We start from the raw sequence: 184091 nt of genomic DNA, 5'->3' as shown, positions 1-184091 counted from the left end.
AGAACCTTGCCCAATCGGGTAAATCAGAAACACAGCCGTAGCTGCTGCCACGGGCGCAGAGTATGCTACTGCAATCCAGGGGCGCATACCCAAGCGGTAGCTCAACTCCCACTCCCGTCCCATGTAGCAGAACACTCCAATCAGGAAGTGGAACACTACCAGCTGGTAGGGACCGCCGTTGTACAGCCACTCATCCAAGCTGTCTGCTTCCCAAATGGGATAGAAGTGCAGACCAATGGCGTTGGAAGAAGGCACAACCGCAGCCGAGATCATGTTGTTGCCGTAGAGGAGAGAGCCAGCCACAGGCTCACGGATACCGTCGATGTCAACGGGAGGAGCGGCGATGAAAGCGATAACGAAGCAGATGGTAGCAGCGAGCAAGCAGGGAATCATCAACACGCCGAACCAGCCGATGTAGAGACGGTTCTCGGTGGAGGTGATCCACTGGCAGAACTGCTCCCACAGCGAAAGACGCTCTTGGCTTCTTACTGCAGTGGTCATAGTCTTAATAATTCCTAATGACTAAATGAATTTTTGTTATGGGAGAATCCCATGGCTGTAAGTATAAGGTAAGCTCTACTGGCTGTAAAGACAATTGGGACTGTTTATTTCCTGAGAGGTAGATTAAGCCTAAAGTCAGACTGTGTGTTGACTATGTGAAATCTCCAAGGCAAATATGCGTCAGTACCAATAGGACAACTATAGTGTGGAAGTCAGTCACAGTTTGAGGCGTTTGACAAAAACCGATCGAGTGAAATCTGCCAACCTAGCCTTAGCTTCTTTGCTGATTTCTTGAGCTTTGGATTTGGTCGTGTCTTTCAGATGAATAAGGAATTCCCCTGTCTTAGCAGTCAGGTGATCTAGGCGTTCATTTACCTGTTTAACTGCCCAGAGATCAAGGTCGGCGATCTTGTCTTCTATTTTTTCTCGCCAGTTGGTCATACTTAGTTTTTCATGCGGAAGGTAATTCTGCCCTTAGTAAGGTCGTAGGGGGTTAGCTCCACTTTCACCCTATCCCCAGGCAGGATTTTAATGTAATTCTTGCGAATCTTACCAGAGATATGAGCAAGGACATTGAAACCATTATCCAGGTCAACACGAAACATAGCGTTGGGCAAAGATTCCGTAACTGTACCTTCCATCTCTATGGCATCTTGTTTGGACATGGGCAAACTCCTTCAACTAGCAACTGTATTTGCTGGGTGACTTCTTCCATAGATGGGGTACCATCTACTGGCGTAACACACCCCTTATAAAATTCTAGCAAAGGTCGGGTTTTTTCGTAGTATTCCTGTAGTCTTTGCTTGATAACTTCGATAGTATCATCAGCTCGACCCTGCTCCTGTGCCCGTTTCTGCAGACGCTTTAACAAAACTTCTTCAGGCACTTCTAGATTGATTACCAGGTCATATTTCTGCTTGATGGAGTGCAGAAATTCATTAAGCGCGATCGCTTGGGGCACAGTACGGGGAAAGCCGTCCAAAATCCAACCTGCTTGGGCATCTTTTTCTGTCAGACGCTGGGTGATAATGGCAACAACCAATTCGTCCGGTACGAGCTTACCCGCATCATTGTAGGCTTTAACTTGCTGACCCAGCTCCGTGCCATTCTTAATTGCAGCGCGGAAAATATCTCCAGGGGCAATGCGGGGAATTGACCACAAACGTGCTAGTGCTTCCCCCTGCGTCCCTTTGCCTGCGCCAGGGGGACCCATCATAATTATTCTCGGCATTATTGTTTAACCATTCCTTCGTAACGTTGGGAAATAACATAGGTGCGAATCTGATTAGCAGTTTCGATGGCAACACCTACTAGAATGAGCAGTGAGGTAGCGCCAAAACTGCTTTGCGCCAGATTACCAGAGAGTTTTTGTACCATCAAGGGCACAAGCACAACCACGCTAAGAAAGATTGCTCCTAGAAAGGTTAGACGGTTCAATACTCCTTCCAGATATTCTGTTGTGGCAGCCCCTGGCCGTTTACCTGGCACGCTTGCCCCCATCTTCTTCAAGTTTTGTGACAGCTCTACAGGATTGATAATGATGGATGAGTAGAAGTAACTAAAAGCTAGAATCAGGAGGGGATAGAGAATAATGTAGCCGATCGAGTCCTGGCGCAAAAAGTTGTTGACAAATACTGTAAAGCCAGGGTTGTTAACAGATTCAGCGAGCAGGGCTGGAATCAGGAAGAAAGAAGAGGCAAAGATAATCGGCATCACTCCCCCTTGGTTCAACCGCAGGGGTAAATAGCTCGACATTTCGCGGTAAAGTTTGCGCCCCACTTGTCGCTTAGCATAAACAATCGGAATCCGCCGTGTGCCCTCCTGTACGAATACAATGGCGACAATCATTGCCAAGAATGTCACCAACAATAGAATAAACCCCCCTGTCAAACTGGGGTCTTCTGTCACCGCCTGGATTGTGGAACCAAACGATCGGGGTAGACCAGCAGCAATACCCACAAAAATCAATAGGGAAGCCCCATTGCCAATGCCCCGCTCTGTAATCAGTTCCCCTAACCACATGACAAACATTGCTCCTGCCGTGAGGGCTACCACACAGCTAAGGGTAAAGCTGGAAATCGTCACCTCCCCTATCTGGAAGAAGGGTACACCCATATCCTTGACGGCGTTTCCCCCTTGGAGAAAGAGGGCAGTGCCTAGACTTTGAATAATGGCGATAATCAAAGCCCAATAGCGGGTGTACTGGGCGATCGTGCGTCTGCCCGCTTCTCCCTCGTTCTTTTGCAAGTTTTCTAGGGTGGGGGAGAGGGTGATAAATATTTGCATGAAGATAGAGGCGTTGATAAAGGGGAGAATTCCCAGAGCAAATACCCCTAACAGGGACAAGCCGCCCCCGGAAAAGGCATCGATGAAGTTGGCGAGGGGGCTGCCTTGGATGATATTAGCCAGTACAGACCGATCGATGCCTGGTACAGGCACAAAGTTGCCCAGGCGCACCAGAATTAAAATACCAATGGTCACTAGTAAGCGGTCCCGCAGCCCAGAGGCTTGCGCCATTTGCATGAAAATTTCTTGGGAAGTGGGGTCTTTACTGCGATTGCTTGTCATCCACCTGATTCCGTTACCTATCCTTCTATCCTACAGTAGCTAACAGCGTACAGGTACCCCCCGCCGCTTCAATTTTTGCCTTGGCACTTGCAGAAAAAGCAGCAGCGGTGACCCGTAGGGGTACAGTAATTTCTCCCCTGCCCAGGATTTTTAGGGGGCCGTCATTCTGGGTGACTATGCCGCACTCCAGTAAGGACTGCAATGTAACTTCTGTGTTGGGGGGTAGCTGGCTGAGCCGATCGACATTGACGATCGTGTACTCCTTACGGTTGATGACAGTAAAGTACTTCAACTTGGGCAGACGGCGATAGAGGGGGTTCTGTCCTCCTTCAAACCCAGGGCGTGTCGGACGACCGGAACGGGAGTTTTGTCCCCGCATACCGAAGCCGCAGCTAGCCCCCTGCCCAGCAGCAATGCCCCTGCCCTTGCGTTTCTTGGGACGACGTGACCCCTTCTGGGGTTTTAGCTCACCAATTCTCATGATTGCTCCTTATCTCTGGCAAACAGTTTGTGAATAGGAATGTCCCGCATCCGTGCTACCTCCGAAAAGGTACGGAGAGAGGCTAGGGCACTGGCAGCTGCCCGTGCATTACCCAGGGGATTGCTGGAACCCAGCTGCTTCGCCAGTACGTTCTTCACCCCTGCCAACTCTAGGACAGTGCGCACTGACCCCCCCGCAATTACACCGGTACCAGGAGAAGCGGGACGCATAATTACTTTGGCACCGCCAGCATCACCCGTGGCGGGATGGGGAATGGACAGGCTCTTTGTCAGGGGCACCTTCACTAGGTTCTTTTTGCCATCCACTACGCCTTTTTTCACAGCATTAATTACATCGGCAGCTTTACCCACGCCTACGCCCACTAAGCCCTTCTCATTGCCTACGATGACAATGGCGCGGAAGCTCAGCTTTTTACCCCCCTTCACCACCTTGGTGACCCGACGAATCTGCACTACCCGCTCTTGCCACTCCGATTCTTTGTCCGCCTTGACCCGATCGGCTTTGCGCTCTCCCCGTTTTCTGCTGCGCCGTTCCTCTTTTCCCTCTACTTCCAGGCTGCTGAGGTCGGTATCCACGTTGTTGTTGCGTTTGCGTTCTGCCATGCCTGTCTCCTAAAATTCTAAACCTGCTTCCCTAGCCGCTTCTGCTAAGGCTTTCACGCGACCGTGATAGAGATTGCCCCCCCGATCGAAGACGACTTTAGTAATCCCTTTTGCCAGTGCCCGTTGGGCAATTAGTTTGCCTACAGCGCTGGAAGCAGCACAGGTGGCAGTGGATTCCAGGTTACTGCGCAGTTCCTTTTCTAGGGTAGAGGCAGCAACCAGGGTGTGCTGGGCTACGTCGTCAATGATCTGGGCCACAATATGTTTGTGGGAACGAAATACTGCCAAACGGGGGCGATCGGGTGTGCCACTGACACGGCGGCGGATGCGTTTATGCCGTCTTTGGGTAGCAGCTTTGTGGGTGAGTTTCATACCTATTTCTTCCCTCCCTTACCTGTCTTACCTGCCTTGCGGCGGACAAACTCGCCTTTGTAGCGAATCCCTTTACCTTTGTAAACTTCTGGGGGACGCACAGCTCTAATTTTCGCCGCCACACTCCCCACCACTTCCTTGTCGATACCGTTGACGACAATCAGGGTGCCTTGGTTGACTTTCTTACCTGTGTTGTCTTCAATTTCCAGGGTGATGCCCTCAGGGGGATGGATTTCCACAGGGTGGCTGTAGCCCATGTTGAGGGTCATGACCTTGCCTGTGATGGCAGCGCGGTAACCTACCCCTTGAATTTCTAGGCGTTTCTCAAACCCCTGGGATACCCCTGTAACCATGTTATAAAGAAGGGTTCGACTCAAACCGTGCAGCTGGCGGGCAGGACGGGAGTCATCGCGGCGGTTTACCTTTACTACGCCATCCTCTTTGACAATTTCAATCAGGGGATGGAAAACCCGCTTTAGCTCCCCTTTTGGTCCTTTTACTTTTACTTCTTGCCCCGCTACCTCTACCGTTACTTTGGGCGGGATCGACACAGGGCGCTTACCAATCCGTGACATTGTGCCTACTCCTTACCAGACATAACAAAGTACTTCCCCGCCAACTCGCTTGGTGCGAGCTTCCCGATCGGTCATGATGCCCTTGGAAGTGGAGATGATAGCGATGCCTACCCCCCCCAACACCCTGGGCAAATCTTTATAGTTGGAATAGACGCGCATCCCTGGACGACTAACCCGCTGCAGTTTGTTGATCACGGGCTTGCGGTGCTTGCCATAGTACTTGAGGGAGAGGACAAGATGGCGGTCTATCCCTTCGCCTACTTCTTCGTAGTCTTCGATGAACCCCTCCTGCTTGAGTACCCGGGCAATGTTGTGGGTCATCTTGGTATAGGGGACTTCCGTTGCCTGCTGACGGGCTAAACTGGCATTGCGAATGCGGGTCAACATATCAGCGATAGTGTCGTTTACTGCCATGTTCCCCTCCTATGACTCCCGAAAGGGCATGCCCATTGCTTTGAGTAGGGCGCGTCCCTCCTCATCTGTTTTAGCAGTAGTGACGATCGAGATGTCTAAACCCCGAATCTGGTCTATGCTGTCGTAGTCAATCTCAGGGAAGATTAACTGCTCTTTAATACCTAGGGTGTAGTTACCCCTGCCGTCAAAGGCTTTGGGATTAACTCCGCGAAAGTCCCGAATGCGGGGCAGGGCAAAGTTAATCAACCGATCGAGGAAGGCATACATCCGATCGCGGCGCAGGGTGACCATCATGCCCACAGGCATCCCCGCCCGAATCTTGAAACCAGCAATCGCCTTTTTAGCCCGTGTCACCACGGGGCGTTGCCCAGTGATGGCGGCAATTTCCGCAATGGAAGATTCCAGGGCTTTGGCATTGGTGGCTGCCTCCCCTAGACCGCGATTGACCACCACTTTTTCAAATTTGGGCACCTGGTGGATGTTTTTGTACTTGAACTGCTCCATTAACTTGGGAACAGCATGTTTTTCGTAGAATTGTTGGAAACGAGTAGCCATAGTTCCTAGTAGTTAGTTGAGAATTTCGCCCGTTTTTTTCAGCATCCGCACCTTTTTCCCTTCAGGGGTATAGGTGTGACAGACACGACTGGCTGTCTTTTCCTTTTCGGAATAGAGCATGACTTTGGAACTGTGAATGGGGAATTCTTTGACAATAATTTGCCCCTGTTCCCCTTCCCGCTGGGGTTTGAGGTGTTTCGTCTTCTTGTTGACCCCCTCCACAATTACTTGACTGGTTTCGGGGAAAACCTTGAGGACTTTGCCCACCTTCCCCTTGTAACTGCCAGAAATTACTTGCACGAGGTCATCTTTTTTGACATGCATCTTGAAGCTAGTGCGATTGCCGCGGTACTTGGGCTTGGGTTTGAATTTCATAGAACCTCCGGTGCCAGGGAGATAATCTTGGTGAAGTTTTTATCCCGCAGTTCCCGTGCCACAGGACCAAAAACCCGTGTCCCCTTGGGGTTGCCATCGGGGTTGATGATCACGGCTGCGTTGTCGTCAAAACGAATGCACATCCCACTCTCACGGCGAATGGTGTTGCGGGTGCGCACGACTACTGCCCGTACTACATCGGATTTTTTCACAGGCATGTTGGGAGCAGCGTTCTTGACCGTGGCAATAATCACATCCCCCACCGTGGCATAGCGGCGGTTACTGCCCCCCAAAACCCGAATACAGAGGAGTTCCTTTGCCCCACTGTTATCAGCTACGGTCAGTCTGGTCTCCTGTTGAATCATGGCTTGCCTCCTTGGTAGTTATCTCTGGTGTGGTTTCGGGCTGTTCCGCACTCCTACGCCGATCGCGCAGTTCTACTTTGGACGATCCCAGAATTTCTATGACACGCCAGCGTTTAGTGCGGCTGAGGGGGCGGGTTTCCTGGATTCTCACCCGATCGCCCTCTTGGCATTTATTTTCTTCGTCGTGGGCTTTGTAGCGCTTGGTGCGGACGACAATTTTGCCGTACTTGGGATGGGCAGCACGGGTCTCCACGGCTACCACAACCGTCTTGTCCATTTTGTTGCTCACAACAATTCCCACTCGCTCTTTAACTGCCATGGTGTTCTCCTCCCTGGGTAGAAGCTGCCGCTAGTTTGCCCCGCTTACGGCGGCGAGCACGGCGAGAATTGGCTACGATCTCTGCGGGGGACTGGCGCTCCCGCTCTACCGTGAGCAGTTGGGCAAGGCGGTGTTTCAGGTGGGTAAATTCGTGGGGCTTCACGGGCTGCCTAGTAGCTTGGCGCAGCCGCAGGTTGAACAACTCCCGTTTGACTTTCAGGATTTCTGCCGCCAGGGCTTCTCCCTCTAGTTGGCGAGCATCTTCGATGTTAGGCAGTGCCATCTTTACTCCTCCCGTTTGATGAAGCGAGTTTTCATGGGCATCTTAGCTGCAGCCAGACGGATGGCTTCCTTAGCTACTTCTTCACTCACACCAGCAATTTCAAACATGACTCTGCCTGGCTTGACCACTGCTACCCAGAATTCCGGTGCCCCTTTGCCCGAACCCATGCGGGTTTCAGCGGGACGCTTGGTTACTGGTTTATCAGGGAAAATCCGAATCCAGATTTTGCCCCCCCGTTTGATGTAGCGGCTCATGGCGCGGCGCGCGGATTCAATTTGGCGGGAAGTAATCCATGAGGGTTCCAGGGCTTGCATGGCGTATTCGCCAAAGTCCACTTCGTTGCCCCGGGTGGCAGCACCGCACATCCTGCCCCGCTGTTGTTTCCTAAACTTAGTGCGCTTGGGACTTAACATGGTAATCTATCCTTCTGCTCCAGAACGGTCTTCAAATTGCGGTCGGTTTTTCCGCTTCGATCGGCGGGGCTGTTGTCCCGGCGGGGGCAGTTCTTCCCGACCAGGCATGATCTCTCCCTTGAATATCCACACCTTGACACCAATGATGCCGTAAATGGTGCGGGCAGTTTTGTAGTCGTAGTCAATATCGGCTCTGAGGGTATGCAGGGGGACACGCCCTTCCCTCACCCACTCCGATCGGGCAATTTCTGCGCCGTTTAAGCGCCCACTGATTTGTACCTTGATGCCTTGCACCCCTGCCCGCTGTGCCCTTTGAATGGCTTGACGTACCACCTTCCGAAAAGCTACCCGCCGTTCAATTTGTTGTACGATATACTCGGCAATCAGGGGAGCTTCCGCATCAACGCGGGTGACTTCTACCACATTAATGCGGATTTGACTGGTACCCGATCGCTCTAGGCAGTACTCCGCTTTTTTGCTGGCGAGAAATTTCATTAAACCTTGGCGCAGTTGATCGATACCAGCTCCCCCCCTGCCCACTACCACGCCAGGGCGGGCAGTACGGATTTCTATATCTGCTTGGTCGGCTTTGCGTTCGATGTAAATTTGGGCAATACCCGCTGCACTCAGGGTCTTGGTGATGTAACTGCGGATGTAAAAGTCTTCTTCCACCAGCGTGGCGTAGCGCTCCCCTTGGGCAAACCATTGGGAGAGGTGGGGGCGAATAATTCCCAAGCGCAGCCCGTTGGGATTAACCTTCTGTCCCATTGCTCTCCTCCTCCATAGGTTTGACCACGATCGTGATGTGACAAGTAGGCTTACGGATGGGGTAGGCACGCCCCTGGGCACGGGCACGGAAACGGCGCAGGCTGGGTCCCATGTCGGCATAGGCTTGGCTAATCATCAGTTTGGTTTTGTCCATACCATTGTTGTGTTCGGCGTTAGCCACTGCCGAGCGCAGTACCTTGGTCACCACATCACAGGCACGATAGGGCATGAACTCCAGAATAATTAGCGCTTCACGATAGCTTTTGCCGCGAATTTGGTCCAACACCCGCCGAACCTTGTTGGGAGACATCCGAATGTATTTCGCCACAGCGGGCACTTCGTTTTCTGCTAGGAGCATGGGCTACCTCTTTGCTTTTTTATCCGCTTTGACATGACCCCGATAGGTGCGGGTAGGGGCAAACTCCCCTAACTTATGCCCTACCATCTGGTCAGTGATGTAAACTGGCACGTGTTGCTTGCCATTGTGGACTGCAATTGTATGGCCAATCATTTCAGGCACGATCGTGGATGCCCGTGACCAAGTCTTAATCACCTGTTTTTCGCCTTTGGCGTTGAGCTTTTCGATTTTGCTCAGCAGGTGGTCTGCTACAAACGGTCCTTTTTTGAGGGATCTCGACATTCTTTCCTACCTCCAAACTCTAGGCACTGCGTCCGCCCTTGCCCCGCTTAGATGCCTTGCGGCGACGACGGACAATCAAAGCATCACTGGGTTTGCCTTTTTTGCGGGTTTTATAGCCCAGGGTGGGCTTACCCCAAGGGGTAACAGGGGAGGGGCGACCAATGGGACAACAACCTTCGCCACCACCGTGGGGGTGATCCACTGGATTCATGGCTGAACCCCGCACTACGGGTCTTCTACCCCGCCATCTAGTCCGCCCTGCCTTACCCAAGCTTTCATTACTGTGGTCAGTATTGCCTACTTGACCGATCGTGGCGTAACATTCCCGCCGCACCATGCGCACTTCTGTAGAAGGCAACTTCAGGGTGACGTAATCCCCCTCCTTGGCGGCAATTTGCACCCCTGACCCCGCCGATCGGGCTAGTTGACCACCCCGCCCGGGATACAACTCCACGTTGTGCACGATCGTGCCTAGGGGAATAGCGTAGAGGGGCAGAGCGTTGCCAACCTCGAAGGGGGCATTTTCCCCTGCCATAATCGTTGCCCCCACCGCCAAACCCTTGGGATGGAGAATATAGCGTTTTTCCCCATCTTCGTACTGCACCAGGGCAATGCGGGCACTGCGGTTGGGGTCATACTCAATAGCTATGACCTTCGCCGGCATGTTGCGCTTGTTGCGTTTGAAGTCAATAATCCGATAGAGACGCTTGTGCCCACCGCCGCGGTGCCGACAGGTAATGACACCCCGATTATTACGCCCCTTCTTGCGATGGAGACTGATGACTAGGGATTTCTCTGGCTTGGATTTGGTAATCTCCTCGAAGGAAGCCAACTGTACCTGGCGAGTACTGGGAGTGTAGGGCTTCAAAGGACGGACTGCCATAATTACACCTCAGGGAATAGGTTGATACTGTTGCCGCTAGCTAAGGTCACGATCGCCCGTTTGTACTGGGGACGGTGCCCCGCAAAGCGACCAACCCGTTTTGCCCTGGGGGGCAGATTGTGGGTGTTGACCTTAGTCACCTTGACATTAAAAAGAAACTCGATCGCTGCTTTGATCTCATACTTATTAGCGGTGGGGTCCACCTCAAACGTGTACTTATTGCTCTCTAGCAGGAGCGTTGCCTTCTCGTTGACCAGGGGACGATGGATAATATCAGCTAGCCGCCGTTGGTCAAACTCCGTCTGTACCTTTCTACCCATGGGCCACCTCCTTGGTGGGTTCGTAAGTCTGTTTAATCACATCCAGGGAAGGGACAGTGATCACAATCTTGTCCGCATTGAGGATGTCGAAAATATTTAACTGGTTCGCCCGCAGGGAGACAAGGTTGGCGATATTCCGTGCCGATAGGATTACCGCTTCGGGGGTTTCGTGCAAAATCATCAATGCCTTTTGTTTCGGTGCCAAACCCCACCGTTGTAGGGCTGCTGCTAGTTCCCTGGTCTTGGGCTGGGGCAGGTGTTCACTGAAATCCGTTACCACCACAAAATCAGCAATCCGACTCATTAAAGCCGTGCGCAGAGCTAAGCGCCGCTCCTTCCTGTTCATATTGATAGAGTAATCCCTGGGCTTGGGACCAAAAATCACACCGCCACCGCGCCAGAGGGGAGAGCGCGTAGAACCTGCCCTCGCTCTGCCAGTCCCCTTTTGCCGCCAGGGTTTGCGTCCACCCCCCCTAACTTCCGCCCTAGTTTTGGTACAGGCGGTGCCTTGCCGCGCATTGGCTAGCTGGCGGTTAAGGGCACGATAGACCAAATCCCTCGCTGTGTGGGGCTTAGCCACCGTCAGGGAAAAAGCTACCTCCCCGATCGTTTCCCCCTGCCAATTCTTAATTGCTAACATGGATACCTCCTACTGACCCTGCTTAGGGCGACCGACTAGTTTAGCGGGTACAACACTGACTAAGCTGCCGGGCTTACCAGGTACTGCTCCCTTGATAATTAGAAGATTCTTTTCCACATCTATATCCACTAGGGTGAGCTTTTTGACAGTGACTCGCTTACCGCCCATGCGACCTGCCATACGCATACCAGGAAAAACACGACCGGGAGTAGTGCCAGCCCCTACGGAACCTGGCAGCCTGTGGTTTTTCGACCCGTGGGACATGGGACCGCGTCCAAAGTGGTGGCGCTTTTGATAACCGGCAAACCCCCGCCCAATACTGGTGCCAATCACATCAATTAGCTGACCTACCTGGAACTGGCTGACATCAAGGGCTTGACCCAACTTGTACTGGCTGGCATCTGCTACGCGGAATTCCCGTAAGTGCCGCACTGGTTCCACCCCCGCCTTCTGTAAGTGTCCCTTTTGTGGGCGATTGAGATTTTTTTCCTTGATCGCCCCGTAACCTAGCTGGATCGAGTTGTAACCTTCCTTCTCGATCGTTTTAATTTGGGTAATCGGACATGGACCAGCCTGCACCACAGTCACAGGGACAGCATTGCCCTCACTGTCAAAGATTTTGGTCATGCCCAGCTTTGTGCCGAGAATCCCGACAGCCATTGTCTTCACCTTTTGCTATAACTAGGAATACCTACCTAAGTAAGTTGTGTCCTTGACTTAGACAGCGGGCAGGTATAGTGCCAACTGGTCCAGTATCAATTTGCGACACTTTCCTAGTCTAACAGGAAACGCCCAAGGCTGTCAAATGCTTTTTAGCGGGACTTGACCAAATTTTCGCGGGGGTTAAAGGACTGCACACGCATTAGCTGTTCGTAGAGTTCCCGTTCACGGGCAGTAGGATTCTTAGGTACAACAATGGCAATTTCTGCATACTGGTCGCCGTAGGTACCGTCGCCTTTGGGGAAACCCTTGTTAGCTAGCCTGAGCTGCTGTCCGGACTGTACGCCAGGGGGAACAGTCAATTTCACCACCCCACTGAGGGTAGGCACTTCTACCTGCGCCCCTAGGACTGCCTCGCTGGGAGAAATTTTTAGTTTGCAGTACACATCATAGCCATCAAGGGTAAAGAAGGGGTGGGGCTGCAAAACAATCTTCAAGTAAAGGTCACCGCCGTTAGCCCCCTGTCCCCGTAACCGAATTCTCTGCCCTGACATCACCCCCGCCGGCATATTCACTTCTAGGGAACGCCCATCCGCCAGACGAATCCGTTCTCTCCCCCCTTGGTAAGCCCGATCGAGGGGCAGATTAAGGATTGCTTCTTCGTCACGGCGTAGGTTGGTGGGGGGTCTATATTCCGTGTAGCGGGAGGACGAACCTGGAGTGCGGAAGCGCCCCAGTAACTGGTCAACAAACTCTTGAAAATCGCTGTATTGGCTAAAGTCAATATCCTCAAAGGGATCAACTCCCACGCCGCTAGGGGCACGACCAGTAGGCGCACCCTGGAACCCCCCCTGCCGCCAATACTGCCCAAACCGATCGTATTGTTGCCGTTTGACAGGGTCAGAGAGAACTTCGTAGGCTTCACTGACATCTTTGAACTTTTCTTCTGCTGCCTTGTCCCCAGGGTTAACATCCGGATGATACTTACGCGCCAGCCGCCGATAGGCACGTTTAATTTCTTCAGTTGTTGCCGTGCGGGGCACACCAAGGATGTCGTAGTAGTTGCGGAAGTTCTGCATTGCGCCTGTCGAGACCTAGCGACTAGTTTAGATCATAGCCCAAAGGCAAAATAGCCCCCTGTCGAGAAACCCGTACTACTTGACAGCCCGCCACCCCCACCCTACAATCTATCTATAACAAATGTTCGATATAAAAAGAATGCCTAAGGTAGTGGATCACGGTGCCTATCGGCGGGAGTTGTTGGGGCAGTGTCTCAAGTTATTTGCTGCCAAGGGCTACGGCAGTTTGACCATGCGGCAGATTGCTGAGCATTTGGGGATTTCCACGGGTACCTTGTATCACTACTTTCCTAGCAAGGAAGCCTTGTTTGAGCAGTTACTCGACCATGTATCGGGGGAGCACATAGAAAAAGCGATGCCAGAGATTTTGGCAACTGCGGATGTGCGCACTAGGATTGTCCGTCTATTCCACCACATCACTTGCCACGAGGAAGAATGTCAACAGGAAGCGTTAATCTTTCTCAATCATTTGTTTTCTTCTAACCGAGAGGAGGTGAGGAAGGTCTATGCCAAGGTAAACGAGCGCTATCGGCAGGCAGCCAAGGCAATTGTCCAGTTAGAGGATGAAGACTTAGCTAATTTATTGTCCTGTCTGATCGATGGTTTGGTGATCAACAGAATCTACGACAACACGATCGATTATCAAAGGATTGGTGCCATCTTGGGGGAAATGTTGGCAGTCTATTTGCAGCACAGAAGAGAGCGGGAGGAGAGGCAGCAATGCACAAACTATGGTTGACAGGGACGACTGGTGTTACCGTTGTAGCAGCGATCGGTCTGGCAGTCTTTTATTTTGCCCCTCGACCCCAGACGGTTGTTGCCAGTGTAGCGGCAGAACCAGTGCAAGTGGTAGCCCTAGGCAGACTGGAACCAGAGTCAGGCATTATCAATGTTGCCGTGCCTAACTTTTTGGCTAACGATCGGGTAGCAGTTTTGCGGGTGAAAGAGGGAGACAGGGTAGCAAGGGGGGATGTGATTGCTTTATTAGACAGCCACAGTCGTTTGCAATCCTTGCGGGAAAAAGCCCTAAGGCAGGTGGAGGTAGCAAGGGCGAAATTGCGCCAGGTGCAGGCAGGGGCAAAAAAATCGGAAATCGAGGCGCAGGCGGCAGAGATTGAACGTTTACAAGCTCAGTTGGCGGGCGAGTTGGCAGAACAGCAAGCTACCCTAGCCCGTCTAACCGCAGAGGTACAAAATGCCCAGATTGAGTATGACCGCTATCGTGCCCTGGTGCAAGATGATGTAGTTTCCCAATCCATCGCTGACAATAAATTGCTAACTTTACAGACTGCTAAAGCCAACCTGGAGCAGGCAAAATCCGCGCGTCAACGCTTGATTCAGACGCTACGGGCACAAATTGCGGAAGCAGAAGCCACAAAAAGACGGATTGCGGAAGTACGTCCTGTCGATGTGGCAGTAGCACAAGCGGAACTGCAAGAGGCACAGGCCAATCTCAAGCAGATAGAGACTGACTTGGAGTTGAGCATAGTACGTGCGCCCGTGGGGGGAGAGGTTTTGAAAATCCATACCTACCCTGGGGAAGCAGTTAGTCAGCAGGGCATTGTGGAGTTGGGGAGTACCGATTGGATGGTGGCAGTGGCAGAGGTCTATCAATCGGACATTGGGCGGGTAGCCCTTGGTCAGAAAGCCACAGTTACGGGGGAAGCCTTTAGGGGTTCAGTGCAGGGGCAAGTGACAGCCATTGGTTTACAAGTCGATCGGCAGAGTATCCTCAGCGCCCAACCGGGGGAAAAATTGGACCGGCGGGTGATTGAAGTAAAAGTTACCTTGGATGAAGCAGGGAGTAAAAAAGTACGACATCTCAACAATTTGCAGGTGGTAGTAGCAATTGCGCCATGAGGGAAAAGATAGTCACCATGTGGCAGTGGGGCAAAAAACGGGTAGAGGAGTGGTGGCAATTAGTTCTAGTCACAATTGAGTTAATCATTAGTCCCCACCAAAGGACAAAGCGGGAAAAGTTTGCTGCTACCTTCGCCAGAATCGACGTTGTCCCGATCGTGGAAGCACTCACAGATTTTTTAGGAGACTTACCTTTATGGTTTTACTGAAGACAGACTGCCGCCCTAATTTCTTCACCAAGTGGCTTAAGCGCACCCCTGTCGCTTGGTTGCAACTGATGCGGGAAAAAAACCGCCTGTTAGTGGCGATCGCGGGCATCACGTTTGCGGATTTTTTGATGTTTATGCAGTTGGGCTTTCAGGATGCTCTCTATGACAGTTGTCGCACTCCCTACCAAGCCCTAGATACTGACATTGTTTTAGCCAGTTCCGACTACAAAACCATCGCTAGGACAGAAAGTACGTTCCGCAGCAGGCTCTATCAAGCCCAAGGGATACCGGGGGTAAAGTCGGTCACCCCAGTGTACTTAGACGTAGCTAAGTGGCGCAATCCCCTCACGAGAGAAGCCCGTACCATCCTGGTGTTTGGTGTCAATCCTGACCACGCTCCCTTCCTTGACCCTGAGATTAAAGCCAATCTACATAAAGTTCGTCCCCTCAATGCTTTGCTATTCGATCGGGCAAGTCGATCGGAGTTTGGTCCCATCCCACAAATGTTTAGTCAACAAAGGACAGTGCAAACTGAACTAGGAGTTCGGTTAGTAACTGTGACTGGTTTATTTTCTCTGGGGGCTTCCTTTGCCTTTGATGGCAATGTGATTGTCAGTGACACGACGTTCCACAACATATTTCCCAATCGCCACCCCGATCGCATGGATTTGGGGTTAATCCGTTTGCAGCCAGGGGCGGATGTCAAAAAGGTGCAGGCACAACTGCGGCAATTCTTACCCCCGGAGGTGCTGGTGTTAACCAAGGCAGAAATGGCGGAAGTGGAGGTAAGGTATTGGGCAGAATCCACACCGATCGGTTTTATTTTTGGTTTGGGGGTGGGAATTGGTTTTGTCGTGGGAGTGGCAATTGTGTATCAAATTCTGTACTCCGACGTAGTTGACCATCTATCCGAGTATGCCACCCTCAAAGCAATGGGTTACTCCAACCTGAGTTTGTTGTCCATCCTTTTCCAGGAGGCACTACTGTTAGCAGTATTGGGCTACATCCCCAGTTTGTTTATTTCCATCGGATTTTATCAACTGACCAGAATTGCTACATTTTTGCCGATGGGCATGAGCTTAGCCAAGGCTAGTTTAGTTTTTGGTTTGACAGTGCTTATGTGCCTGAGTTCTGCTGCTATCTCTTCCCAGAAATTACTGGCCGCTGACCCCGCCGATATTTTTTAGGAGAGGGAGATATGGGCGCTACTACACCCATAATTGCTATACGCAATTTACATCATTACTTTGGGACAGGTGAACTCAAAAAACAAGTCCTACAGGATATTTGCCTAGAGATTTATCCAGGGGAAATCGTCATTCTTACGGGTCCTTCTGGCTCAGGCAAGACAACTTTGTTGACCTTAGTAGGGGGATTGCGATCGGTACAAGCAGGGAGTTTACAGATTTTAGGGGAAGAAATGCTAGGTGCTCCTCCCCAGAAATTAATTGCAGTCAGGCGCAATATTGGCTACATTTTCCAGGGTCACAATCTGTTGAGTTTTCTGTCAGCTAAACAAAATGTACGCATGGCACTGGAGTTACATGACCGAGAATTTTGCCAAGACATGGATGCCAAAGCAATTGCCATGTTGGAACAGGTGGGATTAGGGCAGCGGGTTGACTACTATGTAGAGCAATTATCAGGGGGGCAAAGACAGAGAGTAGCGATTGCCAGAGCCTTGGTAGCACAGCCTAAAATCGTTTTAGCGGATGAACCGACGGCGGCTTTGGATAAAAAATCAGGACGAGACGTGGTGACGATTATGCACAAACTAGCGAAGGAAAGGGGCAGCGCTATTCTGCTCGTTACCCACGACAATCGCATTTTAGACATAGCCGATCGGATTATTCACATGGAAGATGGCAAGATTACAGCAGGGGGTTAGATAGTCTAGGATAGAGGGTGACACAAGGAAAGGTAGGGGAATGAACACAGAACTGGAAGGGCGGGTCAGGGAATTACTCCAGAAACATGCCCAGCGGGTGGATTTTTTAGTGGTACGGCTAGAGCAATCCCAGGGTACTAATATTGTCCTGCGCAGTGGCAAGGTGGAAACCCTCAGTACGGGTACCAGCATTGGCGGACAGATACGTGCCTGCTGCAGAGGTGGCTGGGGTTTTGCCAGCTTCAATGACCTAGAGACCTTACCCCAAAAGCTAGAACAGACGATCGAGGCAGCTCGCTGGCTAGGACAAGGAGAGACCCACCTAGCCCCTGTAGCACCAGTACAAGCAGAGGTACAGCTCACCCCCCCCAATGGTGAAATTACTTTAGCCCAGAAACTGGAACTATGTCAGCACTATGACTCCCTGTTGTGGCAGCCCCACATCAGCAGTACCACTGTCCGCTACGGTGATAGTAGTCAAACTGTGCTAATCATCACTTCCGAGGGTACCAGCATCAAACAGTCCTGGTCGGATTGGGAAATGCGGTTTGCTGCCACCGCCCGTGGGGGGGAACAGGTCCAGACTGCCAGAGAAACGATCGGTTCCCGCCACTCCTTCACTGATCTAGTCAACTACGACAACTCAGTGATTAAATGTGCTCAAAGGGCAGCGGCTGCCTTGCAATTCCCCATGATCCAGGGGGGCACCTATACGGTGGTAATCGACCCCATCCTAGCGGGATTATTTGTCCACGAAGCCTTTGGCCATCTATCAGAAGCGGACATGGTCTATGAAAATCCCGACATGCTAGAAGTGATGACGATCGGGCGGAAATTTGGCTGTGATGACCTACAGATATTTGACGGCGCTGCCCCCCTTGGGGATGGCAAGATTCATCGGGGGAGTTATGCCTACGACGACGAGGGAGTTCCTGCTACCGTCACGCAACTAATCAAGGATGGGGTATTAGTGGGCAGGCTACATTCCCGCGAAACAGCTGGCAAACTAGGGGAACAACCCACTGGCAATGCCCGTTGTTTAGACTACCACTATCCGCCCATCGTGCGCATGACCAACACCTGGATTGGCAGGGGTACAACTCCCGTAGCAGACCTGATGCATGACATTCCCCTGGGAGTCTATGCTGCCAACTGGAAGGGGGGTATGACCAACGGTGAGATGTTCACCTTTACGGCAGGGGAAGCCTGGATGATCCGCAACGGCAAGCTAGCAGAACCAGTAAGGGATGTGACCCTCTCTGGCAATGTGTTTCAAACCCTCGCTGATATTGAAGCGATCGGGGATGACTTCCACTGGGATGAGTCGGGCGGTTGCGGCAAAGGGGGACAAAATGGACTGGCAGTGGGGTGTGGTGCCCCCAGCTTGCGCATCCGCAATGTCGTGATCGGCGGAACATCTGCCTAGAGGGGGTGGCTAGGTTACTACCACAGGATGCGTTACAAATCTTAAAAATTTATTAAAGTCGAACTAAGCTTTCTGAGGTGTGTATGGCTCCTATCTTCACCCCTGAGTTCAACCAATTTGCTGTCATAACGGCTACCCAGGCCTGGTCTCTCTTTTTCTCCGTCAGTCAAAACGACAAGCACCTAGGGGAAGACCCTATGATTGGACGCTACTTTACAGTCGGTCTATTGGGCATGGTGGTAGCAGGTATTGTGGAAGTCTTTCTGAGTGCCTAGTGATTATACTGCCCCTGGCTAGGTGTGTTCTGACCCTACGTTACTCTGTTCCGATGATGGGCGCACTACTCCCGATCCTAGTGTGGTCTTTCCCTAGTTTTGCGTCTGTGGTGGAATTGCGGCAACAGGGGTTAGAGTATCGCCGCCAGGGACGATGGCAGGAGGCAATTGAGGTCTTACAACGATCGGTAGAACTGGCTCCCCAGGATGTCACGGGCTATGTCATTTTGGGCTGGACACAACACTTGGCGAAGCGATCGGGGGCAGCTGATACCCTGTGGCAGGCTTTGCGGTTGGACATGTGGGCAGTGGAGGCAGCGAATGCCTTGGGAATTGTCTATCTGACAGGAGGGCAGTTACAGTCGGCTGTGTTAGTACATAGTTGGGCGGCGGTGATCAAACCCCAGAATGAGATTGCCCACTACAACCTATGTTTGGCTTATCAGAGATTGGGATTACTAGATTGGGCACTTGCCCACGGGGAAAGGGCAATGGAGTTAGAACCCTATAATCCCCACCCGATCGTGGCTGTGGCTTTGGTCTACTGGGCAATGGGGGAGACAAGTCGTGCCCTAGATTTGTATCGGGTAGCAGCAGCTTTGGATGGGGGGTACCAGGATGCTAGTCATCTTGCGCATTTAGCCGATGCGGGTTTTAGCCAGGGGCAAATTAGGCTTGTGGAAATGCTCCGTCGTCAACTATTTCCCTAGAAGGACATGTTCATCTCTTGTTCTTTCTTAATCTTGTTAGCAACACCCCGCAACACCCCATTGATAAAGCGAAACCCATCCTCTGTGCTATAGCGTTTAGCCAGTTCTACTGCCTCGTTGATAGCAACCTGGGGCGGAATATCCAAATGGCGCATTTCCGCAGTAGCAATCCGCAATAATGCCTGGTCAATGTGGGAAAGACGATGCATCTGCCAGCCTTCTAGGCAGGAGTTGAGGAGGTTGTCCAGTTCTGCACGGTGTTGATGGATAGTCTGCAAAATTAGTACGGCATATTCCCGTGTATCCGCCTGCCGCGAGACCTGAATCAACTCTGGAAAATCCAGGGCAACTCCCACGCGATTGATAGCAGTTTCCGTCAGATCAATTGCGGCTTGTATCAGTGCCCGTACCGATTCTAGGTCAGCAGCTCGTAGTTCGCTGGCGAGTAATTTTTCCTGCCCCCTACTTAGCTCCGCCCCTGCCGTGGTGAGCATTTCCTTGACTTCCTCCTGCAACGATCGGACAGCCGCCAACACCATGTCTTCGATCGTTTTTGCCTCCAGATTTTGGGGCTGGGTAGGGAGCTGGCTCATACTTAAAAGAGCTAGTTCGCGGGAAAGACGGCGCGCTTGCATACAATATTTTGATGGTAAACTCGCATATCCTACCAAATTATTTTGCTGCCATGACTCAAGTATTCCAAGCCACAATTCACCATCGGGGGACAACCTATATAGTTCCCGTGCCCGCTGATCAGACCATTTTGGATGCCGCCAACGCGCAGGGGTTAAATCTGCCCTGTTCCTGCTATGCGGGAGTTTGTACCACCTGTGCCGCTCAATTGCTCAAGGGAGAAGTAGACCAAAGTCAAGGCATGGGCATGGGAGGGATGGGAGCGGAACTCGACGCTAAGGGCTATGTTCTCCTCTGTGTATCCTACCCTAAATCCGACGTGGAAATTCTGACAGAAAAAGAAGAAGAAGTCTATACAATTCGCTTTGGGCGGATAGAAAAATGACCTATGTTTATCTTTTGCGTCACGGGATTGCCATCGATCGGGAGTTATGTCCCCATGACCAGGAGCGAGCCCTGACGGAAGAGGGGCGGCAAAAAACCAGCAGGATCGCCGGGAAGCTTTCCCAGTTAGGGTTACAGGCAGATTTAATCCTCACCAGTCCTCTAGTCCGTGCCTACCAAACAGCGGAGATTGTAGCAAGTTGCCTAAAGCAAACACCGATCGAGGTCGTCCAGTGGTTAGCCCCGGAGGGGAGTTTTGCTGCATGGGAAGCCTGGCATGCATCCCACAAAGAGGTAGAGTCAGTGTTTCTGGTGGGGCATGAGCCTGACCTGTCCAGTTGGGCGGAGCTGATGACATGGGGGCAAGTGAGTGGCAATATCCTCCTCAAAAAAGCGGGGTTAATTGGTTTAGTTACCTATCGTGACCAACCTCTACAAGGTAATTGCACTCTCTTCCTCCTATTGCCCCCTAAAATTCTTTTAAGTTTGTAGAAGTATTTCGTCTTTTAGGCAGCAATTACAACCCCTCTTTTTTGATCCCAAACTCAATTTGTGAGCATCTAAAGGTGCTGTAAAATTTAATGCACTAACAAGCAAATTTCGGCTTGTTTTTTGTGCCTATGAGTTAAACTGAGAGAGCAACATTAGACCAGGTAACAATGACTGCTGCTGCAACTGTCAAAAATGAAGTCAAAGATTTATCGTTAGCACCTTTAGGGAAAAAGCGGATTGCTTGGGCAGGGCGAGAGATGCCTGTGCTGCGTCAGATTCGGGACAGGTTTGCCCAGGAAAAACCCCTGCAGGGCATTCGTATTTCTGCCTGCTGTCATGTCACCACTGAAACTGCCAATCTCGCCCTCACTCTCCAGGCAGGGGGAGCTGATGCCCTCTTGATTGCTAGCAACCCCCTCTCTACCCAGGACGACGTAGCTGCCAGCCTGGTAGTGGACTACGGTATTCCCGTTTTTGCCATCAAGGGAGAGGACAACGCTACTTACCACCGTCATGTGGAAGTCGCTCTCGATCACCATCCCCACATCATCATCGACGATGGGAGTGATGTCACCACAGCGCTAGTGCGGAGTCGCGCCCACCAAATTGCGGAAATCATTGGTACTACAGAAGAAACTACGACAGGGCTTGTCCGCCTGCGGGCAATGTTAGCCGATGGTGTACTTACTTTCCCTGCCATTGCCGTCAATGATGCCGAGACTAAACACTTTTTTGACAACCGCTACGGCACAGGGCAATCTACAATTGATGCTATCATGCGTGCCACTAATATTCTCCTAGCAGGCAAGGTCATAGTAATAGCGGGTTATGGCTGGTGCGGCAAAGGGGTAGCCCTGCGGGCAAGGGGTTTAGGCGCAAATGTGATTGTGACTGAGGTAGCGCCTGTGCGTGCCCTAGAAGCGGTGATGGACGGCTTTCGCGTAATGCCCATGCTAGAGGCAGCCAGGGTAGGGGATGTATTCATCACAGTTACAGGCAACAAACACGTCATTCGCCGCGAACATATGGAGGTAATGAAGGATGGTGCGATCATCTGCAACAGTGGGCACTTTGACGTGGAGATCGACCTCGTAGCTCTCCAGGAGATGAGCAAGACTGTGCAAACTGTCCGCCCCTTTGTGCAGGAATATGTCCTAGCTGACAAGAGTTTGATTGTGCTAGGAGAAGGTCGCCTAGTTAACCTAGCTGCTGCGGAAGGTCATCCCGCTAGTGTCATGGACATGAGTTTTGCTAACCAAGCCCTCGCCGCTGAATACCTGGTCAAGAACAAGGGCAAACTCACCCCTGGCGTCATCCCTGTCCCGCCAGATGTGGACCAAGAAATTGCTCGCCTTAAACTACAGGCAATGGGTATTACTATCGATACTATGACCCCCGAACAGGTTGCCTACGTTAACTCCTGGACAGAGGGCACATAATTTCTGGGGGTAGAGTTGTTCTTCCCCTGGATTCTGAGGAAAGTCACTACCAACCCGATCGCCAGTACCATCCCCACGATCGTTAACACTACAAACAGCCAATTATTACCATCACTTTTTTTCACCTGGGGGGGCGGGGGGGGAGGAGTATAGGGAGCAATGGGGTCAGCGGGCATACCAGCAGCGATCGCTTCTGCCTGGATAGCTTGGGCAATTTCTGCCACCTCATCTTCGTCGGTTTTTTCCTGCAAAATGGTGAGGTCTTCCTGGTCAGGTTCTGTGTCGGCGGATTCCACAAAAGGGCCGAAGAAGCAGCGCAGTAGCCCTACACTGATATTGTCATGCCCATTGAGGGCGTTTGCCTGGGCGATCAATACTTTACAAGCCTCTTCCAGGGGGATATTCCGCTGCAAAATTGGTTGCAGGTGACTCTCAGCAATATAGTCAACCCGATCGTAGTCACTCAAACCATCGGAACAGAGGAGGAACAGGCAATCTTCATCGATGATAAAGCGCTGAATGCGTGGTAGGAGGACACTAGAGGGGCGGGTTCCCAGGGCTTGGATCAAAGCCCCTGCGTCTAAACGTTGGGCGGAATAGGGATAGAAGCTGTAGCCTAGAACTGTTTCCCGTGTCGCCACATCGTCATCAGCAGTAATTTGATAGTGCTTGTTCCTACCGATCCAATAGGCCCGACTGTCTCCTACATGCACAATGTACACTTCGTGGGGAGCACGTCCCTGGGGACTGGGTACCACTGCCATCACTAGGGTTGTCCCCATGCGCCGCTGCCCTTGCCGTTGTTGTTGGTCGTTAAGGGCAACGATTTGGTCGTTGGTAACTTTAACAATCTTATCAAGCTGGGTGATAAAAGCTTGGGCAGAGAAAGGTTCCGTATCCTGTTCTACTTGGTGCAGGAGAGTGTTAAGCATTCTAGTAATAGTTTTAATCGCTGTACTACTAGCTACTTCTCCCCCTTCATGCCCCCCCAAGCCATCACAAATAATCAGCACACGGTTCCGTAGCCCTTCCACCTGGGGTTGATCGAGCATGGGATAACAGGCATCTTCATTGTGGTCACGGCGCAAGCCTATATCGGTGATGCCAGCAATCCGTATCGTCATGGGGTCAGCCTGGGCAAGGTCAGAGGCTAGGCGATCGAGATGGGCAATGGCTGTTTCTAGGGTGGCTCCTGGGCACTGTAATGCTGCCAACCAGTGGTCTAGTTCCTCGGCAATTTCTGCTTGACAGTTGGCGATGAGGGGGGCAAGACTTTCCCCCAGTTGGCATAGAGAATAGTCCCGCTCATCGATCGTCAGTTCCACCAACTGTACCCAGCAATCGCGAACACGCAAATTGGCTAGATCAAGGAGGGAACTACTGACCTGCAATTCGTTAAAGGGCTTCCATAGTTTACAAATTTGCCAGAGCCAATTGACTTGGCGCAGGGGCTTTGCCTCACTCCATGCTTCCCCAATACTAGGCAGGAGCTGTCCCCGTTCGTCGAGGGGGGAATTTTCTAAAATTAAAATACTGTCATGGTGCCGCGGTTGCAGGAGGGCATAGGGTTTGGGCAAATGGAGGAGATAACGGGTTAGTTTTAGATACTTAATTGCCAGCTCTGTCAGTTCTTCGGGCATCTCTGGCATGCTGTACATTTTAGTATCCAAGACAACCTTGTCTTCCACCACGCGATAACGGTTCTCAATCAGAGCGCCAGGGGGATAGACTTCACTATTTAGCCCCGCCGCCCATAGGAACTGGTTAGGGATGATGGTAGGTTGTTCTTCCGTAGTAAACATAAGTGCTTGGGCTGCCCGAAGATGGCTACTACCCTAAGTTTATAGCAACCTGGTCGCCCATGCTAGGATGACTTTAAGATTGACAACAGGGAGGCATGAATTTCACTGAGCGCCAACTCACCACTAGGGAACAGCAGGTACTCTCAGCGATCGTGCAGCGCTACGTTGAGACAGCAGAACCTGTGGGGTCTAAGGTGTTGTCGGAAATTTACACCCTCAATGCCAGCCCCGCCACTATTCGCAGTGTTATGCACAATCTCGATCGCTGTGGGCTCCTTTACCAACCCCATACCTCTGCCGGGCGTGTACCCTCGGAATCGGGGTACCGGGTGTATGTAGATAGTTTGCTGCCCCCCTTGGAGGGACTAAAAGCTGAGTTAGAACGCTTTATGCTAGCACAATTGCCTCCCAGTCCCAGCAATGAACAGTTACTAGAGCAGGTTGCCCAACTGTTAGCCAAAATCTGCGGTTGTATTGCCATTGTCACTACCCCTGAACGTACTCCCGATCGTGTGCGCCAGGTGCAGTTAGTCTCCCTCGATGCCCAGAAAGCCCTGTTAATTTTAGTCACCTCCACCCTGCAAACGGACTCTGTACCTGTCGAGTTCAACAGCGAAATGGGAGACTTGCTAGAGGTACTCAACAATTTCCTCAATGCCCAGTTAAAAAATCGTTACTGTAACGCTCTCCTGCCAATCAACTGGGCAGATATTCGCTGTCAGGTTGAGGACCATATCCGCAGTCTGGAGAATTCCCTAGAAATGCTGGAGAAATCCTTTCACCAACCCAGCACCGTCAAGGTCAACGGCTTAAAGGAGCTATTGAAACAGCCGGAATTTTCCCAAGCCGAACAAATTCAACCGATCGTGGAGTTACTGGAGGAAGAGAAGGAAACAATTGTGCTGATGTTGCAGCAAAAAAGTAGCGAACCGACGGTCAAAATTGGCAAGGAGTTAGGCTTACCCCCCGTACAAAAATGCTCCCTAATTGCCAGTGGCTATCGCCAGGGGGATGCGCCTGGGGGGTGGATCGGCATTTTGGGACCAACGCGGTTACCCTACGAGCGGGGAATTGCCGCCGTGGAAGTGGCAGCGGAAATTTTGTCTACTAACTAGTCCTGGGCGGGTTCAAAGACTAGGGCAACACCGTTGATACAGTAACGTTTCCCTGTGGGCAAGGGACCATCATCAAAGACATGCCCCAGATGACCGCCGCAGTTAGCACAGTGGACTTCTATACGCACCATGAATAGGGAGCGATCAATACTGGTTTCAATTGCCCCTGGAATTGGCGCAAAGAAGCTGGGCCAACCTGTCCCACTGTTAAACTTAGTGTCGGAAGTGAATAAAGGAGCACCGCAGCCTGCGCATTTGTAGATACCTTTGGCGTAGTGTTTGTCTAGGGGGCTGGTGCCTGCCCGCTCTGTACCATGTTTCCGCAAAACTTGATAAGCCTCAGGGGAGAGAATTTGTTGCCACTCTTCCTCAGTTTTGGTGACAGGATAAGTCTTTTGTTCCATACCGGTTGCTTAACTTTTCTTCATTATACCTCCCCCTTCTCTCCTTTCCCTCTGCCCAAAGTTTAAGCTAGGGTGATTTCCCAGACTAGACGGGGAGTGACAAAGTTTGTAAGCCATTGTTTTGCTTGCTCCAATTTGTCTATCACTCTCTTCTCTCTTTTGTTTTGCCAGAGGATTTGTTGTAAATATTCCAATAGCCAGATTTGTGTATCTAGGTCATAGGTCTGGGCAATTTGTTTAGCAGTTGTCAAAGCAGGAATTAGCGGCAGGGGGAGATTGTGCAGGCTGGTTAATAATTCAGGGGGGATGGTTTGTAATTTTTGCCAAGCTTCGATCGCTTTTTGGGGGGAGCCACCGGCCAACTCAAGCACTGGTTCAGGTATCTCAGGGTAGCCTAACTGCTGGAGAACCGTTTGCACTTCCCGCCGCGCCAAAGGGGCAAAAGGAATAACTTGACAGCGGGAAACGATCGTGGGTAGAAGGGGTTGGGAGGAGATGAGAATGATTGTCCCTTTCCCTGGTTCTTCTAGGGTTTTTAGCAAGGCATTGGCGCTGGTTTCAGCCATGGTGTGGGCAGCGGTGATGATGACAAAGGAGCGGTCTGCCTGTAGGGGTGGATAGGAGAGAAAATCCGCGATCGAGCGTATCTGTTCAATTCTGATTTGCGCTTTGCCTCTAGTTGAGGTACCTGCTGCTTCTGTGATGGTAACTAGCTTACCTTTATCTTGATAGGTTGGTTCTAACCACAACACATCAGGATGATTGATGATTGATTTGTGCAAGTATGATTCCACAAAGGCTTTAGCTACTAAAGTTTTGCCAATCCCTTCACTGCCGAGAAAGAGATAAGCAGGGGCAATTCTGTTTTTGTGGAGAGCTGCTCTCAATAGAGCAATAGGCAGGGCATGACCAACAATCGCGGCAAATCTGTCTTGCATAACTCAGCTAAACATCTGGGGGCATCTTTCCCGCAGCGCTTCGTTCAATTCCGGTAAGCGATTGTACATCTCCACATACCATTCTCTTCTTTCGGTAAAGTGTTGACAAAGAAGACGGTTTTCCCGCACCCAGTGGTAGGCATTGTCAGCAATCCTGTGCCGTAGCTTGGCATTCTGAATTAACTCTGTTAGTTTTTCCCCAAATTCTTCCGCCGAATGATAGATCATACCCGTTATCCCTTCCACGATCGATTGGGCATACACGGTAGGGCTGGCAAGGGCTACTACCCCATGTCCTGCGTGTTCGAGAAATTTCAAATCCGATTTCATGCGATTGAATTGCGTGTCCTGCAGGGGGAGAATACCAATATCGCAAGTGTGTAAAATCTCCTGGTATTTTTCATAGGGCAAGAAGGGATGGAATTCCTTGCGGTTGGTAGCAAGGGCATCAAAAAACTGTCTGTCATGGATAACTTTTACATACACTTGTTTGTGGCGGGCGAGAATTTTGTTGAGGGTGGGCATAATTGGTTCCCAGTCCGCTTGACGATTGAGGGCACCAAAAAAGAGGTTGACAGAATAACCTTCTTTATACTCCCGTTTGGGGGGTAAATAGGTCAATTGATTACGAAAGACCTTGATATAGGGATTGTTAAACTGTTGCAGATGTTTAGCCAAGGATTCCGTACTAGTTTGAATACAGTGGGAACTCCAAAATAATAGGAATTTGTTGTCAGCATTTTCGGGCCAAAAATAGGGATCGTCATCGTGTTCTGCCACAATTAAGTAGCCCCTGTCCTTCAGCAATTTCTGCTTGTGAATATCCTGGGGATAGAGTAACAATGCCCGCTGCCAAATAAACACTTTGCATTCGTCGGGGGCAGCTAAATTTAGGGGGATGGACTGCCCTAACCGTACCTGATGGACACGGGTATTGATCAGTGTACGGCTAAACCGATCGGGGTCAAGCACGCGCACGCGATCGCAACCAATGGGAGCAGTAATACAGGTTTGGATGAGTAATTTAGGTTGCTTACAGGGTTGTTTTAAGGCACGGACAATTAAGTAAGGGGAAGCACTAAGATACTGGAATTCACTGAGAGAAATCTGTAGGAGATTAACTAGGGGGAGAATTTGTTGTAGAAATTGTTGGAAAGACTGTTGTTGGGGTGCTGGCAAGTCCTGGCGGATAATTTCATGTGTCATTAGTCCCAAGTCCCTAACCATCTGACAGATTTGTTGCGCACTATAGGTATGACCTGGTTCACTTTTACCCTCGATCGTCTTAATAATATGTTGCCAGCACTGGCTGTTGGCAAAGGGAAGAAAAATTTCTCCTTCCGGCTTGAGGTACTGCAGGTAAAAAGATAACTTCCCCTTGATGTCAGTTAAATCTGTACAAACGATCGCATCCAGGTTGGGCAGATCAATTAGTTCCTCTGTTACCTGGGCAAACTGACAGTCGGGATTAAAGGGCAGATATTTCTCTCGGAGTTCTGTCCGTCCTATTTCTAATATCTGCTTGGCATTGAGAGGTAAAACAGATAAGACAAACTCCAACACGTCAGTCATTAAAAGTCCACTCCCCGCTTTAAATCTACCCCCGCATTGGCATAGTGTTTGTGACAGACCATCTCAGAATGTACATCAGCCAAATCAAAATAAGCTGGTTGTTTGAGACATCTCCCTGTAATAATAATCTCTGTGTCTTTTGGTTTGCGCAGGAGGGTTTCACAAATTGGCTCAACGGGCAACAACTCCAAATCTACGGTGGGATTCAGTTCATCTAGGATAATCGTCTTGTACAAACCTGACAGGATAGCAGTCTGGGCAATTTCCCAGCCCCGTTGCGCTTCAATGTAGTCAATTTCCTGCTGTTGTCCCCGCCACACGATCGCGTCCCTGCCGCAGCGCTGATGATCCACCACATGGGGGTATGCCTGTTGCAATGCTTCAATTGCCGCATCTTCCGTGTAGCCCGTCCCCCCCTTCAACCACTGCATAATCAACACCCGGTGGGATTTGTCCCGACTAATACCTGTCCCGATCGCCTTCAACGACCGCCCCAATGCCGAGGTGCTCTTGCCCTTGCCATCCCCTGTGTAAATCTCAATCCCCGTGATGCCGTATTCCTTGGCGGTGGGATGCTCATGGGGACGCATTTCCGAATGGAGGTTGGCAATTTCCAGTAACTTGGCGGGGGCACCTCTCCCTGTCACAATCACTTCCATAAACTCAGGTTTGCGCTTGAGGTCTCCCACCACCCGATCGGTATCTAGTAAACCCAGGTCTAGGACAGGATTCAGTTCATCCAAGACAATCACGGAGTATAAACCCGAAGCCATTGCCCCCTTGGCGATGTCCCAACCCCGCTCTGCTTCCTCCCGGTCAAAGGGAATGATTGAATGGGCATCAAAATATTCCGATCGTCCCGTCCGCACGTGGTCAATCAGATGGGGGAAACCCTGTTGTAGAGCTTCAATAGCCGCATCCTCTGCGTATTCTCGTCCCGGTCCCTTCAAAAACCGCAGGAGTAAAATCCGTGTCTCCCTGCCCTCGGATACCATTCCTAAGCCCAAGGAGCGCAATACCACCCCCAAAGCCGCCTGGGACTTGCCCTTGCCCAAGCCATCGTAGACATGAATCTGCCCCACCGATCGTTGGGGTCGCGCCTGTGCAGTGACAATGCCAATCTGCCGTGCACCCATAATTCAGAATTTGATCCCTTCCACCGCCGTAAATAGTTTATGTCCTTTGACAAAGCCTTTGCCAGAGGAAACCCAAGGATAGGGCAAACTACGACATGGCTGCCATTCCTCCGCCCCGATCGCTGCTAATTGGGGCAATTCCGTACAGACAATTCCTAAAAACCCTGTCCGCAGCTCTGGTGTTTTCAGCACCACCATGGGCATTACCCCTTCCTTGCCACAAGCCCGCTGTCCCAGAATTACCGGAATTTCCTGCCCATTGTAGTAATTGAGTGCTCCCTTTCTGCCTGCTCTGATCGTTGCGGCCAACACCACCTCCTGCACCAAAGCAGCGGGCAACGCTAACAGCAAGTCATCGGAGTGGACTAACACCACCTTTTCCTTGATAGGGGGCAGCGGTGCAAACAGGCGGAAAGGTTCGGGCATTGGTTATACCCCCACACTTTGTTCCAGCAATTTTGCTACTTTTTCCAGTAATTCCGTCGTACCAAAACCCTTGGTTAAAAAGTCCGTTGCCCCCAAGCGCCGTGTCTCCCGTGACCACTCCTCTGCTAAGCGGGAGGATACCACCAAAATTGGCATAGTCATCTTTGCCTGGCGACAGTGGTCAATGAGGGTAAACCCGTCCATGTTAGGCATCTCAATGTCAGTGATGAGTAGAGCTGGTTGGGGATGGGACTGCAACCACTCCCAGGCTTCCAAACCATCGTTGCAGGTGATCACTTTGTAGCCCTGGGGTGTCAGACTACTTTCAATCCGCCGCCGCATCAGAGCTGCATCATCTACTACCACAATTTGAATGCCCTCCTCTTCTAGGGTCTCCGTCTCGGCAACATGGGCACTGATCATCGGCAAACCATCCTCAGTTAGATTGCCCAGCAGCGCATCCATCAAAGCATTGGCATCAATTACGGGAATCAGCTTACCATCGGGCATCAAACTGACCCCCAAAATACCGATCGGGCTGACCATCGGTGCCGGCAGGGAGTTAACCAACAATTCACTCTGTCCTACTAGGTTGTCAGCAATTAACCAAATGCCATCAGTACTGTCACTGCGCTTTGCCCGTACAGCGATAGCATTGGGTAGTATATGGCGAGGATTGCGGTCGCCCTGCCAATATTGGAAGAGGTCTAGAGCTGGCACCTGTCCCCGGTCTTCCTCGATTTCGTAGGAGTAGAGGCGATTTTCTGCCGGAGGCACGGGTCGCCACAACAGGTCATCTAGGAGCATAGTAGTAAATACTTCTGCCGTCGGCACAGCAAAGGTGCGGTCGCCTGTCTGCAATAGCATACAGCGCACAAATAGGTTGGGTACAGGGATTTGCATGGTAAAGGTTGTCCCTACCCCTACCTTGGTCTTTAAGCTCAACTGCCCCCCCATGGCAGCAATTTGGCTAGCCACTACGTCCATCCCCACACCCCGCCCGGAGATGTCGCTCACCGTCTTAGCGGATGTGAAGCCAGGTTGACAAATCACTGCCAGCAGTTTTTCGTTGGTGGAAGTGTCTGTGAGGGGTAACCCCTTAGACTCAGCAATGCTGCGGATTTTCTCTGGGTTGATCCCCCTGCCATCATCCTTCAATTCTAAGACAAACACACTGCCTCGCCGCAACAGGGACAGGTCAATGCGCCCTTGCCTGGGTTTGCCCAGTTTTTCCCGCTCCTCCGGTGGCTCTAAGCCGTGGTCGAAGGAGTTGCGAATCAGGTGTAGAAGGACTGGCTCTAAGTTGCGTAGGGTACCCGCATCTAATTCCAGTTTTTCTCCCACTACATAAAGGCGAGCGGGTTTGTTCATCCGCGTGGTCAAGTCCCGTAAAATCCCCCGCGCCCGAAATGCCAAACTCTCAAAGGGTACAAGTCTGCTCTCTTCTACTGTGCCCTGCAGGTTGCGCAAACTCTGTTCTAACCGCATCAAACTTTCACTGGTACGCCGCGCTGCTTCCCCTGTCTCTGACCCTAATTCTATGAGACGCAGGGTTGTCTCCAACAGCCGGTTGATGGCAGTATAGCCCTGACGATACCGCTCTAGTTTGACTCCCCCTTCTCCCCTAATACCGTCACTGTCCAACACGGCAAAGTCATCTTGTACTTCCCGCAACCGCGAAATGTACTGGGCACTTTCCTGGGCAAGAGTCACGATCGGTATCAAGTTCTTCTGCACAATCTGGTAAAAGCCCTGGGTGGCACGGGTTGCCATCAGCGTCTCCACCAAATACTGGGCAGAACGATCGAGTCTTTCCAAGGGTACGGGGATTTGAATATCAGCTACTGCTGGTTCTGGGGGTTTGGGCTGTTCTGTTGGCGGTGGAGCTTCAACGGGTTTAGGCGGCTCTGGCAACTTGCCACTGCGACGGGCACATTCTTTGAGGGATTTGAGGTAGGGGGGGAACTGCTCCTGCCAGGCTTTAGCACTGGCGTTGGCGATGATGCCCTTGCCCTCTAGGAGTAACTTTGTCCAGCCCTCTGCTAAGCCAATTTCTGTACCAACTTCTGCCAGTTGTTCTAGGCACTGGGTTGCCGTGGTCTGCATCTCAGGAGTAATAGCAGTTTCAGGCGTAAGCTGCTCAATCAGCATTTCCAAATCCAGCACCATCAAGTCAAAGCCCTGGTCAGCAAATTCCCGATGCAGGAGGACAGTCTCATCTAGTTCCTCTTTGTAGGACTCCTTGAATGTCTGGTGTAGGTCAAATATCCGTTCCACTGCCGCCAGCGGTACAGTGCTGTAGTCCATCTGCAGGGTGCCAATTAGGAGTTCCCCCGACTCCAGCAAGCCCGATCGTAAGTTCTCCAAAGGCGGAGCTTCATCCAGATTGCGCAGGTCTGATAGCCAATCCTCCAGGACTTTCGCCACCTGTAAAATGGGATTTGCCCCCACCGTTGCCGCTCCCCCTTTGATGGTATGGATGGCGCGATAGAGTTTCTGGATGTCTGTCTTCCAGGTGTCAGGACTGATCGCCTCTACAGTGGCAAAGTACTCTTGCAGGTATTTCTGGGTGTCAACATCAAACAGTGCCTTCAGTTCGGGGTCAACGGTTGTAACCGTACTAATGGGTGGTAGGTCAGGTTTGAGTCGCGGTGGAGTGGCTGCCTGGGGCAATTTACCGCCGTGCTTCGCTGCTGTCTTAAGGGATTTTAGGAGGGAGGGAATTTGCTCTAGCCATTCCGCTACGTGACCCCGCCCCAGAATTCCCATGCCTTCCTCAATCAGCCTGTCCCAGTCGCCGCTCAGCTTTAATTCCCTGCCTATGTCCGCTAACTGCTGCAAAACGCCTTGGTTGGCACTGATCATCTCGGCATCGATCGTTTGGTTGGGACGCAGCCCCTCGACACACATCTCCAAGTCCAATACCATCAGATCAAAGCCCTGCTCGGCGAATTCCTTTTGCATCAGGACTTCTTCGCTGAGTTGTTCGGCATACTGCTGTTTGAAATTGGCATGAAGACGGCTAATCTGCTCCACAGAGGCGGTGGGCTGTTCCCGACTCCCCATGCTGAGGGTGGCAATCAGTAGCTCGCCGCATTCCAGTAGAGAATCGCGTAGGTTGTCATCGATCGTGGGGGGGTCTTCCATACTGCGCAGGTCGGACAGCCAATCTTCCAGGACTTTGGCTACCTGTAAGATGGGATTTGCCCCCACTGTTGCTGCTCCCCCCTTGATTGTGTGAATAGCGCGGTAAATTTGCTGAATGTCTTTCTTCCAGGTTTCTGGGTTAAGTTGCTCCACCGTGGAAAAGTAAACCTGCAGATACTTTTGCGTATCCATGTCAAACAGTGCCCGCAGTTCGGGGTCAACGGGGCTGTCTGGTTCTACTGGGGGGGTAAAAATGACCGTCTCCTGCCCCGTAGTTGCTGGTGCTGCTTCTGCCACAACAGTGGGACTTACCTCTTCTAAACTGCTGGCTAGGTCTACTGGAATTTCTCCCACTTCTTCAGTAAACAGTCCCTCGATCTCCGCAGGAATTTCTTGCTCCTCTACTGTTTCGATCGGTACTGCCGCCGCAAACAAACTCTCCAACTGTTTTTGTTCTTCTTCCCCCTCTTCTTCCACTGCAAAGAGGTTGCCAAAACCCGTCGGCAGGTCATCTTCTTCTACAGGCAGGATTGTTATCTCCTGTTCTTCTTCTGGGAGGGCAAAGAGGTCGCTAAAGCCTGTCGGCAAGTCATCCTCTTCTACAGGTAGGATTGTCACCCCCTCTCCCTCTGCTGTAGATAAATCACCAAGCCCAGTTGATGCAGGTGTGACTATACTAAACTCTTTCTCCTGGGGCATTGTTTTACCACCGCCCCTGGCAGAGGTTTTCATCTGGGCAAGGAGTCTGGGAAATTCCTCTAGCCACAGGTCACGGCTGCGAGATATAGCTAGTTCCATCCCCCGCTGAATTAGTAGCCGCCACCCATCCCCCAGCTTGATCTCATCCCCCACATCCAAGAGCTGTTCCATTGTTGTCAAGGCTAATTCCACGATCGATTCGGGAATCTCCTGGGGCAAATCCTCAATTGCCATCTGTAAATCCAGCACCATCAAATCAAAGCCCTGGTCGGCAAATTCTTGGTGTAGCTGTCTCTCCTCATCCCAGTCCCCTAGACATCTCTCCTGGACAAATTCATGGAGAGATTGAATGCGCTCCTGGGCAAATGGATCGGGATGTTGATTTTCTACCGTCTGCCGTAGAATTTCCCCCAGCTCGATCAAAACTCCCTTTAACTCTGTCTCTAGGTTGGGGGGAGCTTCCTGTAAATACCGCAGTTCTGCTAGTACATTCTCGATCGCTTTTGCCGTCGTCAGGATTTCCTCTGCCCCGATCGTGGCGGCGCCCCCTTTGATGGTGTGGGCATCGCGGTAGAGCTGTTGGATGGACTCCCTCCAGTTGGCACGATCGATGTTCTCCGCCGTTCGGCTATAGCTGCGCAGACACTTGGCGTTGTCCTCTACAAACAATGTCCACAGTTCAGGGTCGATGGTAAACATAGGCTAGGTTTGGGCTGTCAGTAAAGGTTGCTTGTCGGGGGGCAGGCGGAAAAACCGCATACTCTCTAGGAGTTTTTGGGCAATTTCCCGCATCTGGCTAGCTTGGGCTCTGGTAACGTCCGATTGTTCTGCCGAACGCTGGGCAGCGGCTTCAATTTCTTTTATCGACTCAAAGCTGACGGCAATGGCTTGGGCAATGGCTTGGCTTGATTCTGTCACCGCCTCCCCTAGTTTTGCCAGCTCCTCCGTCACCGTCTTAATATTGACAAAAGCTTGGTTGGTCTCCTCCACACTGGCAGTAAAGGCAGACACCAGACTGCTTACGTCACTCACATCCTTATTGATCCCCGACACCACGATTTCAATAAACCCCGTGCGTTGTTGCAATAGGGCAAGACCTTGGCTGGTTTGGCTCGCCAGTTTATTCACTTGCCCCGCGATCGCTTCAAATTCCCGTGCCACACTAGCAAATTGGTCAGGTTCCCGCTGTTCCACTGCTCGCGCCGCCACCATAGAAGCATTCATCGCCAATACTTGGGTCAAAGAAGCCAACCGTTTTTGATCCTGCACGAATTGTTTTGCCAGGTCCACAAATTCACCTAAAGATTTAATCCTCTTTACCATTTCCTCCGTACCTGTCTGCAGGGTCTGAATAGAGGCGTTTAGTTCCACTACCTGGGCTTGCCCCTGCGCCACCGCTGCCTTGGCTGAGGCTAGCGCACTTTCCGTAGTCAGAGCCTGGTGGGATGCCCCCTGGGCCAGTTCATTGACGTTGATCATCCCCTGACTTGCCCGTTCCACCAGATGCAGCTGGTCTTGGGCGTTCTGTGCTACCGTCACTGCCAGCTCTTCTAGGGCTTCCGCACTGCGATTCACCTGTAATGCTGTTTGCACTACTGCCGCTACTGTGCGACACAGCTGCTCAATCAAACGGTTAAGGGTATCTGCCACCAGCCCCGTTGCTTGGTCACTTACCTCCGCCTCTACTGTCAAATTCCCCGCCTCTAGCTCCGATACCACCTCTAGCAGCTTGCCCACTTCTTCTTCCAATACCATTGTCTGGGCTTCGATCTGGGAGCGCGCGGCAATTTGGTCTGCCTGCCGTTGTTGAATGCTCTCTGCCATTTGGTTAAATACCTTTGCCAGTAACCCAATCTCATCGCGGCTGTCTATGTCCGATCGTTGGGCGTAGTCTCCATCAATATATTTCTGGGCAACCTGGCGCAACCTGTATAAGGGCACGGTAACGGTGCGTCCCAAGATAATGGCAATTGCTGCTCCCACGAAAATCAAAACAACTGCTAACAGAAAAACTACCCCACCAGTTTTGTCAATCAGGGTAATTACCGCTGTCTGGGGCTTACCCCGCACCAGCAGCCCCACTACTTCCCCCTGAAAGTCACGGAGGGGAGCATAGGCAATCGTGTAGGGTACGCCATTAAGTAGCACTTCCCCTGTCCCACTGTCCCCTTTCTGACCTACTAGAGTCGCTATTCCAGGGGGTAGACTGGCAACGATCGTGGTGTTTTGTGCCCCCTCCAGGAGGGAGCCTACTGCTACATTGTCCTTGCCCACTGTGATCAAGCTCATGCCATCGCCAATGCGACGATTGGTGCCATCCACAACTTCCAGTTCCTTTTCCCCTGCATCCATGAGATTGGCAAGCAGCACTACACCAATGAATTGGTTATCACGCTGGAGGGGTTTGGTATCATAGCGGACTAGTAACCGAGGGGTCAGAGTTTTTACTGCAGGCAACAGAGTAGTAATCCCTTGGGCTCCCTCTTCTACAAAGGAACTTTGGGGCTCTTCCTGATTGATAGTGCGACTAACTATTCCTGCGGGGTCATATTTGCTTCCCTTCGGCAAAGGCACTGTCGCCTGTACTACCTGACCCTGGGCATCCAATAAAACGGCATAGTCCAGATTGCGGCGGTCACGAATTTCATTGAGAATCAGTTTGAGACGGTCTAATCCCTTAGGGGTAAAGTTAGCTACTATCTCCCCTTCCTGCGGTAGTTCCCCCTTCTGCTCCGTTACCTCCCGTAACGTCAGCTCCAAAATCTGCAGCTCCGTAATTACCTGGTGGGTCAACTGCTCCTTCAAATTGTTCCTAATTAGACCGATCGTAATGCCAAATCCTATCACCGACAAAACGATCGTGCCCCCCAGGGCAATCCCTAGTCTGTAGATGATCGGCAGATTCTTCATCTTAGTTACCCTCCGGCAATAGCCCCACAGGCAGACGGAAGTAGCGAATTCCCTCTAGGAGTTTTTGTGCCAGTTCCCCCATACTCTCCGCTTGCACACGGGCATCGGCAGTCAGTTGCGCCGTCTGTTCTGCTAGGGTAGCAATTTCTGAGATATAGCGGGCTGTGGACTCTGCTGCCGCCACAATTTCGTTACTGGACTGGCTGACTTTGTGCCCTGTTGCTACCACCTCCACTGTTACTGCCTGCACATCATTGAAGGCCTTCTGGGACTTGTCTACCCCCTTGGTAAAGCCCTCTACCAAGCGACCTAATCCCTGCACCTCCGCATCGATCGCTGATACCACCGATTGAATTTGGGCTGTCCGTTGCTGCAGTACTCCTAAACCATCGTTGGTTTGGGTCGCCAGGGTGTTGACCTGACCAGCAATTGCCTCAAATTCCCGCGCCACCCCGATAAACTGTTTGGGGTCCCTCTGCTCGGCTGCCCGCGCTGCTACCAGCGTCGCGTTAATAGCCAGTACCTGGGTTAGAGAAGCAATCTGCCCTTGGTCTTGCACAAATTGTTCCGCTAGACCGACAAACTCTCCCAGGGTCTTCATTCTCTGGATAATTTTGACTGTCCCTTCCTGCAGCACACCGATCGCTTCCGTCAGAGATTGAATTGCCCCCCGTCCCTGTTCTACTGTGGCTTGAATAGTGGCTAGGGCTTGGCTAGATTCTCTGACCATCTCCGCCGAATTCTTCGCTAGTTGTGCTACCTGCTCTGTCAGTGCCCTACCTTGCACAACCGACTGGGCCTGGTTTTCCACATTTTCTGATACCGTACGGGCTACCTGTTGCAGTTCGTTTGCCCCATCTGCCACCTTTTGTGCCACTGCCAACACCCCGGCAATAACTTCTGCCAATTGCTCCCGCAGGCGGTTGAGGGTATCTGCCACTAGACCCGTAGCGCGGTCGCTCACCTCCGCTTGCACTGTTAAATCCCCATCCTCTAGGGCGGAGACCACATCCAGCAAACCGCCAATCTCTGTCTCTAGGTATTCCGCTTCCCGCTCCTGGTCTTCCCTGAGTTTTTGCCGCTCTTCCTGGCGAATAGCATCAGCTATCTGCTCCTTCAGCTCCTCTTCCCGCAGGCTAATTGACTGCAACACCCGCGCTACTGCCAACTGCAACTGCCCTAGTTCATCCTCATCCCTGGTACTAAGTGGTATAGTCACCCCCTTCTCTAACTTGCTACAGGCATCCAGCAACACCTGCAAACGGCTACGCAAATCCAAGACAAATACCGCTGCCGTCAAGCCTGCCACTACTACCAACACCACCAAGGTGAAGAAGATAGTCTGACCCATGCCACCCCCGATCGCGCTTTCTGGCACCTCCGCTACCACTGCCCAGCCTGTCTCCCCCAAGGGGACATAAGCCCACTGCGACCCACTGCTACTTAGGCTCTGCCTGCTGTCCTTTGGCAATCTTTTGACGACTTCGGGTAACTTAGGTATATCTTGGAAACTGAGTTGCGGCGGATTGGCACTGTCAGAGTAGGCGTAGAGTAAATTTTTCTCACTCTTGGTGTCAAGCACTGCCACCCTAGCAGGTATATCCTTACTGGCAGGTAGGACTGTTCTGATCTTTTTTAACTTCTCAAGTAAAGACTTGTCTGCTACACTACTTGTTACATCATCTAAACTCTGAGCCTCTACAGCCTTTTCGTACAGCTGCCGCACTGTCTCCGCCTTCTGCAAAACTTCCCCCCCCTCCAAAGCAACTTGCGCTGCTGCCTGTTCCGCCAATCCCATCAGCTTGTTGATACTGCTCTCCCGCCGACTGTTAAACACAACAAAGCTAAGTCCTGCGGCGGTAACAATAGCGGGAATGAGTAAATATCCAAATACTTTTACCCCCAGGGAACGATTGGCAGGTACCTTAGCCAAACTGGGGGCAGGAATGGCACGCTTGTACTTCTTGGTTGCTTCCGTGAGTGTCGTGGTCATAGCATCATCCGTTACTAGTTGAGGACATATCCATCGGTCAGGCTCCCGCCCGCCAGCGCTGGGGTAGCCAGTGGCTCCCCTTGAGTTGCTCTAATATTTCTTCTAGCGGGAGATAGTCGTACTTCGTCTCCTGCAGCCGCTGCTGGGAGGTGCTACCCATAATCCGATCGACAATCAATCCCACCCCAAATAGTTCCGGCAACGCCTTGGACAAACGGATCACTGGTAACTGCCCCGGCAACAGTACATTCTGGTCCTGTAAATAGAGATGGCGCAGGGAGAGCAGGGGTACAATTTTGCCCTGGTGTTGCGTTATCCCCACTATGCAGGGAGCATAGAAGGGCAAGCGCATGACATAACTGCGATCGAGCACTAGCACATCCAAAACATAGTAGTCAGGACAAAGTAGAACTTTCTGCCCTAGCCCCGCCATGACGTACCGATCGGCTCTGAGGGGGGAGACCATTACCTACATCCCCAACTTCTGCAGCGCCCCCTGCAGGGATTCCTTACTCACGGGTTTTGGCAAATAGTCATCTGCCCCCCGCTTGATCCCATACTCAATCTCCAGCTTCGTTTTTTTGGTGGAACAGAGAATCACATACTGTTTGGCAGTTTCCGCATTAGCCCTCAGGTTGCGCAGAAACTTGTAGCCATCTTCATCCGGCATGACAATGTCCAGGAATACAGCTGTATAGTTACCCTTGGCAATCTTGGGCAGTGCCCCCTCTGTCGTCTCTGCTGTGTCTACCTCATGACCCATTTCCTGGAGCATCTTGCTGAGGAGTTGCCGTTCTGTAGCACCGTCATCGATGATTAAGAAGTGACCCATACTCGTTCCTAACTACCACTCCAACATAAAAGCATAGACTGTTTTTACCCTAGATCAAAATATCTGTGGGCAGGGGAGCCACCTCCCGCAGCACATCCCGCAGCTGGGTACGGAAGGTTTCCGCATCTTCAGGGGAACGGGGCTTACCAATAAATTTACAATTTGCCCACTTTGCCCTGACGTTATTCGCCATGTTATTTTCTGCTGTCACCAGTACGAGAGGTGTATTAGCTAGACTAGGCTGGCGGCGAATTTGTTTGATCAGCTCAAACCCGTTCAAACCAGGCATATTTATGTCCAAAAACACCACTGCTGGATTGAAAGCTAGCATCTGCTGCGTCGCATCTAGGGCATTTTCCGTCAGCCGCACCTGGTAACCCCAGCTCGTCAATAAATCCCGAAACTGGCGCAACAACACAGGGGAATCATCTACCACAAACACCCGTGGTCCCGTGGCTTCTGGCTCTGGCGGAGCAGCTTCCACTCCCCTTAACTGCTCGATCGCACTACCACTCAGGCGCTTGAGGGGCAGAATTTCCACAATTTTGTTAGTTGCCAGCTTATCTAGGAGGACTGCTGTGCGCCAAATGGGTTGCTTGAACTGATTAGCAATCTCACTGATACGATGTTGACCAGTGGTCACTTTCGCAAAAAGAGGGAAGTTATCATTGCCTACCCGTGCCAGTAGCCCCCCTGCATCCAGGAGCTGCACCTTTTGGTAAGGGTGGCGCACATGCTCAAAATCCTGCCACCGTTTGACTTCTTTGTTCACCTCTGCCTCTAGGGTGTTAAACTGCCACACGGGCAAATCTGCTGGGATGTTGGGATAGGGCTGCCAGATAAATGTATACTTGTCCTCTAAAAACAAAGCCAGGAGGTCATCCATAATAATATCTCGTACTGACTCCTTGGTTTCCTCTGGACAGCGCTTGTACAGTTGCAACACTAAACTCAAGGACACCATTTTGGTGGGGTGCTGCTCCATTGTTAATCGTTCGGAAGCGGCGCGAATACCGTGGTTGCGTAGCTTGCTATTGAAGGTGGCAATTGCCTGCTCCTCTTCTTCCATCAACACAATACCACCCCTCTGAAGAAGTAGTTTCCAGCGAAAGTGGGGACTTTCCACATGTAGTACCCCACTAGAACGTACCATAACTCTTGTGGCGGCAAGGAGGATGAGGAGAGAAGCGTCCCGAACTGGTTCGCCTGGTCGCAGCTGCCCACGGTTGCTCGGAAGGGAGGTATTCATAACATTGCTCGATCGGGTCTCCTTAGTAACTCTTTTACCACATCCTGCACCCCTGATAAACTATTATAGGGGAGTTTCAGTGCTAGGCAGAGGTACCAGTTCTTGTAAAATTTGTCTGAGTTGGGCACGGAATTCGGTAGTCTCGTTCTGGCTGCGGGGTTTGGCTAAAAAGCGGCACTTAGCCCACTTGGCACGCATGGAGTTGGCAAAATTGCTTTCAGCAGTAACTAACACGATCGGGATAGTGGCAAGGGAAGGCTGGCGACGAATCTGGGCAATCAACTCAAAGCCATTCAACCCTGGCATGTTTATGTCCAAAAATATCAACTCTGGGGGGTGCAACAGCATTTTCTCAATAGCGAGGGTAGCATTTTCCGTCACATCTACTTGATAGCCCCAGTGGGTCAGAAGGTCACCAAATTGCTTCAGGAGTACGGGGGAGTCATCCACCAGATGGATACGGGGCACTTGGCTTAGGGCGAGTTCATAGCTGCGGCGGTCACTGTCCAGGTCACTTTCGCCACTGCGGATAGTGAGGGGCAATATGGCAACTAAGCGTCTCTCTGCTAGTTTGTCAAAGCGCAGAGCAGTACGAGTCAGACTCTGCTTAAATTCATCGGCAATTTCGGTGAGACGGTGTTGACCTGTAGTCACTTTGGCAAATAGGGGGACATGGACAAGGGTAGTTTCATCATCGATTAATTGCACCTTTTGAAAGGGGTGACGGACGTAGGTAAACTCTTTCCACTGCAGTTCCGCATTTTTGACTGTCTCGAAGAGGGAGTTCAAAGACCAGATGGGGAAGGTAATATTGACACTAGCGGGGCTGGGTTGCCAGAGGAGGGAAAAGCGGTTTTCCAGGGTGATGGCGAGGAGGTTCTCAAACTGAATTTCCCGCAGAACAGTGCGCACTGCCTCTGGTTCCCTGTTGTACACTTCACTGACGTAGTTACACAGACTAAAACCTGTCAGCTTGAGTTGCTCCCATTCCCCCTGAGGAACCTTGACTTTGTGGGCACGGAGTTTACGACAAAAGGTAGGGATAAACTGATCCTCCTCCTCCGCCAGGGCTATACTGCCGCCACTAATAATCAACCGCCACCGATGGTGAGGTGTCTCCAACAGCAAAATACCTTGGGTCTTGGTGATGATGTGCAGTGCCACCATCAGGTTTTCTAGGGGCACTTCCTTAATAACTTTGCCGACGGGAAGATTTGCTATCACTGTCTTTCCTCGCTTATGCTTAATTTGTAAGGTACATCAACTCTCCAAACTGCATGCCTAAACCAGCCACCAGTAACATTATGTCTCATTCTTTCCCTCCCCAATTTAACCCCCAAGACTTAGAACGTGGCCTTTACCAGCTGGCTTCTGCCCGCAGGCAAGGTTTGGATCAGGAACTTCCCTTGCCCAACACCGACCACGCAGCAACTATGCAACGATCGGGGCATTTTTCCCACTACAGACTGACTTTCTACCATCAGGGCAAGAGGGGGAATACCTATGGCGCGATTTTTGAGCTGACTAGTGAGGTAAATAACCCGTGTCATGAATCCTGATTTGGTAGAGGTAGTGCGTTGGGCATGGGAGAAAGCGCAAAGGCACAATTGTAAGGTTTTAGTAAATTATACGGAAAACTATACCATAGGGGATGTCATCAGTTTTGTAGCAGCGCAAAGGACGGACAAGCGGTTTATTTGGCAAAGGGGAAAACACTATCTGGCGGGGGGGGGACAGTTATGGGCGTTGGCGGGGGGCGGATTACAGGATTGGCGACACTCAATTGAGGCACTGACAGGGCAGTGGCAGGGGTCCTGTCCGCCCTACTGGATAGGGTATCTGTCTTTTAGGCAGGGAGGGGAGTCCTGCTTGTGGTTGCCCCAATGGCTAGTGAAGGATGAGCAGTTGTTGCTGTGGGAATGGGTATTGCCCAGAAGCAGTTGGCAGACAGTGGTGGAGCGCTTGCAGTCGCGCTTAAAACTGCTCCGCCAAGGGGTAGCTAAAAAGTTGACAGTGGGGGGTGGCTCTGCCCAGGTTGTGGTCAATGACTTTGTGCCCTGGTGCCAAATTGTCAAGCAGGCTTTGGCAGCAATAGAGCGGGAGGAGTTGGTAAAAGTGGTGCTGTCCAGGGCAGTGGAGGTGGTAGGTACTGAGCCTTTTTGTCCCTTTGGTTTGTTGCAGCAACTGGGGGCAGTCAGCGAGGATTGTACACTGTTTCTCCTGGAGGGCAAGGGGGGCAGAACGTTTGTAGGAGCAACGCCGGAGATGTTGTTGCAATTTCGCTGGCAACAAGACCGCCTATGGTTGAGCAGTGATGCCCTAGCTGGTTCGAGTAGGCGCGGGGAGGCTCTGTTGCAAAGTAAAAAGGATATGCAGGAACACCAAATTGTCATCGACTCTATTCTGTCTGCCTATCGATCGGTGGGGGCAGCGGTGGCAGATATTCCTTCCCCCCGCATCAAGGAGTTGCGAGATTTGCAACATCTTTATACTCCCCTTCAGGGGCAGTGGCTAACTACATCTTGGCTGGATGTTTTTCAACTGTTGGCGGCGCTCCACCCAACCGCAGCTGTGGGGGGCAAACCCAAAGATAGAGCATTGCAATTTATCGCCCAGGGTGAGCCTTGGGACAGGGAGAGCTATGCTGCTCCCATTGGTTGGGTCAATGGATGGGGGGAGGGGGAGTTTGCTGTGGCCATCCGATCGGGCTATGTCAGTGGCAATCGGGTCAAGTTGTTTGCGGGGGCAGGAATTGTGCGGGATTCCCAAGTAGAAAAGGAATGGGAGGAAACTAATCTCAAGTTGTTGGGGATGTTACGGGCGTTGGGTCTGGCAGAGTGACGACAATTACGGGAATGGGACTGGCTTCAAGGACTGCCTGGGACACAGAACCCACTAAAGCACTGTGCTGCCCCTTGCCCATGATGATTTCGTCCACACCATACTCCTGGGCAGTACGCAGAATCACTTCAGGGACGACCCCATAGGGAGTAATCAATTGATAGCGAATGTCGCCCAGATTGCTCTCCAGCCAAGGGGTGAGAATAGCTTCGTAGTTCGTTCCTTCCTGGGGTACATGGAGGACAATCACTCTGCCATCAGCGCGGCGGGCAAGTTCCGCGGTTTTAGCCAGCACGATCGGGGTCACCTCCGACAAATCCACGGCGCAGAGGAAGGTAACTTTGCGATTGACCGCAACTTTAGTGGGGTCAACTTCTCCTTTTTGCAGGAGACGGGGCGCAAATGTGGGAATTGCCCAGGCACCTAGGGGAGCAGTGACCAAAATGGAGAGGGCAGCCAGGGCAAGCATAGTATCACCGCCCCTAATGCCGTAACTGAGAGGGATAGCTCCCAACGCCGCTTGTACTGTCGCTTTAGCGGAATTGGCTGGTAACAAAAAAAGACGCTCCCGCCAGTTCCAGTTACTGCCCTGGGTAGAGAGCCACCAGCCTAACCCCCGTCCCACCAGGGTACTGACCAGCAGTAGAACAATGCCCGACAGAAATACTTTGCCCAGAATAGATAAATCAATTGCTGTCCCTAAAAAGACAAACAAAAATATCTCCGCTACTGTCCACAAACTGTCAAACCCCGATCGAATTGTCCGAGCTAGGGGTCGGTCTAACTCAATCAGGAAAAACCCCAATGCCATCACCGCTAAATAGCCAGAATAGAAGGGGAATTTTTCCGCAGCAATAACCAAACCCAGGGCAAAACAAAAAGTAACGATTGTTTCCTGTACTACATTTTCTGCCCAGCGCTGGCGGGATAGCAGGAACACCACCATACGGGCAACTATATAACCTAAACCTATGCCCAGCCCAATTTGCCCTATCACTTGGATAGGTAAAACCTGCCAACTCGTCAATGTAATTCCCCCTGGCAGCACCAGGTTCCCTTGGTCCGATCGGGTTAAAATGCCCAGCAGCAGGTTAAATACTAACAACAACAGTACGTCAGATAAGGCACTACCAGTTAAAATGGCATCGGGAATCCCCTTTTCTACCCCCCAGCCCAAACTTTTCAGGCGCAGCATACCAGGGACAATCACAGCAGGGGATTCTGCTCCTATAATGCATCCCAAGAGTAAGCCGTTGAGCCAGTCAAATTGAAATAAAGCTACGGCAATAATGCCTACGACAATCGCTTCTAAGGTAGCGGGTAAAAAACCTAAACGGAGGGCAACCGTTCCCTGTTGGACTAGCTTTTCTGCATCTAACCCCAGACCTGCCTTCATCAAGATAATACAAACCGCCACTATCCTTAAATCGCGAGCAGCAGCAATCACCGCGGGGTCAATCAAGGATTGTAAAAATATGCCCACAATGATCATGGCAAAGAGGGGTGGCAACCCCGATCGTCTCGCAATTTGTCCCCCTAGAAACCCCAAACCCAAAATCAGGAGAACACTAGCTAGCATTAGCTGTTACTAACTCTTCCCCCCTGGTTGCCGCCAAAGTCTGTTGGGCTATTTTGCGTCCTTCCGTTTGCAGAAATTGCAGAAAAGTTTGGGCAATCACCGAAATTTGTTTGCCCGCAATGTGACAGACATACCATTGATTTTGAATGGGGAAATGCTCCACATCTAAAATAGCTAATTGCCCCGAAGCCCCCTCCAAAGCCAAGGTGTGCAGGGATAATACGGAAACACCCATGCCCCCTGCCATCGCCTGTTTGATCGCTTCATTACTGTCAAATTCCATCTTAATATTAATAGTGAGACCATATTGGTCAAATAACTTTTGCACACTGCGTCTGGTATAGGAACCCGCTTCCCGCATGATAAAAGATTCCTGCGCCAGGCGCTCTAGGGGAATATTTCTTTCTTTCACCAGGGGATGGTCCCGGTGGGCAAGTACCACGAGGGGATTCTCAATAAAGTGATAGGACTGCAACTCTAACTGGGGTGGGACATGACTCATAATGTAGAGGTCGTCCCGATTTTCCTGGATGCGATCGACTAAGCGGTCATGGTTGGTGACGTTCAAGGAGACCTGAATCCCAGGGTAGCGGTGGCAAAAGGGACCCAATAGACGGGGAATGACATAGTTAGCAGTGGTAACAACCCCCAACTTCAATCGCCCCTGCTTCATGCCCTTCATGTCCGCTACCTTCATCTCGAACTCTGCCAGTTCCTCAAAAATACGATTGCAAGTGGCGTAGAGGTCTTCCCCCGCATCCGTCAAAAATAGACGTTTGCCTACCTGCTCAAATAGAGGTAATCCCACTGCTTTGCTCAATTGTTTAATCTGCATCGATACAGTGGGCTGGGTCAAAAATAACTCCTCTGCCGCTCTGGTAAAACTGCGATGCCTCGCTGCCACTTCAAAAACCTGCAACTGATGGAGGGTGGCATGATGCAAAATTTGTCCCTCGGAGTATGGTGCCATAGATAATTAGTTATGAATAGTGGTCAATTTGCTCCAATTTTATTATAGATGGGTGCTGCTGTCAGTTCTTCTGCCGCTGCCCACAGGTCTGCCTTAATGCAGTCGGGTTGATGCAGAGCCAGTTGGTGCTCGTTACGTATGCCTGAGAGGATAGCGATCGTTTTTATCCCGTACCGTTTGCCGGCGATTATATCGGCTTCTGTATCCCCCACAATCCACTGTTCTTCCACGGGGGGGAGGGTGGCAATGGCTTTTTCCATCAGTTTGGGTTTGTCCTTGGTATCGCCGGTTTTTTTGTAGTCATCCCTGAGGCAGAAAATGTGATCGGTGGCGAAAAATCTGCCCAAGTTGAACTGATTGAGGATGGGGAATAATTCCTTTTGGCGGCGCATAGTCATTACCGCTAAGTCAAAGCCATGGGCTTGTAACCTTTCCAGAGCAGGGATAGCAAAATCGTATAACCGATCGTACTTAAAGAAAGGCTCGGAATGGACTGTTTCACTGCGCAGGCGGGCAAAGTCCTCTGCTTGTCCTGGCAAAGTCAGACCCGATTCCCAGCCAATTTTCCACTCTGGTACCTGTGCCCGTTTGGCTGACCAGAACTCTTCCTTGGTCATTTGCACGATCGGTTGCTGGGGCAGGCGTACCTGGTGCAGGCAGTAGAGATAGACTTGGTAGTACCGTTCTGACACATCCATCAAAGGACCATCGAAATCAGTAAATAGGCGTTTAGAATTCTGCCGTGGGTTCTTCATCTTCTCCTGTTTCGTCCTCTACACTAGTTTTGGTAACAGAGATAATGGCACCCTCACTAATTTGTTGCCTGACCTGGTCTTCGATTTCCTGGCACACCGCGGGATTGGTTTCCAGGAACTTGATGGCATTGTCTCTGCCTTGGGCGATGTTTTCGCCTTTGTAACTATACCAAGCTCCCTTACGGCTGACAATCTTCAATTCCTCGGCTAAATCTAGCACGCAACCTTTGGTGGAAATGCCCTTGCCAAAGATAATGTCAAACTCAGCAATACGAAAGGGGGGAGCAACTTTGTTTTTTGCCACCTTCACTCTCACCCTAATCCCATATTCCTCATTCCCTTTCTTAAGGGTTTCTTTGCGGCGAATATCCAGGCGCACGGAGGCATAGAATTTCAGGGCTGTACCGCCTGTGGTGGTCTCATTGGGCCCGTAGCCCACGGTACCAATTTTTTGCCGTAACTGGTTGAGAAACACCACAATACAGTTAGACTGGGCGATGTTGCCGGTAATTTTCCGCAATGCCTGGCTCATCAGGCGTGCCTGGAGACCGACATGGGCATCTCCCATCTCCCCTTCAATTTCTGCCCTGGGCACCAATGCTGCTACCGAGTCCACTGCAATTATATCCACTGCCATCGATCGCACTAACTGATCGACGATTTCTAAGGCCATTTCCCCATTGTCAGGCTGGGAGACAATCAAATTTGCCACATCTACCCCCAGGCGCTCGGCATAGACGGGGTCAAGGGCGTGTTCAGCATCCACAAAGGCTGCTGTGCCTCCCTGGCGCTGTATCTCCGCAATGGCATGGAGAACCAAGGTAGTTTTGCCAGAGCTTTCGGGTCCGTAGATTTCCACGATGCGCCCCTTGGGATAGCCACCCCCCAAGGCCAGGTCAAGGGTCAGGGCACCACTGGACACAGTTTCTACTACCATTTGTTTAGCGTCCCCTAGGCGCATGATTGCCCCCTTGCCAAATTCCTTCTCAATTTTTTCTAGGACTTGGTTGAGGGCTTTCTGCCGATCATTATCTGGTTCTTTACGGGGGGAGGAGTTTTTGGAGAGAGGGCGTGCCATAAACTGCCGAGACAAATCGTCTCTAAATTGTCGCACATAGGTTAAAATTCTCCTACCCACGGTGGCAAGCTTATGGCTAATCTCAAATCTTTCTTGGAATCCTGTGCTGACCTCGGTTTAGTCCGCTTAATTTGTACCAATGGGGGAGCAGTCCTGGAGGTGCGCACGGTCATCCAAAAACTGTACTATGTTGAACTTCCCAAGGGCAAATATGCCAACATGCACACGGAGGATTTTGAATTTCACCTCAATATCGATCGCATCAAAACTGTCAAATTTGAGCAGGGGGAGGCTAAGCGGGGCAACTTTCCAACCTACATCATTCGCCTCTTAAATGCACAGGGGGAACCAGACCTGAGTATTTTTCTACAGTGGGGTAAACCAGGGGAGTATGCCCCAGGACAGATTGAGCATTGGCAGAAACTAAAAGAAGAGTATGGGGAGGTATGGGAACCTGAGCCCCTCACAGCAATCTAGAGCAAAGAAGGATTTTTATCTGCAATTACCCCATGCTAAAAATTGCTAACGCACTCCTCTCCCTGCTACTAATTCTTTGTATATTTATGGCTGGTATCTCCCCTGCTTTGGCAATTACAATTGAGTGGCTAGAGTTCCAGGTGCCGCCTGGGGAGCAGGCGGAATTTATCAAACAAGACCGCTTGATCTGGGATAAGTTTTTGCGGCAGTACCCTGGCTTTCTGGGAAAAGAGATTTGGGTTGATAGACAGAATAAAAGTCGTTTGATTGTGTTAGTCCGTTGGCATTCCTACCAAGAGTGGAAAGCTATTCCTCTAAGCAAGGTGCAAGCGGTCACAGAGCAATTTCACCAAGCCCTCGGCAAAGCATATCCAATCATCTCTGCCCACGCATTTCAAGTAAACTGAAGCAGGTACCGATCGTGGCTACACTGATGCCAAATAGGGCAAACAGGAGAGGGGATAAGCCCAAGGAGAGGGGAGCAAGGTCTATATGCCACTGGTGGAGCCACTGACCTACGGCAAGGCGACTGACTCCTAGGAGAATAGTAGCCAGCACCACAGCCCCCATACCAAAGCCCAAACCCTGACACAGAGCAGGGGCATAAATCCAGCGGGGGGAGGCTCCCACTAAAGCCATAATTTCCATCTCCGTAGTGCGGGATAAACTGACCAGCCGAATTGTTGTGTAAGTAACGGTAATAGCAATTGCTGCCAGTACAGTGATAGCAATACTACTCACTCTGCCCAAGGCTTGCTGTAAAACTTCCAGTTGGCGCATCAGGTTTTGGGGATACCACACACTATCCACTGCCTCTAAGTGAGTCAGGCGATCGATTACCTGGGGTACCAGTTGGGAGTTACTAACAGAAATTTTTAAGCCATCCAACAGCGGATTTTCCCCCAAGAGGGCATTGGTTTCAGCAGCTAGTTGTCCTAAATCATGTAACAGTTGTTGCCAAGCTAGTTCCTTGGACACGATCGTTACTGCCTGCACTTCCGTCCACAAACTCACCTGGGACTGGACTAGCTGGGGGTCAACGCCAGGCTGCACGTAGGCAGTTATATCAAGGGCATTGCCGATACTCTGGAGTAAATAGCCCAACTCTAAACGGGCGAGATAACTCAGCCCCAGCAAAAACAACATCAAAGTCAGCGTCAAGGTTGCTGCCCAGTTCATCCAGCCCCCCTGGCAATAGGCGCGCCCTGTCTCTTGGCAAATATAAAGGAGTTTATACCACTGCGCCCTAGGAATCATGGTCAGCAGTTGCCTGCAGACAGCGATCGAGCTTCATGCGTGTTTCCATCTGGCTTAAAAAGTAACCCGTCATCATGGCTGAACCTAGCATCCCTGCCAAATTCTCCCGATCGGTGGAAATACTGACGTGGAAATGCTGCTCCGGCAATACCCCCAACATATTTTGCACATTTTGGGCAATAATCTGGCGCACCTCTGGCGATACAGAACGGGCAATTGCCTCTAGGGTTTCCGGCGACTGTTGCCGCAAATAGGCAAGGAGGGGATTTTGGACATTAGGGTCAGTATGATCAAACATAGGTCACTCCTAAGTTTTTCTGTGACAACTATAGTGTGACATACAGATAGAAATGGGGTGGGTAGAAAACCGAATTACCCCAGTAGGGATTTCCTTTGTTATTTATTTTACCGCCTCAAACAATTTCCCGCACAACCGCTGTGCCGTTTTGCTCCTCCCCCACTAAAATGACATCTGCTGCTCCTACAAATAGCCCATTTTCCACCACACCAGGAATGTTGTTGAGGGTCTTTTCTAACTCCCCTGGATTGGGAATGTCCGCAAACATGGCATCGATAACAAAGTTACCCTGGTCGGTGATAATAGGACCATCTTTTTTGACACCTAACCGCAGTTCAGGCTTGCCTCCTAGGGCAGTAATAGCTCGCATAACCGGTGTCACTGCCATCGGAATTACCTCGATCGGTACGGGGTAGGTAGAACCCAAACGATCGACTAATTTAGACTGATCGACAATCACAATAAACTGTTTTGCCAAATAATCAATAATCTTTTCCCGAGTATGGGCAGCACCACCGCCCTTGATCAAATTTTTCTGGGGGTCAACTTCATCAGCCCCATCGATAGCTAAATCTACACCACTGACATCATCTAAAGTCACCAAGGGAATGCCGTACTGCTTGGCTAAAACACTAGCCTGAAAAGAAGTGGGTACGCCTACTACATCTTTAATTGCCCCCGCTTTGAGTCTGCGCCCGATCTCCTCGATGGCAAAGGCAGTAGTGGAACCCGTGCCCAGACCGACAACCATACCCGAGGTCACTCTCTGGGCAGCAGCAATGCCAACTTTTTGCTTGAGAGCGGTAGTAGACAGACTCATAAATATGCACCAAATAGACCATCAAATATCTTAATCGAGGGAGATCAGTTCTAGCAAATCCTTGTCTATGCGCCGAAACTGATAGCGTCTACCAAACTTTTCGCAATCCCCCGCCTGCCCCCGACTAGGGGAAGCGTATTTTTCTAAGGGAGCAACAATCCAGGTCTGTCCCTGTGTCAAGTCAGCATCAAAGCGAATCAGCAATTCTGGTGAGGAAGCTTCTTTGGTGTAAGTCCAGGTATGCCACATCCATTTCTGGGGTGCCACACTGACCCGCTGCCATTCCCCTGCCCCCCATCTGACGAAATAGTTAATCTTCAGTTCTGTATCGTTACCAATGCAGGTCAGGGCGTAGGGTTTAGCTATGGGGGATTGGGCAAATGCACCGCCTATCCATAGCAAAGTGCCTAGAATAAAATTGCGCCACATGTTTGCTAGTACGGAACTAATACTATGGCAATTTTACAGAAGAGTTCAGGAAATTTGTGCCCGTAACCATGCCCAGGGTAGAGCCAGCACTTTTTTGACGGTAGAGACATAGGCACGGCGGGAAAAGACCTGATATGCATTTTCTTCGATCGCCGTCAAGATCTGACGATAGAGAATTAAAGAAGCCCACACAGGCCATCTAGCATCTGGGCAGAGTAATCCTACCCCCCTCTCCGCCTTAGCATAGAACTGGCGGGCACGTTCAATCTGGAATTGCATTAAGTTTACCCACCGATCGTCTACTACCCCTGCCAAGAGGTCCGCTTCCGTGTAGTCAAAGTAAGCTAACTCTTCCTGGGGCAAATAGATGCGTCCCCGTTGGGCATCTTCGCCAATGTCTCGGAGAATATTGGTCAACTGCATAGCAATACCCAGGGCAATCGCCGCTTCCATGCCTTGACTGATAGCTTTAGGGTCATCAGAGGCAAATCCCATCACCGCCGCTGACATCAAGCCTACTGTCCCTGCCACACGATAACAGTAGAGGTGGAGGTCATCAAAGGAGGCATAGCGGTCGTAGTTCAGGTCCATCTCCATCCCTGCGATCATGTCCTTGAAGGGTTGGATGGGAATGGGGAATTTTTTTACAGCATCAGCAAGGGCTATATCTGTAGGGCTAGAGGGTTGTCCTAAAAAAGTCAGCTCCAGCTGCTGTTCCCAGTGACGCAGAGTATCTAAGGTAGTGTTGGCTGCGTTTAGCCCATCTACCAGTTCATCTGTCCGCCGACACCAGGCATAGAGAGCCCACACCGCTTGTCGTTTTGCTGGCGGCATCAGCAGCGTACCCAGGTAAAAAGTCTTGGCATAATGGGCGGTAATCTGTCGGCACAGTTCGTAGGCATCCGACAGGGAGAATTCCAGGGGGGGAAGACTAGGCTTTAAGGGCAGTTGCTTGACCAAGGCTGTGGGCACCAGAAAGGTTACGGCAAATTGCTGCTGCTGTCAGCTTACCAGAAAGTACGGCACCTTCCATACTCCCTAAATAGGGTTGCTTAGTGTAGCTGCCGCTGAGGAAAAAGTTAGGAATGGGTGTAACTTGGGGCGGACGCAGGGACTGGGTGCCAGGAACTGCTTTGTACACCGATCGGGGGGTCTTCACCACACGGTACTTTCTCACTCTCGCTGGTTCGGGAATCTGGTCAGGGAATAGCTTCGCCAGTTCTGCCATCGTCACAGCAAAAATCTCCGCCTCCGATCGTCCTATCCACTCCGCCGCTGGGGCAACCACCAGTTCCAACATCGATCGCTCAGGGTCAGCATACTCCTTACAGGTATTGCTCATGTCAGCATAGACACTCAACACCGGCGACCGGGAAAATAGCAAATGGTCTACATTCGTCAACTTGCGATCAAACCAAATTTGGATATTGATTACCGGCACCCCCTCCAAACCCGCTAACTGCTGGAAAAAGGGCATATCCCGCCACCGATCGGGCAAGAGTAATTTCAAAATATCCACAGGCACCGCACAGACATAGGCATCAGCCTCAAGGACGCGGTCTGGTTCTCCCTTGCCCCCCACGACAAAATGCTTGACTGTACCATCGGCGTTTACTTCAATGCGGCGGAGACTCACTCCCGTTTCTACCTTGCCCCCCCGTTGCACAACATGGTCGACAATAGGTTGACAGAGACGCTCTGGGGGTGCTCCATCTAAAAAGGCAATCTTGGAACCATACCGTTCCCTGAGAAAGCGGTTGAGAGCAGTCAGGGTGACCATTGCCGAAACCTCCTCCGGGTTAATAAATGTGAGGGCTTTAGAGGCAGCAATAAAAATATCTGTGTTGACCCGCTCATCAATCCCCTGCTGCCGCAGCCATTGGGAGAGGGTATAACGATCGGTAGACTCTACATACTCCTGACCCCCCACCACCGCCGGTAACAACCCCAGGGCAAAGCGTAGTTTTTGTCCCCAGGTCAGCATGTCGTTATTACGCAGAATCGAAACTATCACATTGAAGGGGGCAGGAATATCAGGCACATCAAAGCGAGACAGTACACCGGGTTTTTCCGGTTGATTAAAGATCAAAGTATGCTGTTTCCATTGCAAACGGTCACTGATGCCCAGCTCCGCCATTAACTGCAGCATATTGGGGTAAGCACCAAAGAAGGCATGGAGACCAGTTTCCACCCAGTCCCCCTCCTCGTCCCGCCAGGCAGCCACCAATCCCCCGAGCACCTCCTGCCGTTCGATCACATGGGGCACAACTCCCCCATCAGACAGGTACTTGGCACAGGCTAACCCTGCTAAACCTCCCCCCGCAATTGCCACCCGCATAGTAATTTCTTTACAAAACCTAGAAAATCTTAATAAAAGTTTAACTCATCTGCCCTGTGCCCTGGGGCTTAAACAAAATTACTCCCTCTGCCCCGTCTGTTGCTGGTACCAGCACTTTTACCTTTTCTTCTCTGGAGGTAGGCACCCGCTTGCCCACGTAGTCAGGGTGGATTGGCAATTCCCGATGTCCCCGATCGATGAGCACCAGCAACTGAATCAAACGTGGTCGGCCAAAATCCAATACAGCACTGAGGGCAGCAGCAATCGTCCGCCCACTACAAATCACATCATCTACCAGCACCACAATCTTGCCCGTCAAATCGCAGGGAATTTCCGACCGGTGGGGTACACGGGGACCAATGCGATCGAGGTCATCACGGTAGAAAGTAATATCTAGAGCACCTGTGGGCACAGTGATATTCTCAAACTGGCTTAGTCTCTGAGCAACCTCCTGTGCCAAGGGCACTCCCCTAGTGGGAATTCCCAGGAGTACTAGTTCTTCCAGATGGGGAACATTTTCCACCAGTTGGAATGCCAGGCGGGTAATCGTTTTCCTTTGTTCAGTGGCAGAGAGAATCTCTACCCTAGACATTAGAGATATTTTTCGATCGTGTTTGCCAGGGTTGCTTTAGGTACTGCCCCCACCACCGTATCGACTTTTTGGCCGTCCTTGAAGAGCATTAGAGTGGGAATACTACGAATACCGTACTCACTGGCGATTTTAGGGTTTTCATCGGTATTAAGTTTGACCACCTTGATTTTCCCGTCATACTGTTCGGCAATTTCGTCCACCACAGGAGCCACCATGCGGCAGGGACCACACCAGGGTGCCCAAAAATCTACCAGGACAGGAATTTCGCTTTTGAGTACATCCTCCTCAAAGGAGGCATCGGTTACAGGAACTGCTGCTGACATTTACCTAGACCTAACACTTCTCTCCGAGTATATCAGTTGTTCTCCCCCTTTAGAGTAAGAAACCGTCCATTGCTGGACGGGAAGTGGTGTGAGGAGTGAACGGAAACTCGCGTTCCCGCTATAGACTATTGTAATGGCAAATTTAGGGATTTGACTGTTTCTGCCAGAAACAATGCTATTTTAATTCGTCGTGGCAAATTCGGCAAGATGGGAGTCTACGGTAATGCCAAAATGCTGGCACTCCTGGGGCTAGGGATAGCTTCAGGCTTACCCCTGTTCCTAGTACAGAAAAATCTACAGGCCTGGTTGACCAAAGCGGGGGTGGATGTCGGGATAATTGGCGCTTTCTCCCTGGTCAGTTTGCCCTACAGTTTAAAATTTCTGTGGTCGCCCATTTTCGATCGTTATCGATTACCCTTTTGGGGACGACGGCGGGGATGGCTAGCATCTATGCAGGGGTGTTTGCTAGTGGCTATCCTGATTCTCTCTCTACTGGAGCCCCAAGGTTTTGCTCTCCAGCCAACCACTTGTCAGCCTGGGGCTTGGGTTTGCCACTTTTTAGCCAAACTAGCAACGGTCTATCAAAGCCCTTTTTTCTGGGTAGCCACCCTCATTGCTTTTTACGGTGCTAGCCAAGATATTGTGGTAGATGCCTATCGCACGGAGATACTGCCACCATCACAAATGGGAGCAGGAGCAGCGATTTTCGTGTTGGGTTATCGTTTTGCCCTAGTAATCACAGGGGGGTTGGCATTTGCCCTGGCAGAAACTACGAGTTGGCAGATTATTTATCGGTGGCTAGGGCTACTAATGGTGTTGGCAATCCTAGTAACTTGGGTATCCCCCCAGGAAGAAGAAGCAAGCGTAGGTACAAGTCTCTCCCAGTCTTTCATTGCCCCCATCAAAGAATTCTGCAACCGTTCCTACTGTTGGTTAATTTTGTTGTTTATCCCCCTCTATAGGATTGGCGATGGACTAGTTAACAACATGGCAGTCCCTTTCCTATTGCGGAATCTCCGTTTGGAGGAAGGGCAACTAGGCATAATGCAGACAGTGGGTTTGCTAGCCACGATCGTGGGTACCTTGGTGGGGGGGACAGGAGTACACCAGCTGGGTATTAACCGATCGCTTTGGGTCTTTGGGCTGCTACAAACTATGAGCAACTTCAGCTATGCCCTGTTGGCGGGGGTAGGGAACAACTGGGGTCTAATTTTTGCCACGATCAACATTGAAAATTTCTGTGGCGGACTGGCTACAGCTGCCTTTACTGCCTATCTAATGAGCCTATGCCATCGCCAATTCACTGCCACCCAATATGCTCTACTGTCGAGTTTGTTTGCTGTCAGTCGCGACATTCTGGTCAGCCCAGCGGGGGAAATAGCGAAAACGATCGGGTGGGTCAATTTCTTTCTGGGCAGTGTAGTGGTATCTTTGCCTGGACTGGTCTTATTATGGTGGGTAGCCCCTTGGAGACAGCAGGAGTAGAACTTTACAAGAAAGTCAGGTGATAGTAACTTGAGATGTTAGGTAAGTTAGCCACTAAAATGAAACTACACCTAGGAGGTAAGCATCCCCATCCAGATTGGAAAATTCTGGACATAGAGCCCCGTCCTGAAGTGGATATAGTTGGAGATGCTGCAGACTTGAGTCAGTTTGAGGACAACTCCATAGAAATGATTTATGCTAGCCATATTCTGGAGCACTTCCATTATGGTCTAAACTACGAACTAGCTTTTGTTTTGGCAGAGTGGTACAGAGTTTTAATGCCAGGCGGCAAATTGTTCGTGAGTGTACCCAACCTGCAAATTCTGTGTTGGCTATACTGTCAGCCTTTACTATCTGTCGAGGAACGCTTTCATATTATGCGTATGATGTTTGGTGGTCAGACTAATGAATATGACATACATAAAGTAGGTTTTGATGCTGATATTTTGGGTACATTCTTAACGGAAACAGGCTTCAAGAATATTCAAGTGGTTGACGAATTCGGAATATTCCCCGACTCTAGTAGTCTTAGGTTTCTTGGTCATTTAATCAGTCTGAATATGATTGCAGAAAAATGAACTATATTGACTACTACGCAGAGTACATTTGTTCTATCTTCCCAGATACTAGCTTTGATATACTAGACATCATAGAATCTATCTCCCTACAGACTAATTGGCAAAACCCTAAATCAGGCTTAGATTGGAATAACTGGGGAGTAGTGACAATAGTCAGAGCTATAAATGCGTCTTCTCTTGAAGAAAGGTCTCACTTGTGTTCTCTAGCCATTAATTATTTCCAGAGAGGGCTTTCCTATCCCTTATCCCTACTTCATTATTTTTTATTTGCTAAGTTAATTGGTGAACGTAGTAATGCGCTACTTAACAGCTATAGTTACCTAATTAAAATACTCCAGCCATGGCTAGGTCACAATCAAGTAATTAACAGGGGATTAATTTTTTTACCAAGTCGCCTAAACAATGCTATACATTTATTATTATCAACCGCTAATGGCTACGAACAAACAGCAGGGCTTGCAGGGATTATTTTTGCCAGTACATACTCCTACCAGTCTTTAGAAACTAGATGGTTAAAACTTTCTATATCCTTGCTGCCAGAATACACTCCTGCCCTTCTGAAGTTGGGATTATGGCAATTCTACAACCAGGAGTACGAGGGGATATACTACCTCCATCAAGCTCAAAAACATGAGCCATCGAATCCTGCCGTTGTTCAGTCTCTGTACCTTGCTTACCAAAATTTACAAAGTCCCCAAATTGCCAGCTACTGGAAGAGTATGGGACGAGATTACTACTTAGCTACTGACCCCCATAACCCCTGTTGGTTTTGGTCGACTTTACCTGATGCATTTTCCTTTACCTATGTCTTGTTTCAGGGAAACATTCTATTAGCAGTTGTGCCTGATTTGTCCCAGGTAGTCACGATCGTTTTACTTGCCGACGGCGACTGGTTTGAAGCAGAAATGGAATTTTGGGTTAACAACTTACAGCCAGGCATGACGGTAATTGATGTGGGGGCAAATGTGGGGGTTTATACCTTCAGTGCAGCACGGGCTGTGGGAGAAACTGGTTGTGTGGTTGCCATAGAACCATTCCCGCCATGTGTGAATTGTCTAGAGGAAACTAAGCGGATTAACAATTTTGGACAAGTGGTGATTAAGCAGGCAGCAGCCACCGATTGTGTGGGGACAGTTTATCTAGGCACTTCTAGGTCTAGTGAATTTAATGCCATAACTGCCGATCGAGGAGTAGCAGGGATAGAAGTACCTGCTATCACCTTGGATGCCTTGGTCAGAGAGTTGGATTTATCTGCTGTTGATGTATTAAAAATAGATGCGGAAGGGCACGAGATGGCAGTCTTGAGAGGAGCAACAGAAATCCTGACAAAGTATTCTCCGCTCATCATGTACGAAAACATCAGTTCTCACAATTCCAACACGGAAGTAGCCACATATCTGCAGGAACAGGGATATAAACTCTACCGCTATCGTCCCTTTCTGATGCAGCTACTGCCCATAGACAACCTTGACCACCTAGAGGGAACACTGAATGTCATTGCCCGTCGCGAGTAAAATTAGGCTATGATAATCAATTACGTCTATTGTGATACAAGCATATGAACATTGCTGAACTGGATGAATTTGAAGCCACTGTCAATGAGCTTCTAGCAAAGGCTAAGCTGGAAAAAGAACAAAAGCGACTAGAACAACAGAGGAACAAGCAGATAGAGGAGATTGTCCAGCAGATTTATGCGCGGTTAAAGCCTTTACTAGCTAAGGTGGAAGAGAGTCTGAAGGATTATGATGAAAACGATGACAGTCCTGTACGCAAAAAGCTGAAAGAGCAGGCAGAAGAAATTAGACGCAAACTAGAAGAAGCACCAACCTGGGCTGCCAGCATTGCCGATCGACAAATGATTCTGCAAGAGGAGCGCCTGTTGGACGAACAGATGGCAGTGCAAATCAACACTTGGCGACATGAATTAAAGGAAGACCTCCTGGACATGATTCGCGAACAAAGGGACTTTTTTAGTGCTACAGATGCCGCTGTTGCTATCAAGGGTTATGTCAATGACTTAAAGGCTATTGGGGCCTTGGAAGAAGTAGTGGAAGCACTTATCCATCAAATTAACATTAACAGTGATGAAGGTCCGGTAGCAAAACTGAGAGGGACACACGAACAAACCCTCAATTTCATTTACCACAAAGCCATGGAAAATCGATCGCGCGTCGATCGTGCCCCTGATGTGCAGCCGAGTACGCGACATCGCAAGACAGAAAAACGTCCCAGCTTGTATGGGGATTTATCGGGCAAGGTGGTAGTCTATGGCGGACACGATCGGTTGGAAACGGCAGTGCGGAATCGTTTACGGGACTCTGATGTGGAATTAATTTGGTGTACAGAACAGGGGGGCTTACAGTTAGCGGCGCAAGGGGAAAGTCACATTGCCAGTGCCGATGTAGTCATTATTGTAACAGGATATGCCAGCCATTCTTTGACGGAAAAAGCGATCGATGCTTGCAAGAGATTGGGTGTTCCCTATGAAATGGTGAATACAACAGGAATGACTAGAGTGCTAGAGGTAATAGAAACTGCCCTGAAAACTAAGGAACTAGCTCGGCGTTTTGGAGGAGGTTAATGAAATTACGGACTAAGGCTCTACTAATTGTGGGGAGTACTATTACTTGTCTTGGTCTGATTGTGTTTAGTTTAGTGGCTGTACACACCTACCGCAACTATCGCCGCCTAGAGCACAAGTTTGTTAAGGGTGAAGTGGAGCGCATCAGTGACATCTTACAGCGGGAAATTGCTCAACTCGATCGGACTACCATAGACTACGCCACTTGGGATGACACCTACGCTTATTTAGCTAGCAAGAGTGAGAGATATATTAGTGCTAACTATGGTGGCGAAACTCTCACTAACCTCCAACTGAATCGGATTAGCATATTCAATAGTAAAAATGAGGTCGTATTTAACAAGTGGTTTAGCTATGCAGACAGGCAATTATTAAAGCAGTCTTTCCCCACCTTGGAATTTCGTGAGCAGTTTGGGATTGCTGTATGTCCAGAAAACCAAATTTTTATTCTATCAATGCATCCTGTTTTGCCCTCCAATAAGCGGGGGAAGAGCAGAGGATGGCTAATGATGGCAAGACTAGTTGATAACTATCAGCTTAACCAAATTGCTGAGGAAGCTAAGGTTAAAGTTAAAGTTTACACCCCGAGAGAGTTTACGTTTAGTCAGTCGTTAGTGAGTGACTTACAGTTAAATAATTTTGCCACAAGACCCCTCGATAGTGAAGAAATAGCGGGTTACACCTACCTAAACACAATTAATGGCAGTGCTCCCCTTGTTCTGGAGGTGATTACCAATCGTTATATCTATCAGCAATTCATAGTGGGGCTGCAGTTTTTTGCTATAGCTATTTGCACGATCGTTACTTCTATAACTGTTGTAGTATTACTGCTTCTCGATCGCCTATTTCTCGCCCGTCTATCTGACCTAGACCGTCAGGTACAAAATATCAAAGATAACCCCAACCTGTTGCCAGAACTAGAAGTAAGGGGTAGGGATGAGTTAGCAGATTTAAGTGTAGCGATTAAAGAGATGCTAAGGGTTATAGAAGAGACCAGGATTGCTGTAGCTAGCCATAAAGTAAGAAGGGATTTTTTGGCAATAATGAACCACGAGTTGCGTACACCTATGAACGCTATTTTAGGTATGGCACAGCTGCTACAAACCACAAAACTAGATGAGGAACAAGGGGAATACGTTGCCACAATTATGGAGGGGGGAAAGAAGCTACTGGGCTTGTTAGATGACATGATCAACTATATCAGATTAGAGCCCAGTTCCCTCAAACAGGCTAGTTGTAATATTGCTGCTATTTTAGCCGAATTGCAAGAAAAATACTGTCGAGCGACAGGGGAAAAGGAGTTAAATTTGCAACTAGCAATTCCTGCTGATTTGCCACCCCTAGTTATCACTGATAGCAGAAAACTACAAGAGATTCTCGATCGTCTACTGGACAATGCTATTAAGTTTACTCCCAGGGGAGAGATAGTTCTTAAAGTTAGCCATCAAACCCTAGGGGACAGCAAAATAAATTTGACATTTACGATTCAGGATACGGGTATTGGTATTAAAAAAGAAGATTGGGAGCGCATATTTCATCCGTTTGTCATGGTGAATGATACAATGACAAGAGCACAGGGAGGAACGGGTATGGGCCTAGCTATTGTCAATCGTCTCTGTGAAATTATGGGTGCTAGGATAGAAGTTGACAGTGTGTTAGGAAAGGGGACAACTTTTACTGTCTCTCTGGTAGTAGAAGTACCAACTACTGTGAGCCAACCTCTAGTGGAAATGACCTGGCAATGACAGCGGTAGCGATCGATTTTGGCAATAGTAATACGGTGGTGTCTACCATCGATCCAGTGACTAATCGCCCGAGGGTACTCAATTTACCTGGTATTTGTTGTGAGCTAAAAACTAGAGGTGACAAGATATACACTATTCCCAGTCAAGTATTCATTCGTAGCCCCAGGGATTTTGCTATTGGTGCAGAAGTACGGTTGCAAAGGTTAGGATTACAACAACCCGATCGGTTTTTTCAGTATTTTAAGCGGGATATTGCTGCTAAGTTCCGTCCCCCTAGTCGCTGTATTGATGGACAAATGTACGATGCCGAAGCGATCGGGGAGATTTTTATCAAAAAAATCTGGCAAGGGATTTTGGAGCAAGGAATTACACCAACTCAGGTAATTCTGACTGTACCTGTAGGGGCATTTGAAACTTACTTGGATTGGTATTACGATTTGAGCCAGTCCTTAGATTTGCCTGATGTAAAATTTGTGGATGAGTCAACGGCGGCAGCCTTGGGCTATGGTATTGAGCAACCAGGGACAGCAATTTTAGTGGTGGATTTTGGTGCTGGCACATTGGACTTGAGTTTAGTTATTACTAATAGTGTGTGGGATGAGCGGCGCACATTGAAGGGGGAGGTAATAGCTAAATCGGATGCTTATGTGGGAGGGATGGACATTGATCATTGGATAGCTGAGTTTTTCCTAGAACAATGGCAAATCGATCGGGAAGAAATTAGTGATTTAGCTTGGTTAAACTTATTAGAGAGGTCAGAGTTACTGAAAGTTAAATTGTCAGAGGCAGAAACTGCAACGGAAACATGGTCAGATGCAGAACTAATGATCACCTTTCCAATGCATATGTCCCAGGACAAACTCACAGACTTACTAGAAGAACATCAAGCACTAGAGCAAATTAGACAAGCCTTAGATGAGGTGTTGAGTTTTGCCCAAGGGCGGGGGATAAATAAGCAAGCGATCGAGCGGGTGTTATTGGTGGGTGGCAGTAGTCAAATTATTGCTGTCAAACAATTAATTACGTCCTACTTTGGCAGACAGAAAGTAGTTGTTGATCAACCATTTACGGCTGTAGCGATCGGTGCTCTGTCTTTGGCAACTAAGGTAAAAAATGTTGATGATTTTTTGCGCCATTCCTACGCCATTCGTCTCTGGGAGCCTTACAGTCGAACCTATTCTTACTACCCCATCTTTGCCAAGGGGACAAGGTATCCGACCCAGAGATTAGAACCCTTAATCCTACAGGCAGCAAACAATGGACAAACAGAGATTCGCCTGGATATTGGTGAACTAGCAGATACGGCGGAAATTGAAGTAGTCTATGATGGGATGGGACGGATGACTAGTCGCCGATTGGTGCGGCAATCAGATTTTCGCTCGCTAGTAGACAACCGAGGGCAAAAAAAAACATCACCCTACGATGTCTGTGTCGCTAAACTATCTCCCCCAGGCCAAGTAGGAGTCGATCGGATTAGGGTAGACTTTGCTGTCAATGAAAGGCGCATTTTATTAGCGACAATCAAAGACTTACTCTCAGGGGAATTACTAGCAGAAAATCAACCGATCGCGATGCTGGAATGATGACCGAAACCGATCGTTTTTGGATGCAGAAATGCTTGGAATTAGCAAAGCAGGGGAGAACTTCACCCAATCCCATGGTGGGAGCAGTCATTGTCAAGAACGGCGTAGCAATTGCCACTGGTTTTCATCAGCGGGCGGGGATGCCCCACGCAGAAGTGGAGGCTCTCAGTCGGTGTGACGATCCAGCGGGGGCGACTCTCTACGTTAACCTAGAACCCTGTAATCACTACGGTAGGACTCCTCCCTGCACAGAGGCTATTATCAAGGCAGGTATTAGGCGGGTAGTGGTGGGGATGATTGACCCTGACCCCAGGGTGCGTGGCAAGGGTATAGAAAGGTTGCGTTTGGCAGGTATTGAGGTCACAGTGGGGGTACTAGAGCCAGAGTGCCAAGCCCTGAATGAAGCTTTCGTGCATCGTGTGCGCCGTGGGCTAGCCTTTGGGATTTGGAAGTATGCCATGACATTGGACGGTAAGATTGCCACTGCTACAGGGGACAGCTTTTGGGTGACCAGCCCAGAGGCACGCCAGATGGTGCATCAACTCCGCAGTCAGTGCGATGCCGTTATCACCGGGGGCAACACAGTACGCTGGGATAATCCTTTACTTACCAGTCACGGTGTAGGGCACAATCCTGTTCGAGTCATTCTGTCCCGTTCCCTCGATTTACCCCTAGATGCTAGATTATTTCAACTAGATGTTGCCTCAACAATTGTTTTTACTCACCCTAATTCTGACCCTCCTATGCAAGAAAAATTGCGGGCTAGGGGAGTAGAAGTTGTGGAGTTAGAAGAGTTATCCCCCCGATCGGTCGTCGCTAACTTGACAGCTAGGGGTTGTAATCAAGTGTTGTGGGAATGTGGGGGGAATTTAGCAGCGCAGGCAGTACAGCAAGGATTGGTGCAAAAGGTTTATGCTTTCATTGCTCCTAAGATTGTGGGGGGAATCGGTATAAGCCCGATCGGTGATTTAGGCATAGTTAAAATGGGGGAAGCAAAAGTCCTAGAGAGGGTACAAGTGCAAACGATCGGGTCAGATATATTGGTCACGGGCTATTTTGGGGGCGGGGGGGATCGGGATTTTTGCCATTGAAGAGCGACTTATAAAATTGCCGTAAACGCCAGAATTTACTACTTTGCATCCAGTCAATGTATTGTTGCAGTTGTTGGTTAAGTTTTTCCAATGCAGCGGTGCGTTTAAGTCGTTGTTCTACTAGTTCGTTGAGACGGAGTAGTTCTTGGTAGATTTGCACTTGCCAATCTGTTATTTTATCGGTGACTGGGGGCGCAGGTTCTTGAGGAATGCTAGGAGATAGTTGCGGTGGTTGTTGTAGCAATGTCTGGACAAACTTGAGGCGGGCTTGACTAGTGTGGTGGCAGGGAGGGAATTCTTTTTTTTCATAAACCCCAAACATTTCTGTAGGGCATAACTTCCCTGTATAAACCTGCTCCCAATCCAGCCAGCACAGACTTTCTAAAAACTCCCGATCGTCTTTGTCATCCAAGTTAAATAGATTGCCCAGCACAGGATTAGTGCCAATTAACCGCATAAAACTGTTATATTTGAAGCACTTGACAGGGACAAATAAACGATCGATTTCTGTTTCTAATTCCTCTTGGCGGATGCCTTCCATACCCACTTGTACTGACGGTGGTTGATAGGGGGGAATGGGATTTTCCTGGAAGCGGGCGCGGAAACGGGGGGGAAACTCTTCTACCAACTTACGGGCAAAGTCTACATTTTCTTGCCAGAACAGGGTCTGCACTTCGCCAATCATATCTAGAACAATAAAGCGTCCCCCTGGTTTCAGAGCATGGTAGATTTGTGCCATTAAATGTTCGAGGTTGAGGATATGGTGCAGGGAAGCATGGGCAAAAATAACATCAAAGCTGTGGGGAGCGATCTCAACAAAATTCAAATCGATCGGTTGAAATTCTATAGCTAGATTTTGGGCTTTGGCTCTTCTAATTGCTTCATCCCAGATATGGGGATTTAAGTCCACAGCAATTAATTGGTAAGGGCGAGTTAATTTACTAGCAATCTCTAACTCAAATCCCCCATGTCCGCAACCTAGGCTTAATAGACGAGGCTGCTCCAGTTGATTGGCAAAATCTATAACTTCCCTGCCAAAATGGGTACCCCACTGTTTTTCTAAAAATTGAAACCAAAATCGCCAGGCTGGTTGGTCATGGATGCCCCCCAAAAGCAAACGATCGGTAATTTCTGTGGTGGAATATTCGGCAATCTCTTCTGCTACTAGTTGGGGGTAATTAAAGAATTTTGTCCAATCGATCGCTACCTGATCTACTTGCCTTACCAGGTCAGACATAAGTTTTAGCCGTCAACAACTAGATGATTATCACAGAAAACCTCATAGTTTGCTGATTTATGCAGATGTTTGTCCCTCTCTCCCTGTTATCTTGATACTTGGTCGCAGGTAGAAAGTGGAGTGAGTCAAGTCGTCATTCGTCTTCGCAACGTCTCTAAGTGCTTCAAGCGCTATCGTCACCCCGTCGATCGGTTAAAGGAACTGTTGTTTCCCCATAAGTCCCAAGCTGAGGTGTTCTGGGCACTCCAGGACATCAACTTAGAAGTGATGAAGGGGCAGACCCTAGGCATCATCGGGCAAAATGGCTCTGGCAAGAGTACGTTGTTGCAGATAGTGGCAGGCACCCTCACCCCCACCACGGGTACGGTGGAAGTCTATGGCAGGATTTCGGCGCTGTTGGAACTGGGCAGTGGCTTTAATCCCGAATTTACAGGTCGAGAAAATGTCTTTTTCAACGGCAGACTGCTGGGACTTTCCCACGCCCAAATTGCGGAAAAGTTCGACACGATCGCTGCTTTTGCTGATATTGGTGACTTCATCGATCAGCCTGTAAAAACTTACTCTAGTGGGATGTTTGTACGTTTGGCATTTGCGGTGGCAGTTAACGTTGACCCCGAAATTTTGATAGTAGATGAAGCCCTGGCGGTGGGGGATGTTTTATTCCAAAGGAAGTGTTTTGCTAAGTTGGAAGAAATGTCAGAGCAGGGGGTGACAATTTTATTTGTTTCCCATGACCTCAACAGTGTTTTGAACCTATGCGATCGGGCAGTTTTAATTGACAATCACCGCATTATTTATGAAGATAAACCCCATCCTGTCACCCTTGCCTACAGTGCTTTGATGGCACAAAGGGAAGCAGAAAGTCAGGGCATCGGGCAGAGACAATTCCGACAGGAAATTCGCCACAGGTCTGACCAAAATGTACCAGAAACTCGCATTGGTATTGGGGGAGCAGAACTTTTAGATGTACAAGTTTTAGATGAGCGGGGCAATCCTACCCAAACTTTGTGTTGTGGGATGCAAGTGACAATCCGATCGGTAATTCGTTTCCATGAAGATGTTAGCCAACCGATCGCTGGGTTCAAGATCAAAACTCTCAATGGGATTGCCGCAATTGGACATAGTACCCATGGTTCACCCACTCCTCTTCCTGCCGTCGCAGCAGGCACAACTATTGTGGTGGAATTTCATTGGGCTTGTCACCTAGCACCTGGCAATTACACTTTGACAGCAGGAGTATCAGCCTTGCTACCCGACCAGAAAGTTTTGCCCCTTGATCGGCGGCGGGATTTCCTTGCCCTTACGGTAATTGGCACGGTTTGTTCCTACGGTTTGCTGGCAGTGCCCGTGGATATTGCCTTTAGTTATGGTGCAGAATTGAATGGCATAGCAGCGGGACAGAAATGACAGTTTTAATTATTACAGGCATGCACCGATCGGGTACTTCTTTAATTGCCTCTCTGATGCAAAAGTTAGGCGTAAATGTGGGGGAAAAGCTATTTCCTGCCGATCGGTTTAATCCCAGGGGTTACTTTGAGGATGTGGACTTTTTAGAATTTCAAAGACAGGTACTGCAAAAATGCTGTGACCCTGATGACCCTGGTTGGCATGATTGGGGTTGGACAGTGCAGGAAACTCTCAAACCAGAGTTATTTTTTAACTACAAAGAACAGGCTATACAGCTACTAGCAACAAGAGAGCACTGGACGGGAATTTGGGGTTGGAAAGACCCCCGTACTTCTCTGATGTTGGACTTCTGGCACAGTTTAATTCCCGCTGCTAAATATCTATTTGTCTTCCGTTATCCCTGGGATGTAGCTGATTCTATTCGTCGCTTGCATGCTCCCATTTTTACTGAGCATCCCGAATATGTACTCCCTATTTGGTGCTACTACAATCGTCATTTGCTTAGTTTCTATCGGCGCTATCCCCAACAATGTGTGCTGTTTTGTGTTAATCATCTCGATCGGTTACCCCAACTCATTAACCTCTGCCAAACGAAATTAAATCTCCCCCTCCGTAGTGACAATTTAGAGCAAGTGCAGCAGGAAATATTCGATCGGTCATTATTCCACCAATTGCCCCCCCAGCAGCAGAGTTTAGATACAAACACTATGGCAATATTGCAGGAATTGACAGCTTCTGCTGACCTGTAAAGTGCCTAGGCAAGGCCATCAGTAGGCTAGATTCGCACTAGCAGCAATTACAAGGGGGTGTAACCAATAAAACACAGCAATAGTCAGCACAATTCCCAAGTAAGCAGGACGGAGAAACTCTTGCCAAACTATTTTCTGTTTGCCGCGATAAATAGCTAGAAAAGGCACGATCGATGTCCGCGCTTGCACAGACCGAAAACTCTCCCCATAACGGGCTAATAATCTTCGATCACCATGCCATGCCCCAAATAGGTGGTAAGCAATAAGACCGATCGCGGTCACCACAGCAAAACTTGTCCCCAACCACAGCGTATGGGCAATACACCACAAAGTCATGCCTACTAACTGGGGATGGCGAGCGATGCGAATGATACCTGTTTCGTAGAGATGCACTTGGGGCTTAGCAATGGCAGCAATTTCTAGCAAATTAAACGTGGCAGGATAGAGAAAGAAAAAGGCAATTGCTGATAGAATCCACACTAGTTCATGCACACCAGCAACATTTTGCAATGACCACAGCACTAGTCCATCGTAGCGATGATTAAAATAGTAGACAAACAAGGGCACAGCTAGAGTAATGCTGACTAGGGCAAAAATTAGCCGATATAGACGTGCTCCTATTTTGTCTTCCAACCGCAAACGCAAACTGGCTAAACCGCTGTGGGCTGTAGCAAACAGCAACAACAAACCCAAGACTACCAAATGACTCATACCCTTAACACTCTGGCGTGATTGTCCTGACGAGCATCAGTAATTAACCAGTCGAGAGCGGCAGCTTGTAAATCGATCGCTGTACCATCCTTGTCCACACAATACCGCCCAAATACTAGCTTATCCACCAAACGTACATCCCCCAGGCGGGAATATTCAAAAATTACACTCCGCTCTACCACCGCCCCTTGACACAAATGACAGTTGGGACCAATCATTGTGGGACCAATAATTTTGGCTCCGTCCTCAATGCGAGTCATACCGCCAATGTAAACGGGACCTTGAATTTTCACCTTGTCCCAATTCACTGCCACATTTAACCCCGTATAGACTCCTGGCAATACCTCCCGCCCCGGAATCGGCACATTGGGCAGGCGCTGGCACAACACATCCTGGATGGCTTGCCAATAATCAGGGACGCGTCCAATGTCTACCCACTCAAAGTCCATGCAGATACCGTAGAAGGGTGCTCCCTCCGCTACTAACTTGGGGAAGAGGTCACCGCCAATGTCAAATTTTTGCCCCGACGGGATGTAGTTCAACACCTCCGGCTCAAAGATGTAAATCCCTGTGTTGATCTGATTGCTGCGGGCTTGGTGTACGGGGGGCTTTTCCTGAAAAGATTGAATGCGTCCCTCTCGATCGGTTACCACCACACCATAACTAGATACTTGGTCACGGGGGACTCGCTTCATTACTACCGTTGCCATTGCCCCTTTACGCTTGTGCCATTCCACAACTGCTGTCAAATCCAAATCAATTAGGGCATCACCGCAGAGCACAACAAACGTATCGTCAAAGAAGGGATAGAAGTCTTGGATTTTTTTAATACCCCCCGCTGACCCGAGGGCTTCCCCCTTTAGTTGACCATCCTCGATCTTACCCTCAAAGGAATAGGCCATCTGGACACCGAACTTCTGCCCATCGCGGAAATAGTTTTGGATTGTCTCCGCTAAGTGGCTGACGTTGACCATGATTTCTGTAAAACCGTGTTGCCGCAAGAGTTCCACCAAAAATTCCATCACTGGCTTCTGCATAATGGGAATCATGGGCTTCGGTATGACGTTGGTAAAGGGGCGCAGTCTTGTGCCCTTGCCCGCTGCCAGAATCATGGCTTTCATTGTGCTTCCTCAATCTAGTTTTCTACCCGTTAGTTCTACAAAAATATCCTCTAGGTTGGACTCCCGTACCATCACTCCTTGCTTGTGGGGCAAGGACTCCAGGTATGCGTTGGCGTCGCTCATGGTGGGGAAGAATTTGTAGTCTAACTTTTGGTCTTCTTCATTTTGCACTATAACTACGGCTAAGCCATGCTTTTCCCGCAACTCCTGGAGGGTACCTATCTCGATTAACTTGCCCTGGTCTAGTATCCCCACCCGATCGCATAGGGTTTCTGCCTCTTCCATGTAGTGGGTCGTCAATAGAATGGTCATCCCCTGTTGTTTGAGGTCAAGGATGATTTCCCACAGGCGGCGGCGGGTTTGGGGGTCTAGTCCCACTGTCGGTTCGTCTAAAAATAAAACTTTGGGGTTGTGCATGAGGGCACGGGCAATCTGCAACCGCCGTTTCATCCCCCCCGATAGGTTGCGTGTACGGTCATTTCTTCTGTCCTGTAATTCCACATATTCTAAACACCGATCGATGGCTGCTTGGCGTTCCTTGGGGGGCATGTGGTGCAGCCGGCCGTGAAATTCCATGTTTTCCCAGACAGTACGATCGAGGTCGAGGCTGATTTGTTGCAATACTACGCCAATGAACCGCTTGACAACGTGGGCTTGTTTGACAACGTCTGCCCCCCCGATCGTAATTTTTCCTTCGTCAGGGGTAGCCAGGGTGGTGAGCATTTTAATAGTGGTGGATTTACCTGCCCCGTTTGGTCCCAGGAGAGCAAACATTTCCCCTTGGTCAATGGTTAAATCTAGGTGATGGACAACAGGTACTTGGTTGTAGCGTTTGGTAACCCCCTGCAGGTCGATAAAAGCCATAGTAATTCATCTGTAGTTATGCCGATTTTAACCTTTTGTTAAGCAAGTTAAAATAACCCCTGGGGCATCTGTCCCTGTTCCTACTTATGTGAGGTGTCGCATGAATACCACTCTGACTGAGTTTCTAGAACCCATAGCACAACAGTTTAGGCAACTGGGCATACCAGAACCGATCGTGCATTGGGGTCACCCCTTCTTTATGGCGATCGTGATTTTTGTCATGGGTAGTTTCGTTGGTCTGGCTGGTTGGCGCGGTCGTTTACTCACTGATGCAGCTGAAAAGGCGAAAAACTTAGCCGATCACCGCCGGATCGCTCCCTTAATGACTCTGTTTCTCGCTATGGGCTATACAGGTGGTCTACTTTCCTTGGTGATGCAAAAACAACCCCTCCTGGAAAGTCCCCATTTTTGGACTGGTTCGGCTGTATTGGTACTCCTTTTCCTCAATGGTACGATTTCCCTGACAGGCTTTGGTGGTAACCAAGCTGCCCTACGGACTGCCCATGCCTACCTAGGCAGTGCTATTCTCTGCTTGCTCTTCTTCCATGCCTTGCTGGGGCTAAAGCTCGGTCTATCTATCTAACTGCCCCTGGGGGAACTCCCCCAACCCCGATCGGGATGACAGGATTTGAACCTGCGACCCTCTGCTCCCAAAGCAGATGCGCTACCAAGCTGCGCTACATCCCGGGCTAGTCTAGTTTTAGCACACTCACGCTACAATGGCAAAGATATTACTCCCCGCTGTCCTATGGCAAAAATCCTTCTGGTGGAAGACAACGAGATGAATCGAGACATGCTTTCCCGCCGGCTACAAAGGAAAGGCTACGAGGTAGTGATTGCGGGAGATGGGCAGGAGGGGGTGACAATAGCTCGCCAAGTGCAACCAGACTTGATTATCATGGACATGAGCCTACCTGTGATGGATGGCTGGACGGCTACCAGTATCCTCAAACAGGACCCTGGCACGCGCAATATCCCCATTATTGGCTTTTCTGCCCATGCAATGGTGGGGGACAGAGAACGGGGTATAAAGGCAGGCTGTGACGACTATGACACTAAGCCAGTAGAATTTAATCGTCTCCTGGGGAAAATTGAGGCTCTGTTAAGCCGTGCTACCACCTCCTGAACAGTACCGCCTGTTGATCGTTGATGACAACGATATGAATCGGGAGATTCTACAACGCCATCTCCGCCGACAGGGGTACCGCCAAATTACTGCCGTGGAAGGGGGACAACAAGCCCTTGACTTGCTACGGGAGCAAGACTTTGACCTTATCCTCTTGGATGTAATGATGCCCGACCTGAGTGGCTATGATGTGCTAGCTAGACTCAAGGGGCAGGAAAAGTACCGATCGATTCCTGTGATTATGATTTCAGCGGTGGAAGAGACGGACAGTGTAGTGCGCTGTATTGAACTGGGAGCGGAAGATTATCTGCCGAAACCCTTTGATCCCCTCATTTTGAAAGCCCGCGTAGGTGTGTGTCTGGAGCGCAAATTCCTCCACGATCGGCAAAAAGCCTACCTCTGTGAATTGGAGAAAGATGCCCTCACTCACCCCGTCACCCAACTGCCTAGCCGCCGTGCCCTCCGGGGTTATTGGGAAGCTTTTCCCGCCTCATCAGAAATCACCGTTGCTTCCTTAAGTATTGACTATCTGGGACAGTACCGCGACCAACTAGGCAAAGCCGAGGCTATGTCCCTATTGCAACAGGTTGCCCAATTCCTGCGCCAAAACGTAGCACCTCCCTGGCAAGTCTTCCATGACTGGGGGGGAGAATTTATTGTAGTGATGCCTAATACACCCCAAGCCCAAGCTCTCACATGGGCCCAGACTCTCCAGGAAAAACTGATGACGGCGCACCTACCACACCCTTGTTCACCCCTTGCTCCCTATGTCACTATTAGTATGGGCATTGTTACCGTGGCAGGTCTGATTGTCAACCCCAGGCAGCTATTGGAACAAGCCGATCGGGAACTAGACCGCGCCAAGCAAAGTGGCAATTCCATCTTAGCGAAGCTCTTACCTGGAAACAACCTATGACTAACCCTAACCCCAATGCCGCCTATACTGTTCTCGTCGTTGATGACAACGAAATGAATCGGGATACTCTCGCCCGCCGCCTACGCCAGCAAGGATTTGGCATTGAGATGGCAGCCAATGGGGCCCAAGCCCTCGACATGGCCAGGCAGAAGCACTACGACCTCGTTTTACTCGATATTATGATGCCTGAAATGGACGGCTATGAAGTCCTCCAAACCATGAAGTCCGAGGAGGGGCTAAAGCATATCCCCGTGATTATGATCTCCGCTTTGGAGGAAATTGAGAGTGTGATGCGATGTATGGAATTGGGAGCGGAAGATTACCTGACGAAGCCCTTTGACCCTGTGCTACTGAAAGCGGCGATTGCCCGCTGTCTCAAAAAAGCTGCCCCCCGTAGCACTACTACCCTACAAACTTCTCCTAAGACTACTACTTTGCAAACTCCCCCCACTACTCTGCAACCTGCACCTGTAGCAACTGCGCCTGCGGCTCCCCAGGAAACCATGAGCTTAGAGGAAGTAGTAGGACGTATAGTCAATGCTGGTGTCCTCAGCCGTAAAGGGTATATGCACCTCAGCAAAGCTATCTTTAACACCATCTTTACTAACCGCGGCTTGTCCGATCGGGACTGCTACCAAATCAATCGAGTTTTTCAACAAATTGAGGCGGGAAAGATTAAAATCATAGACTAACCTTCGACGAGCAGGAAGTGAGTTGACATGAGAGTTTTAGTAGTAGGTGGTGACGGTTACTGTGGCTGGGCGACAGCGCTTTATTTATCTAACCGGGGCTATGAGGTAGCGATCGTTGACAATTTAATTCGGCGCTATTGGGACATTGAATTGGGGGTGGATACTCTCACACCCATTGCTCCTATTAGGCAACGCCTGCAACGCTGGCAGGAAATTACAGGCAAGGTGATCCCCTTCTACCAGGGAGATATTCAGGATTACAGCTTTGTTAGTCGGGTATTTAAGGAATTTAGCCCCGAAGCAGTTGTACATTTTGGCGAACAACGGTCTGCCCCCTACTCCATGATTGACCGGGAACACGCTGTCATGACCCAGGTAAATAACATTGTTGGTACCCTGAACATCCTCTACGCCATCAAGGAAATTACGCCAGACTGTCACCTAGTCAAATTGGGGACAATGGGGGAGTACGGCACGCCCAATATCGACATCGAAGAGGGATACATCACGATCGAGCACAATGGACGCAGGGATACTCTCCCCTATCCCAAGCAGCCTGGTAGTTTTTACCACCTGAGCAAGGTGCATGACAGCCATAACATCCACTTTGCCTGCCGCATTTGGGGCTTGCGGGCGACGGATTTGAACCAAGGGGTGGTCTATGGTGTCCTCACGGAAGAAACGGGCATGGATGAAATCCTAATCAACCGCCTAGACTACGATGGCGTATTTGGTACAGCCTTGAATCGGTTCTGTATTCAAGCCGCGATTGGGCATCCATTGACAGTCTACGGCAAGGGGGGACAGACCAGGGGCTTCCTGGATATTCGCGACACAGTGCGTTGTGTAGAACTGGCGGTGGCAAATCCCGCCGAGCGGGGTCAGTTTCGGGTATTTAACCAATTCACAGAGCAGTTTAATGTGCTGCAGTTGGCGGAAATGGTAGTAAAAGCAGCTCAAACCCTGGGGATCAAAGCGCAGATCAACCATCTGCCCAACCCCCGCGTGGAACTGGAAGAGCACTACTACAACGCCAAAAACACCAAGCTCATTGACCTGGGCCTACAACCCCACTACCTCTCAGAGGCTCTCCTAGACTCCCTCTTGAACTTTGCCATTAAATACCAGCACCGCGTCGACCAAAAGCAAATCCTACCCAAGGTCACCTGGCGCTAAAAATAGACTGTAGACATCGCGGCAAAATTGCTTAAACCGATCGGCTAGGGGAGCAGCAGGTAGCTGCGTGCCTACATATTCCCAGTCGCCAATGGTAGAAAAACTCCACTGCTTCCCTTGATAGCCAAACCCCACCGCATCAATGCCAATGAGGGTGTCCCCTTGAAATCGTAACTGCACCAGAATACAGCGACTAGAGACTTGGCGATTTACCCCAGGGAAGGAAAAACTAAAATCGATCGAGTCGGGGTCGAGGTTGCGTCTGGTCTCAGGGTCATTTGTCCAGGGGCTTAGGTCTACGCGGGCAGCGGGAAATTGTTGGCGAAAGAGATTGACTACTGTCGCAATCTTGCTCGCTAGTTCAATGGAAGCAACTTTCTCGATAGCGTTCATCTATCTACATAGTCTGAATGTGAGCACCCACTATGATAAAACCTGACCCCTGAAATAAAGTTTAAGCAAATGTTGCATTTGCAAAAGCAGTTATGCTATCGTGGATAGGCGTGGTCAGCAAGCCCCCATCGTCTAGAGGCCTAGGACACATCCCTTTCACGGATGCGACACGGGTTCGAATCCCGTTGGGGGTATGAGGTGGAGGTAATTCATGGCACGTTATCCAGGTATTTCCAGTGAGGCGTTTCGCCACCCCCTCGATCGGCAGGCAGAGCAGGCATTGCGCAGTGTCCCTGGCTTTGACCTATTAGCTAGGAAGTTCATTGAGTATTTTTCCGAACGCCCGCAGTTTATTTTCAACCTGGGTAATTATGTGCAGGTGGGACCAAGGCAGTATGCCACTCTTTACCAAATGTTTCGCGATTGTGTTGCCAGTTTAGATGTCAGTCCTGAGCCGGACCTGTTTGTTGCCCAAAGCCCTGTCGTCAATAGCTATTCCCTCGGCAAGGAGAAACCCTACATTGTGGTTAACTCCGCACTGCTGGATGTCTTGACGGAGGAGGAGATTAAAACAGTCCTCGCCCACGAGCTGGGGCATATCAAGTGTGAACACACTACGCTGATCCTCATGGGCAGCTGGGCAATGCAGATTATCTCCACTATCTCCCAGGCAACCCTTGGTTTAGGGCAGGTGGTGAGCTTGGGACTGTTGTTGGCATTTTATGAGTGGCGGCGCAAAGCGGAGCTATCTGCCGATCGGGCAGCTCTGCTAGTGATGGATGAGCTGGAGACGGTGCAGCGGACGATGATGAAGGTGGCGGGTGGTAGCCAGAGGTTTGCCCATGAACTTAGCTTGATTGAATTTAAGCGCCAGGCGGAACAGTACCAGGGCTTAGATACGGATGGGTTAAACCAAGTCTACAAGTTGCTGTTCTATAATGGACTACTGTCTATGTCGAGTCATCCCTTCCCTGTGGAGCGTCTCAGTTATCTGGCAGAGTGGTCGCGGTCGGTAGAATATGCCCAAATTCTGCGGGGTGACTATAAGACTACGGCGGCGGGAGCGGTGGATGTGTCCAATGGGGCAGCTACTGATGAAGCTAGCAAGGAGACGGCAGCCCAATTGCGCAAACAAATTGAGGAACTGCAAGCAGAAATCGATCGGATCAAGGGACTGCAGTAATGGCTCCGACCAAGTTGACCCCCGCTCAGAAACAGGAGATTTTGCGCTTGTATAGCCAGATGTCCAACGCGGACTTGGCAGAACGGTTTGGCGTGAGTATTAGCACGATCGCGCGGGTGATCAAGGAGGGCAAGGAGGCAGACCTAATTCAAAGTAAACGGGCAGGGCGACAGGCAAAACAGTTATCTATCATGCCGCCAGTGGAGGAAAAGGCAACCACAACAATTGTTGAAGAAATAATAGCCCCTGACCAGGTGGAAGATATTGCCCCGATCGAGCTGACGGAGGAGTTGGTGGGGGATGACTTTGAAGATGATAGTGACCTAGAAGAAGAGGAGGAGTTGGAGGAAGAGGAACCGATCGATGATATTTTCCTCCCCACCACTTTGACTATACTGCCCCTGTCGGAACTAGGAGCGCCAGAAGTCTGTTACTTGGTGGTCGATCGGTCGGCAGAGATTGTCACCCGTCCCCTCAAGGACTTCCGCGAGTTAGGGCAGTTACCCCCAGGGCAGGAACAGCGCCCCACTTTACCTATCTTCCGCAACCATCGCCTAGCGCGGCGGTTTTCCACGCCTCAGCAACGAATTATTAAAATGCCAGGTCACCTGCTACGGGCAGCCCAGGATAAACTAAGGCAGAAGGGGATCACTTACATTCTGCTCAATGGCAGAGTCTACAGCCTATAGTTGGCAGCGTAAGCACTTAATTTCCCTGGCGGACTTTCGCCAGGAGGAGTACGAATTAATTCTACAAACAGCTAATTCCTTCCGCGAAGTGCTGTCCCGCCGCACTAAGAAGGTACCCACCCTGCAGGGGAAAGTGGTTGCTCACCTGTTCTTTGAACCATCTACCCGCACCCGCAACAGCTTTGAATTAGCAGCCAAACGCCTGTCCGCTGATACCCTCAACTTTAGCCCTAGCACCTCGGCTCTGGTAAAAGGGGAGACAATCCTGGACACTGCCCGCACGTTTTTGGCTATGGGAACAGACATCATGGTCATCCGCCATCAACACGCCGGGGTACCTGACCTAATTGCCAGGGACATGGATTACCTCAGTGGCAATGTCCACATCCTCAACGCAGGGGACGGTAAGCACCAACACCCCACCCAGGCTCTCCTCGACCTCTTTACTATGTGTGCCTACCTGCAACCTGATATGCCCCAGGCTAAAGCTCTGGCAGGGAAAAAAGTCGCTATCGTGGGGGATATTTTGCATTCCCGCGTTGCCCGATCGAATATCTGTAGTTTGTTGACTAACGGAGCAGAAGTACACCTAGGCGGACCTGCAACCCTACTGCCTTGGCAATTCCAGGAGTTGGGTGTGACTGTGAACTATACCCTAGACAAAGCCTTAGAGGGAGCGGACTTTGTGATTACCCTGCGACTGCAAACAGAGAGAATGGCACAAAATTTACTGCCCAGTCTGCGGGAATACCACCAGCAATTCGGTATCACCAGGGAGAGGCTAGCAATTTGTAGTCCCCAGGTACGGGTATTACACCCTGGTCCTGTCAATCGTGGTGTAGAAATCAGTTCCGATTTAATGGACGACCCCCGCCTCAGTTTGATTAGCCACCAGGTGACTAACGGGGTAGCAGTGCGTATGGCAGTCCTGTATTTGATGGGCACCTACACCAGCACGACGGAGGATTTCCGGAATTAGGTGTTCCGCCTTGACCGCCATGACGTGGACTCCCTGACAGAGGGTACGGGCTTGTTGAATCTGTTCCGCCGCGATCGTTATGCCCATATCCAGGGGGTCGGCAGCTTGGGCTAAGCGCTTAATAATGTGGTCTGGTATGTGCACACCTGGAACATATTTGTTGATAAACTGGGCGTTTTTGGCAGATTTAAGGAGAAAAATACCCGCTAGGACAGGTTTATCCCCCAGGGAAGCAATTTCCGCCATGAATTTAGCTAAACGATCGAAGTCCGTAACCAACTGGCTCTGGAAGAATTGCGCTCCCGCCTCTAACTTGCGACAAAATCTAGTTTTTAGTCCCGACCAACTAGGGGATTGGGGGTCAACAGCTGCTCCCGCTAGGAAATTCGTCCCCCCTTGGGGTAAGTCCCGATCGTTAGCATCCTTGCCCCCATTCAACTTAGCAATTAAGCGGAGGAGGCGCACAGATTCGTAATCAAACACAGGTTTAGCCTCAGGCTGGTCGCCTGCTGTGACGGGATCGCCTGTTAGAGCCAGAATATTGCGGATGCCGAGGGCACTGGCTCCCAGCAAATCTCCCTGGAGAGCAAGGCGATTGCGATCGCGACAAGCCATTTGACAAATCACTTCCAAGCCCGTCTGTTGCTGGATCAGGACTGCTGCTGCCAGAGGACTCATCGCCATCACTGCCCGACTGCCATCTGTGACATTGACTGCGTGCACTAAACCTTGGAGCGCCTTTGCATGGGACAGCATCGCCGACACATCTGTACCCTTGGGGGGGGAAATCTCCGCTGTGACCAGAAACTCCCCCCGCTGAATGGCATCGGCTAGTACCCCCATCCTATCCTGCACTCCTTAGGCTAGTTCAACTTCTTTTGGGCACGAAACATGCCGAAGCGACAGAGACCAGAGCCAAAGCCCAACCACATCAACAGCATTGTGGGCACTTCCCGCATTGCCTTGATGAACCCAGGTACGCCAAACTTGAGCAGCCCCTCCGGACGCGCTACCCCCTGCCACACGGATTCCCACCAAGAGGGTAGGGTTGCCGCCGTCCAGTCCGCGGTAATTACTTCCCCTGCGACCATCCCTGTTGCTTGCAATGCTTCTGCGAATCCTTCAATACTAGCAAAAGCTGGGTGCGACCACTGATCTAGTAGTTGACGCATGACCACTTGCTCCCACCAGTGCAGGGGAACTTGCCGGTCGTCCCTTTGATTCCAGTCCGCTACTACCAGTACCCCCCCTGGTTTTAACACCCGCATCAATTCCCGTGCAAATTGTTGTTTGTCTGGCATGTGGGGGCCCGCTTCAATACACCACACCACATCAAAGGTGTTATCAGGAAAAGACATAGCCATGGCATCATCCACCACAAATTGCACAGATAAGTCAGGGGGAGTCAGTTCCTTGGCCCGCGCAATCTGCTTGGGACTGATACTAATGCCCGTTACCTCATAGCCGTAATCCCGTGCCAGAATGCGACTACTGCCCCCAATACCACAACCCACATCTAGGAGCTTACCCCCCCTAGGCAAATTTCCCCATTTGACCATCTCGTGGACAAAGTCTACCTTGGCTTGGATGAAATCCTTGGCAACAGGGGGATCGCCATAGTGCCCCAAATGAATGTGCTCACCCCAGTAAAACTCTAATATCCCGTCCTCTGTCCATTCGTCGTAGGAGTTTGCCACCGATTCCTTGGATTTGTAGGGGCGCGCCGACGCCAAATAAACCCCAATGGCTCCCAAACCCAAACCTAACGTACCTACTGTCCAATCCATAACTTTACATAATGTTACATTGTTGTCTATTATACTTACCCCTATTTGCCCTCTAGTTTACGCCAGTAGAGCCAGCCTACGGGTAGGAGGAAGGTAAGGTAACCGATCGCCTGCCCCAGGTAGAGTTTATCCCGATAGCCCAGGAGAGTCTTGAGGAGGAGACCGGGAAATTGCCGATCGGGCAAGATAGCAGATAGATCCCACACTTGCTCCCCTAACAGACAGGAGGATTTACCAGCGCACCAGGACCGTACTGCAGGGGCAAGCTGACTCCAAGACTCCATTCCTAACTCCACCTTGCGCAAAGCAGTAATGACTAAGCCACCGACAATCAGGAGTAAGACCACACCCATGAGCCGGAAGAAAAGTTTGAGATTGAGTTTGACTCCCCCCTGGAAAATTAGCCAGCCCAGCAGTCCAGCCCCCACCACCCCGGCTATTGCTCCCACTAGAGTTACCCCATCCCGCTGTGCCTGTGCCCCGATAAACAGAGCTGTTTCCACCCCCTCTCGCAGGACATCAACAAAAACCAGGCTAAAAATACCTGTCCCTGTTGCCACTGCTACCCCTACTGATGTTTCAATTTCTGTTTTCAGACCCTTGGCAGTTTGTGTCATCCACAACAACATCCAGGTCAACAAACCGATCGCTATCACTGCCACCCCCGCTTCTAAAAAATATTTGGCTACCACCCCATATTCCCACCGGGAAAGACCGACCCGATCGAGGCTATAGGTAATTAAAAATCCCAGGAAAATGCTGACAGCAATGCCAGTACCGATGCCAAAATAGACCGATGGGAAGAGCCGTTTTGCCCCCAATTTTGCCAAATAAGCCAGGACAATACCAATCACCAAAGTAGCTTCTAAACCTTCCCTGAGGGTGATGAGGAAAACAGGTAGTGCAGGCGCAAAATCCATACCTGGGAGTAGTACTGGAGCACATACAATTATAGGAAAAATTCCCGACAACACCCATGGATTTGCTAGAAATCATCAGACAGGACTATGCTCGGTTTCCCCAGGCACAAACCTACAGCATCTATGCCGAAGATGTCCATTTCCGTGACCCCGTTTACGACTTCCACGGCATCGATCGTTACCAGGACATGATTAAATTCATCACCACCTGGTTTCGGGACCTAAAGTTGGAATTGCATAGCATCGATCGGGTAGGGGACACGATCAAAACTACCTGGACTATGAGTTGGCGTGCTCCCTTGCCCTGGCGACCTCCCATAAGTGTTTCCGGCTGGACAGAACTAAAACTCAATGGCGAAGAAAAAATCTGCGCCCACTACGACTACTGGCACTGCAGCAAATGGGATGTAATTCGACAACATTTTCGCCTCGCCTAAATCCTAAGAACTGCCTATAATTAAAAATCTGCAGATACTCATACCTCTATGTCTAAACGCGATGTGCAAGTCATGCTGACCAAAGATGTGAGCAAGGTCGGCAAAGTCGGTGACCTAGTTAGAGTCGCCCCCGGTTATGCCCGCAACTATCTACTCCCCCAAGGCTTAGCTATTCTGGCTACCCCCGGCGTGATCAAAGAAGTAGAACGGCGCAAGGAAAAGGAAAGACAACGGCAACTGGAACTCCGCCAAGCCGCAGAACGGATGAGAGATGCCATCACCACGATCGGGGGCTACATCATCAAGAAAAAAGCTGGGGAGAACAATACCCTCTTTGGCACCGTGACAGCCGCAGAAGTGGCAGAACTCATTCAAGCCCGCACCAACCAGAGTGTCGATCGGCGGGAAATCACTATGCCAGAAATCAAGACAGTCGGTACCTATGACGTGACCATCAAACTCCACAGTGAAGTTAGCGCCACTATCAAACTGCAAGTCCTACCCGAATAAATTGCCCCTTGACGAATGGGTTAGGGTAGAGTAGGCTGGAATAGAAACCTTAGAGGTTAGCCGTTTAGGAAGAAGGAGGTGATGCCCGTGCCAGACAGTAGTAAATGTGGTAAACGCATGGGGCATCAGGTCACTGTAGTTACTCCTAGGAGTTAAACTACTGCCTGGATGTCCTCTAATCGCCAAGCCCCCGCGGGGGGCTATTTTAATGTGCGAACAAGGTGAGCTATTGCCTTACAATTATTTACAACACGATATGAATTCTCCCACCCTAGGATGATAGCTATCAATTACCAGTGCCCCGCCTACAAAGATGCTTACAGTCGCATCAATGCCATTGTCATCGAAGGGGAACAGGAGGCACATGACAACTATCTGGCTCTGACGCAACTGCTACCCACTCACGCGGAAGACCTACACAAACTTGCCAAGATGGAAGAGCGGCATAAGAAGGGATTTACTGCCTGTGGCAAAAACTTAGAAGTTATCCCTGATATGGACTATGCCCGCCGATTTTTCGCAGAACTGAAGCAAAACTTTGACGCAGCACTACAGCACGGTAACTTAGTCCCTTGCTTAGTCATTCAGTCTCTGATTATCGAATGTTTTGCTATTGCCGCCTACAACATTTACATTCCTGTGGCAGACCCCTTTGCCCGCAAGATAACAGAGGGTGTAGTCAAGGATGAGTACTTACACCTCAATTTTGGCGAGGAGTGGCTCCGAGCTAACTTTGCCGCCGTGAAAGCAGACATAGAAACGGCTAACCGCCAGAACCTGCCCCTGGTGTGGAAAATGCTCAATCAAGTTACAGAGGATGCCCGCACCCTGGGCATGGAACGGGAGGAATTAATGGCAGATTTCATGACCCAGTACAGTGAAACCCTTGGTAACATTGGTTTCTCCACCAGAGAAATTATGAAGATGGCAGCCTACGGTCTAGCATAGGTTTATGTTTGGCTTAATTGGTCATCTCACTAGTCTCGCCCATGCCCAGGAGGTAGCGCGGGAATTGGGTTACGACGAGTATGCCCAACAGGACTTGGACTTTTGGTGTGTTGCTCCGCCCCAGATTGTGGCAGACATAACGGTGAAAAGCATTACGGGGAAAACGATCGTGGGCAAGTATGTGGAATCCTGCTTTCTCCCGGAAATGCTCCTGCTCAAGAAGTTCAAAGCTGCCACCCGCAAAGTCCTCAATGCTATGGCCCACGCTCAAAAGCAGGGCATTAACATCACTGCCTTGGGGGGATTCTCTTCCATTATTTTTGAAAACTTTAACCTCATGGAAATGCTCCATTTCCGCAATATCAAACTGGAGGTGGAACGCTTTACCACAGGCAATACCCACACTGCTTACATTATCTGTCGCCAGGTAGAAGAAGGAGCACAGAAATACGGTATCGACCTCGCCAAGGCAACAGTAACAGTGTGTGGGGCAACGGGAGATATTGGCAGTGCTGTCTGTCGGTGGCTAAATGCTCGTACCCCCGTTCGGGAGTTAATCTTGGTTGCCCGCAATCAGGAACGCTTGCAGTCTCTCCAAGAGAGTTTGGGTAGGGGCAAGATCATGACGATCGAGGAAGCACTGCCCCAGTCTGACATTGTTGTATGGGTGGCAAGTATGGCCAAGGGGATGGAAATTAGTCCTGACATACTCAAAAGACCGTCCCTTCTCATTGACGGGGGGTATCCCAAAAACCTAGCCAACAAGATTCAGGTACCTGATGTACAAGTCATTAACGGCGGTATGGTAGAGCATGACCTAAACATGGATTGGCAGATCATGAAATGGGTCAACCGCTACCACTCCCCCCGCCATCTGTTTGCTTGCTTTGCCGAATCTATGCTGCTTGAGTTTGAGGGCTGGTACACCAATTTTTCCTGGGGACGCAACCAAATCACGCTCGCCAAAATGGAGCAAATTGGCGCACTCTCCCGCAAGCACGGCTTTAGACCGATTGTTTAGAAAATCGATCGTTGTCCTTCCGGGCTAATCCCCACAATGCGTAACTCACAGTCCAGAACTTGGAAGCCGTATTTTTCTGCCACCTTTTGGCTAATACTGAGCACCTGGTCATTTTTGAACTCTATCACCTTGTTGGTCTTGACACAGATGAGGTGATGGTGGTGGTGGGGACGGGGTTGATTTAGCTCATAGTGCTTGTGGTCCTCCGCCAGTTCCAGCTCCCGCAGAATGCCCATACGCGCCATCATCTTCACCGTACGGTAGATGGTAGAAAGGCTAATGTTTTCATTTTGAGCCTGCAATCTGTGATACAAGTCCTCTGCACTGAGGTGTTCGCCCTCTGGCAACTCCTGGAACGCCTTGAGAATCTTTTCCCGTTGGGGAGTCATACGACAACCCTTGGAATTCAATTCCGCCTTTAGTGCTTCCGCTGTGTAAATCGACTGAGCCATGGCATTATCAATAAGCTACCTTTCTTGATATTAACCTATCTGGCAACCGCTCAGTTAATAGCTAATTTTTGTATCTGGGGTTGATCAACACGGCAGATGAGCCACTCCTGCAGGATTGCCGCCCCTAGCTTCTGATAATAATTTACTACTTTCGGCTGACTGATGTCGACATATAGCTCTAAACGAGCACCCTTCATTGCCAATGTCCGCTGGGCTAAAGTGCTCAGAAGAGACTTACCAATGCCATAGCCACGGTATTCTGGCAGGACAAATAGTTCTTCCAAAAACACCCCCGGTGCCGTTACGAATGTGGAATACGTACGGGAGTAAAGAGCCATCCCGATCGGTCTCCCCGCATTCTCTGCAATCAACGCCTTGACATAGGGAATGAAGCCAAACAGGTGTTCCTCCAATTTATCGATCGAGCCTGTCACCCCACCTCTTGCCTCAAATAATTCCCAGAGCGCATGCAAGTCCTCCGGGAGAGCTTCCCGAATCACTAAGGGGGGCAAACTTTGACCAGCTAAGTACTTTAACGCATCGCCACTGATACGAGCAATCCGATCGTGCTCCAGGATTTGCACCACCTGCAGGTTCTGATAGAAATTGCGGGCAAGGGTATTCCAGTCCAGCACCAGCCATTCCATGCGGGAGCAACTACGCCCCAGGGCTAATTGGGCTAAGTAAGACATCAAAGCTCGCCCCACTCCCCGCCGACGATAGATAGGTTCAACAAATATGTCTTCCACAAAAAAGATGGGACGAGTTTTCAGGGGTTCATAGCGACAATAGAAAGTACTAATACCAGCAGGATAGTTCTCCTCCTCTGCTACTACTGCTTCTATAAATGCATCTTCCTGAAACAGGTGCTCCGTTAGAGCCTCCAAAGTACCCGTACATTCTGGGAGTAGCTTTTCATACTCAGCTAGAGCACCGATCAGGCGAAATACAGCCTCTACATCCCCCTGGAGGATGCGACGAGTAATAATGGGGGGCTTTTCCTGCTCTTGGTTCATAAAGATTAGCGGCGGACACGTCCCGTAAATCCAGAGGCCTTAAATTGCTTTAGTTCCAGCGGTTCTGGCTGTTCAGCTGGCACACTGACCATGATTTCAAACCTGCTCTTCCCCACTGGAATTTCGGCGATGGAGCCAATCCTGCCCCGTTCGGGGATGACATCATTGCCGTTAGCATCGTAGATACGCCCAAATACATCCGCATTGTAGACTACTTTGCCCGAAGAATTAGTAGCCGTACCCGAAATTAGGTAGCATTTAGCAGCCATCGTGCCTCCAAATAGGACTATGTTTTCTGCTGTACCAGGCGGACAGGGGCGGTAGGAAAGGTCAGAGAGTTTGACTGGCACTGTTGCCCCCACTGGATATGCCCAGAGAAATACCCCTAGCGAGAGCAACACTCCAGAAATTAGGCGACAAAGTAAGGCTCCCACAGCTATACATCCACATTGCAGTGATATACTTTCCATCATAGGATGAATTCAATAATTTAAGGAGTTTTTTATGTTGTTTTTAGCCGCTCTCCCTGAAGCTTACCGCGTGTTTGAACCGATCGTTAACGTACTGCCTGTAATTCCGGTGTTTTTCCTGCTCCTAGCATTTGTATGGCAGGCTGCCATTGGGTTCAAGTAAGCGCTGCTGCCGTAGCTAACTCTTGAAACAGCTCCCTACGAGCAAATGTCAAGGGGCTGTTCAAGCCCGGTGCCGTGAGGACAATCCCCGGTAACCGGGGAAACAGAAGTAGGCTTAGGTAACTGGCTAAAGAAGGCTTTTCTGCAATTGCCCAAACCGTTGTGTCCTGGGCGCTATGAAAAGTAATCGAGCCGTCGCGGTTATATCTAAGGCGCAAGCCTGCCTCTGCGGGATCAAGTCCATAGGCCTGACAGATTTCCACATGCAGCTGGTTAAGTTTCCCTTGCAGGCGCTCAGCATTTGGAAGAACTGCTTCAATTTGGTCAACAATATTGCCGACACTAAGGGGTTTGGGGGGCTTTAGCAAAGCCTCTACCTTGGGCAGTACTTGCCGAAATTCGTAATCAAAGCGGGCAAGGGGCAGGGGTTTTTTGACACGGGCAGGGGAGGCATTCAAACGCATCAAGGAGTCAATTACTCCTTGGTGTACTTCCTTACTGACTTGAGGGTTAGTCTGCTCTAACTTCTCCTGAAACTTCAGCAGATGGGAGACATACTGAGGGGGTAGGCGGTTCAGGACATAGCAGACAATATCATCTAACTTAATCCCAGGGGTTAGGGACTTACCCATTTGCTTGATGCGGCGCTGGGTTTCTGTAATTACCGACCCCTCCAAAACGTTAACGAAAGAATAGGAGGCTGTTATGTAGTAAGAGTAGAATTCTACATCCTCTTCATAGCGAGGGTTGTGTAACTTTGGTTCTTGAATTACCGTTATATCAAAGTCATGGCGGTTGCGATTGTCACTAATCCTCTTCTCCAGCACTTCTGGCAGTTCTTTCCAGGTCAGATCAGGTTTGTCTAGGAGTCGGCGCAACTGAAATAGGCAGTGTTCCGAGCGGCGGATTTCATGAAGAGTAAGGGGAAGGGGAAATTTGGGAGGATCATGGTGGAGTTGGGCCCGCGCTAGTTGAACAGCATTGGTAATCTGTTCTAGCATGCTGCTTTGAATTTTTTGCCGCTGTTGCACCCAGCCCCGTTCTGTACAGGCGTAGAGAGGAGGGAGCAAATTCAGACTAGTCACGATTAGTTCATTGACAAAGAATTTATCCCGCCGCTCCTCTGGGGATACTTGCTTCTGCACTTCTTCAATGACAAACTCCTCGATCGTGTTACGGACTAGCATTTACGCTAAGAGAGGACTAGCATCATTATACCACTCAGTTAGATAGAGGGTAGTTGATCACGGTCACACTGCAGTACTGAGAAAACTTGGGGCAAGGAGGCTTTGGGGTTATGACAGTGGGGCTGTCTACAGGGCAAGCCTGGGGCATGTAAGGTAGCTTCACTTGCTTCTCCGCTAATTGCACATCTGTTTCTGCAGGGGTAATAAAGGGTTCCGTAGGGATATAGCCTTACTAGACATTACAGTTTTTCTACCTGTGGGACCGTGTAAAAGTAGACCAGTGCACTGGGATGGGGCTTTAAGTGTCCCAAGCAAACATCTGTAAAATGACAGTTGAAGAAGAAGTACTAGTAAAATCTCCCCCAGCTACACTGACTCCCTATGCAGGGGTTTTGGCTAGAGGGCTGTTAATTTCTGTATTAGAATACAACATTATTACTAGTAACTAATTCCTGATAATCCTGCTGTAGGGCTTTTGTATCGGGCTGTTCCCAGCGAGTTTTACCTAAGTTAATGCCAGCAACTGTTAACTCCCGTAGTTGTTCTAAGTTACTAATATTTGTCTGTAAATCCTGTAAACTAATTGCCCCCTGGGGAGCGGAATTCCACCCGTTTATACCTACCCCTATTACCGCTACACTGATTTGTTGGTGATGCCAGCGAGCTTCTGTCAAAATCCCCCCTAGTTTACATTTTCCCACATACAGATCGTTAGGGGGTTTGATGCGTAAACCCGGCACAAATGCTTGCAATTGATGAGCAATGCCCCAAACTGTACCGATCGTGATTATCCCAGGGTCAATTATTCTGACTTTGGGCACATAAATTAGGGATAAATATAACCCCCCTGGCTCTGATTCCCATTTTCTGCCCCACTGCCCCCGCCCCGCTGTTTGCCTTTTGGCAACAATAACGGTGCCGTCACCATAACCTTGGTCTACTAACTGCCAAGCGATTGTGTTTGTGGAATCAACAACGGCAAATTCTAGTAACACTAGCTCTTCATCTGTTTATAGGTCTCGAGGGCTTGCTGATAACCTTCCATGTCCCCCTGCTGTTGAAAAAGTTTAGCAGCTTCTTGGGTATCCAAAAGAGCTTGGCGAATATTGTCCATTTCGTAATAGGCAAGACCGCGATTGCCATAGGCCTGGGGGAAGTTGGGTTTGTATTTGATTGCCTCAGTGTAGTCCGCGATTGCTTTGGCAAATTCCCCACTGTCACTGTAAACGTTGCCGCGATTGTAGTAAGCATCAGCAAAGGTAGGGTCAACTTCTATGGCCTTGGTGAAGTCTTGAATTGCATTTTTGCTGTTACCCTGAGCCTGGAGTAATAAACCGCGGTTGTTGTAAGCAGATGCTAAATTGGGGTCAATTTTGAGAGCATAGTTGTAATCCTGCAGCGCTCCCCGTTCATCGCCTGTCTGAAACTTGGCTAGACCTCTGGCATTGTAGGCAGCACTGTAACGATTGTCAATTTTAATTGCCCGATCGAATTCCATGACTGCTACTTTATTTTCCCCTAAACTCGATCGGATAATACCCTTGTAGTAGTAAGCTTCTTTGTATTGGGGGTCAATTTTCAAGGCAACATCTAAATCTAGTAGGGCTTGGTCAACAATACCTTGTTGAAATAGTATCTGGGCACGTAAGCTGTAATAATTTGCTTTTTCATTATCTAGCTCGATGGCTTTCTGTATGTCGTAGAGGGCACCGCTATAGTTATTTTGCTGAAGGCGAGTTTGCGCTCGATCGTAATAGTCAGCAGCGCTATCAAGGGAGCCAAAGCTGCTAATGTCTGTATCTACTTTCGCTGTAGTTGCTAGTGGCTGTAGAGCAGTACGATCGATGTCCATTTGCAACAGGTGGGCAATAATATCCATGTGGGCAAGGAGATTAACAGGGGTCAGACGGGGTAAAACTTCAACAGCTCCCTGCCGCAGTGCCCACCGTTTTTCTAAATCCTTAATTTGTCCCTCTTCCTTGAGATTGATAAGCACTAATCGATTAGTTACACCTTTGCTTTTCAAGCACCTACCCACATTACTGGCTTGCAGAGTAGTGCCATCAGTAGCTTTTATCCCCAAGTCCAACAAAATTAAATCAGGCAGAGGTTCTAAGTAATCTAATAATTCTGCCGCCGCTGGTACAACCGTCAGCCTAATATTGGGCTGAGTGGCAAAAGCCCGTTGCCATAGGTCTACCTGATCTGGTTGGGACAGACACAAAACGATCGTCTTCATGGGAAGAGAGCGGGCATACTGTAATCCACTTTACCCCGATCGTGGCATAATGTTACAGGGGAGGAACAGGTTAACTAGTTATGGCTGATGCAACTCAGGCAGATCATCGTTTTGAATGCCTTGTCTGTGGCTATGTCTACGAACCAAGTGCGGGGGACAAAAAGCGCGGTATTCCTGCCGGTACTGCCTTTGCTGATTTGCCCGATGATTGGCGCTGTCCTGTATGTAACACGCGTAAGCAGCAATTCAAGGATATTGGGGTCAGTGGCGCACCTTCTGGCTTTGCTGAGAATCTCAAGTATGGTTTGGGGGCAAACTCTCTCACCCCCGCCCAGAAAAACTTACTAATTTTTGGTGCCTTGGCATTAGGATTTCTCTTTTTAATGAGTTTTTATTCGGTGGACTGATGAAGGTATTTTTCCAGCTGGTTTTGACTGTTGTATTAGTATTTGTTGTGGGGGTAAAAGCGGTTTTTGCCGCCGATTGGTACCTCATTCAATTACCGACCAAAGCGAGCTTACTGGACATTACGTTTCAAGATGAACAGCTGCAACATGGTTGGTTGGTGGGGACAGATGCCAGTTTATTTGAGACCAAGGATGGGGGCTTGACCTGGGAGCAACGTCACCTGAAGTTAGATGGACTCTATCGATTTGTTTCTGTTAGTTTTCAGGGGGATGAGGGGTGGATTGCAGGCAAACCTGCCCTGCTACTGCATACCCTAGACGGTGGTAAGTCCTGGAGTAAGGTGGGACTGAGTGCGAAATTGCCCGGTGACCCCCAAATGATCACTGCTCTGGGTGCCAATAGTGCGGAAATGGCAACGGATTTGGGTGCCATCTATCGGACGCAAGATGGTGGTAGGACCTGGAAGGCTCTGGTTAAACAGGCGGTGGGGGCAGTGCGCAACTTAAACCGCTCGCCGGATGGTCGTTATATTGCGGTCTCTGCCAAGGGCAATTTCTACTCCACCTGGTCGCCGGGAGAGGATGCCTGGACGCAACACAATCGCAACAGCTCCCGCCGCGTGCAGAACATGGGCTTTGGTCCGGACAATCGGATTTGGATGCTCAATCGCGGTGGACAAATTCAGTTCAGCAAGCCTGCTACTCTGGAGGAATGGGAAAAGCCCTTATTCCCAAAGGCAACGGAAGGCTATGGCATGTTGGATTTAGCCTACCAGGACGCTCAACACCTGTGGGCATCGGGGGGGAGTTCCCACCTGCTCTACAGTGAAGACGGGGGCAAAACCTGGGAAAGGGTGGAAAATGTCCGCCATGTGGGGGCAAATTTCTATTCCATTGACTTTTTTAGACCCGATCGGGGCTTTATTCTCTGTCAGGATGGCAAGCTATTAGTTTACAGATAGCAGCACGATCGGTTTTGCCTGTGGCTGTCTTGGGGAGGGCAGACCAGTTCAACAATTGTTTGGGAATTTTGTAAGGGGCAAGGTGGTGGGCAAGGCAGAATTCTCTAATGTCTGGGAGGGAGAGGTCATACTTGGACTGCACTATTGCTACGGGAATCTGTCCCCATTCCCTATCTGCCTTTCCTACAACACAGACATCTTGAATGTGCGGATGGCGGGAGAGGAGATTTTCAATTTCAGCGGGATAGATGTTTTCTCCCCCGCAGATGATCAAATTGTCTGACCGATCGCAGACCACAAGGTAACCATCTCCATCTATGTAGCCCACGTCTTTGGTATTAAACCAGTCGTCCCTTGCCTGTTGGTGTAGATACCGCAGAAAGACCGATCGCCCTCTAATTTTAATTTGTCCCGCTTCTATGCTCATTGCCAAGCCTGGAATGACTGTCCCTGCTGAGTGGGGATGTGCTCGCCATTCTGTCGCCGTGAGGGTAGTGACAGTAGAAGCCGCTTCCGTTAGGCCATAGGTGGTGACGATCGGTAGTTGTAATGCTAGACAACGGTCTTGCAAACAGGGCGATAGGGGTGCACCCCCCACTAAAATGCCTCTCATTTTTTGCCAGACTAACAAACTCTCCAGGAAAAGAGGATGGTCTAAAATCCGCACTAGCATGGTTGGCACTAAGGATACCCAACCAATCCTATGGTTTTGCACAGTTTGGATGACTTGGCTAGGGTCAAAACGATCGTGTAAATAAATTGCTAATCCCCCCCACAGACAGCGCCAAAGAATTGCCAAGGCTCCCACGTGAAAAAGTGGTAGACATAACAACCAAGCTCCGTCACTCTTTGCCACTTGCAGACGAGATAGGACGCCAACGGCACTGTAGTAATGATTGGCTAAAGTTAAACAGATTGCCTTTGGCTCCCCTGTAGTACCAGAAGAGAAAAAGATACTGTGTTCTCTGTCTAACTCTAAAACGGGCGGCATAGTCTGGCTCTGGTTTAGAGAGGGGACGAGGGGGATGGTTGTAATGTCATCGATCGTTGCTTCATTGTCAGTAATAAGAAAAGGGATACCGATCGTTTTTAGCTGTCTTATCACTGCTGTGAGAGAGAGACGGGCGTGACAAAAAATTATGATTGCTCCTACTCTTGTTAAAGCCAGCACCCACAACAAATAGTAGGGGTGGTTATAGGCGAAAATAGCGACCTTTGTCCCCGCTGTAATACCAAGGGTACTACAGTAAGCAATCATTTGATTGACTGTTCTTTCTATTTTTAGATAAGTCCAGCTCTCCGTAGGTGTCATGAGAAACTGCTGTTGGGGAGTGGTAATTGCCCTGCTATAGAGAGGGTCAACTACGGTCATAGCGCTCTAACAAATTTTTCAAAGCTTCCAAGGAAATGGGCTTGGTAATAAATTCTGTCATCCCCGCTTCTAAACATCGATTCCGCTCTTCACTGTCGCGGTGGGCAGTCATTGCTACAATCTTAGGCGGATTCTCCATTTCCCTCATTATTCTTTGGGCTACCGCTACACCATCTAAAACAGGCATCTCTACATCCATTAAGACTAAATCATAGCTGTTCTTTACAATCGCCTCTAGGGTAGCAATACCATTGACTGTGACATCCGCTGTATATCCCAGTTTAGTTAGCATCCGTAGAATAACTTTTTGATTGACAGGATTATCCTCTGCTACCAATAGGCGTAACCCCTCCTGTCTCTGGGGTGGATAGGCAGTTAACAGTAATCGATCGATTTCTGTCAATAACAATTTGCTATCTATGGGCTTAAAGAGATACCCATTGCAACCCGCTTCTATGATCTCAGCCTCATCTTCTGCATAGGAACTAGCTGTTAGTAACAATATTGGTGTTTTCTTATCCGTCCTTCTAATTTCCCGCACCATTGCTAGGCCATCTAGCTCGGGCATACGCCAATCTATCAGAATTATATGGGGTTTCCACTCCTGCCACAATCTCAGCCCTGTCTGTCCATCTTCCGCTTCTCTGACCAGAAAGTTCAGTCGCTCTAGCAACCGTGAAAGATAGCCAAGATTTGTTGGTTCATCATCGACAATGAGAACGCGATAGCTCTGTTTAGAGTCTTCTATGTTAGAGTAAGGCTCCACCTCTGCTGTCCTGGGCTGACTAGTGGCAACGGGAAATAGTAAAGAGAAGTAAAACCGACTGCCTACCCCTAATTTGCTCTCTACTTTGATTTCCCCGCCCATGAGGTTGATGATTTTTTGGGAGATAGTTAAGCCTAAGCCTGTACCTTCTGCCGACCTACGTCCCCTTTTGGTCTGCCCAAAGGACTCAAAAATTAGCTTTTGTTCTGCTTCAGCAATCCCTGCACCTGTATCGGTCACCGCAAAATGCAGGATTACCTCCTGGTCATTTTTTACCTCCTGGCTGACCGTGAGAGTCACGCTGCCCTGGTCTGTAAACTTAATCGCATTCCCCACCAAATTGATTAACACTTGCGATAGTTTGTCGGGGTCACCAATCACCCAGCGGGGACTATCTACCTGCCAATTTAGCTGGATGCCCTTGCCCTCTGCCCGCAGGCGAAACATCTCGTAGATTTGGTGTAGGCGATCGGGTAAGTCAAATACCACAGACTCTAGGACTACTTTCCCTGCTTCAATCTTGGATAGTTCCAAAATTTCATTGACTAGCTTTAACAGGTGATTGCCACTATTTTGAATGATTTTCAGGGTTTCAATTTGGCTAGGATTGAGGTTGTCATCCAAAGTCAATAACTGAGTAAAGCCCAAAATGGCATTCAGAGGAGTGCGAATTTCATGGCTCATCTGGGATAGAAACTGACTCTTGGCACGGTTGGCTGCCTCTGCCTTTTCTTTTGCTTCCTGCAATTCCCTGGTTCTCTGTGCCACTAAACGATGGAGATGGGTTTCCTGTTCCTTGCGTGCCGTAATATCAATGAACGTTGTGATGTAAGTGGGTTCCTTGACCAGGGTCAATTCCGTAAATGTCACCGCTGCCCAAAAATGACTGCCGTCTCCCCGCCGCATCCGCAATTCGTAGGTCTCATGGGACTGGGCATTGACGGGTATGTTGGGGTGGACAACAAATAGTTCTGTCTGTTTGAGATTGAGTATTTCATCTGCAGGTATGCCCAATTCCCGACTAGCAGTGCTATTGGCGTAAATAATTTGTTGGTCACTCTGGCGTACGGCAATAATCCCCAGGGGCGTAGCTTCAGCAATGCGTCGGAACAGTTCGCGGTTTTGTTGGGCAATCTCGATCGTACTCCTGTATAAATCTAGCTCCATCCGATCGCCGTGGTCAGTAATGGTTTCCAGGATAATCTCTAAATCCTGCTTTTCCTGCTGCAGGACTTCTAAAATCAATTCTAAAGCAGCCTCGGCGTGCTCCCGTTCTTTAATTTCCCGCTCTAGGCGCTGGGTGAGTTCATAGAGCAGTTGCTCTACCCGATCGGAGTGATTGACCGTTGTTTCTAGGAGCAGTTCTAGGTCCTGTTTTTCCTGTTCTAGCTCGGCAATCCTTTGCTTGAGTTGTTTCACCTCATTAATCAGTTGCACGCGCCGAAGCTGATGTAGTGCCATAGTTCTATCTTATGACTATTTATCATGGTACTACCAAAACTGGGCAGGGGGACAGGGTAATCACTCGCTGACTGACACTCTCTCTTGTCTCGCTTACTCCCCTAGTACCCATAATGATTAGGTCGCAGTTTAGTTCATCAGCTACGTCACAAATCACAAAGGCAGGCTTACCTTCCCCTAATTTCGTTTCGGCGGTAATCCCCTCTGTCTCAAATAACTGGCGGGCATTGTCCAGGAGTTTCTCTACCTTTTCCCGATCGTTCTCTTCGGGATCAACTACGGACAACAGTAGCAGGCGGGAGTGGAAGGCTTTGACCAGACCCACCACGATCGGGACGGCTTGACGGGCTTCCAAACTACTATCCACAGCAAAGAGAATCGTTGGGAACATGATTCGCTACAATCAAAAGCAACTACTACGGTAGCAAATAAATTTTTATATCCCTACTATTGTGGAGGAAATTTAAGCGTGGCGAAACAAACTTTAGCAAATCTCAAGGTGGAGGACTTGGCAGGCAAACGGGTACTAGTGCGGGTAGATTTTAACGTACCCCAGGCTGATGATGGCTCCATTACCGATGACACCCGCATTCGGGCAGCTTTACCCACTATCAACCACTTGATCAATGCCGGTGCAAAAACTATCCTGGTTACCCACCTAGGCAGACCCAAGGGGGATACCTTTGCCGAGCGGGCTAAGGATAAGTTGCGCGTCAACCCCATTGCAGAACGTCTGTCCCAATTGCTGCAAAAGCCCGTAGTTAAGTGCGATGACTGCATTGGCGAAGCAGTGGCGCAACAATTGGGGAGTCTCCAAAATGGGGATGTGGCACTGTTGGAAAATGTGCGGTTTCATCCAGAGGAAGAAGCTAATGACCTGGAATTTGCCAAACAGTTAGCTAGTTTAGCGGAGGTCTATGTCAATGATGCCTTTGGGGCAGCCCACCGTGCCCATGCCTCTACTGCTGGCGTGGCCCAATTTCTCCAGCCTGCTGTAGCGGGCTTTCTGTTGGACCTGGAGTTGAAATACCTCAGTGGTGCTATCGATAACCCCCAGCGTCCCCTAGCAGCGATCGTGGGTGGCTCCAAAGTTTCCAGTAAAATTGGCGTGATTGAATCGCTCCTGGGGAAAGTCAATAAGCTACTGATTGGGGGTGGTATGATTTTTACCTTCTTCAAGGCGCGGGGCTTGCAGGTGGGGAAATCCTTAGTAGAAGATGACAAACTGGAGTTAGCTAAATCCCTAGAGGCAATGGCAAAGGAACGGGGGGTAGAATTACTCCTGCCAACGGATGTGGTAGTCGCCGATAAATTTGCCCCTGATGCCAATGCCCAAGTTGTCTCTATTGAGAATATTCCCCCTGATTGGATGGGCCTAGATATTGGACCGGCAACCGTAGCCGCCTTTAAGGCAGCCCTGGCTGGCTGCAAAACAGTGGTCTGGAACGGACCGATGGGGGTATTTGAGTTTGACCAATTTGCCAAGGGGACAGAAGCGATCGCCCATGCCCTAGCTGAACTCACTAGTCAGGGAGCTATTACCATCATTGGCGGCGGCGACTCCGTGGCAGCGGTAGAAAAGGTAGGGGTTGCTGATCGCATGAGCCATATCTCCACGGGGGGTGGTGCCAGCCTAGAACTCCTCGAAGGTAAGGTTCTGCCAGGGATTGCTGCTCTCAGTGATGCCTAGTTGACAAAATTTGAGTTAAGATAGAGAATGCAACCTGCAGTGATGCGGAACTGGCGGAATTGGTAGACGCGCATGTTTCAGGTACATGTGCCGCAAGGCTTGGGAGTTCGAGTCTCCCGTTCCGCACTCAGTGGCTAGCTCTATTCTTACTTCTATTGCTGTTGCTGGAGGGGTGTGGGGTCAACCGGGTAGCGCGGCAGCAGATTGTAGTTGGTACCACTAGCCAAGTGCGCACCCTCGACCCTGCCGATGCTTATGAGTTTTTCGCCGGCAATGTTCTAGCCTATGTCACCGATCGGCTCTACACCTACTCCGCCGATTCTCCAGCGGTGGTGCCCCAGTTAGCAGCAGATTTCCCCCAGGTCAGTCCCGATGGCTTGGTTTATCGCATTCCCCTGCGGCGCGGAGTGAAGTTCCATGATGGTACGGATTTTAACAGTGGGGCAATGGCTTTTTCCCTGCGGCGGTTTATGGCAAAGGGAGGGGCACCCAGTTTTTTACTGCAAGACGTCATCGATCGCCTAGAGACCCCTGATCTCTACACCCTGGTCATTCATCTCAAAACGCCTGTGCCCTTTTTCCTCAAGTTACTGGCGTTTCCTGGGGCAGGGGCAGTATCGCCTCAGTTTTATCAACAACAGCAGGAATTTGTTGCCGATCGAGTGATTGGCACGGGACCCTATGTTTTAACGGAGTACAAGCCAGGTCAGGTTTTACGGCTCCGCCCCTTTGCTAACTATTGGGGGGAAAAGGTGAAAAATCAGGGTATTGACATTCAGTTCTTTTCCTCCAGTGCCAATTTGCTCAACGCCTTCAAAACGGGGGCAGTGGATGTTGCTTGGCAGACCCTCAGTCCCTATCAAATTCAGAACCTGCAAAGACAAGCTGCACGCCAGCAGTGGCAAGTAGTGGAGGGAGAGAGTGCCACTATTTTGTACATGAGTTTGAATGTCACCCAGCCCCCCCTCGACGATGTGCGGGTCAGACGGGCTTTGGCATTGGCGATCGACCGCGAATTGATAGCCGATCGGGTGTTTATGGGACAGCGTGCGCCTCTCTACAGCTTGTTACCAACGACTTTACCGGAATCCCGTCCTGTTTTCTATCGTGATGTCCAGCAAGCCAAAGAGTTATTAAGGCAAGCAGGGTATAGTCCCGATCGCCCTGCCCGAATTAGTTTGTGGTACTCCCCCCGCTACGGTGGCAACGGTGACCTAATTGCTACTACGCTCAAAGCGGCTTTGGCACGGGACTTGGGGGGAATGCTGAGGCTGGAGTTAGAACCCGTTGAACCCACTACTGCCTATGCTCTGATCGAGGCGAAGGTCTATCCCGCTTTTTTATTTGATTGGGTGCCCGATATTCTGGACAGCGATAACTTCTTGCAACCCTTTTTAACCTGCGAGCGCCAGGAGAATAATATCTGTGTAGAGGGCAGCAGTGCCTTCCAGGGGTCTTTCTTTTTTGAGCCAGAACTGAATGTCCTAGTTAAACAGCAACGCCAGGTACAAGATACAGACAAAAGGCGGGAAATAATCGATCGGATACAAACCCTCACAGCCGAGTATGTGCCTTTTATTCCCCTGTGGCAGAATCGTGAGTATGTGTTCTCCCACTCCTATATCAGAGGTGTGCGCCTCAATAGCAACCAACTCCTGGATTTAAGTAGCATGATCACTGACTAGCAGAGCTTTCATCTCCCGCACTGCCCGATCGAGTCCCACCAGAACTGCCCGACTGATAATACTGTGCCCGATATTCAGTTCCTCCATCCCAGGTATACAGGCGATCGGTTGTACGTTCCAGTAGGTCAGACCATGTCCCGCGTTGACTCTCAGTCCCAACCTTAGAGCAGTCTCTGCCCCTTTGTAGAGCACTTCTAGCTCCCTAGCTCGATCGGCTTCCGTTTCCGCATTGGCGTAGGTGCCAGTGTGCAATTCTACAAACTTAGCTTTGACCTGGGCAGCAGCTTCTAGTTGAGTGGGATTGGGGTCAATAAAAATACTGACAGGAATGCCCTGCCTCTGGAGAGCAAAGACAATTTCCTGTAGATGGTCCTGCTGAGTGACCACGTCCAGCCCGCCCTCCGTGGTAATTTCCTCTCGTCGCTCCGGTACGAGGGTTACGTAGTCGGGACGAATGTCAAGGGCAATTTGCACCATTTCGGCAGTGGGAGCCATCTCCAAATTCAAGTGGGTACGGACAATCTGGCGCAATAGACGCACATCCCGTTCCTGGATATGACGGCGGTCTTCCCGTAAGTGCACCGTAATCCCATCTGCCCCTGCTAACTCCGCAATCACTGCAGCTGCTACGGGGTCTGGCTCTACAGTACGGCGGGCTTGCCGAATGGTAGCGATATGGTCAATGTTAACGCCCAGGGTGGGTTTAGTACGCATCCTGCAGTTCGTAGAAATCCGGGGTAATGTAATCCTTGCGCATAGGATAACCTACCCAGTCCTCAGGCATCAATATCCGCTTGAGGTTGGGATGTCCCTCGTAGATAATGCCGTACATATCATAGGTTTCCCGCTCCTGCCAATCCGCCGTGCGCCAAATCCAATAAACGGAAGGAACACGGGGGTCATGGCGGGGCAAGAACACCTTTACCCGTACCTCCTCAGGACGATCGGCATCATCACTTAGTTTTACTAAATGATAGACACTGACTAGGTCATCCCCTGGACCAGCATCATAGCCACACTGACACATGAGGTAGTTGAACCCATAGGCGTAAAGCGCCGTAGCAAAGGGCAGTAGATATTCCCGCTGGACTTTAAGAATGGGAACCCCCTGATGATCCAGCCCTAGAAATTCATGGTCAAACCCGTTCTGCCGCAGCCATTCAGACACTTTGGGGGGGCTAACGATCGCTCCCTGCTGCCCCTCCTCCCCGTGGACATTGGTTTCTGGTGTCTCGCTCATCTCTCCACTTCCACTCCTTGCTCTTTCTTGATTGCTTCCAGGGCAGGTAGGGGAATACCAGCTGCCATTAGTTCTTTGGGTGGGGTCGATCGGGTCGGTGCCTCCAGATATTTGCCTGTGAGGATGGGGTCAACCACCTTCATTTCGTGGCGAACAGTGTGATAGCGGTGAGTGCGCTCAATCTGTGCCCTCTGGGCAAATCCCTCTGCCCCAATTTTTTTGCGCAGTTTGATAATGGCATCCATAATCGCTTCTGGACGGGGGGGACACCCAGGGATATACACATCCACTGGGATTAACTTGTCTACCCCGCGTACCACAGTATAGGAGTCCGTACTGAACATCCCTCCCGTAATTGTGCAAGCCCCCATGGCAATCACATACTTGGGTTCAGCCATTTGTTCGTAGAGGCGCACCAAGGCAGGGGCCATCTTCATCGTAATCGTGCCCGCCGTAATAATTAAGTCCGCCTGGCGGGGGGTGGAACGGGGCAACAGCCCAAACCGATCGAAGTCAAACCGCGAGCCAATCATTGCCGCAAATTCGATGAAGCAGCAGCTTGTACCATAAAGTAGCGGCCAGAGACTGGACATCCGTGCCCAGTTGTAAAGGTCATTGAGGGTAGTCAAAATAACATTGTTGGACAAATCCTGCGTAACCTGGGGTTGTTCGATGGGGTTAATCAGCCGCTGCTTTTGCTCATCGATACTAAAATCCAAACCGACATTCTCTGCCTTTAAGACCATTCCAAAGCTCCTTTGCGCCAAGCGTAGACAAGACCTAATACTAGGATAGCAATAAAAATTAATGCTTCAATGAAAGCAAACAGCCCCAGTTGGTTAAATGCCACCGCCCAGGGGTAGAGAAAAACAGTTTCTACGTCAAAAATTACAAACGCTAGGGCAAACATGTAGTAGCGGATATTGAACTGAATCCAAGCACCACCGATCGGCTCGCAGCCCGACTCATAGGTAGTGAAATTGCCAGGACCGACCGCCTTGGGACGTAAGACCCACGATAGACCCAAAGCTAACCCTGGCACCAAAATACAGACCAATGTGAAAACTAGTAGATAGCCGTAACCCTGTAGAACCAAGTTTTAACCTCTCCATCGCTCCCCTTCTATTCAAACACAGGTCGAGCCCAATGGGTATCAAATTCCCTAATCGTGACTATAGAGAATCGGTAAACTGGAAATTCTCATAGGCTTCAAAGGGCTGTTCAATCCATACGTTGTCCGACACCACTTCCCCAAAATAGTCAGGGCGATATTTGCTCTTGCTTTTGTACCATAGCACAGCAGTTCGCATCTCTGTAATCCTATAGCGGGATTTTAGCCATGCTAGGGTCTGCATAATTGTCTCCCCTGAATCCACTAGATCATCCACCAATAGTAGACGATCGGGCAAAGTGGGAGTTGTCATAGTAATTGAATTAGCAATAATTAATTCCCCCCGCTGCTGTCCGCGATAGGAAGAAGTAGCAAGAATTGCCAGGGGGCAGTGAAAAATGCGCGATAAAGTATCTCCTACCCTTAATCCCCCCCGCGCCAAACAGATAATACCATTAAAGACATAGCCCGATCGGTGAACCTGGTAGGCTAGTTTTTCGATAAGGCAGTGATATTCAGACCAACTGACTACTTTTCTACTTGACATTGATGGGGGAAAAATTACAGCAGCTAAGCCAGTGTAGTACAATTCAAAGAATTTTAGCTAGCTGGGAGAGGAGGGGAGGGCAAATTCAGGTAATATAGCTGTAGATAGCGCTTTCCCCTGCTTTTATGGACATCAAGCTTATCAACATCGGTTTTGGAAACATAGTGTCTGGAAATCGAGTGATTGCGATCGTCAGCCCTGAGTCCGCACCGATCAAGAGAATTATCAGTGATGCCAAAGAACGGGGACAGCTCATAGATGCTACCTATGGTAGACGCACCCGCGCTGTGATCATTACTGATTCCTCCCACGTTGTGCTATCTGCCATTCAGCCGGAAACCGTAGCTAACCGTTTTATGCTGAGCAAGGAAATCAACGAAGCCAAAGATGCCCATGACTCCAAAGACAGCAGCAAGAGTCGATAAGGGTGGGTTAATTGTAATTACAGGTCCCAGCGGTGTAGGCAAGGGGACACTCCTCTCCCGTCTATGTCAACGCTACCCCGACCTCTTCCAACTATCTGTGTCTGTGACCACCCGATCGCCCCGCCCGCACGAAGTCGATGGCAGGGAATATTTTTTTTGGGATAGGGGTAAGTTTGAGCAAGCAAAACAAGAAGGTTTTTTCTTAGAATGGGCAGAATACGCTGATAATCTCTACGGTACACCCAAACAACAAGTGGAAGAAACGATCGCCAAAGGTAAGTGGGTGCTGTTGGAAATCGATTTAGCAGGAGCACGCCAAATTGCCCAAACTTTTCCTGAGGCACTGCGCATTTTTATTGCTCCCCCCTCCATGTCTGTATTGGAAGAAAGGCTGCGCAAACGTCTAACGGATTCAGAAGAAGCGATCGCTAAAAGATTAGCCCACGCCGAGATTGAAATGGCAGCCATGGATGAATTTGACTGTGTGATTGTCAATGATGATTTGGAAGAGGCAGTAGCAGAATTAGAAACCGCTATATTTGGAGAAGAAACATGGCAAGAATTGGCAAATTCCTCCTCTGGTTTGTCTTAGGGCTAGCTCTAGCATTGGTTGTAGGGTTGGGTTTTATCTGGCTGCGGGCTGGAGAACTGGTCAGAGTCACTCTGGCAGAGGCGATCGACAGAGCCTTGGGTACACCTACCCAAATTGAAAAAGTGCAACTCAATCCCCTCCAAGGTCAGCTCAGTATTGGGCAAATTAATTTGAGTAATCCCACGGGTTTGACCAAACCCTATTTCATGCAAATTAGTGGCTTAAATATCACTGTTGAACCCCTATCCTTACTTCAGCCTGTGGTAAAAATTACTAACTTTCAGATTGATACCTGGAATATCAATGTAGAACAGAGTTTGTCTAGGGGTAACATCAGTGAAATTGTCAAATATGTGCAAGAGAAACAAGCTGCTAATCCGCCTAAAAATGGGGATGACTCTCAGCAGAAAAAGTTTAGCTCTGGGCAGGTTACGATCGGGCAAATTAACACCAACCTGCGTTTAGAATTTTTCAACCAGAAAATCGATCGGGAGTTTAACCTGAGCAATATCGCCCTTAAAAATGTTACATCCGACAATATAGGGGCAGTAATTTTAGACCAATATATCACTCGTCTTGTCGGTCAAACTCTGCGCACAGTAATTGTGGAAAATCGTGAACGTATCCAACAAAATTTACCCAGACTGCCTGACTTGCCCTTCCTCAAAAATGATCCCCTACAATTTTTACAAGAACAAATCGATCGGTTCTCTGTTCCCTAAACAATTGTCAATTTTGTGTCCGTTCAGGCATAAACAGATTACAATAAAACAATCTTAGGGAGGAGAGATTATGGTACAGGATTACACCCACATTTCTATCATCCTCGATCGGACAGGTTCCATGCAGACCATTAGAGATGATGTGATCAGGGGATTCAACACTTTCCTCAGCGAACAACAACGGCAGGGGGGCAATGCCACTCTCACCCTAGTCCAGTTTGACTCCCAGAACCCCTACGAAGTTATCCATCATTTCAAGCCAATTAAAGACGTACCTAAACTCGATCGTAAAACCTATGTCCCCAGAGCTAGTACACCCCTGTATGACACGATCGGGCGGGGCATCAATGACTTAGAGCAAAGTTTAGCCAGATTAGCAGCGGAGGGTGCCCCCAGCAAAGTGATGATGGTGATTATCACCGACGGATATGAAAATGCCAGTCAGGAATTTACCAGAGCACAGGTAGCCAAAATGATTCGGGAGAAACAAGAAAAAGATAGGTGGGAGTTCATCTTTTTAAGCGCCACCTTGGAGTCAATGCAAGACGTACAGCAGATGGGTGTGAGTGACGACACTTCTCTGATATTTGCCTCTAGTAGTGAAGGACAGCAACGGATGTGGACATCCCTATCGCGGCAGACATCCAAATATCGTAGTGGGGAAAAGAAGAAATTCAGCTTCGATGAAGAAGACCGCCAAGATACGGAGTAGAAGGACTAACATAGAGAATGTAAATTTGCCTTGAGGAAACATGCGAGTTGCTATCATTGGTGCTGGTTTGGCTGGTCTGTCTACAGCTGTAGAGCTGGTAGAACAGGGATGTGAGGTGGAAATTTTTGAAGCCCGTCCTTTTATTGGGGGAAAAGTAGCCAGCTGGCGGGACAAAAATGGCAATCACATTGAGATGGGTCTGCATGTCTTCTTTGGTTGTTACTACAATCTGTTTGCCTTGATGGCCAAGGTGGGGGTGTTAGACCATCTCCTCCTCAAGGAACACAATCACAGATTTATTCAAGCGGGTGAAAAAATTGGTGACCTAGATTTTCGTAATTTTGGTGGTGCTCCTTTTCACGGACTAAAAGCTTTTTTTACTACCAATCAACTGTCCTGGCGGGATAAATTGCAGAACGCCATTGCTCTTGCTACCAGTCCCCTAATTCGCGGTCTTTTCGATCCTGTAGGGGCAATGAAGGAAATTAGAGCTTTAGATGATATTAGTTTCCAAGATTGGTTTTTAGCCCACGGCGGGTCTATGGGCAGTATTGAAAATATGTGGAACGCAATTGCCTACGGTCTAGGTTTTATTGACTGTAAAAACATTTCTGCCCGCTGTATGTTAACTATTTTCTTTTTCTTTGCCACCAGAACAGAGGCATCAGTCCTCAGAATGTTGGAGGGGGCACCCAATGAGTTTCTCCACCAACCAATTAGGAAATATATTGAGGAGCGGGGGGGTAAGATTTATACCAAAACAGGTGCCCGTGCCATTCATTACGAAAAATTAGGGGATACTTTTCAGGTTACAGGTCTACAGGTGGGCAGAGAGGGTGATAGTAGAATAATCACTGCCGATCGGTATGTCTGTGCCGCTGATGTGCCAGGGGTGAAGAAATTATTGCCCCCAGAATGGCGGAGCTGGGAATTTTTCGATCGGATTTACAAGTTAACAGCCGTGCCTGTAGTCACAGTACAACTACGCTTTGATGATTGGGTAACAGATTACGACAATTTACTCTATGCGGTGAAAGTAGACTTTTCCACCTATGCAGACTTAGCAATTACCAGTCCTACCCATTACCGCAAAGAGGGGCAGGGTTCATTGTTGCAGTTAGTACTGACACCTGGCGACAAATTTATGCCCATGAGTAATGAAGAAATTGTTGCCCATACCCTAAAACAAGTCCATGAGGTTCACCCTAAATCCAAACACATGAAATTACTCTGGTCAAATGTGGTTAAAATTGCGGGTTCTCTGTATCGGGAAGCCCCAGGGATGGATGCCTATCGTCCCACCCAAGATACACCGATTCCCAATTTCTTCTTGGCTGGCAGTTACACAATGCAAGACTACATTGACAGTATGGAAGGGGCAACTTTGTCAGGCAAATTGTGTGCCCAAGCAGTTTTAGCTAGCAAGTAAATGCACTAATGCAACGGATAAGAGTGCTTCAGACTGAGTGCTAGTACAGTGATTTTTGAAAAGTAAATAATGAAAAATCTTCCCTATTTCAGACGTTCGTTAAAAACAACATGACATCTCCTTCCTGCACAACGTAATCTTTCCCTTCACTGCGCACTAGCCCTTTTTCCCTCGCTGCTTTCATGGAACCTGCCTTAACCAGTTCCTCGTAACTGATTGTCTCTGCTCTGATGAACCCCCGTTCAAAATCGGAGTGAATTACACCTGCGGCTTGGGGTGCTTTTGTTCCCACAGGAATTGTCCAAGCACGAGCTTCTTTTTCCCCAACTGTAAAATAGGTCTGTAATCCCAGCAGTTTATAGGTGGCGCGAATCAGGGACTTTAATCCCCCCTCTTTTACACCCAAACTAGCCAGAAAGTCGGCTCTTTCTTCGGGTGTCAATTCCATCAGTTCTGCTTCCACCTGGGCTGATACCACTACCACTGCTGCATTCTCCGCTTGGGCAATTTCTCTCACCTGGGTGACATACTGGTTCCCCGTGGCTAAATCATCCTCTGCTACATTGGCAGCGTAAATCGTCGGCTTCATAGTCAGCAGTTGCAGGAAGTTGAGGGCGTTTTTCTCTTCTTCTGTCAGGGGAGCTTGCCGCGCTAGCTTGCCCTCGTCGAGTACAGCTCTCACCTTTTCCAGTGCCTCTAGTTCTAGCTTGGCTTCCGCAGCACCAGTACGTGCGGCTTTGCGCGTGCGATCGAGTCTCTTATCAATCTGCGCCAAATCAGCCAGAGCTAATTCAAGGTTAATGATCTGTATATCGCGGACGGGGTCAACGCTAGCTTCCACATGAATAATGTCATCACTGTCAAAACAACGCACAACATGGACGATCGCCTGACAGTTACGAATATTGCCTAGGAATTGATTGCCTAAGCCTTCCCCCTTACTTGCTCCCTTCACTAAACCCGCAATATCCACAAACTCCACCCGCGCTGGCACAATCTGCTGGGAGTTGCCCAACTTTGCCAAAACTTCTAACCGTTCATCAGGAACCGCTACCGAACCTACGTTAGGCTCGATCGTGCAAAAGGGAAAATTAGCTGCCTCTGCTTTTGCATTCGCCACCAAGGCATTGAACAAAGTTGATTTCCCCACATTGGGGAGTCCCACAATTCCCGCTCTAAGCATCTTGGGTCACTGGCAAATCAGGCAAATTTAACTCGGGGTAGAGAGGAAATTGCTGCAATAAATCCTTAACCTTTTGTTTGGCAGTGTGCGCTACCTGGGCATCTAAACTGTACTTGCCCTTGCTCAGACTCCCGTCAGGGGCACGATCGGGTTGTACATGGGGTAGTACTTCTGCTAGCAGGCGGGCAATCTCTGCCATCTGGGGTTCTTTCATCCCCAAAGTAGTCACAGCAGGTGTACCGATCCGCAGACCACTGGTAAACCAAGCCCCATTCCGATCGAAGGGGATCGCATTGCGGTTGAGAGTAATCCCACATTCCCGCAAAGCCATTTCTGCCTGTCGTCCTGTAATACCGTAGCGCTGAGAGACATCGATCAAAAGCAAATGGTTATCTGTCCCTCCTGTGAGCACTGGTAGGGATTCCTGCAGGCAATATTCTGCCAGAGCTTGGGCATTCTTGACAATTTGATGGGCGTACTCCACAAACTCAGGGCGAAGAGCCTCTTGGAAAGCCACCGCCTTAGCTGCCATCACATGGGGCAAGGGGCCACCAATCACCAGGGGGCAACCTTTATCCACCCAAGCCCCCATCTCCGCTGTTGCTAACACGATGCCACTGCGGGGACCGCGTAGAGTTTTATGAGTAGTAGAGGTCACGATATGGGCATGGGCAACAGGGTTATAGTCCCCTGTAAACACCTTCCCCGCCACGAGACCGGAGAAATGGGCCATATCCACCATGAACACTGCCCCCACTTCGTCAGCAATTTCCCGCATCTTGGCAAAGTTGATTTTACGGGGATAGGCGCTATAGCCTGCCAATAGCACTAACGGTTTGACCTCCTGTACCTGGGCACGCAATGCATCCAAATTGATTTGGTAGGTTTCGGGGTCCACACCATAGGAATAGGCATCAAACAATTGGGCAGAAATATTGCGGCGATAACCGTGGGTTAAATGTCCGCCACAGGCAAAGTCCAATGCCAGTAAGCGCTGATTACCCACCTCTGCCCGAATTTGATTCCATATATCCCTGGGGGCGTTAGTGGGGTCTTTGTAGCCCAGTTTCTCCAGTAGGGGCATTTGCACCCGACTCGATAGAATTGCCATAAATGCCACTAGATTGGCATCTGCTCCCGAATGGGGCTGGACATAGGCATATTCCGCCCCAAACAATTCCCGCGCCAGACGACAGGCTTCTGCCTCGATCCTGTCCACATTCTCACAGCCTGCATAAAAGCGATGGAAGGGATAACCCTCCGCATACTTGTCCGTCAGTAGATTGGCATGGGCAAGCTGAACCGCCAGGGAAGAGTAGTTCTCGCTGGCTATTAGCTTTAAGTTCGATCGTTGGTCCCGTAGTTCCCTGAGAATCGCCTCTGCCACCACTGGGGAAGTTGCCCTGACATGGTCAAGTGCGGCATAGAAAGCAATGGCAGCCGTATCCCGCTTACCGTTAGCTGCCGCTAGGTACTGTTCTAACAAACTAGAACTGGCAACAGATGTCACTTTAATTTCTCCGACAGGGCTAGATAATCTTAACATATCCCTGCCAGGGGGAACCCCTACAGGATGGCACCCTTGGGTGCAACGATCGGTGGCATCAACATCAATCGTAGGAACTGCCAGGCTAGAAACAACTGATGGGGTAATTTAGCAATCGCTTTCCGCCACTGGGGCTGATCCCCTGCTTGAATGCGGTTGATTTGATGCATATGGGGAATGCAAGCCTGCAATCGTGCCCAGAAATCAGGGTGGTCAACGTTCAACACCACAGGGAAAGCTTTCATGGCATCGCGGTTCGTCTCCCTAATTACCACCTTGACATATGCCTCTGTATCCATGCCCAGAGCTTCGTAGAACTCCTTGCGGTTACACATATCATTTAGGTACATGGTGGCAAACACCGACAGGAGGAAGAAACGACTCCACCAATTTGCCTGCCAACCTTCGATGTTCTGTTTTTCTGTGCGCAACAGCAGATTACAAAAGTCACCGTGCCGACTTTCGTCTTGACACCAGCTTTCAAAAAATTTGAAAATGGGATAGATACGGTTTTCCGGGTGAGCCGCTAGGTGCTGATGAATTTTGATATAGCGCCAATAACCAATCTTTTCCGACAGATAGGTGGCGTAAAAGATAAACTTGGGTGCAAAATAAACATACTTTTTCGTCTTGGACAAATTTGACAAATCCAACACCATGTCAAAGTCCTGCATCGCCTTGTTCAAGAACCCCGCATGGCGCGCCTCATCCCGACTCATTAAATTAAAACACTCAGCCACGATCGGGTTTTTCTCTTTAATTCTCACAGCAATTTCCTTGTACAGCAGGAAGCCGGAAAACTCAGACGTACAAGAACTTTCCAGAAAGAAACGGAAGTGGGCTTTGGTGTTTTCGTCTAAGTGTGCCCAGGACTGTTCAAATTCTTTGTCCCGCACGAAGTGACGGCGGTTGTAGTCTGCTTGAAATTCCGCCAGCATCGCCTCAAATTCAGCCTCGTAGCCGCTGATGTCGAGGTTTGCCATCGCCTCAAAATCAGTAGTATAAAACCGCGGTGTTAGAATTGTTTCTTTGCGCTCTGTCGCTGTTTTGACTGGAGTTGCAACCATAATGCCCCTGTATTTTAACTTTTATTCTAGTCTATGAGTATTTGCCCAACCTTGGTGTTAAGAAGAGTTAAGAAAATTTCGAGAAATGTCTTGGCAAGAGGGGACTTAGACGTTACAATAGTAAGCCTGTGGGCGTGTAGCTCAGTGGATTAGAGCACTTGACTACGGATCAAGGTGTCGGGGGTTCGAATCCCTCCTCGCCCGTCTTCCTGAGAAGGCTTTACCTATGGAGTCTGAGGAATTGATGGAGCTACGGGCTGAAAACCAGATGCTTAGACAGCAAGTGGAACACCTGACGCAGGAGAATCAGACTCTGCGGGAAATGGAGCGGCACCTGCTAGAAGCTTTGGAGCTGGCTTTGATGGAACGCTATGACCTGGAGACGATGTTGGAAGTCATGGTCAGCCATGCTGATACGGTGGAACAGGAGTTATTTTCGGCTATCAGCAGAGCTTGGGAAGCAGCAGGGATTGATGAATTGACCCAGTTACCTAACCGTCGTCAGTTGTTGGAGTACCTCGATCGGATATGGCGGCAAATGATGCGCCAGGGTTTACCCTTGAGTTTGTTGGTGTGCGATGTAGATCATTTCAAATCCTTTAACGATTTCTACGGGCATCAAGCGGGGGATGAGTGCTTGCAACAGGTGGCACAAGCGATTGCCCAGTCTATTCGCCGCCCGATTGACCTTGCCAGTCGCTATGGGGGGGAAGAGTTTGTTGTTGTTTTGCCGAATACCCCCTTGCAGGGAGCGTGGCAAGTGGCAGAATCTATGCGTATGGCTGTCAAGTATCTAGCTATTCCCCACGCGGGCTCCTCTGTCACCGATCGGGTTACTATCAGTGTTGGACTAGCTACCCAAGTTCCCCAGCGCGGTACCCTGCCTATGGCGTTGTTACAGAAGGCAGACAAAGCTCTGTTTCAGGCTAAGCGCCTAGGGCGGGACCGGGTGGAAGTTGCCTTTTAGCCCACACTTCTGCCACTGCCTGGTGTGACCAAAATCCCTCTGCCCTGCGCCCCGATCGGGTCTGTAGACGCAATCGCCAGGACTGGGGCAACCCCTCTGCCTCCAATTCCCATAACTCTCCCTCCACCTCGCACCTAAAGGTTTCTTGGTCAACTAGTTCACCGGCAAGACAGGCGATCGTATCTACCAGTCGGCTAAACAATTGCCAGAACTCTTGCCATTCCGCCTCAGTAACCTCAAACGCCCAGTCCTCGCCCCCCAGCAAGCCAACGTAAATACCACCCTCCCGATAGCCGTACCGCCAACCCCTACCTACCTCAATCACTCAAAATTTGCGGTTGACTCTGCTCCTCTGCTAGTTCCAGAATTGCCTGCACGATCGGCTTGACACTGCGGTCTTGGTCCTCTTGGTCACGGTAATAGCGGGATTTAGCACGGCTTGCCACCTGCAGAGTAATGCGGTAACGATTGGCAGCACTATTAATCAATTCCTCCATGCGGCGGTTTACTAGCAAAGAATCCACACTCGATCGTTTTGCCATAGCTCCTCCTATTTGCCAGTAGCAGACGGGCGGGGAAACTGTTCATCGACAAACCCCAGCTCAAACAATTGTTGGTAAGCCTTCTGTCCTAGCTCCCTAGTTGGCTGTTGACTGCGAATTAACTGCACCAACAGGGGAATAGCCAGTTCCGGTTGATTATTGGCACGATAGACCACTGCCAGCTGGAAAGTGGACTGATCCCGCAGTTGAGCGGCCTCTAGGGCTTTACGGCGATGGCTGTCGGCAATTTGGTTATCGATACCTGCAAAACTGGCATTTAAGTCCTGATAGAAATTGGATAACTGATTGAATACTTGGCGAGCATCCATCAGCTTGGCAATGGCAACATCATACTTTTGTTGAGTAGCAGCCTCCATTGACTCTGCCACCAAGCGATTTCCCCCTGCGAAGCTGAAGACACTACCAGTAAGGGCATTGGGTTTGGGCTGGTTGGGCTGAGCTAGCACAGGGAGAGTAGCAAAGAGAACTAGAAGTAAGCTACGCATGGAAAGGCTCAGATATTAGGATTTAGTAGCAGCTAATAGCTCATTGACTGTATTCAACAAGTGTACTGGCTCAAAGGGCTTACGGATATAGGCAGCTGCTCCATTTTTGCGTGCCCAATGCTCATCAAAGGCTTCCCCCTTGGTAGAACACATAATAACTGGCACATTTTTAGTAGCAGGATTATTTTTTACCCAGCGGCAAAACTCATAGCCGTTCATGTTGGGCATGACTACGTCCGTCACAATAACCTGAGGCACATCATCCTTGAGAGCTTTAATTTTGTTCACCGCCTCTACGCCGTCGCTGGCTTCTACTACCTCAAAACCACCACTGCGCAGCTGCTCCGCCATTACTTCTCGGATAGTGCTACTGTCGTCAACAACCATTACCTTAGTCATGTTTCTCTTCCTATGCGTACATCTATCTTACTTATTCCCGCTAGTCGAATTCAGTATAGCAGAGTCATCACTTTGTCAAAGACAATTCCTGTTAAATTTCCTGACATTACATCACTTTGGTAGCCGCAGTTTCCTCCTGGCTCAGGGCAAAATACAGACGATTAAGGGCATGGATGTAGGCACGGGCAGAGGCAACAATGATGTCCGTACTGGCGGCATGACCAGCATAGACCACACCACTGGGATGCTTGATGCGGATGGTTACCTCTCCCAAAGCATCGATCCCAGCTGTAACCGACTGTACCGAAAATTCAATCAGTTGATTGGGCAAATTGACCACGCGATTGATTGCTTTATAGACTGCATCGACTGGTCCAGTCCCAACAGCGGCATCTGTGCGCTCTTCCCCCTCTGGGGTCAACACTGTTACTGTAGCCGTAGGTAGGGCGTGGTCACCACAGCTCACCTGGACGTGCTCTAGTTTGTATGCTTGGGGTAGGTGTTGGGTTTCGTCGTTAACAATGGCAGCCAAGTCCCAATCAGTGATCTCCCGTTTTTTGTCTGCCAGTTCCTTAAACCGTACAAAAGCACGATTGAGTTCCTGTTCCGTCAAGTGAAACCCCAGTTCCTGTAGGCGTGTCCGAAAGGCATTGCGCCCCGATAGCTTGCCCAGCACAATTTGATTACTAGTGAGACCGATCGATTCCGCATCCATGATTTCGTAGGTGCGTTTGTGCTTCAATACCCCATCCTGGTGAATACCGGACTCATGGGCGAAGGCATTGGCTCCCACGATCGCTTTGTTAGGCTGCACGGGAATCCCTGTCAAGTTGGACACAAGGCGAGAAGTTTTGTAAATTTCTTTTAAGTTGATATTGGTGAGGGGAGCTTCACTTTCGGGGGGACGACCGAGGAAAGGATTAAAGTATTGGCGACGCACATGGAGGGCCATAACTAGTTCCTCTAGGGCAGCGTTCCCAGCCCTCTCCCCAATGCCGTTAATTGTGCATTCCAATTGTCTTGCCCCGTACTTAATTGCTTCCAAGAAGTTAGCCACCGCTAAACCCAGGTCATCGTGACCATGGACGGAGATAACTGCCCGATCGATATTGCGTACGTTCTCCTTGATACCTTTAATCAGGGCACCAAATTCTGCGGGGGTGGTATAGCCGACCGTATCAGGGATGTTGACAGTAGATGCCCCCGCCTCGATCGCTAATTCCAAGACCTGGTAGAGAAACTCAGGGTCAGAGCGCCCCGCATCTTCTGGAGAAAATTCCACATCCTCGACCAGGGAGCGGGCATAGGCGACCATTTCTGGCACAATTTGTAAAATCTCAGCGCGGGTCTTTTTCAGTTTGTACTCCAGGTGGATGTCGGACGTAGCAATAAAAGTATGGATACGAGCACGGTGGGCAGGTTTGAGGGCTTCGGCACAGGTGGCAATGTCCTGTTTAGTAGCACGGGCTAGACCACAGATGACTGGTCCGTTCTCTGTGCCCACCACTCGGGCAATCTCCTGCACAGCTTGGAAATCCCCAGGACTGGCATAGGGGAAGCCTGCCTCAATAATATCCACTCCCAAGCGGGCCAGTTGCTGGGCGATGAGTAGCTTTTGTTCCACATTGAGAGTAGCCCCAGGAGTTTGTTCCCCATCTCTTAGGGTAGTATCAAAAATGAGAATTCTGTCTACCATGCGGTCGCCCTAACAAATCATGCCTCTTAATTCTAACCTATGAAAATTCGGGTGAAGGACTTTCCCCTACCCTGGGGTCAGGTACTGGTCTGGCTTAGTATACCAGGTTTGCTATTTGTCACCGCCTGGGGCTGGCGTGCCCTTGTGGACCCCAATTTTACGGGTGTACCAGAGGCAGAAGTATTGCAAGAGTTATTGTTGCCGCCTCCCCAATCCCTAGCGGAAATTAAAGATGAGTTAAAGCGGGCTAATTTGACCCTGGGGGAACAGTTCCCCTTGGGCATAAAGGATTTAGCTCTCTATCCTGTACTTAACCACAAAAAGGAGGTGCGACAAATTCGTCTCTATCAGGCAGCGGCACGCAAATTCCGTGGTAAATGGCATTTGGTGGATGCGGTGGAGGTTACGGGACTGCGCCAGTCCACAATCGATGCTGTCCGCCAACGCTACCAAGCAACTACCCCAGGGCGGGGCAATGACCCTATCCGGCCCTTTACGGAATTGCAAGAACTACAGGGAGAGCAACCCAAAGAGGAAATCTGGTTTTTAACGAGCGGCAAAGCTAACAATGGAGTCTACGGGTTAATATTCCACTTAACGATGAAGCCCCAACCCCGGCTCTATATGTTGGCAGAATGGGTCAGTCCGGGGGGGAAATTGCCCACCTGGCAGGAAGTTATCAACTTACCACCTAAGCCGAATGTCCCCGATCGGGCAGAGATTGTTATTGACCAAACCCTAGAGCCAGAGCCATTTTTAGAAATCTTACGAGTAGTGCCGACGGGGGACAAAGGCAATCCCTATGAACTGCGCAACATTTCCCTGGCAGAACGGGGCAAACTGGGTAAAACTTACAGTAACGCTCTCCTGCTTGCCCGTGCGGGTCTGTGGTCACCTGCCCTGAAAATTTGGCAAAAACCTGATGAAAAGCTCTCTATCCCAATTCGCGAGCAACACGCCTACATTGCCTACCATGCCAATCTGACAGCCCAGCGGGCACAACAAGCTCTCACGGATGTGGGCGAACAGGTACGCAATTTGTTTGTGGATGGGCAATTTGCTCAGGCCCTGACCCTGGCAACCCGCAGTGACAGTAATGCCCGTAGTATCATCAATCTTCTACAGAAGGATGACAGGCTGTTCTGGCGCAGGGTACAGGCGAGTTTGCAAGTGAATAATGACCCTAGTGCCTATGCCTGGGGGGCAATTATAGTTATGGTCAAGGAAGGTCTCCCCAGTGCTCGTGCTTGGTTGCGGGAAAGGAGTAGGGCGACCCCCGAAAATCTGGCGGTTTTAGATACCTTGGATGTGGCTCCCCTCACAATCCGCCCGCAGCAATTTTTGGCTACCCTTGTCCCCCTAGAAGGAACTCCCACCGATCGTTGGTATCTGCCCCCTGGCGAGCTGACAGTAGGACAGACCTGGTATGTGGTAACGCCCATGGCAATTAGGGATGGCAAAATTTGGCAAAATACCCCTATTGCGGAATTTGGGCAACGCTCCCCCAAAACAGTCTGGAAAGCCCTCAGCCTCGATCGGTTACCCCTCCTCAATGTCATTGAAATTGAACGCCCCGATTACGCCAGTTTCTTCAGTGTCACTGCCCGCTCGATCTGGGTGGATGAGGCTGGCAATGTGGAAATTTTAGCTAGTGGTTCGGAGTACATCAGCAGGGGCATTGCGGGCAACCGCTTACCGATGGTGGTAGTAAATGGGGGTAGCTTGAGCCAGTTACCCCGCCAGCGTTTGGGGGAGCTGGGGACGATTGTCAGCGATCGGGTCGGGCGTGCTATTTATGGGGAGTTACAGACCTTTGGTGAAGTCTCCTTGGATTTGCCCAGTTTTCAGCAGCGCTTACAGGAGTGGCAGGTTACGGTAGCGGACATCAACGGGGATAGTATAGCGGAGATAGTGATGGAAATTCAGCAGGATCAGGTGGACTTAGGTAATCGCTATTATCCCATGGTAGCTGTGTTCACAGAGACAGGGGATTTAATTTACAGCACAATTAGGGAGCAGCCAGCCCGTAAGTGGGTAGGGGTTCTGCCTGGTAACACAGGGGGACAAATTTTAACGGAATTAGACGGACGCTATGAAATTTGGAATTTCTAGGGTTAGAATCTAGGCAGGTACAAGGGACAAGGCTATGAGAAATGTCCTCACTTCCTTGGCAATTGGGGGTGGCTCTTTATTGCTTGCCTACGCTCCACTACCAGGCTTACAGCAGACCCTAATCATTGTCAGTGGTTCAGAATTGGAAGAACCCCTCAAAGTATTGGAACAGACATTTGAAAAGCAACACCCCAACATCAAAATTGAGGTAAGGATACAGGGGTCGCAGGAGCTGGTGAATAGAGTAGTGGATAAAAAGAATGATTTTCAGCCCACGATTTTAATTCCTGCTAATGGGGAGCTGCTGAAGGAATTAGAGCAACGCGTCGGGGGCAATGCTTTCTATGACCCACCCCAACCAGTAGCCAAAACTCTCCTGGTGGCAGTATCCTGGGCAGAACGGGGCCAAGTACTTTTCCCTGGGGGGCAGTTTGATTGGCGGAGTCTCCACCGCGCTATGAGTAATGGCAGTTGGGGCGCAATTGGTGGCAATCCCCGCTGGGGCAGTTTCGATTTTGTCACAACAGACCCTACCCGCTCTAACAGTGGGCAACTCACCCTGGCTCTGTGGGCGCAAAGTCACCTGGGCAGGCTGGACAATGCCAGTCTCAATTCCCCTGAGAGTCAGGCGCTGTTTAGTTTGATTAAGCGATCGGTCTATCAACCCCCCCGCTCCACTGATATTCTCCTGCAGGAATTTATCACCCGCGGTCCCAACGATGCCGATATAGCCATGGTCTATGAGAGTATTGCTCTGCACCGCTGGCAACAGGCAAGCCAAAGCCAGGGCAAACCCTACCAAATTTACTACCCTAACCCCACGATCGAGACGGCTTCTACAGCTGCTATTCTTAGAGAAGGTGTCTCCCCTGCCCAGGCGGAAGCTGCCCGCACTTTTATTAGGTTTTTGCAACAGCCACCCCAACAGGCGGTATTTGCTCAGTACGGCTTCCGATCGGTGGCTAACAATTTTGACCTCAAAAGTGTAGCTAATAGTCCCTGGGCACAAAACATCCCTGGTGTAGCGGTGACAATTCCTGGGCAAGTTTTACCCCAGCCCGATCGGCAAATCCTTACGGAGGTCATTCGCCAATGGGAACGCAGCAACTAGTTGACCGCGAAGAGTTACGGCGACTTTACAGACAACAACGCCAGCAAATCCCCGCCGAAGTGCACCAGGCAAAAAGTCTTGCCCTCTGTGACCAGATTGCCCAATGGTCGGTGTTTCAGCAGGCACGGCTCGTCTTGGCTTTTATCAGTCATCGGGGCGAACCTGATTTAAGTCCTCTAATTAAAGCCTTCCCCAGCAAAACCTGGGCTGTACCCCGCTGCCAAGGAGAAAACCTGTCTTTTCATCACTTTACACCTGCTACCCCCCTTACTCCCAACCAATGGGGCATTCTGGAACCCCCTGTCACTACCCCTGTGTTAATTCCCGATGGACGTACCCTCTGTCTAGTCCCAGGGCTTGCCTTCGATCGGCGGGGCAACCGTCTGGGGTCGGGGCGAGGTTATTACGATCGGTTTTTGTGCCGTCACCTTTACTGCATCAAAGTGGGGACGGCCTTCCAGGAATTTATCCTCCCTGTCCTCAGCGTCAAGACTTGGGATATACCGATGGACTATTTAGCCCACGACGGCGCGATCGAGCCAGTCCAGAAGTAATTGATTAAACTGCTGGGGGTCCTCATCCTGGGGACAGTGACCTAAGCCCTTAAGGATAGCCACTTCCGCTAGGGGGGAATAACTGGCTAACTTTTTCGCAGGTTTAGGGGGAATGACCCGATCGTTACTGCCCCAGACAATCAACAGGGGTACTTTGAGGGCAGGAATTATTTGTTTCGCACTGGGGATACTCTGACTGCGGGACATACCACGATTCAGCCAGTTGAAAGCGATCACCGCCTGGCGCTCCCTGGCAGGACTAGCGATAATTTCTACTAGTTCCCTATCGATATTTTGTTGCTTGTGCCCATAGACAAAACCACTTAAAACCCAGCGGATTATCCAGGGTTGGCGGAATATGTAAAAAAGGGGAGTTGCCAATACACCCCCGATCGTGCCCTCCAAAAACTGCTTGACGGGACGGACAGGCGCAGGAATCGATCGTTCCATCTCCGCTACATCGGGCAAGCTGACCGTTACCACTCCCCGCACGGCTTGGGGATAGCGATAGGCAAACAACAAGCCCACCAAAGCGCCCAGGGAATTACCCACCACTACCAATGGCTGTCCCACCAATCCCTGGTAAAAGTCGTGCACCTGCTCTACCCACAGCTCGAGACTATAATAGGTAGCGACCTTTTCCGACGCCCCAAACCCCAGTAGGTCGAGGGTGTAAGCCCTGTAACGACTCCCCAGCGCCCCCAAGTTATGCCGCCAGTGGCGGCCAGAAGCACCAAAACCATGGAGAAATAAAACAGGCACCTCCCCCGGCCCGCTCGTGAATTGGTAGCGAATTTGCCAGCCGCGCCATAGCCAGTCCCGCCCTTGGACAGAAAAACGACCGTAAACCATGGAAAAGTTTGCCCCTAATGGCAGGCTATGTTAGCATCTACGGGAGGGTTTTTTATACAAAAATAAATAATGGCAAAAGTCCTAGTCCTAAACGCTTCCTACGAACCCCTTAACATAACTACCTGGCAAAGAGCAGTGGTACTCCTGATTAAGGGGAAAGCAGAACAAGTAGAACATAACGGCAAAATGCTCTATCCCGACTTTCCCCTACCCACTGTCATACGCCTACTGCATTACATCAACCTTCCCTACAAAGACATCCCCCTAACCAGGCGTAATATATTACACCGCGACGGTCACACTTGTCAATACTGTGGTTATACAGGGGAAGACCTCACCTTGGATCATGTCCTGCCCCGATCCCGTGGGGGAGAGGATTCCTGGGAAAATGTGGTCACTGCCTGTGTGCGTTGTAATGTCAAGAAGGGCAACCGTACTCCCCAGGAAGCGGGAATGCAGCTGCGCAAGGCCCCCCGTCGTCCCCACAGCAGTCTTTATTTTGAAGTGACTAAGTATCTGCGCGGTGGCAGCAATCAGGAGTGGAAAAAATACATCATCGGCAGCTAGGGGCGCTGGTAGAGCTCGATCGTGTCGCGCTTAATTTTGACATCGTAACTGCTGAGGAAGTCGTTACCCAATAGCCCTAGTTGCATTTGGGGAGCAATAGCGACGGGGACGTTGTTGACAGTAGCACCACTGACACTGATGGACTGGACGAAGCCAATAGGAAAGACCACTGTTGACCCATCTGCTACCTGGGCTTTGACAGCGGTAAAGGGACGGACATTGAGGAGATTAGCCATTTCTTGCGTGATGACTGTACCCGTTGCCCCTGTGTCGAGGATCATATCAAAGGTTTGCTTACCGTTAAAAGTTACAGCAATGACAGGGGTATTGCCGCGGCGGTCTTTGATGGGTACGCTGACAAAGCGGGGAGAGGGAGGTGGTGTCTTGCCACAGATATTGCTGAGGTCGATTTTACGCCCCTTGGCATCCTGGATGAAGCACTCAGCATCCTGTGCTAGTAGAGCTAAGGCGCTGCTCCCCCACAACAGCAAAGGGAGGACAAAACGAGAAAGTGCCATAGAACCAGTGGGAAAAATCTGTATCGCCACTTTAGCACAAGTGCCAGGCGGACTAGGTTTTGTTGAGATATAAAATGCCCATCATCCCCCCCACAATGGGGTAGTGCTTGATGTCACGAAAGCCGACCTGCTGAGCTAGCTGGATTTGTTCCCTTCCCTGGGGGAACTTTTGCAGACTGGGTTCTAGGTAGGCATATTCACTTTCTAGGTGAAATTGGCGGGCAGTAGGGACAACGATTGTTCTTAGGTACCACCTCTGGAATCCTGCTAGGACTGGGTTATAGGGACGGTGGAAATCTAAAATTACTGCCCTACCTGGGGTGTTTAAGACGCGATAAATTTCCTGTAAACCTTGCCTGACATCAGCTAAATTTCTCAACCCGTAGGTCATAGTCACACCATCAACGCTCCTATCAGGAAAGCGCAAATGTAAAACATCTCCCTCTTCCCAACTTAAATTGGGCAAATTTCTCCCTTTCCGTTGGGCAATTGCTAGCTGGCAAGGGGCAAAATCTACCCCAATTACAGTTGCCCCCGATCGGGCTAATAGGATTGCCATATCGCCACTCCCGCAGCATAAATCTAACCACAATTCCCCTGGTTTTGGTGCCGCCCAGCCCAGTACCATCTTTTTCCAAACGCGGTGTAAGCCTAGGCTCAGGGCATCGTTGAGGTTATCATAAACAGGGGCAATTTTATTGAATAAATCAGCAACTGGACTCATCAAAAAAATGGGTTTGAAACCCCGTCCTTCGACTTGGGAGCGGCTCGTGGGAGCTCGCCGACCGATAGGACGGCTTTGGATTACTATCGTACAATAGAATTATGGCACATAGAGCTTACACATACCGCTTTTACCCGACACCAGAGCAGGAGGTGCTCTTACGAAAAACGATCGGCTGTGCAAGGCTGGTTTACAACCGTGCTTTAGCAGTTAGGAAAGAAGCATGGGAACACAGACAAGAGCAGGTAGGGTATGGAGCAACATCTGCCTTACTCACTGAGTGGAAAAGGCAAGAAGACTTGCAGTTTCTCAATGAAGTTAGCTGTGTGCCTTTGCAACAATCTCTCAGACATCTGCAATCTGCGTTTACCAACTTCTTTGCTGGGCGGGCAAAGTATCCAGTGTTCAAGAAGAAACAGCATGGCGGTAGTGCTGAGTACACAAAGTCTGCATTTAGGTGGAAAAATGGACAGCTATTTCTTGCCAAGTGCAATGAACCACTGCCGATTGTGTGGAGTAGAGAGTTACCACAGGGCAGTGAACCTTCTACCGTCATTATCACTCTCACTCCATCTGGTAGGTGGATGGTCTCTATCTTGGTGGAGGAAGAAATTGCACCATTGCCCCCAACAGAAAACAAGGTTGGTATTGACTTAGGACTGGATAGTCTAGTCACCCTGAGCAATGGTGTGAAGGTGAAGCCACCTAAGCGATTGAAGGCAAAGTTGCGTCAACTGCGTAGGGCGCAGAGAGCACTTAGTCGGAAGCAGAAGGGGTCAAAGAATCGGGCAAAGGCAAGAATGCGGGTAGCCAAAATACATGCCCAAATTGCCGATGCACGCAAGGATTTTCTGCACAAGCTAACCACTCAACTGGTGAAGGAAAACCAACTGATAGCGGTTGAGGACTTAGCGGTGCGGAACATGATTCAAAACCACAAGTTAGCATGCAGTATTAGCGATGCTGGCTGGGGGGAGCTAGTTAGACAGTTGCAGTACAAGTGCGAGTGGTATGGGAGACAGTTGGTCAAGATAGACCGCTGGTTTCCCAGTAGCAAGCAGTGCAGCAACTGTGGGCATATTGCAGAGACAATGCCCCTTCACATCAGGGAGTGGGAATGTCCCATGTGCCATGCACACCATGACAGAGATGTGAATGCGGCTAGAAACATTTTGGCGGCGGGACTCGCCGTGGCAGTCTGTGGAGCAACCGTAAGACCCGCAAGGGCTGGTGCGATGAAGCAGAAATCTAAGTCGTGAGGCTTAGGAATCACTGTCCTTTAGGACAGTGTGGATGTCAAAACTACTGGCTAATACTAAACGGCCTTGATAGCGCTGTAGTGTGGTAAAAAATCTCTGGTCATCTTTTGCTCCGTAAATGCTGGGACTGACAAACAGTAAATCTAGGGCTACTACTTGCGCTCCTGCTTGCATCAACCGATCGATGGCAAAGGCATAAACACTCCGCTGCCAGGGGAATTTTTCTGTTTGAGCTAGACTCAATTCATCGATGGCAATGATGACTATTTCTGGGGGGGGCAACTGTGGCGGTCGCCAACGGAAAAATAGGGCTTGGATTTGTAGTTCTAACAGGGGGAAAACTTTATTTAACCCTAGTCCTACCAATAGCCATACTAGAAAAGTGAGAATCTGCCATTTAGAGTTGAGCAAATTGCTGCGCTGCCCTTTGACAAAGTTGACACAAATAGTCGTGATTGTGCCCATTACTGGCAATAATATCTCCCCATTGCACTATATCAGGATTGTTGTAGGTAAGCACAGAACCATCAAAACGAGTGAGTCTGCCCCCTGCTTCCTGGAGGATTAATTCTGGGGCACAATAATCCCAGTCCTTCGGTGCGGATTGCCCCGACACAGAGATATAGTAGTCAGCCTTGCCTTCTGCTAGAGCCGCAAATTTCCCCCCAATACTGCCTACGGCATATTCCTGCGCCTTGGGTACGTGACTGAGAATGTGGTTCAGTTTAGGACCACGGTGGCTCCGACTGGCAATGACTACCATAGTGGCGGGGTCTGTCCGATCGGATACCTGCAATTTGCTCACATTTCCCTCTCTGTCTTCTACGTATGCCCCTTGCCCTGCCGCTGCGCTATAGAGTTTGCCCAAGGCGGGTAATGCCACTATCCCCAAAACGGGTCGCTGCTGATACGCCAGCCCTATATGTATGGCAAATTCTCCTTTGCGTTCGACAAATTCATGGGTGCCATCTAGGGGGTCAATAATCCATACCCAGTCCCGATCGAGTCTGCTTAGGTCGTCATCCGTCTCTTCACTGAGATAGGCAAATTGGGCAGTGCCAAATTGTTTTTGTAAGCCCTGTAAAATTACCTCATTGCTGGCAATATCGGCTTTGGTTACTGGTCCTTCCTCCCCACCTTTATCTTGAATGTCTAAATCACTCTGCTGTTGATAGTAGGCAAGGATGACCGCTGCTGCCTGCCAAGCGATCGACTTCACTAGGGGTAACCATTCTGATAGTTGTTGGTGCATAATTGCTTGTCTAGCTCCCCCTATAGTACCCCATGGCAGACACTAAAGCCTACCTTGACCTGATTCTGCTGGCACTGGAAGCCTTTACGGGCATGAGTTCAGAAGAAATGCTAGAGGGGGCAAAGTTTTTGCAAGTGCATACGATTATTACCGATCGGATTGCCCTGTGGCGATTACGGCAGGCTAGTCCGCTACGCCGCAGCAAGGGGGGAAGAAAGAAGCTGGATATTGAAGAAGCACTGGCTTTAGTGCGGGTGAGTGCCTATCTCGCTAGTAAGTATCACCAGGAATTGCGCCAGGCAGTGGAAAAATTGAGTTTCTGTCAACACCAGCGCCTGTCTCCCCACCGTGAACCTGTTTTGGGGGATTATCTCGATCGCTTCTACCATTTGTATAACGAGCGGTTAGCGGACAAAAGTGCTGCTCCCCAAGTGGAAAAATTGGCTCTCAAACTGCTAGTGGATTTGTTTTTTTGCAGTGCCAAGGCAGGGGCAAAGCATCTATGGCTTATGCTCCTAGAACTGTAGGGGGATATGGTGAACGCCATCTTGCTTTAGCAAGTCTTAAGATTTAAGCTAGGTTTGGCAAACGGGTGGCACTATGGGGCGCAGGATCGGTCTGGTGATAGTAGCGGGCATTGGGGGGTTATGGCTCAGTAGCTGCCGGACTAATTCCCCTTCCACCCAGGCACAAACTCCTCCCCCTGCTCGCTTAGGGGCACAAAGTACTGTCAATGTCGATGTAGCGGTAGCGAAGCTGGAAACGATCGACCAACCCCGTCAGTATACAGGGACAACCAACCCCAACCGAGAAGTGACCCTCAGAGCCAGAGTAGAGGGACAGCTACTAGAACTAGCGGTCGATCGGGGAGACCTAGTACAACAGGGGCAGATTATTGGTCGCCAGGATGACGGTGTGTTAAAAGCCAATGTGTTGCAGTCAGCAGCGGAGCTGGCAGCCCGGGAAGCCGAGCTAGCCCGCATCCAAACCCTAGTAGCCAATGCCAAAGCCCAGGTAGAGCGTGCCCGACTGGAGTTACAACAGGCACAGGCGGATGCCCGCCGACTAAACCAACTAGCAAAAGCAGGGGCAATCACTCCCCAGCAGGCAGAACAGGCAGAGACCAAGGCAAACACGGCGCGGCAAACCCTCAAAGCGACAGAGGCGCAGTTACAATCCCAGCAGGCGGAGGTAGCTACTGCTCAAAAACGGGTGGAAGCGCAAAGGGCAATTTTGCAACAGGCAGAGGAAAGACTGGCTTATACGGTCATTCGTTCTCCTATTACAGGCATTGTGACAGCCAAAACCGCAGAAGCGGGCAATCTACTCCAAGGGGGCAATGAGATTGTTAAAATTGCCGATTTTGCCACAGTCAAAGTTGTAGTGGAGGTGTCAGAACTCGATCGGGCTAATCTCTCCCTCGGTCAGAGTGCCACGGTCAAGCTAGATGCCTTACCCAACCAGGAATTTGTAGGGCAGATCACCCGTATTTCTCCCACTGCTGACCCCCGTTCCCGCCTGATTCCCGTAGAGGTGGAGTTAAACAATGAGCAACAGACAATTGGCAGTGGTCTCTTAGCCAGAGTCACCTTTGTGCCTCAGAAGAGCAAGAAAGTCGTGACAGCCCCTGCTACTGCCCTGCGTACAGCGGGCAGACCCAATGATAAAGAGAGTAAGATTTTTGTTGTCAAACGATCGGGGGAGACAATCACTGTAGAATCACGCCCTGTCAAAATCGGCAAAGAAATAGATGGCAAAGTGGTGATTCGATCGGGGTTAGCCCCGGGGGAAGAATACGTCGTTAGGAGTGGCAGACCCCTAAAAGATGGGGACAAAGTGGCAGTGAGTGTCCTATCACAAAGGAAGGGAGAAAAGCATGACAGACCAGGGAATTAGTATTAGCAGACTGGCTATTCGCCGTCACATTGGCACCCTTGTCCTCAGTCTAGCGGTAGTAGTGTTGGGGCTATTTGCTGTCACGAGATTACAAGTCGATCTCCTACCTGGGATTACCTATCCCCGTATTGCTGTGCAGTTGAACATCCCTGGCATTGCCCCTGAAGTAGCTGTAGACGAAGTGACCAAACCCCTAGAAGCCTCCCTAGCTGCCACAGAAGGCGTAACCCAGATATTTTCTCGCACCCAAGAAGGGCGAGTAAGGGTAGATTTATTCTTTGCCCCTGGTAGCAATTTAGACCAAGCCCTGAATGATGTCACAGCTACCTACAATCGGGGGCGCAGCCGTCTGCCTGACAATATCGAAGATGCGCGGATTTTCAAGTTTGACCCCTCCCAATTACCCGTCTATGAATTTGCCCTGACTTCTCCTAGTCTTTCCCCCTTGACTTTGCGAATTTTTGCCGAAGAAGAACTGGCAAGGGAACTGAGTGTAGTCCCTGGTGTAGCAGCGGTAGATGTCGTCGGTGGGCAGACAGAGGAAGTGACTGTCAAACTGGATTTTGCCCGTCTACAGGCTCAAGGTCTGACGGTGGCAGATGTTTTAACAGCCCTACAGAAACGAAATCAAGACATCTCTGGGGGTAGATTGGCAGGCAAAATATTTGAGCCTTTGACAAGAACGATCGGTCGTTTTGCCTCAGTGCAGGAGATAGAAGAACTCTCTTTGACTGTCAATGGCAAACAGGTTTATCTGCGAGATTTTGCTACCGTCACCGATGGCAGTGCTGAACAGCGCCTATTTGTCACCCTCAATGGCGAACCAGCGGTCAAAGTGACAGTCCAGAAACAACCTGATGCTAACACGATCGTTGTAGTTGACGGTGTTAAACAGAAGCTAGAGCAGTTAAAACAACAGGGGCTGATTCCCCCTGATGCGGTTTTGACAGTGACATTAGATGACTCCCGTTTCATCCGCAGTGCGATTAAATCCGTGGTACAGGCAGGGGTGACGGGGGCAATTTTAGCAGCGCTCGCTGTGTTGTTATTTTTAGGTTCCCTGCGCCAGACTTTGATCATTCTGATTTCCATTCCCCTGTCCATTCTCGCCGCTGTGATTGTCATGGCGTTATGTAACTTTTCCCTCAATCTTTTTAGTCTGGGGGGCTTGGCTTTGGGGGTGGGAATTGTCGTGGACAACTCGATCGTGATGTTAGAGAGCATTGCGGTTGGTACGGGCATGGCGGTAGGGCAGAGTGCCAGTAGTTTGGGCTGGAAAGACACGATCGAGCGGGCGATTATCAGTAGTCAAAAAGTGGAATCGGCTTTAGTTGCTTCTACGGCTACGAATATAGTCGCTGTTTTACCATTTTTGTTGATCGGCGGTTTTATTTCTCTGTTGTTCAATGAATTGGTGTTAACGATCGTGTTTGCCGTTGCTGCCTCCATTGTAGTAGCAGTGACCGTTGTACCCGCTTTAGCCTCTCGGCTATTAGCAGTGAGAGCCAGCAGTGGCATAGGCAGATGGTGGTTATTCAGGCAGTTTCACGATTGGTTTACGGCAGCAACCGATGGCTATGGTTGGCTACTCAAACATTTACTGCGATGGCGATTATTAGTCCTTAGTTTGACATTTATAATTTGCGGTGTGAGTTCCTGGTGGATGGCAAGACAGGTACCCCAAGAGATTCTCCCCCCCATCAACACAGGCTTAGTTAATATCATCGCCCAATTCCCTGCTGGTACAACCCTAAACACCAATCAACAAGTAATGACAATGGTAGAAGATATTCTGCGGCAAGAACCAGAGACTCAATACATTTTTGCCACCATAGGGGGGGTAGTATTTGGCAATAATGCCACGGCTAATCCTCTACGCAGTTCTACTACAATCACCCTTAAACCTGGCAGTGATGTTTTCAGGTATGTAGAGAAAGTCAAACAAAAACTCAACAAATTAAATCTGGCTGGTATTCGCCTGCGGGTCAACCCAGGGAGAGTGCGAGGGATTATTCTCAATAACTCCCCCACCCCAGGTACAGAAATAGATGTCCTATTGCAGGGCAATGATTTGCTTACCCTGGAGCGGACAGGCAGACAAATACTGAGAACACTAGAAGAGAAAGTCACAGGGGCAAACTTTAGACCAGAAACGGATGCCAGACAACCAGAAATTCAAATCAATCCCAACTGGGAAAGGCTAGAAAGGCTAGGGCTGACAGTAGCTGACCTGGGACAAACTATCACAACCGCAATTATCGGCAGTGTACCAACCCAGCTGCAAAGAGGGAATCGCTTAGTCGATGTCAGAGTCAGACTCGATCGGGCTGAGATCAGCGAACCATCGCAATTAGAACAACTCCCTTTGTTTACCAGAGAGGGGCAGACAGTGCGCTTATGCGATGTTGCCCAGATCAAGAGTGGCACAGCGCCTGGGGAAATTCTGCGGGTCAATCAAAAGAATGTATTTGTCATCAGTGGCAATCTCAATCGGGGAGCCAGTCTCAGTCAAGCCATCCAAGAGGTGGAACAAACGCTCAAAGAAACGGAATTACCTCCTGGTATTACCATCCTGCCTAGCAGCGCGGCAGAAGCAAATCGCCAACTGCAACAATCTCTACAGGTGCTTGGTCTGCTGGCGACCTTTCTCGTCTTTGTGGTGATGGCAGTGCAATACAACTCCCTCATCGATCCCCTAGTCATCATGTTCACAGTCCCCCTGGCTTTGGCGGGCGGTATCCTTGGTCTGTTTGTCACAAAAACAGCGATCGGTGCTACAGTGGTGGTGGGAGCAGTGTTACTGGTGGGGATTGTGGTCAACAACGCCATTATCATGGTGGAACTGGCAAATCAGATCAAAGAAGAGACAGGCTGCGATCGGTTGACAGCTATTACCCAGGCAGCACCGCAGAGATTGAGACCGATTTTGATGACTACGATTACCACAGTCCTGGGACTGTTTCCTCTGGCATTGGGGTTGGGAGAAGGGAGCGAGTTTCTACGCCCCTTGGGAATTGTTGTTTTCTCTGGTCTTTCTTTTGCTACTCTCTTGACTTTGTTTATTATTCCCTGTTTTTATCTGCTCCTACACGAAATACCCACACCAACCTTCAGAGCCAAGAACCTCAGACCCAAGCGGCAGCAGGATGTCACTACGATCGACAAACCATCACTGTAAGGCTTTGATTGACTGTTGCACCCGCTCGATCCATTCTTTGTCCCCCACTGACTCATACAGTTTGAGGGCAGTTTGGTAGTGGGTAAGTGCCTGTTGTTTATCCCCCCTGCGGCTATAGAGTGCTCCCACTGCCCAATGGGTAAGAGCATAGTTGGGGTTTTCCTTGAGGGATTGCTGGTAGGCTTGCAGTGCTTCCTCCAGTTTGTTTTGTTCTACCAGGGCTAGCCCTAGGCTAGTGTAATCCACCCAAATTTCCTCTTTCCCCAAACTGATGGCTTGTTGCAGGGCTTTGATGGCTCCCTCTATATCCCCCTGTGTCCGTAAAAGATTGCCGAGATTGCTGTAGGCAATAGCATTTTGGGGGTCAACTTTAATCGCCTCGCGAAAGGCAGCAATAGCTTGGTCATATTCCTTGCGATCGGCGTAAGCTCTCCCCAAATTGTTGTGGGCAGCGGCATACTGGGGGCTAATTTGAATAGCTTTACGGTAGGACTCGATCGCTTTTTCCAGATTCCCCTGCCGCCGGTAGCTGAGACCAATACCATTGAGGGCAACGGGATTACGGGCTTGCAGTACCAGACTGCGGCTAAAAGCGGCTTGAGCTTCTGTAATTTTACCAATCTGCAGGAGGGTATTACCCCAGGCGTTGTAGAGGTCGGGATTGCGGTCATCCCGTTTAATTGCTTCTCCGTAGGCAGCTGCCGCCCCTTCTACATCCCCCGCAGCAGTGAGAGCGATCGCTAAATTGTAGTGGGCATTGGGGAAGTCAGGTCGCTGCGCCAAAACCGATCGGTAGGCAGTTACTGCCCCCTTATAATCTTTCTCCTCATGGAGAGCAACCCCTAGAGCAAACTGAGCCGTGACATTGTCAGGTTGCATGGAAACAGCCTTGCGCAGTGTCTCGATCGCTTCCTGGCGTTTCCCCTGTTTCCGCAGCGCCATACCCAAGCCAGTGTAGGCAAGCCCGTAATTGGGGTCCAGTTTAATAGCCGCCTGGAATGCCTCGATCGCTCCCGTCCAATTTTGCCGTTTTTCCTCCGCTAGACCCAAATTGTAGTAAGTGGGAGCCAAGCTAGGTTCTGGTTTACTGAGCTGGATGACTTTTTGGTAAGCGCTAATGGCACCTGTGATGTCCCCCTTCTGGAAGAGAGCTAGACCTAAACTGTAGTGGGCAGGAACATAATTGGGGTCAAGTTTGAGAGCTTCCCGCTGGGCATTGACAGCACCGTTGAGGTCACCCCTCTGCCTCAGAGTTACCCCCAGCCCGTAGTAGGCGAGCACCAACTGGGGATTAAGGCTGATGACTTGGCGATAGACCTTTTCCGCCTCCTCCAGTTTATTTTGCTCCCTAAGGGTATTAGCCTGCTGCAACAACAAAATGGGGTTCTCTTGGGCAAGGAGAACAGGGGATAGGAGAAAGGCAAACAACAAACCGATCGCTCTCTGCATGGTTAGTTTTGCAGGTTTACTACTACTAACCTAAAATAAAAGCGTCCGTTAGTAACAAACAATACTGATACACGCATGGATACAAGACAGAAAGCATGGCAAGGAGAACTAATCAAGGCATGGCATTGGGTTGTATTTATGTTTAGGCTCCTACAGCAGATGGGGGGCATCAGGGGCATCCTGCAAGCTCTCGGTAAGACGATTGCCATTCTGGTCAAGCGGGCATTTGCCTAATGCTCAAAGACAAACGGGATTTCCCCTTCACGACTGACCTGGAAGCCAACTGGCAGATCATCAGAGATGAAGCCCTGGCGGTCAAGCAGGAACGGTTCTTAGCTTGGCCCGAGCGGCATTTATACCAAGAGGGGTGGGCTGTATTTGGTTTGATTGCCTTCGGCGTGGAAATTGCAGGCAATACCCAACTCTGTCCCCAGACAACAGCACTAGTCAGAGAAATACCAGGGCTAGTCACGGCGGGCTTTTCCGCTTTAAGACCAGGTACTCACATTGCCCCCCACACTGGTTATGCCGATGGGGTTTTACGCTGTCACTTGGGGTTAGTGGGCTGTGCAGGGTGTAGTATCCGCGTTGGCGAAGAAATCAGAACCTGGCAAGAGGGTAAATGTCTGGTGTTTGATGACACCACGGAACATGAGGTCTGGCATCGCGGACAGGAGACACGGATAGTCCTGCTTCTGGACTTTCGCTATCCCTACTATCCCCAGACAACAAAAAATTGGTGGGGTCGCTGGTTTGACGGGAAAAAATCCCAGTAAAATAGCCAGTTATTCCACATAATGGTAAAAGAAGGCAGTGTTTGACTACGATTTAATCATCATTGGTGCTGGGGTGGGGGGGCATGCCGCCGCTCTCCATGCCAGGGCCCAGGGCTTAAAAACAGCAATCGTGGAAGCCCAGGATATGGGTGGTACTTGCGTCAATCGGGGGTGTATTCCCTCCAAGGCGTTGTTGGCAGCAGCGGGAAAAGTGCGGGAACTGCAAGCCAAAGAACATCTGCGGGCACTGGGGATCAACGTGGGAGAACTACAGTTCGATCGTGCTCAGATTGCCCACCATGCCAAGACCACTGTCGAAAAACTGCGCACTGCCCTCACCAACAGCCTTAAGCAACTGGGGGTAGATGTGATTTACGGTAGGGGCAAAATTGCTGGGGTGCAGAAGGTGCAGGTCAACGATCGGTTATACACTGCCCAGGACATTATCATTGCCACAGGTTCCCAGCCCTTTGTGCCCCCAGGAATTCAGGTAGATGGCAAGACAGTCTTCACCAGCGATGAAGGCATCAAGTTAGATTGGTTACCCCAATGGGTAGCGATTATCGGCAGTGGCTACATCGGTTTGGAGTTTTCCGACATCTACACCGCCTTGGGCTGTGAAATCACTATGATCGAAGCCCTCGATACCCTCATGCCTGGCTTTGACCCCGATATTGCCAAACTCGCCGAACGGGTCCTCATCAAACCCAGGGATATTGAGACCTACACGGGGGTACTGGCCAAAAAAGTCATCCCAGGCAGTCCTGTCACGATCGAACTCTCCAACGGCGAAATTTTGGAAGTAGATGCCTGTCTAGTAGCGACGGGGCGAGTACCCCTCAGTGCCGATTTGGGCTTAGAGAATGTAGGGCTATCTCCCAACAAGCGGGGATTCATTGAAGTAGACGATCGGATGGCAACGGGAGTGGATCACCTGTGGGCGATCGGGGATGTGACAGGCAAGATGATGTTAGCCCATGCCGCCTCTGCCCAGGGCATTGCCGTCGTAGAGAATATTTGCGGGAGGAACCGCACGGTGGACTATTTGAGTATTCCCGCAGCTGTGTTTACCCATCCTGAAATAGGCTTTGTGGGACTGACAGAACCCCAGGCTCAGGCAAAGGCAGAAGCAGAAGGGTTTACCATTGGAGTCACGCGTTCCTCCTTCAAGGGGAATTCCAAGGCAATTGCCGAAGGGGAGACAGAGGGGATAGCCAAAGTAATTTACCGCCAAGACGATCGGACACTTCTGGGGGTGCATATTTTCGGACTCCATGCTTCCGATCTCATTCACGAAGCCGCCCAAGCGATCGCCAACCGTGTCACCATTGACCAGCTAGCTTTTCAAGTACACGCCCATCCTACCCTCAGCGAAGTCCTGGACGAGGCTTACAAGCAAGTTATCCATAGTCAATGAGCGGACGGTTTCCCCCACAGGGGCGGATAACAACCCTCTTTACCCTTGTGTTACCCTAGCAATACCATCTCACAACCAGGTGCTATGCAACCACAAGCTGTCCAATCTGCGTACTACTACGGCGATGCCTATTACCGCACGCCGCCCCCTGACCTGCCTTCTCTGTTGTTGAAAGAACGGATTATTTATTTCGGTCTGCCCCTGGTATCCCCCGATGAGTACAAAGACCAGCTAGGGGTAGATGTCACAGAACTAATTGTGGCGCAGCTGCTCTATTTGCAGTACGAAGATAAGGAAAAGCCCATCTATCTCTACATCAACTCCACAGGTACTTCCTGGTACACAGGGGACGCGATCGGTTACGAAACGGAAGCTTTCGCTATTTGCGACACCATGAACTACATCAAACCCCCCGTCCACACCATTTGCATCGGGCAGGCGATGGGAACGGCGGCGATGATTCTTTCAGCAGGCACAAAGGGTTATCGGGCAAGTCTGCCTAACGCTACCATTATTCTCCACCAAGCCAAGCGGCAAGCTAGGGGACAAGCTACCGATATTCAAATTCAAGCTCAGGAAGTCCTGGCTAACAAGCAGGCAATGATCGACATTTTAGCAAAGAACACAGGGCAACCCCCTGAAAAAATTGCCAAGGACATGGACAGAATGTTCTACATGACTCCCCAGGAAGCTAAGGAGTACGGCATCATCGACAAAGTGCTGGAAAGTCCCAAAGACTTGCCCAAAGCCATTCCTGCCGCGGTAGGAGCCTAAAATATGGCAGTGTACACCCCCCGTGTCCCCTATCGTTTCCCCCAAAGTAACTACACCCAGTGGATTTCCATCTACGAACGTCTGTCCCTAGAGCGAATTATCTTTTTGGGGGGCAGAATCTCCGATGGTCTAGCTAATTCCGTCGTTGCCCGTCTCCTCTACATGGACTCGGAAGATAAAGACAAAGACATCTACATCTACATCAATTCCCCTGGCGGTTCGGTGCGGGCGGGCTTAGCCATCTATGACACAATGCAGTGCATCAAAGCCGATGTTTGCACGATCGCAGTGGGTATGGCGATGTCCATGGCAGCGGTGATTTTGGCAGCGGGCACCAAGGGTAAGCGGTTTGCCCTCCCCAATGCGGAAATCATGTTGCACCAATCCTCAGGCAGTGTGGAAGGCCAGGCGAGCGACATTGAGATTGAAGCAGAGGAAATCCTCCGCCTCGATCGCCGTATTAACGAAATCCTCCATCTGCATACAGGACAACCGATGGAGAAACTGGAGAAAGACCAACAGCGGGATTTTTATCTCACCGCCCAGGCGGCGAAGGAATATGGATTGATCGACAAAGTACTAGAACCGAAGGAGTAGATATGCCGATTGGAATTCCCAAAGTTCCCTACCGTTACCCTGGCGACTCATTCACCCAGTGGATTAGCATTTACGAACGCCTGTCTTTAGAACGGATCATTTTCATCAGTGGGGAAGTGACCGATGGTTTAGCTAATTCTGTCATTGCCCGTCTTTTGTACATGGACTCCGAAGATAAGGACAAAGACATTTACATCTACATCAATTCCCCTGGTGGTTCCGTCAGTGCAGGTCTTGCCATTTTTGACACTATGCAACACATCAAAGCCGATGTCTGCACCATTTGCATTGGTTTGGCAGCCTCTATGGGGTCATTTTTGCTGATGGCGGGCACCAAAGGTAAACGGTTTGCGCTTCCCCACTCCCGCATCATGATTCACCAGCCCTCTGGGGGAATTCGCGGTCAAGCCTCCGATATTGCCATCGAAGCCAAGGAGATTTTGCGTCTGCGCCGCCGCCTCAACGAAGAATACGCCAAACGCACAGGACAACCCCTGGAAAAAATCGAACGGGACATGAACCGCGATTACTACATGTCTGCCTACGAGGCAAAAGAGTATGGGTTAATCGATCGGGTGATTGAAGGACCAGCCTAGGGCGTACCGAAGACAAGGTTACGGGTAGTTGTCAAGTTGACAATGCTATCAGGGGGAATCACTACGACCTGGGGAGCCGTGACGTTACCAATAATCACACCAGCGGCAGCTCCTGCTAAAACCTCCTCGGTAGCAATGGCACGATCGCCCGTAATTCCTGCCAAAATAGCAGCGGCGGCAGCTCCCAAGGCAGCATCCCCAACGATACTGCCCGTTGTAGTTTCTCTAGGGTCTTTGACATCGTTGATTAATTCCGACTCTGCCCCCAAAGTGACCGTTACACCCCTGGTAGTGAGTTCTTTAGCAATGAAGCGGGAACCGCCAGGGGCAGGAACAAATTCCCCCCGCACAATTGCCCCCGTCGGAATCAGGGTTGTACCATTTTCCGCTACCACAGGTTGAGCTACTACCAGCTCTGCGGCTAAAGTCTGTCCCGTGGAGATGTAGAGAGTCTCTTTGCCCGCGTAGCGAGTCACCAACCGCTGCCCAGGGCTTAAAGTGAACCGTTGACTGATGGTAGTGGAGCTAGGGGGAGTAGCACTGGGTAAATTACGGAAGGAAGGCGATCGACGCATAATAGTCCCTTGGGCAACCACAGGACTAGCTAGCAGTACACCCAGCACACCGACTAAAAATTGTTTGGTCATATCTTTTTCTTTCCCGCAGTGGATGACTGTACAGACAGCTAGTTTAACCGCCAGGTTCCCCCTACTCAGACAACGATCGGGCTAGCTGTATGTGTAAATTGTGACTAGCTTTGTAGGCTATGTAATGAGCGACGGGCAGGTGGGGCACCAAACTCAAATCACCAATTAAATCCAGCAATTTATGACGGCAGGGTTCATCGGGAAAGCGCAGGGGTGGATTCAGCCATTTTTCCTGGTCACACACGATCGCATTCTCCAAACTGCCCCCCTGAATTAGACCCTGAGACCGTAATTTTTCCACCTGATCAGCCATTGTGAAGGTACGCGCAGGCGCAACTTCTGTGACATAACTATTCCTTCTGTCTGGTGAGCTTGTCGAACCAGAGCTTGTCGAACCAGAGCTTGTCGAACCAGAGCTTGTCAATGCAGGCATCCAAGTGAACCACTGTACCCCGATCGCCCTGGTGGGAAAATCAATACCGTAGGTGAATTGCAGTTGGGGGGCAGGCAGCGCCACCACAAATCGATCGCCCTCTTGCACCCAGACAGGACGTGACAAAACTGGAGGTGGATTCCTTTCTGCTTGAGTAACAATTCCTGCTTGGGCAATTAGTTCTACCCAGGGTAGAGCGGAGCCATCCCCGATCGGTATCTCTTCCCCCTCCACCTCAATAGCCACATTGTCGATGCCCATTCCCCACAGAGCGCTGAGGAGATGTTCCACCGTGCGCACCCCACCTATTTCCGTGGATAGGACAGTCCCTTTCACTTCTGTAACCCTGGCAGGCACAGTGTGACCGTTTATCACAAAATATCTACCTGTATTGGCAGGAGCAGGTGCAAGCGTGACTGTAGTTACTTTACCACTATGCAGACCAACACCTGTCAGAGAGACCGCTGCCCCGATCGTTTTTTGCACCATAGCCCCAAGCTATAATCGAGTCTAGGCTAACACAGAACAGTAACTAATGGCACCTAATTCTCCTAGTTGGCACACGATTGTCGAACTGATTCGGGAAAAGACAGGCATCAGAATTCGTCAGGAAGACCAAACCAACCTGCAGCAAAAGATTAGACAAAGAATCAAAAATCTGGGACTAACAGATGAAAAAGAATACGCCAACCTACTGCGATCGAATCAGGCAAAAGCAGAATGGGACCAATTAGCTACTCTAATTACCACAGGGGAAAGTTACTTTTTACGGGATCGAGGACAAATCAATTTGTTACGAGAAAAAATCCTACCCGACCTACTGCAAAACAAAGCACAGGCAAAACAACTGACCATTCTCAGTGCAGGTTGTTCCACAGGAGAAGAAGTCTACTCCCTCGCTATTCTTTTGCAAGAAATTCCCTATCAGTTACAGGACTGGCAGATAAACCTAGTGGGAGTTGACATCAATCAGCAAGCGATCGAGAAGGCCAAACGGGGTATCTACTCCGAATGGTCATTTAGGGGCGTAGAAAACCACTACCGATCGTTATATTTCCGTCGGCACCTGGAGGGGTGGGAAGTTGTGCCATCTTTGAAGCAGGGCGTGCAATTTTACCAGTGCAATCTTGTAGAAGATGAACTAGCTCTCTTTACTAGAGGCAATGTTGATTTGATCATCTGTCGTAATGTCTTTATTTATTTTGATGTCGATAAGATTCAGGTTGTTGTCCAGAAATTCATTGATCTACTGCAACCAGGGGGATATCTAGTCACAGGACACACAGAATTGCAAGCCCAAGCCATTGCTCCCTTAGAGTTAATTAATCATGCCGAATCCCTCACTTACCGCATGCCAACAACTAAAATTTCCCATGAATTAACTCAGTCTATACCTTTTGTCCCAGTTTTGCCGGAAAATCATAAACAAAAAGGTAAACAAATGGTAAAAGATGGTAACTATCTAGGGGCAATTGAGCAGCTGCAGGAGTGGTTAGCTTCCCACCCCCAAGACTCAGAAGCATTACTACTAGTTGCTACAGCCTATGCCAACCAGGGTCAATACCAAGCTAGCCAAAAAATCTGTCAACAAATCTTGGCGGAAGACCACGCCTGCCTAGAGGCTCTCCATCTCCTTGCCCAAATTGCCGAAGAACAAAGCGATCGGGAGCAAGCCAAAGAATACCTGCGCCGTATGATTTTTATCGACCCCAACTACATTCCCCCCTACTTTGATTTAATTGATCTACATCTCCAAGACGGGGAACAATCCCAAGCAGAACGCCTTATCCAGGCTATCATCCCCATCGCCAAAACCGTGACTATCGAACAGCAAGCTAAACTTATTATTCTACAACAAATCACTGAGAGTAAAATTTAAGGGGAAAAGTCAAATAATTATAAAACTAAGTCAAACAGATATAAGGGGAAAATAACAGAGTAATAAGACTACAAAAAGTATACAAATATACTTGACAAATGTTAGGAATAGTTTCTAAGGTGTAGAGTACAAGGATCATTAGGGGTAAATTCGTGACGAAGGCAGAGAACAGTGTGGTACACAAGGAAAACAACCTGACCAAGTCCCTGCTGGAGCTGCAGAAAGGTGGGTATACAGGGGCAGTCAAGGTAAGTAGCAAATGCACAGGGAGTAAATATTTGCACTATTTTTGTTTCTTGCAGGATGGTGATCTAACCTTTGCCAATCAATACATCCCCACAAACAGAGATTTGGTTAATATCCTAGGCAAGAGCCTGAAGCTAGGCTATGTTGATTCCCTCTTAGATTTTGTGTCTCGCCGTGTTGACTTGGACAGAGGTTCCACCTACGAGGTGCTTAACACGATCGTGTCCACCAAAGCCATTACCTGGGAAGACATAGAGAAATTTTGCTTACAACGGGTACTAGTTATCCTGGAGAGATTGTTGCCTCATGCCTGTACTATTGATGTGCTAGCCAACGTGAGGATCAACTTGGGTTTTGGTGATAGTCAACATCGCTTTAGCTGTAAGGAGGTCTTGCAGCAACTAGCCCAGCGGCAGAAAAAATGGCGACAGTATGCCCCTGTGATTCGCTCCCTGGAAGACATTCCTGTTGTCCATGACAGTGTGTTACAAGCAGTTACCCACAAAGCTACGCTCGTACATCTGGAAAAATGGGTAGACGGACAGCGCACGATCGCTGACATTGCTGAAGCTTTGGAACAAGACCCCCTCGTACTAGCTCCCCTCTACTACCACTGGGTGGAGGAAGGTTTGATCGAAATTCGCCACGCCTCTAGTCCTAGCGAAACCAAAACCAAGACTGTTCCTGTGATTCTAAGTGTAGATGACAGCCCGATCGTGCAATCGATGCTACGCAAGACTCTCAGTAGTGACTACGAGGTGATTTGTGCCAGTAGTGCGATGGAGGCATTGGGCATTCTCAATCGTACCCAGGTTGACCTGATTTTACTGGACGTGACCATGCCTGAAATTGATGGGTTTGAGTTCTGTCGCACTATTCGCAAGATCAGCAAGTTCAAAGACACACCCGTAATTATGCTAACGGCGAAAGATGGGTTAATCGATCGGGCAAGGGGGCATTTAGCAGGCACAAATCGCTACCTGACCAAGCCAATCAATCAAGATGAGCTGCTAGCTGCTATTCGGGAGCACTTGCAAGATTAACGTTTCTCATTGTATAGTGTGTTGAGAGGGGGTGGGGTGGGAAGGATTACAGTGAGGGTTGTATAACGTAATAACTAACAAAATGGAAAAGTATATAGAGACTGGCACCCTAGTAGATATACTATCAGCTCTACAGTCCTGCGCTTACACGGGCACAACTAGGGTAATTGCTAAGGGTATAGACAGGCAATGTTTTTTAAGTTGGCAGGAAGGACAGCTCACACTTGCTGATTATGACAGGCTGACCCCAAAGCGGCTGTACCAAATTTTGGGTAAGTCGATTAAGTTTAGTTTTGGTAATTTTTCAGAGGATGGAGGTTCAATTTACGCAAGCTTAGCGGAGGTTGTCAAAACTGGTGCTACCACCTGGGACAACATAGAGAAAATTATCCTTACCAAAGTTATACTTGTCCTAGAGAGGTTATTGCCGTATCGTTGCACAGCTTATCCAGAGCCACAGATGCACCTAGACATTGCTTACAGTGTTGATCGCCATGGCTTCGCCATTACCGAGATAATTACTCAACTAAAACAACGGCAAGAAAAATGGAAAAAATATGCCCCTGTCATAAGTTCTCCTGAAACCGTAGTCAGGGTTCGCCCAGGTGCACTAGAAACAATTGACAATAAAACTGCCCTTAGCCACCTGCAAAGGTGGGTAGATGGTATCCGCTCGATCGGTGACATTGCTGAAGCCCTAGACCAAGACCCACTTACCCTAGCTCCCCTATACCATCTCTGGTTCAAGCAAAATTGGCTAGAGACTTGTAATGCCACCAAGCAGGTTTCCCTGAAAACACTTCCAGTAATCTTAGTTGTAGATGATAGCCCGATCGTCCGCTCAATGCTTAGTAAAGCCCTTGCCCCAAATTATGAAGTTATTGCTACTGCCAATGCCATGGAGGCATTGGGCATTCTCAATCGTACCCAGGTTGACCTGATTTTACTGGACGTGACCATGCCTGAAATTGATGGGTTTGAGTTCTGTCGTACTATTCGCAAGATCAACAAATTTAAGGACACCCCAGTGATTATGTTGACAGCAAAAGATGGATTAATCGATCGGGCAAGGGGGCATTTAGCAGGCACAAATCGCTACCTGACTAAGCCAGTTAATCCAGAGGAGCTACTGGAAGCAATTCGGTCATATGTTTAGTTATTTACAAATAGGGTTACATGCCCAGACCTATGGATTACCCCTAGAAATAGTGGAAGAAATTCTCCTGCTGCCAGAAATTACACCCCTACCTGATGCTCCTGGTGATGTTATAGGAATAGTCGATCGGCGGGGGCAAACTTTGCCAGTAATACATCTAGCTAAGCGGTTGGGGGTAGGTGAGCCAAGCTGTAAAGTTACGGATAACCTGGTAGTAGTTAGTGTGGAAGGGGTGGCTGTCGGGGTAATTGTCGAGCGGGTGGCGGAAATTCTGGAGATAACCCCCGATCGGACGGAGGAACTTAGCGAGGCATTTAGCCCTCCTCTGAGCAACTTTCTAATGGGTGTGGGGAGAGTAGGTGATACAGTTTTGCCCCTAGTCAATCCTGCTACCCTCATCCGATCGCCTTTGGCTGTGAGTGAGGTTGCCACAGTCGATGTTAGCCACGATTTAGGGGATTTTTACAACCGATTTGCTCCTACTGCTACCCCCCAAGAGCAAGCAGTATTCTATCAACGGCGCATTAACCTAAGCCAACAGAAAATAGAAGAGAGCCGAGAACAATTTCCCCTTGCTATTGCTGAAATAGACAATGAACTGATGGGGTTTCCCATAGAAGAGGTGCGAGAATTTATAGTCCTAGAACAGCCTGTCCCTACTCCATTTAGCCCCCCATTTGTGATGGGCACAGTCAATGTGCGGAGTGAAATCCTCACCATTATCAACATCCGTAACTTCTTGGGTCTGAAGACTACTGAGCGAAACAAAAACAAAGCGATCGTGGTACATTCTGACAAGGTAAACGTGGGCGTTGCCACAGACGAGATTAGGGGCATAGTTGATATTGATGTGGATAAAACAGTAGTGAACATTGCCAAAGAAGCTAGACAGGGAATTATGGGTACCGCTATACTTGGAGGCGAATTAATTACGATTGTTAACTTGCAGGAAGTACTCAGTAAGCTCTAGTGGAGGGAGGTAGCTTATGTTTGATCGACTGAAGTTACGGGGTAAAATTTTGAGTGGCTATGCCATACCGATCGTTATTGCTTTCCTTTCTACTCTGTTAATTTTTGCGGAGATAAGGAATACCCGTAAGTACCTGACAGATAGCCGTACTGCTAACAATCTCTTGTTTCTCCTGCTAGAGGATGGTTTTGTGACAACTAGCATTGACCACAAAGTCACCGAGTATTTATTGTCTAACGCTCGACAGTCTGACAACCTAAGGCGGGTGGATGAACTACGAAAACGGCAACAAGAACTACTAAGCAAGAAGAATGAGATAATTGGAGCTAAACCTGATCTTCTTAATTTTGATCAAGTTAAGGATAAAATTCGCAGCTTGGAAGAACTAATATTGAAGAATAAGCAGGTTAGCCAAAGGACTTTAGATTTAGCTACCAATGGCAAACTCGCAGAAGCAACTAAGTTGTGGTTTTCTTCTGAACATCAACAATTGATTGATCAGATTATATCCTTAACTGAGGAGATTAACAAATTAGTTCGAGAAACTTCAACGTTCAAGCGGCAGCTAACGACTAATGCGCTTAATCGCAGCATTACATTCTCCCTACTAGGTTTGTTACTAACGGTACTTGTTTCCCCTGCAGCTGGTGTATTTATTACTCGGTTAGTCACCAGGAGCATTAGTAAAACCACCACAGAACTTGCTAGTATCACCTCTGAGATTGCTGCTTCTATGGCAGAGCAGGAGAAAGTTATCTCTCAGCAAGCTGTATCTGTCAACCAAACCACAACCACGATGGAGGAGTTGGGAGCCTCTTCCCGTCAGTCTGCTGAACAAGCTATCGCCTCCTCTACCAACGCCCAAAAGAGCTTGGAACTCTGCCACACAGGCAGTGATTCCGTCAACAAAACCCTCCAGGGCATCAGCACAGTCAAAGATAAGGTCACGGCAATCGCAGACAAAATTGTCCACCTGAGCGAGCAAACCGCCCAGATCTCCACAGTATCTGACCTGGTAGCCGACATCGCCAATCAGACCAATATTCTCGCTTTGAATGCAGCAGTAGAAGCCGCCAGAGCAGGGGAGCAAGGCAAAGGCTTTGCTGTCGTAGCCCAGGAAGTACGCAAACTGGCAGACCAGAGCAAGGCATCCGCAGACAAAATTAGCCATCTGATTAGAGAAATACAGTCTTCCATCAACTCGACAGTGATGGTGACGGATGAGGGGACAAAGACAGCCAATGAAAGTATGAGACTAGCCCAGGAGACGTTGCAGGCGTTTGAGAGCATAGTGAAGGCAGTGGAGACGATCGCAATGAACACGCAGCAGATAGCCTTGAGTTCGAAGCAACAGGCAGTGGGAGTGCAGCAAGCAGTGTCTGCCATGAATGCCATCAATTTGGCGGCGAAAGAAGCCAGTGCCAGTGTAGCCCAGGTCAAGGCAGCTATCCAACAACTGTCAGAATCAGCTCAATTTCTCAGGGATCAGATTTAGGTGTTGATGAAGGGAGTTACAACAATAGCCTATGCTTAATCGTCTCAAATTGAGGGGCAAATTTCTGGTAGCCTACTCTATCCCTATTGCTATATCTATAGTTGCAACAGTCCTAGTTTTTTACGAAACAAGGAATACTAACAGGTATCGGCAGGAAAGAGACCAGAGTAAACAGTTGGTTGAGGAGTCACTTGCGACACAAGTAACTGGCACTGCTATTAACTACGAGTTAGCTGAGTTATTATTAGCGGCTGGCAAACGAACAACTTCTGTGGAAAGGATTGACCAATTTAACAAAGTTCAACGAGACCATCTAGCTAAGATACAACAGATTGTCGACTCAAGACCTAACTTGCTGAACTTCACCGTGATAGAAACTAAGTATAGGGAGCTAGAGAATCTACTTGCCAAAAATCAGGAACTTAACGATCGGTTCATCCAACTATTAACCACTGGTAAAAAGGCAGAAGCAGAAAATTTATGGTACTCAGATGAGAGGGAAAGCTTGGCAGCTGATACTAGAAGAGTTGCAGACGAACTTGCCAATCTAGCGCGAGAAAACTACACATCTAAGCGAAATTTAGTAGTGCGTAGTGCTAATCTTACTATTTATTACGCACTGTCAGCCCTCATACTAACTATCCTGATTGGTGTAGTGATGGCTGTTCTTATAGTTCAGTCGATTGCCCAAGGTACCAACAAAACAGTGGCAGAATTTGCCAGCATTACTTCCCAGATTGCTGCTTCTATGGCAGAGCAGGAAAAAGTCATCTCACAACAGGCTGTCTCTGTCAATCAGACTACAACTACAATGGAGGAGTTGGGAGCTTCTTCCCGTCAGTCTGCTGAACAAGCCATTGCCTCTTCTTCCACTGCTCAGAAAAGCTTGGAGTTGTGTAATACAGGTAGCGAATCAGTACAGAGGACACTACAAGGTATCATTGCAGTCAAAGATACGGTGACATCGATCGCTGAGAAGATTGTGCAACTGAGTGAACAAACTGCCCAGATCTCCACAGTATCTGACCTGGTGGCCGACATTGCCAATCAGACCAACATTCTCGCTTTGAATGCTGCAGTAGAAGCCGCTAGAGCAGGGGAGCAGGGTAAGGGTTTTGGTGTTGTAGCTCAAGAAGTACGTAAACTGGCAGACCAGAGTAAGGCATCCGCCGAGAAAATCAGCAATCTCATCAGAGAAATCCAATCTTCGATCAATTCGTCTGTAATGGTGACTGATCAAGGGACAAAGACAGCCAATGAGAGTATGCGACTAGCCCAGGAGACTTTGCGGGCGTTTGAAAACTTGGTAAAGGCAGTAGAAACGATTGCGGTCAGTACCCAGCAAATAGCCCTTAGTGCCAAACAACAGGCGGTGGGAGTCCAACAAGCAGTGTCGGCGATGAATGCGATTAACTTGGGAGCGAAAGAAGCTAGTGCCAGTGTGGCGCAAGTCAAATCAGCTATCCAGCAACTATCGGAGTCGGCACAATTGCTGAAGGAGCAAATTTAATGTTATCTTCACTACTTTTGTAACCTACAACAGATGTTAGAAACAATAACTACAATGCTAGGAGGTTCTGGGAGATATGAAAGTTCAGACTAAAGGGGCAGTAGTTGTTGGTAGTATTGTAGCTGTTGGGATTATTGAAATTATTGTCACCATTCTGGCTAACAGTATCACAGAGATTGCACCTGTAGTTAATCAGTCAGGCTTAGTGCGAGGGGGAACACAGAGGTTAGTCAAGTTGAAGTTGTTTGGTGGTAACCCTGAAACGATTGCTAAACTTAAGGACAGAACCAACAAAAGAATCAACGGATTGCTGAACGGCGATCGGGAACTTGGCTTGCCTAAAATTAACGATCGAGGCTATCAAGAAATCATGACACAGGTACAGAGGGAATTTCGTCCCATTGATGAGCTAGTTAGCCAACCTAACCCTGATCCAAAAGAATTATTTGCCCTGAGTGAGTCCTTTTTTGAAACCACCGATCGGGCGGTGAAAGTAGCAGAGGACTTGGCGAAAAAGCGGGAGAATAGATTGAGGCTATTTGAACTGATCTCCACAGTTTTGGTCTTTGGGGCAATAATTTTAACGATCGTGCTTGTCAGGGGAATTATACAGTTGTTAGTGCGTACAACCGCTGAAATTGCGAGTACAGCAGCCCAGATTTCCAGTTCTATGGTAGAGCAGGAAAAAGTAATTTCCCAGCAAGCAGTTTCTGTTAACCAAACCACCATCACAATGGAGGAGCTAGGGGCATCTTCCCGTCAATCAGCTGAGCAGGCAGTTACCGCTTCTAGTAGTGCCCAGAAGAGTTTAGAATTGTGTCAGGCGGGAAGTGAGTCAGTTCAGAAAACTATCCAGGGAATTAGCCTGGTTAAGGACAATGTTACCGCCATTGCAGAAAAAATTGTGCACCTTAGTGAGCAAACAGCCCAGATTTCTGCGGTCTCCCAACTTGTAGCAGACATTGCCAATCAAACAAACATACTGGCGCTCAATGCCGCGGTAGAAGCAGCAAGGGCAGGGGAGCAGGGGAAAGGTTTTACAGTTGTAGCCCAGGAGGTGCGCAAACTAGCTGACCAAAGTAAAGCCTCAGCAGAAAAAATTGGTGACTTAGTTAAAGACATTCAAGCCTCCATCAACTCAACTGTGATGGTTACAGACCAGGGAACAAAAACAGCGGCAGAGAGCATGCAGCTAGCCCAAATTACGCTAGAATTTTTCCATAATATCGTCAGTGCTGCCCAAACAATATCTATGAATGTCCAACAGATTACCCTCAGTGCTAAGCAGCAAGCAGTAGGAGTACAGCAGGCAGTATCAGCAATGAATGCGATTAATCTAGGGGCACAGGAGTCTGCTAGTGGTGTTAATCAAGTAAAACTAGCTCTGGGGCAGTTATCAGATTCCATATCGTTATTGAAGGAGCAAATTTAATTATGATGATAGAAGATGAGGAATTACGATCCCTCTACAAAGTAGCTAGTGCTGAGCATATAGCTAAGCTGGAGGAGGGCTTATTACACCTAGAAAGGAATCCTCAGGATCAAAAGAAGCTGGAGGAGTTGCTAAGACACGCCCACTCCCTGAAGGGTGACTCACGGATGTTGGGAGTCAAAGATGCAGAGACTCTTACCCATCACCTAGAAGACATTCTCAGTGGTATTAAGCAAGGTACGCATCGATTTTCTCCTAGTGTATTTGAGACCTTGTTCACAGGTTTAGATGCTATCAAAAAAATCGCCCAGGAAGCAGTAACGGGTGAACCAGCCAATGTCAGTGCGTTCCACATTGCAGCGGAAATGATGGCAGTTCTAGGAGAAAGTGAAGCAACTCCTCCGATTCCCCTAGCAGAAATTCCTGTCCCAGAACTATCTCAGGAAGGTGAGGATGACCTTGCAGCGCTTCTGGCATTAGCGCAGGAGAGGGAAAGGGTAATCCAAGAAGAGAAAGACACTAAACCGATTGCTACTGCCCCTGAAATTGAAGTTAAACCTGAGCAACTAGATACAGTACGGGTTGAGTTATCTGAACTAGATGCACTTTTACAATACACGGGAGAAATAGCAGTTACCCAGCAACGTTTGAGTCGACAATTAGAGCTAGTGCGTAGTCTGAGTCAGCTGTGGGAAGAAGTAATACTTGGCAGAAGTGAGCAGAAGGAGATTGTTCTTAACCGTATAGGGGAAATTCTCCCCAAATTGCAGACCAACTTGGAAAATGATAGCACTCGTCTAAGGGTGGTTGCAGAACAACTAGCTCAGGACATTAGAGAGTTACAACTACTACCATTTTCTACTATTTTCAATTTGTTCCCCCGCACAGTCAGAGACATTGCCAAGAGTCAAAATAAAGAAGTGAATTTCACCATTACAGGGGCAGAAAATCTCGTCGATCGGAAGATTTTGGAGGAGATCAAAGCTCCCCTCAGCCATCTGTTACGCAATGCCATTGATCACGGTATAGAGTCTCCTGCTGAAAGAGTTGCTCTTGGTAAGCCTGCTACAGGCAATATATCCCTGGTAGGTAAGGTGCAGGGTAATGAAATCCTGATTGAGGTAACAGATGATGGTCGGGGACTGGACACAGAAAAAATTGGACGGGCTGCTGTAGAAAAAGGTATTATTACTCCTGCTGAACTCGCTTTAATGTCTAAGGAGGAGATACAAAGTCTCATATTTCGTCCAGGCTTTTCTACTAAAACAGAGGTCAGTGAAATTTCTGGCAGAGGTGTTGGTTTAGACGTAGTAAAGGATGCAATCAATCGTTTACAGGGTCAAATTCGATTAGAATCCCAAGTGGGAGTTGGATGTGTATTCCGCCTAATTTTAAGAGCTAACCGCAGTGTTGTTCCTACCTTGGTTGTCAGGAGCAGCGGAGTTTTCTATGGGATACCGATCGATTATGTAGTAACCTCCCTATTAGTGCGACCAGAGGAGGTAGTAATGGTAGCCGATCGACCCCAGATTATTTGGCAAGGGCAGAATCTGCCTGTTAGCTTTTTAGCAGATATTTTGCAGCAACATCGTAGCGGTAGGCATAAGGTCTACCCCTGTGTCATTGTCCAGACAAACGAGAGTAAGCAGGGTTTAATTGTAGAAGCCATTACTGATTATCAAGAAGTGCAACTGCGGGAAGTGAGCTTGGTTAAGGCACCACAACTGTTAGGGTCAACTCTTCTCAGTGACGGCAGTATTTGTTATGTCCTAAATGTATCTGCATTGCTAAGCGGTAAGTCTTGCTCTTCCATAGATAGTTTTACAGCACCAGAGAGGCCACCCCTCAAAGTTTTGCTAGTAGAAGATTCTCTGCCGATTCGCACTCAGTTAAGACGTATCTTGGAAAAGGAAGGTTATCTTGTGACTGTTGCTGTGGATGGGTTGGATGGGCTGCAAAAGTTTCAGCAGGACAAATTTGATGTGGTGGTTTCCGACGTAGAAATGCCTAACCTCAACGGTATAGAAATGACCCAAAGAATTAGGTCAGCTAACACAAGAATTCCTATCATCCTTGTCACCACCCTTGCTAAAGCCCAAGACCGAGAAAGGGGACTCAAAGCTGGTGCTAATGCTTACATTACTAAAGGTGATTTTGATCAAAGTGTGTTGTTAAGTACGATTAGGAGGTTAGCTGCATGAGTAAGATTAGGGTAGTGCTGATTGAAGACTCGATCGTGGCTTTGGAGATTCTCCAACGGCTGATTAATTCTTCAGGGGAGGTGGAAGTAGTAGGTACAGCAACAGATGGGGTAGAGGGATTGCAGGTAATTGCCCGTACGAATCCCGATGTAATTTGTACAGATTTGCAAATGCCTAATATGGATGGTTTAGAGTTCACTAAGGCAGTGATGCAACAGTTTCCCCGTCCAGTATTAGTCATCAGCAATGCTGTGCATCCCACAGATGTTGATAATATCTTCAATTTAATGCAAGCAGGGGCACTAGACTTCTTCCCCAAGCCTACCAGTGGTACAGCTACGGACTACGAAAGATTGCGGGATACCTTAATCACTAAAATTAAAGTATTAGCTAGTAAGAGAGTATGACGATCGGGGTTTTTGTTGTAGAAGATTCACCGATCGCTCTGCAGGTTCTTAGTAATATCATTGACTCTGCTCCTGACATTAAATTAGTGGGAACTGCCACTAACGGTATAGACGCTCTGCTGCAAATCCCTAAGGTCAACCCTGACGTAGTTTGTACTGATTTGTATATGAAAGGGATGGATGGGTTAGAGTTAACTAGACAACTCATGTCCCGCTATCCCAAGCCAATTTTAGTTATCAGTGTGGGAGTGGGTAAAGGGCAAGAACAAAATGTATTTCAGCTATTGGAAGCAGGAGCAATTGATGTTGTAGCTAAACCAGAAACAGGGTTATTAGAGGACTACGATCGATCGGAAATTGTGCAAAAAATTCGCATCTTAGCAGGGGTGAAAGTTTTTACCCGTCCCCTCCGACCATCTCCTACTTCTAGTGCTCTTCCTAGACAGGCAGTCCAGCCTAAAATTCAGACAGAAAAACATGACTCAATAAAGATTATTGCCATCGGCGCTTCTACAGGTGGACCGCAAGCAGTAGGGAAGATTCTTTGCCAATTACCCAAAGACTTCCCCTTACCAATTCTCTGCACGCAACACATTAGCATTGGCTTTTTGGATGGCTTAGTTAACTGGATGAATCAGGAGTGTCAGTTACGAGTAAAAATTGCTGAAGTGGGGGAAGAATTACAACCAGGCATAGTTTACTATGCTCCCGATCAGTTTAACTTAGAGGTTTCTAAATATGGAAAAATTATACTGTCACCCCCCTATGAAATGGAGAGACACTGTCCTTCCGTAAATGTCATGTTTCGATCGGTGGCATTGAATTATGGCAGTGCATGCATGGGTATTTTATTAACGGGAATGGGAGATGACGGTGCACAGGGATTACAAACAATTGCCTTGGCGGGAGGCGTTACAGTAGCCCAGGATGAAGAGGGCTGTGCGGTTTTTGGTATGCCCAAAGCAGCTATAGATTTGGGGGTAGTGCAACATACTCTGAAAATAGAAGCCATCAGTCAATTTATTATGAACTACTTGTAGGATAACCATCCTCCAAAACCAGCATCTTGTCATTGAAAAAATTAGGGTCGATGTCGACCATAGCACAAAAAGCTACCAGTACCACTTTTACCTGACTCCAGAGCGAGCAGTATTGCTCAAGAAGGCTATTAGTTGTACCCGATTGGTCTATAATCGTGCTCTAGCTATAGGGACTGAAGCATGGTGGGAACGACAAGAACAGAGCCATGCTCACTGAGAGGTAGGTTGCGTGCTGTTACAACAGACAATTAGGCGCCTTCAGTTTATCCAGTCTTCAAGAAAAAACAGTATGGTGGTAGTGTAAATTTACCTAGTCTGCTTTTCTCTGGAAAGAGGGGATTGAGTACTTTTAGGCAAAAGGGAACTGCCTCGCCGACTGATGGGGAGATAAACACCTCGGCTCGAGTGAGCTCGCCGAACACTAGAACTTGTAAGTGTTGTCGATAAACCAAGGGCAAGAATCTCTGCCCTTTAGGGCGGGGGTATGTCAATCTGTATAAAATAGAGGGCGGCAGTAGTTGAGGTATCAATGGCAAACCCTGTGCGGTGGGAACTGGATTTCTATTCCCGCCCTGTCCTAGATGAAAATGGTAGAAAGATATGGGAGTTGTTGATTTGCAATCCCGATCGGTCTTTTACTTATGTGCAACGCTGTCCCCCAGATACTGTTAACTCTGCCTGGCTAGGGCAAGAACTGAGTCAACTCCTGCAGCAAACAGGCGTAACTCCCCTCAAGGTGCGTTTTTTTCGCTCTAGCATGACCAACATTATCACTAGAGGTTGTCAACAGGCGGGATTATTACCCCAGGCTTCGCGGCGACTCTTTGCTATGGCGGACTGGTTGCAGGAACGAATGGCAACTGTCTATCCCCAGGAATCCGGTTTCCAAGCTCCTGACCCCAATCCCCTCCCCTTGACCCCCCCTGGTCAAATCGTGCCCCAACCCCTTCCCGCGGCCCTTGTTGCCGATCGCTGGCAGGTACTTTCCCTCCCAGGGGCGGAGTTGCAGAGGGCAGAGGAATGGGATATGGATTTTGGTGAGTTGTTCCCCTGTCCCCTCCCGCCTGAGCAGATTATCCCAGGGGTGCTGCTGGTTTCCCCCAGAGCTACTGCTATTGCCGCCTGGATGTCGGGGGTTGACCCTGTGTTTCTGCGCTTCTATCCCCGTAACGATCGAGTACAGTTACGCCTAGACGCTGGTGCCGATAGTAGTTGGATCGTGGCAGATATTCCTGACCTAGAGGTGGCTGCCCAGTTTGAAACTGCCAAACAGGAGGCAGGGGGTGTCCATTTTCTCTGTCTGCAGAGAACACCAGCGGAGGAAAAGTTAGCGGGATTTTGGCTGTTAAAACAGATTTAGGTGTGCAAAGGGGGAAATTGCCATGACTCAAACAGTACCGATTCTCAAAGCGGAAAATCTCTGCAAACGCTTTGGTGGTGTCCAGGCGGTTTATGAAGCGGGTATCGAGGTACCGCGGGGTAGTATCACGGGCTTGATTGGTCCCAACGGTGCCGGCAAGACGACGTTTTTTAATTTGCTCTGTAATTTTATTCCCCCCGATCGGGGGCGTGTCTATTTTGACGGCTATCCCATCGGGAACAAGTCCCCCCACCAAATCGCCCAGCTGGGCATGGTCCGCACATTCCAAGTACCACGAGTGCTCGCCCGTTTGACGGTCATGGAAAACATGCTACTGGGTGCCCCCAATCAGACAGGGGAGAAGTTCTGGAATGTATGGTTACGGGGTAAAAAAATTGCCCAGGAAGAAAGACAACGGCGGGAAGAAGCCAGGGAGTTTTTAGCTTCCGTTGGTTTAGAGGAGATGAAAGACCAATATGCTGGTAGTCTGTCGGGGGGACAGCGCAAACTCCTGGAATTAGCTAGAACCTTGATGACCAGACCCAAGTTAATCCTCCTAGATGAACCAGCCGCTGGTGTCAATCCCGCTCTGCTAGAAAGTATCTGTGATTACATTCAAACCTGGAATAGAGATGGCATCAGTTTCCTCATTATTGAACATAACATGGATGTGATCATGTCTCTGTGCAGTCACATTTGGGTCTTGGCAGAAGGACAAAACCTTGCCGATGGTACTCCCCAGGAGATTATGCACAACGATCGGGTCCTAGAAGCCTACCTAGGTAGAGACTAGGGCAGTTTGGGACAGACAATTCTGTAGAGTTTGCAACAAATCTCCTTCCAAAAATGGTTTGGTCAGGTAGTGATTAGCCCCTAGTAACTTGGCAATGCCCCGATGGCGTTCCCCCGCCCTGGAGGTGAGCATGATTACAGGTAACCGATCGGCACTGTATTCTTTGCGACAGTTAGTTAAAAATTCAAATCCATTCATCACAGGCATTTCCACATCGCAAAAGACAGCTTTGATGTTGTGTTTTTTCAACTTGTCCAGCGCCTCTTGTCCATCCCCCGCTTGCACCACCTCATAACCTGCCCGTTCTAGGGTTAGAGCCAAAGTTTGTCTGGCAGTGAGAGAATCATCAACCACTAAAATCGTGGGCACAGCCGCTCGGTGAGACTCGCCAACCGCAAAGCTCACAGTAGGAACAGTAACTGGCGTAACCGCGGGAGCACTGCCCTGGGTTTCTAACCACTGACTGATGAGGGCAGCAGTATCCAGGACAGGTACCAGTGAACCATCCCCCAAAATCGTACAACCATAAAAATAACTGGGATGGGGAATGAGGGGACTAAAGGGCTTGATCACCAGTTCCTGTTCGGTAATGATCTGTTCTGCCAGCAAGGCGATCGTTCTGTTGCCCAGGGCAATCAACAGTAACGGTACAGTGTCTTCAGGCAAATCTAAACCTGCCTGCACTTTACTGACAACAGCGGGGAGCGGATAATGACTTCCCAAAAAATGGCTGGGATATATGGGCACCAAGATTCTGTCATAGCGGTAGAATTCTTTCCCCCATATTGTCTCAATTGCCGATCGGTCGGTGGAAATGACAGATACTAGAGAATCCACGGGCACTGCCAACGGGCGACCCTGTACCCGCGCAATCAACAACTTACTAATCGTCAGGGTAAGGGGGAAGCGCAAGGTAAAGACTGTTCCTTTCCCTACCTCCGACTCGATCGTGATACTACCTTTGAGGGCCTGCACTTGGGACAAGACAGCATCCATACCCATCCCTCGCCCCGACAGGTCGGTAACTTTATCCGCTGTGGAAAAGCCAGGGGCAAAGAGTAATTCATAAATCTGCTGCTGACTTAAACTCTGGGCTTGGTCAGGGGTGATAATTCCCTTTTCAATCGCCTTGCTGACTACCTTTTGGGGGTCAATTCCTCTGCCGTCATCCTGTACTACAATAAACGTTTGGTTACCCTGGTGATAGGCGCGAATTTCAATCATGCCCTCCTCTGCTTTGCCCAGGGACGCTCTCTCCGCAGGAGAATTTTCAATACCGTGATCAAAAGCATTGCGCACTAAATGTACCAGGGGGTCATAGAGTTTTTCGAGCATCTGTTTGTCCACTAGGGTGTTTGCCCCCACTACTCGACAACTAACTGCCTTCTGATATTTCAACGATAAATCCCTTACCATGCGGGGGAAGCGATTCAATATATCCCCCAGAGGCAACATGCGTGCCCATAGTAAGTCATTTCTTAACTGCCGTAGGGTCTGTTGCTTTTTCCGTTGAATGTTTCTTGCCTCCTGAGCAACCAGGGTAATGTCCTGTACCTTTTCCCCCATCTGGGCAATCTCTTCGATAGATTCCTGAATCATGGTGTACAGGGGACTATAGTAGTCCATTTGCAGGGGGTCAAATTCTTGATCCTGAGTGCGCAGGGCATTTCTCACCTGAATTTTCTGACTTTGGTCTAACCAGGTTTGCAGATTGCGATTCAGTCGTTCAAAAATAGTAAAGCGTTCTTGGAGTTGTTTGATGGCACTCTGTAATTGTTGTAGCTGTAGTTCTGTGCCATTTTCCGCTGTCACTAATTCCCCTACTAAGTTGTTCAACCGCTCTAACCTCTGCAAATCTACCCTGATCACTTCTGTCATCTGGGCAGGTGTACGATCGGGGGCAGTTTTTTCAGCTCTCTGGGGTTCTATCTGGGGAGCAGGTTCTCGCCTTGCTATAGGCGCTGTCCTTGCTTTTTCTTCTGTCAGCCAATTCTCTGCATCACTGCTGGTAGAAGCTACTTGAATGATGGTGACTTCTTCCTCCTCTCCCCCCTCTGGTAGCCAGTCCTCTATGTCGCTAGTAATCTCTGTCAAATCCTGCAAGACAGTTGATTCTTCTTCTTCTGTCAGCCACTCCCCCAAATCCGCCACCAGATTGTCCTCCATAGGCTCGATCGGTAGGGTAAAGTCTTCTTCTAGCCAACTGTCAAAGTTTAATTCTTCCGAGGGCAGGAGGCGGTCTTTTTTTTCCGTCTGGAGGGCTGCTGGTGATTCCGTCCATCGCAGTAGGTCAGGGCTGGGCTTTCCCCCCTCTTGGCGGTCTCCTGCTAAAACTTGGGCTTGGGCAGCACGGAAATTAGCAATAGCAATGGGGGCAATCTCTCGGATGTGCTGGGGATGTTGATTGATAGCTGCTAAGACCGCCCGGGCAATGGCGGTAAACCCTGGTAGATTCAACAACTCGCCAATGCCAGCAAATACCTCTGCTTCTGCCCGAAATTCGCCTACTACCTCTGCTTGGGGGTCTTGCAACACACTCTCTAGGTGCTCAATGCCCTGTTGCACATCCCCACTAAAGACTACTGCCGCAATATCTACTCCCAATTCTGCCGCCGTCGGCAGAGCTTTGTCTACCTGATGCAGACTTTCGCCTAGGAGGGCTTCTAGGGTCTCAAAGATGGGTTGGGCATGGGCAAGAGCATCGGCTTCATTGTATGTGCCCGTTTGGATTTGTGCCATTAAGGGAGTACGCAGGGCATCAAAGGCATGCAGGAGAAGTTCTTCCATGTCCCGATCGATTTCCCCCTCCCAGTTGTAAAGAGCACGAAAGACATCTTCCAATTTGTGAGCAATTTTCTTAATCCCTTCTAGTTCGACACTAGCTGCTCCCCCCTTGATGGAATGGGCTGCCCGCATGATTCTATGGACATTGGCAGTGCTCCGATCGTTTCTGAGGGTAAGTAAACCTTCCTCGATCGTATGTAAAAACTCTGTTGCCTCTTGACAGAAGAACTGGTACGCCTGGTCGCGAATTTCGGGATTGATAGCCATCGCTCATTGTCTGCCTGTACTGCCACAATTTTAGCTTAGCTACCCCCCAAGTCCCACAATTTGACTGTCAAGTCAGCGGCACTGGAAGCCAAATAACGACCATCGGGACTAAAACTGAGACCAATGACCCAATCTTTGTGGGCGTTGAGTTTGCTGATTTCATTGCCCTGGTTATCCCAGATACGCACGGTGCCATCCTGCCCCGCTGAAGCTAAAAACCTCCCATTAGGGGCAAATCGCACCCGCCGTACTACGTTGCCATGCCCCTGTAAAACTACGGACTTGCCACTTAAACTCCACAACCTAATGGTGCCGTCATTGCTGGCGGAAGCGATCGTTTTGCCATCGGGACTAAACACCACATCCCTCACCCACTGGGTGTGACCGCGAAACTGATTGACTAATCGCCCCTGCCCATCCCAGAGCCTCACGGTGTTGTCACTGCCCCCCGTAGCAATAAATCTGCCATTGGGGCTGAAACTGGCACTCCACACTGCTCCCTGATGCCCCGTTAACGTCATAAGCAACTGTCCCTGCAAATTCCATAACCGTGCCGTACCGTCAGAACTAGCCGTCAAAATCCGATCGCCCTGGGGACTGAACTGAGCCTGGTTTACCCAGTCTTTGTGCCCCTTCAAGACAGTGACAAGTTGCCCCCCCTGGTTCCATACCTCCGCTGTGCCATCCTGCTTGCCAATCACTACTAAACTACCATCGGGACTGAAGCTCCCTGACCACAAAATACTGTCATCCCTCCGTAGCGATCGGGTCATGTTCCCCTGGTTGTCCCACCACCGTATCTGTCCATCAGAGGAAGTGGTTAGTAGGCTGTTGCCATCGGGACTGAAGCTAACACTAGTCACACTGGTGGGATGGGCGATAAAACTCCTGACTTCTCTGATCTTGAGATGTAAAGATTGCACCTGCACCAAAGTTTCTGCTCCCACCCAGCGCGGTTGATGATAGGCACCAAAGATTGTGGCAAAACCCATCCCCAAACATAAACAGAAGATAAACACCATAACAGGCACCAGGGGAACGCCAGAGCGACGTAAATAGTAAACCGTATTGTCTGTGATTTGCATGGACAGTAGCAACTCTCTGGGGTTAAGTTAACCCACAGACACAACAGACGAAAACTGCCTGTAATGAACCTTAGCTTTTACTCAGGTTTTTGTGAACTTTCTTGTATTTCTATAAAAAAGCTCTTACAAACCCTCTAGGGGAACACCCAGGAATTTTGCCAACTCTGCCGCCCGTTCTTCTAAGACAGATAGAGGGAGGGGGTCACGCACCTCCGTTAGGGGGATGTCCCGTTTGCCTTTCACTTTCAAATACAGTTCTCGCCGCGGATTTAAGCCACCCCTAATTTCTACCCGCACAGCCAGCACATCCTGTAAGGGGTATTCTAAATGAATTACGCGATTTTTGCCCCAAAAGCCCCGCCGATGAATGGTGACAATGCCCTTGCTCCGATCGAATTCGTTGTAACCACCCCCTACGTCTAGAATAATCACCAGCCAGAGGTAAATGTCTAACAAAATGCCCGCAATGCCATAGAAACTAAGTGCCAGCCCCTGGGGAATAAATTGCAAATCCTTGAGGTCGGCGGTGGGAAGCAGGTCAACCTGGAAAAAGCTAGATAGTCCTCCCAAGGTAAAACCAATGCCGCCGATCGCTACCACCACAGCGAAAAAGTAGTTACTGAAGCGACGGGAACCAAGAATACTATAGCGCAGAACTTCAGTAGTCATACAGTCGTTTTAATCTACGATTCCATTCTGCCAGCCCTGGGCGCAATGAGGTATGTCAGGGTTGAACTTGTACTCCTTTCCAAAAAGCAATGTAGCCTTTGATATTTTGGGCAGCGGGTTTGGGGTCGGGGTAGTACCAGGCAGCGTTGGGATTGACTTTGCCATCCACAACTACGTTGTAGTAACTAGCTACTCCCTTCCAGCCACAGGTGGTGTGATGGTCGGATGGTTGTAAGTATTCTTTTTTTACCGCTTCGGGGGGAAAGTAGTAGTTGTTTTCTACAATCTCACACCGATCGGACTCAGCAATCACTGCCCCATTCCAAATTGCTTTCGCCATAAGTTTCACCTAAACTGCCCCCATTCTATCAATGCTGCTTGGTTGGTTTAACCTCTCTCCTGTAGGATTCTCTTTGCTTCCTCTAGTTGTAGTTTCACCTGTTCTAGGGCAGTACCACCGTAACTGCGGCGGGCAGCTACTACATGTTCAGGAGTGATAGCGTCGTAAATGTCCTCACCAAAAAGAGGATGAAATGCTTGCCACCGATCGAGGGGGAGTTGTTCTAACAAAATATCTTCTTCAATGCAAGTTTTGACGATGCGTCCGACAATGTTGTAAGCCTCCCGGAAGGGGATGCCCTTGGCAGCTAGGTAGTCAGCCACATCCGTAGCATTGGAAAAGTCACTGTGTACCGCTCGATAGAGGGAATCAACCCGAAAAGATAAACCCTCTTGCAGCAGGATGGTCATCGCCTGCAGACAGGCACGCACAGTTTTAACAGTATCAAAGAGAGGTTCTTTGTCTTCCTGCATATCTTTGTTGTAGGCAAGGGGTAAGCCCTTGAGGACAGTTAATATGGCTTGTAAATGCCCAAAGACGCGCCCTGCTTTGCCCCGCACTAACTCTGGCACATCGGGGTTTTTCTTTTGGGGCATGATGCTGGAACCTGTGCTGACCCGATCGCTCAGCAGGACAAACTGAAATTCCTGGGATGACCAGAGAATTACTTCTTCCGCCAGTCGACTCAAATGCACCATGATCAGGCTACTGGCACAACAAAACTCCACCACAAAATCCCGATCGCTGACACTATCTAGGCTGTTGCGGGTCACTCCTTGGAAGTTGAGTAGCTGGGCAGTATAAGCCCGATCGATGGGGAAAGTGGTGCCTGCCAGTGCGCCTGCCCCCAAAGGACAGATGTTTACCCGTTGGTAGATTTCTGTGAGGCGTTGGTAGTCCCGTTCTGCCATTTCAAAGTAGGCTAGCAAATGATGGGCAAGGCTAATGGGTTGTGCCCGTTGCAGGTGCGTATAGCCAGGAATGAGGGTATCTAGGTGGTGTTCTGCCAGGTTCACTAAAGTTTGCTGCCAGTTGTGGAGGTCAGATTTAATGAGCTGAATTTGTTCCCGCAAGTACAGGCGGACATCAGTAGCTACTTGGTCATTGCGAGAGCGGGCAGTGTGCAGTTTTTTACCCAGGTCACCAATCAGTTCTGTCAGCCGTCTTTCCACCGCAAAATGCACGTCCTCTGCCTCTATGCCTGGTTGAAAGGCACCCGATCGGTATTCCTGGCGGATTTGTTCTAAACCCTTGACAATTGTGTCTGCTTCCTCGGGGGTGAGGATGCCCTGGTGCGCCAACATTTGGGCGTGGGCTTGGGAGCCTGTGATGTCATATTCCAACAAAGCAATGTCAAAGGGGATGCTGGCGTTAAATTCCGCAATGGCGGGGTGCAAAGCTAACTCAAACCGTTGACTCCAGGGGGCAGACATATCATTACTCAGTGAAATTACCTAAATTTAACTTATCCTGATCCCAAATTCAATGCGTAGGGTAAGATGTTGCCACTGCTGTTTCACACAATCAATCGGTATGCGTCTGTCGCAAATGCTGTGGGTAACGCTGCGGGAAGACCCTGCGGATGCGGAACTCCCTAGCCACAAATTGCTGGTGCGCGCTGGCTATATCCGTCGGATTGCTAACGGGATTTATGCCTACTTGCCCTTGATGTGGCGAGTTTTACAGAAAATCAGTGATATTGTGCGGGAAGAAATGCACCGATCGGGTGCCCAGGAGTGCCTACTACCCCAGTTACAACCAGCCGAGCTGTGGCAGACCTCAGGCCGTTGGGATACTTACACCAAGGCGGAAGGGATTATGTTCTCTCTAACCGATCGGGCGGAGCGGCAGCTGGGTTTAGGACCGACCCACGAAGAAGTGATCACCGCCATTGCCAAGGACATGATCCGCTCCTATCGCCAGTTACCCCTCCATCTTTATCAAATTCAGACCAAATTCCGTGATGAGATTCGCCCCAGGTTTGGCTTGCTGCGGGGCAGAGAATTTATCATGAAAGACGGCTATTCCTTCCACACCAACGAAGCCAGCCTCAAAGAGACCTATCAGGAGATGTACAACTGCTACAGCCGTATCCTCAGACGGTGCGGGCTGGAATTTCGGGCAGTGGAGGCAGATTCAGGGGCGATCGGTGGCTCAGGCTCCCAAGAGTTTATGATTCTGGCAGAGGCGGGGGAAGACCAAGTCCTATACACCGAAGATGGACAGTACGCTGCCAATGTGGAAAAAGCTGTGTCTTTACCACCCGATCCTGTGGTGAGTTCACCGGTAGAATTCCGCCGAGTGGCAGCACCCAACACCGCCACGATCGAGACCATGGCTGCTTTTTTGCAGGTACATCCCACCCAAATTGTCAAACAAGTTGTCTATCAAGCTGTCTTGGATAATGGCAAAACCCTGTTGGTCTTGGTCAGCATTCGCGGGGATCAAACCGTCAACGAAGTCAAACTAGCCAACGAAATTACCAAACGTGCCAACAACTACGGTGCTAAAACTCTCCTGTCTTTGAAAGTAGCTGACGCGGAATCCCAAAAGCAGTGGCAGAGTCAGCCTTTACCTGTGGGTTACATCGCCCCTGACCTGAGTGATGACTACATTGCTAAGCACCCTGCAGTGATAGCCAAGTTCCTGCGGCTAGCCGATCGAACAGTAGTTGACCTACACAGTTTTGCTACTGGCAGCAATGCGACAGATTTCCATGTGGTAGGGGCTAACTGGGGGAAAGAGTATGTCCTGCCTGAAGTGGTTGACATTCGGCTAGCCCAGGCAGGCGATCGGGCAGTACATGACCCCAGCCAAACCTTGAAAGTAGCACGGGGGATTGAAGTTGGGCACATCTTTCAACTGGGTACCAAGTATTCCCAGGCTATGGGTGCTACCTTTACGGACGAAACCGGGGCAGAAATTCCCCTGGTGATGGGCTGCTATGGACTGGGGGTATCTCGCCTTGCCCAAGCGGCGGTGGAACAGTCCCACGACCAAAATGGCATTATCTGGGATGTAGCGATCGCTCCCTATCAGGTAATCATTGCTGTCCCCAATATCACCAACCCTGAGCAGATGGCGGTAGCAGAAAAACTCTATCAAGCATTGCAGCAGGCAGGGATGGAAGTGCTCCTAGACGATCGGGATGAGCGAGCAGGCGTGAAGTTCAAAGATGCTGACCTAGTGGGCATTCCCTATCGCCTTGTGCCTGGCAAATCTATTGCTCAAGGAGAGGTAGAAATATTTACTCGCAAAACCGGCAAGACAGAGAATGTAGCCATCGATCGGGTTGTGGATTGGTTACGGGAGGCAATAAGAGCAGCCCTAGCCAAGTGATCCCCTGTAAGGTAATATCGGAGTGGTAAGGGGGAGGAATTTTTATGACCTGCAGGCGGTGGTTGCTGGGGCTATCTCTGCTGACGACTTTACTCTGGGGATGTAATCCAGGTGGCGGAGGACAGCAGCCAGGGATTAAAATCCAGCTCCTCTTTGGCAGTGCCCTCAAAGAATTTTGCACCGAAGCCCAACAAAAATTACAACAACAACCCCTCAAGCTAGACAACGGCAAACCGATCGGGATTACCTGTGATATTAAGGGATCGGGGGATGTAGTCAACGAAGTGGTGGGATTAGCTAAGCAACTGAAACAAGGAGGAATCAGCCCTGATGACCCTAGATTTCCCACCCTCATATCTACTGACGGGGAAATTTATCTCTCCCAACTGGCTTACCAAATCAATCAAATCTTCCCTGGACAAAACTATATCCCTGATGTCACAGAAGCACCTCTAGTGGTCAATTCCCCCATGGTCTTGATGGTGCCGGAAAACCTTGCTGCTCCGATTGAGAAAATAGCTGATGCTCCCTACCGTGCCCTCGTCAATGCCAGGACTTTCAGAGACCTAGACCCTAATGCTCCCCCCCAAGCCATCAACTTTGTCCATACAGCTCCTACCCGATCGAATTCCGGCCTGCAAGCTCTAGTTGCCCAATTTGTGGAAGTATCAGGCAAACGCCCCGAACAGTTGACAGTTGATGATGTGAAAAAATATCAAAGTCAAGTTGCCAAAATTCAGAGCAAAGTTACGCGCTACGGCACTTCTACAGGGGCACTGGCAAAAGCCATGGCTACCAATGGACCGTTCTGGGCAGCTCTAGGGGCAGTCTATGAATCTTCGGTCATTGAAGCTAATAAAATTCTTCCCCCTGGGCAGCCTAAATTCAAAGCCATCTATCCCAAAGCGACCTACAGCTCCAATATGCGGGTAGTTCTACCCAAAGCACCCTGGGTGAGTGAGGAAGAACGCCAAGCGGCAGAGAAGGTAATTGAATTTTTACGTTCCGCTCCCATGCAAGAGATAGCTGCCCAGAAAGGACTACGTCCCGGTGTTCCTGGAATCAGCCTAGGCACACAATTCACACCTGCTAATGGTGTAGAGACCCAGCCTAATTACGACTCCCTACGATCGCCCCGTCCTGAGGTGGTAGATGCCATGATCAAAGCCTGGGTAGAGGTAGCGAAAAAGCCTTCTATGGTAGTGGCAGTAATTGACAGTTCTGGCTCCATGGCAGGGAACAAGATGCCCAGTGTGCAAGCTGCTCTGCAAAGCTACATAAATTCTCTTTCCCCCAAAGACAAACTCGCCTTCATTGACTTTGATTCAGAAGTTCGTCCGCCTGTCCTCATTGATGGCACACCTGCAGGGAAAGCCAAAGGCATAGAATTTATCAATCAAATCAAGGTAGATGGAGGGACAAAACTCTACGACGCCACCATAGAAGGGTTGAAATGGCTGCGTCAGAACCGCCGTCCCGATGCGATTAATGCTGTAATTGTGATGACTGACGGTGAAGATAATGGTTCTAAGATCAGTTTGAACAGTTTGATAGCAGAAATTCAAAAGAGTGGATTCACCACTGATGACCGTATTTCTTTGTTTACGGTTGGTTTTGGTGCTGAAGGGGAATTTAACCCCAATGTGCTACAAAAAATTGCTAGCGTAGGTAATGGCTATTACTCCAAGGGGGACCCTGAAACCATCAATCAAGTTATGGCGAACTTACAGACGGAGTTCTAAGCTATGAGATGGAAGCTAGCTAATCCCCTGGAATACCCTCTGGTAGTACTGGCGGCAGGGATTCTATTAGTACTGGGAGGAAGATTTGGGCGTATACCACCAGTAGTGATGATCCCGATCGCTGCCCTTGTGGCTACGGGGGGAGCTGGCTTTCTCAAAGCTAGGGAGCCAGAACGATTGAACTTGGGTGACCCCAAACTAGAGCAGGAAGTAATGGCAATCAAACGATCGGCAGTTGCCTTGGTGCAGAGGGCAGAATCTATGCGGCGGGAAGCGGCTACTCTGCTAACTGAACCTGACCAGATAGATTTACTAGTAGCGATTCAGGCAGCCTGCGATCGGGTGATGGAATTGCCCTACAAGATTGATGAAATTGCGCGGCGGTTGGGCAAAAACGAGGTTATGTTATCGGTAGCCGAGATAGAAGAGCAACTACGGCAGGTGATAGCTAAGCAAAATACTGTCACATCAGAAGCAGGGAGAGCAAAATTAGCTAGCCTAGAAAGAACACTGCGCCACAATCTAGAATTAGCTAGAGAAGGGCAAGATTCCCGCCAAATTCAAATTGCCAACTTAATGGAATGGGTAACGGAATCAGGAGGTCTATTGCAGAAAATGCAGAATAAAATTCGCACGATCGGTACCAAAAGCACTTCTGAGCTACTAGAATTACGAGAACTTAGTGATCAACTTAACTCCTGCCAAGAGAATGTGACAATGCTAATGAATTGAAATGGTTACCACTAGCAAGCGCCTATCTTTCGCCGAATACCTAGACTACAGTGATGGCACAGATACCCATTACGAACTAGTGGAGGGAGAATTATTCCCGATGGCGTTGCCCACTGGTAATCACGGCAGGCTAATTAAGCTGCTAGAGAAACTGTTGGATGCTGAAATTGAGAAAGCTAACTTACCATACATTGCTGTGTGGGATGTGGGCGTACGTTGTGGGTCGGACACAGTGAGGATCCCTGATTTGATTGTGATGCAACTATCAGACTGGGAATATCTACAGGACAAACCAGCCGTACTTGACCTCGATCGCTATCCCTTACTAGTTGTGGAAGTTGTTAGCCCCTCCACCCAAAACATTGACTATCGCACCAAACGCAGTGAATATGCCGTCCGTGATATTCCTGAATACTGGCTTGTTGACCCTCTGGACAACAAAATTTCTGTTCTGGTGAACACCGATCGGTGGTATGACCTGCAAGAATATAGCCTAGGAGAAGCGATCGTGTCCCCTTTGTTTGGCACTCTCACCGTTTTTAAGAACTGAAAAAGAGTTACTATTAATCCGAAGTAACAGGATTACAAAAAAAGGAACATGCAGGAGTGATCAGGACTAATAGAAAAATTCCTACGATAGTGGAGTTGAGAGAGTCAATTTAGTTTTGCCGCAGGGGATGAAGTTCATGAGTAGTGAGTGATTTGTCTATCCTTATTTTGTATTTATGTTTTAATAACAAGAAGAAGATACTTGCGCTGGCAATGGACGAGTCATACAATAAATCATCATTTTAGTTACAGCCAACTATCACGTTATGCTAAAACCTGAGGTGGCTACAAATTTAGTTAGAGATAATCTACCAAACTGGGGTACAACTGACCTAAGCTTAGCTCACCCAAGGGACAGCATACTGGCTATAAATATCACAACCGATCGGGACTATCCACCGATCGATCGCGTGATGATGGATGGAATTAGCCTAGCATGGGAACAGTACCATAAAGGACAAAGGGAATTTCCTATCATTGCTACTGCCACTCCAGGAAAACCACCCCTACAACTGACTAACCCCCATAGTTGTATAGAAGTTATGACAGGGGCACCTTTACCTGGTGGTTGCGACCTAGTAATTCCCTACGAATACTTGCGAATTCAGGCAAAGACAGCATTCATTGTACAGGAGGAAAACTGGTCACCCTATGCCAATATTCATCGCCAGGGAACCGATTTGAGCGCTGGGCAATTAGTATTAGCAGCTGGTACAGCTCTGCAGCCACCCCAGTGGGGTATTCTTGCCTCTCTGGGCTATACAGAAATTACAGTAAAAAAGTTGCCTCGCACACTTATCGTCACAACAGGAGATGAATTAATCCCACCTCATCAAACACCCAAACCCTATCAGTTGCGACAATCTAACATTTATGCCCTACGATCGGCACTCCTTAAGCATGGGTATCAAGCGGCAGATGTAGACACTATTGTTTTACCAGATGATTATCAGATGCTAAAAGAGCACTACCAAAAAGCCACCCAGAATTATGAACAGTTGATTTATACAGGGGGAGTTTCTCAGGGTAAGTATGATTTTCTGCCTTCTATCTGGTCAGAGGTGGGAGTAACCTGTTATGTCCACGGTGTCAAACAACGCCCAGGAAAACCTTTTTATTTTGGTGTAGACCACAACTACAAAACTGCTATTTTTGGACTGCCGGGTAATCCTGTATCTAGTTTGGTTTGTTTGTATCGATATGTTCTGTCTGTTGCACCCCGCTGGGCTAAGTTAGCTACTCCTGTAGTCTTTCCCCTACCCCTCACCTATTTTCTACCAGTTAGAATTAGTTACAGTCCCACTGCCGAAGTCCTAGCTACCCCCGTGCCTGTAAATAACTCAGGTGATTTCCTCAGCTTAGCTAACACAGACGGTTTTATAGAATTACCTAGCGATCGGGATGAATTTAACGCAGGAGAATGTTTTCCCCTGTATTATTGGTAGTATGGAAGTGAGTGGAAGACTATGCTAGAAATCGATCGGCTGCCGACTAGTGAAGAACTGCCTGATTCTGATGAAACGCCTGTGGATAATGAGTTACAGAACTATATTCCCAACCTATTGTTGTTTACCCTAGATTTTATTTGGCGCGATCGGGAGGATTGGTACTTTGGGGCAGATATGGGAATTTATCACACAACGGGCGGTAACCACTGCATTCCTGTTATCCCTGATGGTTTCTTAAGCATTGGTGTACCGCGTTACAAAGGTAGTGGTGGTCGCAGAAGTTATGTCCTGTGGGAAGAAAATTATATTCCGCCCATCTTAGTCCTAGAAATTGTTTCCCACAACTATAACAATGAATACACAGAGAAACTAGAAATTTATCGCAGGCTAGGGGTACTTTACTGTGTAATTTACAATCCCTTTTTCTACCAACACGATCGGCGTAATCCTTTGGAAATTTACAAGCTTATAGCAGGGGAATATGTGTTGCAGGTAGGCGAGCCTTATTGGATGCCAGAAATAGGTTTGGGCTTAGGTAGATACCCTGCTACTCCTTATGAGCTGCTGGGATGGTTTAATCAGGAAGGCGATCGCTACCTTACACCTGACGAAGTGGCTAATTTAGAAAGAAAGAGGGCTGATAAAATGCAGAAGGAACTAGAAAGCCTCAGACAAAAGCTTAAGGAAATGGGCATAGAAAATGAGCAGTGAGCAGTTAGTGGATAAATATGGGCGGATTATACGCAAGTTGCGGCTATCAATTACCGATCGGTGTAATTTACGCTGTCGCTACTGTATGCCCCTAGAGGCTCAATTTATGAGTAAAGATGAGTATTTACAGCCCTGGGAATACACGGAAATTGTAAGAGAGCTAGCTGAACTGGGAATAACTACTGTGAGAATAACGGGGGGCGAGCCGCTACTACGTAAAGAGTTTCCTGAGATTATTGCTTGCCTAGCTACCATACCTAATTTGGAACTAAGTCTCACCACAAATGCGGTTCTTTTGGAGCGGTTCCTGCCACTATTGCAGCTGTATAACGTAAAGAAGCTAAATATTAGTTTGGATAGTCTTAAAGCTGATACATTCCGATCGATTACCTATGGTCAATTTTTAGATAAAGTCAAACAAGCAATTGAAACAGCAGTAGCAAAGGGATTTCAGGTCAAGCTAAACATGGTAGTCATGCGCCATTACAACGATGGGGAACTGGTTGATATAGTAGAGTATAGTAAACGGCTGCAAGTGGAGATACGATTTCTGGAGTTAATGCAGATTGGTTATGCTTGTCATTTACCGCAGGAAACCTTTGTCAGTGCACAAGAAATGATTGATAAATTGCAAGGATATTATCGATTCATACCGATTACTAGTGCCCCAGACAGTACTGCCTTTCGCTTTAAGACAGAATGTGGAGCAACGATCGGTTTTATTGCCTCTGAATCCCAGCCCTTTTGCGGACATTGTTCCCGTTGGCGGTTATCAGCAGATGGAATTTTAAGGGCTTGTCTGTTTCGGGAGGAGGGAATTGCCTTGAGGGGTATGAGCAGGGAGCAAAGGTACAGTGCCTATCGACAACTTTTAGGTATGAAACCAACGACGAGGGGGCAATCTGTCAGTCATGCCATGTACCAAATTGGAGGCTAAAATGTTTTCCCATATTAATTCCCAGAATCAACCCCAGATGGTGGATGTTAGTCACAAAGAAATTACCGCTCGGCGAGCTGTAGCTCAGGCTATCATTAGACTTCCCGCTGGCTTTCTCCAACATATGGAGAGGGGGGAAATACTGACAAAAAAGGGAGCAGTACTGCAGACAGCTATCATTGCAGGCACCATGGCAGTAAAAAGGACGGCAGATGCCATTCCTTTCTGTCATCCCATCCCTATTACTAGTTGCCAGTTTCACACGGAAGTTTTACCACAAACCGATCGGGTAGAAGTTTACCTCCGCTGTGAAGTAAAAACCAGCGATCGTACGGGGGTAGAAATGGAGAGTTTGCACGGTGTAACTATAGCTGCCTTAACTGTTTACGATATGTGCAAGTCTGTCAGTCAGGAAATTGTTATTCAGGAGATTAAGCTCCTGGCTAAAAGTGGAGGTAAGAAAACTTTAGGGCAATATCCTCTCTATGGTTTGGTGCTGACGGGGGGTAAAAGTAAGCGCATGGGTAGAGATAAAGCCCTCCTAGAATATCGTGGTAAACCCCATGCCCAGTACCTCTATGAGTTACTGCAGGAATTCTGTGACCGTGTTTTTCTATCAGCCCGATCGGGTCAGTGGCAAAACACCCCCTTAGCCGATTTACCAACTATTTATGATAGCTTTCCTAGCGATGGACCGATTAGTGGTATGCTGACTGCTTTTCAAGCCTATCCCCAAGTGAATTGGTTAGTAGTGGCTTGTGATTTACCTTATTTAGATGAACAGAATTTAGCTCCCCTAGTAGAAAAATACCGTGAAGATGTAGTGGCTAATTGCTATTACCATCCGCAGAAAAAATTTCCTGAAGCATTGTGCGCTATTTATACCCCCCAGGCTTTCTCTGTATTTAACAAGTACTACAATGAGGGGGTGATGTGTCCTGTGCAGATTCTTGCCCAATCTCCCTGTCAGTTATTAGAGCCACCTTCCCCCCACACTACTGCTAACATTAATACCTTAGCTGAGTATGAGGAGGTGCAGGTAAATGTCCAACTCTAAAACTATCAAATTGACATACTTTGCCCATCTGCGCGATCGGACTGGCATTTCTGAAGAAAGTCGGATCACAGAGGCAAGCACTTGTGAAGAGCTATATCAGGAGTTGCAACAGGAATACCAGTTTTCCCTATGTCTTAGCCAACTGAAAGTAGCAGTTAATGATGAATTTGCTGACCTAACTCATGCAATTAAGCCAGGTGATCACATTGTTTTTATTCCACCTGTGGCGGGGGGTTAGTGATGACAGCATAATACCCAAGTGGCAGGAGCATTTTTATAATGTTCTTTCTTCCAGATTGGCAGACGATGTTTAATTTCATCGATAATGTAAGCAGCACCTTGAAAAGCTTCCTTGCGATGGGTGGATGTAGCACCTACCCACACTGCTATTTCTCCTAGCTCTAACCTGCCGTAACGATGACAAGCAATAGCCCCATACAAGGAAAACTTAGCCACTGCCTCCTGTACAATTCTTTCACCTTCTTTGAGGGCTAATTCTCGATAAACTTCGTATTCCAGAGCTAAAACTTCTTTGCCGTCATTATGGTTGCGTACCCACCCCGCAAAAGTAACACAAGCTCCTGCCCCATGATGCTCCAGTTTTGGCATTAACTGCTCAGGCACGATCGGTTCTGTTGTCAGACTAAACAACATTATTTCCCTCCTACTGCAACAATAAAAACTGAAAAATATCCGCTACCGTTACCTGCCAATCTGATAATACATCAAGTACAGGCAAACGATCGTTACCCGCCTTCATTTCTGAAATATCATCGCTCGTATAAGTCGATGGGGAATCACTAGCTGGCCTAACTCTGACCCATTAGTGATAGCAATGCCAATTTTGTTCATCAATCTTAGCGGTGATTGTTCTGGCGCTAGAATTTCAATCAACCAATCGGGTACAGAGGTGACAACATCAGCAACTGTACCATCCGCCTGGAAAGGGATATTTTCCCATCGTAGAACAACAAGGTCAGGCACGATCGAGACATTAGCGAAGTTGCACCGTAACTCAGGAAAAGCCAAAGCTAACTTAGCAGGTTTAGCAATACAATTGATAGCGGTAGCAATTTGCATCTGTAAAGTGCTATGGTGCAACTTGGGCATGGGTTTAAGAAAAATTTCACCCGCAATAAATTCACTAGCAGGCTCCGTTTCAGGTAGAGCTAAAAACTCCTCTAGGGTAAGTGGCTTAATCTGTTTATGCCCGATCGTCATAGTCACTGTCTCCCCATAAAACTAGGATAAACCACAAAGGCTAGAAATATAAATATGAAATTTTACCTTTGCTATCCACTCTAATTCACTAATTCAACAAAGGCATAGACAAACGGTGGAAAAATCGCCCAGGAAGTCCTAAAGTTGCTGCTCCACTGGTTGGTTAGGGTTAATTTTACTGTCTATACAAGATAGTAATTGTTTCTATGCAAAAACTGTATAGGAACTCAGAAAAAGTAGCTAAGTTTACAAATTGCAATATTGACGAAGCCCAGAATGGTGTGCATAGTTTCCTGTTGCGTCTTGTATGAGCAATAAATTTGAAAAAATCAAACAGGAGAAAGACGGACTGAAGGTCAAGGAGGAGATTGCTCAGTTTGCCCAGATGGGCTGGGAGCAGATTCCCAAAGATGACCTAGAGGTGCGTTTAAAGTGGCTAGGGGTGTTTTTTCGTCCTGTTACTCCTGGTCGGTTTATGATGCGGCTGCGACTGCCTAATGGTATTGCCACTAGTCAACAGCTGCGCACACTGGCAGAAATCATCGATCGTTATGGTGAGGAAGGCAGTGCTGATATTACTACCCGCCAAAACATTCAGCTAAGGGGGATTGTGATCGAAGACTTGCCAGAAATTCTCTCTAAATTAGAGGGATGTGGTTTAACTTCTGTGCAGTCGGGGATGGACAATGTGCGTAACCTAACGGGGTCACCGGTAGCAGGAATTTGTGCTGACGAACTAATTGACACCCGCCCCCTACTGTACGAATTGCAGGCTATGTTGACCAACAATGGTCAGGGTAATCCTGAATTTACTAACCTGCCCCGCAAATTCAACATAGCGATCGAGGGGGGAAGAGACAATTCCGTGCATGCGGAAATCAATGACTTAGCCTTTGTGCCTGCCTACAGAGAGGGGATTTTAGGGTTCAATGTTTTAGTGGGGGGCTTTTTCTCCTCTAAAAGATGTGCAGCGGCAATTCCTTTGCATGCCTGGGTGACTCCCGATCGGCAGGTGATAGAACTATCCCGCGCTGTCGTAGAAATATTTCGTGACCACGGACTCAGAGAAAATCGCCAGAAGGCACGTTTGATGTGGCTGATTGATGAATGGGGGATTGAGAAGTTTCGGGCAGCAGTACAAGCTAAACTCTCATTTCCTTTGCTCACAGCAGCAGAACATGATGCGATCGATTGGGAAAAGCGGGATCACATTGGTGTTTACAAACAAAAGCAGCCAGGATTGAACTATGTGGGCATGCATGTCCCTGTAGGCAGATTGCAAGCGAGGGATTTATTTGAATTTGCCCGCTTGGCAGAAGTGTATGGACAGGGGGAGGTGCGCTTCACTGTCGAACAAAACGCTATCATTCCCCATATCCCCGATGAAAAACTAGCAGATTTCCTCGCTGAGCCGCTGTTACAGAAGTTTTCTATCAATCCTCTGCCCTTAGAACGAGCCGTAGTTTCCTGTACAGGCGCACAATTTTGTAACTTTGCTATCATCGAGACCAAACAACGGGCGATAGAATTAGCCAGGCAACTAGATGCCCTCCTGGAATTGCCCCGTCCTGTGCGGATTCACTGGACTGGTTGCCCTAACTCCTGTGGGCAGCCTCAGGTTGCTGATATTGGCTTGATGGGGACTAAAGCTAGAAAGAATGGTCAGGTGGTAGACGGCGTTGACCTATATATGGGTGGCAAAGTGGGCAAAGATGCTCAACTAGGCACCTGTGTTCGCAAAGCTATCCCCTGTGACGACCTGTTGGAGGTACTCAAAGAAATTTTGATTGAACAGTTTGGTGCTCGTCCCAGAGTGACAGCAGTAGAACAAGTAGCTTAACTCACAAGACTAGAGAAGGAGGAACAGTATGAAAAACACAACCAGAAGACAATTTATCCTAGGTGCTAGCAGTACCGCCGTCACTGTCCTAGCTGGTAAAGGAGGGGAAGCCCTCAGCCAAAGCTCGCTGTTTGTCGCCTCAGCCGATACCCCCGAAGTCACCAAGGCTAAGCTGGGGTTCATTGCTCTCACTGATGCCGCTCCCCTCATCATTGCCAAGGCTAAGGGTTATTTTGCTAAATACGGCATGCCCGACGTGGAGGTAGTCAAGCAGGCATCTTGGGGAGTCACCAGAGACAACCTGGTGCTGGGTTCAGAAGGAGGAGGTATCGATGGGGCTCATATTCTCACACCCATGCCTTACCTAATTAGTGCTGGCATCGTCACGGGGGGCAAGAAAGTACCTCTCTACATCTTGGCAAGATTGAACCTCAACGGGCAGGGAATCAGTTTATCCAACGAGTACAAGGGGTTGAAGGTAGGTTTGAACGCAAGACCCCTCAAGGAGGTATTTGCCAAGAAGCGGGCGCAGGGGAAAGAAGTCAAGGTGGCTATGACTTTCCCAGGCGGTACCCACGATATGTGGGTGCGTTATTGGTTGGCAGCAGCAGACATTGATCCCACTAAGGAAGTTTCTACGATCGTTGTGCCTCCGCCCCAGATGGTTGCCAATGTGAAGACGGGCACGATGGATGCTTTCTGTGTGGGTGAGCCTTGGCCGCTGCAGACAGTAAACCAGAAGGTAGGGTTCAACGTGGCTACTACAGGGGAAATCTGGAAAGACCATCCGGAAAAGAGCTTTACCATGCGGGCTGATTGGGTGGACAAATATCCCAAGGCAACCAAAGCAATCTTGATGGCGATCCTTGATGCCCAAAGGTGGTGTGATAAGGATGAGAACAAACCAGAGATGTGCCGCATTCTCTCGGATAGAAACTGGTTGAAGGCACCCTATGAAGATATTATCGATCGCTCCCTGGGCAAGTTCGATTTTGGCAATGGTAGGGTCTTTGAGGATAAAAACCTCATGCAGAAGTACTGGCGAGATTTCGCTTCCTATCCCTTCCCCACCCATGAACTGTGGTTTTTGACAGAAAACATTCGCTGGGGCTACTTCAAAGCGGACACTGACACCAAAGCTTTGATAAAGGCAGTTAACAGGGAAGACCTGTGGCGGGAAGCAGCTAAGGCTCTCAACATTCCCAAGGGACAGATTCCGGCTTCCACTTCCCGTGGCAAGGAGAGATTCTTTGATGGCGTGGTGTTTGATCCTGAGAAACCAGAAGAATATTTAGCGAAGTTGAAAATCAAGCAATTGAAGGCATAACTATGACAAGAGCATTGACGACTAGGAGAGGGAACCCTTGGCTGAGCAAGTTGCAGCAACTGGCAGCAGTGCAGGTGTTACGGAAGTTATTCCTGGGTTTGGTGGGGGTAGCTCTCTTTCTCCTGATTTGGCAAATGTTGACAAACGCGGGCATCATTAAGTTGCCTGCTCCCACTACCGTGTTTGAGGAGACAAAGCAACTGATTTTTAATCCCTTCTATCGCGGCACTGGTAATGATGCAGGTATTGGCTGGCAAATTTTGTTCAGCTTGAAGCGGGTAGCTATGGGCTTTTCCCTGGCGGCGATCGTGGGCGTGGCAGTGGGTATGGTAGTTGGGGCTAGCCCCCTCCTCTACGATGCGTTTGATCCGATTCTGCAGGTTTTGCGTCCCGTCCCCCCCCTCGCCTGGCTGCCGATTTCCCTGGCTGCTTTCAAAGATAATGAACCTGCTGCTATTTTTGTCATCTTTATCACGGCGATTTGGCCCATCATCATCAACACGATCGTGGGTGTGCAGCAGGTGCCCCAGGATTACCGCAATGTGGCAAGGGTGCTGCGTTTGTCAAAGGTGGACTATTTCCTGCATATCCTTGTCCCAGCAACAATTCCCTACGTGTTTACGGGTTTGCGGATTGGTATTGGCTTGTCCTGGCTAGCGATCGTGGCGGCAGAGATGTTGATTGGGGGTGTGGGCATTGGCTTCTTTATCTGGGATGCCTGGAATAGTTCTCTAATTAGTGAAATTGTGATTGCGGTGGTGTACGTGGGGTTGGTGGGCTTGTGCCTCGATCGGATGGTCGCTTGGGTAGCCAGATTGCTCACTAAGGGTGCTGACAACTAGGGGGTAGCTATGACAAAACCGTTGATTGAGATTGACCACGTGGATATGGTGTTCCCTCTACCGGATGGGAGGACCTACACCGCCCTCAAGGATATTCATCTGGAAGTGCGAGAAGGGGAATTCGTTTCTCTGTTGGGGCACTCTGGCTGTGGTAAATCGACGCTGTTGAATATTGTGGCAGGGTTTCTGCGCCCTTCTGTGGGGGGGGTAGTCATGGCAGGTCGCCAGGTGATGGAGCCAGGTCCCGATCGGATGGTGGTTTTCCAAAACTACTCCCTCTTGCCGTGGAAGACGGTCTATGGCAATGTGGCGTTGGCTGTAAGGGCGGTTTTTCCCCGTATTTCTGCCACAGAGCGCCGGCAACGTATCCAGAAAGCTTTAGAAAGCGTGCATTTGTGGGAAGCTCGCCACAAGTACCCTATCCAGTTATCAGGGGGGATGAAGCAGCGGGTAGCGATCGCGCGGGCTTTGGCAATCACACCGAGAGTTCTGTTGTTAGATGAACCCTTCGGGGCATTAGATGCTCTGACTAGGGGGAGTTTGCAAGAAGAGTTGATGGCGGTTTGTCAGCAGAGCGAGATGACTTGCCTGATGGTCACCCATGATGTGGATGAGGCATTGTTGTTGTCCGATCGGGTGGTCATGCTCACCAATGGACCGGCAGCACGGGTGGGGCAGATTTTGCGAGTGCCTTTCCCCCGTCCCCGCAATCGTCATGATGTGGTCAATCACCCCAGCTACTACACCTTACGACAACAGATTGTTGATTTTCTCCACCAACAAAAACGGCGGTCTGCCCCTGTGGTCTTGACTCCTGCTGTTGAAACTGAGAAGGTCACGATCGGCTATCTTCCTTTGACAGATTGTGCTCCTCTGTTGGTAGCCAAGGAGTTGGGGTTGTTTGCCAAATATGGCTTGGCAGAAGTGGAATTGTCTAGGGAGAATAGCTGGGCGGAGATCATCGAGGGAGTCACATCAGGCAGATTGCAGGCAGCACAGATGTTAGCACCCTTACCGATCGCCTTGGCGGTTGGTTTACAAGCGGGTCAGCCCCAGCCCTCCATAACTGTTCCCCTGGTACTCAGTCGCAACGGCATTGGCATCACTTTTGGTAACAAACTGATAGACCAGGGTGTAACGAACTTCCTCAGTTTAGCTGAATACATTGAGCGCAGGAAGGAGCACCGTCTTGTCTTTGGTGTAGTCCACACAGCATCTATGCACAATCTGTTGTTGCGCTACGAACTAGCTAGGGCAGGCATTGACCCCGATCGGGATGTGGAACTAGTGGTAGCTCCTCCCTCCCAAATGGTTTATCACTTACAGGCAGGGCATATTGATGGTTTTTGTGTCGGTCAACCTTGGAACAGCTATGCCGTGCATGAAGGTATGGGCACGATCGTGAGTACTAGTTTAGACATCTGGGATGGTCATCCAGAGAAGGTATTGGCAGTGAATACTGGTTGGGCTGTCAGTCAACCTGAACAACAAATTGCCTTGGTAAAGGCTTTGCTCGCTGCTTGTGAATACTGTGATGATGTTAGAAAACGGGAGACAGTCTTAACTCTATTGACAGCCTACCTTGATGTCGCTCCTGAGGTGCTTGCCCAGGGCTTTACTCAACCTCTGAAAATGCCCCTTGCACCTAGCCGAATGACGGAAAAAATTTACCATCGGTTGCATCAATTCTACGTTGATCAATCCTACTGTCCTGCTCCCAGCGAAGGGGTATGGCTGCTGACGCAACTGGCACGCTGGGAAGTTACACCCCTACCCCAAAATTGGTGGGAAGTTGTGCATCGGACCTATCAAGTTGATGTATTTGCTGAAGCAGCGAGGGAGTTGGGAATACCGGATACCGTACCCGATCGGCGTAGTTTTAGCCTTAGTGATGGCATTGAGTTCAATGCTGACGAACCCCTCAGTTATCTGGAGCAGTTTCCCATTCGACGGGCGATCGATTATCGGGCTGTTAGTCTTGTCTAATTTTTGTTGTGTCTAAAGGAGAAATAATTATGCGAACCCTCACTATTCCTACCGCCACCACCACTCATATCCGTATAGAAAATGTCACCAAAGTCTATGGTAAAAACGTAGTTCTTGCTGAGATTAACCTAGAAGTCAAAACAGGGGAATTTCTCTGTATTGTTGGTCACTCTGGTTGTGGCAAAACAACACTGCTGAACATGGTAGCTGGGTTTACCCAACCCACTAGTGGGGTAGTTTATATCAACGATCGTCCCATCACTGCTCCAGGTCCCGATCGGATGGTGGTCTTCCAAAACTATTCCCTCTTGCCTTGGCTGACTGCCTATCAGAACATCGACCTTGCCGTCAAAGCAGTATTTCCTGACCTCACCAAAAACAAAAGACGGAGCATTGTCTATGAACACCTAGAGCTAGTGGGACTACAGGAAGCAGCCCAGAAATATCCGGCCCAACTGTCAGGGGGTATGAAACAAAGAGTAGCGATCGCTCGTGCTCTGGCTATTCGCCCCGAAGTCCTCATTCTCGATGAACCCTTTGGTGCCCTAGATGCCATTACCAAAGAAGAACTGCAGGATGAACTACTGAAAATCTGGCGTAACCAACAAATTACAGTCATGATGATCACCCATGATATAGATGAGGCTTTGTATTTGAGCGATCGGATTGTGCTAATGACTAACGGACCTGCTGCCCAAATTGGCGAAATTCTGACTGTTCCCTTCGGTCGTCCACGGAATCGTGCCCGTTTACAGGAGAATCCTCAGTACTACAGTCTGCGTAACTACATTTTAGAATTTCTCTATGAGCGCTTTGCCCACCATGAATGACCTGACTGGGTGAAAACTGACACTCTGTTTTATCGCCTGCTGCAGACCTTTCCACAGCTGCTGTTTCAAATGCTCGATCGGGACTACATCCCAGGCTACAGATTCACATCTGTAGAAGTCAAGGAAAAGGCATTTCGCTTTGATGGCATCTTCACCCCGCCCACTGATGATTTGCCTCTGTATTTTGTGGAGGTGCAGTTTCAATACAATCCCAACTTTTATCGTCAACTTTTGAGTGAAATTTTTCTCTTCCTTAACCAACAGAACACTAGTCAGGATTGGGTAGCAGTACCTATTTTCCCCACCCGTGCTGTAGATGTGAAACAGTTATCTGCTGTTGAGGAGGAGATGGTTAGTAGTGGCAGGATAAGGCGCATTTATCTGGATGAGTTGTGGCAAAGGTCAACACCAGAGTGGCAGTTGTTGGAATTAATTACTTGTCCAGAGAGTAGGGCGCAAGAGGTGGTACGAGACCTGCAGGCAAAGACCAGGGATGAAGTTATACTAGATTTTGTGAGCACGATACTGTTGTACAAATTTCCGAGATTGAGTCGCAAGGAGATAGAGCAGATGTTCAGTTTGGATGACCTCAGAAAAACAAGGGTAGTGCAAGAGGTGGAGCAGGAAAGCCTGCAGAGAGGAAGGGAGCAAGGATTGAGAGAAGGATTACAGCAAGGTCAACAGGTGGGTGAACTACAGCTACTACAGAAACAGATTAGTAAAAAGTTTGGGGTATTACCACCAGACCGATCGTTGCAACTACAGGGCTTAGACATTCCTCAGTTAGAGTTACTGGGTGAAGCACTCCTAGATTTGGCTACCATTGACGAGTTCTACAGCTATCTCGACCAACTCACCTCTTCTCCTTGAAGACCGACACTTCATTCTGTAGCCGTTATTTCCCATGCTCGATCGGGACTACATCGCAGGCTACAGTTTTACCTCGGTCGTTACATGATTTGGATGACCTGTAAACCCTACTGTATACAGAGAGCAGAAAGCTGGCCAGACCTGCACGGGCAGATGTAGAATTAGGGCAGCAGCACATGACTAAGGGTAATGTTACTCGATCGTCCCCATCCTAGCAATCCCCCCCCATCTTTGCGAGAACTGTTGATTTTATTTTTGGGTTTTATTACAGTTATTGCTCTGGTTGTTTGGGGTTTGTTCAGTCTGCTTACAGCTTTGTTAGTCTGGTTAATCCCCCCACAGCTGGAGGCTCAGATTGGTGCAGCAGTGATTAAGGAGTTTGAGAGACAAGCCCAACCAGGGTTGATCCAAGATAAACTCAATGAGCTACAAGACCGACTGGAAGCTAAACAAGCTAGCCAAGAAAGACGAGACCTCAAGGTAATTTATATTCCTGAGGAAACTGTAAATGCTTTTGCTGTGCCTGGAGACCGCATTATTATCTTTCGAGGTCTGTTGGATTATGTCAAATCTGAGAATGAGTTGATGATGGTATTGGGGCATGAAATTGGGCACTTTCGTAATCGCGACCATCTGCGGGGCATTGCCCAAAGCTTGACTTGGCAGATTGTGTTTGCTGTCTTTTTCGGTGATAACAGTATCTTACAATCGATCGGTTCTGTTACTTCTGCGATTACGCAGTCGTCTTTTTCCCAGAGGCAGGAATTGGCAGCCGATCGGGTGGGTTTGGATTTGTTAGTAAAAGTCTATGGTCATGCTGGTGGGGCTGTTGACTTCTTCGCCCGTTTAGCAAAGGCAGGAAAATCCCCTGCTGTTTTGACTTTTCTCTCTACCCATCCCCATCCCCAAGCGAGGGTAAAGCAATTAGAACAAATTATCCGCCGTCAGCGTTACTCTACTCAACCAGTGCTGCCCTTGCCACCCCAGTTACAAATGTCTGCCACCAACGACAGGAAATAACTCATTTTTTATGGGCAATCTCCATAGTGAGATAGGCAGAGGGAGCGACAGTGACACCTCTTCTAGTGGGCTTGATTGGTCTTCCTAGGGGGTCAGGCACAATCCTGTAGGCGAATTCCCTTAGCAAAGTCAGTAAGACAATCTTCATTTCCCACAGAGCAAAAGCTGCACCAATACATCTTCTACCCCCACCACCGAAAGGAAAATATTCATAGGCTGTATATTGTCGTTCTAAGAACCGATCGGGTCGGAATTCTGTGGGTTCTGGATAGATGTCCGCTCTTCTTTGTACCAGATAAATACAGGGAAATAACAGAGTGCCTGCAGGGATGGTGTAATCTCCTAGGCCTATCTCCTGGTGGGGAATACGGGGTTCTGTGAGAATGGCTATGGGATAAAGACGCAAGGTTTCCTGACAGACAGCGTGGAGATATGTCAACTGCCCAATCGTTGCTAGGTTACCATTCCATTCTTTTATCTCTTGCAGTAGTTTGGCTTTGACAGAGGGATGTAGATCAATCAAATACAAACACCAAGCTAGGGCCGAGGCTGTAGTTTCGTGTCCTGCCAGTAGGAGCGTTAACAGCTGATCCCGCAATTCTTGATCAGACATGCCTTTGCCTTCTTGGTCCTTGGCACTAATTAATAGACTTAAAATGTCGCTGCCCAGCTCTTGTTGCCGTCTTTTTTCGTTAATTTCGGCAAAGAGAAGTTGATCAATCTGACTGCGTTTTTGGAGAAATTCACCCCAATTTGTCCAGGGTTGCTGTAGCCAGGCAACGAAGATGGGAGTAGCTTTTAGGGGAGAGGATACAGTTTCAATCATTTCTGTTATCAGGCTTTCCACCTGGGCGTAGCGATCCCCTACCCTTAAGCCAAAGACAACTCGCAAAATAGTCGCCAGGGAAATTCTCTGCATCAGCCGTCGGACATTGACCTGGGCACCCCTGTAGGCAAGAAAGAGGGTGTGGGCAATTCCTTGGATGACATTGCCGTAGCTAAGGAGCCGATCGCCATGGAAGGGGGGCAGCAATAACTTCCGTTGCCGCTGGTGCTGTTCCCCGTCTAGTAACAGGAGGGAATAACTGCCCAAAAGCGGACGCATGATAGTACTGCCCACGCCAGAATCAAAGTACCTGGGGTCAGCACCCAGTAACTTTTGCACATAGTCAGGATGGTTGACGAGCACAAAGGGCTGAAAATATTGCCAGCGCACACTGAATAAATCCCCATAGCGGCGGAAATTGGTTTCTAAGTAACCGATCGGGTCAGTAATCCAGTGCCACAGTTGCCACAGGGGTGGTGTAGGAGAACTGGGGGGCAAAGTCATAGGCAGTGATTCTTACTATTCAAATGATATAGTCTTTTCAATGACAAAAATGGGAGGGCGTTCATCTTCTAGGCTAGGATTGTAAAAAATAAGGGATGTTGTCGATGGCGAACTTTTGGGAAGGAATTTTGTACTTTAGCCCCCTAGAGGAGGAGTTTAATACTTACGGTGCTAAACCAGCAATCAAAGACAAGGCAATCCACAGCATTGATACCACCAGCGCCTACCAGACTATGTTAGGGGCAGATGCCCTACGGTACTTGACTTTGCAAATGACTGCCACCAAGGCATCGGGACACCCAGGGGGCTTTGCCAGTATCGCTGACACAATAGCAGCGCTAGTAATGCTGGGGTACAAAAATATTATGACGGAAGTGGGTCATCACGCCCCTGGCTTTTACAGTCATGTCTTCCTCGATCGGTCTCTGGAGGCTATGGGGATTTATACTGTCCAGGAACTCTGTCAACGCTTCCGCGAAACCCACGGCTTATTGGGGCACCTGTCAGGGCAAATTCCTGGCTTACTCAATCCCGCTGGTCCCCTGGGGCAGGGACAACATTTTGCGATGGCGGCGGCGAAACTATACCCTGGGGTGTTATTTCCTGTGACGATTGGGGATGGGGGGTTAGGCGAACCCTATGTGATTAGCAGTATGCAGCATTTTCACACCGCTTACCCCAAGGTGACGAATTTTCTGCCTATTTTGGTGTGGAACGGGTTTTCCCAGGAACACCACAGCATGAACTCCACTAAATCCAACGGCGAGATGGTCACCTACTGGCGGGGGAACGGCTTCCAGGAAGTGATTTTAGTGGATGCCAAGGATTTTGATGATGCCCAACAGGCAGGGGACTATGTGGATAGTACTTTGTTTTCCCGCAAGAATCGCCTGGCTTTTACCCAAGCGGTTTTAGAAGCTACCGATCGAGCAGCTAAGTCAGCCCTCAGTGGCACTCTCACTGTCCTGATTGTCAAGCAGTTGAAGGGGGCGGGAGTCCACGACAGAGGTGCCAAATCCCACAATCTCTACGGTCATCATACCCTCGACAACCCCCAAATTGTCTCTGCTCTGAAACAGCGTGCTCTCTCCCCAGCGGCATGGCAATTAGTGCGCACTAACTGGGAACGATCGGCGGGGGGGCCGGCTGCCCAAGTGGTGGTCACAGAACGGGAATTCCCCTTAGCCAAACTGACAGAACTACCCCTAAAAGAGTTTGCTGTGGGGGATAAACAGGTAGCCACAACAGCCATGGGAGTGCTAGCAGCGGCAGTGGGACAACAGGATAGTCATTTTGTGGTCACTAATGCCGATGGTAATGCTGCCTCTGGGATCAACAATATCAATCAAGCCCTGAAAATCATTCACCCCACAGCCGATGAAACTTACCACCAACAACCCCAGGGACAAGTTTACGAACCTTTGAGTGAAGATGCCTGTGCAGGTTTAGCAGCGGCACAAGCCCTGTTGGGAGCGCGTTCCCTCTGGTGTTCCTATGAATCCTTCGCTATTAATGGTCTGCCTATTTGGCAAACCGTCACCCAGGCAATGGCGGAATTGCGTCGCCCCACTCCCGCTACCATCTGTCTATTTACAGCAGGAGCTTTGGAACAGGGACGCAACGGCTGGACCCACCAACGCCCAGAGATTGAAAACTATTTTGCTGCCATGATGCGCAATGGCAATATCTTTCCCCTGTTTCCCATCGATGCTAACAGTATCCAGGTCTGTTACAGGTGGGCATTAGAGCAGGTTAATAAGGGCATCACCATCACCGCTAGCAAAACCCCTTTGCCTGTCCACAGTACCTTTGCCCAGACAGAACAAGCTCTCCAAGACGGAGCAGTGATACTCAAACAATATGAGGGGCAGAAAACGATCGTGTTAGCTGTCCTCGGCGACATGGTGTTATTACCCGTAATGCAAGCAGTGACGACCCTAGTGGAGCAGGGCATGGGGGTCAAGGTGGTGAGCATTGTCAGTCCCCGTCGTCTGTACCGTCCTGAGGATGTAGCTACGGAAAACTGTGCCCAGGCGGATACCCACTTCATCAGTGACGCAGATTTTGCGCGCCTGTTTGGTGGCGATGTACTGATAGGAATTACGGGGGGCAGTAGTGCTATGCTCGAACCCTTAATCCTGAGGAACAAACTGCCCTTTGCTGTTCTGTCCTGGAAGCGGGGGGAAACCTGTGCTACCCCTGAACAAGTGATGGAGTTGAACGGACTGACTGCCGATCGGATTGTGGGGCAAGCCCTAAAAATTCTTGGCTAACTTCTGTTAAGTTTGCTATACTGATATTCGCAAGTTGGGGTGTCGCCAAGTGGTAAGGCAGCTGGTTTTGGTCCAGCCATTCCGAGGTTCGAATCCTTGCACCCCAGTTTTTAGGAAAGGGAGAGGGGTAGGGTTGTTTTTGCATCCTGCGGGGGGCTGTGGTGAGACAAAGCTATGGATGACCTGACGGGAATTTCTCTTGGTCAAGATAAGCGTTATTACCTACAGTCCCTCCTATTCCAATCGGGCTTATCGTTTGTGTACGAAGCGATCGATCGGTTAGATGAATCCCCAAAATTAGTGGAAGTCTGGGATGTAGACCTAGCCAGAGGGCAGGCGGATTTCCTGGAGCGGTTACAGGAAGTGATGCAAATACAGGATAATCGTCTGTTATCTGTAGTGGATGGAGGCATCCTAGTTATTCCAGTGGGGTCTGAGATATTGCGAGAAGTGCCTTATGTTGTCACTGACACCTTACCGCCTAGTATTCCTCTGACACCTCAGTTACCTCTGGCAATTGCCTTGCGCTTGGCGATCAAACTGGTGACAACTGTTCACTATCTCCACAGTGGTGCCTACCTCCGCTCCCGTAGTGGGCAGATCATTGGGCAGCTTAAGTTATCCCATGGGCACCTGTCTGACCAGAGTGTCTGGCTCGACCCCGATTGTAACAAACTAATCCTGCGGGATTGGTATCGCTTCTGGCTCTTGGAAGGCAAGTTCTACCCTGCCCAGGATGTCCAGGATTTGCTTTTACTCCTCAAAAGTTTCCTGCCCACCTCCCACCGCCTATTCCAACCTATCTGGGCAAAAAATTACACCACCGCTAAAGAAATTGCAGCGGATTTGCGGCAATGTCAGCTCAAACTGCAACCTAGGCGGTTTAAGTGGTATTCCCTCGTGATGTTGCCTGTGGTAGCTATAGCGATCGGTTTTTTGCTTTTTGACCTAGCTCGCCGAGGGCTTGTCGAACGCCGTCCTCAACCTGTTGCCACTGGGGTTATTACAACTGTTGACATACCTCCTCCTGTTACAGTTTCTCCCCCTCCCCGCCCTGTTTATAAGTACGTGCCCCAGCCTCCTAGAGAACCCCAGGTCTATCGTATTGATTTCCCCACTACCCCACCCCCTGAACCCCCTCCCTCTACCAGACCAGCAGTGACACTGCCCCCTGAGCCTACAATTCCTCGCTCTACCAGACCTGTAGTCCCCCCGCCACCGCCGCCACTCCTACCCCCTACTCCCCTGCCTGCCCCTGTGACAAACCCCAGGGTAGAAATCAAGCCTCCCCCTGTTCCCTTTGTCCCCCCCGCTGCCGATAGTGAACCCGTCAAGGAGATTGCTACCACGATCGATGCTAACTTTGTTAACAACCACGCCCAGTTATTGCAACAGGTGGGAGAACGCGCTCTGGTGACTATTGCTGGGGAATTTACCAACCCCAACCGCCAGGAAGTAAGTATGCTAGTCCTAGCCACGAGGAGGGGACGCACGGCACCGATTTTTGCCGCCCGGGTCACGCGGGAGCAATGGCAGGCTGACCCCATGGGTGCTAGTTGGGCTAACTACATGTCCCGATCGAGTACTTTGTTGGGTTTCAGTTCTAACACAGGTGCTGCTAGTAGTGTTGTTCCCCCTCCCCGCCGTGCTCTCACTCCCTCTATTCAACCCCTGCCCAATGCTCCTACCCAAGAGGAAATTGAACAGGCAATTCAAGACCGCAAATAACCTATGGAGAAGTATTATCAACTGCGGGAATTTCTAGGGCAGTACGATCGAGTCCTAATTGCCTATTCGGGGGGAGTGGACAGCACCCTAGTTGCCCAAGTTGCCTACGGGGTGTTAGGAGAGCGGGCAGTTGCTGTTACTGCTAATTCTCCTTCTCTGTTTCCCGCAGAACTGGAGGCAGCTAAACAGCAGGCCCAAGCAATTGGCATTCCTCACCTCATTATTGAAACCAGGGAAATAGAAGACCCCCGCTATAGTAGCAATCCCCCCGATCGATGCTATTTTTGCAAAAGTGCACTCTACGACAAGCTCCTGCCTTTGGCAGCCCAGTTGAACTGTGAGGTGATTTGTGATGGTGTGAACGCCGATGACCTGCGGGACTATCGTCCAGGCATAAGAGCGGCAAAGGAACGGTCGGTAGTCTCGCCCCTCGCCCACCTGGGGATTAGCAAACTAGAAGTTAGAGCAATATCCCGCTGGTTAGGGTTACCCTGGTGGGACAAGCCCGCCCAACCCTGCCTGAGCTCCCGCTTTCCCTACGGTGAGGCAATTACTCCGCAAAAACTAGAACGGGTGGGCAAAGCAGAGTATATCCTGCGTCAGTTTCTCCCCGAAGCAAGGGAATTGCGCGTGCGCTCCATCGGAGACAGTGCCCGCATTGAAATTAGTAAAGATTTGTTTCCCCTACTGCTTGCCCGCGATGTGACTGCCTTGACCGCAGCATTGCGCCAATTGGGGTTTACCAACATCAGCCTTGACCTAGAGGGGTTCCGCAGTGGTAAACTCAATGATGTCCTCGTTCGGCGAGCCCAGGAGCCGCCCCCAAAAGTGACCATGGAATTAAGCGTTCCCTCCATTGTCTGTGAGGGCTGTGTAGATACAATCACCAAAGCCATCAAGAATCTTGACCCCCAAGCTGAGGTTACTGCTGACCTTGAGCGCAAGACCATCGCCGTCCAGACCACCGCGTCCCTCGACGACCTCCGCACCGCCATCACCAATACTGGGCACACAGTCCAATAGAAAATGGCAGCTGGGCTTAGCAGAACTGTTTTGGGCAGGTGTGGGTTTATGCTTGATGGTGGTGTTGACCCAGATGCAGGGAGCAATTTATCTACCTGTGTGGGAGCAGGGGCTGAAGCTAAAGTTATTTACTCTCAATGCCCGCTTACAACTGGGGGGGGTGTTTCTCACAGCGTATTTGGGAGGGGAGACAGCTGCTTTTTTATCCCAGGTGCTATATCTGGGACTGGGGTTGCTGGGCTGGAATCAGCTTAGTATTTTCGGCAATGGTGGTGGTCCAGATTATTGGCAAGAACCTACCTTTGGCTACCTCGTGGGTTTCGTTCCTGCTGCCTACCTGGCTGGTATTGTAGCTTTTAGCCGCCCTAAAAGTTTGGCAAATTTCCTGTGGAGTGGCATCCTAGGATTGCTAGTGATTCACCTAATGGGCATGGGCTACCTCCTGTTGCGCTTTGCTAGCCAGCTGTCTGAGTATTGTCTGAAATACACGCTTGTTCCCCTCCCGTCTCAGCTGGCAATTGTGTGCACTTGTACTGTGATTGCCTACCTGATGCGCTTGCTGTTATTGTATTAACTCTAGGAGAGAAAGATGTGGTAGCTACCCAGGTCATCGGTATTGCAGTGACAGCGCAGGGGAGGGAGATTCTAGACCAGATTCCTTGGCTTACCCTCCACGACCCCATTGATGACCTGAGAAAGGAGTTGGCTAAATTCTGGCAGAGTCAGTCCACGATTGTGTTTTGCTTGCCCCTGGACAAGGTGGTGAAATTGATTGCTCCCTACCTGGGTGCGGAACCCCACCCCAATGTCATTGTCATAGATACGCCTGCCCGCTATGTAATTAGTCTGTTGGGAACTAGTTATCTGGTGGAGGAAATTGCCAACTTGGTGCACGGGCAACCGATCGGGGCGGTTGTGACGACGAGGGGGATTATCCCTGCCGATCGGTGGGGGATACCGTGGGGTTGGCGCTTGGGTAAAGGGGATTGGCAAGGCATCAACCAAAAACTAGAGGATGGGAGCAGGTTGGGTGTAGTGCAAGAGGTGGGGTCAGAGTTGTGGAAACGAGCACTCCCCCCCCATCACTCCCTGATTTTTTATCCTGAGCCCAACGAGCACGCCGATATATTTATCAGTCACCGCTACCGTAATTTGCAACCCCATCAAGCCCAGTGGCATCCGCGGGTGTTATGGTTGGGTTTGGTCTGTGCCCCTGATACGCCAGCGGGATTACTAATCCAGGCGCTGCAGACGGCTTGCCAAATCCACTATCTGGCTGATCTCGCCATTGCCGGCGTAGTAGTGGCGGAAGCAAACGATCGCATAGCGGATATTGCCCAGCAGCGGGGCTGGGTCTACCAGATAGGCACTACCCCCGATGCAGAAGCCCTTGCCCGCCAAGGCGCAGGTCAGGGGGGATTGTTGATTGCCCCTAGCCAGTCCTTTCAGCATGCTCACCACCAAGGCAGTGTCACAATCGCTATTGCTTTAGCGTCCCAGGAGTATATCCCTGGCGAGGGATACCTAGGGATCATTCCCAATCAGCTGCAAGCCTTGACGTTACAAGAGCGGGAATGTTTGCTCACGGCGACAGTTATTATGGCAGAGTCTCTCCCTGACCAGTTTCGCTACGGTAAAATTGTGGAGACCCAGATTAACTACCCCCTAGCGGTCAGTCTGGCGCAAAGGGGCTTGCGGGTGACGGTGGTAAACGATCGCGCTGATCTAGTATTTGCCCACCTACTAGACCGAGGGTGGCAGGGGCGCTATCCCCGCGTAGAGGTTATTCCCGGTGTCAGTCATATCCAAACGATCGGAGCTAAATTGGGTATCGTCCTGCAGGAAAATTTCTGTGTGATTAACTTGCACGGCGGGCAGGCAGGGGAGGGGGTTCTGCAACGGCGGGTAGAAGCAGCAGCTATTAGTGATTTACTGATTGTCGTGCTGGAACCTTGTACACCCTATCGTCTCACTCCTCTGATTCTGAGTTTGGAGATTTTGCGCCATTACCGCTCCCTGACTACGCCAGTTGCCCTGGTTAAGGGCGAAAAAGTGACGATTACTCAGTTGCAAGATGTCGATCTGCGCCTAATCGATCGGGATACTACTCTCCTGATTGGCAATGATTTTACTCAATTTTTCCCGACCAACTGAGGCGTGGCGGAACTCCCTTCTCTATTTCTGAGTCAAAAATTCTAGCTGCCCAACTGAGGGACGTTATGGCAAGTTGGTTATGGCGTATTTTTCTGGCATCATTTTGGCTGCTGTCGACCCCTGCCCTGGCTGAGCGCTGTCAGTTGTTACCAGTAATTGGCGGCCAGGGGACAAAACAAATAAAAGAGGTAAGCCCGCCCAGTCTCCCTTACATTCCCTTTCTCCCCCTTGCCATTAGAAACAATTGGAATACAGATTTTGCTGTGCCAGGGGGCAAACAGTTTCGCTCCTTTACTGCCACAATAATCCCCGATCGGGATGTCACCTATGGGATTGAGTTTTACCTTAAGTACAGTGATGAAACTGCCGACAAGTTCTTTCACAAAACGGTGGAGTTAGCTGCTAACAAACCATTCACAATCACGGCTACCCCTCGCCTTAAAGATATGCCTTTTCAGGTAAATGTGTTAGTAGGGGGCATGGAAAGAGCGATTGGGAGTAAATACAGCCTCAGTGTAGCGGCTTGTTGGTAAAGTTGGCGGGGTCTTGGTCACGGCGGTGACGGGTGGGGAGGGGATCAGGTTGCCGATCGCTCAGTAGTTGGGCGGTTTGTTCTAGGGCTTGCCGTAGGTATTTGGCACTGTAGATAGACATATCGCGGGGGACGTTAATGCGGTCCCGTAAATAGCGCAGCCCGACTTCTGTCCCAGGGGGGGGCACGCAGTCCAAACTATGGTTCAGGAGGTTAGTGAGAGCGCACCGCAGAGCATAGTCAAAATCTTCTGGGGGAGCAGGATTGACTTTGATGATGTTGTGATGATGTTTCCACACGCGATAGACAGCTTCTCCTTTAGCGGTGGGGGGAATAGGGTATTGGGCATCAGGGAGTTGAAACCAATCCCCCCGATCGACTAATTGCTGGTTGACTTTAGTTTGGGGATAGTTGTTACTGTAACAGCCGCCTAGTTGGGGCGGGAGGTCGTGGACGTGGGTGTGGAAATCACTCTGCGTACCTAGGTAGGTCGATCGAGTTTCGAGGGCAGCAAACCACCGACTGAGGTGGGGGTAAACAGTACGGAGGGCAAAACCCTTGTAGTAGAACAGACTAGCGTGCATCCGCTCCAGGAAGGGCAGGAAAACAATGTCGACAACGCTAAAGTCATCTAGGAAATAGGGACTGGGGGTATGTCTAAGGGCTTGTTCCACCTGTTCCAGCACCTGTACAAACAATTGTTGATGATATTCATCTTGCTGGGGATAGCACAGCCATTGACACCAAGCACGGAATAACGATCGTTCTAATCGGCGTAGAGTCACCACTTCAGGGTCAGTCAGGCTGCGGTGGAGCACACCAAATTGCCGTTCCAGAGCCAGCAAAATGTCATCACTTTCGGTGATCAGCACACCGTCCAACTCCAAGGCAGGGAGCATGCCACTGGGCACTTTAGCTTTGTACCAAGTTTCCTTCTGTCCGTAACAGAACATAGTCACCTTGCGCACACGGTAGGGAATGCGCTTCTCCTCTAGCCACAGCCACACCTTTTGACAGTAGGGACACCAGGCGTGATTGTCCCGATAGAGGGTAACCCGTACCGCCCCCTCCGGTTGACCGAACAGACGCAGGGTAGCTTGGGAGTTAGTATTGCCGTTGACCCGATCGGGTTCCTGGTAGCCACAGCGATCGTGTAATTCTTGCCAGGTCAGGGGTTTCATAGGAGAGAAGCAATCAGGGCTTTTTGCACATGCATACGGTTTTCCGCCTGGTCCCAGACGCGGGAGTGGGAGCCTTCCAGGACAGTAGCAGTAATTTCTTCACCGCGGTGGGCGGGGAGACAGTGCAAAACTATGCAATCGGCGGTTGCCAATTCCAGGAGTGATTCATTGAGTTGGTAGGGCATAAAAATCGGCATCCGATCGTTCTGCTCCTGCTCCTTCCCCATACTAGCCCAAACATCGGTGTAGAGGACGTGGGCACCCTTTGCTGCAGCTCGGGGATCAGTGGTGATCGTAATTTCCGTACCCTCGGCATAGCTCTGGGCAAGTTCCACAATTTCAGGCAGGGGGCTAAACTGGGGGGGACAAGCCAAACGGATGTTAATGCCTACGATCGCACAAGCCAGCAGCAAAGAATGGGCGACATTATTGCCATCACCCAGGTAGGCAACATTTACATCCTGCATAGTAGGGAAATTTTCCTGAATGGTCAGCAAGTCCGCCAGGATTTGACAGGGGTGTTCCCGATCGGTCAGGGCGTTGATAACAGGAATACGGCAGTAATGGGCAAAAGTGGCTACCTCTTCCTGGGCAAAGGTGCGAATAGCCAAAATATCAACATAGCGGTCTAGGACTCTCGCCGTATCAGCGATCGGTTCACCCCGACTGACTTGGGTGACATTGGGATCGAGGTCAATCACCTGCCCCCCCAAGTGGTACATCGCCACTGTAAAACTAACCCTTGTGCGCGTGGAAGCTTTGCGGAACAGTAAACCCAGAGTCTTCCCTTGACAACTGCCAGTCTTACCGCCTGTGACTTTGTAGGACTGGGCGCGCTGTAGTAGTCCCAGAATTTCATCCCGACTCAGGTCAGCAATACTCAGTAAGTCTCTGCCTTTCAGTTGCTCCATAGTCATCTTCCTGCCAAAATTCTAAAATACCCGATCAATCCCTGTTTGTGATGTATTCTGTGCCGCCACGCCTTGGCATTCTTGCTTCTGGTAAGGGAAGCAATTTTGTGGCTATTGCTGATGCCATTGCCCAGGGTCAACTTGAGGCAGAAATCGCTGTTCTCATCTACAACAATCCCGATGCCCCAGTCAAGGAAAGATGTCAAGAACGAGGCGTTCCCTCTATATTGCTCAATCATCGCCAATTTGCCACGCGAGAAGCCCTAGACGAACGTATTGCCCAGACTTTAGCCGCATATCAAGTCGATCTGGTAGTCATGGCAGGTTGGATGCGCATTGTGACCAATGTTTTAATCGATCGTTTCCCCCGTCGGATTCTCAACATTCACCCCAGTCTGTTGCCTAGTTTCCCTGGTCACCGTGCCGTTGCCCAAGCCCTGGAGTATGGGGTAAAAATTACGGGTTGCACTGTCCATATCGTTACCCTAGAAGTCGATCGGGGACCTA

General features: G+C 49.5%; 192 protein-coding genes, 5 tRNA genes and 3 pseudogenes (1 of these 200 only partly in view). 101 read left to right on the top strand and 99 right to left on the bottom strand.

Going from position 1 to position 184091, the window contains the following annotated elements; genetic code table 11:
- The 24 genes and pseudogenes from NZM01_10030 to NZM01_09915 form a co-directional block, all read right to left on the bottom strand.
- Positions 1-501, bottom strand: a 501-nt coding sequence (locus tag NZM01_10030; GenBank protein ID MCS6960371.1) for a photosystem II q(b) protein, incomplete at its 3' end; no start/stop codon positions are given.
- Between the two features lie 216 nt (positions 502-717).
- A complete protein-coding gene (locus tag NZM01_10025) occupies positions 718-942 on the bottom strand; it encodes a hypothetical protein (GenBank protein ID MCS6960370.1) in 225 nt (74 codons plus the stop codon).
- Between the two features lie 2 nt (positions 943-944).
- Complete coding sequence (gene infA, locus NZM01_10020; protein MCS6960369.1) at positions 945-1166, bottom strand: translation initiation factor IF-1; 222 nt, start codon at positions 1164-1166, stop codon at positions 945-947.
- Entirely contained in the window at positions 1145-1732 is a 588-nt protein-coding gene (locus NZM01_10015; protein ID MCS6960368.1) for an adenylate kinase, read from the bottom strand. Before NZM01_10015 ends, infA begins: the two co-directional genes overlap by 22 nt.
- A complete protein-coding gene (gene secY / locus NZM01_10010; protein ID MCS6960367.1) occupies positions 1732-3069 on the bottom strand; it encodes a preprotein translocase subunit SecY in 1338 nt (445 codons plus the stop codon). Before secY ends, NZM01_10015 begins: the two co-directional genes overlap by 1 nt.
- 25 nt (positions 3070-3094) lie before the next feature.
- Positions 3095-3550, bottom strand: coding sequence for a 50S ribosomal protein L15 (gene rplO / locus NZM01_10005; GenBank protein MCS6960366.1), 456 nt, complete (start codon positions 3548-3550; stop codon positions 3095-3097).
- Positions 3547-4173, bottom strand: coding sequence for a 30S ribosomal protein S5 (rpsE, locus tag NZM01_10000; GenBank protein MCS6960365.1), 627 nt, complete (start codon positions 4171-4173; stop codon positions 3547-3549). The genes rplO and rpsE overlap by 4 nt, the downstream gene beginning before the upstream one ends.
- 9 nt (positions 4174-4182) lie before the next feature.
- Positions 4183-4545, bottom strand: coding sequence for a 50S ribosomal protein L18 (rplR, locus tag NZM01_09995; protein MCS6960364.1), 363 nt, complete (start codon positions 4543-4545; stop codon positions 4183-4185).
- Between the two features lie 2 nt (positions 4546-4547).
- Entirely contained in the window at positions 4548-5120 is a 573-nt protein-coding gene (rplF, locus tag NZM01_09990) for a 50S ribosomal protein L6 (protein ID MCS6960363.1), read from the bottom strand.
- Between the two features lie 12 nt (positions 5121-5132).
- Positions 5133-5534 carry a 30S ribosomal protein S8 gene (rpsH, locus tag NZM01_09985; GenBank protein MCS6960362.1) on the bottom strand — a complete coding sequence of 134 codons (402 nt, stop codon included), beginning with the start codon at positions 5532-5534 and terminating at the stop codon, positions 5133-5135.
- 9 nt (positions 5535-5543) lie between these two features.
- Positions 5544-6089 carry a 50S ribosomal protein L5 gene (rplE, locus tag NZM01_09980; GenBank protein MCS6960361.1) on the bottom strand — a complete coding sequence of 182 codons (546 nt, stop codon included), beginning with the start codon at positions 6087-6089 and terminating at the stop codon, positions 5544-5546.
- A gap of 12 nt (positions 6090-6101) precedes the next feature.
- Positions 6102-6464, bottom strand: a complete 363-nt coding sequence (rplX, locus tag NZM01_09975; GenBank protein MCS6960360.1) for a 50S ribosomal protein L24 — start codon at positions 6462-6464, stop codon at positions 6102-6104.
- On the bottom strand, positions 6461-6829 hold the full coding sequence (gene rplN, locus NZM01_09970; protein ID MCS6960359.1) for a 50S ribosomal protein L14: 369 nt from the start codon (positions 6827-6829) through the stop codon (positions 6461-6463). Before rplN ends, rplX begins: the two co-directional genes overlap by 4 nt.
- A gap of 88 nt (positions 6830-6917) precedes the next feature.
- Positions 6918-7148: pseudogene (gene rpsQ / locus NZM01_09965) on the bottom strand (30S ribosomal protein S17).
- Positions 7138-7431, bottom strand: a complete 294-nt coding sequence (rpmC, locus tag NZM01_09960) for a 50S ribosomal protein L29 (GenBank protein MCS6960358.1) — start codon at positions 7429-7431, stop codon at positions 7138-7140. Before rpmC ends, rpsQ begins: the two are co-directional and overlap by 11 nt.
- Before the next feature lie 2 nt (positions 7432-7433).
- Positions 7434-7844, bottom strand: coding sequence for a 50S ribosomal protein L16 (rplP, locus tag NZM01_09955; protein MCS6960357.1), 411 nt, complete (start codon positions 7842-7844; stop codon positions 7434-7436).
- A gap of 6 nt (positions 7845-7850) precedes the next feature.
- On the bottom strand, positions 7851-8612 hold the full coding sequence (gene rpsC, locus NZM01_09950; protein ID MCS6960356.1) for a 30S ribosomal protein S3: 762 nt from the start codon (positions 8610-8612) through the stop codon (positions 7851-7853).
- Positions 8596-8970 carry a 50S ribosomal protein L22 gene (rplV, locus tag NZM01_09945; protein MCS6960355.1) on the bottom strand — a complete coding sequence of 125 codons (375 nt, stop codon included), beginning with the start codon at positions 8968-8970 and terminating at the stop codon, positions 8596-8598. The genes rpsC and rplV overlap by 17 nt, the downstream gene beginning before the upstream one ends.
- A gap of 3 nt (positions 8971-8973) precedes the next feature.
- Positions 8974-9252, bottom strand: a complete 279-nt coding sequence (gene rpsS, locus NZM01_09940) for a 30S ribosomal protein S19 (GenBank protein ID MCS6960354.1) — start codon at positions 9250-9252, stop codon at positions 8974-8976.
- 19 nt (positions 9253-9271) lie between these two features.
- Positions 9272-10135: a 50S ribosomal protein L2 gene (rplB, locus tag NZM01_09935; GenBank protein ID MCS6960353.1), complete on the bottom strand. Its 864-nt coding sequence runs from the start codon at positions 10133-10135 to the stop codon at positions 9272-9274.
- 2 nt (positions 10136-10137) lie between these two features.
- Positions 10138-10455, bottom strand: coding sequence for a 50S ribosomal protein L23 (locus NZM01_09930; GenBank protein ID MCS6960352.1), 318 nt, complete (start codon positions 10453-10455; stop codon positions 10138-10140).
- Positions 10448-11095: a 50S ribosomal protein L4 gene (gene rplD / locus NZM01_09925; protein MCS6960351.1), complete on the bottom strand. Its 648-nt coding sequence runs from the start codon at positions 11093-11095 to the stop codon at positions 10448-10450. The genes NZM01_09930 and rplD overlap by 8 nt, the downstream gene beginning before the upstream one ends.
- 9 nt (positions 11096-11104) lie before the next feature.
- Positions 11105-11755 (bottom strand): 50S ribosomal protein L3, encoded by a 651-nt coding sequence (gene rplC / locus NZM01_09920; protein MCS6960350.1) that lies wholly within the window; start codon positions 11753-11755, stop codon positions 11105-11107.
- Between the two features lie 152 nt (positions 11756-11907).
- A complete protein-coding gene (locus NZM01_09915) occupies positions 11908-12834 on the bottom strand; it encodes a J domain-containing protein (protein ID MCS6960349.1) in 927 nt (308 codons plus the stop codon).
- Between the two features lie 139 nt (positions 12835-12973).
- Between NZM01_09915 and NZM01_09910 the strand changes: the two genes are divergently transcribed.
- The 8 genes from NZM01_09910 (at position 12974) to NZM01_09875 (ending at position 19202) form a co-directional block, all read left to right on the top strand.
- Entirely contained in the window at positions 12974-13573 is a 600-nt protein-coding gene (locus tag NZM01_09910) for a TetR/AcrR family transcriptional regulator (protein ID MCS6960348.1), read from the top strand.
- Positions 13555-14694, top strand: coding sequence for an HlyD family efflux transporter periplasmic adaptor subunit (locus NZM01_09905; GenBank protein ID MCS6960347.1), 1140 nt, complete (start codon positions 13555-13557; stop codon positions 14692-14694). Before NZM01_09910 ends, NZM01_09905 begins: the two co-directional genes overlap by 19 nt.
- Entirely contained in the window at positions 14691-14903 is a 213-nt protein-coding gene (locus tag NZM01_09900) for a hypothetical protein (protein MCS6960346.1), read from the top strand. Before NZM01_09905 ends, NZM01_09900 begins: the two co-directional genes overlap by 4 nt.
- Entirely contained in the window at positions 14891-16090 is a 1200-nt protein-coding gene (devC, locus tag NZM01_09895; protein ID MCS6960345.1) for an ABC transporter permease DevC, read from the top strand. Before NZM01_09900 ends, devC begins: the two co-directional genes overlap by 13 nt.
- Positions 16091-16101: 11 nt before the next feature.
- Complete coding sequence (locus tag NZM01_09890; GenBank protein ID MCS6960344.1) at positions 16102-16791, top strand: DevA family ABC transporter ATP-binding protein; 690 nt, start codon at positions 16102-16104, stop codon at positions 16789-16791.
- A 40-nt stretch (positions 16792-16831) separates the two neighbouring features.
- Positions 16832-18217, top strand: a complete 1386-nt coding sequence (locus NZM01_09885) for a TldD/PmbA family protein (protein ID MCS6960343.1) — start codon at positions 16832-16834, stop codon at positions 18215-18217.
- An 83-nt stretch (positions 18218-18300) separates the two neighbouring features.
- Positions 18301-18492 carry a hypothetical protein gene (locus tag NZM01_09880; protein ID MCS6960342.1) on the top strand — a complete coding sequence of 64 codons (192 nt, stop codon included), beginning with the start codon at positions 18301-18303 and terminating at the stop codon, positions 18490-18492.
- Positions 18493-18545: 53 nt separating this feature from the next.
- On the top strand, positions 18546-19202 hold the full coding sequence (locus NZM01_09875) for a tetratricopeptide repeat protein (protein ID MCS6960341.1): 657 nt from the start codon (positions 18546-18548) through the stop codon (positions 19200-19202).
- On the opposite strand, the gene nusB is transcribed toward NZM01_09875, so the two are convergent.
- Positions 19199-19837 (bottom strand): transcription antitermination factor NusB, encoded by a 639-nt coding sequence (gene nusB / locus NZM01_09870; protein MCS6960340.1) that lies wholly within the window; start codon positions 19835-19837, stop codon positions 19199-19201. The genes NZM01_09875 and nusB overlap by 4 nt on opposite strands.
- 50 nt (positions 19838-19887) lie before the next feature.
- Here nusB and NZM01_09865 point away from each other — a divergent pair, with 50 nt between their 5' ends.
- The 3 genes from NZM01_09865 to ahcY all read left to right on the top strand — a co-directional run bounded on the left by NZM01_09865 (position 19888) and on the right by ahcY (position 22150).
- Positions 19888-20220, top strand: coding sequence for a 2Fe-2S iron-sulfur cluster-binding protein (locus NZM01_09865; protein MCS6960339.1), 333 nt, complete (start codon positions 19888-19890; stop codon positions 20218-20220).
- A complete protein-coding gene (gene sixA, locus NZM01_09860) occupies positions 20217-20711 on the top strand; it encodes a phosphohistidine phosphatase SixA (GenBank protein MCS6960338.1) in 495 nt (164 codons plus the stop codon). Before NZM01_09865 ends, sixA begins: the two co-directional genes overlap by 4 nt.
- A 167-nt stretch (positions 20712-20878) precedes the next feature.
- Positions 20879-22150: an adenosylhomocysteinase gene (gene ahcY / locus NZM01_09855; protein ID MCS6960337.1), complete on the top strand. Its 1272-nt coding sequence runs from the start codon at positions 20879-20881 to the stop codon at positions 22148-22150.
- Here ahcY and NZM01_09850 read toward each other — a convergent pair.
- Positions 22120-23952, bottom strand: coding sequence for a protein phosphatase 2C domain-containing protein (locus NZM01_09850; protein MCS6960336.1), 1833 nt, complete (start codon positions 23950-23952; stop codon positions 22120-22122). The genes ahcY and NZM01_09850 overlap by 31 nt on opposite strands.
- Before the next feature lie 95 nt (positions 23953-24047).
- Between NZM01_09850 and hrcA the strand changes: the two genes are divergently transcribed.
- Positions 24048-25067 (top strand): heat-inducible transcriptional repressor HrcA, encoded by a 1020-nt coding sequence (gene hrcA, locus NZM01_09845; GenBank protein MCS6960335.1) that lies wholly within the window; start codon positions 24048-24050, stop codon positions 25065-25067.
- On the opposite strand, the gene msrB is transcribed toward hrcA, so the two are convergent.
- The 12 genes from msrB to NZM01_09785 form a co-directional block, all read right to left on the bottom strand.
- Entirely contained in the window at positions 25064-25471 is a 408-nt protein-coding gene (gene msrB, locus NZM01_09840) for a peptide-methionine (R)-S-oxide reductase MsrB (protein ID MCS6960334.1), read from the bottom strand. The two genes, hrcA and msrB, sit on opposite strands and share 4 nt — an antisense overlap.
- A gap of 62 nt (positions 25472-25533) precedes the next feature.
- A complete protein-coding gene (locus NZM01_09835; GenBank protein ID MCS6960333.1) occupies positions 25534-26409 on the bottom strand; it encodes a DNA polymerase III subunit delta' in 876 nt (291 codons plus the stop codon).
- A 3-nt stretch (positions 26410-26412) separates the two neighbouring features.
- Positions 26413-27981 carry a glycosyltransferase gene (locus NZM01_09830; protein MCS6960332.1) on the bottom strand — a complete coding sequence of 523 codons (1569 nt, stop codon included), beginning with the start codon at positions 27979-27981 and terminating at the stop codon, positions 26413-26415.
- The gene (locus NZM01_09825; protein MCS6960331.1) at positions 27981-29117 is read right to left on the bottom strand and encodes a cob(I)yrinic acid a,c-diamide adenosyltransferase; all 1137 of its coding nucleotides are present in this window, start codon (positions 29115-29117) and stop codon (positions 27981-27983) included. The genes NZM01_09830 and NZM01_09825 overlap by 1 nt, the downstream gene beginning before the upstream one ends.
- A gap of 3 nt (positions 29118-29120) precedes the next feature.
- The gene (locus tag NZM01_09820; protein ID MCS6960330.1) at positions 29121-29543 is read right to left on the bottom strand and encodes a hypothetical protein; all 423 of its coding nucleotides are present in this window, start codon (positions 29541-29543) and stop codon (positions 29121-29123) included.
- A 3-nt stretch (positions 29544-29546) separates the two neighbouring features.
- Entirely contained in the window at positions 29547-34088 is a 4542-nt protein-coding gene (locus NZM01_09815) for an Hpt domain-containing protein (protein ID MCS6960329.1), read from the bottom strand.
- Between the two features lie 3 nt (positions 34089-34091).
- Positions 34092-36299: a HAMP domain-containing protein gene (locus NZM01_09810; protein MCS6960328.1), complete on the bottom strand. Its 2208-nt coding sequence runs from the start codon at positions 36297-36299 to the stop codon at positions 34092-34094.
- A gap of 1 nt (position 36300) precedes the next feature.
- The gene (locus tag NZM01_09805) at positions 36301-38292 is read right to left on the bottom strand and encodes a methyl-accepting chemotaxis protein (protein ID MCS6960327.1); all 1992 of its coding nucleotides are present in this window, start codon (positions 38290-38292) and stop codon (positions 36301-36303) included.
- Positions 38293-38329: 37 nt separating this feature from the next.
- Positions 38330-38758, bottom strand: a complete 429-nt coding sequence (locus NZM01_09800) for a hypothetical protein (GenBank protein ID MCS6960326.1) — start codon at positions 38756-38758, stop codon at positions 38330-38332.
- A 3-nt stretch (positions 38759-38761) separates the two neighbouring features.
- Positions 38762-39124 (bottom strand): response regulator, encoded by a 363-nt coding sequence (locus tag NZM01_09795; GenBank protein ID MCS6960325.1) that lies wholly within the window; start codon positions 39122-39124, stop codon positions 38762-38764.
- A 49-nt stretch (positions 39125-39173) separates the two neighbouring features.
- Positions 39174-40373: a response regulator gene (locus NZM01_09790; GenBank protein ID MCS6960324.1), complete on the bottom strand. Its 1200-nt coding sequence runs from the start codon at positions 40371-40373 to the stop codon at positions 39174-39176.
- 63 nt (positions 40374-40436) lie between these two features.
- Positions 40437-41597, bottom strand: a complete 1161-nt coding sequence (locus NZM01_09785) for a response regulator (GenBank protein MCS6960323.1) — start codon at positions 41595-41597, stop codon at positions 40437-40439.
- Positions 41598-41677: 80 nt separating this feature from the next.
- Between NZM01_09785 and NZM01_09780 the strand changes: the two genes are divergently transcribed.
- Together NZM01_09780 and NZM01_09775 are read left to right on the top strand one after the other, a co-directional pair.
- The gene (locus tag NZM01_09780) at positions 41678-41932 is read left to right on the top strand and encodes a hypothetical protein (protein ID MCS6960322.1); all 255 of its coding nucleotides are present in this window, start codon (positions 41678-41680) and stop codon (positions 41930-41932) included.
- Positions 41922-43214: an isochorismate synthase gene (locus NZM01_09775; GenBank protein ID MCS6960321.1), complete on the top strand. Its 1293-nt coding sequence runs from the start codon at positions 41922-41924 to the stop codon at positions 43212-43214. Before NZM01_09780 ends, NZM01_09775 begins: the two co-directional genes overlap by 11 nt.
- On the opposite strand, the gene NZM01_09770 is transcribed toward NZM01_09775, so the two are convergent.
- From NZM01_09770 to recA, 4 genes are read right to left on the bottom strand one after another with little or no spacing between them, the layout of a single operon-like run.
- On the bottom strand, positions 43171-44793 hold the full coding sequence (locus tag NZM01_09770; protein ID MCS6960320.1) for a cation:proton antiporter: 1623 nt from the start codon (positions 44791-44793) through the stop codon (positions 43171-43173). The two genes, NZM01_09775 and NZM01_09770, sit on opposite strands and share 44 nt — an antisense overlap.
- The gene (locus tag NZM01_09765; GenBank protein ID MCS6960319.1) at positions 44783-45736 is read right to left on the bottom strand and encodes a LysR substrate-binding domain-containing protein; all 954 of its coding nucleotides are present in this window, start codon (positions 45734-45736) and stop codon (positions 44783-44785) included. Before NZM01_09765 ends, NZM01_09770 begins: the two co-directional genes overlap by 11 nt.
- A gap of 50 nt (positions 45737-45786) precedes the next feature.
- Positions 45787-46518 (bottom strand): HAD family hydrolase, encoded by a 732-nt coding sequence (locus NZM01_09760; GenBank protein MCS6960318.1) that lies wholly within the window; start codon positions 46516-46518, stop codon positions 45787-45789.
- On the bottom strand, positions 46493-47596 hold the full coding sequence (recA, locus tag NZM01_09755; protein ID MCS6960317.1) for a recombinase RecA: 1104 nt from the start codon (positions 47594-47596) through the stop codon (positions 46493-46495). The genes NZM01_09760 and recA overlap by 26 nt, the downstream gene beginning before the upstream one ends.
- A gap of 72 nt (positions 47597-47668) precedes the next feature.
- On the opposite strand from recA, the gene NZM01_09750 reads away from it, so the two are divergent.
- Both NZM01_09750 and NZM01_09745 read left to right on the top strand, forming a co-directional pair.
- Positions 47669-48073 (top strand): hemin-degrading factor, encoded by a 405-nt coding sequence (locus tag NZM01_09750; GenBank protein MCS6960316.1) that lies wholly within the window; start codon positions 47669-47671, stop codon positions 48071-48073.
- Positions 48074-48105: 32 nt separating this feature from the next.
- Positions 48106-48480 (top strand): TIGR03792 family protein, encoded by a 375-nt coding sequence (locus tag NZM01_09745; GenBank protein MCS6960315.1) that lies wholly within the window; start codon positions 48106-48108, stop codon positions 48478-48480.
- Here NZM01_09745 and NZM01_09740 read toward each other — a convergent pair.
- The 8 genes from NZM01_09740 to trxA all read right to left on the bottom strand — a co-directional run bounded on the left by NZM01_09740 (position 48449) and on the right by trxA (position 54130).
- Positions 48449-49252 (bottom strand): permease-like cell division protein FtsX, encoded by an 804-nt coding sequence (locus NZM01_09740; GenBank protein ID MCS6960314.1) that lies wholly within the window; start codon positions 49250-49252, stop codon positions 48449-48451. The genes NZM01_09745 and NZM01_09740 overlap by 32 nt on opposite strands.
- 67 nt (positions 49253-49319) lie before the next feature.
- Positions 49320-49628, bottom strand: a complete 309-nt coding sequence (locus tag NZM01_09735; GenBank protein MCS6960313.1) for a DUF760 domain-containing protein — start codon at positions 49626-49628, stop codon at positions 49320-49322.
- A 115-nt stretch (positions 49629-49743) separates the two neighbouring features.
- Positions 49744-50448 (bottom strand): ribose-5-phosphate isomerase RpiA, encoded by a 705-nt coding sequence (rpiA, locus tag NZM01_09730; protein MCS6960312.1) that lies wholly within the window; start codon positions 50446-50448, stop codon positions 49744-49746.
- A gap of 30 nt (positions 50449-50478) precedes the next feature.
- Positions 50479-50877 (bottom strand): hypothetical protein, encoded by a 399-nt coding sequence (locus tag NZM01_09725; protein ID MCS6960311.1) that lies wholly within the window; start codon positions 50875-50877, stop codon positions 50479-50481.
- Between the two features lie 45 nt (positions 50878-50922).
- Complete coding sequence (locus tag NZM01_09720) at positions 50923-51849, bottom strand: phytoene synthase (GenBank protein ID MCS6960310.1); 927 nt, start codon at positions 51847-51849, stop codon at positions 50923-50925.
- On the bottom strand, positions 51809-53215 hold the full coding sequence (gene pds, locus NZM01_09715) for a 15-cis-phytoene desaturase (protein ID MCS6960309.1): 1407 nt from the start codon (positions 53213-53215) through the stop codon (positions 51809-51811). The genes NZM01_09720 and pds overlap by 41 nt, the downstream gene beginning before the upstream one ends.
- Before the next feature lie 40 nt (positions 53216-53255).
- Complete coding sequence (gene pyrR / locus NZM01_09710; GenBank protein ID MCS6960308.1) at positions 53256-53807, bottom strand: bifunctional pyr operon transcriptional regulator/uracil phosphoribosyltransferase PyrR; 552 nt, start codon at positions 53805-53807, stop codon at positions 53256-53258.
- Positions 53807-54130, bottom strand: a complete 324-nt coding sequence (gene trxA / locus NZM01_09705) for a thioredoxin (protein ID MCS6960307.1) — start codon at positions 54128-54130, stop codon at positions 53807-53809. Before trxA ends, pyrR begins: the two co-directional genes overlap by 1 nt.
- 150 nt (positions 54131-54280) lie before the next feature.
- Between trxA and NZM01_09700 the strand changes: the two genes are divergently transcribed.
- The 7 genes from NZM01_09700 to ribD all read left to right on the top strand — a co-directional run bounded on the left by NZM01_09700 (position 54281) and on the right by ribD (position 63193).
- Entirely contained in the window at positions 54281-55615 is a 1335-nt protein-coding gene (locus tag NZM01_09700; GenBank protein MCS6960306.1) for an AmpG family muropeptide MFS transporter, read from the top strand.
- Between the two features lie 35 nt (positions 55616-55650).
- Complete coding sequence (locus NZM01_09695; protein MCS6960305.1) at positions 55651-56193, top strand: methyltransferase domain-containing protein; 543 nt, start codon at positions 55651-55653, stop codon at positions 56191-56193.
- A gap of 563 nt (positions 56194-56756) precedes the next feature.
- Positions 56757-57707, top strand: a complete 951-nt coding sequence (locus NZM01_09690) for an FkbM family methyltransferase (protein ID MCS6960304.1) — start codon at positions 56757-56759, stop codon at positions 57705-57707.
- Between the two features lie 44 nt (positions 57708-57751).
- A complete protein-coding gene (locus NZM01_09685; GenBank protein MCS6960303.1) occupies positions 57752-58774 on the top strand; it encodes a DUF2325 domain-containing protein in 1023 nt (340 codons plus the stop codon).
- Positions 58774-60519: an ATP-binding protein gene (locus tag NZM01_09680; protein ID MCS6960302.1), complete on the top strand. Its 1746-nt coding sequence runs from the start codon at positions 58774-58776 to the stop codon at positions 60517-60519. The genes NZM01_09685 and NZM01_09680 overlap by 1 nt, the downstream gene beginning before the upstream one ends.
- Positions 60516-62102 (top strand): Hsp70 family protein, encoded by a 1587-nt coding sequence (locus tag NZM01_09675; protein ID MCS6960301.1) that lies wholly within the window; start codon positions 60516-60518, stop codon positions 62100-62102. The genes NZM01_09680 and NZM01_09675 overlap by 4 nt, the downstream gene beginning before the upstream one ends.
- Positions 62099-63193 (top strand): bifunctional diaminohydroxyphosphoribosylaminopyrimidine deaminase/5-amino-6-(5-phosphoribosylamino)uracil reductase RibD, encoded by a 1095-nt coding sequence (gene ribD, locus NZM01_09670; GenBank protein MCS6960300.1) that lies wholly within the window; start codon positions 62099-62101, stop codon positions 63191-63193. Before NZM01_09675 ends, ribD begins: the two co-directional genes overlap by 4 nt.
- Here ribD and NZM01_09665 read toward each other — a convergent pair.
- Positions 63147-64430 (bottom strand): class I SAM-dependent methyltransferase, encoded by a 1284-nt coding sequence (locus NZM01_09665; protein ID MCS6960299.1) that lies wholly within the window; start codon positions 64428-64430, stop codon positions 63147-63149. The two genes, ribD and NZM01_09665, sit on opposite strands and share 47 nt — an antisense overlap.
- A gap of 120 nt (positions 64431-64550) precedes the next feature.
- Here NZM01_09665 and NZM01_09660 point away from each other — a divergent pair, with 120 nt between their 5' ends.
- Together NZM01_09660 and NZM01_09655 are read left to right on the top strand one after the other, a co-directional pair.
- Positions 64551-65837 carry an ABC transporter ATP-binding protein gene (locus tag NZM01_09660; GenBank protein MCS6960298.1) on the top strand — a complete coding sequence of 429 codons (1287 nt, stop codon included), beginning with the start codon at positions 64551-64553 and terminating at the stop codon, positions 65835-65837.
- Positions 65834-66586: a hypothetical protein gene (locus tag NZM01_09655; protein MCS6960297.1), complete on the top strand. Its 753-nt coding sequence runs from the start codon at positions 65834-65836 to the stop codon at positions 66584-66586. Before NZM01_09660 ends, NZM01_09655 begins: the two co-directional genes overlap by 4 nt.
- Positions 66587-66604: 18 nt before the next feature.
- Here the strand turns inward: NZM01_09655 and NZM01_09650 are convergent, their stop codons facing one another.
- Genes NZM01_09650 through NZM01_09640 form a run of 3 tightly spaced genes read right to left on the bottom strand, consistent with a single transcriptional unit; the run spans position 66605 to position 69282 of the window.
- Positions 66605-67297, bottom strand: coding sequence for an NnrU family protein (locus tag NZM01_09650; protein MCS6960296.1), 693 nt, complete (start codon positions 67295-67297; stop codon positions 66605-66607).
- Entirely contained in the window at positions 67294-68418 is a 1125-nt protein-coding gene (locus tag NZM01_09645; protein MCS6960295.1) for an NDP-sugar synthase, read from the bottom strand. Before NZM01_09645 ends, NZM01_09650 begins: the two co-directional genes overlap by 4 nt.
- Positions 68419-68427: 9 nt before the next feature.
- Positions 68428-69282: an ABC transporter ATP-binding protein gene (locus NZM01_09640; protein ID MCS6960294.1), complete on the bottom strand. Its 855-nt coding sequence runs from the start codon at positions 69280-69282 to the stop codon at positions 68428-68430.
- A gap of 100 nt (positions 69283-69382) precedes the next feature.
- Here NZM01_09640 and NZM01_09635 point away from each other — a divergent pair, with 100 nt between their 5' ends.
- The gene (locus NZM01_09635; GenBank protein ID MCS6960293.1) at positions 69383-69865 is read left to right on the top strand and encodes a DUF4079 domain-containing protein; all 483 of its coding nucleotides are present in this window, start codon (positions 69383-69385) and stop codon (positions 69863-69865) included.
- A 30-nt stretch (positions 69866-69895) separates the two neighbouring features.
- Here the strand turns inward: NZM01_09635 and NZM01_09630 are convergent.
- Positions 69896-69969: transfer RNA gene (locus tag NZM01_09630), tRNA-Pro, on the bottom strand.
- Positions 69970-70030: 61 nt separating this feature from the next.
- Here NZM01_09630 and NZM01_09625 point away from each other — a divergent pair.
- The 4 genes from NZM01_09625 to NZM01_09610 are packed head-to-tail and all read left to right on the top strand — an operon-like array spanning position 70031 to position 73192.
- Positions 70031-70408 (top strand): response regulator, encoded by a 378-nt coding sequence (locus tag NZM01_09625; GenBank protein MCS6960292.1) that lies wholly within the window; start codon positions 70031-70033, stop codon positions 70406-70408.
- Positions 70392-71324, top strand: coding sequence for a response regulator (locus NZM01_09620; GenBank protein ID MCS6960291.1), 933 nt, complete (start codon positions 70392-70394; stop codon positions 71322-71324). The genes NZM01_09625 and NZM01_09620 overlap by 17 nt, the downstream gene beginning before the upstream one ends.
- Positions 71321-72016: a response regulator gene (locus NZM01_09615; protein ID MCS6960290.1), complete on the top strand. Its 696-nt coding sequence runs from the start codon at positions 71321-71323 to the stop codon at positions 72014-72016. Before NZM01_09620 ends, NZM01_09615 begins: the two co-directional genes overlap by 4 nt.
- Positions 72017-72043: 27 nt before the next feature.
- On the top strand, positions 72044-73192 hold the full coding sequence (locus tag NZM01_09610; protein ID MCS6960289.1) for a UDP-sulfoquinovose synthase: 1149 nt from the start codon (positions 72044-72046) through the stop codon (positions 73190-73192).
- Here NZM01_09610 and NZM01_09605 read toward each other — a convergent pair.
- A complete protein-coding gene (locus NZM01_09605; protein ID MCS6960288.1) occupies positions 73169-73585 on the bottom strand; it encodes a hypothetical protein in 417 nt (138 codons plus the stop codon). The genes NZM01_09610 and NZM01_09605 overlap by 24 nt on opposite strands.
- Before the next feature lie 121 nt (positions 73586-73706).
- Between NZM01_09605 and NZM01_09600 the strand changes: the two genes are divergently transcribed.
- The 4 genes and pseudogenes from NZM01_09600 (at position 73707) to NZM01_09585 (ending at position 76403) form a co-directional block, all read left to right on the top strand.
- Positions 73707-73779: transfer RNA gene (locus NZM01_09600), tRNA-Glu, on the top strand.
- A gap of 17 nt (positions 73780-73796) precedes the next feature.
- Positions 73797-74768 (top strand): M48 family metallopeptidase, encoded by a 972-nt coding sequence (locus NZM01_09595; GenBank protein MCS6960287.1) that lies wholly within the window; start codon positions 73797-73799, stop codon positions 74766-74768.
- On the top strand, positions 74768-75457 hold the full coding sequence (locus NZM01_09590) for a helix-turn-helix domain-containing protein (GenBank protein MCS6960286.1): 690 nt from the start codon (positions 74768-74770) through the stop codon (positions 75455-75457). The genes NZM01_09595 and NZM01_09590 overlap by 1 nt, the downstream gene beginning before the upstream one ends.
- A pseudogene (locus NZM01_09585) lies at positions 75435-76403 on the top strand (aspartate carbamoyltransferase catalytic subunit). Before NZM01_09590 ends, NZM01_09585 begins: the two are co-directional and overlap by 23 nt.
- On the opposite strand, the gene NZM01_09580 reads toward NZM01_09585, so the two are convergent.
- Genes NZM01_09580 through NZM01_09570 form a run of 3 tightly spaced genes read right to left on the bottom strand, consistent with a single transcriptional unit; the run spans position 76314 to position 79143 of the window.
- Entirely contained in the window at positions 76314-77279 is a 966-nt protein-coding gene (locus tag NZM01_09580; GenBank protein MCS6960285.1) for a methylenetetrahydrofolate reductase, read from the bottom strand. The pseudogene NZM01_09585 and the gene NZM01_09580 overlap by 90 nt on opposite strands.
- Positions 77280-77299: 20 nt before the next feature.
- The gene (locus NZM01_09575) at positions 77300-78223 is read right to left on the bottom strand and encodes a methyltransferase domain-containing protein (GenBank protein ID MCS6960284.1); all 924 of its coding nucleotides are present in this window, start codon (positions 78221-78223) and stop codon (positions 77300-77302) included.
- Positions 78224-78264: 41 nt separating this feature from the next.
- Positions 78265-79143 carry an FTR1 family iron permease gene (locus tag NZM01_09570; GenBank protein MCS6960283.1) on the bottom strand — a complete coding sequence of 293 codons (879 nt, stop codon included), beginning with the start codon at positions 79141-79143 and terminating at the stop codon, positions 78265-78267.
- Between the two features lie 56 nt (positions 79144-79199).
- Here NZM01_09570 and NZM01_09565 point away from each other — a divergent pair, with 56 nt between their 5' ends.
- From NZM01_09565 to NZM01_09550, 4 genes are all read left to right on the top strand, one after another.
- Entirely contained in the window at positions 79200-79580 is a 381-nt protein-coding gene (locus NZM01_09565) for a DUF2358 domain-containing protein (protein MCS6960282.1), read from the top strand.
- 48 nt (positions 79581-79628) lie between these two features.
- On the top strand, positions 79629-80090 hold the full coding sequence (gene rplI / locus NZM01_09560) for a 50S ribosomal protein L9 (GenBank protein MCS6960281.1): 462 nt from the start codon (positions 79629-79631) through the stop codon (positions 80088-80090).
- Between the two features lie 276 nt (positions 80091-80366).
- A complete protein-coding gene (locus NZM01_09555) occupies positions 80367-81038 on the top strand; it encodes an aldehyde oxygenase (deformylating) (protein MCS6960280.1) in 672 nt (223 codons plus the stop codon).
- Positions 81039-81042: 4 nt separating this feature from the next.
- A complete protein-coding gene (locus NZM01_09550) occupies positions 81043-82059 on the top strand; it encodes a long-chain acyl-[acyl-carrier-protein] reductase (GenBank protein ID MCS6960279.1) in 1017 nt (338 codons plus the stop codon).
- Here the strand turns inward: NZM01_09550 and NZM01_09545 are convergent.
- Genes NZM01_09545 through NZM01_09535 form a run of 3 tightly spaced genes read right to left on the bottom strand, consistent with a single transcriptional unit; the run spans position 82056 to position 83961 of the window.
- Entirely contained in the window at positions 82056-82511 is a 456-nt protein-coding gene (locus NZM01_09545) for a transcriptional repressor (protein ID MCS6960278.1), read from the bottom strand. The genes NZM01_09550 and NZM01_09545 overlap by 4 nt on opposite strands.
- Positions 82512-82561: 50 nt before the next feature.
- Positions 82562-83527, bottom strand: a complete 966-nt coding sequence (locus NZM01_09540; GenBank protein ID MCS6960277.1) for a GNAT family N-acetyltransferase — start codon at positions 83525-83527, stop codon at positions 82562-82564.
- Between the two features lie 5 nt (positions 83528-83532).
- Positions 83533-83961 (bottom strand): hypothetical protein, encoded by a 429-nt coding sequence (locus NZM01_09535; GenBank protein ID MCS6960276.1) that lies wholly within the window; start codon positions 83959-83961, stop codon positions 83533-83535.
- A gap of 70 nt (positions 83962-84031) precedes the next feature.
- Here NZM01_09535 and NZM01_09530 point away from each other — a divergent pair, with 70 nt between their 5' ends.
- Positions 84032-84160: a photosystem II reaction center protein K gene (locus tag NZM01_09530; GenBank protein MCS6960275.1), complete on the top strand. Its 129-nt coding sequence runs from the start codon at positions 84032-84034 to the stop codon at positions 84158-84160.
- On the opposite strand, the gene NZM01_09525 is transcribed toward NZM01_09530, so the two are convergent.
- The 3 genes from NZM01_09525 to NZM01_09515 form a co-directional block, all read right to left on the bottom strand.
- On the bottom strand, positions 84153-85346 hold the full coding sequence (locus NZM01_09525) for a late competence development ComFB family protein (GenBank protein MCS6960274.1): 1194 nt from the start codon (positions 85344-85346) through the stop codon (positions 84153-84155). The genes NZM01_09530 and NZM01_09525 overlap by 8 nt on opposite strands.
- 419 nt (positions 85347-85765) lie before the next feature.
- Positions 85766-86341, bottom strand: a complete 576-nt coding sequence (locus NZM01_09520; GenBank protein MCS6960273.1) for a biotin--[acetyl-CoA-carboxylase] ligase — start codon at positions 86339-86341, stop codon at positions 85766-85768.
- A complete protein-coding gene (locus NZM01_09515) occupies positions 86341-87585 on the bottom strand; it encodes a tetratricopeptide repeat protein (GenBank protein MCS6960272.1) in 1245 nt (414 codons plus the stop codon). Before NZM01_09515 ends, NZM01_09520 begins: the two co-directional genes overlap by 1 nt.
- 80 nt (positions 87586-87665) lie before the next feature.
- Between NZM01_09515 and NZM01_09510 the strand changes: the two genes are divergently transcribed.
- Together NZM01_09510 and NZM01_09505 are read left to right on the top strand one after the other, a co-directional pair.
- Positions 87666-87992, top strand: coding sequence for a rubredoxin (locus tag NZM01_09510; protein MCS6960271.1), 327 nt, complete (start codon positions 87666-87668; stop codon positions 87990-87992).
- Positions 87993-88015: 23 nt separating this feature from the next.
- Positions 88016-88954, top strand: coding sequence for a photosynthesis system II assembly factor Ycf48 (locus tag NZM01_09505; protein ID MCS6960270.1), 939 nt, complete (start codon positions 88016-88018; stop codon positions 88952-88954).
- On the opposite strand, the gene menE is transcribed toward NZM01_09505, so the two are convergent.
- Genes menE through NZM01_09490 form a run of 3 tightly spaced genes read right to left on the bottom strand, consistent with a single transcriptional unit; the run spans position 88914 to position 92944 of the window.
- On the bottom strand, positions 88914-90326 hold the full coding sequence (gene menE, locus NZM01_09500; protein MCS6960269.1) for an o-succinylbenzoate--CoA ligase: 1413 nt from the start codon (positions 90324-90326) through the stop codon (positions 88914-88916). The genes NZM01_09505 and menE overlap by 41 nt on opposite strands.
- Complete coding sequence (locus NZM01_09495) at positions 90313-92553, bottom strand: response regulator (protein MCS6960268.1); 2241 nt, start codon at positions 92551-92553, stop codon at positions 90313-90315. Before NZM01_09495 ends, menE begins: the two co-directional genes overlap by 14 nt.
- Before the next feature lie 22 nt (positions 92554-92575).
- Positions 92576-92944 (bottom strand): universal stress protein, encoded by a 369-nt coding sequence (locus NZM01_09490; GenBank protein ID MCS6960267.1) that lies wholly within the window; start codon positions 92942-92944, stop codon positions 92576-92578.
- Positions 92945-93022: 78 nt separating this feature from the next.
- Here NZM01_09490 and NZM01_09485 point away from each other — a divergent pair, with 78 nt between their 5' ends.
- The 3 genes from NZM01_09485 (at position 93023) to NZM01_09475 (ending at position 95928) form a co-directional block, all read left to right on the top strand.
- On the top strand, positions 93023-94243 hold the full coding sequence (locus NZM01_09485) for a phosphoglycerate kinase (protein MCS6960266.1): 1221 nt from the start codon (positions 93023-93025) through the stop codon (positions 94241-94243).
- Between the two features lie 44 nt (positions 94244-94287).
- A tRNA-Leu gene (locus NZM01_09480) sits at positions 94288-94369 on the top strand.
- Between the two features lie 29 nt (positions 94370-94398).
- On the top strand, positions 94399-95928 hold the full coding sequence (locus tag NZM01_09475; GenBank protein MCS6960265.1) for an ABC transporter substrate-binding protein: 1530 nt from the start codon (positions 94399-94401) through the stop codon (positions 95926-95928).
- On the opposite strand, the gene NZM01_09470 is transcribed toward NZM01_09475, so the two are convergent.
- The 5 genes from NZM01_09470 to NZM01_09450 form a co-directional block, all read right to left on the bottom strand.
- Positions 95905-96642, bottom strand: a complete 738-nt coding sequence (locus NZM01_09470; GenBank protein ID MCS6960264.1) for a pyridoxine 5'-phosphate synthase — start codon at positions 96640-96642, stop codon at positions 95905-95907. The two genes, NZM01_09475 and NZM01_09470, sit on opposite strands and share 24 nt — an antisense overlap.
- A complete protein-coding gene (locus NZM01_09465) occupies positions 96632-97168 on the bottom strand; it encodes an NAD(P)H-quinone oxidoreductase subunit J (GenBank protein ID MCS6960263.1) in 537 nt (178 codons plus the stop codon). The genes NZM01_09470 and NZM01_09465 overlap by 11 nt, the downstream gene beginning before the upstream one ends.
- Positions 97165-97914: an NADH dehydrogenase subunit K gene (locus NZM01_09460; GenBank protein ID MCS6960262.1), complete on the bottom strand. Its 750-nt coding sequence runs from the start codon at positions 97912-97914 to the stop codon at positions 97165-97167. Before NZM01_09460 ends, NZM01_09465 begins: the two co-directional genes overlap by 4 nt.
- On the bottom strand, positions 97905-98264 hold the full coding sequence (locus NZM01_09455; GenBank protein ID MCS6960261.1) for an NAD(P)H-quinone oxidoreductase subunit 3: 360 nt from the start codon (positions 98262-98264) through the stop codon (positions 97905-97907). The genes NZM01_09460 and NZM01_09455 overlap by 10 nt, the downstream gene beginning before the upstream one ends.
- A 76-nt stretch (positions 98265-98340) precedes the next feature.
- Positions 98341-98826, bottom strand: a complete 486-nt coding sequence (locus NZM01_09450; GenBank protein ID MCS6960260.1) for a phosphoribosyltransferase — start codon at positions 98824-98826, stop codon at positions 98341-98343.
- A gap of 125 nt (positions 98827-98951) precedes the next feature.
- On the opposite strand from NZM01_09450, the gene NZM01_09445 reads away from it, so the two are divergent.
- The 5 genes from NZM01_09445 (at position 98952) to zds (ending at position 102706) form a co-directional block, all read left to right on the top strand.
- Positions 98952-99251: a DUF370 domain-containing protein gene (locus NZM01_09445; GenBank protein MCS6960259.1), complete on the top strand. Its 300-nt coding sequence runs from the start codon at positions 98952-98954 to the stop codon at positions 99249-99251.
- The gene (gene gmk / locus NZM01_09440) at positions 99214-99843 is read left to right on the top strand and encodes a guanylate kinase (GenBank protein MCS6960258.1); all 630 of its coding nucleotides are present in this window, start codon (positions 99214-99216) and stop codon (positions 99841-99843) included. Before NZM01_09445 ends, gmk begins: the two co-directional genes overlap by 38 nt.
- Positions 99804-100565 carry an AsmA family protein gene (locus NZM01_09435; GenBank protein MCS6960257.1) on the top strand — a complete coding sequence of 254 codons (762 nt, stop codon included), beginning with the start codon at positions 99804-99806 and terminating at the stop codon, positions 100563-100565. The genes gmk and NZM01_09435 overlap by 40 nt, the downstream gene beginning before the upstream one ends.
- Before the next feature lie 70 nt (positions 100566-100635).
- Complete coding sequence (locus NZM01_09430; GenBank protein MCS6960256.1) at positions 100636-101277, top strand: VWA domain-containing protein; 642 nt, start codon at positions 100636-100638, stop codon at positions 101275-101277.
- 40 nt (positions 101278-101317) lie between these two features.
- The gene (gene zds, locus NZM01_09425) at positions 101318-102706 is read left to right on the top strand and encodes a 9,9'-di-cis-zeta-carotene desaturase (protein MCS6960255.1); all 1389 of its coding nucleotides are present in this window, start codon (positions 101318-101320) and stop codon (positions 102704-102706) included.
- A gap of 88 nt (positions 102707-102794) precedes the next feature.
- Here zds and ychF read toward each other — a convergent pair whose 3' ends face one another.
- Genes ychF through acsF form a run of 3 tightly spaced genes read right to left on the bottom strand, consistent with a single transcriptional unit; the run spans position 102795 to position 106502 of the window.
- Positions 102795-103889 (bottom strand): redox-regulated ATPase YchF, encoded by a 1095-nt coding sequence (gene ychF / locus NZM01_09420; protein MCS6960254.1) that lies wholly within the window; start codon positions 103887-103889, stop codon positions 102795-102797.
- Positions 103882-105435 carry a glycine hydroxymethyltransferase gene (locus NZM01_09415; protein ID MCS6960253.1) on the bottom strand — a complete coding sequence of 518 codons (1554 nt, stop codon included), beginning with the start codon at positions 105433-105435 and terminating at the stop codon, positions 103882-103884. Before NZM01_09415 ends, ychF begins: the two co-directional genes overlap by 8 nt.
- A 20-nt stretch (positions 105436-105455) precedes the next feature.
- A complete protein-coding gene (gene acsF / locus NZM01_09410; GenBank protein ID MCS6960252.1) occupies positions 105456-106502 on the bottom strand; it encodes a magnesium-protoporphyrin IX monomethyl ester (oxidative) cyclase in 1047 nt (348 codons plus the stop codon).
- A gap of 130 nt (positions 106503-106632) precedes the next feature.
- Here acsF and NZM01_09405 point away from each other — a divergent pair.
- Together NZM01_09405 and NZM01_09400 are read left to right on the top strand one after the other, a co-directional pair.
- Positions 106633-106706: transfer RNA gene (locus tag NZM01_09405), tRNA-Arg, on the top strand.
- A 22-nt stretch (positions 106707-106728) separates the two neighbouring features.
- Positions 106729-107469: a diguanylate cyclase gene (locus NZM01_09400; protein MCS6960251.1), complete on the top strand. Its 741-nt coding sequence runs from the start codon at positions 106729-106731 to the stop codon at positions 107467-107469.
- Here the strand turns inward: NZM01_09400 and NZM01_09395 are convergent.
- The 5 genes from NZM01_09395 to NZM01_09375 form a co-directional block, all read right to left on the bottom strand.
- Entirely contained in the window at positions 107429-107794 is a 366-nt protein-coding gene (locus NZM01_09395) for a DUF1818 family protein (GenBank protein MCS6960250.1), read from the bottom strand. The two genes, NZM01_09400 and NZM01_09395, sit on opposite strands and share 41 nt — an antisense overlap.
- Positions 107787-108011 (bottom strand): DNA-directed RNA polymerase subunit omega, encoded by a 225-nt coding sequence (locus NZM01_09390; protein ID MCS6960249.1) that lies wholly within the window; start codon positions 108009-108011, stop codon positions 107787-107789. Before NZM01_09390 ends, NZM01_09395 begins: the two co-directional genes overlap by 8 nt.
- Before the next feature lie 8 nt (positions 108012-108019).
- Complete coding sequence (locus tag NZM01_09385; protein MCS6960248.1) at positions 108020-108517, bottom strand: hypothetical protein; 498 nt, start codon at positions 108515-108517, stop codon at positions 108020-108022.
- Between the two features lie 15 nt (positions 108518-108532).
- Positions 108533-108916: a response regulator gene (locus tag NZM01_09380; protein MCS6960247.1), complete on the bottom strand. Its 384-nt coding sequence runs from the start codon at positions 108914-108916 to the stop codon at positions 108533-108535.
- Between the two features lie 106 nt (positions 108917-109022).
- Positions 109023-110612 carry a 2-isopropylmalate synthase gene (locus NZM01_09375; protein ID MCS6960246.1) on the bottom strand — a complete coding sequence of 530 codons (1590 nt, stop codon included), beginning with the start codon at positions 110610-110612 and terminating at the stop codon, positions 109023-109025.
- Between the two features lie 39 nt (positions 110613-110651).
- On the opposite strand from NZM01_09375, the gene NZM01_09370 reads away from it, so the two are divergent.
- Genes NZM01_09370 through NZM01_09360 form a run of 3 tightly spaced genes read left to right on the top strand, consistent with a single transcriptional unit; the run spans position 110652 to position 114389 of the window.
- Positions 110652-112724 carry a hypothetical protein gene (locus NZM01_09370; protein ID MCS6960245.1) on the top strand — a complete coding sequence of 691 codons (2073 nt, stop codon included), beginning with the start codon at positions 110652-110654 and terminating at the stop codon, positions 112722-112724.
- A gap of 34 nt (positions 112725-112758) precedes the next feature.
- Positions 112759-113835, top strand: a complete 1077-nt coding sequence (locus tag NZM01_09365) for a substrate-binding domain-containing protein (protein ID MCS6960244.1) — start codon at positions 112759-112761, stop codon at positions 113833-113835.
- Positions 113817-114389, top strand: coding sequence for a 5-formyltetrahydrofolate cyclo-ligase (locus NZM01_09360; GenBank protein ID MCS6960243.1), 573 nt, complete (start codon positions 113817-113819; stop codon positions 114387-114389). The genes NZM01_09365 and NZM01_09360 overlap by 19 nt, the downstream gene beginning before the upstream one ends.
- Here the strand turns inward: NZM01_09360 and NZM01_09355 are convergent.
- Positions 114351-115241 carry an alpha/beta fold hydrolase gene (locus NZM01_09355; protein ID MCS6960242.1) on the bottom strand — a complete coding sequence of 297 codons (891 nt, stop codon included), beginning with the start codon at positions 115239-115241 and terminating at the stop codon, positions 114351-114353. The two genes, NZM01_09360 and NZM01_09355, sit on opposite strands and share 39 nt — an antisense overlap.
- Before the next feature lie 69 nt (positions 115242-115310).
- Between NZM01_09355 and NZM01_09350 the strand changes: the two genes are divergently transcribed.
- Positions 115311-115808, top strand: coding sequence for an HNH endonuclease (locus tag NZM01_09350; protein ID MCS6960241.1), 498 nt, complete (start codon positions 115311-115313; stop codon positions 115806-115808).
- Here NZM01_09350 and NZM01_09345 read toward each other — a convergent pair.
- Both NZM01_09345 and ubiE read right to left on the bottom strand, forming a co-directional pair.
- Complete coding sequence (locus NZM01_09345) at positions 115805-116326, bottom strand: retroviral-like aspartic protease family protein (protein MCS6960240.1); 522 nt, start codon at positions 116324-116326, stop codon at positions 115805-115807. The genes NZM01_09350 and NZM01_09345 overlap by 4 nt on opposite strands.
- Positions 116327-116378: 52 nt before the next feature.
- Positions 116379-117050 carry a bifunctional demethylmenaquinone methyltransferase/2-methoxy-6-polyprenyl-1,4-benzoquinol methylase UbiE gene (ubiE, locus tag NZM01_09340; GenBank protein ID MCS6960239.1) on the bottom strand — a complete coding sequence of 224 codons (672 nt, stop codon included), beginning with the start codon at positions 117048-117050 and terminating at the stop codon, positions 116379-116381.
- 101 nt (positions 117051-117151) lie between these two features.
- Here ubiE and NZM01_09335 point away from each other — a divergent pair, with 101 nt between their 5' ends.
- Positions 117152-118309 carry a transposase gene (locus NZM01_09335; GenBank protein ID MCS6960238.1) on the top strand — a complete coding sequence of 386 codons (1158 nt, stop codon included), beginning with the start codon at positions 117152-117154 and terminating at the stop codon, positions 118307-118309.
- Between the two features lie 3 nt (positions 118310-118312).
- Here the strand turns inward: NZM01_09335 and NZM01_09330 are convergent, their stop codons facing one another.
- Positions 118313-118774 (bottom strand): CHASE2 domain-containing protein, encoded by a 462-nt coding sequence (locus NZM01_09330; GenBank protein MCS6960237.1) that lies wholly within the window; start codon positions 118772-118774, stop codon positions 118313-118315.
- Positions 118707-119561 (bottom strand): 3'(2'),5'-bisphosphate nucleotidase CysQ, encoded by an 855-nt coding sequence (locus NZM01_09325; protein MCS6960236.1) that lies wholly within the window; start codon positions 119559-119561, stop codon positions 118707-118709. Before NZM01_09325 ends, NZM01_09330 begins: the two co-directional genes overlap by 68 nt.
- 32 nt (positions 119562-119593) lie before the next feature.
- On the opposite strand from NZM01_09325, the gene NZM01_09320 reads away from it, so the two are divergent.
- From NZM01_09320 to NZM01_09310, 3 genes are all read left to right on the top strand, one after another.
- Positions 119594-120088 carry a DUF3038 domain-containing protein gene (locus NZM01_09320; protein ID MCS6960235.1) on the top strand — a complete coding sequence of 165 codons (495 nt, stop codon included), beginning with the start codon at positions 119594-119596 and terminating at the stop codon, positions 120086-120088.
- Positions 120089-120161: 73 nt separating this feature from the next.
- A complete protein-coding gene (locus NZM01_09315) occupies positions 120162-121457 on the top strand; it encodes an efflux RND transporter periplasmic adaptor subunit (GenBank protein ID MCS6960234.1) in 1296 nt (431 codons plus the stop codon).
- Positions 121438-124635: an efflux RND transporter permease subunit gene (locus NZM01_09310; GenBank protein ID MCS6960233.1), complete on the top strand. Its 3198-nt coding sequence runs from the start codon at positions 121438-121440 to the stop codon at positions 124633-124635. Before NZM01_09315 ends, NZM01_09310 begins: the two co-directional genes overlap by 20 nt.
- On the opposite strand, the gene NZM01_09305 is transcribed toward NZM01_09310, so the two are convergent.
- Complete coding sequence (locus NZM01_09305) at positions 124627-126084, bottom strand: tetratricopeptide repeat protein (protein ID MCS6960232.1); 1458 nt, start codon at positions 126082-126084, stop codon at positions 124627-124629. The two genes, NZM01_09310 and NZM01_09305, sit on opposite strands and share 9 nt — an antisense overlap.
- A gap of 75 nt (positions 126085-126159) precedes the next feature.
- On the opposite strand from NZM01_09305, the gene NZM01_09300 reads away from it, so the two are divergent.
- The 6 genes from NZM01_09300 to NZM01_09275 all read left to right on the top strand — a co-directional run bounded on the left by NZM01_09300 (position 126160) and on the right by NZM01_09275 (position 130244).
- Complete coding sequence (locus NZM01_09300) at positions 126160-126318, top strand: hypothetical protein (GenBank protein ID MCS6960231.1); 159 nt, start codon at positions 126160-126162, stop codon at positions 126316-126318.
- Positions 126318-126860 (top strand): aspartyl/asparaginyl beta-hydroxylase domain-containing protein, encoded by a 543-nt coding sequence (locus NZM01_09295; protein ID MCS6960230.1) that lies wholly within the window; start codon positions 126318-126320, stop codon positions 126858-126860. The genes NZM01_09300 and NZM01_09295 overlap by 1 nt, the downstream gene beginning before the upstream one ends.
- Positions 126861-126897: 37 nt before the next feature.
- Positions 126898-128277 (top strand): dihydrolipoyl dehydrogenase, encoded by a 1380-nt coding sequence (gene lpdA, locus NZM01_09290; GenBank protein MCS6960229.1) that lies wholly within the window; start codon positions 126898-126900, stop codon positions 128275-128277.
- Between the two features lie 84 nt (positions 128278-128361).
- A complete protein-coding gene (locus NZM01_09285) occupies positions 128362-129051 on the top strand; it encodes an ATP-dependent Clp protease proteolytic subunit (GenBank protein ID MCS6960228.1) in 690 nt (229 codons plus the stop codon).
- A 3-nt stretch (positions 129052-129054) separates the two neighbouring features.
- Entirely contained in the window at positions 129055-129648 is a 594-nt protein-coding gene (locus NZM01_09280; protein ID MCS6960227.1) for an ATP-dependent Clp protease proteolytic subunit, read from the top strand.
- Positions 129649-129650: 2 nt separating this feature from the next.
- Positions 129651-130244 carry an ATP-dependent Clp protease proteolytic subunit gene (locus NZM01_09275; GenBank protein ID MCS6960226.1) on the top strand — a complete coding sequence of 198 codons (594 nt, stop codon included), beginning with the start codon at positions 129651-129653 and terminating at the stop codon, positions 130242-130244.
- Here NZM01_09275 and NZM01_09270 read toward each other — a convergent pair.
- Both NZM01_09270 and NZM01_09265 read right to left on the bottom strand, forming a co-directional pair.
- The gene (locus NZM01_09270) at positions 130241-130891 is read right to left on the bottom strand and encodes a hypothetical protein (protein ID MCS6960225.1); all 651 of its coding nucleotides are present in this window, start codon (positions 130889-130891) and stop codon (positions 130241-130243) included. The two genes, NZM01_09275 and NZM01_09270, sit on opposite strands and share 4 nt — an antisense overlap.
- A gap of 61 nt (positions 130892-130952) precedes the next feature.
- Positions 130953-131813 (bottom strand): UDP-3-O-acyl-N-acetylglucosamine deacetylase, encoded by an 861-nt coding sequence (locus NZM01_09265; protein MCS6960224.1) that lies wholly within the window; start codon positions 131811-131813, stop codon positions 130953-130955.
- A gap of 46 nt (positions 131814-131859) precedes the next feature.
- Here NZM01_09265 and NZM01_09260 point away from each other — a divergent pair, with 46 nt between their 5' ends.
- The 12 genes from NZM01_09260 (at position 131860) to NZM01_09205 (ending at position 146856) form a co-directional block, all read left to right on the top strand.
- Positions 131860-133203: a tetratricopeptide repeat protein gene (locus NZM01_09260; protein ID MCS6960223.1), complete on the top strand. Its 1344-nt coding sequence runs from the start codon at positions 131860-131862 to the stop codon at positions 133201-133203.
- Between the two features lie 152 nt (positions 133204-133355).
- Positions 133356-134492 carry a response regulator gene (locus NZM01_09255; protein MCS6960222.1) on the top strand — a complete coding sequence of 379 codons (1137 nt, stop codon included), beginning with the start codon at positions 133356-133358 and terminating at the stop codon, positions 134490-134492.
- An 82-nt stretch (positions 134493-134574) separates the two neighbouring features.
- Positions 134575-135648, top strand: coding sequence for a response regulator (locus NZM01_09250; protein MCS6960221.1), 1074 nt, complete (start codon positions 134575-134577; stop codon positions 135646-135648).
- On the top strand, positions 135641-136618 hold the full coding sequence (locus NZM01_09245) for a chemotaxis protein CheW (protein ID MCS6960220.1): 978 nt from the start codon (positions 135641-135643) through the stop codon (positions 136616-136618). The genes NZM01_09250 and NZM01_09245 overlap by 8 nt, the downstream gene beginning before the upstream one ends.
- A 16-nt stretch (positions 136619-136634) precedes the next feature.
- On the top strand, positions 136635-138113 hold the full coding sequence (locus NZM01_09240; GenBank protein MCS6960219.1) for a methyl-accepting chemotaxis protein: 1479 nt from the start codon (positions 136635-136637) through the stop codon (positions 138111-138113).
- 811 nt (positions 138114-138924) lie between these two features.
- Entirely contained in the window at positions 138925-139623 is a 699-nt protein-coding gene (locus NZM01_09235) for a methyl-accepting chemotaxis protein (GenBank protein ID MCS6960218.1), read from the top strand.
- A gap of 76 nt (positions 139624-139699) precedes the next feature.
- A complete protein-coding gene (locus tag NZM01_09230) occupies positions 139700-141055 on the top strand; it encodes a methyl-accepting chemotaxis protein (protein ID MCS6960217.1) in 1356 nt (451 codons plus the stop codon).
- Positions 141056-141057: 2 nt separating this feature from the next.
- Positions 141058-143256, top strand: a complete 2199-nt coding sequence (locus NZM01_09225) for a response regulator (GenBank protein ID MCS6960216.1) — start codon at positions 141058-141060, stop codon at positions 143254-143256.
- Positions 143253-143663, top strand: coding sequence for a response regulator (locus NZM01_09220; protein MCS6960215.1), 411 nt, complete (start codon positions 143253-143255; stop codon positions 143661-143663). The genes NZM01_09225 and NZM01_09220 overlap by 4 nt, the downstream gene beginning before the upstream one ends.
- On the top strand, positions 143660-144703 hold the full coding sequence (gene cheB / locus NZM01_09215; protein ID MCS6960214.1) for a chemotaxis-specific protein-glutamate methyltransferase CheB: 1044 nt from the start codon (positions 143660-143662) through the stop codon (positions 144701-144703). Before NZM01_09220 ends, cheB begins: the two co-directional genes overlap by 4 nt.
- A gap of 529 nt (positions 144704-145232) precedes the next feature.
- Positions 145233-146063, top strand: coding sequence for a Tab2/Atab2 family RNA-binding protein (locus NZM01_09210; GenBank protein ID MCS6960213.1), 831 nt, complete (start codon positions 145233-145235; stop codon positions 146061-146063).
- Positions 146064-146085: 22 nt separating this feature from the next.
- Positions 146086-146856 (top strand): ABC transporter ATP-binding protein, encoded by a 771-nt coding sequence (locus tag NZM01_09205; GenBank protein ID MCS6960212.1) that lies wholly within the window; start codon positions 146086-146088, stop codon positions 146854-146856.
- Here the strand turns inward: NZM01_09205 and NZM01_09200 are convergent.
- The 5 genes from NZM01_09200 to argH all read right to left on the bottom strand — a co-directional run bounded on the left by NZM01_09200 (position 146842) and on the right by argH (position 153434).
- Positions 146842-149907, bottom strand: a complete 3066-nt coding sequence (locus tag NZM01_09200; protein ID MCS6960211.1) for a hybrid sensor histidine kinase/response regulator — start codon at positions 149905-149907, stop codon at positions 146842-146844. The genes NZM01_09205 and NZM01_09200 overlap by 15 nt on opposite strands.
- 35 nt (positions 149908-149942) lie before the next feature.
- Entirely contained in the window at positions 149943-150992 is a 1050-nt protein-coding gene (locus NZM01_09195) for a WD40 repeat domain-containing protein (protein ID MCS6960210.1), read from the bottom strand.
- Positions 150993-151115: 123 nt separating this feature from the next.
- Positions 151116-151661: a photosystem I assembly protein Ycf4 gene (locus NZM01_09190; protein ID MCS6960209.1), complete on the bottom strand. Its 546-nt coding sequence runs from the start codon at positions 151659-151661 to the stop codon at positions 151116-151118.
- A gap of 55 nt (positions 151662-151716) precedes the next feature.
- Entirely contained in the window at positions 151717-152001 is a 285-nt protein-coding gene (locus NZM01_09185; protein MCS6960208.1) for a DUF427 domain-containing protein, read from the bottom strand.
- A 47-nt stretch (positions 152002-152048) separates the two neighbouring features.
- The gene (gene argH, locus NZM01_09180; GenBank protein ID MCS6960207.1) at positions 152049-153434 is read right to left on the bottom strand and encodes an argininosuccinate lyase; all 1386 of its coding nucleotides are present in this window, start codon (positions 153432-153434) and stop codon (positions 152049-152051) included.
- Between the two features lie 100 nt (positions 153435-153534).
- Between argH and NZM01_09175 the strand changes: the two genes are divergently transcribed.
- From NZM01_09175 to moaD, 9 genes are all read left to right on the top strand, one after another.
- Complete coding sequence (locus NZM01_09175) at positions 153535-155340, top strand: proline--tRNA ligase (protein MCS6960206.1); 1806 nt, start codon at positions 153535-153537, stop codon at positions 155338-155340.
- A 44-nt stretch (positions 155341-155384) separates the two neighbouring features.
- Entirely contained in the window at positions 155385-157082 is a 1698-nt protein-coding gene (locus tag NZM01_09170) for a VWA domain-containing protein (protein MCS6960205.1), read from the top strand.
- Between the two features lie 3 nt (positions 157083-157085).
- Positions 157086-157814, top strand: coding sequence for a hypothetical protein (locus NZM01_09165; GenBank protein MCS6960204.1), 729 nt, complete (start codon positions 157086-157088; stop codon positions 157812-157814).
- Between the two features lies 1 nt (position 157815).
- Positions 157816-158364 carry a Uma2 family endonuclease gene (locus NZM01_09160; GenBank protein MCS6960203.1) on the top strand — a complete coding sequence of 183 codons (549 nt, stop codon included), beginning with the start codon at positions 157816-157818 and terminating at the stop codon, positions 158362-158364.
- Between the two features lie 265 nt (positions 158365-158629).
- The gene (locus tag NZM01_09155) at positions 158630-159808 is read left to right on the top strand and encodes a molybdopterin molybdotransferase MoeA (protein ID MCS6960202.1); all 1179 of its coding nucleotides are present in this window, start codon (positions 158630-158632) and stop codon (positions 159806-159808) included.
- Positions 159809-159829: 21 nt separating this feature from the next.
- Positions 159830-160522 (top strand): Uma2 family endonuclease, encoded by a 693-nt coding sequence (locus NZM01_09150; protein ID MCS6960201.1) that lies wholly within the window; start codon positions 159830-159832, stop codon positions 160520-160522.
- On the top strand, positions 160512-161459 hold the full coding sequence (gene moaA, locus NZM01_09145; GenBank protein MCS6960200.1) for a GTP 3',8-cyclase MoaA: 948 nt from the start codon (positions 160512-160514) through the stop codon (positions 161457-161459). The genes NZM01_09150 and moaA overlap by 11 nt, the downstream gene beginning before the upstream one ends.
- Position 161460: 1 nt before the next feature.
- Positions 161461-162516, top strand: a complete 1056-nt coding sequence (moaC, locus tag NZM01_09140; GenBank protein MCS6960199.1) for a cyclic pyranopterin monophosphate synthase MoaC — start codon at positions 161461-161463, stop codon at positions 162514-162516.
- Positions 162503-162754, top strand: coding sequence for a molybdopterin converting factor subunit 1 (moaD, locus tag NZM01_09135; GenBank protein ID MCS6960198.1), 252 nt, complete (start codon positions 162503-162505; stop codon positions 162752-162754). Before moaC ends, moaD begins: the two co-directional genes overlap by 14 nt.
- On the opposite strand, the gene NZM01_09130 is transcribed toward moaD, so the two are convergent.
- Entirely contained in the window at positions 162751-163170 is a 420-nt protein-coding gene (locus NZM01_09130; protein MCS6960197.1) for a molybdenum cofactor biosynthesis protein MoaE, read from the bottom strand. The two genes, moaD and NZM01_09130, sit on opposite strands and share 4 nt — an antisense overlap.
- A gap of 102 nt (positions 163171-163272) precedes the next feature.
- Positions 163273-163737, bottom strand: coding sequence for a Uma2 family endonuclease (locus tag NZM01_09125; GenBank protein MCS6960196.1), 465 nt, complete (start codon positions 163735-163737; stop codon positions 163273-163275).
- A gap of 307 nt (positions 163738-164044) precedes the next feature.
- On the opposite strand from NZM01_09125, the gene NZM01_09120 reads away from it, so the two are divergent.
- From NZM01_09120 to NZM01_09090, 7 genes are all read left to right on the top strand, one after another.
- A complete protein-coding gene (locus tag NZM01_09120; GenBank protein ID MCS6960195.1) occupies positions 164045-165577 on the top strand; it encodes a ferredoxin--nitrite reductase in 1533 nt (510 codons plus the stop codon).
- Positions 165578-165605: 28 nt separating this feature from the next.
- A complete protein-coding gene (locus tag NZM01_09115) occupies positions 165606-166904 on the top strand; it encodes an ABC transporter substrate-binding protein (protein ID MCS6960194.1) in 1299 nt (432 codons plus the stop codon).
- 2 nt (positions 166905-166906) lie between these two features.
- A complete protein-coding gene (gene ntrB / locus NZM01_09110) occupies positions 166907-167746 on the top strand; it encodes a nitrate ABC transporter permease (protein ID MCS6960193.1) in 840 nt (279 codons plus the stop codon).
- A gap of 9 nt (positions 167747-167755) precedes the next feature.
- On the top strand, positions 167756-169732 hold the full coding sequence (locus tag NZM01_09105) for a nitrate ABC transporter ATP-binding protein (GenBank protein ID MCS6960192.1): 1977 nt from the start codon (positions 167756-167758) through the stop codon (positions 169730-169732).
- A 29-nt stretch (positions 169733-169761) separates the two neighbouring features.
- Positions 169762-170562: a nitrate ABC transporter ATP-binding protein gene (locus NZM01_09100; GenBank protein ID MCS6960191.1), complete on the top strand. Its 801-nt coding sequence runs from the start codon at positions 169762-169764 to the stop codon at positions 170560-170562.
- A 9-nt stretch (positions 170563-170571) separates the two neighbouring features.
- Positions 170572-171432: an Rpn family recombination-promoting nuclease/putative transposase gene (locus NZM01_09095; protein MCS6960190.1), complete on the top strand. Its 861-nt coding sequence runs from the start codon at positions 170572-170574 to the stop codon at positions 171430-171432.
- A 189-nt stretch (positions 171433-171621) separates the two neighbouring features.
- The gene (locus tag NZM01_09090; protein ID MCS6960189.1) at positions 171622-172452 is read left to right on the top strand and encodes a M48 family metallopeptidase; all 831 of its coding nucleotides are present in this window, start codon (positions 171622-171624) and stop codon (positions 172450-172452) included.
- Position 172453: 1 nt separating this feature from the next.
- Here the strand turns inward: NZM01_09090 and NZM01_09085 are convergent, their stop codons facing one another.
- Positions 172454-173782 (bottom strand): cytochrome P450, encoded by a 1329-nt coding sequence (locus tag NZM01_09085; GenBank protein MCS6960188.1) that lies wholly within the window; start codon positions 173780-173782, stop codon positions 172454-172456.
- Between the two features lie 104 nt (positions 173783-173886).
- Here NZM01_09085 and NZM01_09080 point away from each other — a divergent pair, with 104 nt between their 5' ends.
- From NZM01_09080 to NZM01_09050, 7 genes and pseudogenes are all read left to right on the top strand, one after another.
- A complete protein-coding gene (locus NZM01_09080; protein MCS6960187.1) occupies positions 173887-176055 on the top strand; it encodes a phosphoketolase in 2169 nt (722 codons plus the stop codon).
- 35 nt (positions 176056-176090) lie between these two features.
- Positions 176091-176162, top strand: a tRNA-Gln gene (locus NZM01_09075).
- Between the two features lie 67 nt (positions 176163-176229).
- Positions 176230-177783 carry a hypothetical protein gene (locus NZM01_09070; protein MCS6960186.1) on the top strand — a complete coding sequence of 518 codons (1554 nt, stop codon included), beginning with the start codon at positions 176230-176232 and terminating at the stop codon, positions 177781-177783.
- Positions 177784-177786: 3 nt separating this feature from the next.
- A pseudogene (larE, locus tag NZM01_09065) lies at positions 177787-178581 on the top strand (ATP-dependent sacrificial sulfur transferase LarE).
- 280 nt (positions 178582-178861) lie between these two features.
- Positions 178862-179380, top strand: a complete 519-nt coding sequence (locus tag NZM01_09060; GenBank protein ID MCS6960185.1) for a biotin transporter BioY — start codon at positions 178862-178864, stop codon at positions 179378-179380.
- 17 nt (positions 179381-179397) lie between these two features.
- Complete coding sequence (locus NZM01_09055) at positions 179398-180960, top strand: hypothetical protein (protein MCS6960184.1); 1563 nt, start codon at positions 179398-179400, stop codon at positions 180958-180960.
- Between the two features lie 65 nt (positions 180961-181025).
- Positions 181026-181493, top strand: a complete 468-nt coding sequence (locus tag NZM01_09050; protein ID MCS6960183.1) for a hypothetical protein — start codon at positions 181026-181028, stop codon at positions 181491-181493.
- Here the strand turns inward: NZM01_09050 and NZM01_09045 are convergent.
- A complete protein-coding gene (locus NZM01_09045; GenBank protein ID MCS6960182.1) occupies positions 181471-182673 on the bottom strand; it encodes a glutathione S-transferase family protein in 1203 nt (400 codons plus the stop codon). The two genes, NZM01_09050 and NZM01_09045, sit on opposite strands and share 23 nt — an antisense overlap.
- Complete coding sequence (gene argF / locus NZM01_09040; GenBank protein ID MCS6960181.1) at positions 182670-183584, bottom strand: ornithine carbamoyltransferase; 915 nt, start codon at positions 183582-183584, stop codon at positions 182670-182672. The genes NZM01_09045 and argF overlap by 4 nt, the downstream gene beginning before the upstream one ends.
- Positions 183585-183634: 50 nt before the next feature.
- Between argF and purN the strand changes: the two genes are divergently transcribed.
- Positions 183635-184091, top strand: partial view of a phosphoribosylglycinamide formyltransferase gene (gene purN, locus NZM01_09035; protein ID MCS6960180.1) — the 5' portion only. 152 nt of this gene lie beyond the right edge of the window; 457 of the gene's 609 nt are visible here — the first part of the coding sequence; the start codon lies at positions 183635-183637; its stop codon lies beyond the right edge, outside the window.

The organism is Pseudanabaenaceae cyanobacterium SKYG29 (assembly GCA_025055675.1).
Taxonomy (GTDB): domain Bacteria; phylum Cyanobacteriota; class Cyanobacteriia; order Pseudanabaenales; family Pseudanabaenaceae; genus M5B4.
The sequence above is the reverse complement of the archived record's forward strand: the minus strand, read 5'-3'. Positions and strand labels throughout refer to the sequence as shown.

Coding starts and splice junctions, on each gene's coding strand:
- NZM01_10025 (MCS6960370.1), bottom strand. CDS start 942: ATGACCAACTGGCGAGAAAAAATAGAAGACAAGATCGCCGACCTTGAT.
- infA (MCS6960369.1), bottom strand. CDS start 1,166: ATGTCCAAACAAGATGCCATAGAGATGGAAGGTACAGTTACGGAATCT.
- NZM01_10015 (MCS6960368.1), bottom strand. CDS start 1,732: ATGCCGAGAATAATTATGATGGGTCCCCCTGGCGCAGGCAAAGGGACG.
- secY (MCS6960367.1), bottom strand. CDS start 3,069: ATGACAAGCAATCGCAGTAAAGACCCCACTTCCCAAGAAATTTTCATG.
- rplO (MCS6960366.1), bottom strand. CDS start 3,550: ATGAGAATTGGTGAGCTAAAACCCCAGAAGGGGTCACGTCGTCCCAAG.
- rpsE (MCS6960365.1), bottom strand. CDS start 4,173: ATGGCAGAACGCAAACGCAACAACAACGTGGATACCGACCTCAGCAGC.
- rplR (MCS6960364.1), bottom strand. CDS start 4,545: ATGAAACTCACCCACAAAGCTGCTACCCAAAGACGGCATAAACGCATC.
- rplF (MCS6960363.1), bottom strand. CDS start 5,120: ATGTCACGGATTGGTAAGCGCCCTGTGTCGATCCCGCCCAAAGTAACG.
- rpsH (MCS6960362.1), bottom strand. CDS start 5,534: ATGGCAGTAAACGACACTATCGCTGATATGTTGACCCGCATTCGCAAT.
- rplE (MCS6960361.1), bottom strand. CDS start 6,089: ATGGCTACTCGTTTCCAACAATTCTACGAAAAACATGCTGTTCCCAAG.
- rplX (MCS6960360.1), bottom strand. CDS start 6,464: ATGAAATTCAAACCCAAGCCCAAGTACCGCGGCAATCGCACTAGCTTC.
- rplN (MCS6960359.1), bottom strand. CDS start 6,829: ATGATTCAACAGGAGACCAGACTGACCGTAGCTGATAACAGTGGGGCA.
- rpmC (MCS6960358.1), bottom strand. CDS start 7,431: ATGGCACTGCCTAACATCGAAGATGCTCGCCAACTAGAGGGAGAAGCC.
- rplP (MCS6960357.1), bottom strand. CDS start 7,844: ATGTTAAGTCCCAAGCGCACTAAGTTTAGGAAACAACAGCGGGGCAGG.
- rpsC (MCS6960356.1), bottom strand. CDS start 8,612: ATGGGACAGAAGGTTAATCCCAACGGGCTGCGCTTGGGAATTATTCGC.
- rplV (MCS6960355.1), bottom strand. CDS start 8,970: ATGCTCCTAGCAGAAAACGAAGTGCCCGCTGTGGCGAAATACATTCGG.
- rpsS (MCS6960354.1), bottom strand. CDS start 9,252: ATGTCGAGATCCCTCAAAAAAGGACCGTTTGTAGCAGACCACCTGCTG.
- rplB (MCS6960353.1), bottom strand. CDS start 10,135: ATGGCAGTCCGTCCTTTGAAGCCCTACACTCCCAGTACTCGCCAGGTA.
- NZM01_09930 (MCS6960352.1), bottom strand. CDS start 10,455: ATGGGTAGAAAGGTACAGACGGAGTTTGACCAACGGCGGCTAGCTGAT.
- rplD (MCS6960351.1), bottom strand. CDS start 11,095: ATGTTAGCAATTAAGAATTGGCAGGGGGAAACGATCGGGGAGGTAGCT.
- rplC (MCS6960350.1), bottom strand. CDS start 11,755: ATGGCTGTCGGGATTCTCGGCACAAAGCTGGGCATGACCAAAATCTTT.
- NZM01_09915 (MCS6960349.1), bottom strand. CDS start 12,834: ATGCAGAACTTCCGCAACTACTACGACATCCTTGGTGTGCCCCGCACG.
- NZM01_09910 (MCS6960348.1), top strand. CDS start 12,974: ATGCCTAAGGTAGTGGATCACGGTGCCTATCGGCGGGAGTTGTTGGGG.
- NZM01_09905 (MCS6960347.1), top strand. CDS start 13,555: ATGCACAAACTATGGTTGACAGGGACGACTGGTGTTACCGTTGTAGCA.
- NZM01_09900 (MCS6960346.1), top strand. CDS start 14,691: ATGAGGGAAAAGATAGTCACCATGTGGCAGTGGGGCAAAAAACGGGTA.
- devC (MCS6960345.1), top strand. CDS start 14,891: ATGGTTTTACTGAAGACAGACTGCCGCCCTAATTTCTTCACCAAGTGG.
- NZM01_09890 (MCS6960344.1), top strand. CDS start 16,102: ATGGGCGCTACTACACCCATAATTGCTATACGCAATTTACATCATTAC.
- NZM01_09885 (MCS6960343.1), top strand. CDS start 16,832: ATGAACACAGAACTGGAAGGGCGGGTCAGGGAATTACTCCAGAAACAT.
- NZM01_09880 (MCS6960342.1), top strand. CDS start 18,301: ATGGCTCCTATCTTCACCCCTGAGTTCAACCAATTTGCTGTCATAACG.
- NZM01_09875 (MCS6960341.1), top strand. CDS start 18,546: ATGATGGGCGCACTACTCCCGATCCTAGTGTGGTCTTTCCCTAGTTTT.
- nusB (MCS6960340.1), bottom strand. CDS start 19,837: ATGCAAGCGCGCCGTCTTTCCCGCGAACTAGCTCTTTTAAGTATGAGC.
- NZM01_09865 (MCS6960339.1), top strand. CDS start 19,888: ATGACTCAAGTATTCCAAGCCACAATTCACCATCGGGGGACAACCTAT.
- sixA (MCS6960338.1), top strand. CDS start 20,217: ATGACCTATGTTTATCTTTTGCGTCACGGGATTGCCATCGATCGGGAG.
- ahcY (MCS6960337.1), top strand. CDS start 20,879: ATGACTGCTGCTGCAACTGTCAAAAATGAAGTCAAAGATTTATCGTTA.
- NZM01_09850 (MCS6960336.1), bottom strand. CDS start 23,952: ATGTTTACTACGGAAGAACAACCTACCATCATCCCTAACCAGTTCCTA.
- hrcA (MCS6960335.1), top strand. CDS start 24,048: ATGAATTTCACTGAGCGCCAACTCACCACTAGGGAACAGCAGGTACTC.
- msrB (MCS6960334.1), bottom strand. CDS start 25,471: ATGGAACAAAAGACTTATCCTGTCACCAAAACTGAGGAAGAGTGGCAA.
- NZM01_09835 (MCS6960333.1), bottom strand. CDS start 26,409: ATGCAAGACAGATTTGCCGCGATTGTTGGTCATGCCCTGCCTATTGCT.
- NZM01_09830 (MCS6960332.1), bottom strand. CDS start 27,981: ATGACTGACGTGTTGGAGTTTGTCTTATCTGTTTTACCTCTCAATGCC.
- NZM01_09825 (MCS6960331.1), bottom strand. CDS start 29,117: ATGGGTGCACGGCAGATTGGCATTGTCACTGCACAGGCGCGACCCCAA.
- NZM01_09820 (MCS6960330.1), bottom strand. CDS start 29,543: ATGCCCGAACCTTTCCGCCTGTTTGCACCGCTGCCCCCTATCAAGGAA.
- NZM01_09815 (MCS6960329.1), bottom strand. CDS start 34,088: ATGTTTACCATCGACCCTGAACTGTGGACATTGTTTGTAGAGGACAAC.
- NZM01_09810 (MCS6960328.1), bottom strand. CDS start 36,299: ATGAAGAATCTGCCGATCATCTACAGACTAGGGATTGCCCTGGGGGGC.
- NZM01_09805 (MCS6960327.1), bottom strand. CDS start 38,292: ATGACCACGACACTCACGGAAGCAACCAAGAAGTACAAGCGTGCCATT.
- NZM01_09800 (MCS6960326.1), bottom strand. CDS start 38,758: ATGGTCTCCCCCCTCAGAGCCGATCGGTACGTCATGGCGGGGCTAGGG.
- NZM01_09795 (MCS6960325.1), bottom strand. CDS start 39,124: ATGGGTCACTTCTTAATCATCGATGACGGTGCTACAGAACGGCAACTC.
- NZM01_09790 (MCS6960324.1), bottom strand. CDS start 40,373: ATGAATACCTCCCTTCCGAGCAACCGTGGGCAGCTGCGACCAGGCGAA.
- NZM01_09780 (MCS6960322.1), top strand. CDS start 41,678: ATGTCTCATTCTTTCCCTCCCCAATTTAACCCCCAAGACTTAGAACGT.
- NZM01_09775 (MCS6960321.1), top strand. CDS start 41,922: ATGAATCCTGATTTGGTAGAGGTAGTGCGTTGGGCATGGGAGAAAGCG.
- NZM01_09770 (MCS6960320.1), bottom strand. CDS start 44,793: ATGCTAGCTAGTGTTCTCCTGATTTTGGGTTTGGGGTTTCTAGGGGGA.
- NZM01_09760 (MCS6960318.1), bottom strand. CDS start 46,518: ATGAAGAACCCACGGCAGAATTCTAAACGCCTATTTACTGATTTCGAT.
- recA (MCS6960317.1), bottom strand. CDS start 47,596: ATGGCACGCCCTCTCTCCAAAAACTCCTCCCCCCGTAAAGAACCAGAT.
- NZM01_09750 (MCS6960316.1), top strand. CDS start 47,669: ATGGCTAATCTCAAATCTTTCTTGGAATCCTGTGCTGACCTCGGTTTA.
- NZM01_09745 (MCS6960315.1), top strand. CDS start 48,106: ATGCTAAAAATTGCTAACGCACTCCTCTCCCTGCTACTAATTCTTTGT.
- NZM01_09740 (MCS6960314.1), bottom strand. CDS start 49,252: ATGAACTGGGCAGCAACCTTGACGCTGACTTTGATGTTGTTTTTGCTG.
- NZM01_09735 (MCS6960313.1), bottom strand. CDS start 49,628: ATGTTTGATCATACTGACCCTAATGTCCAAAATCCCCTCCTTGCCTAT.
- rpiA (MCS6960312.1), bottom strand. CDS start 50,448: ATGAGTCTGTCTACTACCGCTCTCAAGCAAAAAGTTGGCATTGCTGCT.
- NZM01_09725 (MCS6960311.1), bottom strand. CDS start 50,877: ATGTGGCGCAATTTTATTCTAGGCACTTTGCTATGGATAGGCGGTGCA.
- pds (MCS6960309.1), bottom strand. CDS start 53,215: ATGCGGGTGGCAATTGCGGGGGGAGGTTTAGCAGGGTTAGCCTGTGCC.
- pyrR (MCS6960308.1), bottom strand. CDS start 53,807: ATGTCTAGGGTAGAGATTCTCTCTGCCACTGAACAAAGGAAAACGATT.
- trxA (MCS6960307.1), bottom strand. CDS start 54,130: ATGTCAGCAGCAGTTCCTGTAACCGATGCCTCCTTTGAGGAGGATGTA.
- NZM01_09695 (MCS6960305.1), top strand. CDS start 55,651: ATGTTAGGTAAGTTAGCCACTAAAATGAAACTACACCTAGGAGGTAAG.
- NZM01_09685 (MCS6960303.1), top strand. CDS start 57,752: ATGAACATTGCTGAACTGGATGAATTTGAAGCCACTGTCAATGAGCTT.
- NZM01_09680 (MCS6960302.1), top strand. CDS start 58,774: ATGAAATTACGGACTAAGGCTCTACTAATTGTGGGGAGTACTATTACT.
- NZM01_09675 (MCS6960301.1), top strand. CDS start 60,516: ATGACAGCGGTAGCGATCGATTTTGGCAATAGTAATACGGTGGTGTCT.
- ribD (MCS6960300.1), top strand. CDS start 62,099: ATGATGACCGAAACCGATCGTTTTTGGATGCAGAAATGCTTGGAATTA.
- NZM01_09665 (MCS6960299.1), bottom strand. CDS start 64,430: ATGTCTGACCTGGTAAGGCAAGTAGATCAGGTAGCGATCGATTGGACA.
- NZM01_09655 (MCS6960297.1), top strand. CDS start 65,834: ATGACAGTTTTAATTATTACAGGCATGCACCGATCGGGTACTTCTTTA.
- NZM01_09650 (MCS6960296.1), bottom strand. CDS start 67,297: ATGAGTCATTTGGTAGTCTTGGGTTTGTTGTTGCTGTTTGCTACAGCC.
- NZM01_09645 (MCS6960295.1), bottom strand. CDS start 68,418: ATGAAAGCCATGATTCTGGCAGCGGGCAAGGGCACAAGACTGCGCCCC.
- NZM01_09640 (MCS6960294.1), bottom strand. CDS start 69,282: ATGGCTTTTATCGACCTGCAGGGGGTTACCAAACGCTACAACCAAGTA.
- NZM01_09635 (MCS6960293.1), top strand. CDS start 69,383: ATGAATACCACTCTGACTGAGTTTCTAGAACCCATAGCACAACAGTTT.
- NZM01_09625 (MCS6960292.1), top strand. CDS start 70,031: ATGGCAAAAATCCTTCTGGTGGAAGACAACGAGATGAATCGAGACATG.
- NZM01_09615 (MCS6960290.1), top strand. CDS start 71,321: ATGACTAACCCTAACCCCAATGCCGCCTATACTGTTCTCGTCGTTGAT.
- NZM01_09610 (MCS6960289.1), top strand. CDS start 72,044: ATGAGAGTTTTAGTAGTAGGTGGTGACGGTTACTGTGGCTGGGCGACA.
- NZM01_09605 (MCS6960288.1), bottom strand. CDS start 73,585: ATGAACGCTATCGAGAAAGTTGCTTCCATTGAACTAGCGAGCAAGATT.
- NZM01_09595 (MCS6960287.1), top strand. CDS start 73,797: ATGGCACGTTATCCAGGTATTTCCAGTGAGGCGTTTCGCCACCCCCTC.
- NZM01_09590 (MCS6960286.1), top strand. CDS start 74,768: ATGGCTCCGACCAAGTTGACCCCCGCTCAGAAACAGGAGATTTTGCGC.
- NZM01_09580 (MCS6960285.1), bottom strand. CDS start 77,279: ATGGGGGTACTAGCCGATGCCATTCAGCGGGGGGAGTTTCTGGTCACA.
- NZM01_09575 (MCS6960284.1), bottom strand. CDS start 78,223: ATGGATTGGACAGTAGGTACGTTAGGTTTGGGTTTGGGAGCCATTGGG.
- NZM01_09570 (MCS6960283.1), bottom strand. CDS start 79,143: ATGGATTTTGCGCCTGCACTACCTGTTTTCCTCATCACCCTCAGGGAA.
- NZM01_09565 (MCS6960282.1), top strand. CDS start 79,200: ATGGATTTGCTAGAAATCATCAGACAGGACTATGCTCGGTTTCCCCAG.
- rplI (MCS6960281.1), top strand. CDS start 79,629: ATGTCTAAACGCGATGTGCAAGTCATGCTGACCAAAGATGTGAGCAAG.
- NZM01_09555 (MCS6960280.1), top strand. CDS start 80,367: ATGATAGCTATCAATTACCAGTGCCCCGCCTACAAAGATGCTTACAGT.
- NZM01_09550 (MCS6960279.1), top strand. CDS start 81,043: ATGTTTGGCTTAATTGGTCATCTCACTAGTCTCGCCCATGCCCAGGAG.
- NZM01_09545 (MCS6960278.1), bottom strand. CDS start 82,511: ATGGCTCAGTCGATTTACACAGCGGAAGCACTAAAGGCGGAATTGAAT.
- NZM01_09540 (MCS6960277.1), bottom strand. CDS start 83,527: ATGAACCAAGAGCAGGAAAAGCCCCCCATTATTACTCGTCGCATCCTC.
- NZM01_09530 (MCS6960275.1), top strand. CDS start 84,032: ATGTTGTTTTTAGCCGCTCTCCCTGAAGCTTACCGCGTGTTTGAACCG.
- NZM01_09525 (MCS6960274.1), bottom strand. CDS start 85,346: ATGCTAGTCCGTAACACGATCGAGGAGTTTGTCATTGAAGAAGTGCAG.
- NZM01_09515 (MCS6960272.1), bottom strand. CDS start 87,585: ATGAAGACGATCGTTTTGTGTCTGTCCCAACCAGATCAGGTAGACCTA.
- NZM01_09510 (MCS6960271.1), top strand. CDS start 87,666: ATGGCTGATGCAACTCAGGCAGATCATCGTTTTGAATGCCTTGTCTGT.
- menE (MCS6960269.1), bottom strand. CDS start 90,326: ATGACCGTAGTTGACCCTCTCTATAGCAGGGCAATTACCACTCCCCAA.
- NZM01_09495 (MCS6960268.1), bottom strand. CDS start 92,553: ATGGCACTACATCAGCTTCGGCGCGTGCAACTGATTAATGAGGTGAAA.
- NZM01_09490 (MCS6960267.1), bottom strand. CDS start 92,944: ATGTTCCCAACGATTCTCTTTGCTGTGGATAGTAGTTTGGAAGCCCGT.
- NZM01_09470 (MCS6960264.1), bottom strand. CDS start 96,642: ATGCGTACTAAACCCACCCTGGGCGTTAACATTGACCATATCGCTACC.
- NZM01_09465 (MCS6960263.1), bottom strand. CDS start 97,168: ATGAGCGAGACACCAGAAACCAATGTCCACGGGGAGGAGGGGCAGCAG.
- NZM01_09460 (MCS6960262.1), bottom strand. CDS start 97,914: ATGGTCTTAAAGGCAGAGAATGTCGGTTTGGATTTTAGTATCGATGAG.
- NZM01_09450 (MCS6960260.1), bottom strand. CDS start 98,826: ATGTCAAGTAGAAAAGTAGTCAGTTGGTCTGAATATCACTGCCTTATC.
- NZM01_09445 (MCS6960259.1), top strand. CDS start 98,952: ATGGACATCAAGCTTATCAACATCGGTTTTGGAAACATAGTGTCTGGA.
- gmk (MCS6960258.1), top strand. CDS start 99,214: ATGCCCATGACTCCAAAGACAGCAGCAAGAGTCGATAAGGGTGGGTTA.
- NZM01_09435 (MCS6960257.1), top strand. CDS start 99,804: ATGGCAAGAATTGGCAAATTCCTCCTCTGGTTTGTCTTAGGGCTAGCT.
- NZM01_09430 (MCS6960256.1), top strand. CDS start 100,636: ATGGTACAGGATTACACCCACATTTCTATCATCCTCGATCGGACAGGT.
- zds (MCS6960255.1), top strand. CDS start 101,318: ATGCGAGTTGCTATCATTGGTGCTGGTTTGGCTGGTCTGTCTACAGCT.
- ychF (MCS6960254.1), bottom strand. CDS start 103,889: ATGCTTAGAGCGGGAATTGTGGGACTCCCCAATGTGGGGAAATCAACT.
- NZM01_09415 (MCS6960253.1), bottom strand. CDS start 105,435: ATGTTAAGATTATCTAGCCCTGTCGGAGAAATTAAAGTGACATCTGTT.
- acsF (MCS6960252.1), bottom strand. CDS start 106,502: ATGGTTGCAACTCCAGTCAAAACAGCGACAGAGCGCAAAGAAACAATT.
- NZM01_09400 (MCS6960251.1), top strand. CDS start 106,729: ATGGAGTCTGAGGAATTGATGGAGCTACGGGCTGAAAACCAGATGCTT.
- NZM01_09390 (MCS6960249.1), bottom strand. CDS start 108,011: ATGGCAAAACGATCGAGTGTGGATTCTTTGCTAGTAAACCGCCGCATG.
- NZM01_09385 (MCS6960248.1), bottom strand. CDS start 108,517: ATGCGTAGCTTACTTCTAGTTCTCTTTGCTACTCTCCCTGTGCTAGCT.
- NZM01_09380 (MCS6960247.1), bottom strand. CDS start 108,916: ATGACTAAGGTAATGGTTGTTGACGACAGTAGCACTATCCGAGAAGTA.
- NZM01_09375 (MCS6960246.1), bottom strand. CDS start 110,612: ATGGTAGACAGAATTCTCATTTTTGATACTACCCTAAGAGATGGGGAA.
- NZM01_09370 (MCS6960245.1), top strand. CDS start 110,652: ATGAAAATTCGGGTGAAGGACTTTCCCCTACCCTGGGGTCAGGTACTG.
- NZM01_09365 (MCS6960244.1), top strand. CDS start 112,759: ATGAGAAATGTCCTCACTTCCTTGGCAATTGGGGGTGGCTCTTTATTG.
- NZM01_09360 (MCS6960243.1), top strand. CDS start 113,817: ATGGGAACGCAGCAACTAGTTGACCGCGAAGAGTTACGGCGACTTTAC.
- NZM01_09355 (MCS6960242.1), bottom strand. CDS start 115,241: ATGGTTTACGGTCGTTTTTCTGTCCAAGGGCGGGACTGGCTATGGCGC.
- NZM01_09350 (MCS6960241.1), top strand. CDS start 115,311: ATGGCAAAAGTCCTAGTCCTAAACGCTTCCTACGAACCCCTTAACATA.
- NZM01_09345 (MCS6960240.1), bottom strand. CDS start 116,326: ATGGCACTTTCTCGTTTTGTCCTCCCTTTGCTGTTGTGGGGGAGCAGC.
- ubiE (MCS6960239.1), bottom strand. CDS start 117,050: ATGAGTCCAGTTGCTGATTTATTCAATAAAATTGCCCCTGTTTATGAT.
- NZM01_09335 (MCS6960238.1), top strand. CDS start 117,152: ATGGCACATAGAGCTTACACATACCGCTTTTACCCGACACCAGAGCAG.
- NZM01_09330 (MCS6960237.1), bottom strand. CDS start 118,774: ATGGGCACAATCACGACTATTTGTGTCAACTTTGTCAAAGGGCAGCGC.
- NZM01_09325 (MCS6960236.1), bottom strand. CDS start 119,561: ATGCACCAACAACTATCAGAATGGTTACCCCTAGTGAAGTCGATCGCT.
- NZM01_09320 (MCS6960235.1), top strand. CDS start 119,594: ATGGCAGACACTAAAGCCTACCTTGACCTGATTCTGCTGGCACTGGAA.
- NZM01_09315 (MCS6960234.1), top strand. CDS start 120,162: ATGGGGCGCAGGATCGGTCTGGTGATAGTAGCGGGCATTGGGGGGTTA.
- NZM01_09310 (MCS6960233.1), top strand. CDS start 121,438: ATGACAGACCAGGGAATTAGTATTAGCAGACTGGCTATTCGCCGTCAC.
- NZM01_09305 (MCS6960232.1), bottom strand. CDS start 126,084: ATGCAGAGAGCGATCGGTTTGTTGTTTGCCTTTCTCCTATCCCCTGTT.
- NZM01_09300 (MCS6960231.1), top strand. CDS start 126,160: ATGGATACAAGACAGAAAGCATGGCAAGGAGAACTAATCAAGGCATGG.
- NZM01_09295 (MCS6960230.1), top strand. CDS start 126,318: ATGCTCAAAGACAAACGGGATTTCCCCTTCACGACTGACCTGGAAGCC.
- NZM01_09285 (MCS6960228.1), top strand. CDS start 128,362: ATGCAACCACAAGCTGTCCAATCTGCGTACTACTACGGCGATGCCTAT.
- NZM01_09280 (MCS6960227.1), top strand. CDS start 129,055: ATGGCAGTGTACACCCCCCGTGTCCCCTATCGTTTCCCCCAAAGTAAC.
- NZM01_09275 (MCS6960226.1), top strand. CDS start 129,651: ATGCCGATTGGAATTCCCAAAGTTCCCTACCGTTACCCTGGCGACTCA.
- NZM01_09270 (MCS6960225.1), bottom strand. CDS start 130,891: ATGACCAAACAATTTTTAGTCGGTGTGCTGGGTGTACTGCTAGCTAGT.
- NZM01_09265 (MCS6960224.1), bottom strand. CDS start 131,813: ATGGTGCAAAAAACGATCGGGGCAGCGGTCTCTCTGACAGGTGTTGGT.
- NZM01_09260 (MCS6960223.1), top strand. CDS start 131,860: ATGGCACCTAATTCTCCTAGTTGGCACACGATTGTCGAACTGATTCGG.
- NZM01_09250 (MCS6960221.1), top strand. CDS start 134,575: ATGGAAAAGTATATAGAGACTGGCACCCTAGTAGATATACTATCAGCT.
- NZM01_09245 (MCS6960220.1), top strand. CDS start 135,641: ATGTTTAGTTATTTACAAATAGGGTTACATGCCCAGACCTATGGATTA.
- NZM01_09240 (MCS6960219.1), top strand. CDS start 136,635: ATGTTTGATCGACTGAAGTTACGGGGTAAAATTTTGAGTGGCTATGCC.
- NZM01_09235 (MCS6960218.1), top strand. CDS start 138,925: ATGGAGGAGTTGGGAGCTTCTTCCCGTCAGTCTGCTGAACAAGCCATT.
- NZM01_09230 (MCS6960217.1), top strand. CDS start 139,700: ATGAAAGTTCAGACTAAAGGGGCAGTAGTTGTTGGTAGTATTGTAGCT.
- NZM01_09225 (MCS6960216.1), top strand. CDS start 141,058: ATGATGATAGAAGATGAGGAATTACGATCCCTCTACAAAGTAGCTAGT.
- NZM01_09220 (MCS6960215.1), top strand. CDS start 143,253: ATGAGTAAGATTAGGGTAGTGCTGATTGAAGACTCGATCGTGGCTTTG.
- cheB (MCS6960214.1), top strand. CDS start 143,660: ATGACGATCGGGGTTTTTGTTGTAGAAGATTCACCGATCGCTCTGCAG.
- NZM01_09210 (MCS6960213.1), top strand. CDS start 145,233: ATGGCAAACCCTGTGCGGTGGGAACTGGATTTCTATTCCCGCCCTGTC.
- NZM01_09205 (MCS6960212.1), top strand. CDS start 146,086: ATGACTCAAACAGTACCGATTCTCAAAGCGGAAAATCTCTGCAAACGC.
- NZM01_09200 (MCS6960211.1), bottom strand. CDS start 149,907: ATGGCTATCAATCCCGAAATTCGCGACCAGGCGTACCAGTTCTTCTGT.
- NZM01_09195 (MCS6960210.1), bottom strand. CDS start 150,992: ATGCAAATCACAGACAATACGGTTTACTATTTACGTCGCTCTGGCGTT.
- NZM01_09190 (MCS6960209.1), bottom strand. CDS start 151,661: ATGACTACTGAAGTTCTGCGCTATAGTATTCTTGGTTCCCGTCGCTTC.
- NZM01_09185 (MCS6960208.1), bottom strand. CDS start 152,001: ATGGCGAAAGCAATTTGGAATGGGGCAGTGATTGCTGAGTCCGATCGG.
- argH (MCS6960207.1), bottom strand. CDS start 153,434: ATGTCTGCCCCCTGGAGTCAACGGTTTGAGTTAGCTTTGCACCCCGCC.
- NZM01_09175 (MCS6960206.1), top strand. CDS start 153,535: ATGCGTCTGTCGCAAATGCTGTGGGTAACGCTGCGGGAAGACCCTGCG.
- NZM01_09170 (MCS6960205.1), top strand. CDS start 155,385: ATGACCTGCAGGCGGTGGTTGCTGGGGCTATCTCTGCTGACGACTTTA.
- NZM01_09165 (MCS6960204.1), top strand. CDS start 157,086: ATGAGATGGAAGCTAGCTAATCCCCTGGAATACCCTCTGGTAGTACTG.
- NZM01_09160 (MCS6960203.1), top strand. CDS start 157,816: ATGGTTACCACTAGCAAGCGCCTATCTTTCGCCGAATACCTAGACTAC.
- NZM01_09155 (MCS6960202.1), top strand. CDS start 158,630: ATGCTAAAACCTGAGGTGGCTACAAATTTAGTTAGAGATAATCTACCA.
- NZM01_09150 (MCS6960201.1), top strand. CDS start 159,830: ATGCTAGAAATCGATCGGCTGCCGACTAGTGAAGAACTGCCTGATTCT.
- moaA (MCS6960200.1), top strand. CDS start 160,512: ATGAGCAGTGAGCAGTTAGTGGATAAATATGGGCGGATTATACGCAAG.
- moaC (MCS6960199.1), top strand. CDS start 161,461: ATGTTTTCCCATATTAATTCCCAGAATCAACCCCAGATGGTGGATGTT.
- moaD (MCS6960198.1), top strand. CDS start 162,503: ATGTCCAACTCTAAAACTATCAAATTGACATACTTTGCCCATCTGCGC.
- NZM01_09130 (MCS6960197.1), bottom strand. CDS start 163,170: ATGTTGTTTAGTCTGACAACAGAACCGATCGTGCCTGAGCAGTTAATG.
- NZM01_09125 (MCS6960196.1), bottom strand. CDS start 163,737: ATGACGATCGGGCATAAACAGATTAAGCCACTTACCCTAGAGGAGTTT.
- NZM01_09120 (MCS6960195.1), top strand. CDS start 164,045: ATGAGCAATAAATTTGAAAAAATCAAACAGGAGAAAGACGGACTGAAG.
- NZM01_09115 (MCS6960194.1), top strand. CDS start 165,606: ATGAAAAACACAACCAGAAGACAATTTATCCTAGGTGCTAGCAGTACC.
- ntrB (MCS6960193.1), top strand. CDS start 166,907: ATGACAAGAGCATTGACGACTAGGAGAGGGAACCCTTGGCTGAGCAAG.
- NZM01_09105 (MCS6960192.1), top strand. CDS start 167,756: ATGACAAAACCGTTGATTGAGATTGACCACGTGGATATGGTGTTCCCT.
- NZM01_09100 (MCS6960191.1), top strand. CDS start 169,762: ATGCGAACCCTCACTATTCCTACCGCCACCACCACTCATATCCGTATA.
- NZM01_09090 (MCS6960189.1), top strand. CDS start 171,622: ATGTTACTCGATCGTCCCCATCCTAGCAATCCCCCCCCATCTTTGCGA.
- NZM01_09085 (MCS6960188.1), bottom strand. CDS start 173,782: ATGACTTTGCCCCCCAGTTCTCCTACACCACCCCTGTGGCAACTGTGG.
- NZM01_09080 (MCS6960187.1), top strand. CDS start 173,887: ATGGCGAACTTTTGGGAAGGAATTTTGTACTTTAGCCCCCTAGAGGAG.
- NZM01_09070 (MCS6960186.1), top strand. CDS start 176,230: ATGGATGACCTGACGGGAATTTCTCTTGGTCAAGATAAGCGTTATTAC.
- NZM01_09060 (MCS6960185.1), top strand. CDS start 178,862: ATGGTGGTGTTGACCCAGATGCAGGGAGCAATTTATCTACCTGTGTGG.
- NZM01_09050 (MCS6960183.1), top strand. CDS start 181,026: ATGGCAAGTTGGTTATGGCGTATTTTTCTGGCATCATTTTGGCTGCTG.
- NZM01_09045 (MCS6960182.1), bottom strand. CDS start 182,673: ATGAAACCCCTGACCTGGCAAGAATTACACGATCGCTGTGGCTACCAG.
- argF (MCS6960181.1), bottom strand. CDS start 183,584: ATGGAGCAACTGAAAGGCAGAGACTTACTGAGTATTGCTGACCTGAGT.